Origin of the sequence: Streptomyces lasiicapitis, from assembly GCF_014646335.1 — a bacterium.
Lineage (GTDB): Bacteria > Actinomycetota > Actinomycetes > Streptomycetales > Streptomycetaceae > Streptomyces > Streptomyces lasiicapitis.
This window is the reverse complement of record NZ_BMNG01000012.1, coordinates 206,809-416,266: the sequence shown is the minus strand read 5'-3', so window position 1 is coordinate 416,266 and position 209,458 is coordinate 206,809. Positions and strand designations below refer to the sequence as shown.

The 209,458-nt window shown below is 71.7% G+C and carries 183 protein-coding genes, 1 tRNA gene and 4 pseudogenes; 122 read left to right on the top strand and 66 right to left on the bottom strand.

What is annotated here, in order from left to right:
* The 3 genes from IEY91_RS27295 to IEY91_RS27285 form a co-directional block, all read right to left on the bottom strand.
* A partial coding sequence (locus IEY91_RS27295) for an AAA family ATPase (protein WP_189176008.1) occupies nt 1–1,258 on the bottom strand: 1,258 nt, incomplete at its 3' end.
* Nucleotides 1,259–1,306: 48 nt separating this feature from the next.
* Nucleotides 1,307–2,230: an NADP-dependent oxidoreductase gene (locus IEY91_RS27290; RefSeq protein ID WP_306309915.1), complete on the bottom strand. Its 924-nt coding sequence runs from the start codon at nt 2,228–2,230 to the stop codon at nt 1,307–1,309.
* Nucleotides 2,227–3,225 (bottom strand): zinc-binding dehydrogenase, encoded by a 999-nt coding sequence (locus IEY91_RS27285; protein ID WP_189176007.1) that lies wholly within the window; start codon nt 3,223–3,225, stop codon nt 2,227–2,229. The genes IEY91_RS27290 and IEY91_RS27285 overlap by 4 nt, the downstream gene beginning before the upstream one ends.
* 220 nt (nt 3,226–3,445) lie before the next feature.
* On the opposite strand from IEY91_RS27285, the gene IEY91_RS27280 reads away from it, so the two are divergent.
* Nucleotides 3,446–4,852 carry an MFS transporter gene (locus tag IEY91_RS27280; RefSeq protein WP_189176006.1) on the top strand — a complete coding sequence of 469 codons (1,407 nt, stop codon included), beginning with the start codon at nt 3,446–3,448 and terminating at the stop codon, nt 4,850–4,852.
* Between the two features lie 20 nt (nt 4,853–4,872).
* On the opposite strand, the gene IEY91_RS27275 is transcribed toward IEY91_RS27280, so the two are convergent.
* From IEY91_RS27275 to hmgA, 3 genes are read right to left on the bottom strand one after another with little or no spacing between them, the layout of a single operon-like run.
* Nucleotides 4,873–6,072, bottom strand: coding sequence for a type ISP restriction/modification enzyme (locus tag IEY91_RS27275; protein ID WP_189176005.1), 1,200 nt, complete (start codon nt 6,070–6,072; stop codon nt 4,873–4,875).
* Nucleotides 6,073–6,097: 25 nt separating this feature from the next.
* Nucleotides 6,098–6,847 carry a GntR family transcriptional regulator gene (locus tag IEY91_RS27270; protein ID WP_164326212.1) on the bottom strand — a complete coding sequence of 250 codons (750 nt, stop codon included), beginning with the start codon at nt 6,845–6,847 and terminating at the stop codon, nt 6,098–6,100.
* 53 nt (nt 6,848–6,900) lie between these two features.
* On the bottom strand, nt 6,901–8,229 hold the full coding sequence (hmgA, locus tag IEY91_RS27265; protein ID WP_189176004.1) for a homogentisate 1,2-dioxygenase: 1,329 nt from the start codon (nt 8,227–8,229) through the stop codon (nt 6,901–6,903).
* Between the two features lie 103 nt (nt 8,230–8,332).
* Here hmgA and IEY91_RS27260 point away from each other — a divergent pair, with 103 nt between their 5' ends.
* The 6 genes from IEY91_RS27260 to IEY91_RS27235 all read left to right on the top strand — a co-directional run bounded on the left by IEY91_RS27260 (nt 8,333) and on the right by IEY91_RS27235 (nt 16,856).
* Nucleotides 8,333–9,004 carry a TetR/AcrR family transcriptional regulator gene (locus IEY91_RS27260; RefSeq protein WP_229697250.1) on the top strand — a complete coding sequence of 224 codons (672 nt, stop codon included), beginning with the start codon at nt 8,333–8,335 and terminating at the stop codon, nt 9,002–9,004.
* A gap of 72 nt (nt 9,005–9,076) precedes the next feature.
* Nucleotides 9,077–11,338, top strand: coding sequence for a molybdopterin oxidoreductase family protein (locus IEY91_RS27255; protein ID WP_189176003.1), 2,262 nt, complete (start codon nt 9,077–9,079; stop codon nt 11,336–11,338).
* Between the two features lie 136 nt (nt 11,339–11,474).
* Nucleotides 11,475–12,914, top strand: coding sequence for a CitMHS family transporter (locus tag IEY91_RS27250; RefSeq protein ID WP_189176002.1), 1,440 nt, complete (start codon nt 11,475–11,477; stop codon nt 12,912–12,914).
* A gap of 40 nt (nt 12,915–12,954) precedes the next feature.
* A complete protein-coding gene (locus IEY91_RS27245) occupies nt 12,955–14,262 on the top strand; it encodes an MFS transporter (protein ID WP_189176001.1) in 1,308 nt (435 codons plus the stop codon).
* A gap of 59 nt (nt 14,263–14,321) precedes the next feature.
* On the top strand, nt 14,322–15,710 hold the full coding sequence (locus tag IEY91_RS27240; RefSeq protein ID WP_189176000.1) for an aldehyde dehydrogenase family protein: 1,389 nt from the start codon (nt 14,322–14,324) through the stop codon (nt 15,708–15,710).
* Between the two features lie 60 nt (nt 15,711–15,770).
* The gene (locus IEY91_RS27235) at nt 15,771–16,856 is read left to right on the top strand and encodes a Zn-dependent alcohol dehydrogenase (RefSeq protein WP_189175999.1); all 1,086 of its coding nucleotides are present in this window, start codon (nt 15,771–15,773) and stop codon (nt 16,854–16,856) included.
* Between the two features lie 161 nt (nt 16,857–17,017).
* On the opposite strand, the gene IEY91_RS27230 is transcribed toward IEY91_RS27235, so the two are convergent.
* Entirely contained in the window at nt 17,018–17,665 is a 648-nt protein-coding gene (locus tag IEY91_RS27230; protein WP_164326219.1) for a TetR/AcrR family transcriptional regulator, read from the bottom strand.
* Between the two features lie 97 nt (nt 17,666–17,762).
* Here IEY91_RS27230 and IEY91_RS27225 point away from each other — a divergent pair, with 97 nt between their 5' ends.
* Both IEY91_RS27225 and IEY91_RS27220 read left to right on the top strand, forming a co-directional pair.
* Nucleotides 17,763–18,914: an acyl-CoA dehydrogenase family protein gene (locus tag IEY91_RS27225; RefSeq protein ID WP_164326220.1), complete on the top strand. Its 1,152-nt coding sequence runs from the start codon at nt 17,763–17,765 to the stop codon at nt 18,912–18,914.
* Between the two features lie 75 nt (nt 18,915–18,989).
* Nucleotides 18,990–19,619 (top strand): TetR/AcrR family transcriptional regulator, encoded by a 630-nt coding sequence (locus IEY91_RS27220; RefSeq protein WP_164326221.1) that lies wholly within the window; start codon nt 18,990–18,992, stop codon nt 19,617–19,619.
* Between the two features lie 58 nt (nt 19,620–19,677).
* On the opposite strand, the gene IEY91_RS27215 is transcribed toward IEY91_RS27220, so the two are convergent.
* On the bottom strand, nt 19,678–20,145 hold the full coding sequence (locus IEY91_RS27215; protein WP_164326222.1) for a MaoC family dehydratase: 468 nt from the start codon (nt 20,143–20,145) through the stop codon (nt 19,678–19,680).
* A 95-nt stretch (nt 20,146–20,240) separates the two neighbouring features.
* Here IEY91_RS27215 and soxR point away from each other — a divergent pair, with 95 nt between their 5' ends.
* Nucleotides 20,241–20,699, top strand: coding sequence for a redox-sensitive transcriptional activator SoxR (gene soxR / locus IEY91_RS27210; protein WP_189175998.1), 459 nt, complete (start codon nt 20,241–20,243; stop codon nt 20,697–20,699).
* A 91-nt stretch (nt 20,700–20,790) separates the two neighbouring features.
* Here the strand turns inward: soxR and IEY91_RS27205 are convergent, their stop codons facing one another.
* Together IEY91_RS27205 and IEY91_RS27200 are read right to left on the bottom strand one after the other, a co-directional pair.
* Entirely contained in the window at nt 20,791–21,858 is a 1,068-nt protein-coding gene (locus IEY91_RS27205; RefSeq protein ID WP_189175997.1) for an RNA ligase (ATP), read from the bottom strand.
* Between the two features lie 117 nt (nt 21,859–21,975).
* Complete coding sequence (locus IEY91_RS27200) at nt 21,976–22,677, bottom strand: 3-keto-5-aminohexanoate cleavage protein (protein WP_189175996.1); 702 nt, start codon at nt 22,675–22,677, stop codon at nt 21,976–21,978.
* Between the two features lie 28 nt (nt 22,678–22,705).
* Here IEY91_RS27200 and IEY91_RS27195 point away from each other — a divergent pair, with 28 nt between their 5' ends.
* Nucleotides 22,706–23,224, top strand: a complete 519-nt coding sequence (locus tag IEY91_RS27195) for a hypothetical protein (protein ID WP_164326226.1) — start codon at nt 22,706–22,708, stop codon at nt 23,222–23,224.
* A 69-nt stretch (nt 23,225–23,293) separates the two neighbouring features.
* Here IEY91_RS27195 and IEY91_RS27190 read toward each other — a convergent pair whose 3' ends face one another.
* Nucleotides 23,294–23,902 carry a hypothetical protein gene (locus tag IEY91_RS27190; RefSeq protein WP_189175995.1) on the bottom strand — a complete coding sequence of 203 codons (609 nt, stop codon included), beginning with the start codon at nt 23,900–23,902 and terminating at the stop codon, nt 23,294–23,296.
* Between the two features lie 246 nt (nt 23,903–24,148).
* Here IEY91_RS27190 and IEY91_RS27185 point away from each other — a divergent pair, with 246 nt between their 5' ends.
* Nucleotides 24,149–27,013 carry a penicillin acylase family protein gene (locus IEY91_RS27185; RefSeq protein WP_189175994.1) on the top strand — a complete coding sequence of 955 codons (2,865 nt, stop codon included), beginning with the start codon at nt 24,149–24,151 and terminating at the stop codon, nt 27,011–27,013.
* 4 nt (nt 27,014–27,017) lie between these two features.
* On the opposite strand, the gene IEY91_RS27180 is transcribed toward IEY91_RS27185, so the two are convergent.
* Both IEY91_RS27180 and IEY91_RS27175 read right to left on the bottom strand, forming a co-directional pair.
* A complete protein-coding gene (locus IEY91_RS27180; protein ID WP_189175993.1) occupies nt 27,018–28,325 on the bottom strand; it encodes a serine-threonine protein kinase in 1,308 nt (435 codons plus the stop codon).
* Between the two features lie 122 nt (nt 28,326–28,447).
* Complete coding sequence (locus tag IEY91_RS27175) at nt 28,448–29,050, bottom strand: hypothetical protein (protein WP_229697249.1); 603 nt, start codon at nt 29,048–29,050, stop codon at nt 28,448–28,450.
* A 190-nt stretch (nt 29,051–29,240) separates the two neighbouring features.
* Between IEY91_RS27175 and IEY91_RS27170 the strand changes: the two genes are divergently transcribed.
* From IEY91_RS27170 to IEY91_RS27155, 4 genes are all read left to right on the top strand, one after another.
* Complete coding sequence (locus IEY91_RS27170; RefSeq protein WP_164326231.1) at nt 29,241–30,323, top strand: LysR family transcriptional regulator; 1,083 nt, start codon at nt 29,241–29,243, stop codon at nt 30,321–30,323.
* A 124-nt stretch (nt 30,324–30,447) separates the two neighbouring features.
* The gene (locus IEY91_RS27165; RefSeq protein ID WP_164326232.1) at nt 30,448–31,212 is read left to right on the top strand and encodes an SDR family oxidoreductase; all 765 of its coding nucleotides are present in this window, start codon (nt 30,448–30,450) and stop codon (nt 31,210–31,212) included.
* The gene (locus IEY91_RS27160) at nt 31,209–32,915 is read left to right on the top strand and encodes an AMP-binding protein (RefSeq protein ID WP_229697248.1); all 1,707 of its coding nucleotides are present in this window, start codon (nt 31,209–31,211) and stop codon (nt 32,913–32,915) included. Before IEY91_RS27165 ends, IEY91_RS27160 begins: the two co-directional genes overlap by 4 nt.
* 78 nt (nt 32,916–32,993) lie before the next feature.
* Entirely contained in the window at nt 32,994–33,587 is a 594-nt protein-coding gene (locus tag IEY91_RS27155; protein ID WP_164326234.1) for a TetR/AcrR family transcriptional regulator, read from the top strand.
* Nucleotides 33,588–33,653: 66 nt separating this feature from the next.
* On the opposite strand, the gene IEY91_RS27150 is transcribed toward IEY91_RS27155, so the two are convergent.
* From IEY91_RS27150 to IEY91_RS27140, 3 genes are all read right to left on the bottom strand, one after another.
* Nucleotides 33,654–34,868: an acyl-CoA dehydrogenase family protein gene (locus IEY91_RS27150; protein WP_189175991.1), complete on the bottom strand. Its 1,215-nt coding sequence runs from the start codon at nt 34,866–34,868 to the stop codon at nt 33,654–33,656.
* A 15-nt stretch (nt 34,869–34,883) separates the two neighbouring features.
* Nucleotides 34,884–35,945, bottom strand: a complete 1,062-nt coding sequence (locus tag IEY91_RS27145) for a phosphotransferase family protein (protein WP_189175990.1) — start codon at nt 35,943–35,945, stop codon at nt 34,884–34,886.
* Nucleotides 35,946–36,232: 287 nt separating this feature from the next.
* A complete protein-coding gene (locus tag IEY91_RS27140) occupies nt 36,233–36,529 on the bottom strand; it encodes a hypothetical protein (protein ID WP_189175989.1) in 297 nt (98 codons plus the stop codon).
* Nucleotides 36,530–36,708: 179 nt separating this feature from the next.
* Here IEY91_RS27140 and IEY91_RS27135 point away from each other — a divergent pair, with 179 nt between their 5' ends.
* Entirely contained in the window at nt 36,709–37,656 is a 948-nt protein-coding gene (locus IEY91_RS27135) for an NADP-dependent oxidoreductase (RefSeq protein WP_164328669.1), read from the top strand.
* 328 nt (nt 37,657–37,984) lie between these two features.
* Here the strand turns inward: IEY91_RS27135 and IEY91_RS27130 are convergent.
* From IEY91_RS27130 to IEY91_RS27120, 3 genes and pseudogenes are all read right to left on the bottom strand, one after another.
* Nucleotides 37,985–38,293: pseudogene (locus IEY91_RS27130) on the bottom strand (DUF202 domain-containing protein); the annotation flags it as partial.
* A gap of 245 nt (nt 38,294–38,538) precedes the next feature.
* Nucleotides 38,539–38,931, bottom strand: a complete 393-nt coding sequence (locus tag IEY91_RS27125) for a YidH family protein (protein ID WP_189175988.1) — start codon at nt 38,929–38,931, stop codon at nt 38,539–38,541.
* A 45-nt stretch (nt 38,932–38,976) separates the two neighbouring features.
* Nucleotides 38,977–39,501, bottom strand: coding sequence for an NUDIX hydrolase (locus IEY91_RS27120; protein WP_164326239.1), 525 nt, complete (start codon nt 39,499–39,501; stop codon nt 38,977–38,979).
* 330 nt (nt 39,502–39,831) lie between these two features.
* Here IEY91_RS27120 and IEY91_RS27115 point away from each other — a divergent pair, with 330 nt between their 5' ends.
* From IEY91_RS27115 to IEY91_RS27095, 5 genes are all read left to right on the top strand, one after another.
* Nucleotides 39,832–41,487: an FAD-binding dehydrogenase gene (locus IEY91_RS27115; protein WP_189175987.1), complete on the top strand. Its 1,656-nt coding sequence runs from the start codon at nt 39,832–39,834 to the stop codon at nt 41,485–41,487.
* Between the two features lie 212 nt (nt 41,488–41,699).
* Nucleotides 41,700–42,662 carry a hypothetical protein gene (locus tag IEY91_RS27110; protein WP_189175986.1) on the top strand — a complete coding sequence of 321 codons (963 nt, stop codon included), beginning with the start codon at nt 41,700–41,702 and terminating at the stop codon, nt 42,660–42,662.
* A gap of 81 nt (nt 42,663–42,743) precedes the next feature.
* Complete coding sequence (locus IEY91_RS27105) at nt 42,744–44,348, top strand: APC family permease (RefSeq protein ID WP_189175985.1); 1,605 nt, start codon at nt 42,744–42,746, stop codon at nt 44,346–44,348.
* Nucleotides 44,349–44,432: 84 nt separating this feature from the next.
* Nucleotides 44,433–45,176: a molybdopterin-dependent oxidoreductase gene (locus IEY91_RS27100; RefSeq protein WP_189175984.1), complete on the top strand. Its 744-nt coding sequence runs from the start codon at nt 44,433–44,435 to the stop codon at nt 45,174–45,176.
* Complete coding sequence (locus tag IEY91_RS27095; RefSeq protein WP_229697247.1) at nt 45,160–45,771, top strand: cytochrome b/b6 domain-containing protein; 612 nt, start codon at nt 45,160–45,162, stop codon at nt 45,769–45,771. Before IEY91_RS27100 ends, IEY91_RS27095 begins: the two co-directional genes overlap by 17 nt.
* Nucleotides 45,772–45,948: 177 nt before the next feature.
* Here IEY91_RS27095 and IEY91_RS27090 read toward each other — a convergent pair whose 3' ends face one another.
* Together IEY91_RS27090 and IEY91_RS27085 are read right to left on the bottom strand one after the other, a co-directional pair.
* Nucleotides 45,949–47,355, bottom strand: coding sequence for a GntT/GntP/DsdX family permease (locus IEY91_RS27090; protein WP_189175983.1), 1,407 nt, complete (start codon nt 47,353–47,355; stop codon nt 45,949–45,951).
* Between the two features lie 86 nt (nt 47,356–47,441).
* Nucleotides 47,442–47,951, bottom strand: a complete 510-nt coding sequence (locus IEY91_RS27085) for a gluconokinase (protein WP_164326246.1) — start codon at nt 47,949–47,951, stop codon at nt 47,442–47,444.
* A gap of 137 nt (nt 47,952–48,088) precedes the next feature.
* Between IEY91_RS27085 and IEY91_RS27080 the strand changes: the two genes are divergently transcribed.
* The 4 genes from IEY91_RS27080 to IEY91_RS27065 all read left to right on the top strand — a co-directional run bounded on the left by IEY91_RS27080 (nt 48,089) and on the right by IEY91_RS27065 (nt 53,786).
* Nucleotides 48,089–48,808, top strand: a complete 720-nt coding sequence (locus IEY91_RS27080; RefSeq protein WP_189175982.1) for a FadR/GntR family transcriptional regulator — start codon at nt 48,089–48,091, stop codon at nt 48,806–48,808.
* A gap of 198 nt (nt 48,809–49,006) precedes the next feature.
* Nucleotides 49,007–50,182 (top strand): low temperature requirement protein A, encoded by a 1,176-nt coding sequence (locus tag IEY91_RS27075; RefSeq protein ID WP_189175981.1) that lies wholly within the window; start codon nt 49,007–49,009, stop codon nt 50,180–50,182.
* A 26-nt stretch (nt 50,183–50,208) separates the two neighbouring features.
* On the top strand, nt 50,209–50,622 hold the full coding sequence (locus IEY91_RS27070) for a YchJ family protein (protein WP_189175980.1): 414 nt from the start codon (nt 50,209–50,211) through the stop codon (nt 50,620–50,622).
* Between the two features lie 299 nt (nt 50,623–50,921).
* The gene (locus IEY91_RS27065; RefSeq protein ID WP_189175979.1) at nt 50,922–53,786 is read left to right on the top strand and encodes a peroxidase family protein; all 2,865 of its coding nucleotides are present in this window, start codon (nt 50,922–50,924) and stop codon (nt 53,784–53,786) included.
* 352 nt (nt 53,787–54,138) lie between these two features.
* On the opposite strand, the gene IEY91_RS27060 is transcribed toward IEY91_RS27065, so the two are convergent.
* Both IEY91_RS27060 and IEY91_RS27055 read right to left on the bottom strand, forming a co-directional pair.
* On the bottom strand, nt 54,139–54,993 hold the full coding sequence (locus IEY91_RS27060) for a helix-turn-helix domain-containing protein (RefSeq protein WP_189175978.1): 855 nt from the start codon (nt 54,991–54,993) through the stop codon (nt 54,139–54,141).
* Between the two features lie 10 nt (nt 54,994–55,003).
* Entirely contained in the window at nt 55,004–55,756 is a 753-nt protein-coding gene (locus IEY91_RS27055) for a DUF6879 family protein (RefSeq protein ID WP_189175977.1), read from the bottom strand.
* Nucleotides 55,757–55,924: 168 nt separating this feature from the next.
* Between IEY91_RS27055 and IEY91_RS27050 the strand changes: the two genes are divergently transcribed.
* The 3 genes and pseudogenes from IEY91_RS27050 to IEY91_RS42690 all read left to right on the top strand — a co-directional run.
* A complete protein-coding gene (locus tag IEY91_RS27050) occupies nt 55,925–56,134 on the top strand; it encodes a hypothetical protein (protein WP_189175976.1) in 210 nt (69 codons plus the stop codon).
* Between the two features lie 22 nt (nt 56,135–56,156).
* Entirely contained in the window at nt 56,157–56,546 is a 390-nt protein-coding gene (locus IEY91_RS27045; protein WP_189176027.1) for an ATP-binding protein, read from the top strand.
* Nucleotides 56,547–56,633: 87 nt separating this feature from the next.
* Nucleotides 56,634–57,791: pseudogene (locus IEY91_RS42690) on the top strand (recombinase family protein); the annotation flags it as partial.
* Nucleotides 57,792–58,533: 742 nt separating this feature from the next.
* On the opposite strand, the gene IEY91_RS27035 reads toward IEY91_RS42690, so the two are convergent.
* Nucleotides 58,534–58,618, bottom strand: a tRNA-Leu gene (locus IEY91_RS27035).
* Nucleotides 58,619–58,796: 178 nt separating this feature from the next.
* On the opposite strand from IEY91_RS27035, the gene IEY91_RS27030 reads away from it, so the two are divergent.
* The 3 genes from IEY91_RS27030 to IEY91_RS27020 all read left to right on the top strand — a co-directional run bounded on the left by IEY91_RS27030 (nt 58,797) and on the right by IEY91_RS27020 (nt 61,591).
* Complete coding sequence (locus IEY91_RS27030) at nt 58,797–60,137, top strand: M20/M25/M40 family metallo-hydrolase (protein WP_189175975.1); 1,341 nt, start codon at nt 58,797–58,799, stop codon at nt 60,135–60,137.
* A gap of 227 nt (nt 60,138–60,364) precedes the next feature.
* The gene (gene chpH, locus IEY91_RS27025) at nt 60,365–60,598 is read left to right on the top strand and encodes a chaplin ChpH (RefSeq protein ID WP_164326251.1); all 234 of its coding nucleotides are present in this window, start codon (nt 60,365–60,367) and stop codon (nt 60,596–60,598) included.
* Nucleotides 60,599–60,754: 156 nt separating this feature from the next.
* Complete coding sequence (locus IEY91_RS27020; protein WP_189175974.1) at nt 60,755–61,591, top strand: chaplin; 837 nt, start codon at nt 60,755–60,757, stop codon at nt 61,589–61,591.
* 152 nt (nt 61,592–61,743) lie between these two features.
* Here IEY91_RS27020 and IEY91_RS27015 read toward each other — a convergent pair whose 3' ends face one another.
* Nucleotides 61,744–61,932, bottom strand: coding sequence for a DUF5703 family protein (locus IEY91_RS27015; protein WP_164326253.1), 189 nt, complete (start codon nt 61,930–61,932; stop codon nt 61,744–61,746).
* A 47-nt stretch (nt 61,933–61,979) separates the two neighbouring features.
* Between IEY91_RS27015 and IEY91_RS27010 the strand changes: the two genes are divergently transcribed.
* The gene (locus tag IEY91_RS27010; protein WP_189175973.1) at nt 61,980–62,792 is read left to right on the top strand and encodes a hypothetical protein; all 813 of its coding nucleotides are present in this window, start codon (nt 61,980–61,982) and stop codon (nt 62,790–62,792) included.
* Between the two features lie 202 nt (nt 62,793–62,994).
* On the opposite strand, the gene IEY91_RS27005 is transcribed toward IEY91_RS27010, so the two are convergent.
* Nucleotides 62,995–65,478: a helix-hairpin-helix domain-containing protein gene (locus tag IEY91_RS27005; RefSeq protein WP_373288023.1), complete on the bottom strand. Its 2,484-nt coding sequence runs from the start codon at nt 65,476–65,478 to the stop codon at nt 62,995–62,997.
* Nucleotides 65,479–65,867: 389 nt separating this feature from the next.
* A complete protein-coding gene (locus tag IEY91_RS27000) occupies nt 65,868–66,848 on the bottom strand; it encodes an aldo/keto reductase (protein ID WP_164326256.1) in 981 nt (326 codons plus the stop codon).
* Between the two features lie 246 nt (nt 66,849–67,094).
* Between IEY91_RS27000 and IEY91_RS26995 the strand changes: the two genes are divergently transcribed.
* Together IEY91_RS26995 and IEY91_RS26990 are read left to right on the top strand one after the other, a co-directional pair.
* On the top strand, nt 67,095–68,156 hold the full coding sequence (locus IEY91_RS26995) for an LLM class F420-dependent oxidoreductase (RefSeq protein ID WP_164326257.1): 1,062 nt from the start codon (nt 67,095–67,097) through the stop codon (nt 68,154–68,156).
* Between the two features lie 276 nt (nt 68,157–68,432).
* A complete protein-coding gene (locus tag IEY91_RS26990) occupies nt 68,433–69,221 on the top strand; it encodes a ferritin-like domain-containing protein (protein ID WP_164326258.1) in 789 nt (262 codons plus the stop codon).
* Between the two features lie 21 nt (nt 69,222–69,242).
* Here IEY91_RS26990 and corA read toward each other — a convergent pair whose 3' ends face one another.
* Entirely contained in the window at nt 69,243–70,241 is a 999-nt protein-coding gene (gene corA, locus IEY91_RS26985; RefSeq protein WP_164328671.1) for a magnesium/cobalt transporter CorA, read from the bottom strand.
* Nucleotides 70,242–70,303: 62 nt separating this feature from the next.
* Between corA and IEY91_RS26980 the strand changes: the two genes are divergently transcribed.
* The 4 genes from IEY91_RS26980 (at nt 70,304) to mshC (ending at nt 73,800) form a co-directional block, all read left to right on the top strand.
* On the top strand, nt 70,304–70,990 hold the full coding sequence (locus IEY91_RS26980) for a histidine phosphatase family protein (RefSeq protein WP_164326259.1): 687 nt from the start codon (nt 70,304–70,306) through the stop codon (nt 70,988–70,990).
* Between the two features lie 67 nt (nt 70,991–71,057).
* A complete protein-coding gene (locus IEY91_RS26975; RefSeq protein ID WP_164326260.1) occupies nt 71,058–71,648 on the top strand; it encodes a DUF3090 domain-containing protein in 591 nt (196 codons plus the stop codon).
* Nucleotides 71,612–72,457 (top strand): SCO1664 family protein, encoded by an 846-nt coding sequence (locus IEY91_RS26970; RefSeq protein WP_164326261.1) that lies wholly within the window; start codon nt 71,612–71,614, stop codon nt 72,455–72,457. The genes IEY91_RS26975 and IEY91_RS26970 overlap by 37 nt, the downstream gene beginning before the upstream one ends.
* A gap of 113 nt (nt 72,458–72,570) precedes the next feature.
* Entirely contained in the window at nt 72,571–73,800 is a 1,230-nt protein-coding gene (gene mshC, locus IEY91_RS26965; protein WP_164326262.1) for a cysteine--1-D-myo-inosityl 2-amino-2-deoxy-alpha-D-glucopyranoside ligase, read from the top strand.
* A gap of 101 nt (nt 73,801–73,901) precedes the next feature.
* Here the strand turns inward: mshC and IEY91_RS41970 are convergent, their stop codons facing one another.
* Entirely contained in the window at nt 73,902–74,264 is a 363-nt protein-coding gene (locus IEY91_RS41970; protein WP_229697244.1) for a hypothetical protein, read from the bottom strand.
* Here IEY91_RS41970 and IEY91_RS41965 point away from each other — a divergent pair.
* On the top strand, nt 74,241–74,708 hold the full coding sequence (locus IEY91_RS41965) for a hypothetical protein (RefSeq protein WP_229697243.1): 468 nt from the start codon (nt 74,241–74,243) through the stop codon (nt 74,706–74,708). The genes IEY91_RS41970 and IEY91_RS41965 overlap by 24 nt on opposite strands.
* Here the strand turns inward: IEY91_RS41965 and IEY91_RS26955 are convergent.
* From IEY91_RS26955 to IEY91_RS26900, 12 genes are all read right to left on the bottom strand, one after another.
* Complete coding sequence (locus IEY91_RS26955; protein WP_189175970.1) at nt 74,698–76,452, bottom strand: S8 family peptidase; 1,755 nt, start codon at nt 76,450–76,452, stop codon at nt 74,698–74,700. The genes IEY91_RS41965 and IEY91_RS26955 overlap by 11 nt on opposite strands.
* Nucleotides 76,453–76,749: 297 nt before the next feature.
* Nucleotides 76,750–77,919: a PAC2 family protein gene (locus IEY91_RS26950; RefSeq protein ID WP_189175969.1), complete on the bottom strand. Its 1,170-nt coding sequence runs from the start codon at nt 77,917–77,919 to the stop codon at nt 76,750–76,752.
* Between the two features lie 131 nt (nt 77,920–78,050).
* Nucleotides 78,051–78,722: a FadR/GntR family transcriptional regulator gene (locus tag IEY91_RS26945; protein ID WP_189175968.1), complete on the bottom strand. Its 672-nt coding sequence runs from the start codon at nt 78,720–78,722 to the stop codon at nt 78,051–78,053.
* Nucleotides 78,723–78,866: 144 nt separating this feature from the next.
* The gene (locus IEY91_RS26940; RefSeq protein ID WP_189175967.1) at nt 78,867–79,613 is read right to left on the bottom strand and encodes a ferredoxin reductase; all 747 of its coding nucleotides are present in this window, start codon (nt 79,611–79,613) and stop codon (nt 78,867–78,869) included.
* 1 nt (nt 79,614) lies between these two features.
* Nucleotides 79,615–80,232 (bottom strand): sulfite oxidase-like oxidoreductase, encoded by a 618-nt coding sequence (locus IEY91_RS26935; protein WP_164326268.1) that lies wholly within the window; start codon nt 80,230–80,232, stop codon nt 79,615–79,617.
* Complete coding sequence (locus IEY91_RS26930; protein WP_189175966.1) at nt 80,229–81,584, bottom strand: amidohydrolase; 1,356 nt, start codon at nt 81,582–81,584, stop codon at nt 80,229–80,231. The genes IEY91_RS26935 and IEY91_RS26930 overlap by 4 nt, the downstream gene beginning before the upstream one ends.
* Before the next feature lie 130 nt (nt 81,585–81,714).
* Nucleotides 81,715–82,515, bottom strand: coding sequence for a phosphorylase family protein (locus IEY91_RS26925; RefSeq protein WP_189175965.1), 801 nt, complete (start codon nt 82,513–82,515; stop codon nt 81,715–81,717).
* Between the two features lie 271 nt (nt 82,516–82,786).
* On the bottom strand, nt 82,787–83,845 hold the full coding sequence (locus tag IEY91_RS26920; protein WP_164326271.1) for an LLM class flavin-dependent oxidoreductase: 1,059 nt from the start codon (nt 83,843–83,845) through the stop codon (nt 82,787–82,789).
* Between the two features lie 149 nt (nt 83,846–83,994).
* Entirely contained in the window at nt 83,995–85,614 is a 1,620-nt protein-coding gene (locus IEY91_RS26915; protein ID WP_164326272.1) for a glycerol-3-phosphate dehydrogenase/oxidase, read from the bottom strand.
* 37 nt (nt 85,615–85,651) lie between these two features.
* Nucleotides 85,652–87,211 carry a glycerol kinase GlpK gene (glpK, locus tag IEY91_RS26910; protein WP_164326273.1) on the bottom strand — a complete coding sequence of 520 codons (1,560 nt, stop codon included), beginning with the start codon at nt 87,209–87,211 and terminating at the stop codon, nt 85,652–85,654.
* A gap of 40 nt (nt 87,212–87,251) precedes the next feature.
* A complete protein-coding gene (locus IEY91_RS26905; RefSeq protein ID WP_164326274.1) occupies nt 87,252–88,037 on the bottom strand; it encodes an MIP/aquaporin family protein in 786 nt (261 codons plus the stop codon).
* 276 nt (nt 88,038–88,313) lie between these two features.
* Nucleotides 88,314–89,078 (bottom strand): IclR family transcriptional regulator, encoded by a 765-nt coding sequence (locus tag IEY91_RS26900; protein ID WP_164326275.1) that lies wholly within the window; start codon nt 89,076–89,078, stop codon nt 88,314–88,316.
* 291 nt (nt 89,079–89,369) lie between these two features.
* Between IEY91_RS26900 and metH the strand changes: the two genes are divergently transcribed.
* The 4 genes from metH (at nt 89,370) to IEY91_RS26880 (ending at nt 97,328) form a co-directional block, all read left to right on the top strand.
* Entirely contained in the window at nt 89,370–92,900 is a 3,531-nt protein-coding gene (gene metH / locus IEY91_RS26895; RefSeq protein ID WP_164326276.1) for a methionine synthase, read from the top strand.
* 139 nt (nt 92,901–93,039) lie between these two features.
* Nucleotides 93,040–93,735: an HAD family hydrolase gene (locus IEY91_RS26890; RefSeq protein WP_164326277.1), complete on the top strand. Its 696-nt coding sequence runs from the start codon at nt 93,040–93,042 to the stop codon at nt 93,733–93,735.
* Nucleotides 93,736–94,097: 362 nt separating this feature from the next.
* Nucleotides 94,098–95,705, top strand: coding sequence for an ABC transporter substrate-binding protein (locus IEY91_RS26885; RefSeq protein WP_189175964.1), 1,608 nt, complete (start codon nt 94,098–94,100; stop codon nt 95,703–95,705).
* Nucleotides 95,706–95,747: 42 nt separating this feature from the next.
* On the top strand, nt 95,748–97,328 hold the full coding sequence (locus IEY91_RS26880) for an ABC transporter substrate-binding protein (protein WP_164326279.1): 1,581 nt from the start codon (nt 95,748–95,750) through the stop codon (nt 97,326–97,328).
* Nucleotides 97,329–97,420: 92 nt separating this feature from the next.
* Here the strand turns inward: IEY91_RS26880 and IEY91_RS26875 are convergent, their stop codons facing one another.
* Both IEY91_RS26875 and IEY91_RS26870 read right to left on the bottom strand, forming a co-directional pair.
* Entirely contained in the window at nt 97,421–98,092 is a 672-nt protein-coding gene (locus tag IEY91_RS26875) for a response regulator (RefSeq protein ID WP_016639462.1), read from the bottom strand.
* A 15-nt stretch (nt 98,093–98,107) separates the two neighbouring features.
* Entirely contained in the window at nt 98,108–98,989 is an 882-nt protein-coding gene (locus IEY91_RS26870) for a RecB family exonuclease (RefSeq protein ID WP_164326280.1), read from the bottom strand.
* A gap of 130 nt (nt 98,990–99,119) precedes the next feature.
* Here IEY91_RS26870 and IEY91_RS26865 point away from each other — a divergent pair, with 130 nt between their 5' ends.
* From IEY91_RS26865 to IEY91_RS26855, 3 genes are all read left to right on the top strand, one after another.
* Nucleotides 99,120–100,667 (top strand): site-2 protease family protein, encoded by a 1,548-nt coding sequence (locus IEY91_RS26865; protein ID WP_189175963.1) that lies wholly within the window; start codon nt 99,120–99,122, stop codon nt 100,665–100,667.
* Between the two features lie 68 nt (nt 100,668–100,735).
* Nucleotides 100,736–101,638 (top strand): tRNA (adenine-N1)-methyltransferase, encoded by a 903-nt coding sequence (locus IEY91_RS26860; RefSeq protein WP_164326282.1) that lies wholly within the window; start codon nt 100,736–100,738, stop codon nt 101,636–101,638.
* A gap of 218 nt (nt 101,639–101,856) precedes the next feature.
* Nucleotides 101,857–102,447: a hypothetical protein gene (locus IEY91_RS26855; protein WP_189175962.1), complete on the top strand. Its 591-nt coding sequence runs from the start codon at nt 101,857–101,859 to the stop codon at nt 102,445–102,447.
* A gap of 138 nt (nt 102,448–102,585) precedes the next feature.
* Here the strand turns inward: IEY91_RS26855 and IEY91_RS26850 are convergent, their stop codons facing one another.
* Nucleotides 102,586–102,900 carry a ferredoxin gene (locus IEY91_RS26850; protein WP_164326284.1) on the bottom strand — a complete coding sequence of 105 codons (315 nt, stop codon included), beginning with the start codon at nt 102,898–102,900 and terminating at the stop codon, nt 102,586–102,588.
* A gap of 254 nt (nt 102,901–103,154) precedes the next feature.
* Here IEY91_RS26850 and arc point away from each other — a divergent pair, with 254 nt between their 5' ends.
* The 6 genes from arc to prcA all read left to right on the top strand — a co-directional run bounded on the left by arc (nt 103,155) and on the right by prcA (nt 109,370).
* Nucleotides 103,155–104,921 carry a proteasome ATPase gene (arc, locus tag IEY91_RS26845; RefSeq protein WP_164326285.1) on the top strand — a complete coding sequence of 589 codons (1,767 nt, stop codon included), beginning with the start codon at nt 103,155–103,157 and terminating at the stop codon, nt 104,919–104,921.
* Between the two features lie 259 nt (nt 104,922–105,180).
* Entirely contained in the window at nt 105,181–106,692 is a 1,512-nt protein-coding gene (dop, locus tag IEY91_RS26840) for a depupylase/deamidase Dop (protein ID WP_352317857.1), read from the top strand.
* A 132-nt stretch (nt 106,693–106,824) separates the two neighbouring features.
* Complete coding sequence (locus IEY91_RS26835; RefSeq protein ID WP_124267463.1) at nt 106,825–107,043, top strand: ubiquitin-like protein Pup; 219 nt, start codon at nt 106,825–106,827, stop codon at nt 107,041–107,043.
* A 5-nt stretch (nt 107,044–107,048) separates the two neighbouring features.
* On the top strand, nt 107,049–107,654 hold the full coding sequence (locus IEY91_RS26830; protein ID WP_189176026.1) for an endonuclease VII domain-containing protein: 606 nt from the start codon (nt 107,049–107,051) through the stop codon (nt 107,652–107,654).
* A complete protein-coding gene (gene prcB / locus IEY91_RS26825; RefSeq protein WP_164326286.1) occupies nt 107,606–108,448 on the top strand; it encodes a proteasome subunit beta in 843 nt (280 codons plus the stop codon). Before IEY91_RS26830 ends, prcB begins: the two co-directional genes overlap by 49 nt.
* 49 nt (nt 108,449–108,497) lie before the next feature.
* The gene (gene prcA, locus IEY91_RS26820) at nt 108,498–109,370 is read left to right on the top strand and encodes a proteasome subunit alpha (protein ID WP_164326287.1); all 873 of its coding nucleotides are present in this window, start codon (nt 108,498–108,500) and stop codon (nt 109,368–109,370) included.
* A 66-nt stretch (nt 109,371–109,436) separates the two neighbouring features.
* Here prcA and IEY91_RS26815 read toward each other — a convergent pair whose 3' ends face one another.
* Nucleotides 109,437–110,471 carry a LacI family DNA-binding transcriptional regulator gene (locus IEY91_RS26815; RefSeq protein WP_189175961.1) on the bottom strand — a complete coding sequence of 345 codons (1,035 nt, stop codon included), beginning with the start codon at nt 110,469–110,471 and terminating at the stop codon, nt 109,437–109,439.
* Between the two features lie 207 nt (nt 110,472–110,678).
* Here IEY91_RS26815 and IEY91_RS26810 point away from each other — a divergent pair, with 207 nt between their 5' ends.
* The 17 genes from IEY91_RS26810 to IEY91_RS26730 all read left to right on the top strand — a co-directional run bounded on the left by IEY91_RS26810 (nt 110,679) and on the right by IEY91_RS26730 (nt 128,209).
* Nucleotides 110,679–111,938: an MFS transporter gene (locus tag IEY91_RS26810; protein WP_164326289.1), complete on the top strand. Its 1,260-nt coding sequence runs from the start codon at nt 110,679–110,681 to the stop codon at nt 111,936–111,938.
* 9 nt (nt 111,939–111,947) lie between these two features.
* Entirely contained in the window at nt 111,948–113,309 is a 1,362-nt protein-coding gene (pafA, locus tag IEY91_RS26805) for a Pup--protein ligase (RefSeq protein WP_164326290.1), read from the top strand.
* A 184-nt stretch (nt 113,310–113,493) separates the two neighbouring features.
* On the top strand, nt 113,494–114,489 hold the full coding sequence (locus IEY91_RS26800) for an FKBP-type peptidyl-prolyl cis-trans isomerase (RefSeq protein ID WP_164326291.1): 996 nt from the start codon (nt 113,494–113,496) through the stop codon (nt 114,487–114,489).
* Between the two features lie 63 nt (nt 114,490–114,552).
* Nucleotides 114,553–114,927 carry an FKBP-type peptidyl-prolyl cis-trans isomerase gene (locus IEY91_RS26795; protein WP_164326292.1) on the top strand — a complete coding sequence of 125 codons (375 nt, stop codon included), beginning with the start codon at nt 114,553–114,555 and terminating at the stop codon, nt 114,925–114,927.
* A gap of 146 nt (nt 114,928–115,073) precedes the next feature.
* Entirely contained in the window at nt 115,074–116,090 is a 1,017-nt protein-coding gene (locus tag IEY91_RS26790) for a helix-turn-helix transcriptional regulator (protein WP_189175960.1), read from the top strand.
* Nucleotides 116,091–116,103: 13 nt separating this feature from the next.
* Nucleotides 116,104–117,072 (top strand): helix-turn-helix transcriptional regulator, encoded by a 969-nt coding sequence (locus IEY91_RS26785; protein ID WP_189175959.1) that lies wholly within the window; start codon nt 116,104–116,106, stop codon nt 117,070–117,072.
* 95 nt (nt 117,073–117,167) lie between these two features.
* Nucleotides 117,168–117,413 carry a CpXC domain-containing protein gene (locus tag IEY91_RS26780; protein WP_229697242.1) on the top strand — a complete coding sequence of 82 codons (246 nt, stop codon included), beginning with the start codon at nt 117,168–117,170 and terminating at the stop codon, nt 117,411–117,413.
* Between the two features lie 9 nt (nt 117,414–117,422).
* Nucleotides 117,423–117,620, top strand: a complete 198-nt coding sequence (locus IEY91_RS26775) for a hypothetical protein (protein ID WP_189175958.1) — start codon at nt 117,423–117,425, stop codon at nt 117,618–117,620.
* Between the two features lie 263 nt (nt 117,621–117,883).
* Complete coding sequence (gene tatA / locus IEY91_RS26770; protein ID WP_164326297.1) at nt 117,884–118,177, top strand: Sec-independent protein translocase subunit TatA; 294 nt, start codon at nt 117,884–117,886, stop codon at nt 118,175–118,177.
* A gap of 50 nt (nt 118,178–118,227) precedes the next feature.
* Nucleotides 118,228–119,175 carry a twin-arginine translocase subunit TatC gene (gene tatC, locus IEY91_RS26765; protein ID WP_491585157.1) on the top strand — a complete coding sequence of 316 codons (948 nt, stop codon included), beginning with the start codon at nt 118,228–118,230 and terminating at the stop codon, nt 119,173–119,175.
* Between the two features lie 73 nt (nt 119,176–119,248).
* Complete coding sequence (locus IEY91_RS26760) at nt 119,249–120,139, top strand: diacylglycerol kinase (protein ID WP_189175957.1); 891 nt, start codon at nt 119,249–119,251, stop codon at nt 120,137–120,139.
* A gap of 136 nt (nt 120,140–120,275) precedes the next feature.
* Complete coding sequence (locus IEY91_RS26755) at nt 120,276–123,086, top strand: DEAD/DEAH box helicase (RefSeq protein ID WP_189175956.1); 2,811 nt, start codon at nt 120,276–120,278, stop codon at nt 123,084–123,086.
* A 435-nt stretch (nt 123,087–123,521) separates the two neighbouring features.
* Nucleotides 123,522–125,153, top strand: a complete 1,632-nt coding sequence (locus IEY91_RS26750) for an ATP-binding protein (protein ID WP_229697241.1) — start codon at nt 123,522–123,524, stop codon at nt 125,151–125,153.
* Nucleotides 125,150–125,557 (top strand): roadblock/LC7 domain-containing protein, encoded by a 408-nt coding sequence (locus IEY91_RS26745; RefSeq protein WP_164326301.1) that lies wholly within the window; start codon nt 125,150–125,152, stop codon nt 125,555–125,557. Before IEY91_RS26750 ends, IEY91_RS26745 begins: the two co-directional genes overlap by 4 nt.
* 92 nt (nt 125,558–125,649) lie before the next feature.
* A complete protein-coding gene (locus IEY91_RS26740; RefSeq protein ID WP_229697255.1) occupies nt 125,650–126,000 on the top strand; it encodes a DUF742 domain-containing protein in 351 nt (116 codons plus the stop codon).
* Complete coding sequence (locus IEY91_RS26735; RefSeq protein ID WP_164326303.1) at nt 125,981–126,610, top strand: GTP-binding protein; 630 nt, start codon at nt 125,981–125,983, stop codon at nt 126,608–126,610. The genes IEY91_RS26740 and IEY91_RS26735 overlap by 20 nt, the downstream gene beginning before the upstream one ends.
* Nucleotides 126,611–126,718: 108 nt before the next feature.
* Nucleotides 126,719–128,209, top strand: a complete 1,491-nt coding sequence (locus IEY91_RS26730) for a cytochrome P450 (RefSeq protein ID WP_189175954.1) — start codon at nt 126,719–126,721, stop codon at nt 128,207–128,209.
* On the opposite strand, the gene IEY91_RS26725 is transcribed toward IEY91_RS26730, so the two are convergent.
* Entirely contained in the window at nt 128,203–129,147 is a 945-nt protein-coding gene (locus IEY91_RS26725) for an RluA family pseudouridine synthase (RefSeq protein WP_189175953.1), read from the bottom strand. The genes IEY91_RS26730 and IEY91_RS26725 overlap by 7 nt on opposite strands.
* 92 nt (nt 129,148–129,239) lie before the next feature.
* Between IEY91_RS26725 and IEY91_RS26720 the strand changes: the two genes are divergently transcribed.
* Entirely contained in the window at nt 129,240–129,830 is a 591-nt protein-coding gene (locus IEY91_RS26720; RefSeq protein ID WP_189175952.1) for a GNAT family N-acetyltransferase, read from the top strand.
* Nucleotides 129,831–129,948: 118 nt separating this feature from the next.
* Here IEY91_RS26720 and IEY91_RS26715 read toward each other — a convergent pair whose 3' ends face one another.
* Both IEY91_RS26715 and IEY91_RS26710 read right to left on the bottom strand, forming a co-directional pair.
* Nucleotides 129,949–130,785 (bottom strand): siderophore-interacting protein, encoded by an 837-nt coding sequence (locus IEY91_RS26715; RefSeq protein ID WP_189175951.1) that lies wholly within the window; start codon nt 130,783–130,785, stop codon nt 129,949–129,951.
* 63 nt (nt 130,786–130,848) lie between these two features.
* Complete coding sequence (locus IEY91_RS26710; protein ID WP_189176025.1) at nt 130,849–131,763, bottom strand: 5'-3' exonuclease; 915 nt, start codon at nt 131,761–131,763, stop codon at nt 130,849–130,851.
* Between the two features lie 296 nt (nt 131,764–132,059).
* Between IEY91_RS26710 and IEY91_RS26705 the strand changes: the two genes are divergently transcribed.
* The 4 genes from IEY91_RS26705 (at nt 132,060) to IEY91_RS26690 (ending at nt 137,455) form a co-directional block, all read left to right on the top strand.
* Nucleotides 132,060–133,175 carry a quaternary amine ABC transporter ATP-binding protein gene (locus tag IEY91_RS26705; RefSeq protein WP_229697240.1) on the top strand — a complete coding sequence of 372 codons (1,116 nt, stop codon included), beginning with the start codon at nt 132,060–132,062 and terminating at the stop codon, nt 133,173–133,175.
* Nucleotides 133,168–135,774 (top strand): ABC transporter permease/substrate binding protein, encoded by a 2,607-nt coding sequence (locus IEY91_RS26700; RefSeq protein WP_164326309.1) that lies wholly within the window; start codon nt 133,168–133,170, stop codon nt 135,772–135,774. The genes IEY91_RS26705 and IEY91_RS26700 overlap by 8 nt, the downstream gene beginning before the upstream one ends.
* Before the next feature lie 276 nt (nt 135,775–136,050).
* The gene (locus tag IEY91_RS26695; protein WP_164326310.1) at nt 136,051–136,626 is read left to right on the top strand and encodes a helix-turn-helix domain-containing protein; all 576 of its coding nucleotides are present in this window, start codon (nt 136,051–136,053) and stop codon (nt 136,624–136,626) included.
* 79 nt (nt 136,627–136,705) lie between these two features.
* Nucleotides 136,706–137,455, top strand: coding sequence for a helical backbone metal receptor (locus tag IEY91_RS26690; protein ID WP_164326311.1), 750 nt, complete (start codon nt 136,706–136,708; stop codon nt 137,453–137,455).
* A gap of 18 nt (nt 137,456–137,473) precedes the next feature.
* On the opposite strand, the gene IEY91_RS26685 is transcribed toward IEY91_RS26690, so the two are convergent.
* Nucleotides 137,474–138,592, bottom strand: coding sequence for a TDT family transporter (locus IEY91_RS26685; RefSeq protein WP_164326312.1), 1,119 nt, complete (start codon nt 138,590–138,592; stop codon nt 137,474–137,476).
* Between the two features lie 70 nt (nt 138,593–138,662).
* Here IEY91_RS26685 and IEY91_RS26680 point away from each other — a divergent pair, with 70 nt between their 5' ends.
* Entirely contained in the window at nt 138,663–139,643 is a 981-nt protein-coding gene (locus IEY91_RS26680; RefSeq protein ID WP_229697239.1) for a LysR family transcriptional regulator, read from the top strand.
* 69 nt (nt 139,644–139,712) lie between these two features.
* Here the strand turns inward: IEY91_RS26680 and IEY91_RS26675 are convergent, their stop codons facing one another.
* The 3 genes from IEY91_RS26675 to IEY91_RS26665 form a co-directional block, all read right to left on the bottom strand.
* Nucleotides 139,713–140,399: a gamma-glutamyl-gamma-aminobutyrate hydrolase family protein gene (locus IEY91_RS26675; RefSeq protein ID WP_189175949.1), complete on the bottom strand. Its 687-nt coding sequence runs from the start codon at nt 140,397–140,399 to the stop codon at nt 139,713–139,715.
* 76 nt (nt 140,400–140,475) lie between these two features.
* Nucleotides 140,476–141,930 (bottom strand): ethanolamine permease, encoded by a 1,455-nt coding sequence (gene eat, locus IEY91_RS26670; protein ID WP_164326314.1) that lies wholly within the window; start codon nt 141,928–141,930, stop codon nt 140,476–140,478.
* 109 nt (nt 141,931–142,039) lie between these two features.
* On the bottom strand, nt 142,040–142,786 hold the full coding sequence (locus tag IEY91_RS26665; RefSeq protein WP_164326315.1) for a FadR/GntR family transcriptional regulator: 747 nt from the start codon (nt 142,784–142,786) through the stop codon (nt 142,040–142,042).
* Nucleotides 142,787–142,864: 78 nt separating this feature from the next.
* Between IEY91_RS26665 and IEY91_RS26660 the strand changes: the two genes are divergently transcribed.
* The 5 genes from IEY91_RS26660 (at nt 142,865) to IEY91_RS26640 (ending at nt 148,842) form a co-directional block, all read left to right on the top strand.
* The gene (locus IEY91_RS26660; RefSeq protein WP_189175948.1) at nt 142,865–144,235 is read left to right on the top strand and encodes a glutamine synthetase family protein; all 1,371 of its coding nucleotides are present in this window, start codon (nt 142,865–142,867) and stop codon (nt 144,233–144,235) included.
* A gap of 8 nt (nt 144,236–144,243) precedes the next feature.
* A complete protein-coding gene (locus tag IEY91_RS26655; protein ID WP_189176023.1) occupies nt 144,244–145,611 on the top strand; it encodes an aldehyde dehydrogenase family protein in 1,368 nt (455 codons plus the stop codon).
* Nucleotides 145,608–146,390 (top strand): 3-oxoacyl-ACP reductase, encoded by a 783-nt coding sequence (locus IEY91_RS26650; RefSeq protein WP_189175947.1) that lies wholly within the window; start codon nt 145,608–145,610, stop codon nt 146,388–146,390. Before IEY91_RS26655 ends, IEY91_RS26650 begins: the two co-directional genes overlap by 4 nt.
* A 79-nt stretch (nt 146,391–146,469) precedes the next feature.
* Nucleotides 146,470–147,792, top strand: a complete 1,323-nt coding sequence (locus IEY91_RS26645) for an HAD family hydrolase (RefSeq protein WP_164326318.1) — start codon at nt 146,470–146,472, stop codon at nt 147,790–147,792.
* A 75-nt stretch (nt 147,793–147,867) separates the two neighbouring features.
* A complete protein-coding gene (locus IEY91_RS26640; protein ID WP_189175946.1) occupies nt 147,868–148,842 on the top strand; it encodes a DUF2510 domain-containing protein in 975 nt (324 codons plus the stop codon).
* A 37-nt stretch (nt 148,843–148,879) separates the two neighbouring features.
* Here the strand turns inward: IEY91_RS26640 and IEY91_RS26635 are convergent, their stop codons facing one another.
* Nucleotides 148,880–150,082 carry an amino acid deaminase/aldolase gene (locus IEY91_RS26635; RefSeq protein ID WP_189175945.1) on the bottom strand — a complete coding sequence of 401 codons (1,203 nt, stop codon included), beginning with the start codon at nt 150,080–150,082 and terminating at the stop codon, nt 148,880–148,882.
* Nucleotides 150,083–151,259: 1,177 nt separating this feature from the next.
* On the opposite strand from IEY91_RS26635, the gene IEY91_RS26630 reads away from it, so the two are divergent.
* From IEY91_RS26630 to IEY91_RS26620, 3 genes are read left to right on the top strand one after another with little or no spacing between them, the layout of a single operon-like run.
* Complete coding sequence (locus tag IEY91_RS26630) at nt 151,260–152,117, top strand: hypothetical protein (protein ID WP_164326320.1); 858 nt, start codon at nt 151,260–151,262, stop codon at nt 152,115–152,117.
* A complete protein-coding gene (mycP, locus tag IEY91_RS26625) occupies nt 152,114–153,277 on the top strand; it encodes a type VII secretion-associated serine protease mycosin (RefSeq protein WP_164326321.1) in 1,164 nt (387 codons plus the stop codon). Before IEY91_RS26630 ends, mycP begins: the two co-directional genes overlap by 4 nt.
* A 16-nt stretch (nt 153,278–153,293) precedes the next feature.
* The gene (locus IEY91_RS26620; RefSeq protein WP_189175944.1) at nt 153,294–154,073 is read left to right on the top strand and encodes an SseB family protein; all 780 of its coding nucleotides are present in this window, start codon (nt 153,294–153,296) and stop codon (nt 154,071–154,073) included.
* A 43-nt stretch (nt 154,074–154,116) separates the two neighbouring features.
* Here the strand turns inward: IEY91_RS26620 and IEY91_RS26615 are convergent, their stop codons facing one another.
* Entirely contained in the window at nt 154,117–154,503 is a 387-nt protein-coding gene (locus IEY91_RS26615; protein WP_030356286.1) for a DUF1844 domain-containing protein, read from the bottom strand.
* Nucleotides 154,504–154,863: 360 nt separating this feature from the next.
* Here IEY91_RS26615 and infC point away from each other — a divergent pair, with 360 nt between their 5' ends.
* From infC to IEY91_RS26565, 10 genes are all read left to right on the top strand, one after another.
* Nucleotides 154,864–155,523 (top strand): translation initiation factor IF-3, encoded by a 660-nt coding sequence (infC, locus tag IEY91_RS26610; RefSeq protein ID WP_189176021.1) that lies wholly within the window; start codon nt 154,864–154,866, stop codon nt 155,521–155,523.
* 106 nt (nt 155,524–155,629) lie between these two features.
* Nucleotides 155,630–155,824 (top strand): 50S ribosomal protein L35, encoded by a 195-nt coding sequence (gene rpmI, locus IEY91_RS26605; RefSeq protein ID WP_136744667.1) that lies wholly within the window; start codon nt 155,630–155,632, stop codon nt 155,822–155,824.
* A 96-nt stretch (nt 155,825–155,920) separates the two neighbouring features.
* A complete protein-coding gene (gene rplT, locus IEY91_RS26600; protein ID WP_030356289.1) occupies nt 155,921–156,304 on the top strand; it encodes a 50S ribosomal protein L20 in 384 nt (127 codons plus the stop codon).
* 114 nt (nt 156,305–156,418) lie between these two features.
* Nucleotides 156,419–157,276, top strand: coding sequence for a TrmH family RNA methyltransferase (locus tag IEY91_RS26595; RefSeq protein WP_373288021.1), 858 nt, complete (start codon nt 156,419–156,421; stop codon nt 157,274–157,276).
* A 57-nt stretch (nt 157,277–157,333) separates the two neighbouring features.
* Nucleotides 157,334–158,482, top strand: coding sequence for a sensor histidine kinase (locus IEY91_RS26590; RefSeq protein WP_189175942.1), 1,149 nt, complete (start codon nt 157,334–157,336; stop codon nt 158,480–158,482).
* A gap of 160 nt (nt 158,483–158,642) precedes the next feature.
* Nucleotides 158,643–159,788, top strand: a complete 1,146-nt coding sequence (gene pheS / locus IEY91_RS26585) for a phenylalanine--tRNA ligase subunit alpha (protein ID WP_189175941.1) — start codon at nt 158,643–158,645, stop codon at nt 159,786–159,788.
* On the top strand, nt 159,788–162,331 hold the full coding sequence (pheT, locus tag IEY91_RS26580; protein WP_164326326.1) for a phenylalanine--tRNA ligase subunit beta: 2,544 nt from the start codon (nt 159,788–159,790) through the stop codon (nt 162,329–162,331). The genes pheS and pheT overlap by 1 nt, the downstream gene beginning before the upstream one ends.
* Before the next feature lie 222 nt (nt 162,332–162,553).
* Nucleotides 162,554–163,732 carry a PP2C family protein-serine/threonine phosphatase gene (locus IEY91_RS26575; RefSeq protein WP_229697238.1) on the top strand — a complete coding sequence of 393 codons (1,179 nt, stop codon included), beginning with the start codon at nt 162,554–162,556 and terminating at the stop codon, nt 163,730–163,732.
* A 269-nt stretch (nt 163,733–164,001) separates the two neighbouring features.
* Nucleotides 164,002–165,351 carry an NsdA family TPR-like regulatory protein gene (locus tag IEY91_RS26570; protein ID WP_164326327.1) on the top strand — a complete coding sequence of 450 codons (1,350 nt, stop codon included), beginning with the start codon at nt 164,002–164,004 and terminating at the stop codon, nt 165,349–165,351.
* Nucleotides 165,352–165,505: 154 nt separating this feature from the next.
* Nucleotides 165,506–166,048: an NUDIX hydrolase gene (locus IEY91_RS26565; RefSeq protein ID WP_164326328.1), complete on the top strand. Its 543-nt coding sequence runs from the start codon at nt 165,506–165,508 to the stop codon at nt 166,046–166,048.
* Between the two features lie 21 nt (nt 166,049–166,069).
* Here IEY91_RS26565 and IEY91_RS26560 read toward each other — a convergent pair whose 3' ends face one another.
* Together IEY91_RS26560 and IEY91_RS26555 are read right to left on the bottom strand one after the other, a co-directional pair.
* A complete protein-coding gene (locus tag IEY91_RS26560) occupies nt 166,070–166,327 on the bottom strand; it encodes a hypothetical protein (protein ID WP_164326329.1) in 258 nt (85 codons plus the stop codon).
* Nucleotides 166,328–166,549: 222 nt separating this feature from the next.
* The gene (locus IEY91_RS26555) at nt 166,550–167,410 is read right to left on the bottom strand and encodes a 3-hydroxybutyryl-CoA dehydrogenase (protein ID WP_164326330.1); all 861 of its coding nucleotides are present in this window, start codon (nt 167,408–167,410) and stop codon (nt 166,550–166,552) included.
* 183 nt (nt 167,411–167,593) lie between these two features.
* Between IEY91_RS26555 and IEY91_RS26550 the strand changes: the two genes are divergently transcribed.
* Nucleotides 167,594–168,832, top strand: coding sequence for a glycoside hydrolase family 10-like protein (locus tag IEY91_RS26550; protein ID WP_373288020.1), 1,239 nt, complete (start codon nt 167,594–167,596; stop codon nt 168,830–168,832).
* A gap of 59 nt (nt 168,833–168,891) precedes the next feature.
* Here IEY91_RS26550 and IEY91_RS26545 read toward each other — a convergent pair whose 3' ends face one another.
* Both IEY91_RS26545 and IEY91_RS26540 read right to left on the bottom strand, forming a co-directional pair.
* Nucleotides 168,892–169,086, bottom strand: a complete 195-nt coding sequence (locus IEY91_RS26545; protein ID WP_164326331.1) for a DUF1918 domain-containing protein — start codon at nt 169,084–169,086, stop codon at nt 168,892–168,894.
* Nucleotides 169,087–169,163: 77 nt separating this feature from the next.
* Nucleotides 169,164–170,183 carry a DMT family transporter gene (locus tag IEY91_RS26540; RefSeq protein ID WP_189175940.1) on the bottom strand — a complete coding sequence of 340 codons (1,020 nt, stop codon included), beginning with the start codon at nt 170,181–170,183 and terminating at the stop codon, nt 169,164–169,166.
* Between IEY91_RS26540 and IEY91_RS26535 the strand changes: the two genes are divergently transcribed.
* The 3 genes and pseudogenes from IEY91_RS26535 (at nt 170,182) to IEY91_RS26525 (ending at nt 172,768) form a co-directional block, all read left to right on the top strand.
* Entirely contained in the window at nt 170,182–171,627 is a 1,446-nt protein-coding gene (locus tag IEY91_RS26535) for an aminotransferase-like domain-containing protein (protein ID WP_189175939.1), read from the top strand. The genes IEY91_RS26540 and IEY91_RS26535 overlap by 2 nt on opposite strands.
* A gap of 97 nt (nt 171,628–171,724) precedes the next feature.
* On the top strand, nt 171,725–172,186 hold the full coding sequence (locus IEY91_RS26530; RefSeq protein WP_189175938.1) for a GNAT family N-acetyltransferase: 462 nt from the start codon (nt 171,725–171,727) through the stop codon (nt 172,184–172,186).
* Nucleotides 172,187–172,242: 56 nt separating this feature from the next.
* A pseudogene (locus IEY91_RS26525) lies at nt 172,243–172,768 on the top strand (histidine phosphatase family protein).
* A gap of 24 nt (nt 172,769–172,792) precedes the next feature.
* Here IEY91_RS26525 and IEY91_RS26520 read toward each other — a convergent pair.
* Nucleotides 172,793–173,341: a DUF6314 family protein gene (locus IEY91_RS26520; protein ID WP_189175937.1), complete on the bottom strand. Its 549-nt coding sequence runs from the start codon at nt 173,339–173,341 to the stop codon at nt 172,793–172,795.
* A gap of 70 nt (nt 173,342–173,411) precedes the next feature.
* Nucleotides 173,412–174,401 carry an aldo/keto reductase gene (locus tag IEY91_RS26515; protein ID WP_164326336.1) on the bottom strand — a complete coding sequence of 330 codons (990 nt, stop codon included), beginning with the start codon at nt 174,399–174,401 and terminating at the stop codon, nt 173,412–173,414.
* A 231-nt stretch (nt 174,402–174,632) separates the two neighbouring features.
* On the opposite strand from IEY91_RS26515, the gene IEY91_RS26510 reads away from it, so the two are divergent.
* Nucleotides 174,633–176,216, top strand: coding sequence for an alpha/beta fold hydrolase (locus tag IEY91_RS26510; RefSeq protein ID WP_189175936.1), 1,584 nt, complete (start codon nt 174,633–174,635; stop codon nt 176,214–176,216).
* On the opposite strand, the gene IEY91_RS26505 is transcribed toward IEY91_RS26510, so the two are convergent.
* On the bottom strand, nt 176,213–177,196 hold the full coding sequence (locus tag IEY91_RS26505) for an SDR family NAD(P)-dependent oxidoreductase (protein ID WP_189175935.1): 984 nt from the start codon (nt 177,194–177,196) through the stop codon (nt 176,213–176,215). The two genes, IEY91_RS26510 and IEY91_RS26505, sit on opposite strands and share 4 nt — an antisense overlap.
* Before the next feature lie 73 nt (nt 177,197–177,269).
* On the opposite strand from IEY91_RS26505, the gene IEY91_RS26500 reads away from it, so the two are divergent.
* The 7 genes from IEY91_RS26500 to IEY91_RS26470 all read left to right on the top strand — a co-directional run bounded on the left by IEY91_RS26500 (nt 177,270) and on the right by IEY91_RS26470 (nt 185,275).
* A complete protein-coding gene (locus IEY91_RS26500; protein WP_189176018.1) occupies nt 177,270–177,716 on the top strand; it encodes a MerR family transcriptional regulator in 447 nt (148 codons plus the stop codon).
* Between the two features lie 124 nt (nt 177,717–177,840).
* A complete protein-coding gene (locus IEY91_RS26495; protein WP_189175934.1) occupies nt 177,841–180,063 on the top strand; it encodes an NADP-dependent isocitrate dehydrogenase in 2,223 nt (740 codons plus the stop codon).
* Nucleotides 180,064–180,364: 301 nt separating this feature from the next.
* Entirely contained in the window at nt 180,365–181,393 is a 1,029-nt protein-coding gene (gene argC, locus IEY91_RS26490) for an N-acetyl-gamma-glutamyl-phosphate reductase (protein ID WP_164326341.1), read from the top strand.
* Nucleotides 181,390–182,541 carry a bifunctional glutamate N-acetyltransferase/amino-acid acetyltransferase ArgJ gene (gene argJ / locus IEY91_RS26485; RefSeq protein WP_164326342.1) on the top strand — a complete coding sequence of 384 codons (1,152 nt, stop codon included), beginning with the start codon at nt 181,390–181,392 and terminating at the stop codon, nt 182,539–182,541. The genes argC and argJ overlap by 4 nt, the downstream gene beginning before the upstream one ends.
* 31 nt (nt 182,542–182,572) lie before the next feature.
* Nucleotides 182,573–183,499, top strand: a complete 927-nt coding sequence (gene argB / locus IEY91_RS26480) for an acetylglutamate kinase (protein WP_164326343.1) — start codon at nt 182,573–182,575, stop codon at nt 183,497–183,499.
* Nucleotides 183,496–184,722, top strand: a complete 1,227-nt coding sequence (locus IEY91_RS26475) for an acetylornithine transaminase (protein ID WP_189175933.1) — start codon at nt 183,496–183,498, stop codon at nt 184,720–184,722. Before argB ends, IEY91_RS26475 begins: the two co-directional genes overlap by 4 nt.
* 7 nt (nt 184,723–184,729) lie before the next feature.
* On the top strand, nt 184,730–185,275 hold the full coding sequence (locus tag IEY91_RS26470) for an arginine repressor (RefSeq protein ID WP_016639245.1): 546 nt from the start codon (nt 184,730–184,732) through the stop codon (nt 185,273–185,275).
* Between the two features lie 19 nt (nt 185,276–185,294).
* Here IEY91_RS26470 and IEY91_RS26465 read toward each other — a convergent pair whose 3' ends face one another.
* Nucleotides 185,295–186,290, bottom strand: coding sequence for a bile acid:sodium symporter family protein (locus tag IEY91_RS26465; RefSeq protein WP_229697237.1), 996 nt, complete (start codon nt 186,288–186,290; stop codon nt 185,295–185,297).
* Nucleotides 186,291–186,375: 85 nt separating this feature from the next.
* Nucleotides 186,376–186,773 (bottom strand): annotated as a pseudogene (locus IEY91_RS26460) (hypothetical protein).
* Nucleotides 186,774–186,915: 142 nt separating this feature from the next.
* Here IEY91_RS26460 and IEY91_RS26455 point away from each other — a divergent pair.
* The 5 genes from IEY91_RS26455 to IEY91_RS26435 all read left to right on the top strand — a co-directional run bounded on the left by IEY91_RS26455 (nt 186,916) and on the right by IEY91_RS26435 (nt 192,982).
* Entirely contained in the window at nt 186,916–188,109 is a 1,194-nt protein-coding gene (locus tag IEY91_RS26455) for an argininosuccinate synthase (protein ID WP_164326345.1), read from the top strand.
* 79 nt (nt 188,110–188,188) lie between these two features.
* Complete coding sequence (argH, locus tag IEY91_RS26450) at nt 188,189–189,619, top strand: argininosuccinate lyase (protein WP_189175932.1); 1,431 nt, start codon at nt 188,189–188,191, stop codon at nt 189,617–189,619.
* A gap of 190 nt (nt 189,620–189,809) precedes the next feature.
* Entirely contained in the window at nt 189,810–190,781 is a 972-nt protein-coding gene (locus tag IEY91_RS26445) for an aldo/keto reductase (RefSeq protein ID WP_189175931.1), read from the top strand.
* Nucleotides 190,782–190,889: 108 nt separating this feature from the next.
* A complete protein-coding gene (locus IEY91_RS26440) occupies nt 190,890–191,441 on the top strand; it encodes a TetR/AcrR family transcriptional regulator (protein ID WP_229697236.1) in 552 nt (183 codons plus the stop codon).
* Entirely contained in the window at nt 191,438–192,982 is a 1,545-nt protein-coding gene (locus IEY91_RS26435; protein WP_164326349.1) for an MFS transporter, read from the top strand. The genes IEY91_RS26440 and IEY91_RS26435 overlap by 4 nt, the downstream gene beginning before the upstream one ends.
* 76 nt (nt 192,983–193,058) lie before the next feature.
* On the opposite strand, the gene IEY91_RS26430 is transcribed toward IEY91_RS26435, so the two are convergent.
* Nucleotides 193,059–193,679, bottom strand: coding sequence for a lysophospholipid acyltransferase family protein (locus tag IEY91_RS26430; RefSeq protein ID WP_229697235.1), 621 nt, complete (start codon nt 193,677–193,679; stop codon nt 193,059–193,061).
* Nucleotides 193,680–194,154: 475 nt separating this feature from the next.
* On the opposite strand from IEY91_RS26430, the gene IEY91_RS26425 reads away from it, so the two are divergent.
* The 3 genes from IEY91_RS26425 to IEY91_RS26415 all read left to right on the top strand — a co-directional run bounded on the left by IEY91_RS26425 (nt 194,155) and on the right by IEY91_RS26415 (nt 196,570).
* Nucleotides 194,155–195,336, top strand: coding sequence for a glycerophosphodiester phosphodiesterase (locus tag IEY91_RS26425; protein WP_189175930.1), 1,182 nt, complete (start codon nt 194,155–194,157; stop codon nt 195,334–195,336).
* A gap of 129 nt (nt 195,337–195,465) precedes the next feature.
* A complete protein-coding gene (locus IEY91_RS26420) occupies nt 195,466–196,026 on the top strand; it encodes a sigma-70 family RNA polymerase sigma factor (RefSeq protein WP_189175929.1) in 561 nt (186 codons plus the stop codon).
* Between the two features lie 40 nt (nt 196,027–196,066).
* Complete coding sequence (locus IEY91_RS26415) at nt 196,067–196,570, top strand: GNAT family N-acetyltransferase (RefSeq protein WP_189175928.1); 504 nt, start codon at nt 196,067–196,069, stop codon at nt 196,568–196,570.
* On the opposite strand, the gene IEY91_RS26410 is transcribed toward IEY91_RS26415, so the two are convergent.
* Both IEY91_RS26410 and IEY91_RS26405 read right to left on the bottom strand, forming a co-directional pair.
* Complete coding sequence (locus tag IEY91_RS26410; protein ID WP_229697254.1) at nt 196,567–196,935, bottom strand: hypothetical protein; 369 nt, start codon at nt 196,933–196,935, stop codon at nt 196,567–196,569. The two genes, IEY91_RS26415 and IEY91_RS26410, sit on opposite strands and share 4 nt — an antisense overlap.
* Before the next feature lie 61 nt (nt 196,936–196,996).
* Nucleotides 196,997–197,356 carry a hypothetical protein gene (locus IEY91_RS26405; RefSeq protein WP_164326355.1) on the bottom strand — a complete coding sequence of 120 codons (360 nt, stop codon included), beginning with the start codon at nt 197,354–197,356 and terminating at the stop codon, nt 196,997–196,999.
* A gap of 90 nt (nt 197,357–197,446) precedes the next feature.
* Here IEY91_RS26405 and IEY91_RS26400 point away from each other — a divergent pair, with 90 nt between their 5' ends.
* From IEY91_RS26400 to cobT, 8 genes are all read left to right on the top strand, one after another.
* Nucleotides 197,447–198,094, top strand: coding sequence for an HAD family hydrolase (locus IEY91_RS26400; RefSeq protein WP_164326356.1), 648 nt, complete (start codon nt 197,447–197,449; stop codon nt 198,092–198,094).
* Between the two features lie 417 nt (nt 198,095–198,511).
* Nucleotides 198,512–199,582, top strand: coding sequence for a methionine ABC transporter ATP-binding protein (locus IEY91_RS26395; protein WP_164326357.1), 1,071 nt, complete (start codon nt 198,512–198,514; stop codon nt 199,580–199,582).
* Nucleotides 199,579–200,373 (top strand): methionine ABC transporter permease, encoded by a 795-nt coding sequence (locus IEY91_RS26390; protein ID WP_164326358.1) that lies wholly within the window; start codon nt 199,579–199,581, stop codon nt 200,371–200,373. Before IEY91_RS26395 ends, IEY91_RS26390 begins: the two co-directional genes overlap by 4 nt.
* A gap of 99 nt (nt 200,374–200,472) precedes the next feature.
* On the top strand, nt 200,473–201,306 hold the full coding sequence (locus tag IEY91_RS26385) for a MetQ/NlpA family ABC transporter substrate-binding protein (RefSeq protein WP_164326359.1): 834 nt from the start codon (nt 200,473–200,475) through the stop codon (nt 201,304–201,306).
* Nucleotide 201,307: 1 nt separating this feature from the next.
* Entirely contained in the window at nt 201,308–202,138 is an 831-nt protein-coding gene (locus IEY91_RS26380; RefSeq protein ID WP_189175926.1) for a MetQ/NlpA family ABC transporter substrate-binding protein, read from the top strand.
* A gap of 174 nt (nt 202,139–202,312) precedes the next feature.
* Nucleotides 202,313–202,987 (top strand): GNAT family N-acetyltransferase, encoded by a 675-nt coding sequence (locus IEY91_RS26375; protein ID WP_164328684.1) that lies wholly within the window; start codon nt 202,313–202,315, stop codon nt 202,985–202,987.
* Between the two features lie 158 nt (nt 202,988–203,145).
* Nucleotides 203,146–204,384, top strand: a complete 1,239-nt coding sequence (gene cbiE / locus IEY91_RS26370) for a precorrin-6y C5,15-methyltransferase (decarboxylating) subunit CbiE (RefSeq protein WP_189175925.1) — start codon at nt 203,146–203,148, stop codon at nt 204,382–204,384.
* Between the two features lie 341 nt (nt 204,385–204,725).
* Nucleotides 204,726–209,321, top strand: a complete 4,596-nt coding sequence (gene cobT, locus IEY91_RS26365) for a nicotinate-nucleotide--dimethylbenzimidazole phosphoribosyltransferase (protein WP_189175924.1) — start codon at nt 204,726–204,728, stop codon at nt 209,319–209,321.
* Nucleotides 209,322–209,458 lie beyond the last annotated feature (137 nt).

Sequence of the window (209,458 nt, the reverse complement as noted above, 5' to 3'; positions counted from 1 at the left end):
CTCGACGGCGGGCGCGGGGCGGGCCGCCGGGGGTGAGCTGGGCCGCCCAGTCGCGGGCGACGGCCTCGGCCGCGTATCCGCCGCGGGCGCGGGCGTGGCGGGCGGTCTCCTCCAGGGTGGCGGCCACGTACTCGTCCGGGGCGGTGCTGGCCGCGGCGAGCTGCCAGGCGCGGCGGTCCGCGCCGCCCACACGCGGCAGCGCTTCCGCGAGTGCGCGGTGCGCCGCTACGCGGGAGGCCAGCGGGGCCGAGCGGTAGGCGGCGGCGCGGATCAGGGGGTGGCGGAACGTCAGCTTCCCCGCCTCCAGGGCCAACAGGTGGCGGCGTTCCGCCGGTTCGAGGTCGGCCACGGTCGCGCCCAGCGTGGCCGCCGCGGTCGTCGTCGCTGCCAGGTCGCCGGTGCCCTCCGCCGCCGCCACGAGCAGCAGCGTGCGGGTTGCCTCCGGCAGGGCTGCTATGCGGTCGGTGAACGTCTGCTGGACGCGGGAGTGGCTGGACGGGGGCGGTGTGTACGAGCCGCTGTGGGTCGTGAGGTGGCCCTCGCGTTGGGCCGCGGGCAGTTCGCGCAGCGCGAGGGGGTTGCCGCGGGACTCGGTGAGGATATGGCGGTGTACGTATGGGGGGAGGTCGCCGGCGTGTTCGGCGAGGAGGTGGGCGGCGGCCGCGTCGTCTATGCCCGTCAGGCGCAGCTCCGGCAGGCCGGGGGCCGGGAACCTCGGCGCGTGCGGTTCGCGGACCGCGAAGAGGAGGACCACGCCTTCGGCGGCCAGGCGGCGGGCCGCGAAGAGAAGGGCCTGGGCGGAGGGCTGGTCCAGCCAGTGGGCGTCGTCCAGGACGCACAACAGGGGCTGGGTCTCGGCCAGTTCGGCCAGGAGGGTCAGGAGGGCCAGGCCGGTGAGGAAGGGGTCGGTGTTGCGGCCGCCGTCGCTGGGCCCGCCCTCGCTTGTGCTGCCGGGCAGGCCCAGTGCCGTACGGAGGGCTGCCGCCTGCGGGGCGGGCAGGGCTGCGATCCGGTCGGTCTCCCTGTGCAGGAGCAGGTGCAGGGCCGCGAAGGGGAGTTCGCTCTCCGCCTCCATGCCGGTGGTGCGGAGCACCTTGAAGTGCTGGGCCTCGGCGGTTTTCGCTGTCTCCGTGAGCAGGGCCGACTTGCCGATGCCCGCCTCGCCCCGCAGCACCAAGGCGGTGCTTTCGCCCTGCTGGGCGGCGCGGGTGAGGTGGGCTTCCAGCTGGGTCAGTTCTCTGGTGCGGCCTCGGAGCATGGTTCTTCCAAGCCGCCGCTCCGCAGTGGATATTCCCCGCCCCCGGCCTCACCCCGCCACGGTGAGGATCACCTTCCCCCTCCCGTGCCCCGACTCCACCTCGCGGTGGGCCGATGCGGCCTGCTCCAGGGGGTACGTGGCGCGGACGTGGAGCCGGAGGAGGCCCTTGGCGTAGAGGTCCGTGGCCTCGGCGAGGCGTTGTGCGGTGCGGGTGCCGCGGAGCAGGGGGAGGCCCAGGCGTTCGGCCTCCTCGTCGTCGACCATCGTCATGACGCGGGAGCGGTCCTTGGCCACCTCCACCGACGCGCGCAGCGCCTCCGCGCCCGCCGCGTCCAGGGCCGCGTCGACGCCCTCGGGGGCGATCGCCCGGACCCGCTCCGCCAGGCCCTCGCCGTACGTCACCGGGATCGCGCCCAACTCCCGCAGGTGGTCGTGGTTGCGAGGGCTCGCCGTGCCGATGACCGTCGTGGCGCCCCACGCTCTGGCGAGCTGCACGGACAACGTGCCCAGGCCGCCCGCCGCGCCGTTGATCAGCACCGTGTCCCCGGGCCCCACCCGCAGTGCGTTGAGCGCCATGTGCGCGCCCTGCGCGTTGCCGGAGAAGCCGCCCGCGACCGTGAAGTCCATCGCGTCGGGCTTGGCGACGATCTGGTCGGCGCCGACCACCACGTACTCGGCGTACGCGCCCAGGAGCGAGAAGCCGAGGACTCCCTCGCCGGGCGCGAACTCCGTGACCCCCGCGCCCACCGCGTCCACCGTCCCCGCGAACTCATTGCCCGGCACGATCGGGAACTCCGTCCCCGGCGGCCGCATCAACCCCCGCCGGATCCCGATGTCGAACGGCATCACGCCCGCCGCGCGCACCCGCACCCGCACCTGCCCCGGTCCCGGCTCCGGGACTTCGCGCTCCAGCGGGCGCAGCACCTCGGCGTCGCCGTACTCCCTCAGGGCCATCGCACGCATCTTCTTCATGACGCCACCTCCGCGTTGATCAGGACCACCTTGCCCACCGTTCCGCGCGTGACCAGCGCCTCGTGCGCCGCGGCAGCGTCCCGCAGCGGGAACGCCGTCACCGCCGGCACCAGCGTGCCGCTCGCCGCCTCGGCCAGCGCCCGCTCCTGGAGGGCGCGCAGGCCGCCCGGCAGCCGCACGATCCGTGGGCCGAGCGCGTGCGTGAGCGACAGGACCTTTTCGTGCAGGTCCTTCGACGTGAACTCGGTGGGTGTGCCCGACGACCAGCCGTAGACGACGAACTGGCCGCCGTGGGACAGGAGTTCCAGCGCGGCACGGCCCGCGGTGCCGCCGACGCTGTCGAATGCCACGTTCACCTCCCGTCCGTCGAGGGCCGCTCGCACCTCGTCCGCCCAGTGGGGGCGGTCGTAGTCGACGGCGACGTCCGCGCCGAGGGCGCGGGACCGCTCCACCTTGTCCGGGCCGCCCGCCGCGGCCACGACGGTCGCGCCCAGATTCTTCGCCGCCTGCACCAGGAGCGTGCCGATGCCGCCCGCCGCCGCGGTCACCAGGACCACGTCGTCCGGTGCGGGCGCCGCCACGTCCAGGACGCCGAGTGCCATCCGGCCGGTGCCGACCATCGCGATCGCGGCTTCGTACGAAAGGGAGTCGGGCAGCGCGAACAGGGCCTCCGCCTCGCGGACGGCCAGTTCGGCGTAGCCCGCGTTGATCAGGCCGAGATGGGCGACGACGCGGCGTCCGAGCCACTCGTCATCAACCCCGGGGCCCAGCCGCTCCACGACTCCGGCGACCTCGCGGCCCGGGGTGAGCGGCAGATCCGGCAGCGCGAAGGGCAGCTCGTCGGCCGCGCCGCGCTGCAGGGCGGTGTCGAGGAGGTGGACTCCCGCGGCCCGTACGGCGATACGGACCTGGCCGGGTCCCGGCTCGGGGTCGGGGACCTCTTCGTAGCGGAGCTGTTCGGGACCGCCGAAGGCGTGGATGCGGATGGCGCGCATGGGGTGGTCGTCCTTACCTGTTCGTGGACTGGAGCGAACGTTCTATCCAGTCGAAGTCGAAGTCGTTCGTGTCGACGTCCAGGACGTTAGGCGGGGTGGGAGCACGGTCGCCTCTGTCGCGTGACTGGGGTGCGACCGGTGTGACCCGCACGCCGGTCACGTCACACCCCAGTCGTACGACAGAGGCGGTGGACCGCGCCCCGTTCCTAGCGTCGACGGCATGACACGGCACACCCCGGAAACCCCCGAAAGCACCCGCAATCCGCCACCCGATGACGGCGACACCCCGCGCACCCGCTGGACACCCGTCGCCGTGATGGCCCTCGCCCTGCTGATGGTCACCCTGGAGATCAGCCTGACCGCGGTGACGCTGCCCGCCATCGGCGACGACCTGGACATCGGCTCCTCCACCGCCCAGTGGGTCCTGCTCGCCTACGCGCTGCCCACCGCCGCGCTCGCGATCCCCGCCGGACGCTGGAGCGACCGCGTGGACCTGCGCGCCCTGTTCCTCCTCGCGGTGCCCGCGATCGGCCTGACCAGCGTGCTCGCGGCCGTCGCCGCCAACCTGCCGGTACTGCTCGCGGCCCGCGTGCTGCAGGGCGTGGCGGGGGCGCTGGTCGGGGCGCTCTACCTGCCGGTGGTCGCCGCGTGCGTGCGGCCCGAGCAGCGGGGGCGGGCCATGGGCCTCGTCGCCACGATCATGCCGATCGGGTCGATGGGCGGCTCGTCGCTGGGCGGCGTGGTGGTCGACGCCTACGGTTGGCGGCCGGTGTTCCTGCTCAAGATCCCGGTGCTGCTCGTCGTGTTCTGGCTGGGTGCGCGGCTGATACCGCGCAACGGCAAGGGTCTGGCGGCGCCCGGCCGTTCGCTCGTCGGCGACGGGGTGGTGCTCGGCGTGACCGTGACCGCGCTGCTGCTTGCCTTCGACCGGATCGACGCGGGCGCGCCCGTCGCCGCGACGCTCCTCGGACTGGCGGCCGTCGGGGGCGGGGCGTGGTGGGCGCGGCTCGGCACGGCGCGGCCCGTGCTCGACCTGCTGCGCCGCCGCGAGGTGGGCCTGCCCGTCCTCTCCCTCTTCCTCAGCGGCACGTTCGTGGGCCTGTCCTACTTCCTGCTGCCGTTCTACGTGGCCGACGTGCTGGACGCCGGGGCGTCCCTGACGGGCGTGGCGATGGTCTTCTTCATCGGCGCGGTCGCGGTGACGGCGCCGGTGAGCGGGACGCTCGCCGACCGGCTGCCGCCGCGGCTCGTGGGGGCGGTGGGGGCCGCGCTGTGCGGCGCCGGAGTGCTGAGCATGCTCACCCTCGGGCCCGACGCGGGCCTCTGGGACATCGGCTGGCGCCTCGCCGTGGCCGGCGTCGGCCAGGCCCTGTTCGGTACGCCCGTCAACGCCGGGATCCTCGCGGCGGCGCCCGCGCACCTCATCGGCACGACGGGCGGCGTCGGCACCACCTCACGCACGCTGGCGTTCACGGTGGGCCCGGCGATCGCCGCGCTGGCGTACGGGATCGGGGGCGGGGGAGAGACCGGCTTCCGCACGGGCGTCGCGGTGTTGGCGACCCTCCAGGCCCTGAGCCTCCTTGCGCTGCTGCCCGGGAGCGGCAATGCGGTCCGGAAGGCGGGCTAGAGCACGGTCCAGAAGTCGTGCTACAGCAGGGCGAACTGGCCCTCAGGGCCCTCCTCGTGGTGGTCGAGTACGGACGCGGGGCGCCGGGCCCACTCCGGGACCGGAAGCACCCCGGCCGCCCGCAGCTCCGCTGGGGTGAGCAACCCGTCGCCCTCCGCCAACGAGAACGGTGGCTCCTCGGCGAGCAGCGCCAACACCGTGATCAGTTCGAGGAGTTCGGACGTCCACGCCTGAGGCCAAGCAGCCGGGCGAATCGCGTCCAGGGACCCCGGCTCGGCCTCCGCGACGCGCCGCCCGAACCACAGCTCAAGGACTCGCACCCCGCTGACCCGGAAGTCCCAGGCCCCCGCGGGCACCGGCGAGATGACTCCGCCGTCGCCCACGAACAGGACCTCCTCGTCGGCGTCGTACGCCAGTTCACCGGGCCGCGCGGGCAGCGGCGCCCGTACGTAGGGCCGCCGCCCGCCCGGCATCCGCGGCCGCTCACCGTCCGCCCCGCGCGACTGCAGCCACCGCAGCCGCCGCCCGGCCGCCACGCCCCGCGCCCACACCCGGCCGTCGGCGGGCACCGGCACCACGCACCCCGCGGAAGAGGCCCGCGCGGCGGCCAGGACCCACGCGAGCACGTCCTCGGCGGCGACCTCGGCTCCGTACGACCGCGTGAGAAACGGCAACAGGCCGGGCGCAAGGTTGGGTTCGGCCCCGCCGGGCCGCCGGAACAGCGGGCGGATCCGGCCCGGACGCCCCGCGGGCGAACGGCCGTCGGGGAGCACCGCGGACGCGAGGACCGCGGGCCCCGCGCCGGCGTCGGCGACGTACCCCTGCTCGACGAGGAAGAGCTGCCCGCCGCCGAGGACGCGCCACAACTCGGGCCGGGCCACGTCGATGAGCCGGTGGTCGGGGATCAGCCACTGCTCGTCGAAGGGGCCGTGCAGCACGCGGACGGGCTCGGGGCACGGCCCGGCCTCGCGCGCGAGACGGACGGTGGCGACGTCATGGCCCGGCAACTGCGCGACGGCGGTGTGCAGGGTCCGGGACCGCGTGGGCCGCAGCAGCGCCTCGCGAGCGTCCGCGTCGGCGCGCACGAACGCGTTCCAGCGGGCCTTCAGGGACGCGGCGTCCGGCGCCATCGGCCACCCGCGCCCGGGCCTGAGCGGCGCGACGGACCACGGCATGAGATCCGCGAGCAGCGGCGCTTCGTCGTGCGTCACGCCCGGCATCGTACGACGGCCCCAGGCCCCGTCATCAGGTCGCGTCCAGCGTGACCGTGAACGAGAACCGGTCCCCGCGGTAGTGGATCCGGGCCACGTCGAGCGCCCGCCCCTGCTCGTCGTACGTGATCCCCGTGTAGTGCAGGATCGGGCTCAGCAGCGGCACTTGGAGGAGGCGGGCGGTCTCCGGGTCGGCGAGGCGGGCCTCGACGGTGTCGGTGATGCGGGAGATGGCGACGCCCACCACGTCCCGCAGCACCTTCGTCATCGGCCAGCGCTCCAGGTCGGCGGGGTCGACGCGGGCGGCGAGGTCGGGACGGATGTGGTTGCGGGCGTGGTTGGTGGGCTCGCCGGTCTCGGTGTCGCCGCGCAGCCGGTGGTACGTCGCCACGTGGTCCACGTCCGGGAAGTACTCGGCGAGCTCGGCGGGCACCGGCTCCTGCCCGTGGGACAGGAGCTTGGTGTCCATGCCGGACTGCTGCGCCACGATGGCGTCCACCGAACCGAGCAGCCGCACGGGCGAACCGCGCTGCGCCGCCGGCTCGATGAACGTGCCGCGCCGCCGGTGCCGGGTGATCAGGCCCTCGTCCTCAAGCTCCTTGAGGGCCTGCCGCATGGTCAGCACACTGACGCCGTAGTGCCCCGCCAGCTGCTCCTCCGTGGGCAGGCGCAGCGGGGCGTCCGGCGCCCGGCCGAGTATCGAGGCCCGCAGTGACTGCGAGACCTGATACCAGAGCGGCAGCTTTCGGTTCAGGACGATCGAGTCCGGTGCGAAAGCGGTCACGTGGAACCCCGTAACTTCCGTGAGGACGCGGACAGCGGCCGGAAGTGGTCGTGCTACGGCCGGAAATGACGCTCCAGACCCTGCCACACGTCATCGTAGGCGCGCTGCAGGTGGTCGGCCGTCGCCGCCTGCCCGGTGGCCGTGACCGGCCAGCGGGTCTCGAACATGAAGGCAAGCCCGTCGTCGATCTTCTGCGGCTTCAGCTCGGCCGCGCTGGCCCGCTCGAAGGTCTCGCGGTCGGGTCCGTGCGCCGACATCATGTTGTGCAGCGAGCCGCCGCCCGGCACGAATCCTTCAGCCTTGGCGTCGTACGCGCCCTCGATGAGGCCCATGTACTCGCTCATCACGTTCCGGTGGAAGTACGGCGGCCGGAAGGTGTTCTCGCCCACCAGCCAGCGCGGTGCGAACACGACGAAGTCGACGCCCGCGAGGCCCGGGGTGTCCGACGGCGAGGTGAGCACCGTGAAGATCGACGGGTCCGGGTGGTCGTACGAGATGGTGCCGATGACGTTGAAACGGCGCAGGTCGTACACGTACGGGACGTGGTTGCCGTGCCAGGCGACGACGTCCAGCGGGGAGTGGCCGTAGGTGGCCGACCAGAGGTTGCCGCAGAACTTGTTGACCACCTGGACCGGGCCCTCGACGTCCTCGTACGCCGCCACCGGAGCCTTGAAGTCCCGGGCGTTCGCGAGGCCGTTGGCGCCGATGGGGCCGAGGTCGGGGAGCTGGAAGGGCGCGCCGTAGTTCTCGCAGACGTACCCGCGCGCGCTCTCGTCGAGCAGCTCCACGCGGAAGCGGATGCCGCGCGGGATCAGGGCGACATGGCCGGGCTCGGCGTGCAGCAGGCCCAGTTCGGTGCGCAGCAGGAGGCCGCCGTGCTCGGGGACGATGAGGAGCTCGCCGTCGGCGTCGCTGAACACGCGGTCCGTCATGGAGGAGTTGGCGTGGTAGAGGTGCACCGCCATGCCCGTGCGCTGGGTGGCGTCGCCGTTGCCTCCGAGCGTCCACAGGCCCGCGAGCCAGTCCGTGCCGGGCGCGGGGTCCGGCAGGGGGTTCCAGCGCAGCCGGTTGGGGTCGGGGACGGTCTCGGTGAAGGGGGCCGTGCGGATCGCGCCGTTGTCGATCCGCGTGAAGGCCGGGTGCGCGGCCGAGGGGCGGATGCGGTACAGCCAGGAGCGGCGGTTGTGGGCGCGCGGCTCGGTGAACGCGCTGCCGCTGAGCTGCTCCGCGTAAAGACCGAGGGGGGCGCGCTGGGGCGAGTTGCGGCCGTGCGGCAGGGCGCCTGCCACGGCCTCCGAGCTGTGTTCGTTGCCGAAGCCGGTGAGGTGGCTCAGTCCCTCGGCGGTCTTGCGTGCGTCGTCCCTCGGGTGGTCCCCGCTCATGACAGCTCCTCGGCTCATCTGATTCCTATGGAACACCGTAGGATTCGCGATTTCCTCGCGCAAGAGGATCGATCACATGGGAACGGTGCTCTACTCTCCCGGGATGGCCGAACGGCGTGCTTCCGAGTCCCCGTCCGTACCCCCGCGGGCGCCCGAGCCCGCGCCCCGGTCCGCACCCGCCGCCCTGCGCCGCGCCCCCGTCCAGCGCCGCAGCGCCGAGCGCCTCACCCGCATCCTCGACTCCTGCGCCGACCTCCTCGACGAGACGGGCTACGAGAGCCTGACCACCCGCCTCGTCGCGGAGCGCGCGGGCGTCCCCATCGGCTCCGTCTACCGCTTCTTCGGCAACAAGCGGGCCCTGGTCGACGCCCTTGCCCAGCGCAACCTGGAGCGCTATGCCGAACGGGTCACCCACCGGCTCGCGGCGGCCGGTCCGGCCGGCTGGCGCACCGCCCTCGACGTGGTGCTTGACGAGTACCTCGTGATGAAGCGCACCGCCCCCGGCTTCTCCCTGGTCGACTTCGGCACCCAGATCCCCGTCGGCGACCCCGGGGCCGCCCCCAACCACCGCGTCGCCGACCGCCTCACCGACCTGCTCTCCGCCTACCTCGACCGCACGCCCGACCCGGCCCTGCGGCGCACGTTCCTGGTCGCCGTCGAGACCGCCGACGCGCTGTTCCGGCTCGCCTTCCGCGTCGACCCGGGCGGGGACGAGGCGGTCATCGCGGAGGTGCGGGTGCTGCTGCGGGCGTATCTGGCGTCCACCTTGGACTGAGTCTCGCCAGCATGCATACCGGTCGGTATGCTCAACTCGTCGTGCGCCGCCGCTGCCGCTCTGGAGGCCCCCATGCCCCGCACCGCCCTGCGCGTCTGCCCCCTCTGCGAAGCCACCTGCGGACTCACCCTCACTGTCGACGGCACCCGGGTCACCGGGGCGCGCGGGGACAAGGACGACGTTTTCAGTCGCGGCTTCATCTGCCCGAAAGGCGCCTCCTTCGGGGCGGCCGACGGCGACCCCGACCGGCTGACGCGACCCCTCGTACGGAAGAACGGGACGCTGGAGGAGGCCAGTTGGGAGGAGGCGTTCGACGCCGTCGCGGCGGGCATCCGGCCGGTCGTCGAGCAGTACGGGCCGCACGCCGTCGGCGTCGTGCTCGGCAACCCCAACGTGCACACCATGGCGGGCGCCCTCTACCCGCCCCTGCTGCTCGCCGGGCTCGGCACCCGCAGCCTGTTCACCGCGGGCACCGTCGACCAGATGCCCAAGCACGTCTCCAGCGGGCTGCTCTTCGGTGACGCGTTCGCCATCCCCGTGCCGGACCTGGACCGCACGGACCATCTGCTGATGCTGGGCGCCAACCCCCTGGATTCCAACGGGAGTCTGTGCACCGCGCCCGACTTCCCCGGCCGCCTGAAGGCGCTGCGCGCCCGGGGCGGCACGCTCACCGTCGTCGACCCGCGCCGCACCCGCACCGCCAAGCTGGCCGACCGGCACGTGCCGATCCGGCCCGGCACGGACGCGCTGCTGCTCGCGGCGATGGTCCAGGTCCTGTTCGCGGACGGCCTCGTGACGCTGGGCGCGCTCGACGAGCAGGTGACGGGGGTCGAGCAAGTCGCCGACGCCGTACGGAACTTCACTCCCGAAGCCGTCGCCGCGGCCTGCGACGTGCCCGCCGCCACGATCCGCGAGCTTGCCCACGAGCTGGCCGCGGCGCCCACCGCCGCCGTGTACGGACGCGTCGGCGCGAGCACGGTGGCGTTCGGCACCCTCACCTGCTGGCTGGTCGACGTACTGAACGTCCTCACCGGCAATCTCGACCGGCCCGGCGGCGCGATGTTCCCGCTCGCCGCGACGGACAAGGAGCCGCGGCCCGCGGGGCCCGGCAAGGGCTTCGCGCTGGGGCGCTGGCGCAGCCGGGCGAGCGGGCACCCGGAGGCGAAGGGCGAGCTGCCGATCGCGGCGCTCGCGGAGGAGATCGACACTCTGCCCCGCGCGGACGACGGCGGTCTCGGTACGAGCCCCGTCCGCGCCCTCGTCTGCGTCGCCGCCAACCCCGTCCTCTCCACCCCCGACGGCGACCGCCTCGACAAGGCCCTGTCCTCCCTGGACTTCATGGTCAGCGTGGATCCGTACCTGAACGAGACGTCGCGCCACGCGCACGTCGTGCTGCCGCCGCCCCCGCCCTCCCAGAGCGCCCACCACGACTTCGCCTTCAACGGCTTCGCCGTACGCAACCAGGTCCGCTACAACCGCCCGGCCGTCCCCCTGGAGGACGGCCGGATGCCGGAGACCGAGATCCTGGCCCGGCTCGTGCTCGCCGCCATCGGCATGCACGGCGCGGAACCGGACGCCGTCGACGCCCTGGCGATCGACCGCACGCTCGGCAAGGCCGTCGCCGACCCGTGCACGCGCGTGCACGGCCGCGACCCCAAGGAACTCGCGGCGGCCCTGACCGGGGACAACGGCCCCGAGCGGCGCCTGGACATGATGCTGCGGCTCGGCCCGTACGGCGACGGATTCGGCGCCGACCCCGACGGGCTCAGCCTCCAGCGCCTCCTCGACCACCCGCACGGCATCGACCTCGGGCCCCTCGCCCCGCGCATCCCGCAGCTCCTCAAGACCCGCAGCGGACGCGTCGAGCTGCTGCCGGAACCGATCGTCGAAGACCTGCCGCGCCTGGCCGCCGCCCTGGACGCGGACCCGACCGCCGGACTCGTCCTCGTGGGCCGCCGCCATCTGCGCTCCAACAACAGCTGGATGCACAACGTCCCCGCCCTCATGGGCGGCTCCAACCGCTGCACCCTGCACGTCCACCCGGACGACGCGGCCCGGCTAGGCCTCGACGACGGACAGCACGCGCGCGTGAGCGCCGCCGGCGGTGAGATCGCCGTGCCCGTCGAGATCACCGACGCCGTACGCCCGGGGGTCGTCAGCCTGCCGCACGGCTGGGGCCACGACCGGCCCGGCACCCGCCTCAGCGTGGCCGCCGCCGACCCGGGCGCGAACGTCAACCAGCTCCTGGACGGCACGCTCCTCGACCCGCTCTCCGGCACCGCCGTCCTCAACGGCTTCGAGGTGTCGCTCGCCCCGCTGCCCGCAGCCCCGTAGCACAAACCCGCTGACCTGGAGTTTTGCGCTTATTGCTCGCATGTCAACGTCTTGTTAACGCTTGATAGCCGGTCCTACGGTCATCCGAACCCGCCAGACCTGGTGGTAGTTCGATGGTGAACGATAGGTAGCCCCCATGCTGACAATCCTCGGATTCGTCATGATCGCCACCTTCCTGGTGCTGATCATGATGAAGAAGATGTCGCCGATCGCGGCGCTGGTGCTCATCCCCGCGTTGTTCTGCGTCTTCGTAGGAAAGGGCGCCCACCTCGGGGACTACGTCCTCGACGGCGTCGGCAATCTGGCGCCCACCGCCGCGATGCTCATGTTCGCCATCGTGTACTTCGGCGTCATGATCGATGTCGGCCTCTTCGACCCGATCGTCCGCGGCATCCTGCGCTTCTGCAAGGCGGACCCGATGCGGATCGTGGTCGGCACGGCGGTGCTCGCCGCGATCGTCTCGCTGGACGGCGACGGCTCCACCACCTTCATGATCACCGTCTCGGCGATGTATCCGCTGTACAAGCGCCTGAAGATGAGCCTCGTCGTGATGACGGGTGTCGCGGCCACCGCCAACGGCGTGATGAACACGCTGCCTTGGGGCGGCCCCACGGCCCGCGCGGCCACCGCGCTCAAGGTCGACGCCGCCGACATCTTCGTCCCCATGATCCCGGCGCTCGCCTGCGGGCTCGTGGCCGTCTTCATCCTGTCGTACGCACTGGGGCTGCGGGAGCGCAGGCGGCTCGGGGTGCTTTCGCTGGACGAGGTCCTGACCAAGGAGACGGAGACGGCCGACGAGACGGTCCTCGTCGGAGCCGGGGGCGGTACGCAGGGACGTACACCGCGGACGAGCCTCACGAAGAACACCTCCGGGGGAGCCGGGTCCGGCACCGACGCCGAGGAGTCCGCCGAGGAACCCGATGACGACGACGGCTTCCAGGGCCTCGACCCCAACCGCGCCACCCTGCGCCCCAAGCTCTACTGGTTCAACGCGGCGCTCACCGTCCTGCTCCTCACCGCCATGATCATGGAGTGGCTGCCGATCCCGGTCCTGTTCCTGCTCGGCGCGGCCCTCGCCCTCACGGTCAACTTCCCGCACATGCCCGACCAGAAGGCCCGCATCGCCGCCCACGCCGAGAACGTACTCAACGTCACCGGCATGGTCTTCGCCGCCGCCGTCTTCACCGGCGTCCTCACCGGCACCGGCATGGTCGACTCCATGGCCGACTGGCTCGTCGGCACCATCCCCGACGGCATGGGCGGCCAAATGGGCCTGGTCACCGGCCTCCTTTCGATCCCGCTCACCTACTTCATGTCCAACGACGGCTTCTACTTCGGCGTCCTGCCGGTCCTCGCCGAAGCGGGCCAGGCCCACGGCGTCTCGTCCCTGGAGATCGCCCGCGCCTCCATCGCCGGCCAGGCCCTGCACATGTCGAGCCCGCTGGTGCCCGCCGTGTACGTCCTCGTGGGCATGGCCAAGGTCGAGTTCGGCGACCACACCCGGTTCACCGTCAAATGGGCCGTGCTCACCTCGCTGGTGGTGCTCGGCGCCGGAATCCTCTTCGGCATCATCTGATGCGGGAACGAGGCCGCTTGCTGCGAGGCGGGATCGCCTGATGCGGCGTGGACGCGGCGGCGGGCCCCGGCCGACCGGCCGGGGCTGGCTGCTGCGCCTCGTCATCGCCTTCAGCTTCGCGCAGGGCGCGGTGTCGATGGCGCGCCCCGCCGTCTCGTACCGGGCCCTGTCCCTCGGCGCCGACGAACGCGCGATCGGCGTCATCGCGGGCGTGTACGCGCTGCTCCCGCTCTTCGCCGCCGTGCCGCTCGGCCGCCGCACCGACCACGGCCGGTGCGCGCCGCTGCTGCCCGTCGGCGTCGCGCTCATCGCGGGCGGCTGCGCGCTCAGCGGCACCGCGACGTCCCTCACCGCGCTCGCCGCGTGGAGCGGCGTGATGGGCCTCGGTCACCTCTGCTTCGTCATCGGCGCCCAGTCGATCGTGGCCCGCCAGTCCGCCCCCGCCGAACAGGACCGCAACTTCGGCCACTTCACCATCGGCGCGTCCCTCGGCCAGCTCGTCGGCCCCGTCGCCGCGGGCGCCCTCATCGGCCCCGACATGGACCGCAGCAGCGCGGTCGCCCTCGTGACGTCGTCGGTCGTCGCCGCGGCGGCGGTCGCTTCGCTGTGGCGGATCGAGTACGTCGGCCGGGGAGCGGGAGACGGCGGTGTGGCGCGCCCCGGCCGAGCGGGGCGGCGCAAGGCGCGGGCTGCCGGGCCCCCGGCCCCGGCGGAGCGGGCCGCCAAGGTGCCCGTGCTCGGGATCCTGCGCGCGCGGGGCGTGCCCGCGGGCATCTTCATCAGCCTCGCCGTGCTCTCCGCGACGGACATCCTCACCGCGTACCTGCCCGTCGTCGGCGAGCACCGGGGGATCGCGCCCGCGACCGTCGGGGTGCTCCTGAGCCTGCGCGCGGGCGCCACGATCGCCTGCCGTCTGGTGATGACGCCACTGCTGCGAGCCCTTGGCCGGCGGGCGCTCATCGCCGTCACGTGTCTGCTGGGCGGGCTGCTGTGCGCCGGGGTCGCGCTGCCGGTGCCCGTGTGGGCGCTCGCCGTCATGCTCGTGCTCCTCGGCTTCTGCCTCGGCGTCGGCCAGCCGCTGTCCATGACGACGGTGGTCCAGGCGGCCCCGGACCGGGCGCGGTCCACGGCGCTGGCCCTCCGGCTCACCGGGAACCGGCTCGGCCAGGTCGCCGCGCCCGCCGGGGCCGGGGCGATCGCCGGGGTCGCGGGGGTGGGGGCGCCCTTCGTGATGCTGGGACTGCTGCTCCTGGCGGCGGCGGGCCTGGGCCTGCGGCGCGACGCCCCCAAGAGCACACCCTCCACGCCCTCCCCGTCCGCCGGGACCGCTCTGGTGGAGAAAAACTAACGGCGCTAGTTTGGGTGCGCACGGCAGCAGCCATGAGGCAGGCGATGGGGAGGAATGCGATGAAGGCCCACGACGGGATGTACATCGCGGGCGCGTGGCGTCCCGCCGCGACCGGGGACACGATCCCCGTCGTGAACCCGGTGGACGAAGAGGTCATCGCCCACGTCCCGGCGGGCACGGCGGCCGACGTGGACGCCGCAGTGCGCGCGGCCCGCGCCGCGCTCCCCGCCTGGTCGGCGACCCCGCCCGCCGAGCGAGCGGCGAGGATCGGAGCCGTACGGGACGGCCTGGTCGCCCGCAAGGACGAGATCGCCGCGACCGTCACCGCCGAACTGGGCGCCCCGCTCCCCTTCTCGGAGGCCGTGCACGCAGGCGTCCCGATCCTGGTCGCGGGCTCCTATGCAGACCTCGCGGCCACGTACGCCTTCGAGGAGAAGGTCGGCAACTCCACGGTGTACGCCGAGCCCGTCGGCGTCGTCGGCGCGATCACGCCCTGGAACTACCCGCTGCACCAGATCGTCGCCAAGGTCGCCCCCGCCCTCGCCGCCGGCTGCACCGTGGTGCTCAAGCCCGCCGAGGACACCCCGCTGACGGCCCAGCTGTTCGCGGAGATCGTGCACGAAGCGGGCGTGCCCGCGGGCGTGTTCAACCTCGTCACCGGCCTCGGCCCGGTCGCGGGCCAGGCCCTCGCCGAGCACGACGGCGTCGACCTGGTCTCGTTCACCGGCTCCACGGCCGTCGGCAAGCGGATCGGCGCGGCAGCGGGCGCCGCCGTCAAGCGCGTCGCCCTCGAACTCGGCGGCAAGTCCGCCAACGTCATCCTGCCGAGCGCCGACCTCGCCAAGGCCGTGAACGTCGGCGTCGCCAACGTGATGGCCAACTCCGGCCAGACATGCAGCGCCTGGACCCGCATGCTGGTGCACACCTCGCGGTACGACGAGGCGGTGGAGCTCGCCCGCAAGGCGGCCGCCAAGTACGGCGACCGCATCGGCCCCGTCGTCAGCGCCAAGCAGCAGGACCGCGTGCGCGGTTACATCGAGCGGGGCGTCGAGGAGGGCGCGCGCCTCGTCGCGGGCGGCCCCGAAGCACCGCGCGAGCAGGGCTACTTCGTAAGCCCCACCGTCTTCGCCGACGTCACCCCCGGCATGACCATCGCCCAGGAGGAGATCTTCGGCCCGGTCGTCTCCCTCATCCGCTACGAGGACGAGGCCGACGCCGAGACCATCGCCAACGGGACCGTGTACGGCCTCGCGGGCGCGGTGTGGGCCGCCGACGACGCGGAGGCGGTGGCGTTCGCCCGCCGCCTGCAGACCGGGCAGGTCGACATCAACGGCGGCGGGTTCAACCCGCTGGCGCCGTTCGGCGGTTACAAGCAGTCGGGGGTGGGGCGGGAGCTGGGTGCGCACGGTCTGGCGGAGTACCTCCAGACGAAGTCGCTCCAGTTCTGAGCGGTCCTGCTCTCCGCCGTCCCTCCCCGCTTCCCCCTCCCTCGCAAGGAGTACGCCATCGTGGTTCGCGTCCGTGCCGCTGTTCTGCCCGCCGTCGGTGCTCCCCTGGAGATCGCCGAGATCGACCTGCCCGAGCCGGGACCCGGCCAGGTGCGGGTGCGCCTTGCCGCCGCCGGGGTGTGCCACTCCGACCTGTCGCTGACCAACGGGACGATGCGGGTGCCGGTACCGGCGGTGCTCGGGCACGAGGGCGCGGGCACGGTCGTGTCCGTGGGGGAAGGGGTCACGCATGTCGCCCCCGGGGACGGCGTGGTCCTGAACTGGGCGCCCTCCTGCGGGAGTTGTCACGCCTGTCGGCTCGGTGAGGTGTGGCTGTGCGGCAGTGCGCTCGCGGGGGCGGGGGAGGTGTACGCGCGGCGGGCCGACGGGACCGAGCTGTACCCCGGCCTGAACGTGGCCGCGTTCGCGGAGGAGACGGTGGTCGCGGCGAACTGCGTCCTTCCGGTGCCGGACGGCATTCCACTCACCGACGCGGCGCTGCTCGGCTGCGCCGTCCTTACGGGGTACGGGGCGGTGCACCACGCTGCGCGCGTGCGTACGGGGGAGACGGTGGCCGTGTTCGGGGTGGGCGGGGTGGGGCTCGCCACCCTCCAGGCCGCCCGTATCGCCGGGGCGGCGCAGATCGTCGCGGTCGACGTGTCCCCGGAGAAGGAGGGGCTGGCGCGGGCGGCCGGAGCCACGGATTACGTGGTCGCCTCCGAGACCACTGCCCGCGACATCCGCAAGCTGACTGGCGGCCATGGCGTGGACGTGGCCGTGGAGTGTGTGGGCCGCGCCGTCACGATCCGCTCCGCGTGGGAGTCCACTCGGCGCGGTGGCCGCACCACCGTCGTCGGTATCGGCGGCAAGGACCAGCAGGTCAGCTTCAACGCCCTGGAGATCTTCCACTGGGGCCGTACGCTGTCCGGCTGCGTCTACGGCAACTCCGACCCGGCGGTGGACCTCCCGGTCCTGGCCACCCACGTCCGCTCCGGCCGCCTCGACCTCACCACCCTCGTCACCGACCACATCACCCTCGACGCGATCCCGACGGCCTTCGAGAACATGCTGGCGGGCAAGGGGGGTCGGGCGCTGGTGGTGTTCTGAGGGGGCCTTGCCGGGGGCTCCGCCCCCGGACCCCCGTATCGGCCTGAACGGCCTCGTCCTCAAACGCCGGACGGGCTAAAACAACCCACCCAGCCGCACCGGCAAGGTATAGCCCCTCCGGCGTTTGAGGAGCGGGGTCTGGGGCGGAGCCCCAGGAAGGGTCACCCCGTCCGGGTCGCGGGCAGGCGCCCGTACTGCACGGCCAAACCGTCCAGCAACGCCCGCAACCCCGCCTCAAAGGCGCGTTCGTCCACGAGCTGCTGATGCTCGGCGAGAAGGTGGGCCTGCCCAAGGTGGGGATAGTCCGCGGGATCGTACGCAGCCTCGTCGTCGACGAAGCCACCGGCGAAGGAGCCGAGAGCGGACCCCATGATGAAGTACCGCATCAGCGCACCGATGGACGTGGCCTGCGCGGGCGGCCACCCCGCGTCGACCATGGCGCCGAACATCGCGTCGGCGAGCCGGAGCCCGGCGGGCCGCCGCCCGGGCCCCCGCGCCAGAACAGGCACGATGTTCGGGTGCAGCGTGAGCGCCGCACGGTAGGAGACGGCCCAGTCGTGCAGGGCGGCACGCCAGTCCCTGCCGTCCTCGAACATCGACAGATCGACCTGCGCGCTGACGGAGTCGGCGACCGCCTCGAGGATCTGGTCCTTGGTGCGGAAGTGGTTGTAGAGCGAGGGCCCGCTGACCCCCAGCTCGGCGGCGAGCCGACGCGTGGAGAGCGCCGCCAGACCCTCCGCGTCGACGAGACCACGCGCCGCGTCGACGATGCGATCTCGGCTGAGGAGGGGCTTGCGCGGTCGGGCCATGCGCCACATAGTAGGGCTGCCAACAGAAACTAGCAGTGGTAATTTAAAGCGGGAGCAGCGTTCGGGCGACGCGTGCGAAAGGCAGTGGGGTGGCCGCATGAATCTGGAGCTCAGCGAGGAACAGACCGACGTCAGGCGCCTCGCCAGGGACTTCGTCGAGCGTGAGATCACCCCGCACGTCACCGCGTGGGACCGCGCCGAGAGCGTCGACAAGTCGATCGTGCGGCGCCTCGGCGAGGTCGGCTTCCTGGGCCTGACCATCGACGAGGAGTACGGCGGCTCCGGCGGCGACCACCTGGCGTACTGCCTGGTGACGGAGGAGCTGGGCCGCGGTGACTCCTCGGTGCGCGGCATCGTCTCGGTCTCGCTCGGTCTGGTGGCGAAGTCCGTCGCGGCCTGGGGCAGCGAGGAGCAGAAGCGGCGCTGGCTGCCGGGGCTGACGTCCGGGGAGTACGTCGGATGCTTCGGCCTGACCGAACCCGGCACCGGCTCCGACGCGGGAAATCTGGCCACCCGGGCCGTCCGCGACGGAGACGCGTACGTCGTGAACGGCTCCAAGATGTTCATCACCAACGGGACATGGGCGGACGTGGTGCTGCTTTTCGCGCGCACCAACGACACCCCGGGGCACAAGGGTGTGTCCGCCTTCCTCGTGCCCGCCGACAGCCCCGGCCTGACCCGTCGCGCCGTCCACGGCAAGCTCGGCCTGCGCGGCCAGGCCACCGCCGAGCTGGTCCTCGAGGATGTACGGGTGCCGGCGGACGCCATGCTCGCGCCCGAGGGCAAGGGGTTCTCCGTCGCCATGTCGGCCCTGGCCAAGGGGCGGATGTCCGTGGCCGCCGGCTGCGTCGGCATCGCCCAGGCCGCCCTCGACGCCGCCGTCGCGTACGCGGGCGAGCGCGAGCAGTTCGGCAAGAGCATCGCCCGGCACCAGCTCGTGCAGGAGCTGATCAGCGACATCGCCGTCGACGTGGACGCGGCCAGGCTGCTCACCTGGCGGGTCGCCGACCTCGTCGACCGGGGGCAGCCCTTCGCCACCGAGTCCTCGAAGGCCAAACTGTTCGCGTCGGAGGCGGCCGTGCGTGCCGCCAACAACGCCCTCCAGGTCTTCGGCGGCTACGGCTACATCGACGAGTACCCGGTGGGCAAACTGCTGCGCGACGCCCGCGTGATGACTCTCTACGAGGGCACCAGTCAGATCCAGAAGCTGGTCATCGGGCGGGCCCTGACGGGCGTATCGGCCTTCTGACCCGGCGCCCACTTGCCTAAGCGCTTGCTCACCTTCAGGGTAGGGTGTCTGTCCTGAACAGTGGAAGGAGCGCGCATGGGTGCGGCGCAGGAGACCCTCGGCGAGGAACAGCCGTGGTCCGAGGTCAGTCCCGACGCGGCGAGGCGGCTGCTCGTCGCGGCGGTCGAGGCCTTCGCCGAGCGCGGCTATCACGCCACGACGACGCGGGACATCGCGGGCCGCGCCGGCATGAGCCCCGCCGCGCTCTACATCCACTACAAGACGAAGGAAGAGCTCCTCCACCGCATCAGCAGGCTGGGCCACGACAAGGCCCTCGACATCCTGCGCACGGCCGCCGACGGCGAGGGCACCGCGGCCGAGCGGCTCTCCGCCGCCGTACGCTCCTTCGTCCGCTGGCACGCCGGGCACCACATGACCGCCCGCGTCGTGCAGTACGAACTCGACGCGCTCGGCGACGAGCACCGCACCGAGATCGTGGCACTGCGCCGGCAGTCCGACGCCGCGGTGCGCGAGATCATCAACGACGGTGTGCGCGCGGGCGAGTTCGACGTCCCCGACGTGCCCGGCACGACGCTCGCCGTGCTGTCCCTGTGCATCGACGTCGCCCGCTGGTTCAACGTCGCCGGGCGCAGGACGCCGGACGAGGTCGGCGCGCTGTACGCCGACCTCGTGCTGCGGATGGTCGGGGCGAGCCCTCAGGCGTGACCCCGAACCCTCGGGCGTGACCCCGAACCGTACGCGGACTCTCAGAAGTGGCGGACTCTCAGAAGTAGTAGCGCGACACCGACTCCGCCACGCACGCCGGCTTCTCGCCGCCGTCCTCGCGCTCCACGGTCACGCGCGCCGTGACCTGCACGCCGTCGTCCTTGGTCGGCTCGACCGCCGCGAGGACGGCGGTCGCCCGCACCCGCGAGCCCACCGGCACGGTGGAGGGGAAACGGACCTTGTTCGTCCCGTAGTTGAGGCCCATCTTCATGCCCTCGACCCGCATCACCTGCGGTACGAGGGCGGGCAGCAGGGACAGCGTCAGATAGCCGTGCGCGATGGTCGTGCCGAACGGGCCCGCGGCCGCCTTCTGAGGGTCGACGTGGATCCACTGGTGGTCACCGGTGGCGTCCGCGAACAGGTCGATCCGCTTCTGGTCGATCTCCAGCCAGTCGCTGTGCCCGAGCTGCTCGCCCACCGCGGCGCGCAGCTCGTCGGCTGACGTGAAGATCCTCGGCTCTGCCATGTCCCGGCCTCCCGGACGTAGGTGTACTAAGCGCTTGCTCAGCATGCTGGGTGCCGCCGACCGCTGTCAACGCACCAGCCAGTAGGCTTCGAGGAGTGCCCCAGATCCCAGAGAAGATCCACGAGCTCACGGTCGGACAGCTCGCCGCGCGCAGTGGCGCGGCGGTGTCCGCCCTGCACTTCTACGAGTCCAAAGGGCTGATCAGCAGCCGCCGCACCTCGGGCAACCAGCGGCGGTACCACCGCGACGCGTTGCGCCGGGTCGCCTTCATCCGGGCCGCGCAGCGGGTGGGGATCCCGCTCGCCACGATCCACGAGGCGCTCGCGGAGCTGCCCGAGGGGCGGACGCCCACGCGGGAGGACTGGGCGCGGCTCTCCGAGACGTGGCGGTCGGAGCTGGACGAGCGTATTAAGCAGCTCGGGCGCCTCCGTGACCACCTCACCGACTGCATCGGCTGCGGCTGCCTCTCCCTGGAGACCTGCGTCCTGTCCAACCCCGACGACGTCTTCGGCGACCGGATCGTGGGCTCCCGCCTCATGGGTGAGCGCCGCTAATCGCTTGGATGTGCGGTGCCGATCCTGCGGGCCGGTGGGGGCTGGTCGCGCAGTTCCCCGCGCCCCTTCGGGCGCTGTACCGCACCCTGGCTTACTCGTACTCCGTGCCGCCCTTCCGTGTCAGATACGCCCCGCTGACCACCTTCGCGATCGCCCGGCCCCCGGTCACGGGGCTGTAGCGCTCGGGTGCGGCCCGGACGACCACGCCCTCGCGGAGGTGGAGGTCGCGGCCGGACACGGTCTCGCGGCCGGAGGCCAGGTCGAGGACGGCGGCGGGGTCGTAGGGACCGGCGTACAGCCGCGGCACCAGCGGGAGTTCGCCGGCCAGGGCCTCGGCGGCGTCCAGCCAGCGCACCGCGCCGTCCACCTCGACGGCGACGTCGAACACGGCGTAGCCGAGGGTGTCGCGCCGCCCGTCGGCGCCGTAGTGCAGGTCCTGCACCCCGGACCCGTACACCTCGCCGAAGACGCCGACCCGCCGCGCCCCCAGCCGGGCCGCGAGGCGCGCCGCGGCGCCCGGCACGTCATGGCCGAGGACGGCCCGCCAGTACAGGTTCAGCGGATTCTCCTTGAGGGCGAGGGACTTGGACCCGAAGCCCTTCGAGGAGACGTGCACGCGGCCCTCGTCGGCCACGTACGTGAGCAGGCACGCGGAACCGTGCAGCTTCTCCGTGACGGTGACGGGCTCGCCGGGGGCGAACACGTCGGGGTAGCGCTGGAGGTTCTCGATGTCGACCCAGGGCAGCAGATCGGGCGCGGACTCCACGTCGCCGCTCATGGTCGGCGGTATCGGCGGCACCCACTTGGTGATGCCGAGCCGCTCCGCGAAGTCCGTGCCGTCGTCCGCCGCCCGCGCCAGGTCCACGTCGGCCAGCGCGCGCGGCCGGCACACGATGCCCTGGGACAGCTCGCCGCACAGCCGCACCGCCTTGACCCGGTCGGCCTTGCCGCCCGCGAGGCGCCCGGTCAGGCCCAGCTCGTCGATCAAGTCGGCGGGCAGGACGGCCTGTTCCGGGATGTAGAGGGCGCTCTCGCCGGTGCGGTAGGCGCCCTTGGCGACGACGGCTCGGTACAGGCCCACCTGGGCCAGTTCGAGGGCGTCGGCGTTGGGATGCCCGTGGATGGTCAGCACTTCGGCGGTGACGCGCAGCGTCGACATGTTCGTACTCCTGCTGGTGCGAGCTCAGTTGGGTTTCATCGCCGCCAACCTTCCCGCCGGGAAAACGCGCTGACCACCGAATATCCGTCTGCTACGGTCACGCACGCCTTCCCGTGCTCACAGCCTGAGCCCCGCCGCCACCAACTCCGCGTTCGACCCCGCCCGCTCCCCGCCCGGCAGCGCCAGCGTGTCCTCAAGCCCGATCCGCCGCCCGAGCCCGAGGCGCCCCGCCAGCGCGAGCACCGGCCACGTCCCGCCCTCCTCCCCGTGCAGCAGCACCGGACGCCCGTGCGCCCGGCCGATCCGCGCGAGCAGGTCCCGCGCCGACGCCTCGGCCGTCGCGGGGTCGTGGTCGGTGACCTCCGCGAGGACCCGAAGGACCCGCGGCCCGAGCGGCGACGCGGCGAACCGCTCGGCGCCGTCCGTGCCGGACCAGAGGCCCGCCTCGACCCCGACGCCGCGCTCCAGGAGGGCGAGGGCCACGTCCTCCGCGCCCGGTTCGTGCCAGTTGACCGACGCGTGGTCGGGCAGCACGGTCCACGCGCGCACCCGCGCGACCCGTGCCGCCGGGTCTGGTTCGGCCCAGGCGCCGGTGGTCACGCCGACCGGTACGGCGACGGCGGCGCGCAGCGCGTCCAGCGTCGCCGCGACCGCGCTTGGCGACAATGTGTCTTCCCCGCAGGGGGACTTGGGGTGTACATGGACATCGAGTGCGCCGGCGCCGACGGCCCCGGCCGCCGACGTCGCCAGGGCGCCGGGCGACAGCGGCACGGCCGCGCCGTCGTTCGCGCCCCGGGCGCCGTTCAGACATACCTGCATCGGTCCATCACAGCACGGGGGAGCCGGAGTGAGCATCGCCATCTGTTCGCTGAAGTGGGAAGCCGCGCGCAGCGGACGCCAGAAGATCACGTACGACAGGGACGGGTACCACCTCGTGCGCTTTCCGTACGGCGCGGGCGAGGAGGCGTACGACCCCTGGAGGATGCACGAGCCGTTCCACGGCGGCACCGGCCCTTCGAAGTTCCCCGACGCCCGCTCGGGGCTGATCTGGCCGAGCCACGACGGGTGGGGCACGCTGACGGCGCTGGTCTTCTGGGAGCCGGACAACCGGCCGACGGAGTACCGCTCGCGCTTCGTGCGCGATCCGCTGGACCTGTCGACGGGCTACGACTCCACGGCCACCACCGACTCCGTGCCCACCCGCGGCGGGCAGTACCGCTCGTACCTCTGGCAGATGTTCGTGCACCCGGGCACCCCGGTGGGCCTGAAGATATCCGCGCGCGGCCCGGGCGACGTGAAGATCGCCGCGCCGCTGATGATGGCCGAGCTGAAACTGGCCATACAGACGGACGTCGCCAGGCCCTGAGAGCACGACGGGCTCACAGCGACCTGCTCATCGACACCGGTTCACAGCGACCGGCTCACAGCGACAGGCTCACGCCGAGATCAGCGCGCGTGACGGACCCATCCGGGCCCGCCGCATCGCCTCGGGCGTGAGGACGGGGGCGGGGACCACGATGCCGCAGCTCGTGCAGACGGGGCCCGCCGACGGTTCGTGCGCCAGGCCGTAGCGCCATTCGAGGGCCGCGTCGCCGCACACGGGGCAGGCGGCGCCGGGCTCCCGCTCGAGGGCGGTGATGAGTTTGCGCAGCACGTCGGCGAGCGGCGCGGACGGGTGCACGCCGGGATCGTCGCACCAGGCGACCCCGCAGCCGCCCCAGGTGCAGCGGTGCCAGTCGTGGTCGCTGCCGGGGCGGCGGAGCCCGTCGTGCTTCTCCTTGCGGCGGCGCCGCGCGAAGCTCTCCTCGTAGGCGAGCCACACGCCGCGGGCCGCCTCCAGTTCTTCGAGCGCGGCCACGAGCCGCGCCGGGTCGGGCGAGCGGTCCTCGGGACCGAAACCCGCGCGGGAGCACAGGTGGTCCCAGGTCGCCCGGTGACCATAAGGGGCGAATCTCTCCAGGCACTTGCGCAGTGAGTACCGCCGCAGTGCCAGATCGCTGTGGGGATCGCGCACCTGTCTCGCGAGACTCCGGAATCCGGCCATCGCCCTGCACCTCCGTCACACGTTCTCGGACGTCGCCCTGGACCCGAGGGGCGTCCAAGGGGCATCGAGTAGACGTATCGACTCACGTTTTGGTGCCATCCGATTTTCGATGGCTTCCCATCAGCGCGTTCCCCGCAGGTCAGCGGAGATGCGTGTGGCGGTTGTGAAAAGGCGACTGTTGTTCATCTTTCGGGTTCGGCAACCCGACAGTAACCTCCGCCGCGACGGCCTTCCGGAGGAGCACCTATGCGACGACGCATCGCACGGCTCAGAACCCTCACCACGTCAGCGGCCCTGGTTCTCGGGGCCTCCCTGCTGCTCGCGCCGGGACCCGGTGCCGCGGCCGCGGAACCCCCACCCGTCACCGACTACTGCGGCGACAACTGCGCGGACATCCTGCCGCCCGGCGCGAACGGCAACGCCACCCTCGCCGAGATCCTCAGCCACCGCGTCTTCGGCACCCAGCCCGCGCACGCCGACGACCAGTTGGGCCCGTACGACGCGCTGTCGTCCGGCTACCCCTCGCTCACCGACGACAAGCTCACCGAGTTCTTCAACGACGCCTCGTTCGGCGTGGAGCCCGACCAGGTCGCCTCCGTCACCAAGCCGCGCGACGACGTCACGATCACCCGTGACAAGAAGTACGGCATCCCGCACATCCAGGGCACAACGCGCTACGGCACCGAGTTCGGCGCGGGCTTCGCCGCCGGGCAGGACCGGCTGTGGCTCATCGACCTGTTCCGGCACATCGGCCGCGGCGAGCTGACCCCGTTCGCGGGCGGCGCCCCGTCCAACCAGGGCCTGGAGCAGCAGTTCTGGCCGCAGGCCCCGTACACCGAGCAGGACCTGGAGCGGCAGGTCGAGTACATCAAGTCGACGCAGGGCGAACGCGGCCAGCGGGCCATGGAGGACGCGCAGGCCTACGTCGACGGCCTCAACGCCTACCGCGAGAAGTCCAAGAACGGCCGCTACTTCCCCGGTGAGTACGTGCTCACCGGCAAGATCGACGCGATCACCAACGTCGGCGAGATCCAGCCCTTCAAGGTCACCGACATGATCGCGCTCGCCTCGGTGGTCGGCGGCCTGTTCGGCAACGGCGGCGGGGGAGAGGTCGAGTCCGCGCTCTCGCTGCTCGCCGCGCAGCAGAAGTACGGCGTCGAGAAGGGCACCGAGGTCTGGGAGACCTTCCGCAGTCGCAACGACCCCGAGACCGTGCAGACCATCCACGACGGCAGCAGCTTCCCGTACGCGGGCAAGCCGGACAAGGCGCGCGGCACCGCGCTTCCCGACGCCGGGTCGGTGGAGCGCGAGCAGCTCGTGTACGACCGCGAGGGCGGCGCCAAGGCGACCGCCAAGAACCCGACGAAAGCCCCGAAGGACCCGGTCAAGGCCCCCAGGAAGCTCAAGCCGCTGCAGGGCATGTACGACGACGGCGTGCTGCCCGCCGACCTGTTCGGCGGCGCGCCCGGCACCCCAGGCGCGGGCAACCCCGCCAACAAGAAGGGCATGTCAAATGCCCTGGTCGTCTCCGGCAAGCACACCGCGAGTGGCAACCCCGTGGCCGTGTTCGGGCCGCAGACCGGCTACTTCGCGCCGCAGCTCCTGATGCAGCAGGAGCTCCAGGGCCCCGGCATCAGCGCGCGCGGCGTCTCCTTCGCCGGCGTCGGCATGTACGTCCAGCTCGGCCGCGGCCAGGACTACGCGTGGTCGGCGACGTCCGCGGGCCAGGACATCACGGACACGTACGCCGTGGAGCTGTGCGCGCCCGGCGGCGGGACCCCGGGCAAGGACGCGACCCACTACCTCTACCGCGGCACCTGCACCCCGATGGACAAGCTGGAGCGCAAGAACGCCTGGAAGCCCACGCTCGCCGACTCCACGGCGGCGGGCTCCTACCGCATGCAGGTCTTCCGCACGAACTACGGCATCGTCACGCACCGGGCGACCATCGACGGCAAGCCCGTCGCGTACGTCTCGCTGCGGTCCACCTACCGGCACGAGGCCGACTCGATCATCGGCTTCCAGATGCTCAACGATCCTTCGTACGTCAAGGACGCGGCGACCTTCAAGAAGGCGGCCGAGCACATCTCGTACGCCTTCAACTGGTTCTACGCGGACTCGCGCGACACCGCGTACTACAACAGCGGCGCCAACCCCGAGCGCGCGAAGGACATCGACCCGTCGTTCCCCGTGAAGGCCCAACAGTCCTATGAGTGGCGGGACTTCGACCCGAAGGACAACACCTCGGCGCGGACGCCGTCCGCCGAGCACCCGAACTCCGTCAACCAGGACTACTACATCTCCTGGAACAACAAGCAGGCCGACGACTTCAGCGCCTCCGGCTTCGGCCTGGGCGCCGTGCACCGCGGCGACCTGCTGGACGACCGGGTGAAGAAGCTCGTCGAGAAGGGCGGCGTCACCCGCTCCTCCCTCACCCAGGCCATGGCGGAGGCCGCCGTCACCGACCTGCGCGGCGAACAGGTCCTGCCGGAGCTCCTGAAGGTGGTGCGGGGCAAGCCCATCGACGACCCCCAACTCGCCAAGGCCGTACAGCAGTTGGAGGCGTGGGGGAAGGCGGGGTCGCAGCGCAAGGAGACCGCGCAGGGCTCGCACGCCTACGCGCACCCCGACGCCGTACGCATCATGGACGCCTGGTGGCCGCTGCTCGTCGAGGCCGCGTTCAAGCCCGGCCTCGGCCCGGACCTCTACGGCTCGCTGACCGCGCAGCTCGGCGTGGACGAGTCGCCGTCGGCCGGGCACGGACCGACCGGCGCGCACGCCGGGTCGGCCTTCCAGTACGGCTGGTGGGGCTACGCGGACAAGGACCTGCGGACCGTGCTCGGGCAGCCGGTGGAGGGCTGGACCAAGACCGCGTACTGTGGCGACGGCAAGCTCGACGCCTGCCGGGACGCGCTCCTGAAGACACTCGGCCAGGCCGTCGCCAAGCCCGCGTCAGAGGTCTATCCCGGTGACGCCAGCTGCAAGGCGGGCGAACAGTGGTGTGCGGACGCCGTGATCCACCGCGCGCTCGGCGGCATCACGCACCGGGCCGTGCAGTGGCAGAACCGGCCGACGTACCAGCAGGTCGTGGAGTTCCCCCGGCACCGCTGAGCCGTCACCGGGCGGCGCGGGCGATCCGGCCGGCGGCGCACACGGCACGTGCCAGTTCCTCGTGGCAGATGTCGCTGTGCGCGCCGTCGGGCAGACCGCCCCGCCGCACCACGGCCGCCGTGTCCACGCTCACGCACCCCCGCGCGGGCAGCGTTTCGCCGAGCTTGACCCGCCGGGCACCGTCGACGGCCTTGATCCCGTCGAAGCCCAGGGCGCCCCACCGCTCCCACAGGCCGAGGAAACTGGAGGAGTCCCCGGCGAGCTTGGAGGCGAGCGGATAGAACTTGCCGAGCGCGTCGTCGTGGCGCGAGTAGCAGCACATCAGCGGCCCGTCGACGCGCCGCTGCACCCCGTGCAGCGCGCCCCCGCGCGACCGGTCGTGCGGCAGCCGGGCGCTGAACGCGTAGTGCGAGAAGGCCCCTTGGAGGAGCGTCGCGGACTTCACGCAGCGCACCCCGGCGGGCATGCCGCGCAGTCCGTACGCCACCAGACGGGCGCCGAAGCTGTGCCCGACGAGATGCACCCGGATGTCCGGCACGTCACGGGCGAGCAGCCCGAGGGTCGCGCCGAGCCCCAACTGGCCGATGGCGCCCGCCCGGCGCTTCATGGAGTAGTACGTGGCCTGCCGAAGCAGCTCCTTCGCGCCGTTCCACAGCCGCCTGCGCAGGCCTCCGAGGAGCTCCTGGCCGGCGGTGGCCCCGGTGCCCCCGGTGGCCCCGATGTCGTCCAGCATGGCGAGGAACACCTCGCAGACCTCGACGGCGTCGTCGGTGAGCATGGCGGGCTCGCCCGCGCCGAGGTCGTCGCCGAACTCGTGCGCCGGGCCCGACTCGCGCACGGCCACCAGGTCGCGGACGTGCCGCGCGAACTCGTCCAGGCGGGAGCGGACTTCGGCGCGCTCCTGGAGGAGCTGGGCGAGGCGGTCGATGTGCGCCGCGTTCGCCGGGCCGGGGAACACCACTTCCAGGAGGCGGCGGGTGGGCTCGTCGAGGGTGGGATCACCCGGATCGCGGGGGCCGGCGGGCGGGGCCGCGATGGGTTCGAAGTCGGGGATCGGTTCGTCGGGGAAGCGGATCGCGGGCCACAGGATCCCGGTGTAGCCGAGGCGCACCCCGGGGCCCGCGAGCCGGTCGAACGGCTCGAAGAAGCGCCGGTAGAGGTTCCTGGCCGTCCGCTGGTCGTTGTTCCAGCCGTGCGCGAACACCAGCAGATCGGTGACGCGTTCGGACTCCGCTCCGGAGAGGAGCCGGTCACGCTGCGCGGCGTCGACGTCTCCGTCGGCGTCGAAGGTCAATTCCCAGTAGGGCTGCACGACCGCATCGTCCTGCGGCCTCGGCCCGCTGAGAAGACGTCGCGGCGGAACACGCGTGGGCCGGTGCCGTCCCCCGGGCGGCGGCACCGGCCCACGCGTGGGTCTTCGGGGGCGGACGCCGGTCAGGAGGCCGGCCAGGCCGGCGGTCCCGCCTTGCGTTCGCGGGCGTAACGGTTGGTCGGCGGCAGCCAGCAGAGCACGATCGCCACCAGCGTCGCGAGCAGCGCCACGAAGCTGAACGCCATGACGGTTTCGGGTTCGTAGTCACCCAAGATGAGGATATGGGGGAACAGTGCGACGACGCCCGAAATGGTAATGAGGACACGCGCCCAAGTGGCCGCGTTCTTGCGGACGCAGAGCGTGAATGCGAGGACGCACGCGGCGGTGAAAATGGCGAATCCGGCGCGCGCCGCGAGCGAACCGGCGCGGTCGCTGACGAGCTCGTCCCAGATGGGCCCGGACAGCGACTTGATGTCGGCCGCTGACGTATTCGACGGGAGCCCGACGACGTCCGGGTGGTCGTCGATGACATCCCTGATGTTCTCGTCGGCCATGTCATTGCCGCCGGCGAAGACGAGCACCGCGCCGATGACGGCGGACACCACGGAAATGACAGAGGTCCAGACCAGAGCGGTGAGGGAGCCGGGCCGCCGGACCGCGCGGGCTGCGCGGGCCGCGCTGCGGGGACCGACCGGCGGCGCGGGCGCGGCCTGGAAATGACTCACGGGTACAACTCTCCTTGCAGAGATGAAGGTTCGACTGGGATTGGCTCGACCTTTCCACGGGTACGTCGAACGCAGCCAGTATTTTCTGGAAGAAATCCCCAGATAATTTGGGGTGATCCGTGGATCAGTTTCCGCGGCGGCTATGCTGCAATGCCTAAAACTCAAAGGGAGTTGGAGAGAGAAAGTCAGCATGGCCTTAACAGGTCCCGCGCAGAACCCCGCGTACCCCGCGGAACTGCTGGACACCACCATGGATCAGCTCCGTACGCTGCTCGCCGTGCACGAGACCGGCACGGCGCTCGCCGCCGCGCGCCAGCTCGGCCGCGAGCAGTCGAGCGTGCAGAAGCAACTGGACACGATGAACCGCACGTTCGGCGCGCTGTGCGGTGAGGCGCTGGTGCTCAAGCGGGGCCGCGGCAAGGACGTGCTGTTCACCGCCACCGGCGAGCATCTGGTCGAACTCGCGCGCAGCACGCTGTCCGCCTGGTCGGACGGCATCAACGACGCGCGCCGCCGCCTCGGGCGCACCCTCTCGGTCGGCTCGACCCGCTACACGCTGGGCTTCCTCCTCGACGCGGTGGAGCGCGTCAGCGACGTGTACGAACGCCGGGGCGTGGACCTGAAGGTCACCCACGTGCGCACCGGTGACCTCTTCGCCCGCCTGCAGTCCAAGGAACTGGACCTGGTGTGCGGCAGCATCGTCGTCACCGAGGGGCAGGAGGACGAGCTCGATCCGTACGAGATCGTGGAGTGGCGCCGCAGCGGCCTGTCGATCCTGACGAACCTGCCGCCGCAGAAACTGCCGGGGCAGGCCGCCGAGGCGGCCGATCCGGCGGGCACCTCCGACACCGCCGTGACCGCCGGCACCGTCAACGCCAGCGAGCTGCCGGGACTGCCCCTGGTGGTCTCCGCGGGCGGCCTCATCGCCCGCTTCCTCACCGCCTGGTACGGCGCCGACTTCCGCAAGGCGATGACCATCGCGGCCGAGATCGAGGCCGCGCACTACGGCTTCGAGCTGCTGCGCTCCGGCCTGGTCAGCGGAGCCATGCTCGTCACCCGAGGCATCGCGGAGGCCGCCGAGTCCGGCAGCCTGCCCGAGGCCGGTGGCCTGCGCCGGCTCGACGTGATCGGGGACGTCGGCCCGCGCACCGAGGTCCTCGTCGGCGTCTTCACCCGGCGCGGCGACCGTGCCTCGTACGACGCCGGCCACCCGCTGAACCTGCTGTGGGACGCCCTGGCGAAGGACAACGAGCGCTGGTGGCTGAGTCGTTGAGCCGTTGACGCCGACCGGCCCTCCGGACGTGGCCGGGTGCCCCCTTTCGCACTACATACCGACCGGTTAGTCTGCCGTGGAGCGTGATCGACCGCAGCGTGTTCGAGGCCGAAGGAGACCGCCCGTGGAGAGCCTGCAGGGCAAGGGAGTCGTCGTCACCGGAGCCGGGAGCGGGATCGGGGCCGCGCTGGCCCGCCGCTTCGCCGCGGCCGGGGCACGCGTCGTCGTCAACGACCTGGACGCCGCCAGAGCGGGCGCCGTGGCCGCCGAGGTGGGCGGCGTCGCCGTGCCCGGGGACGCCTCCGCGGTCGTCGCCGACGCCCTCGCCGCGCTCGACGGCGCCGTCGACGTGTACTGCGCCAACGCGGGCCTGGCGTCCGGCGGCACCGAGGCCGCGGACGAGCGGGTGTGGGCCGACGCCTGGGACGTGAACGTGATGGCGCACGTGCGGGCCGCGCACGCGCTGCTGCCCGGCTGGCTGGAGCGGGGCGAGGGCCGGTTCGTGTCGACGGTGTCCGCGGCCGGGCTGCTCACGATGGTGGGCGCCGCGCCGTACAGCGTCACCAAGCACGGGGCGTACGCCTTCGCCGAATGGCTGTCGCTGACGTACCGCCACCGCGGCCTCAAGGTGCACGCGATCTGCCCGCAGGGCGTGCGCACGGACATGCTCACCGCCGCGGGCTCGGCCGGCGAACTCGTCCTCGCGCCCACCGCCATCGAGCCTCAGGACGTCGCCGACGCGCTGTTCACCGGCATGGCCGAGGACCGCTTCCTGATCCTGCCGCACCCGGACGTCGCCGCGTACTACCAGGCACGCGCCGCGACCCCGGACAAGTGGCTCACGGGCATGAACCACATCCAGCAGAAGTGGGAGGAGTCCGAGCGGTGAACGAATCCCCGGCGACACCCACGGAACCCTCCGGACCTTCCGGATACGCCGCCAAGCCCTGGCTCGGCCTCCTCAGTGAGGTCCAGCGTGCCCCCGTCGCGCCCGCCGCCTCCGTCGTGCACGCCTTCCGGGCCGCCGTCGTCGCCGTGCCCGAGCGCACCGCGCTCGCCTACTTCGACGGGCGTCTGAGCTACCGCGAGGTCGACGCGCTCACCGACTCCGTCGCCGGGCACCTCGCCGCTCGCGGCCTGGTCCGGGGCGACCGCGTCGCGATCGTGCTGCAGAACACCCCGCACTTCGTGATCGCGCTGCTCGCCGCCTGGAAGGCCGGCGCCACCGTCGTGCCCGTCAACCCCATGTACAAGTCGGCCGAGACCCGGCACATCCTCACCGACGCCGACGTGACGGCGCTCGTCTGCGCCGACCAGGCCTGGGAGGGCCACCTGCGCGAGACGGCGGCCGGCACCGGCGTCCGCGTCGTCCTCACCGCCTGCCAGCTCGACCTCCAGACGCGGAACGACCCGCGCGTGCTCGGCTTCGAGCGGCTGCCGCGCGCCGCGGACGCCGACGACCTGCTGACCGTGGCCCGCCTCGGCCTGCCCGCTCCCGGTGGCCGCGCCGCAGGACCCTCCGACACCGCCCTGATCAGCTACACGTCGGGCACCAGCGGCACCCCCAAGGGCGCCATGAACACCCACGGCAACATCACCTACAACGCCGAACGCCAGCGCGCCGGATCCGGCATACCCGAAGGCGCCTGCTACTTCGCGCTCGCCCCGCTGTTCCACATCACCGGCATGGTCGCCCAGCTCGCCGCCTGCCTGACCAACGCGGGCACGCTCGCCCTCGCCTACCGCTTCGAGGCGGGCGTGGTCCTCGACGCGTTCGCCGAGCACCGGCCCGCGTACACCGTCGGCCCCTCCACCGCCTTCATGGCGCTCGCCGCCCACCCGGCCGCCACGCGCGCCCACTTCGACTCCTTCGTGCTGATCTCGTCGGGCGGCGCGCCGCTGCCGCCCGCGCTCGTGGAGAAGTTCCGCGAGGGCTTCGGCCCCTACCTCCACAACGGCTACGGCCTCACCGAGTGCACCGCCCCCTGCGCCTCCGTACCGCCGGGCCGCCGGGCCCCCGTCGACCCGGACTCCGGGACGCTCGCGGTCGGCGTGCCCGGACCCGACACCGTCGTCCGCGTCCTCGACGAACTCGGCGAGGAGGTGCCCTTCGGCACGCCCGGCGAGATCGTCGTACGCGGACCGCAGGTCGTGCCCGGCTACTGGAAACGCCCCGAGGCCACCGCCGAGACCTTCCCCGGCGGCGAGCTGCGCACCGGCGACATCGGCTTCATGGACACCGACGGCTGGCTGTACGTCGTCGACCGCAAGAAGGACATGATCAACGCGTCCGGGTTCAAGGTCTGGCCCCGCGAGGTCGAGGACGTCCTCTACACGCACCCCGCGGTCCGCGAGGCCGCCGTCGTGGGCGTGCCCGACGCCTACCGCGGGGAGAGCGTCAAGGCCTACGTGAGCCTCCGGACGGGCGCAGACGGGGCCGCCGGGGCCGACGCGTACGCCACCGAACTCATCGCGTACTGCAAGGAACGGCTCGCCGCGTACAAGTACCCCCGTGCGGTGGAGGTGCTGGCCGAGCTGCCGAAGACCGCGAGTGGGAAGATCCTCCGGCGGGAACTGCGTTCTCGCTCCTGAGGCGGGACCCGTGTTCCCGCCCGTGCAGACGGCAGACGGAAGACGGAAAGACCATGAACGGAAGGCAGGTGGCGGCAAGTGGCCAGAACGACGGACGGTGACGGCACGCCCGTCCCGCAGAGGCTGCTCGCCGCCGCCACCCGGCTCTTCGCCGACCGCGGCTACGACCGTACGTCCGTGCAGGAGATCGTCGAGGCGGCCGGCGTCACCAAGGGCGCGCTGTACCACTACTTCGGGTCCAAGGACGACCTGCTGCACGAGGTGTACGCGCGGATGCTGCGGGTGCAGCAGGAGCGCCTCGACGCGTTCGCCGACGCGGACGAGCCGGTGGAGCGGCGGCTGCGGGGCGCGGCGGCCGACGTCGTCGTCACGACCATCGCGAACCTCGACGACGCCGCGATCTTCTTCCGGTCGATGCACCACCTCAGCCCGGAGAAGCACAAGCAGGTGCGGGCGGAGCGGCGGCGCTACCACGAGCGGTTCCGGGCGCTGATCGAGGAGGGCCAGGAGTCCGGCGTCTTCTCCACGGCGACCCCGGCCGACCTGGTCGTGGACTACCACTTCGGCTCGGTCCACCACCTGTCGACGTGGTACCGCCCGGACGGTCCCCTGACCCCGCAGCAGGTCGCGGACCACTTGGCGGACCTGCTGCTGCGGGCGCTGCGGCCGTAGTCGCACGGACGCGAAACTGTGGGGCCCGCCGCGTCGGCGACGGGCCCCACAGTCATGACACCGCCCTCACATGTACCGCTTCAGCTCCCGCCGCGCGAGCGACCGCTGATGCACCTCGTCCGGCCCGTCGGCAAGGCGCAGCGTGCGCGCCGCCGCCCACAGCTCCGCGAGCGGGAAGTCCTGGCTGACGCCGCCCGCGCCGTGGAGCTGCACGGCCTGGTCGAGGATGTCCACGACGGCCCGGGGCGTGGCGATCTTGATGGCCTGGATCTCGGTGTGCGCGCCCTTGTTGCCCACCGTGTCCATCAGCCAGGCCGTCTTCAGGACGAGGAGGCGCACCTGCTCGACGGCGACCCGCGCGTCCGCGATCCACTCCTGCACCACGCCCTGCTGGGCCAGCGGCTTGCCGAACGCGGTGCGCTCCACGGCCCGGCGGCACATCAGCTCGATGGCGCGCTCGGCCATGCCGATGAGCCGCATGCAGTGGTGGATGCGGCCGGGCCCGAGCCGCGCCTGGGCGATGGCGAAGCCGCCGCCCTCCTCCCCGACGAGGTTCGTCACGGGCACCCGCGCCTCGTCGAAGACCACCTCTGCGTGGCCGCCGTGGGAGTGGTCCTCGTACCCGTACACCCGCATGGCGCGGCGCACTTCGACGCCCGGGGTGTCGCGCGGCACGAGCACCATGGACTGCTGGCGCCGGATGTCGGCCCCGTCCGGATCGGTCTTGCCCATCACGATGAAGACCTTGCAGTCGGGGTTCATCGCCCCGGAGATGTACCACTTGCGCCCGGAGATGACGTACTCGTCGCCCTCGCGCCGGATGTGCGTGGTGATGTTCGTGGCGTCGGACGAGGCGACCTCCGGCTCGGTCATGGCGAACGCCGAGCGGATCTCGCCCGCGAGCAGCGGCTCCAGCCACTGCTTCTTCTGCTCGTCGGTGCCGAACTGGGTGAGGACCTCCATGTTGCCGGTGTCCGGGGCCGCGCAGTTGAGGGCGGTCGGCGCCAAGTGCGGGCTGCGGCCGGTGATTTCGGCGAGCGGCGCGTACTGGAGGTTGGTGAGCCCCGCCCCGTACTCGGCATCGGGCAGGAAGAGGTTCCACAGGCCCTGGCGGCGGGCCTCGGCCTTGAGTTCACCGACCACGGCCGGCGTGTCCCACGGCGAGGCGAGCGCGGCGCGCTGCTCCTCGGCGACGTGCTCGGCGGGCAGGACGTGCTCGTCCATGAAGGCGAGCAGCCTGGCGCGCAGTTCCTCGGTACGGGCGTCGTATGCGAAGTCCATGGTGTCCGGGTCCTCTCAGCCTTCGTTCAGGGTGGTCAGGCCGTGCTCGATGAAGACGGGCACCAGCTCGCCGATGCGGTCGAAGCCCGCGCCGACCGTCTGGCCGAGCGTGTAGCGGTAGTGGATGCCCTCGAGGATCACGGCGAGCTTGAACCAGGCGAACGCGGTGTACCAGGAGAGGGCGGAGACGTCGCGCCCCGAGCGGGCCGCGTAGCGCTCGATCAGCTCGGCGGGGTCCGGGTGGCCGGGCGCGCTCGCCGTGGTGCTGACGGGGGAGTCGGGCACTTCGAGGCGCACGCTGTACATCACGAGCAGGCCCAGGTCGGTGAGCGGGTCGCCGAGCGTGGACATCTCCCAGTCGAGGATCGCGGTGATGCGGTCGGCCCCGGCGGACGGGTCGGACGGCCTGGACGGCTCGATGAGGACGTTGTCGAGGCGGTAGTCGCCGTGCACCACGGTGGCCGTGGGGGAGGTGGGCAGGGCCCGGCCGAGGGCCGCGTGCAGCTCCTCGACACCCGCGAGCTCACGCCCGCGCGAGGCAGCCAACTGCTTGCCCCAGCGCCGCAGTTGGCGATCGAGGAACCCCTCGGGCCGGCCGAAGTCCCCGAGCCCGACCGACTCCGGGTCCACGGCGTGCAGGTCCACGAGCGTGTCTACGAGGCCGAGCACCGCGCCGCGGGTGCGTTCCGGGCCGAGCGGCACGAGCTGCTCGGCCGTGCGGTAGGGCGTGCCCTCCACGAACTCCATCACGTAGAAGGGCGCGCCGAGCACCTCCTCGTCCTCGCACAGCAGCACAGGGCGGGGCACCGGCACGTCGGTGGGGTGCAGGGCGCTGATGACCCGGTGCTCGCGCTTCATGTCGTGCGCGGTGGCGAGGACGTGCCCGAGCGGCGGGCGGCGCACCACCCAGCGTCCGGTTCCGTCCGAGACGGCGTACGTGAGGTTCGACCGGCCGCCCTCGATCAGCCGGGCGGTGAGCGGTCCCGCGCCGAGCAGTCCCGGGCGTTCGCGGTCGAGGTGCCCCCGCAGCCGGTCGAGGTCGAGGCCGGGCGGCCCTGCGGGACGGTCTGGGCTCATGGGTGAATCGCTCCTGATCATGAACGGCGGACGACGGACTGCGGACGGTGGCGCCAACGCACTTGGCGTTCATGATGCCGACCAGTCGGTATGTCGTCCAGGGGGCCTGGCTCGAACGTGATCAGAATCGCGGAGTGTGGGGCCCCGGCGGTGCGGGGGCGCAAGGGCGGGCGCCCGGCCGGGGAAGGGGTGACCGGGCGCCTCTGGAGGGCTGGATCAGGTGCTGCCGGGGCCGCTGTGGCTGCCGGGGCAGGTGGTGCCGGTAGTGCCGGTAGTGCTGGTCGGCGTCAGTGATCGTCCCAGTGGCCGTCGTGCTCGGCGTGCCGGTGGCCGTCGTGGACGTAGTCCGTGTGGTCGCCGTGCGCCACGGCCGGGTGGCCGCAGCCGTCGCCGTGCCGGTGCTCATGGCCCTCGTGGGCGATGTGGGCGCTCGGCTCGCACTCGTCGTAGTGGCCGTCGTGCGTGCGGTGCAGATGGCCGTCGTGCGCGTAGTCGACGTGGTCGCCGTGCGGGACCTCGGTGTGCCCGCAGGCCGGGCCGTGGGTGTGGTCGTGGGCCGCGTGTTCCTGGTGAAGCGTGGTCATGACGTACACCTTCTGTGCCGGAAGCATCTGTCTCGGGCTGTGCCGGGTGACTCGCCGTGCCGGATGACCCTCTCAGGCTAGTCCTAAATGCCTGCTTCATCCCCTTGTGAAAATGTTTCGCATACTTCCATGACTCTCCGTGAGGCGACCGATGAAGGCGACCCGATGAAGGCGACCCGATGAAAGCGATCAGCTACCACGCGTACGGCGGGCCCGAGGTCCTCGAGTACGGCGATGTGCGCGACCCGAAGGTCGGCCCCGACGCCGTCCTGGTGAAGGTGCGGGCCGCGGCCGTCAACCCCGTCGACTACAAGGCCCGCGAGGGCTACCTCGACGGGGCCCTGGACGCCGTCTTCCCGGTGATCCCGGGCTGGGACGTGGCGGGAGTGGTGGTCCAGCCCGGTGCCGCGGTCCCGGAATTCGCCGTCGGCGACGAGGTCATCGGCTATGTGCGGGAGGACTTCCTGTCGCGCGGGACCCTCGCCGAGTACGTGGCGGCGCCGGTGCGCACGCTCGCGCGCAAGCCGCGGAACCTGACCTTCGAGGAGGCCGCGGGCCTGCCGCTTGCGGGCCTCACGGCGTACCAGGTGCTCACCAAGGCGCTTGCGGTCACCGAGGGCGACGTGGTCCTCGTCCACGCGGCCGCGGGCGGTGTCGGCTCCTTCGCGGTGCAGCTCGCGCGGCACGCGGGCGCCCGCGTCATCGGCACGGCGAGCGAGCGCAACCACGACTACCTGCGGGAGCTGGGCGCGGAGCCGGTGGCGTACGGGGAGGGGCTCGCCGGACGCGTCCACGCCCTCGCCCCCGAGGGCGTCGACGCGGCCTTCGACACGGTCGGCGGCGACGCGCTCCGCGCCTCCGCGGACCTCCTCGCCCCCGGCGGCCGCCTCGCCTCCGTCGCGGACGGCTCCGTGATCGCCCTCGGCGGCCAGTACTGCTTCGTACGCCCCGACGCGGCCGACCTCCACCGCCTCACCGAACTCGCCGAACAGGACGTCCTCACCGTCAACGTCCACGAGACGTTCCCCCTGGAACGCGCGGCGGAGGCGTACCGGCTGAGCGAGGAGGGGCGGACGCGGGGGAAGATCGTGGTGACGGTGGACTGGGGGGAGGACGGGGGGAGTTGAGGGGGGTGCGGCGCGGGCGAGCCTCGCCTCCGGGGCGGGCGTCGCGCCCGGGGTGGGCGTTGCGTCCGGGGTGGGCGTTGCGTCCGGGGTGGGCGTCGCGCCCGGGAGGGGCTTGTCTCGGGCGGGGCTCGTGTCCGGGTGGGCGGTGTTTCTGGGTTGGGCTCGTGCCCGGGGTGGGCGTCGTGCCCAGGTGGGGTTTGTCTTGGGCTGGGCTCGTGTCCGGGTGGGCGGTGTTTGCGGGCTGGGCTCGTCTCCGGACGGGTCTCGCTGTCGGGAGGGCGTTGTCTGCGGGCCGGGCTGCCCCGAGCGGGGATCGCGATCAGCGGGGCTAGAAGATCATCGCCGCCGCGCACACCGCGAGGGCAGCCGTGCACAGGGCCGCCGCCGCGGTGGTGCGCGGGCCGATCGCGTGCGGGCGTGCCGTCGTCAGGGCCGTCATCCTGCGGTGCGCGACGGCCAGGAAACCCAGCCACAGCAGCAGGCACAGCGCGCACGCGACGGCGTCCGCCGCCGAGGAGCCGTCGTGCAGCGCCGCCCGCGCGCCCAGCACGGCGGCGACGGTGCACGTCAGCGTCGTACGCCGCCACGCGAGCCGCGTCCGCTCGGGTTGGAGCCCGGGGTCCCGCGGCGGGGACGCCGGGGCGTCGTAGGCGCCGCCTCCACCTCCGCCTCCTCCGCAGGCTCCGCTCCCGCCGACCTCGGCGCCTGCACGGAAGCCCTCGCCGACCGGGAGGCCGCTGGCTCCGCCTCCGCTGCCGGGTCCGCGTCCGTCGCGGGCTCTGCTCCCGCCGACCTCTCCGCCCGCGCTGCTGAATGCCCCGTCTCCGGCGGCCGCGCCGACTCCGCGCCCGTGTCCCCCGGACCCCGCCGCCCCGCGGCCCCTCACCCCTCCCACCCGAACACCACGACCACCACCATGACCACCGCGACCACCGCCACCACCACGCCCAGCAGGGCGGGGAAGCGGGACGCGGGGAGGTCCTCGCCGCGCCGTATGGCCCGCTCGCAGCGCATCCAGTGGTTGACCGCGCGCAGGGAGCACAGCACCCCGGCGCCGAGCAGCGCGAGCGCCAGGCCGACGCGTACGCCCCAGCGCAGGTCGGGCAGGAACTGGTCCACGGCGAAGCCGCCGCCGATCAGCGCGAGCGCGGTGCGCAGCCAGGCCAGGAAGGTGCGCTCGTTGGCGAGCGAGAAGCGGTAGTCGGGGGTGTCGCCCTCCTGCCGGACCCGCTCGGGGGCGAACCACAGCCGGATGCTCTGTACGAAGGTGCTCACCGTTGCACGATAGGTCGGGCGGCGGGGGCCCCGCCCGACGGGCCCTCAGCCGGTGGCCCGGAACGCCCGCAGCCGCTCGTACGCGTCGAGGCCGTCCGGCACCCACTCCCACTCGGCCGCCCGGCGCGCAAGCTCCTCGTCCGTGAGGAAGTCGTGCCAGGCCACCTCCTCGCGCTGCGGGCTGACCGGGGCCGTGCAGCGCACCTCGTACACCGACGACCACCAGGTGCGGCCCGCGCCGTCGTCGTACAGGAACTTGAAGAGGGGTACGGGGCGGGGGAGCCCTGTGACGCCGAGCTCCTCCTGGGCCTCGCGCAGCGCCGCGTCGTCGTACGACTCGCCCGCCGCGACCACGCCGCCGACGAACATGTCGTACAGGGAGGGGAAGACCAGCTTGGTCGGGGTGCGGCGGTGCACGAACACGCGGCCGGTGGCGTCGCGGGCCTCGATGAACACGCAGCGGTGCCGCAGTCCCTGGGCGTACACCTCGCCGCGTGGTGCTGTCCCCACGACGTGGTCGTCCTGGTCGACGACGTCCAGCACCTCGTCCGCAGGCTCCTCGGTACTCATCCCGCCATCCAACCTCACGCCACGGAGCCTCCGCCCCCGGCCCCCGTCTGGGGCTCCGCCCCTTTCCCCCTGTCGGCGCTTCGCGCCTCGTCCTCAAGCGCCGGACGGGCTGAAACCCCCAGCCGCAGCGGCATGGTTTCAGCCTGTCCGGCGTTTGAGGACGAGGCCGTTCAGGCCGATACGGGGGTCCGGGGGCGGAGCCCCCGGTTTCGGGAAGGGGCGGGGTTGGGGAATGCCCCGCAGGGCAGTTGACTGCACCCCCCGCCCGACCCAGGATTCTGACTCACCGGTAACCCCCGCCGGTCGAGCCGAACCCCCAGAGGAGCCCCCATGGCCTACGACGCAGACGTGATCGTGATCGGCGCGGGCCTCGCCGGCCTCACGGCGACCGCCGAGCTGGTGGACGCCGGCCGCCGGGTGATCCTCGTGGACCAGGAACCGGAACAGTCGCTGGGCGGCCAGGCCTTCTGGTCGTTCGGGGGCCTGTTCTTCGTGGGCTCCCCGGAGCAGCGCCGCATGCGCATCAAGGACCACCGGGAACTCGCCCTCCAGGACTGGCTGGGCACAGCCGGCTTCGACAGGGACGAGGACCACTGGCCCCGCAAGTGGGCGGAGGCGTACGTGGACTTCGCGGCAGGCGAGAAGCGGCCCTGGCTGCACGCCCAGGGCGTCCGCTTCTTCCCGGTCGTCGGCTGGGCGGAGCGCGGCGGCTACGACGCCCAGGGCCACGGCAACTCCGTACCCCGCTTCCACGTCACGTGGGGCACGGGCCCCGGCCTCCTCGCCCCCTTCGTCCGCCGCGTCCAGGAGGGCGCGGCCCGCGGCCTGGTCCAGTTCAAGTTCCGCCACCGCGTCACCGGCCTGTCCCGCACGGGCGGCGTCGTGGACACCGTGGCCGGCGAGGTCCTGGAGCCGTCCGACGTGGAGCGGGGCAAGGCGAGCGGCCGCGAGGTGACGGGCTCCTTCGAGTTCCGCGCCCAGGCGGTGATCGTCACCTCCGGCGGCATCGGCGGCAACCATGACCTCGTACGCGCCAACTGGCCCGAGCGGCTCGGCAACCCGCCGGAGAAGATGCTCTCGGGGGTGCCCGCGCACGTGGACGGCCTGATGCTCGGCATCGCCGAACGCGCGGGCGCCCGCCTGATCAACCGCGACCGCATGTGGCACTACACGGAGGGCATCGAGAACTGGGCCCCGATCTGGGACAAGCACGGCATCCGCATCCTGCCGGGACCGTCCTCGCTGTGGCTGGACGCCCGCGGCGACCGCCTGCCCGTACCGCTGTTCCCGGGCTTCGACACCCTCGGCACGCTGAACCACATCATGCACACCGGCTACGACTACACGTGGTTCGTGCTCAACCAGCGCATCATCGGCAAGGAGTTCACGCTCTCCGGCTCCGAGCAGAACCCCGATCTGACGGGCAAGTCGGTGCGCGGGGTCGTCGGACGGGCACGGGCCGACGTGCCGGGACCGGTCAAGGCGTTCATGGACCACGGCGCCGACTTCGTCGTCGAACGGGACCTCGGCGCGCTGGTGCGCGGCATGAACGCCCTCACCAAGGAACCCCTCATCGACGAGGCCGCCCTGCACCGCACCATCGCCGCCCGCGACCGCGAGATCGTCAACCCGTACACCAAGGACCTCCAGGTCACCGCCATCCGCGGTGCCCGCAAGTTCGTCGGCGACCGGCTCGTGCGCACCGTGGCGCCGCACCCGATCCTGGACCCGAAGGCCGGTCCGCTCGTCGCCGTACGCCTCAACATCCTCACCCGCAAGTCACTCGGCGGTCTGGAGACCGACCTGTCCTCGCGCGTGCTCCAGGAGGGCGGCGACCCGCTGCCGGGTGTGTACGCCGCCGGGGAGGCCGCCGGATTCGGCGGCGGGGGAGTGCACGGCTACCGCTCGCTGGAGGGGACGTTCCTCGGCGGCTGCCTGTTCTCGGGGCGCGCGGCAGGACGGGCGGCGGCGAAGTCGGTCGGCTGACGCCGATCCGGTCGGAGTACGTCAAGTCGGCCTGGGTGCCCCGGAGTTGAGGCGCAGAACGAGGCGTAGAACACGGCACGAGTCGAACAAAACGGCGAGTAAGGGTCACCTTACGGCTTCGGCGGTGACGAGGCCTTGACGCGGAGTGGTGCCTGCCGGTTGGCTGTGCGTGATCACACGCTCGCTCAACGCGTCGGGGAGGACGTTCAGCGGTGTCCCCACCTCCGCCACCGCCCCTCGGCCGCTCCCGGAAAAAGGCCGCACACGGCTTCGACGCCGCCCTCGACGACACCGAACTCGTCGCCGCCCGGGCCGCGTTGACGCAAGGGCGCTGGACCGAGGTGCGCGCGCTGCTCGCCGACACCGGCGACGACTGGGACCGCAGGGGCCACCGCGTGGACGTCCTCGCGCGCGAGTCCTCGACCGCCGCCTGGGCCCGCGACTGGCGGCTCGCGGAACCGGAGAGCGCCGACGCCGCCGTCCTGCTCGCCTTCGCCGCCGTGCACCGCGCGCTGCGCGGCAAGGAACGCTCCGAGAAGGCCCGCGCGTCCTGCCGCGAGGCGGCCGCCCTTGTCCCCTTCGACCCCACCCCGTGGCTCGCGCTGCTGCTCCTGGAGCGCTCGCTCGGCCACGAGGAGGACGTCGTACGCCTCTTCGACGAGGTCCGCCACCGGCACCCCGAGCACCACCACGCCCACCACCTGATGGTCGCCCGCCTCGCCGAACGGCGGCCGGGTGCTGGTCAGGACCCGCTGCACGAGGTGTACGACTTCGCGACGTGGGCGGCCGAACAGGCCCCCGACCACTCGCCGTTGGCGGTGCTCCCGGTCGTCGCGCACGCCGAGCGCTACCGCGTGCTCGCCACCGCGGGCAGCGAGAACAAGGACCCGGTCGCCTCCGGGCACTGGGTGAGCCGCCGCGCCCGGCAGGTGATGAAGGCGTCGTTCGACTGGTGGCTGGAGTGGGAGATGCCGCACGAGTCGGTGCACCCGCGCGGCTTCGTCGACCTCAACTTCCTCGCGCACGCCACGTTCTGCGAGGGCCGGGCGGCCGAGGCCGCCGCGCTGTTCCACCGCATCGGCCGGTACGCGACCGAGGTCCCCTGGTCGTACCCCGACCGCGATGCGCACCAGGCCTACTTCGCCGCGCGCGGCGCGGTACTCGGGACGGCCTGACCACACCCCGTACCACCGCACCACCGCACCGCCACGAGGCACGACCAACGGCCCACTACGGGCGGAGAGGACAACCGCGCCATGGCGACGGGCAGTTCGAGCACGAGTGCAACCAGTGCGACCAGCGCAGGCGGAGTCGGCACCGGATCCCGCGGCAGGTCCGTGCCGCCCCAGGGCGGCATCAACACCTACGTGGGCCAGGAACGGGCCCTGCGCGCCGGGCGCCTCGGCACCGCGGGCCTGCTGCTGTCCGTCCTCGCCGCCACCGGGCCACTCATGGTCGTCGCGGGCGTCATGCCCACCACGTACGGAGTGATGGGCGTCGTCGGACAGCCCCTGCTCTTCCTCATCCTCGGCGTCGTCCTCGCCCTCTTCAGCTTCGGCTACGCGGAGATGAGCAGGCACGTCCACAACGCCGGCGCCTTCTACGCCTACATCTCGCGCGGCCTCGGCGGCACCGCGGGCGCGGCCGCCTCCGCCGTCGCGCTCGTGGCCTACAGCGTGCTCCAGGTGGGCCTGTTCGGCATCCTCGGCTTCGAGGTGTCCGGGCTGCTCGACAAGTACTTCGACGTCACCGTCGGCTGGTGGGTCCCCGCGCTCGTCACCGTCCTGATCGTCGGCGCGCTGGGCTGGCTGAAGATCGACCTCAACGCGCGCGTGCTCGGCGTGCTGCTGCTCGTCGAGGTGGCGCTCGTCGTCGTCTTCGACATCGCCGCTGTCGCCGACCCGGCGAAGGAGGGCCTGTCGCTGCACGCCTTCAACCCCGACACGCTCACCGGCGCGGGCGTCGCCACCTCACTCTGCTTCTGCATAGCGGCGTTCACCGGCTTCGAGCAGGCGCCCGTGTACGCGGAGGAGACCAGCCGCCCCCAAGTCGTGGTCGCGCGCGTGATGTTCTGGGCCGTCGGCTTCGTCGCCGTCTTCTTCGCCCTCAGCTCCTGGGCCCTCACCGTCGCCGCCGGGCCCTCCGGCATCGTGCCCGCCGCACAGGAGCAGAGCGCGGGGCTGCTGTTCGGACTCACCGAGCCGCGCCTCGGCGGCACCTTCACCGACGTCCTCCACGTCCTGTTCGTGACCGGCATCTTCGCGGCCATATTGAGCTTCCACAACGTCGTCGCCCGCTACGCCTTCGCCATGGGCCGCGAAGGCCTGCTGCCCGCCGCGTTCGGCCGCACCAACGGCGCGAGCGGCGCGCCCGGCACGGGTTCGCTGCTCCAGACCGTGGTGTCCGTCGTCGTGGTGATCGCGTTCGCCGTCACGGACGACGCCCCGGCGGGCGACCCCACCGCGCCCGTCCTGCACCTGTTCACCTGGGGCGGCAACGTCGGCGCCCTCGGCGTGCTGCTCCTGATGGCCACCGCGTCGATCGCCGTCATCGTCTTCTTCGTGCGGCGCGGCGCCGCGCGTGCCCAGGCCTGGCGGATCACGGCGTCCGCGCTCGCCGCGATCGCGCTGCTCGTCATCGCGGGCTACACGGTCAGGGACTTCGACGTCCTCGTCGGCGCGGGCCCCGACTCCTCGCTGAGCTGGCTGCTGCCGGGCGTCATCGGCGTCGCGGCGGTCGTCGGCCTCGCGTACGGCGCGTACCTGAAGAAGGCGCGACCGGCGGCGCACGCGCGCATCGGCCTCGGCAACGAGGCGTTCCAGCTGGAGAAGGCCGCGGGGGACGCGGGGCGCGAGGGCTGAGGGCACTCCCGGTGGATGTGACGAACCGCTGACGGACACCCGCGGGCCCTGGCCACCCGTGCCCGCGGGTGCTCGAATCGACGTGTGACGACCGACCAGCCGGACCCCACCACCCAGCCGGAGGCCGACGGCGCGCCCGTGGGCCGCCGTCTGGTCCTCGGCACCCTCGCGCTCGGCGCCCTCGGCGTGGCCGCAGCGCCCCCGCTGCAGCGCGGCCTCGAAAGGTTCCTGGGCGCCGCGTCCGACAAGGACCCCACCGGCCTCACCGAGCTCCTGCCCAACGGCGGCGGCTTCCGCTACTACTCGGTCGCCTCCTCCGTACCCCGCAAGAACGCCTCCTCCTACCGTCTGGCGGTCACCGGACTCGTCGAGCGCCCCGCCACGTACACCCTCGCCCAACTGCGCGCACGCCCGCAGACCCGGATCGTCCGGGACGTGCAGTGCGTGACGGGCTGGCGCGTGCCCGACACCCCCTTCGAAGGCGTCAGGCTCTCCCGCCTCCTGGACGCCGCCGGGGTCCGCCCGACCGCCCGCGCCGTCCGCTTCACCTGCTTCGACGGCACGTACAGCGAGAGCCTCACCCTCGAACAGGCCCGCAGGAGCGACGTGTTGGTGGCCCTGCGCATGCAGGACAAGGACCTGAACCACGCCCACGGCGGCCCCGTCCGCCTCTACGTCGCGCCCATGTACTTCTACAAGTCCGCGAAATGGCTGTCCGGCATCGAACTCACCGCCCGGGTCGAGCCCGGCTACTGGGAGCGCAAGGGATATGACGTGGACGCGTGGGTCGGCCGGTCGAACGGGCGCAGCGATGACCCGACCGCCTGAGCGCGGGCGGGTGCGGCGCTTCAGCGCCGGCGAGCGGTGGGTGCACCGCGGCACGGCCTGGCTGATGATCGTGTGCGTGCTGAGTGCCGCTTGTCTGTACGTCCCTCAGCTCGCCGAACTCGTCGGCCGCCGGGCCCTCGTGGTGGACGTCCACAAGTGGTCCGGGCTGCTGCTTCCCGTCCCCTTCCTGGCCGGGCTGGCCTCCCGCGCCTTCCGCGCGGACCTCCGCCTCCTCAACCGCTACGGCGCGCACGACCGGCGCTGGCTGTCCGCCGTCCGCCACCGTGATCCACGCCGGAAGGCGCGCTGGGCGGGGAAGTTCAACGCCGGGCAGAAGGTGTACGCGGCGTGGGTCGGCGGGGCGGTGCTCGTCATGCTCGGTACGGGCCTCGTCATGTGGCGCACGGATCTCTTCCCGCTCCTCTGGCGCACGAGCTCCACGTTCGTCCACGACTGGCTCGCCCTCACGCTGGGCCTCGTCCTGCTCGGCCACATCGCCCTGGCCGTGCGGGACCCGGAGGCCCGCCGCGGCATGCGGACCGGGTCGGTGGACCAGGGGTGGGCGGAGCGGGAGCATCCGCTGTGGCGGAGGTAGGGGGCTCTGCCCCCAGACCCCCGCTCCTCAAACGCCGGAGGGGCTATACCTAGCCAGATCTAGCCCGTCCGGCGATTGAGGACGAGCCGCGAAGCGGCGATACGGGGTCTGGGGCGGAGCCCCAGTTTCGGGAAGGGGCGGGATTGGGGAAAGCCCCGCAGGGCCCACCCACCCCCGCTACAGCACCAACGACAGCAGCAACACAAACCCCAACGCCACCACCGAGATGATCGTTTCCATCACCGACCACGTCTTGATGGTCTGCCCCACATCAAGCCCGAAGTACTCCTTCACCAGCCAGAACCCGGCATCGTTGACATGGCTGAAGAACAACGACCCCGCCCCAATGGCCAGCACCAGCAACGCGGTGTGCGAGGTGGACATGTCCGCGGCCAGCGGCGCCACAAGCCCGGCGGCCGAGATCGTGGCGACGGTAGCCGACCCCGTGGCAAGCCGGATCGCGACAGCGATGAGCCAGGCGAGCAGCAGCGCGGGAATCGACCAGTCCTCGGAGAAGTCGAGGATCATCTGCCCGACCCCCACGTCGATGAGGGTCTGCTTGAACCCACCACCGGCGCCCACGATCATCAGCACCCCCGCGATGGGAGCGAGCGACTTCTCGACGGTCGTGGACAGCCGTTCCTTGGTGAAGCCCGCGGCCCGCCCCAGGGTGAACATCCCGACAAGCACGGCGGCGAGCAACGCGATCAACGGCGACCCGACGACGTCGAACACGCGCTGAACGGTGGCGTCCGGATTGTCGACGACGATGTCGACTAGCGCCTTGGCCAGCATCATGACGACAGGCAGCAGCACGGTGGCGACGGTGACGCCGAACCCGGGCCGCTTCTCCAGGTCCTCGGAGGGCCGCTGCGGAATCATCTTCTCGGGCGGCGCGACGTCCACCCACCGAGCGGCGACCTTCGAGAACAGCGGCCCCGCGATGACGACGGTGGGAACGGCGACGAGCACGCCGAGCGCGAGCGTCACACCGAGGTTGGCCTTGACGGCGTCGATGGCGACGAGCGGCCCGGGGTGCGGCGGGATGAGCCCGTGCATCACGGACAGCCCGGCGAGCGCCGGGATGCCGATGCGCATCAGGGAGTAGTTGCCGCGCTTGGCGACCATCAGCACGACGGGGATCAGCAGCACGATGCCGACCTCGAAGAACAGCGGAAGCCCGATGACGGAGGCGATGAGCACCATCGCCCACGGCATGGCACGACCGCCGGACTTCCCGGCCTTGGCGAGGATCGTGTCGACGATCTGGTCCGCGCCGCCCGAGTCGGCGAGCAGCTTGCCGAGGATCGCGCCGAGCGCGATGAGCACACCGACGCCCGCGACGGTCGAGCCCAGCCCGGTGGTGAAGCTGGTGATCGCCTTGTCGAGCGGCGCGCCCGCGAAGGCGCCGAGCGCCAGCGAACCGATGGTCAGCGCCAGGAAGGCGTGGACCTTGAACTTCGTGATGAGCAGAACGATGACGGCGATGCCCGCGAGAACGGCGATCCCGAGCTGGGCATGGCCCGCCGAGGTGATCGGTTCGACGGGATCCGCTGCCAGCATCTCGACGCTGAGACTGGTCACGGTGGGTTCCTTGTACGTGGACGTGAGGGGGTTGTACGTGGACGCGTGGGGGGAGTCAGGGGTGGGGCCGGAGAAGGATCAAGCGGTCAGCCGTCCAGCGCGGCCAGAGCGTCCGCGGCCCGGTCGGCGATCTCCGCCGGCGTGCCCGCGACATCGACGTCGACGCCCGCCTCGTCCGCCCCGAGGGGCTGGAGCGTGGCGAACTGCGAGTCGAGCAGCGCGGTCGGCATGAAGTGGCCCTTGCGCTGCCGCATCCGCTCCTCGATGAGGGCGCGGTCGCCGGTGAGGTGGACGAACACGAGGCCGGGCGCGGCAGCCCGCAGCCGGTCGCGGTAGGACCGCTTCAGCGCCGAGCTGCTGACCACGCCGCCGAGGCCGGCGCGGCCGTGGGCCCACTCGCCGATGGCATCCAGCCACGGCCAGCGGTCGTCGTCGGTCAGCGGGGTGCCGGCCGACATCTTGGCGATGTTCGCCTCGGGGTGGAAGTCGTCGCCCTCGGCGTACGGGACGCCGAGCCGGGCCGCGAGCAGGGGGCCGACCGTGGTCTTGCCCGTGCCCGCCACGCCCATCACTACGACGACATGGGTGGTGCTCATCGCTGCTGCTGCCTCGCTGTCCTCGTCGACATCGATCGGTTCACGCCACTGAAACCCATTAGGTCAGACAAATTCAAGAGCCTGTGACTCAAAAGTCTGACTTTTTGAGCTCAGCGATCTCCTCGTACGCTGACGTCATGACCGCACAGGCCCGGGGGCTGCACGCCCGCGTACTGGACAGCCTCGGGCCCGCCATCACCGCGGGGGAGTACCCGCCCGGCAGTGTCCTGCGCACGGACGAGCTCGCCCAGCGCTTCGAGGTGTCGCGCTCCGTGATGCGCGAGGTGGTGCGGGTCCTGGAGTCCATGCACCTGGTCGCCTCGCGGCGCCGCGTCGGCGTGACCGTACGGCCCACCGAGGAGTGGAACGTCTACGACCCGCAGGTCATCCGCTGGCGCCTCGCGGGCGCCGACCGCCCGCGCCAGCTCCGGTCCTTGACCGTCCTGCGCTCCGCCGTCGAACCGGTCGCCGCGGGCCTGGCCGCCCGGCACGCCACCGCCGAGCAGTGCGCCGCCCTCACCGAGTGCGCCCTCGGCATGGTCGCCACCTCGCGCGGCCGTCAGCTGGAGGGCTACCTGGTGCACGACATCGCCTTCCACCGCATCGTCCTGGACGCGTCCGGCAACGAGATGTTCGCCCGGCTCGGCGACGTGGTCGCCGAGGTCCTCGCGGGCCGCACCCACCACGACGTGATGTTCGAGGACCCCGACCCCGCGGCCGTGACCCTGCACGTGCGCGTGGCCGAGGCCGTGCGGGAGGGCGACGCGGCCCGCGCCGAGGCCCTCACCCGCGAGATCGCCGAGGGCGCCCTGCGCGAGCTGGACATCCTCGCCCCGCCGCCCGCGCCCACCACCTGACCGCGCCCGCGCCCTGAGCCCCGTCCACCTGCGGTCCGCCCACGCCTGGGCCATCCTGACCGGGGGACCGAAGGGGGGACCGGCGAAGGGCGCACCGCGATGGGCGAGGACACCCCCTCAGAGCACATACCCGGCGGCCCCTCAGGGCACATACCCGGCGGCGCCGGTCACGGCCGCACCGTCGTACCCCTCGTACGCATGAGACCGCGCCGCCCCGACGAGGAGCACCGCGCCGCCACCCCGCTCGAGCTGCTCTTCGACCTGTGCTTCGTCGTCGCCGCGGGACAGGCCGGGGCCCGGCTCGTGCACGCGCTCGCCGAGGGCGACACCGGGCACGGCATCACCGGCTACCTGCTCGTGTTCTTCGCGATCTGGTGGGCGTGGGTGAACTTCACCTGGTTCGCCTCCGCGTACGACACCGACGACGTGCCGTACCGGCTCGCCACCCTCGTACAGATGGCGGGCGTCCTGGTCCTCGCGGCGGGCATTCCGCGGGCCTTCGACGACGGCGAGTACGGGGTCGCGATCACCGGCTACCTGATCATGCGGGTGGCGCTCACCCTGCAGTGGCTGCGCGCGGCCCGCGGCGAGCGCGGGGCCGGGCGCACCGCCGCGCTGCGCTACGCGGCCGGCCTTGCCCTTGCGCAGGCGGCCTGGGTGGTCCTCGTGCTGCTCCCGGACGCGGCCTGGGCCTGGGGCTTCGGGCCGCTGGTCGCCGTCGAGATCGCCGTGCCCCTGGTCGCCGAGCGCAGCCGACGCACCCCCTGGCACCCGCACCACATCGCCGAACGCTACGGCCTGTTCACCCTCATCATGCTGGGCGAGTCCATCGCCGCCGCCACGGTCGCGGTGCGCACCGCGCTCGACGACTCGGCGGCCCTCGACGAACTCCTGCCGATCGCCGCCGCGGGCCTCGTCCTCGTCTTCGCCGCCTTCTGGATCTACTTCGCCGTGCCCATCCACGAGTACCTCGTCTCCAACCGGCAGGCGTTCGTCTGGGCACTCGGCCACTACGTGATCCTGGGCTCCGCCGCCGCGATCGGCGCGGGCATCGAGGTCGCCGTGGAGCAGGCCACCCACCACGCCCACATCTCCACCCGCGCGGCCTCCTTCGCCGTCACCGTGCCCACCGCGCTCTTCATGATCAGTACGTGGGCGGTGCACTCGCGCCACTTCAAGGTGGGCGCGGCCCAGCAGCTCGTCCTGCCCGTCGGCGCGGTCCTCGTCCTCGCCGCCTCCTTCGCCGGGAAGTGGGCGGTGCCGCTCGCTGCCCTGGCGGCGGCCTGCACGGTGGCGGCCGGGCTGTGGCTCGCGGTCGTACGGCCCGACCAGGACGGGTCGGGAGTACGGAGGCGGCGGGACGCGACCGGGTGAGCGGCGCCCCCGGGGCCGAGGGGACAATGGGCGCCATGTCCCGATGCACCACCACGCGCCCCGAGCCCTGCCCCTGCGGGCACCCCCAGCCGTACGAGAAGTGCTGCGGCCGACTGCATCGCGGCGAGGCCGCGGCGGCCGCCCCCGAGGAGCTGATGCGCTCCCGCTACAGCGCCTTCGCCCGCCGCGACGAGGCGTACCTGCTGCGCACCTGGCACCCGCGGACCCGGCCGCCGCGCGTCGACTTCGACCCGGCGATGCGCTGGACGGGACTCACCATCGAGGACACGACCGACGGCACGGCGTTCCACACCACGGGCACCGTCACCTTCCGCGCCCGCTACACCGACGGCGGCCGCCCCGACTCCCTGCACGAGCGCAGCCGCTTCGAGCGCGTCGACGGGGCGTGGGTGTACGTGGACGGCGACTTCATCGACTGACCCCGCCCGAGGCCGGGCGTCGGGACCCGGCCACCCCGCGGCCGGGCGCGTGGGGTTGCTGGAACAGGAGGCACACACGGGACGTACGGCCCGCCTCCCCGCCCTCGCGCCCGCGCCCCTGACGGGCCCAAACACCGCCGCCCGCCCGCCAGTTCGAGGCCGGGGGCCGTCCGCGTACATAGGCGGGATCGCCCGCTGCGGCCCGTCCGGCGCCGCCAGTAGCGTCGACGCCCCCGGTGCCGCGTGCGCGCGCACCACTCTTCCGTTGCCTCTTCCGCTCCGTACGAAGGAAGCGCCCGATGGCCACTTCACGGCAGTACGAGCAGAGTTACGAGCGCTTCCAGGGCGGCAGCCCCGAGGCGGAACGCGTCGTCTTCGAGCGGCTCGCCCGCGAGCTGATGAAGGTGCAGAGGACCACCATGCGCGCCGCGGGCGCCGGTTCACCGGCCCGCACCCAGCACGCCAAGCCCGCCCTCGGCGTGGAGAACGCGCGCCTGCGCTTCCACGACGACCTGCCCGAGGAACTGCGCCGAGGCTTCGCGCAGCCCGGCGCCGAATACCCGGCGACGGTACGGCTGTCCAACGCCAGCGGCATGCGGCAGGCCGACGGCGGGCCCGACCTGCGCGGCGCCGCCGTGCGCGTGGAGGTGTCCGCGGAGGAGAGCCACGACCTGCTCGCCACCAACTGGCCGGTGTCGCACGCCAAGGACGCCCGCGAGTTCGTCGCCTTCGCCAAGGCCCTCGCGGGCGCCCGCAACCCCCTCCAGGTCGCCTTCGGGCTCTTCGTGAAACTGCCGCTCGCCGTCGGCCTCTCCACCGCCACCCGGATGCGGCGCAACGTCCAGGCGGCCACCCGCCACACCGTCAACAGCCTCGCCGGCGAGACGTACTTCAGCCGCGGCACCATCCTGTGGGGCGCCGCGGGACCCGTGCGCTACCTGCTGCGCCCTGCGGGCGGCGCGGCCCCGTCGCCACGGCCGGACCGCCGCGACCCCAACTACCTGCACCGCGAGCTCACGCACCGCCTCGCCACCGCCGACGTCGCCTTCGAGCTGTGTCTGCAGCGGTACGTCGACGAGACGCGCACGCCCGTCGAGGACTGCTCCGTGGAGTGGCGCGAGGGCATCTCGCCCGCCGTGCCCGTCGCCCGACTGACGATCCCGAGCCAGGACCTGGACACCGCCGGGGCCCGCTCGGCCGCCCGCCGGGTCGAGGAACTCGCCTTCAACCCCTGGTACACCACCGACGAGTTCCGCCCCCTCGGCAACCTCAACCGCGCCCGCAAGGCCGCGTACGAGGCGAGCGCCGCACACCGCCAGGGCCTGCGCTTCACCACCGAGGAACCGCTGCGCAACCGCGTGCTCGGCGTCCCCGTGGGCGCAGCCTTCCGGCTCCTGAACCGGGTCGTGCCCTGGCACCGCCTGCCGCTCCAGGCGAGCCTGCTCAACCTGGTGTTCCTGCGCAAGGCGCTGCGCCGCTTCAACCTCATCGACACCGACGTGCACGAGGCGCCCCCCAAGGCCGTCCCGGTGCCCCTGCTCCCGCACGAGAACCTGCGTACGTCGCGTTCCTACGACGGCACGTACAACGACCTGTCCGCACCCGCCATGGGCGCCGTCGGCGCGGCCTTCGGGCGCAACCTGAAGCCGGACTACCGCCCCGATCTCTTCGACACCCCCAACCCGGTCACGGTCAGCCGTCAACTCCTGTACCGCGAGAGCTTCCTGCCCGCGACCTCCCTCAACGTCCTGGCCGCGGCCTGGATCCAGTTCCAGGTCCACGACTGGGTCAACCACCGCCGCCACGCCGCGGGCACCAAGACCGTCGAGGTGCCGCTGCCGCCCGGTTCCGTCTGGCACAACACACCGGGCGGGGCGGCCGAGAACGTCATGCGCTTCGCCGAGAACGAGGGCATCCACGTCCCCGACGGCCGGCCGCCGATCCTCTTCGGCAACACGGCATCGCACTGGTGGGACGGCTCCGAGGTGTACGGCGCGGACGAGGCGACGGCGAGGTTCCTGCGCGCCCCGGACGGCGGCGCCGACCTCCGCCTGGAAGAAGGACACCTCCCCATCGGCCAGAACGGCGTCCCGCTGTCGGGCTTCACCGACAACTGGTGGCTCGGCCTCAGCGTGATGCACACCCTGTTCGCCCGCGAGCACAACGCGGTCTGCGCGGCGCTGCGGCAGGCGTACCCCTCGATGAGCGAGGACTCGGTCTACCACACGGCCCGACTCGTCGTCTCCGCCCTGATCGCGAAGATCCACACCGTGGAGTGGACCCCGGCGATCCTCGCCACCGAGGCCATCGACCTCGGCCTGCACACCAACTGGGAAGGCCCGCCCGACAGCTGGCTGAACAAGCTGGGCCTGTGGCTCCTGGAGGCCCACTCCCTCACCGGCATCCCGAAGACCCTCCCCGACCACCACACCGCCCCCTACTCCCTCACCGAGGACTTCGTCACCGTCTACCGCATGCACCCGCTCATCCCCGACGACTACGAGCTGCGCGAGCACCACTTCGGCCGCCGCCTGGAGACGGTCGGCTTCACCGACATCAACGGCGCCGCGGCCGAGGGCGCCATACGCAAGACCGGCCTGGCCAACACCCTCTACTCCTTCGGCATCGCCCACCCCGGCGCGATCACCCTGCACAACTTCCCCCGCGCCCTGCAGAAGTTCGAGCGCGAGGGCGAGCTGATCGACCTCTCCGTAGTAGACCTGGTCCGCACCCGCCGCCGAGGCGTCCCCCGCTACAACGACTTCCGCGAGGGCCTGCACAAACAACGCATCCGAAACTTCGAGGACCTCACCGAGAACCCCGAGACCCTCGCCCGCCTGAAGGACGTCTACAGCTCCGTCGACGAGATCGACACCGTGGTCGGCCTCTTCGCCGAGAACCCGCCCACCGGCTTCGGCTTCAGCGACACCGCGTTCCGCGTCTTCATCCTGATGGCCACCCGCCGCCTCCAGAGCGACCGCTTCCTCACCGTCGACTTCCGCCCGGAGATCTACACCCCCCTGGGCATCGACTGGGTCCAGAAGGGCGGAATGAACTCCGTCATCCTCCGCCACTGCCCCGAACTGTCCGCCCTCCTCCCCCGCACGGGCACGGCCTTCGCCCCTTGGCGCCAGGTACCGCCGACGAGCAACGGCGCCGTGTGACGCAGGCGACGACGGCCCCTGTGACGAGGGTGGCTGCGACCGGGGGCGAGCGCCCGCCCCCGGAAACGCAAAAGACCCCAGAGAACTCTGGGGTCAACGCTGGTGCACTGCTGGTGTCCGAGGGGGGTCTTGGGCGGTACGCCGATGCTTTGACCAGGCGTTCTAGCTTCCTACTGGACTACCGATCCTAGTTCCAATCCCCCTGCCGTTCCCCCTACCTGCTAGAGAGGAAGACCCTGTGCCGGGCCTTGTCCCTGGTCGAGGGGGCATTGGCCCCTTCCTGAGGTGCCTGCAACTCGTCCCCGTACAGGGGTACATGAGTGTGGGCCTGAGGGGGCCGGCGGCCGCGTGGCTACCCGTGTGAACCGAGCGCGCGCCGTGCGGCGTTGATGACGTTGTGCGCGTCGGCTCCGTAGACCGCGGACTCCTGCATCATCTTCCAGACGCGCAGATGCGTCGCAACGCTGTTGGCATCCTCGACCCACAGTTCCGCGTGCCACGTCTCAGTGACCACCCGCCGGTCGTCGTAGATCCAGAAGCCCACGCCCGGCGGTTGCTTGAGTGAGGCGCCGAAGGGAACGATCCCCAGCTCGACGGTGTCCATCCCGATGACCCCGGCAAGGCGGTCGAGTTGGGCGGCGAGCACGGCGGGCGAGCAGACAAGGGCCCGCAGCACGCCTTCCCACATGATGATGTGGTATCGCCTTCCTGTGCTGTAGAGCAGCTGCTGACGCTGCATGCGGGCGCGTACGGCCTCTTCGGTGTCCCGTGGGGACTGGTGCAGTTCGGCGGAGCGGGTCAGGACTGCGCGAGCGTAGTCGGGCGTCTGGAGGACCCCGACAACCCACGAGGACTCCCAGGCGCGCAGCACCTTGGCGTTGGCCTGGGCGTCGTTGTGCGCATCCTGGACCACCCGGTGGCCTGCCGCGAGCTGGCGGCGCCAGGAGCGGATGTGGGCCTCGAACCCTGCGAGGCGGGTCCGGAGTTCCTCGTACGCCTCGGGTTGGCCGGTTGCTCCCGCCCATGCCTGGAGATCTTCGGCCGTCGCTGTCTGCCTGCCGTTCTCCAGCTTGCTGACCTTGGACTTGTGCCATCCGAGTTGCCGGGCCAGCTGATCGCCGGTGAGTCGGCCTCCAGGGCGCGAGAGCCGTAGTTCGCGAAGCCGTGTCCCCAGGGCTTCCCGCGCCTGCTGGAAGTCGGTACTCACCGGTCCCTGCTCACTCCCTCGCGTTCAGCCGTGCTGCGAATTCCTTGTACGGGGTGGCGTAGTGCTGCGCAACGTCGCGCAGCCGGTTGTACTGGTTGACGGCCGCTGGCTCTGTGATCAGCTCTGCGCCCGTGAGGTTGTCATCATCGTCGAAGTTGCAGAGGGCGACGATGTGAGAGTCGAAGATCCAGAAGTCTTCGTCCGGCAGATTGACACGCTTGGCGTCGGCGCGCCACATGTTGCGCACGTCCTCACCGAGGGCGGCGTTCTTCTCTGCGTGCGCGAGTAGGTACAACTGCCCTGCCGTGGGCGGGTCGTCGAGGATTCGGACACGCCCAACTGCCGCGCCGTCCGATGTCTTTGGGCGGATGATGCGGCTCCAGTGGGAGTCGAGGTCCCATGATGGGGCCTCGCCACGTACGAACTGGGTGTAGGTCTCCGTGGCTTCGTCGACGGCGTAGCGCCGTCGCATCTCCAGGTGCCATGCGCTGTGCTGGAAGTTCTCGAAGAGCTTGGCGAACTGGTCCGGATCGAGAATGCGTGGTGCAGGGTCCCGATCGCGCGGTCCGAAGTCGATCAGTGTGTTGCGCGGTACGACGATGGCCACTTCTCCCTCGTCGAGGTGTTGGAGCCGCGCGAGGTCATCGGGGCTGGTGACCGGAGGCCCGTGCACGATCACCTCGCCCGTGTCGAGGTCCTCATGCACAGCCGGGCAGCTTCCTTCTCCGGAACCGGTGCCGTTGAAGCGCAGTCGTCGCGCCATGACGTCCCCCCTTCTAAGGGCTGGACCACAGCTTCGTGCTCTGTTGCGGCAACGGGCCATGGTGTTGGTGGCCCACTGAGAGGAACTTCCCGCAACTCCGCGACTACGTCAAGCAACTTCGCGCAACTCCCGTGGAGTCGCCAACTCCTTCTCTCTAGCGTCCTGTTCATGGTCACTACGCATGAGCAGCCGCACGATGTCGACCCGCACACAGCCGTTGAGGAGCTGCGGGCAGCGCTGGCCGAGGCGGGCATCGTCTTCCCGTCCCTCGCCGTCGACCACGCCTCACCGGGTCTCCAACTCGTCAATCTCGGGCGCGTTCGCGCGGAAGTCGCCATGCGCCTGGCTCGTCAGTTCCGGCGCGAGGGTAGTGAGTGACGTGCCCGAGCCGCTCGGCGGGATGGTCCTCTACCCCGTCCCGGAGTCGGTGGGCCGTGCGCGCCGCTGGTTCCGGACGTTCACCGAGCCCCTCCATCTGCCGTGCTCCGTCGTCGACGACTGCGTACTGATGGTCTCGGAACTGGTCACCAACGCCGTTCTGTACGGGAGCGCCGAGGGGCCGTGGCGGGTGCGCGTCGACTGGTGCCGGGTCGGCGGGGCGCTGCGCGTGGAGGTGCACAACCCGGGCTGTCCCGCACATGTGCGGCTGCGCTCGCCTTCGGCCACCGAGGCGCATGGGCGTGGCCTGCTACTTGTCGACGCGTTGGCTGATGAGTGGTGGTCAGCGCCAAGTCGGCATGGCGGAACGCTGGTTGCCTTCGTGGTGCACCAGGCCTTCAAGCCCGACTAAATCACTACTAAAACGTCCTGACCCTGTCGAAAAACGGTTCAAAAGTCGGCCTTTTTGGGTGACTCATTCCGCGAGTGACGCCCACGAATGCTGCCGGTCCCACGGTTCGTGGGCCGAGAGGCTGGCCATGGACCAGGCAGAGGGCAACCCTGGAACCGAACAGAGAACCAACCGCCAACGTCCGCCCGCCGGGTCGGAGTCGGCCGGGACGGTGGTGAGGGTGATCGTGCCCGAGCAGCCACCAGTACTGACGCCGGAAGTGGCCGCCGCGCTGTGGCGCTTGATCTGCAACGTCTCCCGCGCCCGCGCCCGCGAACACGGGGACGGAAGGAGGGCAGGGTAATGGTGCGCTTCGCGTTCTACGGCCGGGTCTCCACCGAGGACCAGCAGGACCCGGCCGCCTCCCGGGCGTGGCAGCTGGCCCGCGCCACAGCGCTCACCGAGGCACACGGGCCGGTGGTGGCCGAGTACTTCGACATCGGCCAGTCCCGCGCGATCCCCTGGAAACGCCGCCCCCGCGCCGCAGATCTGCTCACCGCACTCGCCGACCCCGCCCGGGACTTCGACGCGGTGGTCATCGGCGAGCCGCAACGCGCCTTCTACGGCAACCAGTACGGCCTGACCTACCCCCTCTTCGTGCACTACGGCGTGCAGTTGTGGGTGCCGGAGGTCGGCGGCCCCATCGACCCCGAATCTGAAGCCCATGACCTGGTGATGTCGGTGTTCGGCGGGATGAGCAAGGCCGAACGCAGCCGCATCAAACTGCGCGTCCGCACCGCGATGGCCACCCAGGCCCGACTGGAGGGCCGGTTCCTGGGCGGCCGCCCGCCCTACGGCTACCGCCTCGCGGACGCCGGTCCGCACCCGCACCCGGCCAAGGCCGCCGAGGGCCGCCGCGCCCACCGCTTGGAGATCGACCCGGCCACCGGCCCCGTGGTGCAGCGGATCTTCGGCGACTACCTTGGCGGATACGGGATCTACGCCCTGGCTCAGCGCCTCACCGACGATCACATCCCATGCCCCTCAGCAGCGGACCCAGAGCGCAACCCGCACCGGTGCGGCATCGCCTGGTCCAAGAGCGCCGTCCGGGCCATCCTCACCAACCCCCGCTACACCGGCCACCAGGTATGGAACCGCCAGCACAAACACGAAACGCTGATCGATGTCGATGACGTCGGCCTGGGACATGCCACCGCCCTGCGCTGGAACCCCAAACAAGAGTGGATCTACTCGGAGCACCCCGCCCACCCGGCACTGATCAGCCGTGAGACCTTCGACGCCGTCCAGCAGCGCCTGGCCTCACGCGGCCCGGCCTCCACCGGCCGGACGGTACTGCGCACCCGCCACGCCTACGCCCTCAAGGGCCTGATCTTCCATACGCAGTGTGGGCGCCGCATGCAGGGCAACTGGGCCAACAGCCGCGCCCACTACCGCTGCCGCTTCCCCGCTGAATACGCGCTGGCCAACCGCCTCGCGCACCCGCTCAACGTCTACCTGCGCGAGGACAGCGTCCTGCCGCCCCTGGACGCCTGGCTGGCCACCGCCTTCGCCCCCAAGCACCTGCACGCCTCACTCACCGCCCTGGAACAGGCCCAGCCCTGCCAGGATCCGCGCCTCACGGCCAGCCGGCGCACCATCAAGGACTGCGACCGCAAGCTCAAGCGCTACCGCGCCGCCCTGGAAGCCGGAGCCGACCCGGCCCTGATCAACGAATGGACATCAGAGATCACCGCCCAGCGGGCGGCCGCCCGGGCTCAGCTCGCCGCAGCCAGCGCGTCACCGGACCAACCCATCCGGCGACTGACCAAAGCCGAGATCCACACCCTCGTCGAGACCCTCAGTGGACTCCTGGCGGTCCTCAACCGCGCCGACCCCGCCGACAAGCTAGAGGTCTACCGCCAACTCGGCCTACGCCTCGAATACGACCACCAAACACAAAAGGTGCTGGCCGAGAGTCGGCCAGCACCATCCATGGGCTTACTGTCTGTGTCCGAGGGGGGACTTGAACCCCCACGCCCGATAAAGGGCACTAGCACCTCAAGCTAGCGCGTCTGCCATTCCGCCACCCGGACCGGTGGTCTGTCGCGGTTTCCCGCGGCGACGTGGAAAACCATAGCAAACATTCGGGGGTACCTGATCACGCTGGTCCAGGGGGTGAACGGCGTATGACGAGGGCCGCCCGCCCTTGGGTCCGGGCGGCCGGCGCGGGAGGATGGGAAGGACCCAGAGTGCAACAGCGGGAGGAACAGCGTGAGCGAGCCGACCACGGGCGGGGCGAACGGGGTGCGGGGCGTCTCCGGTGAGGACGAGGTCGTCGACCTGTGCCGGGACCTGATCCGGATGGACACCAGCAACTACGGCGATCACTCGGGCCCGGGGGAGCGCAAGGCGGCCGAGTACGTCGCGGAGAAGCTCGCGGAGGTGGGGCTCGAGCCGAAGATCTTCGAGTCGCATCCGGGCCGCGCGTCCACCGTCGCGCGCATCGAGGGCGAGGACCCGTCGCGGCCCGCGCTCCTGATCCACGGCCACACCGACGTCGTACCGGCCAATGCCCAGGACTGGACGCACCACCCCTTCTCCGGGGAGATCGCGGACGGCTGCGTGTGGGGCCGGGGCGCCGTCGACATGAAGGACATGGACGCGATGACCCTGGCGGTCGTGCGCGACCGGCTGCGCAGCGGCCGCAAGCCGCCGCGGGACATCGTGCTCGCGTTCCTGGCGGACGAGGAGGCCGGCGGGAAGTTCGGGGCGCGGTTCCTGGTGGACAAGCACCCGGACCTCTTCGAGGGCGTGACCGAGGCGATCAGCGAGGTCGGCGGCTTCTCCTTCACCGTCAACGAGCAGCTGCGCCTTTATCTGGTGGAGACGGCCCAGAAGGGCATGCACTGGATGAAGCTGACCGTGGACGGCAGCGCCGGACACGGATCGATGATCCACAAGGACAACGCGATCACCGAGCTGTCCGAGGCCGTGGGCCGCCTCGGTCGGCACAAGTTCCCGGTGCGCGTCACCAAGACGCTGCGGCACTTCCTGGACGAGCTGGGCGACGCCCTCGGTACCGAGCTCGACCCGGAGGACATGGACGAGACGCTCGCCAAGCTCGGCGGCATCGCCAAGCTCATCGGCGCCTCCCTGCAGAACACCGCCAACCCGACCCAGCTCGGCGCCGGCTACAAGGTCAACGTGATCCCGGGCCAGGCGACCGCGCACGTCGACGGGCGCTATCTGCCGGGGTACGAGGAGGAGTTCCTGGCCGACCTCGACCGCATCCTCGGCCCGAACGTCAAGCGCGAGGACGTGCACGCGGACAAGGCGCTGGAGACCACGTTCGACGGCGCCCTCGTGGACGCCATGCAGCTGGCGCTCCAGGCGGAGGACCCCATCGCCCGCGCCGTGCCGTACATGCTCTCGGCCGGCACGGACGCCAAGTCCTTCGACGACCTCGGCATCCGCGGCTTCGGCTTCGCGCCGCTGAAGCTGCCGCCGGAGCTGGACTTCGCCGGTATGTTCCACGGCGTCGACGAGCGAGTGCCGGTGGACGGCCTGAAGTTCGGCGTCCGCGTACTCGACCGATTCATCGACGCCTCCTGAACGGAGGGCGCGCGAAGGCGCGTTCAGTGCATTCGGCGTGATTTCGGTGCGTATACGGTCGCCGAAACGCGCGGGCGCGTGCCGAAACGAAACTCCAATAATCGGCTGCGCGTGCGTAACTGACCGAAAAGAGTGAAAGTAAGCATGTTCACGTAGCCCCCACGATTCCCCCTCGTTACAGGTGGTGCGGTCCGCGGCTGGGACCGCATTTCCAACTAGGAGGAATAATGATCAAGAAGGTCGTCGCTGCGGCGGTAGCCACTGGTGGCCTGGTGCTCGCGGGTGCGGGCGTCGCCGCCGCCGACTCCGGTGCGCAGGGTGCCGCCGTGCACTCCCCGGGTGTCGTTTCGGGCAACGTCGTTCAGGTTCCCGTGCACGTGCCGGTGAACGCGTGCGGCAACACGATCTCCGTGATCGGGGTCCTGAACCCCGCTTTCGGGAACTACTGCGTCAACAAGTGACGCCCCTGTGCCTCACCCCGTAAGGGGCCTCACCCCATGAGGGTCTGAAACCCGTCGGCCCCGGAGTGCGTGCCATGCGCTCCGGGGCCGACGGGCATTGGGCGCGCGGCGCAATGGGCCCGTGCGCATTTCCGGAAGGCAAGGCAGGAACAACCTATGCGACAGGTAACTCGCAAAGGCCTGATCACCGTGGCGGCGGCCACCGGCGTACTCGCGGTCTCAGGTGGCTACGCCCACGCCGACTCGGATGCCCGGGGCGGCAGTTCGGATTCCCCCGGCGTACTGTCGGGCAATTCCGTCCAGCTTCCCGTGGACGTACCGGTCAATGTCTGCGGCAACACCGTGAATGTCGTCGGGGCGCTCAACCCCGCGGCGGGCAACAACTGCGCCAACACCTCCAAGAAGCACGGCGGCGGCTACGGCGACGACGGCTACGGAGGCAAGCCCTCCGGCGGCGGCGCCACGGCCGACGGCGGCGCGAGTCACTCGCCCGGCGTGGGCTCGGGCAACCACGTGCAGCTACCGGTGGACGTGCCCGTGAACGTCTGCGGCAACAGCGTCAACCTCGGCGGCGCGGGCAACGCGGCCGTCGGCAACGAGTGCGCCAACGAATCCGGGCCCAGCACCGGTGGGAAGCCGCACCACCCGGGTAAGCCGGATCACCCCGGCAAGCCCGACCACCCGGGTAAGCCGGACCACCCGGGCAAGCCGGACCACCCCGGCAAGCCGCACCACCCCGGTGGTCAGCAGGAGCCCGGCAGTCACGGCAAGCCCCAGTCGCCCGGCAAGCCGGGGCAGCCGGTCGAGTCCGTGCAGCACGAGCGGGAGGTTCCGTCCGGGCCGAACGTGCCCGAGGCGCACATGATCACGCCGCCCGAGGGCAAGGAGCGGCTCGCGCAGACCGGCGGCTCGCTGCCCCTCGGCGTCGCGCTGTCGACGGGCGCGGGCATGCTGCTCGCGGGCACCGTGCTGTACCGCAGGACGCGCGCCTGAACACCGGCCGCAACGCGCCTGAACACCGGCTGTAGCGTCCCTCGGCACCGGCTGTAAACGGAGCGGGCCCCGCGATCGCGGGGCCCGCTCCGTTTTGGCCGTGTTCCTGTTACCTGCTTACCTGCGCTACTGCTCTTCGCGTCGTCCGCCCGTCACCAAGTGGCCCGTATCTGGCGGATGATGCGCCGTCTCAGCCGCACCCGCCGACTGCCGTCGGCGCGCAGACTGAGGCGATCCAACTCCCAGTGTCCGTACTCCGCGTGGTCGGTCAGCAGACGTGTGGCTTCCTTGCGGGACACCCCGCGCGGAACGTACACGTCGACAAATTCGTATTCCGGCATCGCATCTATTGTGCGGGCACCGGCCCGGTACGGATAGCGTCTGCACTATGTCTGATGCTGCGCAGCCCACCGCTGCCGAGGTACGCGCCGCCGCCGAGGCGGTCAAGACCGCGCTCGACCGCCACCTTGCGGCGGTCGAACGCAGGTCGGGCGAGGACGATCCCGATGTCTACGAGGCGTTCAACGAGCTGGCCGCCGCCGCCGAGGCGTACGACGAGCTGCTCTACGACCGCTATGACGAGGTCACACCCTTCGAGATCCCCGGGGCGGAGGAGGCGTTGCCGCCGTACCAGGGGCCCGCGGAGCCGAGCGCCCTGAGCGTGCTGATCCGGCGCGACTACGCCGTCGTGGAGCCGCAGCGACTGCTGGCCCAGGCGGCGCGGGTCGAGGCCGCGGAGGACGACGACGCGGCCGAGTCGGATCGTCTCGCGGGGAGGGTGCCGGGTGCGCTCGGACTGCTCTTCGGCGAGTTCGAACCGGACGAGATCGCCTCTCGGCACAAGGAGTTCGGCCTGGAGGAGGGCGACTCCACGCTGTGGGTCACCGCGGCGGGCGAGCCCGCGGAGCCCGGCGAGTGGCTGGAGTCCCCCTTCGACCAGCCCGACGCCCAGCGGGTGGTCTGCCGCTTCGACGTCAGCGCGGTCTTCGACGACGAGCCTGACGACGAGCTCGACGACGAACTGGACGAGGGGGCGGGCCTCGCGGGCGCGGCCCGCCGAGGGCTCGCTCCCGGCGCCGCCCCCGGTCTGGACGCCGATCTCGACACCGACCTGGACTTCGATCCGGATGAGGCCGTGTCCCTCGATGAGGTGGACGACGTGGAGGTTGTCGAGCGGGGGAAGGGCGGGGCGGGCGTTTAGGGCGGGCCTCCAGGGGCGCTGAGGGGCGCGGCGCGGGCGCCTGGGCGTGGCTTGGGCGCCAGGGGCCGGGGGCTTCCGCGGGCTTCTAGGTATTCCTGTGAGTGCCCGGTGCCCGGTGCCCGGTGCCTTTCGGCTGAGGTGGGGCCGGGCGCGCCCGGCGGGTCCTTGGCCGATGGCCGGACCGGGCGCGCCCGTGCGGGATTTAGCCCGCTTCCTGCGGCTGCGGGCGCAGCAGTGTGCGCAGGCGCGTCGTGCGCTCCTTTGCGGGGCGTTCGGCCACCGCCTGGGGCAGGGACTGGGCGACGCCCTGGACGACGGACAGGTGGCGCTCGGCGCGGCTGAACGCGGTGTAGACCCAGGGCCTGGTCAGGGCGGCCGCCGCGTCGCCGGGCAGCACCACCACCGCCGCGGGCCAGCGGTGCCCCGCGGCCTGGTGCGCCGTGACCGCCCAGGCATGCCGCACGGTCTGCTCCACCCGCTCCTTCGGTACGACCACCGGGGCGCCCTCGCACTCCAGGCGCAGGCCCTGCGCGTCGGCGCCGACGACCCGGCCGAGCGCCGTGCGGCCCGGCACCTGGGCGTACGCGACACGGTCGCCGGGGTCGAAGCCGCCGAACCGGCCCGGGCCCGGGTTCAGCCGCTCCTTCAGCGCCGCGTTCAGCACGCGTGTGCCGGCCGCGCCGCCGTGGCCGGGCGTGATGACCTGGGTCTGGTCGGCGGGCACGCCGATGGCGCGGGGCACCGAGTCGGCGACGAGCTGCACCGTGCGGTGGATCGCGTCGGCCGCGTCCCGCACCGGGACGATCACGACCTCCTTGCCCGGCGCCTCGACCTGGGTCAGCTCGCCGATGCCGATTCCGGAGACCAGCTCACCGATCGGACCCGGATCCGGCGTACGCGAGACGACCTGCGGGCAGCAGCGGGCCGCGAGCAGATCCGCGAAGACCCGGCCGGGGCCCGCCGACCACAGCACTCCGGGGTCCCCGCTGAGCACCAGCCGGGCGCCGTCCGGCAACGACTCGACGAGCATCGCGGCGCTCTCCAGGTCGAGCTGCGAAGCGTCGAGGACGACGAGCAGGTCGACGGCGAGCGCGCCGTCCGTGTCGCGCCCCGGACCTTGGCGCCCGGACAGCAGGCCTGCCACGGTCACGGCGACGGCCGTGTCACCGGGGGCCTGCCCTGCCTGGGTGAAGGTCCCGTTGGCAGGACCGTCCTCGGCGGGTCCACCGGCGGTGGCTGCCTGGTGGGTGTCGTCACCACCGCCACCGTCGGCACCGTTGCCCGGCCGCCCGGCCTGTCCGGCGGAGTCGCCGCGGCCCGCGTGCCCGGCCGCTCGGGTGTCCGGGCCGGCGCCACCCTGGCCAGCGGCAACCCCGGGGGCGGCCGCCGCACCGTCGGCGTCCCCGCCCAGGCGTCCCGCCAGCCTCCGCTGCCCGTCCGCGCTGTGCGTCGCCATGCACACCCGAAGTCCCAGCGCACGCGCCGCCGCCACCAGCGCGGCGGGTTCGGCGCGGGCCGCCTCGCCGCCCGTGTGCAGCACGAGGCCGTTGCCGGCCACGGCGCGGATCAGGTCGGCGGCGGAGCCCGCGGCGCGGCTCGCCGCGGCGTCCCAGTCGGCGGCCGACGGGACCGAACCGTCCTCCTGCCCGTCCTTCGGCAGGGAGTTGATGACCCGGGCCAGGCCGTCGGCCAGGCTCTCCTCCGCGAGGGCGTACTGCTCCAGGCCGACAAGGACACGGACCGGAACAGCTGCCTCCGGGGCGTCCGGGTCGTCCTCGGCACCCTCGCCGGTCGTGGCGGGCGGCGCCGGGGCGGCCCCCGGAACGTCGTCCAGCGCGTCCTGGAAGACCAGCACATCGCCCTCCGCGACGGCGGCGTGCACCGCCTCGTCCGGGTCCGGCACGCCACGCTGACCGAGCGCCGCGGTGAGCCCCGCCGATTCGAGCGCCGTGTGCCCGGCGAGCGCGGCCTGTTCCAGGAGCCATACGGTCAGGGCACTGCCCCGGCGCTCGTCCCCGGGACCGCAGTCCGGGCCGAGCAGCGCCCGCGCGAACCCGTCGGCCTGCTCGGGTCGCACTCCCGCGACGCGCAGCAACTGCCAGGGGTCGGCCCGTAGTCGGTCGTCCGCGCCCTCGCCCAGCGCGGCCGCGGCGCGGGCCGCGAGCGCGGCGGGCGCACCGCCTTCGGCCAGCACGGCCGCCACGGCCTCGGTGGTCTCCGGCGCGGGCTCGGCCGGACCGGCCGGGGCCTCGGACACCGGCCGCCGCACCGGCTCGGCGACGGGCGCGGGCCTGCGCGGCGCGACCGGCTCCACCCCGCGGAACGCGGAGGCGACGGGCTTCTCCCCGCTCTCCACGGCCCGCACCGCCGCCAGCAGGTCGGCCGCGGTCCCCTGAAGCTTCGCACCGGCGTCCAAGGGCCCACTCTTGGCGGCCTTGCGCTCCTCGATCCGCGCCCGCAACTCCCGCTGCGCAGCAAGCTCGGCCTCGGCCTCGGAGGGACCACTGTCCGCGTCGCCCGCACCACCGTCCGCACCGGCAGCGTCGCCGCCCGGCTTGTCCGCACCACCGTCCACACCGGCAGTGTCGGCCCCGACCTGCCCTGCGCTCTCGGCGTCTCCCGCGTCTCCCGCGTCTCCCGCATCTCCAGCGGTCACGGTGTCTGTCGTCCCCGTCCCTGCCTGCACGGGAATCTCGGCGCCGCCCGCGTCCGCACCGACCGCGACACCGGTCTCCCCGGCTCCGCCCCGCCCTGGGCCCTCGGTGTCGTCCACGCCCGCGTCGGCTTCGCCGCCCCCCGAGGTCTCGGCATCGTCCGCGTCGGACGCAGTACCGCCGGTTGCCTCAGGCGAGCCCTGCCCCACGGCGGCCTCGCCGTCTCCGTCGTCCACCGCGTCGGCCTCACCCCGGGCCCCGTCCCCGCGCGGAGCGGCCTCCGAGTCGCCCCCGGCCCCTGCTCCCGATGCGTCCCGGTCGGTCCGGGTGGTCGTGGCCCCCGGCGCGTCGTCGGCGGCGGGCCCCGTGTCGGCCTCCGGGGCCCCGGGCTCGGCGACCTCCGCGGCAGCGGACTCCGTACTCACAGCGTGCTCCAGTCCTGGTCTGGGTAGCGGTGCACGGGCGCTGACACGTCGTCGAGCGCCTGGCAGATCTCGTCAGGAAGACTAAGGGTCTCCACTGACAACGCGGCCGTGAGCTGCTGCGCGTTGCGCGCGCCGATGATGGGGGCCGTCACTCCGGGACGGTCGCGCACCCAGGCGAGGGCCACCTGGAGGGGGGTGACCGCGAGGCCGTCCGCCGCTATCGACACGGCGTCGACGACACGGCTCGCCGCGTCGTCGAGATACGGGGCGACGAAGGGCGCGAACTGCTCGGAGGCGCCGCGCGAGTCGGCGGGTGTCGCGTGCCGGTACTTGCCGGTGAGGACGCCGCGGCCGAGAGGTGAGGACGGGAGCAGGCCGACGCCCAGGTCGACGGCCGCGGGCAGCACCTCGCGCTCGATGCCGCGCTGGAGCAGGGAGTACTCCATCTGTGTGCTCGCGATGCGGGTGCGGGTGCCGACCGCGGCGAGCTGCCAGGTCGCGGCCTTGGCGAGCTGCCAGCCGCTGAAGTTGGAGACGCCCGCATAGCGCGCGCGGCCGCTGCTGACCGCGATGTCCAGGGCCTGGAGGGTCTCCTCCAGAGGGGTCTCGGGGTCGAAGGCGTGGATCTGCCACAGGTCCACATGGTCCGTGCCGAGACGGGCCAGCGAGGCGTCGAGGGCGGAGAGCAGATGACCGCGCGAGCCGTCGAAGCGGCGGTAGGGGTCGGGCACGCTGCCCGCCTTCGTCGCGATGACCAGATCGCGCCGCGGCACGAGCCGCTCGACCAGCCGGCCGAGGAGATACTCGGCCTCCCCGTCGCCGTACACATCGGCCGTGTCCACGAGGGTGCCGCCCGCCTCCCAGAAGACCTTCACCAGGTCGGCGGCGTCGTTCTCGTCCATGTGTCCCCATGTGAGGGTGCCGAGTCCGATCCGGGACACACGCAGACCTGTTCGGCCGAGATGCCTCTGCTCCATGGCCGCGAGATTACTGGCCACGCCTGAGCGCTGGGTGCGCGTGTGGACAAAGCAGGGACTGTGGACAACTCACCGACCCCCACGGGGAGTCGGCCCCCGGGCCGACACACCTGCCCCACACGCCTGCCCCCACACCTGCCCCGCGCCCCGCCCCCGCCCGGCCCGCCGCCCGCGCCTGACGGATCGCGCACCCGCGCGCTACAGTCCGGGCACAGGCACGTTACTCATGGGTAAGGGGATTCGGCCATGCAGCTCGGGATCAACCTCGGCTACTGGGGCGCGGGGATGGACGCGGACAATCTCGCCGTCGCGAAGGAGGCCGACAAGCTGGGCTACGCGGTGTGCTGGGCGGCCGAGGCCTACGGCTCGGACGCGGCCACGGTGCTCGCGTGGGTGGCGTCCCAAACCGAGCGCATCGACATCGGCTCGGCGATCTTCCAGATCCCCGCGCGCCAGCCCGCGATGACCGCGATGACCGCGGCCACCCTCGACTCGCTGTCCGGCGGGCGCTTCCGGCTCGGCCTCGGCGTCTCCGGGCCGCAGGTCTCCGAGGGCTGGTACGGCGTCAAGTTCGACAAGCCGCTGGCGCGCACCCGCGAGTACGTCGAGATCGTACGTAAGGCCATGACCCGCGAGCGCCTGAGCCACGACGGCGAGCACTGGACGCTGCCGCTGCCGGGCGGTCCCGGCAAGCCGCTCAAGCTGACCGTGCACCCGCAGCGCGAGCACATCCCGCTGTACATCGCCGCGATCGGGCCGAAGAACCTGGAGCAGACCGGCGAGATCGCCGACGGCGCGCTGCTGATCTTCCCGGCCGCCGAGCACCTGGAGGAGACCGCGCTGCGCCACCTGCGCGCCGGGCGCGAGAAGGCCGGCAAGACCATGGAGGGCTTCGACGTCGTGCCGACCCTGCCGCTCGCCCTCGGCGAGGACGGGGACGACGCCATCGGCGCGCTGGCCGACATGTTCCGGCCTTATACGGCGCTGTACGTCGGCGGCATGGGCAGCCGGAAGCAGAACTTCTACAACCAGCTCGCGCGGCGCATGGGGTACGAGAAGGAGGCCGCCGAGATCCAGGACAAGTACCTGTCCGGCGACAAGAACGGCGCGGCCGCCGCCGTACCGCGCTCCCTGATCGACTCCACCACGCTGCTCGGCTCCGTCGACCGCATCGCGGACCGCATGCGGGCGTACGCACAGGCCGGTGTCACCACGCTCACGCTGGCGCCCGCGGGCTTCACGCTGGAGGACCGGCTCGCGTCGCTGCGGGCGGGCACCGAGGCCCTGGAGCGCGCCGGTCTGGCGTAACGCGAGCCCGCGCGCGAGAAGAGATTTCCGCGGCCGTGGTGGGGGCTCGGGGGTCTTCCCCGCCACGGCCGTCACGGAGCACAACGCCCCGAGGACCCCTCCGGTTACGGCCCTCCGGGCGCTGTCGCCGCGGCCCGGCACCCGGCCCCGTTCGGCCGTCCGGGTCCTTCGTTCGGCTGAGCTGTCGCATACACGTGTTGCTTGATGGTGCGCTGCCCATTTGACTCGTTCTTTGCGGAAGTCTGTGTGGTCAGTGACGGCATGGAGGTGCCTGCGATGCTTTCGGCCAGGAGTCTCTTCCAGGAGATCCTCGACAACGACGAGTCGTTCCGGCTGTTCTGCTCCATCGCGGCGAGCGGTGAGTCCCAGGGCGGCTGGGAGAACGGGCGCATCGCCGCGCTCGTCCCCGACAGCCAGCGCGACCTCGCGCCCAAGATCACCCGGCACGGCGCAGACGAGAACAAGCACGGCCGGATCTTCAACGCGCTTCTTAAGAAGCGCGGCCTCGAGCCGGTCGAAGTGCCGCACGAGACCGACTACACGATGCTGCTCGAGAAGCACGGCATCGGCCTGGCACACGAGAAGCTCCGCGCCGACGAGCGGCTCACCGAGCAGGACATCATCACGTACCTGTCGCACAGCCGCGTCACCGAGCAGCGCGCCGCCGACCAGATGGTCATGCTGCGCAAGTACTTCGGGGACGACCCCGAGGTCGGCAAGGCCGTGAAGATGATCTCGAACGACGAGGACAACCACCTGGCGTACTGCCACGAGGAGCTGCTGCGCTTCGCGTACGCCGGACACGGCCGCACCATCCAGCGCACCCTGCGCGAGTGCGCGCTCGTCGAGATCGCCGTCTACCGCGACGTCAGCCTCGCCGTCATGGAGCGGATGGGCCGCATCCTGGGCTGGTCCCCGACCAAGTCCAAGACGCTCGCGGCGGGCATCCACGCGATGTACGCCTATGAACGCGCCGGCGGCTGGCGGCGGATGGTGTCCCTGAAGATGCCGCAGCGGCGTGACGCCCTGGGCGGACCGGCCACGTCGGCGCCCGAGTTCGCCTGAGCCCGAGCCCGCGCGCGGGGCCTACATCCACCCGCGGTGCTTGAACAGCCGGAACAGGCCGACCTCCAGGGCAGCCATCAGCAGGATCACCGCCGGATACGCCCACCACCAGTGCAGCTCCGGCATGTGGTCGAAGTTCATGCCGTAGATGCCCGCGATCATCGTGGGCACCGCGGCCATGGCCGCCCACGCGGAGATCTTCCGCATGTCGTCGTTCTGCCGCACGCTCATCTGCGCCAGATGCGCCGACAGGATGTCCGTGACCAGGCGGTCCAGGCCCTCCACGGACTCGTTCACGCGCGTGAGATGGTCGTTGACGTCCCGCAGATACGGCTGCGCGGACTCGTTCACGAAGGGCACGGCGCGGCCGAAGGGACCCACGCCCGCGAGGCGCGCGAGGGGCATCGCCAGCGGCCCCGAGGCGCGCCGGAACTCCAGGATCTGGCGCTTGAACCGGTAGATGCTCGCGGCGGTGGTGCGCGAGCCGCCGCCACCCGGCGAGAAGACCTCCGCCTCCAGGACCTCGAGGTCGGTCTGGAGCTCGCCCGCGACCTCCAGGTAGTGGTCGACCACGGCGTCGGCGATGGAGTAGAGCACCGCCGTCGGCCCGTGTTCGAGCACCTTGGGATCCGCCTCCAGGCGGTGGCGTACGGAGCTGAGGGGCGCGCCCTCGCCATGACGGACGGTTACCACGAAGGAGTCGCCCATGAAGATCATGAGTTCGCCGGACGTGACGGAGTCGCTGTCCGGCTCGTACACCACCGGCTTCAGGACCACGAAGAGCGAGTCGTCGAACACCTCGAGCTTGGGCCGCTGATGGGCCTTCAAGGCGTCCTCGACGGCCAGCGGATGCAGCGAGAACTCCTGGGTGACCAGGTCGAACTCGTCCTCCGTCGGCTCGTAGAGACCGATCCAGACGAACGCGTCACCGATCGCACGGGCCTCGTCGAGGGCGTCGGAGAAGTCCGCGGGACCCTCGGTGCGAAGCCCGTGCCGGTAGATGGCGCAGTCCACGATCACGCTGCGCATTCTTCCGAAGCTTCACTGCGGGCGCACCCGCTCGGCGGCTTAGGCTGGCCCGCATGCCCACGCTGATCCTTCTGCGCCACGGACGTTCGACCGCCAACACCGCGGGTCTGCTCGCCGGCTGGACGCCGGGTGTCGGCCTCGACGAGCGCGGCTCGGAGCAGGCCGCCGCGCTGCCAGCACGGCTCGCCGCGCTGCCGCTCGCCGAAGTCGTCACCAGCCCCCTCCAGCGCTGCCAGGAGACCATCGCGCCGCTCCTCGCCGCCCGCGCGGGAGTGCCCGTCCACACGGACGAACGCATCGGGGAGTGCCACTACGGGGACTGGTCCGGCCGCAAGCTCGCCGAGCTTGCCGACGAGCCCCTGATGGAGGTCGTCCAGCAGCACCCGTCCGCCGCCGCCTTCCCCGGCGGCGAGTCCCTGCGGTCCATGCAGACGCGGGCCGCGGAGGCCGTACGCGAGTGGAACGCGCGCGTGGAGCGCGATCACGGCGCCGACGCCGTGTACCTGATGTGCTCCCACGGCGACATCATCAAGTCCCTTGTCGCGGACGCCATCGGGCTGCACCTCGACCTGTTCCAGCGCGTCTCCGTAGAACCCTGTTCCGTCACCGCGATCCGCTACACGAGGCTGCGCCCCTACCTCGTACGCCTCGGGGACACCGGCGACTTCGGGTCCCTGGCCCCGCGCGAGGTGCCCGCGGGCGACGATGCTCAGGTGGGGGGCGATGCGGGCGCACCGTGATCGTCGGCCGCAGTAGGGTGCAGTCGTCGCGTGAAGTAGATGTAGTCGATTCCAATGGAGACAGGACGTGTCCCGTCAGGTGTTCCTCTATGACCCGCCGGAACGCTTCGTGGCCGGAACGGTCGGGCTCCCCGGACGGCGTACGTTCTTCCTCCAGGCGTCCGCCGGGGTCCGCGTGACCAGCGTCGCCCTGGAGAAGACTCAGGTGGCCGCGCTCGCCGAGCGCATGGAGGAGCTGCTCGACGAGGTCGTGCGGCGCAGCGGCGGCAGCGCGGCGGTGCCCGCGGTCGCGCCCTCCGAGATCACCGACAGCGCGCCGCTGGACTCGCCCGTCGAGGAGGAGTTCCGCGTCGGCACGATGGCGCTCGCCTGGGACGGCGAGGAGGAGCGCATGATCGTCGAGGCGCAGGCCCTCGTCGAGCTGGACGCCGACTCCGAGGAAGACCTCGCGGAAGCTGAGGAAAGGCTTCTGCAGGACGAGGAGAACGGCCCGCCGATGCTGCGCGTGCGCCTCACCGGCGCCCAGGCCAGGGCCTTCACCAAGCGCGCCCTCGACGTCGTGAACGCGGGCCGGCCGCCGTGCCCGCTGTGCAGCCTGCCGCTCGACCCGGAAGGACACGTATGCCCGCGCCAGAACGGATACCGGCGGGGAGCCTGACCGCCGTGGACCTGCTCACCCGCGGTGAGCTGACCGTGCGCGGACAGATCCGGGAGGCGTCCAACGCGGTGCTGTACTGCACGGTCGCGTACGAGGAGCAGAGCGCCGCCTGCGTCTACAAGCCCGTCGCCGGGGAGCGGCCCCTGTGGGACTTCCCCGACGGCACGCTCGCGCAGCGCGAGGTCGCCGCGTACGAGGTGTCCGAGGCGCTCGGCTGGGGGCTCGTGCCGCCCACCGTGCTGCGGGACGGGCCCTACGGCGAGGGAATGGTGCAGCTCTGGGTCGGGCCCGCGGCCGACGCCGAGGACGCCGCCGCGGTGGGCGGTGCGGAGCTGTTGGCCCTCGTCGAGGGGGAGGAGCCCGGGGACGGCTGGAAGGCCGTCGGGTTCGCCGAGGTGGGCGAGGGGCGGACGGCGCTGCTCGTGCACGCGGACGACGTACGGCTGCGGCGGCTCGCCGTGCTCGACGCCGTGATCAACAACGCCGACCGCAAGGGCGGGCATCTTGTGCTCGGGGAGGACGAGCGGCTCTTCGGCATCGACCACGGGGTCACGTTCAACGTCGAGGACAAGCTGCGGACGCTGCTGTGGGGGTGGGCCGGGGAGAAGCTGCCCGAGGAGGCGGTGGACGCGCTCGGTTCCCTGCAAGGCGGCTTGGCGGCGGGGGAGCGGCTTGCTGGGCGGCTCGGGGAGTTGCTGACCGCCGCGGAGGTCGACGCCGTCCGGGAGCGGGTGGCCGCGCTGCTTGCGGCGGGACGGCATCCGGGGCCGTCGGGGGAGTGGCCGGCGATTCCGTGGCCGCCCGTCTGACGGGCGGCGCGTACGGAGACGGGCTGCTGCCCCCGTCGTGGGCAGGTGAAACCTGTTGAAGATCTCGCTGCCCTGGGTCGTATGTGGACGGGGCATCCGGTTAGGCTCAAGGCATGTATGCCTGGCCCGCTTCTGAGGTTCCCGTCCTGTCCGGCAAGGGCCGCGGCCTCCGGATCCACGACACCGCGACCGGTGGACTCGTCACCCTCGACCCCGGTCCCGTCGCCCGTATCTACGTCTGCGGCATCACTCCGTACGACGCCACCCACATGGGTCACGCGGCGACCTACAACGCGTTCGACCTCGTGCAGCGCGTGTGGCTCGACACCAAGCGGCAGGTGCATTACGTACAGAACGTCACCGACGTGGACGACCCGCTCCTGGAGCGCGCCAAGCGCGACGGCAAGGACTGGGTCGAGCTGGCACAGGGCGAGACCGCGCTGTTCCGCGAGGACATGACCGCGCTGCGGCTGCTCCCGCCCCAGCACTACATCGGCGCCGTCGAGTCGATACCCGGCATCGTGCCGCTCGTCGAGCGACTGCGTGACCTGGGCGCCGCCTACGAACTCGAGGGCGACGTCTACTTCTCCGTCGAGTCCGACCCGCACTTCGGCGAGGTGTCGGGGCTCGACGCCGCCGCCATGCGGCTGCTCTCCGCCGAGCGCGGCGGCGACCCGGACCGCGCGGGCAAGAAGAACCCGCTCGACCCGATGCTCTGGATGGCGGCCCGCGAGGGCGAGCCGAGCTGGGACGGCGGCTCGCTCGGCCGCGGCCGGCCCGGCTGGCACATCGAGTGCGTGGCCATCGCCCTCGACCACCTCGGCATGGGCTTCGACATCCAGGGCGGTGGCTCCGACCTCGCCTTCCCGCACCACGAGATGGGCGCGTCCCACGCCCAGGCCCTCACCGGCGAACACCCCTTCGCCAAGGCCTACGTGCACGCAGGCATGGTCGCCCTCGACGGCGCCAAGATGTCCAAGTCCAAGGGCAACCTGGTCTTCGTCTCCAAGCTGCGGCGCGACGGCGTCGACCCGGCCGCCATCCGGCTCGCCCTGCTCGCGCACCACTACCGCGCGGACTGGGAGTGGACCGACCAGGTGCTCCAGGACGCCGTCGAGCGGCTCGCCCGCTGGCGCGCCGCGGTGTCCCGGCCGGACGGACCGCCCGCCGACGCCCTCGTCGAGGAGCTGCGCGAGGCCCTCGCCAACGACCTGGACGCGCCCACCGCGCTCGCCGCCGTCGACCGCTGGGCCGCCCGCCAGAGCGCCGAGGGCGGCACGGACGAGGGCGCCCCGGGCGTCGTGTCGCGCGCCGTGGACGCGTTGCTGGGCGTCGCGCTGTAGCAGCGTACGGAGTTACGTACAGACGATGCGCACCAGCGGCGCCGGGCGGAAGGAATCCGCCCGGCGCCGCCGTCGTTCCTCGGTGCCTCATCCGGAGTGCGTCACCTGGTGATCACGACCGCCAGGAGCAGGCCCGGGTTGTTGGTGTCGTAGTAGCCGATGACCGGCAGGCCGTACGTGAAGGCCTCCTGCACCTGGTCGCGGGTGCGCTCGCTCGGGTTGACGTACACCCGCCAGTCGCCGTCGACGTGCAGGTAGAGGAGCGAGGCCTGGCCGGGGAGCGGCTGGACGACGTCCCAGAAGCTCTCGGAGACGTTCCCCGCGATCGCCTGCGTGGAGATCTGCGGGGCCTGGGCCTGCGGGACCTGCTGCTGGCCGAGCTGCTGGAGCAGTTGCTGGAACGGCGGCTGCTGGCCGAGCTGCTGCATCTGCTGGCGCAGGTGCTGGGGGATCTGCTGCTGCATGTGCTGCGGGCTCTGCTGCTGACCCGGGATCTGCTGCTGGCCCTGCTGGCCCTGCTGGCCCTGCTGGCTTTGTTGGCCGAACGGCTGCTGCTGACTGAACGGCTGCTGCTGGCCGTACTGCTGGCCCTGCTGGCCGAACTGCCGCTGCTGGCCCATCTGGCCCATCTGACCGATCTGGCCGGGCTGCGGGGGCGCGGTGCTCTGGCCCTGCTGCTGGCCGTACTGCTGCTGGCCGAAGGGCTGCTGGCTCTGCTGACCCGGGAACTGCTGCTGGCCCTGCTGGCCGAACGGCTGCTGCTGACCGTACTGCTGGCCCTGCTGCTGGCCCAGTTGACTCATTTGCGGGGTGGTGCTCATGCGGGTGCCACCTTCCGTCAATGGTCTGTCCGTTGTTGTGTTGCGTTGTGTGGTGCGCTTCGTCGCGTGCCGTGGTTCAGCCCGTGACGACCAGGCCCACGACCTCGTCGTCCGAGAACCAGACACGTACGTCCGGTGATCCGCCGGCGAAGGCGGAGTGGACCGCCTGCCGGGTCTCGGGGGTGGGGTTGTTCAGGTTGCGCCACTGCCCGGCCACGAAGAGCCGCAGCCGCGGCGGGAGTTCGGGCGGGTAGGGCATCAACTCGTCCCAGTAGCGCTCGGCGCGGCCCGAGCCGACCGCCGCCGGCAGCAGCTTGGTGACCGCCGCCCTGATGTCCGGACGGCTGCCTATCCGCTGGGACGCCGGGCGGCCAGGACCGTCCTGCTGCGGCGAGCCAGTGGCCCGAAGGACCGCCCGCGCGCGGGACGACGTCATCGGCTGCTGGCCCGCGGCCTTGAGCATGCCCTGGAGCGAGGCGACGGCGCCGACGACGACGGGGGAGGCCGACGAGGTGCCGGAGAACGTGTCCGTGTACCAGGCGATCTCGTCCACGCCGCCCTGCAGGTCGCCCGGCTGGTTCCAGAAGCCGCCGGTCGTCGTGGTCTCGCGGCCCCAGCCTTGCGCGTCCACACGCGCGCCGTAGTTGGAGAACGCCAGGCGCGAGCGGTCCGGGCCGTGGTCGCGGCCGTGCGTGCCGGGCGGGGGTGCGCCCGCGCCGACCAGGACGGCGTCGGACGACGGGTTGGACGGGTTGAAGGGGTTGCGCCACCAGGACGGGAACTCGTCCGGACGGCGCTCGTACACCGCGTCGTCCAGGGACTCCGCGCCGTTGCCCGCCGCGCCGACCACGATGATCCCCTTGGCCGTCGCGTAGCGCACGGCGGCGAAGTCGTCCGGCCACCATTCGAGGGCGATGTAACCCTTCTGGTCGTCGCGCACCGCGAAGTCGAACTTCGGCCCCGGGCGGTGCAGTTCGATGAGGATGATGTCGCCGGGCGCGAGCCGGTCCGCCGCGGCCTGGATCGTCGCCGCCGTTCCGGCCGGCATGAAGGACGCGGCCGCGGTCACGGCGTCCGGCACGATACCGGTGACGCCGAGGCTGTTGCGGTCGGCGCCGATCACGCCGAGCACCGCGGTGCCGTGGTTGCGCCACGACAGGTCCTGGATGGGGGTGCCGATCACCACGCCCGCGAGCTTCGCCGACAGGTCCTCGTGGCTGAGCTGCCAGGCGCCCTCGACGTCGATGACGGTCACGCCGTCGCCGCCCCCGCCGAGCCGCTGCCAGGCCCAGTACGCGTCGACGCCCTCGGGCGCCGCGCCCAGATAGCCCTGGCGGCCGCTGAAGTCGGCGGTCGCGGGCATGCCCTCCTTGCGGCGGCGGGCCTCGTCCGGCTCGCCCGCGCCGCCCTGCTGCCCGGCGGGGCCGAGCGTGGCGGGCACGGCGCCCGGCTTGACGTACGCCGTGTCGATGCCGGGCAGCGCCGCCATCCGCGCGCGCAGTTCCTCGGCGCGGTCCGCGCCGCCGCGGACCCGGTAGAAGAGCGTCAGGTCCGGTACGTCGTCCGTCGTCACCGGCGCCGCGGCCCGCAGCCGGTCCTCGCTGCCGAACAGCGGCTCCAGGACGAGCTGTTCGTCGCCGAGGAACATGTTCAGGGCCGACACGTCGGATCCCGTCGCCGAGCGGACGCCCTGCTCCTGGGCGCGCAGCCGGGCCTCGGGCCGGGCGACGACGATCAGTTCCTGCTCGGCGGGCCGGTAGGTGAACCCCGCCCCGTCGGGTCCGGGGCCACTGCCCCCGGGGTCGCTGCCCCGCTGCACCTGGTCGGTCATCGCTCCACCGCTCCCTTCGATTCCCTGTCGCTTCCTGGCCCCGCGCCTCGCCTGCCTTCCGGTCGCTGCACACCCTGCTACCGCCGGGCCCGGACGTCCAGACCCCTTTCGTCCAACTGTGTTTGAAGAGAAGTTGAGTTGGGAACCGTGTGCATTTCATCAAGAAGTCCGTGTCACGCCTCATACCAGCCAATTGCGTACGAGGCGTACGTGACGGGCTTGCTCTCGTGGGCTGTGGGCAACGAGAAGGGGCGGCCCCCTCGCGGGTGCCGCCCCTCGTCCTGGATCAGGCCCTTCTCAGTCCTCGGAGGAATCCCCCGAGTCGGAATCGTCGCCCTTGACGTGGCTGTCGTCGCCCTTGGGCTCGTCCCTGGCGTCGCCCTTGGCGCCGCTCGCTCCCGCGTCGCCGGACGAGCCGGATTCCGGGCTTGACTCGGCCGGGTCCTCGCCCTTGCCGTCGTCCTTGGCCTCGCCCTCCGGGCGGGGCTGCGGCTTCGGTGGCCGGGTGCGCTCGCTCGGCGCGTCCCGCAGATACGCCGCCCCGTCGCCGCCGTCCGTGGCGTGCCCGCCGACCTGGCCGGGCCCGGGGCCCACCTGCCCGGTCCCGGCGACGGGACCGGGACCGCCGCCGTCGCGCCGCCGCAGATACCGCTCGAACTCGCGGGCGATGGCCTCGCCGGACGCCTCGGGGAGCTCCGCGGTGTCCCGCGCCTCCTCGAGGGACTGGACATACTCCGCGACCTCGCTGTCCTCGGCGGCGAGCTGGTCGACGCCGAGCTGCCAGGCGCGCGCGTCCTCGGCCAGCTCGCCCTGCGGGATCCTGAGGTCGATCAGGTCCTCCAGGCGGTTCAGGAGCGCCAGCGTCGCCTTCGGGTTCGGTGGCTGGGAGACGTAGTGCGGCACGGCCGCCCACAGGCTCACCGCCGGGACGCCCGCGTGCGTGCACGCCTCCTGGAGGATGCCGACGATGCCCGTCGGACCCTCGTACTTGGTCTCCTCCAGGTCCATGGTGCGCGCCAGATCCGGATCGGACGTGACGCCGCTGACCGGGACCGGGCGGGTGTGCGGGGTGTCGCCGAGCAGCGCCCCCATGATCACGACCAGCTCCACGCCCAGCTCATGGGCGAAGCCGAGCAGCTCGTTGCAGAACGAACGCCAGCGCATGGACGGCTCTATGCCCCGCACCAGGACGAGGTCGCGCGGCTTGTCGCCGCCCACGCGGACCACCGAGAGCCGGGTCGTCGGCCAGGTGATCTTGCGCACGCCGCCGTCCAGCCACACCGTGGGCCGGTTGACCTGGAAGTCGTAGTAGTCCTCGGCGTCCAGCGCCGCGAACACTTCGCCCTTCCACTCCTTGTCGAGATGCGCGACCGCGGTGGAGGCGGCGTCGCCGGCGTCGTTCCAGCCCTCGAACGCGGCCACCATGACCGGGTCGATCAGCTCGGGTACCCCCTCGAGCTCGATCACCCAGGCCTCCTTCCGACGTTCTCCTCATAAGTACGCCCCAACCTTACGGCGTCCCGCGGGGCCCTCCGCAGCCCCCCGGTGGGGCCGAATGCCGGGATCACTGCCCAGGTCAACTGCCCGTCACGCATGGCTCACAGGGTGGAGCGCAGCCACTGCTCCACGCTCGCGATGTGCACCGTCGCCCAGGACCGCGCCGCCTCCGCGTCCCGGTCGCGCAGCGCCGCCAGGATCGCGCGGTGCTCGTGCAGGGTGCGGCTGACGGCGTCCTCCTGGGTCAGGCCGCGCCAGATGCGGGCCCGCGTGGTCGGCCCGGACAAGCCGTCGAGCAGTGAGCACAGCACCGAGTTGCCGGACGACTGCACGATGCCGCGGTGGAACTCCAGGTCGCAGGCGACCAGTTCCTCCACGCTCGGCGCGGCGCCGAGCACGTCCAACTGCTCGGTGAGCGCGTCCAGTTCGGCCTCGGTGATGCGGGTGCTGGCCATGGCCGTGGCGGCGGGCTCCAGGATCCGGCGCACCGCGAGGAACTCCAGGACCGTGTCGTCGCGGTGGAAGTCGACGACGAAGCTCAGCGCCTCCAGGAGGAGCTGCGGGTCCAGACTCGTGACGTACGTACCGTCGCCCTGCCGCACGTCCAGGATGCGGATCAGCGAGAGCGCCCGCACCGCCTCGCGCAGCGAATTGCGGGAGAGCCCCAGCTCGGCGGCCAGCTCGCTCTCCTTGGGGAGCCGGTCGCCGGGGCGCAGCGCGCCGGAGACGATCATGTCCTTGATCTTTTCGATGGCCTCGTCCGTGACAGCCATGGGGACCTCGCCTCAGTGTGCGGACCGGCGTCGGCCGGTGCTGACCGTGGGGACCGGACCGGTGCGGACCGGTGCGGACCGGTGAAATAGACATCGGATGTATCGGCTCAGTATGTCCCCTGCGGCCGCCTGTGAGCAGGGGGTTCAGCCGAAGCGTTCGATCCTGATGCGGTCCACGGGCTGGCCGCCGTCCACCAGGAGCCGCGAGGCGTGCTCGGCGAAGCCGTTCGAGCCGCAGATGTACGCCTCCCAGCCGCCGTCGGGCTGCCCGGCGCCGAGATGCGGCGCCAAGTGCCCGGCGTTCAGGCGGCCTTCGGCGCGGGTGAGGACGGCAGTGGTCTCGTCGCCGTACTCGTCCGCGTAGATCAGGTCCTCGCGGGTGCGGGCCGAGACGATCAGGCGCAGCGGCACCGTCAGGCCCGCGCGGCGGTGGTGGCGGATCATCGACATCAGCGGTACGACGCCGGAGCCCGCGCCGAGCAGCAGCGCGGGCCGGTCGCCCGGCCAGGCGAAGAAACCGGACAGCGGGCCGCGCACCTCGACGGTGTCGCCCACCCGGGCCACGGTGTGCAGATGCCCGGAGACCTCGCCGCCCGGCGCGTGGTCCAGGGTCAGCTCGATCTCGCCGCTGTCGTCGGGCGCGGACGCCAGCGAGTAGTGGCGCTGGGCGATGTAGCCGTCCGCCGCGGTGAGCCGCAGCATCAGGTGCTGGCCGGGCAGATGGCCCTGCCAGTCGGGCACCTTGAGCCGGAACGTCGAGGCGGCGGGCGTCTCCCGGCGGATGTCCGTGATCAGGGCGGGCTGCCAGACGGAGGCCGAGCGCGTGCTCACGGCGATGCGGCCGGGGACGGCGAACGCGGTCTGCGCGGCGGTCTGGGGGTCGGTTCCCATGTCAGTCCCCCACGTACCGCTGCTCGCGCCACGGGTCGCCCCGGTGGTGGTAGCCGTTCTGCTCCCAGAAGCCCGGCTCGTCGTGGTCGAGGAGCGTGAGGCCCGCGATCCACTTGGCGCTCTTCCAGAAGTACAGGTGCGGGACGATCAGGCGGGCGGGCCCGCCGTGCTCCGGCGCCAGCGGCGCGCCGTCGTACTCCCAGGCGATCCAGGCCCGGCCGCCGGTCACGTCGGCGAGCGGCAGGTTGGCGGTGTAGCCGGTGTGGGAGTACGCGACGACGTGCGTGGCCGCGGGGGAGGGCCCGGCGTCGGCGAGGAAGGCGTCCAGGCTCACCCCGCCGAAGCGCACCCCGAACTTGGACCAGCTCGTCACGCAGTGGATGTCGCCCCGGTACTCCGACGCGGGCAGGGCGTGCGCGTCGTCCCACGACCAGGTGCGCGGGCGCGCGACGAGACCGTCGACGCGGAACGTCCAGTCGGCGGCGGCGATCCGCGGCGTCACCTCGGCGGAGAGCACGGGCCAGCCGTCGCGGGCGTCGTACTGGCCCGGGGGCAGGCGCGGGTCGCGGTCGGCGGCGCGGGCGCGGCCGGTGAAGCCGCGGGTCGGTTCGGAGATCATGTGCTGACGTTCCTGGTGAGGTGCTCGGTGTGCGTACGCGGACGGGGTACCGGGACCGATACCGCGTCCTGGAGGCCGTCGACGGCCTGGCGCTCGTCGACGGTGAGCAGCGCCCGCCCGCGCATCAGGACCCGGCCGTCCACGACGGTGTCGCGCACGTCCGCGGCCCCGGCGGCGTACGCGAGCGTCGAGTACGGGTCGTGCCGGGGCGCCAGATGCGGCCGGTCCAGGTCGAGGACGACCAGGTCGGCGCGCTTGCCCGGCTCCAGTGAACCGAGCTGCCCGCCGAGCCCGAGGGCCCGCGCGGACTCGATGGTCGCCATCCGTACGGCCTGCTCGGCGCCGACCGCCGTCGGGTCGCCGCCCGCCTTGTGCACGAGCGCGGCCATCCGCACCGCGCCGAGCACGTCGAGCGTGTTGGAGCTGACCGCGCCGTCCGTGCCGAGGCCCACGGTGACGCCCGCCGCCGTCAGGTCCGGCACCCGGGCTATCCCGCAGCCCAGCTTCAGGTTGGACACCGGGCAGTGCGCGACGGCCGTGCCCGTGCGGGCCAGCGCCGCGATCTCGGCGTCGGTCAGGTCGACGGCGTGCGCGAGGAGCGTGTCCGGGCCGAGAAGGCCGAGCGAGTCGAGGAGCTCCACGGGACGCATGCCGTGCAGCTCGGTGACGGTCGCCACCTCGGTGGCGTTCTCGGCGGCGTGCAGGTGCAGCAGCGCGCCGTGCGCGCGGGCCAGCGCGGCGATCGCGGTGAGCTGCTCGGGCGCCAGCGTGTACGCGGAGTGCGCGAACACCACGGGCCTGCTGCCCGGCGCCGGGGTGCGCGCGGCCAGGTGGGCCTCAGCCCAGCCGAGCCGGTCCGCGTACGGGCGGCCGTCCGGCGGCCCCGGCACGTCCATGAACGTCGGCCCGCTGAGCAGCCGCCACCCGGCCTCGCGGGCCACCGCCTCGGCCGCCTCGTGGAACCAGTACATGTCGAGCGCGGTCGTCACCCCGCCGCGTACCGACTCCGCGATCGCCGCCCGGATGCCCGCCGCGACCGTCTCCGGCGAAAGCAGCTCGGCCTCGCGCGGAATGACGCGCTCCAGGAAGCCCTGGAGCGTCAGGTCGTCGGCGGAGCCGCGCAGCAGCGTCATCGCCAGGTGCGTGTGCGTGTTGATGAGCCCCGGCAGCACGAGACAGCCGCGTGCGTCGATCTCCTCGGCGGGCGCGTACGCGCCACGCAGCCGCTCGGCGGGGCCGACCTCGACGATCTCACCGGCGCGCACGGCGACCGCGCCGTCGGGGACGACGGTGCCGGTCGCGTCGACGGTGAGGACGTCGCCGCCGTGGACGAGGAGATCGATGGGAATCATGCGTTCCGTTCCGTGCGAAGGGGGTGCGGTGGATGGAGGGCCGGGGCGGTCATGGCCTCCGTCGGGACCGGATGGGTCACGGCGTCGGCGGCTCCGTCGGCCGGGGTGTGGCCGACGGGCGCGTGACCTGTCACGTCGTGGGCGTTCGCTGCGCGGGCAGCCCGGCGTCCTCGGCGGCCAGCAGGCGCAGTGCGTCCAAGGTTATCCGGGCGCCGCGGGTGACTCCGTCGGCGACCACGGAGCGGTGCGGGTCGTAGCCGCCGGTGGCCTCCTCGTCGACCAGTTCGTCCGCGTTGACGCCGTCGACGACGAGCGCGCCGCCCGCTGTGAGACCGCGCGTCGAGGCGAACACGTACAGCGCCGACAGCTCCATCTCGATCGCCGCGATCCCGGCCCGCTCGTAGGCCTCGGCGGGCAGTGGCAGGAAGCCCGGCTGGAACGCGGCCCGGGTCCACACCACGCCCCGGTGGTACGGGGCTTGCGCGGCGCGAGCCGCCCGCTGCAGCGCAAGCACCGCCTCCGGCGCGGCGAACGCCGGGTACTCGGCCGGGATCAGCTGCTGCGTCACGCCGTCGTCGCGCACCGCCGCGTCCGCGACGACCAGGTCGCCGTCCCCGATCCCCGGGCGGATCGCGCCCGCCGTGCCCAGCCGGATGAAGTGCGTCACACCTGCCTCGGCCAGCTCCTGGAACAGGCACAGCGCGCCCGGGGCGCCCACGCCGTGCGAGGCCACCGCGACCGGCAGTTCCTGCCAGGTGCCGGTGAACGTGCGGTATTCGCGGTGGTACGAGACCTCCTTGGCGCCGTCCAGGAGGCCGGCGACGGCCGCGGCGCGGGCGGGGTCGCCGACGACGACGGCGTGCTGGGGGAGGCCGGTGCGGGGGATGCCCGAGATGGGCAGGGTGGGGGTTTCTTGGGCGCGTGTGGTCATCCGGGGGCTCCTGAGGGGGACTTGGGGGTGCTGCGGGTCGGGCGGGCTCGGGGTGATCCTCGCAGGGCGCCCCAGGCCCGCCCCTTCCCGAACCGGGGGCTGCCGCCCCCGGACCCCCGCTGATCGGCGCTCCGCGCCTCGTCCTCAAACGCCGGACGGGCTGAAAAATCCAGCCCCTCCGGCGTTTGAGGAGCGGGGGTCTGGGGGCAGAGCCCCCAGTTTCGGGAAAGGGGCGGGACTGGGGCGCAACCGCGAGGCCCACCCCCCCCGCTCACGCCCACAACCCCGACCCCGCCTCCCTCCGCACCACCGGTGCGACCTCCTCCGCGAACCGCGCCAACGTCTCGACCTGCTCACCCCGCGAAAGCCCGAACCCATCCACGGAGATCGACTGCAGATCGTGCCCGTACACCTCCCGCCACCCCAGGATCTTGTCGATGATCTGCTGCGGCGACCCGATGAGCTGCGGCCCGTCGGCGACGGCGTCCTCGATGGTGCGGAAGGGGGTGTTGTAGCCCGCCTTCCCTTCCAGGTCGGGCCGGTACGACTGGCGCACCCGCGCCTCGTACAGATCCCGGTACCGGCTCACGGCCCGCTCCGCGCTGTCCGCGATGAGCAACCCACCCGACCCGGCCGCGACGTGCGCCCGCGCCGGATCGTGCCCGTACGCCTCGAACCGCTCCCGGTAGTGGGCGATCAGCTTCGCGTACGCGGCCCGCGGCTGGACGGCGTTGGCGGTGAACAGCGGATCGCCGTGCAGCGCGGCGAGTTCGGGGGAGTTGAGGGACGTCGCGGAGCCGTGCCAGACGCGCGGCGGCCCGGCGTACGGACGCGGCACGGTCGTCACGTTCTTCAGGGCGGGCCGGAACTCGCCCTGCCAGTCGACGTCCGACTCCCGCCAGAGCCGCCGCAGCAGCTCGTACTTCTCCTTCTGGAGGTCCCACTGACGCGCCTCGTCGAGGCCGAACAGATCGAAGTGGCCCGCCTCCGCGCCCTTGCCGATCACCAGCTCCACCCGGCCGCGCGAGAGCTGGTCGAGCGTCGCGTACTCCTCGGCGACCCGCACCGGGTCGAGGATCGCGACGACAGTCACGCCGGTGAGCAGGCGGATGCGGGAGGTGCGTGCCGCGAGGGCGCCGAGGACGACCGCCGGGCTCGACGACAGGAACGCGCCCGCGTGCCGCTCGCCCACGGCGTACGCGTCGTAGCCGAGCCGTTCCGCCTCGACGCCGACCTCGACCACGTCCTCGAACCGCTCGGCGGCGGAGGGGAGTTCACCGGTCAGGGGGTGAGGGGAGTGCGAGATGAGAGACAGCACTTGAAACTTCATGCTTCAAATGTGCGGGGCGAACGTTGCGGCGGTGTGGCGGCGGCATGGCACCCGCGCACCCGCGCCCGCGTGCCTGGTGACGCACACTCCGGAGGGCACGCGTAAGGGGCGGCCGCCATGGCGACCGCCCCTTACGTACCAGGTGAGTGTCAGGCCTTCTTGCCCAGTATGTCCTCGACCTTGCCCCGCACCTCGTCCGTCGCCAGACCACGGATCGTCAGCGTCGTACGGCGGCGCAGCACGTCGTCGGCCGTCTCGGCCCACTCGTTGTCACGGGCGTAGACGACCTGCGCCCAGATCTCCGGGGCGTCGGGGTGGACGCGCTCGGCGAGCTCCGGGTTCTCGTTCGCCATGCGGGCGATGTCGAAGGCCAGGGAGCCGTAGTGCGTGGCCAGGTGGCGCGCGGTGTCGGGCGCCATGCGCGGGCCGGGCGCCGGGCCGTCGACCAGGAGGCGGTGGGCGACCGCGCGCGGGTTGGCGATACCGGGCAGCGGCAGCTTCTTCGGCAGCTCGGAGATCGGCTCGTAGTCGTCACCGAGCGGGTGACCCGGCAGCGCCTCCAGCTTCTTCATGACCGTACGACCGATGTGGCGGAACGTCGTCCACTTGCCGCCCGCGACCGACAGCATGCCGCCGCGGCCCTCGGTGACGACCGTCTCGCGCTTGGCCTTCGAGGTGTCACCGGGACCGCCCGGAAGCACCCGCAGACCCGCGAAGGAGTACGTGATCAGGTCACGGGACAGCTGCTGGTCGCGGATGGAGAACGCGGCCTCGTCCAGGATCTGCGCGGTGTCGGACTCGGTGACGCGCACGTCCGCCGGGTCGCCCTCGAACTCCTCGTCGGTGGTGCCGAGCAGCAGCATGTCCTCCCAGGGCAGGGCGAACGTGATCCGGTACTTGTCGATCGGCGTGGCCAGCGCGGCCTTCCAGGGGGCGGTGCGCTTGAGGACCAGGTGCGCGCCCTTGGACAGGCGGATGGAGGGCGCCGCGTCCGGGTTCTCCATCTTGCGCAGGTGGTCGACCCAGGGGCCGGTCGCGTTCAGGACCAGGCGGGCGGTCACACCGAACTCGGTGCCGTCCACGCGGTCCTTGAGGTCGGCGCCGGTGACCCGGCCGCCGGTGAAGCGCAGGCCGGTGACCTCGGCGTGGTTGAGGACGGCGGCGCCGGCCTCGGCGGCGGCGCGGACCGTCATCAGGGCCATGCGCGCGTCGTTCATCTGGTCGTCGCCGTACACGGCCACGGCCTTCAGGTTGTCCGTGCGCAGCTCCGGCACGTCCTGCGCCGCCTTGGCGGGGGAGAGCAGGTGGCCGACGCCGTCACCGAACGCGGAGAGGGCCGAGTAGGCGAAGACGCCCGCGCCGAGCTTGGCGGCGCCGTGCGGGCCGCCCTTGTAGACCGGCAGGTAGAAGGTGAGCGGGTTGGCGAGGTGCGGTGCCACCTGGCGTGACACCGCACGCCGCTCGAAGTGGTTCTCCGCGACCAGCTTCACCGCGCCGGTCTGCAGGTAACGCAGACCGCCGTGGAGAAGCTTGGAGGAGGCGGAGGAGGTGGCGCCGGCGAAGTCGCCGGCGTCCACCAGGGCCACCCTGAGACCCGACTGCGCGGCGTGCCAGGCGGTGGAGATGCCCAGGATGCCGCCGCCGATCACCAGGAGGTCGTAGGACGCCTTGGAGAGGCGCTCCCGGGTCTCGGCGCGGCTCGGGGCGCTGCCGGCGGCCGGAGGCGTGCCGAGAGCCGGGAAGGCGGGGCCGCTCTGCAGGGTGGTCATGGTTGCTTAACTCCTCGTCAGCTGAGCTGAGTGCGGTTCAGCTCTCGTCGTCCTCGAGCCAGCCCATGGTCCGCTCGACGGCCTTGAGCCAGTTCTTGTACTCACGGGCGCGGGTGTCCGCGTCCATGTGGGGGGTCCACTCCGCGGCCCGGCGCCAGTTGGCGCGCAGGTCGTCGGTGGAGGACCAGAAGCCGACGGCGAGACCGGCGGCATAGGCGGCGCCGAGGCAGGTCGTCTCGGCGACCATGGGGCGCACCACGGGCGCGTCCAGGAAGTTCGAGAGGGTCTGCATCAGCAGGTTGTTGGAGGTCATGCCGCCGTCGACCTTGAGGGCCGCGAGCTCGACGCCGGAGTCCTTCGTCATGGCGTCGGTGATCTCGCGGGTCTGCCAGGCGGTGGCCTCCAGGACGGCGCGCGCGATGTGCGCCTTGGTGACGTACCGGGTCAGACCGGCGATCACACCGCGGGCGTCGGAGCGCCAGTACGGGGCGAACAGGCCGGAGAAGGCCGGTACGAAGTACGCGCCGCCGTTGTCGTCGACCGAGGACGCGAGCGTCTCGATCTCGGCGGCGGAGTTGATCAGGCCCATCTGGTCGCGCATCCACTGCACGAGCGAGCCGGTGACGGCGATGGAGCCCTCGAGGGCGTAGACCGGCTTCTTGTCGCCGATCTGGTAGCCCACGGTGGTCAGCAGCCCCGAGTAGGAGTTGATGGCCTTCTCACCGGTGTTCATCAGCATGAACGTGCCGGTGCCGTACGTGGACTTGGCCTCGCCCTCCTCGAAACAGGTCTGGCCGAACAGGGCCGCCTGCTGGTCGCCGAGGGCGGAGGCGACCGGGATGCCGCCCAGGATGTCGCCGAGCTTGCCGCCGGTGACCTCGCCGTAGACCTCGGCGGAGGAGCGGATCTCGGGGAGGATCCCCATCGGTACGCCGATGGACTCGGCGATGCGCTCGTCCCACTCCATGGTGTGGAGGTTCATCAGCATGGTGCGCGAGGCGTTGGTGACGTCGGTGACGTGCCTGCCGCCGTTCACCCCGCCCGTCAGGTTCCAGATGACCCAGGAGTCCATGGTGCCGAAGAGGATGTCGCCGGCCTCGGCGCGCTCGCGCAGGCCCTCGACGTTGTCGAGCAGCCAGCGGGCCTTGGGCCCGGCGAAGTAGGAGGCCAGGGGCAGGCCCGTCTCGCGGCGGAAGCGGTCCTGGCCGACGTTGCGGCCGAGCTCCTTGCAGAGGGCGTCGGTGCGGGTGTCCTGCCAGACGATGGCGTTGTACACCGGCTCGCCGGTGTTCTTGTCCCAGAGCAGCGTGGTCTCACGCTGGTTGGTGATGCCGATGGCCTTGATGTCGTCGCGCGTGATGCCGGCCTTGGAGATGGCTCCGGCGACGACTTCCTCGACGTTGGTCCAGATCTCGGTGGCGTTGTGCTCGACCCAGCCCGGCTTCGGGAAGATCTGCTCGTGCTCCTTCTGGTCGACGGAGACGATGCGGCCGTCCCGGTCGAAGACGATGCAGCGGCTGGACGTGGTGCCCTGGTCGATGGCCGCGATGAACGGTCCGTCGTGGGACTGGGCGCCTGCGGTGTGTGCGTCGGTCACGGTGTGCTCCTGAAGTGCGTGTGGTGGTCGGCGGGGTCGCTCAGAACAGCTTGAAGATGAATGCGGCGAGCGTGCCGCCGATCAGCGGTCCGACGACGGGAATCCACGCGTACGACCAGTCCGAGCCACCCTTGTTGGGGAGCGGGAGCAGCGAGTGGACTACGCGCGGGCCGAGGTCACGGACCGGGTTGATGGCGTAGCCCGTGGGGCCGCCGAGCGAGAGGCCGATGCCGACCACGACGAGCGCGGTGATCAGGGCGCCGAGGACGCCGAGGCCGTTGCCGCCGTCGTTGAGGCCCTGCGTGAGGATCGCCAGGACGAGCACGGTCGTGGCGATGACCTCGGTGACCAGGTTCTGGGCGACGTTCCGGATCTCCGGACCGGTGGAGAAGATGCCGAGCACGGGGCCGGCCTTGGGCGCGGCCTTCAGGTCGACCATGCCCTCGTCGCCGGACTTGGCGTTGATGATCTCCGGGTCCGTGAGGTGGGCCTGGAACTGGCCGTAGTACGTGGCCCACACGAGGACCGCGCCGATCATCGCGCCGAGCAGCTGCGAGCCGAGGTAGATCGGCACGTCGCTCCACTTGGTGCCGCCGTCCACCGCGAGGCCGATGGTGACCGCCGGGTTCAGGTGGGCGCCCGAGACGCCGCCGGCCAGATAGGCGCCGGTCAGGACCGCGAAGCCCCACCCGAAGGTGATGGCGAGCCAGCCCGCGTCCTTGGCCTTCGAGCGCTTGAGCGTGACGGCGGCGCACACGCCACCGCCGAGCAGGATGAGCACGGCGGTACCGATGGTCTCGCCGATGAAGATGTCGGAGCTGGACACCCGCGACTCCTTTGTCCTTCGTCCAGGGAAAGGCGAACCCCGGGTCCCTCCGGTGGTCCGCGCCCTCAGGTGAGGGCGTTGCCGGCCCTGGCTTGCCCCACTGTAACGCGTAATGCCGTTAGGTGTTCGACAATGCCGACCGGTGGACGCGAGTCTGACCGTGGGGTTACCAACACGTCAAGACTTCTGTTATTGAAAACACGATCGTTATTGATCGTTCTGGGCTATCGCCGGTGCCGCAACCAGAAACGCGCGGATCAGGGCCGGGGGCCCAGGTCAGAACCTGCTGGCGCCGAGATCCCGGGACACCGCCCGCGCGCAGTCCCGCACCGCCGCGATCAGCTCGGACCGCATCTCGCCCGAGGGGCACACCCGCTCCACGGCCCCCGTGATGCCCACCGCGCCCACCGGCATCCGCCGCCGGTCGTGAATGGGCGCGGCCACGGACGCGATGCCCTCCCACGTCTCCTCCGCGTCGGTCGCGTACCCCCGCGCGCGCGTGAGATCGAGGACGGCTTCGAAGGACGCCGTGTCACACGTAGTGCGGTCCGTGAACGCCGTCCGCTCGGCCTCCAGGGCCTCGCTGTGCGCCACCGGGTCGTACGCGGCGAGGACCTTGCCGAGCGCCGTGGAGTGCAGCGGCTGCATGGCGCCGACCTCCAGGACCTGCCGGCTGTCGTCGGGCCGGAAGACGTGGTGCACGATCAGCACGCCCTGCTGGTGCAGCACGCCCAGGTACACGCTCTCGCCGCTGGAGCGGGCCAGGTCGTCGGTCCACACCAGCGCGCGGGCGCGCAGCTCGTGCACGTCCAGATAGCTGTTGCCGAGCCGCAGAAGCTCCGCGCCGAGCTGATAGCGCCCGGACGCCGCGTCCTGCTCGACGAAGCCCTCCGCCTGCAGGGTGCGCAGGATGCCGTGGGCCGTGCCCTTGGCGAGCCCGAGGGCCGAGGCGATGTCCGAGAGGCCGAGTCGGCGCTCGCCGCCCGCGAGCAGCCGCAGCATCGCGGCGGCCCGCTCGAGCGACTGGATGTTGCGTGCCATCGCAGCCCTGTCCTCCATCCCGTGCCGCGCACACAGTCCGCAGCGAACTCAAGAACGTCTTCACCGTTCGACAATGCTGAACACTATCGGTCGTTGCCGACCTCTGGCTAAGGGTGCGTACGCGGCGTTTCCCGTCCCGTACGGCCGTACGACGACTTCCGGCCACCCATCTGCGCGTCCGCCCGCTGGGACGCTCTCACCGCCGGAGGGGGGTCCCGGCTACCCTGGCCGAGTGCGGGTCCCTGAGGAACCCGCAAAGCCGACAGCCGTCGCACTCCAGGGAGCTCATTCATGGCCTCGTCGCCGACCCCCTCATCCGATTCCGCAGCGGAGTCCTCCGCCGGAAGCCGGGCCGACGCCCTCCGCGAAGCACTGGCGACCCGTGTAGTGGTCGCCGACGGCGCGATGGGCACCATGCTGCAGGCACAGGACCCCAGCCTCGAGGACTTCGAGAACCTCGAGGGCTGCAACGAGATCCTCAACGTCACCCGCCCCGACATCGTGGCCTCCGTGCACCGCGAGTACTTCGCCGCGGGCGTCGACTGCGTGGAGACGAACACCTTCGGCGCGAACCACGCGGCCCTCGGTGAGTACGACATCCCCGAGCGCGTCTTCGAGCTCTCCGAGTCCGGCGCCCGCATCGCCCGCGAGGTCGCCGACGAGTTCACCGTCTCCACGGGCCAGCAGCGCTGGGTGCTCGGCTCCATGGGCCCGGGCACCAAGCTGCCCACCCTCGGCCACGCCCCGTACACCCTCCTGCGCGACGCCTACCAGCAGAACGCCGAAGGCATGATCGCGGGCGGCGCCGACGCGCTCCTGGTGGAGACCACGCAGGACCTGCTCCAGACCAAGGCGGCCCTGCTCGGCGCCCGCCGCGCCCTGGACGCCATCGGCTCGAACGTTCCCCTGATCTGCTCCGTCACCGTCGAGACGACTGGCACCATGCTGCTCGGCTCGGAGATCGGCGCCGCGCTCACCGCCCTGGAGCCGCTGGGCATCGACATGATCGGCCTGAACTGCGCGACAGGCCCTGCCGAGATGAGCGAGCACCTGCGCTACCTCGCCCGGCACTCCCGCGTCCCGATCCTCTGCATGCCCAACGCCGGTCTGCCCGTCCTCGGCAAGGACGGCGCGCACTACCCGCTGACCGCCCCCGAGCTGGCCGACGCCCAGGAGACCTTCGTACGCGAGTACGGCCTGTCCCTGGTCGGCGGCTGCTGCGGCACCACGCCCGAGCACCTGCGCCAGGTCGTCGAGCGCGTCCGCGGCCTCACCCCGACCCCGCGCGACCCGCGCCCCGAGCCGGGCGCCGCCTCGCTCTACCAGACCGTGCCGTTCCGCCAGGACACCTCGTACATGGCCATCGGCGAGCGTACGAACGCCAACGGCTCGAAGAAGTTCCGCGAGGCCATGCTGGACGCCCGCTGGGACGACTGCGTGGAGATGGCTCGCGACCAGATCCGTGAGGGCGCGCACATGCTCGACCTGTGCGTCGACTACGTCGGCCGGGACGGCGTCGCCGACATGCAGGAGCTCGCCGGACGCTTCGCCACCGCCTCCACGCTGCCCATCGTCCTGGACTCCACCGAGGTGCCCGTCATCCAGGCAGGACTGGAGAAGCTGGGCGGCCGCGCGGTCATCAACTCCGTCAACTACGAGGACGGCGACGGCCCCGAGTCCCGCTTCGCGAAGGTCACCGCGCTCGCCCAGGAGCACGGCGCCGCGCTGATCGCCCTGACCATCGACGAGGAGGGCCAGGCCCGCACCGTCGAGAACAAGGTCGCCATCGCCGAGCGCCTCATCGAGGACCTGACGACCAACTGGGGCATCCACGAGTCGGACATCCTCATCGACACCCTGACCTTCACCATCTGCACCGGTCAGGAGGAGTCCCGCAAGGACGGCATCGCCACCATCGAGGCGATCCGCGAGCTGAAGCGGCGCCACCCCGACGTACAGACCACGCTCGGCCTGTCCAACATCTCCTTCGGCCTCAACCCGGCCGCCCGCGTCGTCCTCAACTCCGTCTTCCTGGACGAGTGCGTCAAGGCGGGCCTGGACTCCGCCATCGTGCACGCCTCCAAGATCCTGCCGATCGCCCGCCTGGAGGAGGAGCAGGTCAAGGTCGCCCACGACCTGATCTACGACCGCCGCGAAGAGGGCTACGACCCCCTGCAGAAGCTCATGGAGCTCTTCGAGGGCGTCAACATGAAGTCCATGAAGGCGGGCAAGGCCGAGGAACTCCTCGCCCTGCCGCTTGACGAGCGGCTGCAGCGCCGCATCATCGACGGCGAGAAGAACGGCCTGGAGGCCGACCTCGACGAGGCGCTCGTCGAGCGCCCCGCCCTGGCCATCGTCAACGACACGCTCCTGGAGGGCATGAAGGTCGTCGGCGAGCTCTTCGGCTCCGGCCAGATGCAACTGCCGTTCGTGCTCCAGTCCGCCGAGGTCATGAAGACCGCGGTCGCCCACCTGGAGCCGCACATGGAGAAGTCCGACGCCGAGGGCAAGGGCACCATCGTCCTCGCCACCGTGCGCGGCGACGTCCACGACATCGGCAAGAACCTCGTCGACATCATCCTGTCCAACAACGGCTACAACGTCGTCAACCTGGGCATCAAGCAGCCTGTCGCCGCGATCCTCGACGCCGCGCAGGAACACCGCGCCGACGTCATCGGCATGTCAGGACTCCTGGTCAAGTCGACCGTGATCATGAAGGAGAACCTGGAGGAGCTCAACCAGCGCCAGATGGCCGCCGACTACCCGGTCATCCTCGGCGGCGCCGCCCTCACCCGGGCGTACGTCGAGCAGGACCTGCACGAGATCTACGAGGGCGAAGTCCGCTACGCCCGCGACGCGTTCGAGGGCCTGCGCCTGATGGACGCCCTGATCGCGGTCAAGCGGGGCGTCCCCGGCGCCACCCTGCCCGAGCTCAAGCAGCGCCGCGTGCCCAAGCGGGACACGCCCGCGGTGGCCGTCAAGGAGCCCGAGGGTCCGGCCCGCTCCGACGTCGCCGTCGACAACCCCGTGCCCACGCCGCCGTTCTGGGGCACCCGCGTCATCAAGGGCATCCAGCTCAAGGAGTACGCCTCCTGGCTGGACGAGGGCGCCCTGTTCAAGGGCCAGTGGGGCCTGAAGCAGGCCCGCGTCGGCGACGGGCCGACGTACGAGGAACTGGTCGAGACCGAGGGCCGCCCGCGCCTGCGCGGCCTCCTCGACGACCTCCAGACCAAGAACCTCCTCGAAGCCGCCGTCGTCTACGGCTACTTCCCGTGCGTGTCCAAGGGTGACGACCTGATCATCCTGGACGAGCAGGGCAACGAGCGCACCCGCTTCTCCTTCCCGCGCCAGCGCCGCGGCCGGCGCCTCTGCCTCGCGGACTTCTTCCGCCCCGAGGAGTCGGGGGAGCGGGACGTGGTGGGCCTGCAGGTCGTCACCGTCGGCTCGAAGATCGGCGAGGCCACCGCCGAGATGTTCGCCGCCGACGCCTACCGCGACTACCTCGAACTGCACGGCCTGTCCGTGCAGTTGGCGGAGGCGCTCGCCGAGTACTGGCACGCGCGCGTGCGTTCCGAACTCGGCTTCGCCGGCGAGGACCCGGCCGACGTCGAGGACATGTTCGCCCTCAAGTACCGCGGCGCCCGCTTCTCCCTCGGCTACGGCGCCTGCCCCGACCTGGAGGACCGCGCCAAGATCGCCGAACTCCTGCGCCCGGAGCGCATCGGCGTCGAACTCTCGGAGGAGTTCCAGCTCCACCCCGAACAGTCCACGGACGCGATCGTGATCCACCACCCGGAAGCCAAGTACTTCAACGCCCGCTGAGTCGCCCGCTGAGTCGGCCGCCGCGGTCGCGGCGATATCCAGCAGCGCTTTGATCCGGGCAGTCGTACACTGGTCTGTCCAGCTCAGGCCGGTCCCCCTCGGGGGGCCGGCCTTCTCGTCCCTTCATGGAGGTGTGCCCGTGACCAGTACGGTTCCCGCGCTCGGTACCCGAACGGCCGAAGGCTCCGCCCTGCAGGCCGTTCTCCTCGACATGGACGGAACGCTCGTCGACACCGAGGGCTTCTGGTGGGACGCCGAGGTGGAGGTCTTCGCCGCGCTCGGGCACGCGCTCGACGAGTCCTGGAAGGACGTCGTGGTCGGCGGGCCCATGACCCGCAGCGCGGGCTTCCTCATCGAGGCCACCGGCGCCGACATCACGGTCCCCGAACTGACCGTCCTGCTCAACGACGGCTTCGAGGACCGCATCGGCCGCGCCCTGCCCCTGATGCCGGGCGCCGCGAGACTCCTCGCCGAACTCGCCGTCCACGAGGTGCCGACGGCACTCGTCTCGGCCTCGCACCGGCGCATCATCGACCGCGTCCTGAACTCCATCGGCGCCCACCACTTCCAGCTGACGGTGGCGGGCGACGAGGTGCCCCGCACCAAGCCGCACCCCGACCCCTATCTCCTTGCCGCCTCCCGCCTGGGCGCCGACCCGGCCCGCTGCGCCGTCATCGAGGACACCGCGACCGGAGTGGCCGCCGCCGAGGCCGCGGGCTGCCGCGTGGTGGCCGTGCCGTCCGTCGCGCCCATCGCCCCGGCCGCGGGCCGCACCGTCGTGTCCTCCCTCGAACACGTCGACCTGCGCTTCCTGCACGGCCTGATGGGCGCCTGAACCGGCCTGTGGTGGCCGAAATGCCCTGGCCCCACGGCAAGTTGAAAGTGTGACGTTTCCCACGTCGAAGAGGGTCGACAGGTATTCGATCCTGTGCAGGAGAGCCCTTACCCCCACAAGGGGTCATGCCCTTGTGTCCCGATTGGGCCGCCCGTGCACGAAACCTTCCGGTGTCGGGTTATCGGTGTGTCCACGCCCCGTATCACTGCGTGATGGAACCCCAACTCCGGTCTCCTCCAGCGCCCCTGGTGGTGCGGACTAATCTCGTCGCGAGAACATCGCCCCACCCCCCCCGTGCCCCATCAACCCCACCCCGCCGTTGCCGGAAAACACGGGACCAAGAGCTCTGGAGAACGTCCAGCATGAACCGCAAGACTTTGGTGCTGCCGGCCCTCATAGGTCTGCTCGCCCCCACGCTCGCCGCGTGTGGCGGTTCGGGCAGCGGGGACGGCGACGGCCCCATCGCGGTGGGCACCACGGACCGGTTCGCCGTATCGAAGGAGGTCCCGGCTCCCTTCGACCCGGCGTACTCCTACGACGCCGGAACCTGGAACGTGCTGCGGCAGACGCTGCAGACCCTCATGGCACTGCCGCGCGGGGGCGGCGAGCCGGAGCCGGAGGCCGCGCAGAAGTGCGGCTTCACCGACACCGGCAACGAGCGGTACGCCTGCACCCTGCGCAAGGACCTGAAGTTCGCCGACGGCAAGGCGCTGACCGCCGCCGATGTGAAGTTCTCCATCGAGCGCGTCCGCGACATGAAGATGGCCAACCCGTCCGGCTCCAACGGCCTGGTGGCGAACGTGGAGACCATCGAGGTCCAGGGCGACCGCGGCATCGTCTTCCACCTCAAGAGCCCGGACGCGACGTTCCCGTACAAGCTCGCCACGCCGACCGCGGGCATCATCAGCTCCGATCACTACAGCAAGAAGAAGCTGCGTGACGGCTTCGAGGTGGACGGCTCCGGGCCCTACACCGTCAAGCAGGAAGTGAAGGGCGACCAGCTCGTCAAGGCGGTGTTCTCCAAGAACCCCAACTACAAGGGTTCGTTCACGCCGGAGAACGACAAGGTCGAGCTGCGCACCTTCGTGAACGCCAACGGCATGGGCAAGGCGCTCGACAGCGGCGACATCGACCTGATGACCCGCACCATGTCGCCGCAGCAGATCAAGAAGCTCGACGAGAGCCCCGGCAAGGACATCGACCTCGTCGAGATGCCCGGCCTGGAGATCCGCTACCTCGCCTTCAACACGAACGCGCCGACCGTCAAGGACAAGGCCGTCCGCCAGGCCATGGCGCAGATCGTCGACCGCGGCGCGCTCGCGAGCGGCGTCTACGGCGCGACGGCCGACCCGCTGTACTCGCTGGTGCCGACCACCATCACGGGCCACTCCAACTCGTTCTTCAACAAGTACGAGCAGCCGGACCCGAAGAAGGCCAAGTCGATCCTCGGCGACGCGGGCATCAACAAGCCCGTCAAGCTGACGATGCACTACACCACCGACCACTACGGCCCCGCCACGAAGAAGGAGTTCGAGACGCTTCAGCAGCAGCTGAACGCCAGCGGACTCTTCAACGTGAAGATCAAGGGCGAGATCTGGAACACCTTCCGCCCGGCGGAGCGCGAGGGCAAGTACGACGTGTACGGCATGGGCTGGTTCCCGGACTTCCCCGACGCCGACAACTTCCTCGCGCCGTTCCTCGACGAGGACAACTTCCTCGGCTCGCCCTACCGCAACAGCACCATCAACGACGAACTGATCCCCACCTCCCGCCGCGAGGCCGACCGCCTCAGCGCGAGCAAGAGCATCGAGAAGATCCAGGACATCGTCGCCGAGGACGTCCCGGTGCTCCCGCTGTGGCAGGGCAAGCAGTACATCGCCGCCCGTGACGACATCACGGGTGTCGAGTGGGCTCTCAACTCCGCTTCGAACCTGCAGCTGTGGGAGCTCGCCCGCGGTGTGAGCGACTGACCGGCGCCGCACCCGAGTACGCAACAACGACAAGGCACGCAAGTGAAAATGCGCAACCAGTGGCTGGCCCTGCCCCTTACCTCGGGCCTGGCCGCGACCCTGCTGACCGGCTGCGGATCGGAGTCCGGCGGTTCCGCCTCGGACAGCGACTCCGTGGTGGTGGGGATGTCCGACGACGTCCTCGCCACCGACCCCGCTGCCGGCTACGACCCGGGCTCATGGCTGCTGTTCAACAACGTCTTCCAATCGCTCCTGAGCTTCCCCAAGGGGGCCACCGAGCCGGAGCCCGAGGCCGCCCGCAAGTGCGGCTTCACCGACCAGCAGACCAAGGTCTTCACCTGCACGCTGCGGGACGGCCTGAAGTTCAGCAACGGCAACGAGCTCACCTCGAAGGACGTCAAGTACTCCTTCGACCGCGTGCTGAAGATCAACGACGACGCGGGCCCCGCGCCCATGTTCGCGATGCTCGACAAGGTCGAGACGCCGGACGCCAAGACGGTCGTGTTCAAGCTGAAGTCCCCCGACGCGACCTTCCCCAGCAAGATCGCCTCCGGTGCCGGCTCCATCGTCGACCACCGCGAGTACCCCAAGGACAAGCTCCGCACGGACAGCGAGGCCGTGGGCTCCGGGCCGTACAAGCTCGACTCGTTCGACAAGGACGAGGCGGACTTCTCCGTCAACTCCGGGTACAAGGGCACCGCCAAGACCCGCAACGACGGCGTGACCCTGCGCTTCTTCCACGGCGACCGCAAGGGCCTGAAGAAGGCGATCACCGACCACGAGGTCGACGTCGCCTACCGAGGCCTGGCCGCCGGGGACATCGACGACATCGAGAAGAACACCTCCGATCAGAAGATGGAGGTCGTCGAGGGCACCAGCGCCGAGGTGCAGCACCTGGTCTTCAACATGAAGGACCCGATGGCCGGCAAGGCCGGGGTCCGCAAGGCCTTCGCCTACCTGCTCGACCGTGAGGCGCTCGTCGACGAGGTGTACCAGGGCACGGCCACGCCGCTGTACTCGATCGTCCCAGCCGGCATCGGCGGCCACAACACCGCCTTCTTCGACACCTACGGCGCCCGCCCGCAGCGCGACAAGGCCGTCTCCGCGCTGCGCGAGGCCGGAGTCAACGGCAAGGCCAAGCTGACGCTGTGGTCCACGCCGTCCCGCTACGGCCCCAACACCGACGACGAGCTGCGCGCGATAGCCAAGCAGCTCAACGCCAGCGGCCTGTTCGAGGTCGACGTGAAGTCCGTCGAGTTCGAGCAGTACGAGAAGGACATCAAGGCCGGGAAGTACGGCGTCTACGTCAAGGGCTGGGTGCCGGACTACCCGGACCCGGACAACTTCACGCAGCCGTTCTTCGGCAAGGACAACGTCCTGCTGAACCACTACAAGAACGACGCCATCACCGGGAAGATCATCCCGAACACGGCCGCGCAGAGCGACCGCACCTCGACCGACACGGACTACGGCAAGCTCCAGGACATAGTCGCCGACGAGCTTCCGATCATCCCGGTCTGGCAGGCCAAGCAGTACGCGGTCGCCCGCGAGAACGTCTACGGCCTGGAGAACTGCCTGGACGCGTCGACGGTGTTCCGCTTCTGGGAGATCAGCAAGGGCTGACGCCCGCCACGGGCCGAGCACGCAAGGAGGGGCGGTATCCCGCACGGGATACCGCCCCTCCTGTTGTCTGGTCCCCGCTGTGGGCAGCTGGGCTACTGCGCGCCGGGCCGGACCAGCCCGCTCTCGTACGCGTACACCGCCGCCTGCACCCGGTCGCGCAGGCCGAGCTTCGTCAGGACGTGCCCCACGTGCGTCTTCACCGTGGTCTCGCTGACGAACAGGTCCGCGGCGATCTCCGCGTTGGACAGGCCGCGCGCCACCAGCTTCAGGACCTCGACCTCACGCTCGGTCAGCGTGTGCAGCGTGTCGGGCACGGGCTCGTCGCCGGACGGCAGATGCCCCGCGTACTTGTCGAGCAGCCGCCGCGTGATGCTCGGCGCGAGCATCGCCTCGCCCGCGGCGACCACGCGGATGGCCTGCACCAGCTCGTTCGCCGGCGCGTCCTTCAGCAGGAACCCGCTGGCTCCCGCGCGCAGCGCCTCCACCACGTACTCATCGAGGTCGAAGGTGGTCAGGACGAGCACCTTCGCCGGACCGTCCCGGCCGGGTCCGGTGATCTGCCGGGTGGCCTCGACCCCGTCCATCCGGGGCATACGGATATCCATGAGGACCACGTCGGGCTGCAGCGCCCGCACCTGATCCAGAGCCTGCAGGCCGTCTCCGGCCTCGCCGACGACCGCGATGTCCTGCTCGGCCTCCAGAATCATCCGGAAACCCGTGCGCAGCAGCGGCTGGTCGTCGACCAATAGGACGCGGATGGCCACGTAACTCTCCTTCGCCTAGCCCGGGCCCATTCTGCCCTGCTCGTCGGCGCCCGACTCCGGCGCCCTCACCGGAAGCGGATACGGCGGGGGAGTGCCGCCGAATTCCGGACAGACCGCCTGGTGGTCGCACCAGCCGCACAGCTTCGTCGGGCGCGGCCGCCACTCGCCCGTCTCCGTCGCGAGGACGATGGCCTCCCACAGCGCGAGCAGCTTGCGCTCGACCCGCTCCAGGTCCGCCTGGACCGGGTCGTACGTGATCACGTCGCCGCTGCCGAGATAGACGAGCTGGAGGCGGCGCGGGATCAGGCCCTTCAGGCGCCACACCACGAGGGCGTAGAACTTCATCTGGAACAGGGCGCCCTCCGCGTACTCGGGGCGGGGGGCCTTGCCGGTCTTGTAGTCGACGATGCGGACCTCGCCGGTGGGGGCGACGTCGACCCGGTCGATGATGCCGCGCAGCTTCAGGCCCGAGGCCAGCTCGGCCTCCACGAACAGCTCCCGCTCGGCGGGCTCCAGGCGCGTGGGGTCCTCCAGCGTGAACCACCGCTCGACCAGCTTCTCCGCGTCGGCGAGCCACTGGGCCACGCGCTCGCCCGCGCCGTCGTCGGCGAACAGCTCGGCCAGCTCCGGCTTGGCCTCGCGCAGGCGGTCCCACTGGCCGGGGACGAGCGCCTTGGCCCGGGGCGCCGTGCGCTCCGTCGCGGGCGCGTCGAAGAGTCTCTCCAGGACAGCGTGGACCAACGTGCCCCGTGTCGCGGCCTCGCTCGGCTTCTCCGGGAGCTTGTCGATCACCCGGAAGCGATACAGCAGCGGGCACTGCATGAAGTCGCTCGCGCGCGAGGGCGACAGGGAGGCCGGGCGCGCGGCCACCTTGACGTCGTCGGTCCTGGTTTCCATGAGGACAGACCCTACGACCCGCCACTGACAACGGCCGCATACCATCGACGACAGACCCTCTCGCCCTGCATGATCGTGCGTGTACCGCGCGACAGGCAGGAGCGGGGGACGCTTCGAACGAGGGGACATCGTGGACGAAAGCGGCGGCAGCGGCAGGCCGCAGTCCGAGCACGCGCCCGCCCGGGCGGAGGACGCGCCGCCCGGCACGTCCCGGCCCGCGCCCGACCAGCGCACCGACGACGACCCCCGCCCCTCTGAAAGCCAATCAAGCACGACAAGCGCGGCAAGCACGACAAGCCCAAAGAGCCCCGAACCCGACCGCGGCGCCGGCGAAGACCCCGGCGCGACGCCGGGCACGCCCACAGCCCCCGCGGACGACGCCGCGCCCGCACGCGTCGGCACCCCCGTCTCCGTACGCAAAGAGCACCCCACGGACGGAGACGGCGCCGCGGAGCGCCCCGAGACCGCCCCGCCCGTGCGCGCCCACGCCCACCACTCCGGTGAGCCCATCAAGGAAGAGCCCAAGAACCCCGGCGGCGGTCTGCTCATGGGGCGGCCCTTCGGCGTGCCCGTGTACGTCGCGCCGAGCTGGTTCCTGGTCGCCGCGCTGATCACCTGGGTGTTCGGCGGGCAGCTCGACCGCGTGCTGCCCGAGCTGGGCGGCGTCCGCTATCTCGTGTCACTGTTCTTCGCGGTCGCCTTCTACGCCTCCGTGCTCGTGCACGAGCTGGCCCACACCGTCGCCGCGCTGCGGTTCAAACTGCCGGTGCGCCGCATCCAGCTCCAGTTCTTCGGCGGCGTCAGCGAGATCGAGAAGGAGAGCGAGACCCCGGGACGCGAGTTCGTGCTCGCCTTCGTCGGACCGCTGCTCTCCCTCGTCCTCGCGGGCCTCTTCTACGCGGGCATGCAAGCGGTCGAGCCCGGCACCGTACCGGGCGTACTGCTCGCCGGACTGATGATCTCCAACCTCATCGTCGCCGCCTTCAACCTCCTGCCCGGCCTCCCGCTCGACGGCGGCCGCATGCTCCGCGCCGTCGTCTGGAAGATCACCGGCAAGCCCATGAGCGGCACCATCGCCGCCGCCTGGGTCGGCCGCGCGCTCGCCATCTCCGTGCTCGTCGGTCTGCCGATCCTCAACCACTCCGGCGCCCTCGGCGGCGACACCCAGGACATCGGCGGCATGGACACCGTCACCGACGCCCTGCTCGCCGCGATCCTGGCCGCCATCATCTGGACGGGCGCCGGCAACAGCCTGCGCATGGCCCGCCTGCGCGAGCACCTGCCCGAACTGCGCGCCCGCGCGCTCACCCGGCGCGCCGTGCCCGTGGAGACCGACACCCCGCTCTCCGAGGCCCTGCGCCGCGCCAACGCGGCGGGCGCCCGCGCCCTGGTCGTCGTCGACGCCGACGGCGACCCGCTGTCGGTGGTCCGCGAGGCCGCGATCGTCGGCGTCCCCGAGCACCGCCGCCCCTGGGTCGCCGTCAGCGGCCTCGCCCACGACATCACCGAAGGCATGCGCATCCCGGCGGAGCTGGCCGGCGAGGAACTCCTCGACCGGCTCCGCTCCACCCCCGCCACCGAGTACCTCGTCGTCGAGACCTCCGGAGAGATCTACGGCGTCCTGTCCGCCGCCGACGTCGAGCGCGCCTTCGTCAAGGCCATGGCGAGGCCGAACTGACCGGCCGCGGCGGCCGCCGCCCCGACACGGTGGTCGGCGGCCCCCGCCACGGCCGGTAGGCTGGTCACATGTCCGAACCGACCGGTGCCGCCCGCCGACGCGGGCCCTTCAAGGTCGGGGACCAGGTCCAGCTCACCGACCCCAAGGGACGCCACTACACGTTCACGCTCGAGGCCGGGAAGAATTTCCACACCCACAAGGGTTCCTTCCCCCACGACGAGCTGATCGGCGCACCCGAGGGCAGTGTTGTCCGCACCACGGGGAACGTCGCCTACCTCGCGCTGCGTCCCCTGCTCCCCGACTACGTCCTGTCCATGCCCCGCGGCGCCGCCGTGGTCTACCCCAAGGACGCGGGGCAGATCCTGGCCTTCGCCGACATCTTCCCCGGCGCGCGCGTCGTGGAAGCGGGTGTGGGCTCCGGCTCGCTCAGCGCCTTCCTGCTGCGCGCCATCGGCGACCACGGGATGCTGCACTCCTACGAGCGCCGCGAGGACTTCGCCGAGATCGCCCAGCAGAACGTGGAGCGCTACTTCGGCGGTCCGCACCCCGCCTGGCAGCTCACCGTCGGCGACCTCCAGGACAACCTGTCCGACACCGAGGTCGACCGCGTCATCCTCGACATGCTGGCCCCCTGGGAGTGCCTGGAGGCCGTCTCCAAGGCCCTGGTGCCCGGCGGCATCCTGTGCGCGTACGTCGCCACGACCACGCAGCTCGCCCGCACCGTCGAGTCGATCCGCGAGATCGGCGGCTTCAACGAGCCGACCGCCTGGGAATCGATGATCCGCAACTGGCACATCGAGGGCCTGGCCGTCCGCCCGGACCACCGCATGATCGGCCACACCGGCTTCCTCCTCACCGCCCGCCGCCTCGCGGACGGCGTCGAGCCGCCCATGCGGCGCCGCCGCCCCGCCAAGGGCGCCTACGGCGAGGACTACACCGGCCCGAACGCCGACGGCGGCAACCCGCGCTGACCCCGCACGCCCGGCTACCCTCCGAGGTACGCCCGGCGTACACACAACGCACCGGCGCCGCCGCCGAGTTCCCGCGACCCCCGCGGAACTCGGCGGCGGCGCTGTCCTGTTGGGCGCGTGCCACCGCACCGGACCCCGGTGTTCCCAGGCGATGTGGCGTGTGGCACCATGCTGGCCACCCCACCCCACCGGCACAGCCCTCACAGGAGACACTCCTCGTGCAGCACCCCGCCGTCCCGGAACTGGCCCACACGGTGGACCGGCCGTGGGCCACCCGTCCCATCCACTGGGTGGCCACCGCCGCCGCGCTCGCCGCCGTCGTCGCGGTCTCCGGCTTCCTGCAGCCCGACCACGCCACCGCCGCCCAGACCGACGACCCCGAACCACAGCCCAGGAGCGCCCCGGCGCCCGCCCCCGACCCGGCCGCCGTCACGTACCCACTCGAGTGTGGCCCCGTGAAGGCCGTCGTCGCCAAGAAGGCCACCGGCGACCTCGACGGCGACGGCCGCCCCGAGACCGTCGCGGCCGTGCACTGCCAGGCGGGATCCGGCAGCCCGCCGGACGCCGTGTACGTCATCACCCGCCCCCGGGAGGGCGAGCCGCGCGTCGTCGCCACCCTCCTCGACGCCAAGGACCGCCGCACGGTCGGCGCCCTCGCGGTACGCGGCGGCGCCGTGACCGCGACCCTGCTCGGCTACTCCTCGCCCGACGTGCCCCGCTACCGCCCCGACCTCCGCGAGGAAGCCAAGTGGCGGTGGCAGAACGGCGCGTTCACCCGCTCGACACCCGACAAGGCGCGCACCGTCTGAGACCCCGTGCGCCACACCCGCCGCCCACGCGACGGCGAGAGACGGCAACGGACACCCGCCAGACACCAAGTGGGGCCCGTGGATACCTTCGTACGGTAACCACGGACCCCATTTTGGTCACACAGCGAAACAATCAAGTCACTCTGCGTCGGGCCCGAAGACCTCCACCTTGTCCGAAACTCGACGTACGTGAATACAGTCGCCCGGGCACTCCTTCGCGGAGTCCGTGACATCGCGGAGAAGCGGCAGCGGCACGGGCGTTGTCGCTCCGGGCGCCTGCAGCAGCTCGTCGTCACCACTCTTCACGTAAGCCAAGCCGTCAATGTCCAGCTCGAAGACCTCGGGCGCGTACTGGGCACAGATGCCGTCGCCGGTACACAGGTCCTGATCGATCCAGACCTCGAGCAGATCATGGCTCTCGCCGGTCGTCTCCGCCTCGTGCTGCACGGTCATCTCTCCTGCCGAAACTGCGTCGAGCAGGGCCGACTTTGCTGCAAGTCCGGCCAGCCCTGACGGGTGTTGAACAGTTCGACCCTACAACCGGCGGCTTTCCGATGTTGTTGGGTGGGTATTCCCCTGGCGTGAGGGAGAGCGCAAGGGTGAAGATCGGACACACCCCCACCGTCTTTGTGATCTAGGGGTTTCAATCAGCACCCACCCAGGTAGGGTCAGGAAGCGTCCAGCTCCCCTTGGAGGAGGTGAGGACCGTGGCAGCCCACGACGACGACATCAACCGCGGCATCCGGCCGGGGCGAGGGTCTGAGGACCCAGCCGGCCAGGTTGCCTATCTCGAGCAGGAAATCGCCGTCCTGCGACGCAAGCTCGCCGACTCTCCGCGTCATACGAGGATTCTCGAAGAGCGGATCGTCGAGCTGCAGACCAACCTGGCAGGCGTATCCGCGCAGAACGAACGGCTCGCCAACACGCTCCGCGAGGCCCGCGACCAGATCGTGGCCCTCAAGGAGGAAGTCGACCGGCTCGCGCAGCCGCCGGCCGGCTTCGGAGTCTTCCTCACGGCGAACGAGGACGGCACCGCCGACATCTTCACCGGCGGCCGCAAGCTCCGCGTGAACGTCAGCCCGAGCGTCGAACTCGACGACCTCAGGCGCGGCCAGGAAGTCATGCTCAACGAAGCGCTCAACGTGGTCGAGGCCATGGAGTACGAGAGCGTGGGAGACATCGTCACCCTCAAGGAGATCCTTGAGGACGGTGAACGGGCCCTGGTGGTCGGTCACACCGACGAGGAACGGGTGGTGAGGCTCGCCGAGCCGCTCCTGGACGTCACCATCCGCCCCGGAGACGCCCTCCTGCTCGAACCCCGCTCCGGCTACGTCTACGAGGTCGTACCGAAGAGCGAAGTAGAGGAACTGGTCCTCGAAGAGGTCCCGGACATCAGCTACGACAAGATCGGCGGCCTCGGCGGCCAGATCGAGATGATCCGCGACGCGGTCGAGCTCCCCTACCTCTACCCCGACCTCTTCAAGGAGCACGAACTGCGGCCGCCCAAGGGCGTCCTGCTCTACGGCCCCCCCGGCTGCGGCAAGACGCTGATCGCGAAGGCCGTCGCCAACTCCCTTGCCAAGAAGGTCGCCGAGGTCACCGGACAGCCCGCGGGGAAGAGCTTCTTCCTCAACATCAAGGGCCCCGAGCTCCTCAACAAGTACGTCGGCGAGACCGAGCGCCACATCCGCCTGGTCTTCCAGCGCGCACGTGAGAAGGCGAGCGAGGGCACCCCCGTCATCGTCTTCTTCGACGAGATGGAATCCCTCTTCCGCACCCGCGGCAGCGGCGTCAGCTCGGACGTGGAGAACACCATCGTCCCCCAGCTGCTCGCCGAGATCGACGGCGTGGAAGGCCTGGAGAACGTCATCGTCATCGGCGCCTCCAACCGCGAGGACATGATCGACCCGGCCATTCTGCGGCCCGGACGCCTCGATGTGAAGATCAAGATCGAGCGCCCGGACGCCGAGGCGGCCAAGGACATTTTCGCCAAGTATCTGACCGAGCGCCTCCCCCTGCACTCCGACGACCTCGTCGAGCACAGCAGCGACAGGGCCGCCACCGTGCACGCCATGATCCAGTCCGTCGTCGAGCAGATGTACGCCGAATCCGAGGAGAACCGCTTCCTCGAAGTCACGTACGCCAACGGCGACAAGGAAGTCCTCTACTTCAAGGACTTCAACTCCGGCGCCATGATCGAGAACATCGTCGGACGTGCCAAGAAGATGGCCATCAAGGCCTTCCTCGAGGCCAACCAGAAGGGCCTCAGGGTCTCCCACCTCCTCCAGGCTTGCATCGACGAGTTCAAGGAGAACGAGGACCTGCCCAACACCACCAACCCGGACGACTGGGCCCGGATCTCCGGAAAGAAGGGCGAACGGATCGTATACATCCGCACGCTCGTCACCGGAAAGCAGGGCGCCGACACCGGACGCTCCATCGACACGGTGGCCAACACCGGTCAGTACCTGTAGGCGACAGGGCGGCTGCGGGTGCCCTCCTCGGGTACCCGCAGCCGACTGTTTTCCGCCGGTCGCGGACGCCTCGCAGCCGCGTCACCAACCCAGCGAGAGCAAAGCAGGAAATGATCTCCCCACCAGCGCAAAGGCGTTCTAGGCTCTTCCGTACCGCCGAGTCGCGCAGTGCGGGGACGGGCACCGCACACGCACCGGAGAACCAGCGGTACTTGAGCGGTGCCCCCGACCGAGGGCGCCGCCGGGCAAGGAGGGCCGCATGACCGTACGGCGAGTAATGGGCATCGAGACGGAGTACGGCATCTCCGTCCCCGGCCACCCCAACGCCAATGCCATGCTCACCTCGTCCCAGATCGTCAACGCCTACGCCGCGGCGATGCACCGGGCGCGACGCGCCCGCTGGGACTTCGAGGAGGAGAACCCCCTGCGGGACGCACGGGGCTTCGACCTCGCCCGCGAGGCCGCCGACGCCAGCCAGCTCACGGACGAGGACATCGGCCTCGCCAACGTGATCCTCACCAACGGGGCGCGCCTCTACGTGGACCACGCGCACCCCGAGTACAGCGCGCCGGAAGTCACCAACCCGCGCGACGCCGTCCTCTGGGACAAGGCCGGCGAGCGCATCATGGCCGAGGCCGCCGAGCGGGCCGCCGCGCTCCCCGGCGCCCAGCCGATCCACCTCTACAAGAACAACACCGACAACAAGGGCGCCTCCTACGGCACGCACGAGAACTACCTGATGAAGCGGGAGACCCCCTTCTCGGACATCGTGCGCCACCTCACGCCCTTCTTCGTCTCCCGCCAGGTCATCACGGGAGCCGGCCGCGTCGGCATCGGCCAGGACGGGCACGAGCACGGCTTCCAGCTCAGCCAGCGCGCGGACTACTTCGAGGTCGAGGTCGGCCTGGAGACCACACTCAAGCGGCCCATCATCAACACCCGGGACGAGCCGCACGCCGACGCCGAGAAGTACCGCCGCCTGCACGTGATCATCGGCGACGCCAACCTCTCGGAGATCTCCACCTACCTCAAGCTCGGCACCACCTCACTCGTCCTCGCCATGATCGAGGACGGCTTCATCGCGGTCGACCTGGCCGTCGACCAGCCCGTCCGCACCCTTCACCAGGTCTCCCACGACCCGACCCTCCAGCGCCTGGTCACGCTGCGTAGCGGTCGCACACTCACCGCCGTCCAGCTCCAGATGGAGTACTTCGAGCTGGCCCGCAAGTACGTCGAGGAGCGGTACGGCGCGGACGCCGACGACCAGACCAAGGATGTCCTCACCCGCTGGGAAGACGTCCTCAACCGACTCGAGAACAACCCGATGAGCCTCTCCGGAGAGCTCGACTGGGTCGCCAAGCGGGAGCTCATGGAGGGCTACCGCCGCCGCGACGGCCTCGACTGGGACGCCGCGCGCCTGCACCTCGTGGACCTCCAGTACGCGGACGTACGCCCGGAGAAGGGCCTCTACAACCGCCTCGCGGCCCGCGGCAAGATGAAGCGCCTCCTCGACGAGTCCGACGTCGAGCGGGCCCGCACCAAGCCCCCCGAGGACACCCGCGCCTACTTCCGCGGCCGCTGCCTGGAGCAGTACGCCGACGACGTCGCCGCGGCCTCGTGGGATTCGGTCATTTTCGACCTGCCGGGACGGGACTCCCTCCAGCGCGTCCCGACCCTGGAGCCGCTACGCGGAACGCGTAATCACGTCAAGGAGCTGCTCGACCGGTGCCGCACGGCGGAGGATCTGGTCCGGGTGCTGTCCGGGGGCTGAAAGGCGGCTGAAAGCCCGACGGCCGGGGAATCACAGAGGTGGGCCCCGCACGTTGAACGAAGTGCGGGGCCGATGTCAGACCCGGCTTGTAAGGTCTGATCAAGAAACGTCGAACCGAGCGGGGTGAGCTAGATGGCGACCAAGGACACCGGCGGCGGACAGCAGAAGGCGACGCGCTCCACCGAGGAGACCGAGGAGCAGACGCAGGACGCGCAGGCTTCGGAGGACCTCAAGGAGCGCCAGGAGAAGCTGAGCGACGACGTGGATTCCGTTCTGGACGAAATTGACGACGTACTCGAGGAAAATGCCGAGGACTTCGTGCGGAGTTTCGTGCAGAAAGGCGGAGAATGACCGAAATGTTCGATTCTTCGGTCGAGAAGCAATGCGCAGGCTGCAAGCGAATACTGCCGACTGCTTCGTTCGCCCGTGACAAGAATCGGCGTGACGGTTTTCAAACTAGATGCCGGGAGTGTGTGGCGGAGTACAGTTCCATGCACTATCGGCGCCGCAGAGCCGCACTCGGCAAGCCGGTCAGGGAGAAGGTGGATGTGCCCCCTGGCCACAAGCTCTGCCGGATATGCAACGAGATCAAGCCCCGCAGTGAGTGGCACCGCAACGCGACCGCCTCTGACGGCCTGTCGACGCGCTGCAAGGCTTGCCGGGCCATCCAGGGGCGGGAGGGGCACCTCAAGCGGCAGTACGGCCTCACGGCAGCAGAGCGTGACGAGATGATCGCCTCGCAGATGGGAGTCTGCGTGATCTGTCTCAACGCCCCGCCCGCACATGTGGATCACTGTCACGAGACGGGTAGGGTCCGTGGCGTACTGTGCTTCAACTGCAATTCGGCGATCGGCAAGTTGGGAGATGATCCCGGCACCTTGAGTCGGGCCATCAGTTACCTGGAAGGAAACCCGTGGAAGCCAACACTCGTAGCACCGGGCGTCTACCGGCTGCCTTCCTGACCCCCGGTTCGTCGTCCTTCATGGACTTCCTGTCCGGGCATCAGCCGGAAATGCTGCCGGGGAACCGGAAGTTGCCGACCCAGGGCGTGATCGAGGCGCCGCACGGCACGACGATCGTGGCGACGACGTATCCCGGCGGCGTGGTGCTCGCCGGTGACCGGCGGGCGACGATGGGCAATGTCATCGCGCAGCGTGACATCGAGAAGGTCTTTCCCGCCGACGAGTACTCGGCGGTCGGCATCGCCGGCACGGCGGGTCTCGCCGTCGAGATGGTGAAGCTGTTCCAGCTGGAGCTGGAGCACTTCGAGAAGGTCGAGGGGACCACGCTCTCCCTGGAGGGCAAGGCCAACCGCCTGTCGACGATGATCCGTTCCAACCTGGGCATGGCGATGCAGGGCCTCGCGGTCGTCCCGCTCTTCGCGGGGTACGACGTGGACCGCGCCAAGGGCCGCATCTTCTCGTACGACGTGACGGGTGGCCGCAGCGAGGAGCACGGCTTCGCGGCGACGGGCTCCGGCTCGGTGTTCGCCCGCGGAGCGATGAAGAAGCTGTACCGCGACGACCTGACGGAGGAGCAGGCGACGACGCTCGTCGTGCAGGCGTTGTACGACGCCGCGGACGACGACTCGGCGACGGGCGGCCCCGATGTCGCCCGGCGGATCTATCCGATTGTCACGGTGATCTCCGAGGAGGGATTCCGGAGGCTGACGGAGGAGGAGTCCTCCGAGATCGCGCGCTCGATTCTGGCGCGCCGTCTTGAGCAGCCCGACGGCCCGCGCGCCGCGCTGCTCTGAGTGCCCCGTTGTTGTTGTGGAATTTTTGACAGAAAGGGACGGATAGCCGGTGTCGACGCCGTTCTATGTCTCACCCCAGCAGGCCATGGCCGACCGGGCGGAATACGCCCGCAAGGGCATCGCCCGCGGTCGCAGTCTGGTCGTGCTGCAGTACGCCGATGGCATTGTGTTCGTCGGTGAGAACCCGTCCCGTGCGCTGCACAAGTTCAGCGAGATCTATGACCGGATCGGTTTCGCCGCGGCCGGCAAGTACAACGAGTACGAGAACCTCCGCATTGGCGGCGTGCGGTACGCGGATCTGCGTGGGTACACGTACGACCGCGACGATGTGACGGCCCGCGGCCTGGCGAATGTGTACGCGCAGACGCTGGGCACGATTTTCTCCAGCAACGCGGAGAAGCCGTACGAGGTCGAGTTGGTCGTGGCCGAGGTCGGCGCGACGCCCGACGGCGACCAGATCTACCGGCTGCCGCACGACGGTTCCATCGTGGACGAGCACGGCTCGGTCGCGGTGGGCGGCAACGCGGAGCAGATCAGCACGTATCTCGACCAGCGCCACCGCGACGGCATGACGCTCGCCGAGGCGCTGAAGCTCGCGGTGCAGTCGCTGTCACGGGACACCAACGGCAGTGAGCGGGAGATCCCCGCGGAGCGCCTGGAGGTGGCGGTCCTCGACCGTACGAGGCCGCAGCAGCGGAAGTTCAAGCGGATCGTGGGCCGCCAGTTGGAGCGCCTCCTCGGTGAGGACGGCGATGCGGGCGCCTCGGACGCCGAGGAGGGCGCGGACGGCGCGGAGCCGGACGCCGGTTCCGACGCGGCCACGGATTCCGCTTCCGGCTCGGATTCCGGTTCTGGTGCGTCCGGCAAGGGCGACAAGGATGACAAGGGCGGTAAGACCGACAAGGGCGGCAAGGAGAAGTAGTCCCGGCGCGGCCCCAGGCTCCCGTACGGAGCCGGTCGGTGTGTGCGTGGCCCCGCGGCCCGGCGTTCAGCGTCGGGCCGCGGGGCTCTGTGCTGTGGAGCCGCGGACGATGAGGTCCACGGGCAGCGGCTCCGGTGCGGGGGTGCGGCCGCCGAGTACGGCGATGAGGGTGTCCATGCCCTGCTCCCCGAAGCGTTCGGCGGGCAGGGCGACGGTGGTGAGTTCGGGTTCGACGGCGGTGGCGAGGGTGAGGTCGTCGAAGCCGGTGACGCTGAGGTCGTCGGGCACGTGCAGGCCGAGCCGGCGCGCGGCCTTGCAGGCACCCGCGGCGAGCACGTCGTCGTCGCAGATGACGGCGGTGGGCCGGGGTCCCGGCGCGGTGAGCGCGGCCTCCGTGGCGGTGCGGGCGTCGTCGACGGCGAGGGCGGCCCTGGCGGTGCGTACGGTCGCGCCGGTGCCCGCCACCGCCGCGGTGAGGGCGTCGCGGCGTACGTCGAAGGTCCAGGAGCTGACGTCGGCGGCCAGGTGCAGGAGGTCGCGGTGGCCGAGGGCGAGCAGGTGTTCCGCGGCCTGGCGCATGCCGTCGGCGATGTCGAGGTTGACGGTGGCGGCGCCGAGGCTGTGGGCGGGGTCGCTGTCGAGCATGACGAGGGGGAGTTCGTCGCCGCGGATGGTCGCGAGGGCTTCGGAGGCCATGGAGGACGCCAGGACGCCGTCCAGGGAGGCGCGGGCGGAGTCGAAGGGGTCGCGGGCCGGGGCGGTGACGTCCGGGGCGGGGTAGAGGACGACGCCGAAGCCGTGACGGGCGGCGACGCGGGCGGCGCCGGTGTGGACGCGGGCGAAGAACTCGTTGGTGAGCGCGGGCACGACGAGGAGGGCGGTGCGGGTGCGGCCGAGGCGGAGGTTGCGGGCGGCGAGGTTCGGGCGGTAGCCGAGCTCGCGGGCGGCGGCGCGGACGCGTTCCGCGGTGCGTTCGGCGACGCGGCCCTGCCATTTGTCGCCGAGGACCAGGGAGACGGTGGCCTGCGAGACGCCGGCGGCACGGGCGACGTCGCGGCTGGTGGGGCGGGGGTCCGCGGTCTCGCGCTGGGGTCCGGCCACGGACGCCTCCTGCTCGCTGTGGGCCCCGGGAGCTGCCGGGGCGGTGGTCGTGTGCGGTGAGACCCGGTGGATCCCGTGGGCCTCGTCCGACGGCTCATCGGAGGATCGGTGGACCGCTGGACAGCGCACATGGTACGTATGACCCTCTAAGTTATACGTACAACGTGAGGCGCCACGGCGCGCGGGCGGGGCGAGGAGAGCGCACTGATGGCTTCCGGATACGGCGAGATCCTGCGCGCGCGGTACGCGACGCGGCTCCTTGTGGGCACCCTGGTGGGCCGGCTGCCGAACGCCACGGCGGCGATCGCCATCGTGCTCTTCGTCCGCGCGGAGGACGGGACGTACAGCCTGGCCGGGGCGCTGGCAGCGGTCTACGGAGTGGCGACCGCCGTGGGTCAGCCGCTGCTCGGGCGGCTCGTGGACCTCTACGGCCAGCCGCGCGTGATGCTGCCGTCGGCGGTCGTCTCCGCGCTCGGCATGGCGGCCTTCGCGTTCACCGGACCGGACACGCTCGCCGTCGCCTACGCCGCGATGGTGGTGGCCGGTCTGTTCACGCCGCCCTTGGAAGGCGGCCTGCGGGCGCTGTGGCCGGACGTGCTGCACAAGGAGGGGCAGGTCCACACGGCGTACGCGATGGACGCGGTGGCGCAGGAAGTCATGTTCACCGTGGGGCCGTTGCTCGTCACGGGGTTGGTGTCGCTGTGGTCGGCGAGCGCCGCGCTGCTCGTGGTGAACCTGATCGGTGTGCTCGGCGCGCTCTCTGTGGTGGTGTCGCGGCCCTCGCGCGCGTGGCGCTCCGCGCCGCGCGAGGCGCACTGGCTCGGCGCGCTGCGCTCGCCGGGGCTGCTCGCGCTGCTCGGGGCGTTCCTGTTCGTCGGTACGGCCCTTGGCGCCATCACGGTGGCGGGTGTGTCGTACGCGGACGGGCACGGCGGTGACGCGGTGTACGGGTGGATGATGGCGGGCCTGGGGCTCGGGGCGCTGCTCGGCGGCTCGGTCTATGGGGCGCGGCAGTGGAGTGGCGTACCGGAGCGGCGTCTTGTGGTGCTCGTCGCGCTGCTCGCGCTCTGTTATGTGCCGTTGGTGATGACGCCGGGCGCGGTGGGGATGGTGGCGCTGACGGCGCTCGCGGGTGTGTTCCTCGCGCCGGCGCTCGCGTGCGCGTTCATCGTGGTGGACCGGCACGCGCCCCGGGGCACGGTGACGGAGGCGTTCTCGTGGCTGGTGACCACCTTCACGGTGGGCACGTCCGTGGGGACGGCGGCGGGCGGGCCGGTGGTCGAGTGGGGCGGGACGCAGTGGGCGTTCGCCGTTCCGGGGCTCGCGGGGGCCGCGGCGCTGGTGGTGCTCGTGTGCACGCGGCGGGCGTTCGGTACCGGGCCTGCGGGCGGGACTGTTGAGGGTTCATCGGAAACTGATCGAAACGGTGCCGCCGAACCCGGTTTCAGTGCGGGGCATCGGGCGTAATGTTCAGTCATGGACCGCCGCATTTTCGGGCTGGAGAACGAGTACGGCGTCACGTGCACGTTCAGGGGACAGCGCCGTCTGTCGCCTGACGAAGTGGCGCGCTACCTCTTCCGCCGTGTTGTGTCATGGGGCCGCAGCAGCAACGTCTTTCTGCGGAACGGCGCCCGCCTGTATCTCGACGTGGGTTCACACCCGGAATACGCGACACCCGAGTGTGACAACGTGACCGAGCTGGTGACCCACGACAAGGCCGGCGAGCGCATTCTGGAAGGCCTGCTCGTCGACGCCGAACGCCGCCTGCACGAGGAGGGAATCGCGGGCGACGTCTATCTCTTCAAGAACAACACCGACTCGGCGGGAAACTCCTATGGTTGCCACGAGAACTATCTCGTGGCCCGGCACGGAGAGTTCTCGCGTCTCGCGGACATCCTCATTCCGTTCCTCGTCACACGGCAGTTGCTGTGCGGTGCCGGCAAGGTGCTGCAGACCCCGCGCGGCGCGGTGTACTGCGTGAGCCAGCGCGCGGAGCACATCTGGGAGGGTGTGTCGTCGGCGACGACACGCTCAAGGCCGATCATCAATACGCGTGACGAACCGCACGCGGACGCAGAGCGCTATCGCCGACTGCATGTGATCGTCGGCGACTCGAACATGTCCGAGACGACCATGCTCCTGAAGGTCGGCGCGACCGATCTCGTGCTGCGGATGATCGAAGCGGGCACGGTGATGCGGGACCTGACGCTGGAGAACCCGATCCGGGCCATCCGCGAGGTCAGCCACGACATCACGGGCCGCCGCAAGGTCCGCCTGGCCAGCGGCCGGGAGGCCTCCGCCCTCGAGGTGCAGCGGGAGTACTACGAGAAGGCGGTCGACTTCGTCGAGCGCCGCGGCATCCGCACGGGCACGGTCGAGCAGGTCCTCGAGCTCTGGGGGCGCACGCTCGACTCGATCGAGAGCGAGGACCTGGACCGCATCGGCACCGAGATCGACTGGGTGATGAAGTACAAGCTCATCGAGCGGTATCGGGCCAAGAACAATATGACGATGTCGCACCCGAGGGTCGCGCAGATAGACCTCGCGTACCACGACATCCACCGCCGCCGCGGGTTGTACTACCTCCTGGAGAGGAAGGGCCAAGCCGCCCGCATCTGCAACGACTTGAAGATCTTCGAGGGCAAGTCGGTGCCGCCGCAGACCACCCGCGCGCGGCTGCGCGGCGACTTCATCCGCCGTGCTCAGGAGCAGCGCCGGGACTTCACGGTGGACTGGGTCCACCTGAAGCTGAACGACCAGGCGCAGCGCACGGTGTTGTGCAAGGACCCGTTCCGCTCCGTCGACGACCGGGTGGAGAAGCTGATCGCCGGAATGTGAGCCGCGGTCGGCCGCCGTGCGACCGGCCCGTGGTCGGTGACAGGGCGGTTTGTGGCCAGTGAGACGCCGGGGCGTTGTGGGAACGCAACGCGGGGCGCCGTACGTTCCTCGTACGGCGCCCTTCTCACTGCGTAGAGTTGCGCGCACGCCAACCCACAAGATCGATCGATACGAGGCCCCCACCGTGCGCCGACGCTCACTTCTCCTGGCCGTTCCGGCCGGCCTGCTGACCCTGGCCGGATGCGGCGACGACGACAAGTCCGACAAGGCCAAGTCCAAGGACAGCCCGTCCCCTTCCAATTCGGCGCCGCCGAAGGCGAAGATCGTCGACGGACCTGTGCCCGACGTGACCAAGGGCACCAAGTTCGGCGAGAAGCCCACGGTCGCCAAGGGCTCCGGCAAGCCGTCGTCCGACCTCGCCGTGAAGACGCTCATCGCGGGCAAGGGCGTCGAGGTCGCCAAGGGGGACTATCTCCAGGCCCACTATCTCGGTCAGATCTGGAACACGGCCAAGGTCTTCGACAATTCGTACGACCGCAAGGCGCCGACGATCTTCCCGATCGGCGTCGGCCAGGTCATCCCGGGCTGGGACCAGGGTCTGGTCGGCAAGAAGGTCGACAGCCGCGTCGAGCTGGCCATCCCGCCGGAGCTGGGCTACGGCAAGCAGGGCAACAAGCAGGCGGGCATCAAGGGCACGGACACCCTCGTGTTCGTCGTCGACATCGTGAACACCTACGGCCCGAACAGCTCCGCCAAGGGCAAGGACGTCGCGCAGGACAACAAGGACCTGCCGAAGATCGGTACGAACACCGACGGCAAGGCCCCCAAGATCACCATCCCGAAGACGGACGCCCCGACCAAGGTCGAGTCGAGCTACGTCATCGAGGGCGACGGCGACGAGGTCAAGGAGGCCGACACCCTCCTCTGCCAGTACGAGGGCGTGCTGTGGGCCGACGGCAAGGAGTTCGACTCCTCGTACAAGAGGAAGCAGCTCGCGCAGTTCGCGCTTGCGCAGGTCATCCCCGGCTGGCGCGAGGGCCTGAAGGGCAAGAAGGTCGGCAGCCGCGTGCTGGTCGTCGTACCCCCGAAGGAGGGGTACGCGGACAAGCCGCCGCAGGGCAGCCCCATCAAGAAGGACTCCACGCTGGTCTTCTCCGTGGACATCCTCGCCAAGATGTGACCCCCGCGGGACGGATGCGAGACTGTCCCGGTTGCCCATTACGTACATGAGCAGGAGTTATTCGTGAGCATCGACAAGCCCGAGGTCGACTTCCCCGTCGGTGAGCCCCCCGCCGAGCTGCAGATCAAGGACATCTGGGAGGGCGAGGGCGCCGTCGCCAAGGCGGGCGACTTCGTCAAGGTCCACTACGTGGGCGTGGCCTTCTCGACCGGCGAGGAGTTCGACGCGTCCTGGAACCGCGGCAATCCGCTGGAGTTCCAGCTCGGCGCCGGCCAGGTCATTTCCGGCTGGGACCAGGGCGTGCAGGGCATGAAGGTCGGCGGCCGTCGCGAGCTGACCATCCCGGCCCACCTGGCGTACGGCGACCGTGGCGCCGGCGGCGGCCGCATCGCCCCGGGCGAGACGCTGATCTTCGTCTGCGACCTGGTCGCGGTCTGAGTCACCCCTGAGCCACTCCCGGACGTGTCCACGTCCGACCGGAAGTGTCCGTCGAGGGCCCGTGCCAACCGCGGCATGGGCCCTCGGCTTTTGCCACGACACGCCGTAGCGGTACGGTCGTCGATCGGGAGAGAGAAAGGGCGTCGATGGCCATTGCCAAGGCCGAGCGGCTGATGAATCTGGCGCTGTGTCTGCTCGGGACGAGGCGGCCGCTCAGCAAGCGCGAGCTGCGCGAGTCCATCGAGGCCTACGTCGAGGCGTTCGGGCCGGGTCCTGGAGCGGCCTTCGGGCCGGGCCGGTCCGCGCTCTCCGGGGCGTCGAGCGGGTCCGAGGACTCCTTCAACCGGATGTTCGAGCGCGACAAGGACGACCTGCGCGAACTCGGCCTGGTCATCGAGACGGTGGAGAACCTGGACGGCGAGGTGGGCTATCTCGCCCGCCGCGACAGCAACCGGCTGCCGCCCATCACGCTGGACGCCGAGGAGGCCGCCGCGCTCGGCCTCGCCGCGAAGGTGTGGCAGCAGGCCCGGCTCGCGGGCGCCGCGAGCGGCGCACTGCAGAAGCTGCGCGCCGCCGGACTGCCCGAGGACGTCGACCCGTACGAGGCGCACGGCGCCCTGGAGCCGCGCATCCCCGTGCACGAGGCCTCGTTCGAGCCCCTGATGCTCGCCTGCCGCGACCGGCGCTCCGTCGTCTTCGACTACCGCAAGGCCACCGCCGCGCGCCCCGAGCCGCGTCATGTCGAGCCGTGGGCCCTGGAGTGCTGGCGCGGTCACTGGTACCTGGCGGGCTGGGACCGCGACCGGGAGGCCGAGCGCGTCTTCCGGCTCTCCCGCATCACCGGCAAGGTCCGCTCGCGCGCGGGCAAGTTCCGGGCCGACGTGCCCGACGTGGTCACCGTCCGCGAGACCGTGGCGAGCTGGGCCGGGGAGAGCGCGGACCGCACCGCCCTGATCCGGCTGCGCAAGGGTGCCGGATATCCGCTGCGAGCGAAGGCCGTGGGCTCGCGGGAACTCGGCGAGGGCTGGGACGAGTTGGAGATTCCGTACGGGCACGGGCTCGACGCCTGGCTGGTGGAGTTCGGGCCCGACGTGGTGGTCCTGGAGCCCGCCGAGCTGCGGGCCGACGTCGTGGACCGGCTGCGCGCCGTGGCCAAGGGCTGAGGGGAAGCGAGCAATGGCCACGAACGCCATCGACCAGACCAGGCGGATGCTGTCCCTGGTGACCTATCTGCGTGAGCGCCCCGGCGCCCGCGTCGGTGACGTCGCACGGGCCTTCGGCATCACCCAGGACGAGCTGATCTCCGACCTGGACGTGCTGCCGCTGTGCGGGACCAGCTTCCGCGGGGGTGATCTCCTCGACATCGACACGGACGGCGACCGCATCTGGTGGCACAACCCCGACGATGTCGCCGAGCCGCTCAGACTCGCCGCGGACGAGGCCACGGCGCTGCTCGTGGCCGCCCGCGCGGTCTCCACGCTGCCGGGGCTGCGCGAGAGCGACCGGCTCGCGCTGCTGCGCGCCACGGCGAAGCTGGAGGAGGCCGCGGGCGAGGCGGCCGGGGCAAGCTCCCGGCTCTCGGTCACCTTCGAGTCCGAGGGCGGCGTCTTCGCCGACGTGGACCGCGCCATCTCCGAGCGGCGCAGACTCTGGATCCGTTACTACTCCCCGGCCCGCGACCAGCTCAGCGAGCGCGAGATCGACCCGATCCGGCTCGTCAGCGTCGGCCACACCTACGTGGAGGCGTGGTGCCGCCGCTCCGAGGCGCGCCGCACCTTCCGGCTCGACCGGGTCGCCGAGATCAAGATCCTGGACGAGCCGTCCGCGCCGCCCGAGATGGAGCTGCGGGACCTCTCCGAGAGCCTGGTGCAGCCCGCCGCCGAGGACCCCGAGGTCGTGGTGGAGGTGGGCCCCGGCGGCCGCTGGGTCGCCGAGTACTACCCCCACGACAGCGCGGAAGAGCTCCCCGAGGGCGGCCTGCGCATCACGCTGCGCACCCCCGACCCGGCCTCCCTGCGCCGCCTCGCGCTGCGCCTGGGCCGCGAGGGCCACATCGTCTCGCCCCAGGACCTGGCGGACAGCGCCCGCAGCGCGGCCCGCGAGGCGCTGGCGGCGTACGACGGCGGAGCAGAACCGCAGGGCTGAGCGGAACAGAACCGCAGAGCTGAGCCGAGCAGAGCAGAACCGCGGAGCTGAGAGCAGAGCCGCAGAGCCGAGGAGAATTGCCCAGTATGTCACTGATGCCTCTTTCGCCCCATTCAGTGGCCGCGGTCCTCTTCAAGGCCGCCTGCCCCGAGTGCCGCGCCCGTTTCGAACTGTCCGCGGGGGCGCTGCGCCTGGCCATCGGCGCTAGCCGGCGCACCACCTTCTACTCCTTCACCTGCCCGGAGTGCGGCAACTCCGTGCGCAAGCCCGCCGGCGAGCGCATCGTCGAGCTCCTCACCGGGGGCGGGGTGCGGACGCTGCGGCTGCACTCGACCGTCTAGGCTCGGCACATGTTCTGGGCGATGCTGGCGGTGGGCGCGGGGTTCTTCGGCCTCGCCGTCCTGAGTGTGTTCGCGATCAAGGTCTTCGTGGAGGCCCAGCGGCTCGGCGTTCAAGTGACCGAGACCACACGGCAGATCAACCGCGCCGCCGAGGATCTGGAGAAGGCCGCGGCGGGGGTCGCGCGCGCGGGCCAGGACCTCGGCTGAGCGGCGCCTTCCGGTCGGTGCGGGGCGATGACGTCCGACCGCTCGCGGCGCGCGGCACGACGCGGCCTGTCAACTCCCCATATCAGGCGGGTACGCTGCTGAAGCGGCCCGAAATGTGAGGCGCGGGCCGCAACTGGGAGTATGCACGGGGATTGCCCTGCGTTTACTCCAGGGGGTTACGATCGCTGCCAAGCCCGGTGATCGGACGACTGTCCGACAGCCGGTCCCGAAATCTGACGCCTCGGTGAAGAAGGTAGACAGCTATGGGTAGGCTCGGCCCCACCGAGATCATCCTGATCCTCGTCATCCTGGTCCTGCTCTTCGGTGCGAAGAAGCTGCCGGACATGGCCCGGTCCCTCGGCAAGTCGGCTCGGATCCTCAAGAGCGAGGCCAAGGCGATGAAGTCGGACGGCAAGAAGGACGAGGAGGCGCCCGCCGACCCGCCCGCGCCCGCCGACCAGTCCGCTCCGCAGCAGCGCACCATCCAGGCCGCGCCCGGCGACGTGACCAGCTCCCGTCCCGTCACCGAGCCGACCGACCAGACGACTAAGCGCTGATCCAAGGCCGGTTGCGACGGCCGGCCTGCCGCACGAGATGAGGACGTGGGTTGCTCAAGTCTGCCCGCAAGAAGGAGAGGGACCCCGAGGGGCGGATGCCGCTCGCGGACCATCTGCGTGAGCTCCGCAACCGGCTCGCGAAGGGAATGCTGGCGATCGCGATCGTCTCGATCGTCGCCGCGTTCTACAGCGAGGAGCTGATGAAGTTCCTCGCGGACCCCGTCCCGCGCTGCAAGGAGGGGCAGTCCACCACAGGTGGCGTGTGCGCCCAGGTCGCGTACATGGACCTGCTCTCGCCCTTCACCACCACGGTGAAGGTGTCCCTCATGGTCGGCATCATCGTGGCCAGCCCGGTCTGGCTCTACCAGCTCTGGGCCTTCGTCGCGCCCGGACTGCACAAGCACGAGCGCAAGTACACCTACGCCTTCGTGGGTGCCGCCGTGCCGCTGTTCTTCGGCGGTGCCTGGCTCGCGTACGAGATCATGCCCATCAGCATCCGGGTGCTCCTCGGCATCACGCCCGAGGGCTCCGAGAACATCCTGCCGATGGACAAGATCCTCGACTTCAGCGTCCGGATGGTCCTCGTCTTCGGCGCCTCCTTCGAACTGCCGCTGCTGCTCGTGATGCTGAACATGACGGGCATGGTCACCGGACGCCGCATGCTCCACTGGTGGCGCGGCGTCGTGATGGGCGTCTTCGTCTTCGGCGCGGTCGCGACGCCCACGACCGACCCCGTCGGCATGCTGGCGCTCGCCGGACCCATCGTCGTCCTCTACTTCCTCGCCGTCGGCTTCTCGATCCTGAACGACAAGCGCCGCCACCGCGCGGACCCGGACGCCGAACTCGACGACGACGAGGCCTCCGACCTTGACCTCACCCCCGATCCGGTCGGCGGGATCGAACCGGTCCCCGCGTCCAAGGCGCTCCCGGAACAGACCAACGGCAGCGGCTCCGAGGCCCGCACGTCCCGGTACAACGGGTACGACGACGTCACCTGAGCCACCCCACCGCGCGGGCCCGGACCGGGCCCGCGACTGGTTGCCGCGGCGCACCGCCTTGTAGGGTCCGCCCGTGACCAGCGAGATCACCCTCTTCGTCAATCCCACCGCGGGCCGCGGCCGCGGCGCGCACGCCGCGCAGCCGGCCGCCGCCGCCCTGCGCGCCGCCGGATTCTCCGTACGCACCGTCATCGGCGAGGACGCCGGGGACGCGCTGCGCCGGGCCAGGGCCGCGGTCGACGGCGGCACCGGGGCGCTGATCGCCGTCGGCGGCGACGGCATGGCGAGCCTCGCCCTGCAGGCCGTCGCCGGGACCCGCACCCCGCTCGGCGTGATCGCCGTGGGCACCGGCAACGACTTCGCGCGGGCCCTCGGCCTGCCCGTGCGGGAACCCGCCGCCGCGGGAGCCGTCGTCGCCGCCGCGCTGAAGGAGGAGCGGATACGCGACGTCGACCTCGGGCAGGTCGGCGCCACCTGGTTCGGGACGGTGCTCGCCTCCGGATTCGACTCGCGGGTCAACGACCGCGGCAACCGCATGCGCTGGCCCAGCGGACGGATCAAGTACGACCTCGCGATGCTCGCGGAACTGGCCGCGTTCAAGCCCGTTCCGTACCGCATCACCCTCGACGACGGCCAGGCGCGCGAGGTCGAGGCGACGCTCGTCGCGATCGGCAACGGGCCCTCGTACGGCGGCGGCATGAAGATCTGTGCCGGGGCCGACATGAGCGACGGGCTCTTCGACGTCACCGTGGTCGGCGACTGCAGCCGGACCACGCTGCTCAAGGTCTTTCCGCGGGTCTACAAGGGCACGCACCTGGACCACCCCAAGGTCACCGTGCACCGGGCCGCGAAGGTGGAGATCGCGGCGCCGGGGACCACCGGCTACGCGGACGGCGAACGGCTTGGGGAGCTGCCGCTGACGGCCCTGTGTGTGCCGGGGGCGGTGCGGATCCTCGGGCCCTGACGCGGCCCCCGGGCTCGCGCCGGGGCGGCGCACCACCACGCGCACCACCACCCGGCACGCCCGTCACCTGCGGATTCCTGGCGGTCCCGATAATGATCGTCCGTTGTCAGTGGTGGCCGGTAGGCTCGAAAGCACGATGACAGAGGACCTCTCACCGGCCGAGCGGTATGCGGCAGCGCGTCAGCGTGCTGCCGAGCAGGCCACCGCGCTCGCGGACTTCCGCGAGATGTACGAATTCGGCCTCGACCCCTTCCAGATCGAGGCGTGCCAGGCGCTCGAGTCCGGCAAGGGTGTGCTCGTGGCCGCCCCCACGGGCTCGGGCAAGACGATCGTCGGCGAGTTCGCCGTGCACCTCGCCCTCCAGCAGGGCAAGAAGTGTTTCTACACCACACCGATCAAGGCGCTCTCCAACCAGAAATACGCCGACCTGGCCAAGCGCTACGGCGCGGACCGGGTGGGCCTGCTCACCGGCGACAACAGCGTCAACTCCGAGGCACCGGTCGTCGTGATGACCACCGAGGTCCTCAGGAACATGCTGTACGCGGGCTCCCAGTCGCTGCTCGGCCTCGGCCATGTGGTGATGGACGAGGTGCACTACCTCTCGGACCGCTTCCGCGGCGCCGTATGGGAGGAAGTGATCATTCACCTCCCGGAGTCGGTCACCCTCGTCTCGCTCTCGGCCACGGTGTCGAACGCGGAGGAGTTCGGGGACTGGCTCGACACGGTCCGCGGTGACACCGAGGTGATCGTCTCCGAGCACCGCCCCGTGCCGCTGTTCCAGCACGTGCTCGCGGGCCGCCGGATGTACGACCTGTTCGAGGAGGGCGAGGGCCGGCGCAAGACGGTCAACCCCGACCTGACGCGGATGGCGCGCCTGGAGGCCAGCCGTTCGTACAACCCGCGCGACCGCCGCAAGGGCAAGATGGTCCGCGAGGCCGACCGCGAGCGGGAGCGCAGATCGCGCTCGCGGATCTGGACGCCGGGCCGCCCCGAAGTCATCGAGCGGCTCAATGCCGAAGGGCTCCTGCCCGCCATCACGTTCATCTTCAGCCGCGCCGGCTGCGAGTCCGCCGTCCAGCAGTGTCTGTACGCGGGATTGCGTCTGAACGACGACGAGGCGCGCCTGCGCGTGCGCGAGATCGTCGAGGAGCGCACGGCCTCCATCCCGAACGAGGACCTCCATGTCCTCGGCTACTACGAGTGGCTGGAGGGCCTGGAGCGCGGCATCGCCGCCCACCACGCGGGCATGCTGCCGACCTTCAAGGAGGTCGTGGAGGAGCTGTTCCTGCACGGCCTGGTGAAGGCCGTGTTCGCCACCGAGACACTGGCGCTCGGCATCAACATGCCCGCGCGCAGCGTGGTCCTGGAAAAGCTCGTGAAGTGGAACGGCGAACAGCACGCCGACATCACCCCCGGCGAGTACACCCAGCTCACCGGCCGCGCGGGCCGCCGAGGCATCGACATCGAGGGCCACGCGGTCGTGCTGTGGCAGCGCGCCATGAGCCCCGAGCACCTGGCGGGCCTCGCGGGCACCCGCACCTATCCGCTGCGCTCCAGCTTCAAGCCGTCGTACAACATGGCGGTGAACCTGGTCGAGCAGTTCGGCAGGCACCGCTCGCGCGAGCTCCTGGAGACGTCCTTCGCGCAGTTCCAGGCCGACAAGTCGGTCGTCGGGATCTCCCGGCAGGTGCAGAAGAACGAAGAGGGCCTGGAGGGCTACAAGGCCTCCATGACCTGCCACTTGGGGGACTTCGAGGAGTACGCGCGGCTGCGCCGCGAGCTCAAGGACCGCGAGACCGAGCTCGCCAAGCAGGGCGCCGTGCAGCGCAGGGTCGCCGCCGCGGCCGCCCTGGAGAAGCTCAAGCCGGGCGACGTGATCCACGTGCCCACCGGCAAGTACGCGGGCCTCGCGCTCGTGCTCGACCCCGGGCTGCCCGCGGGCCGCGCCAACGGGCACCGCGGCTTCGAGCACCAGGACGGCCCGCGCCCGCTGGTGCTCACCGCCGAGCGGCAGGTCAAGCGGCTCGCGTCGATGGACTTCCCGGTGCCCGTCGAGGCCGTCGAGCGGATGCGCATCCCGAAGTCGTTCAACGCGCGCTCCCCGCAGTCACGCCGCGACCTCGCCTCCGCGCTGCGCACCAAGGCCGGGCACCTCGTGCCCGAGCGGCATCGCAAGGGCCGTGCCGCGGCCGCCGACGACCGCGAGATCGCCCGCCTGCGCGCCGAGTTGCGGGCCCACCCGTGCCACGGCTGCGACGAGCGCGAGGACCACGCCCGCTGGGCCGAGCGCTATCACCGGCTGCTGCGCGACACCTCGCAGCTGGAGCGCCGCATCGAGGGGCGCACGAACACCATCGCCCGCACCTTCGACCGCATCGTCGCGCTGCTCACCGAGCTCGACTATCTGCGCGGCGACGACGTCACCGAGCACGGCAGGCGCCTCGCCCGGCTGTACGGCGAGTTGGACCTGCTGGCGAGCGAATGCCTGCGCGCGGGCGTGTGGGAGGGCCTGTCGCCCGCCGAACTGGCCGCGTGCGTCTCCGCGTTGGTGTACGAGGCCCGGGTCAGCGACGACGCGCTCGCGCCGAAGCTGCCCTCCGGCAAGGCCAAGGCGGCGCTGGGCGAGATGGTGCGCATCTGGGGCCGCCTCGACGCCCTGGAGGAGGAGTTCAGGATCAACCAGGCGGAGGGCGTCGGCCAGCGCGAGCCCGACCTCGGCTTCGCCTGGGCGGCGTACATGTGGGCGAGCGACAAGGGCCTCGACGAGGTCCTGCGCGAGGCCGAGATGCCGGCCGGTGACTTCGTGCGCTGGTGCAAGCAGGTCATCGACGTGCTCGGGCAGATCTCGGCGGCGGCGCCGCGCGAGAACAGCACGGTCGGGAAGAACGCCCGCAAGGCAGTGGACCAACTCCTGCGCGGAGTGGTGGCGTACAGCTCGGTCGGCTGACAGCAGGGCTCCGTCGGCTGACGTACGGAGCGTTCCAGTGGCCCCCGTCGGGTGAACCGGCGGGGGCCACTGCCGTACCCACGTCCGGCGTACCCCACCTGCGGGACACCGTGGCCGAAAAGGCCCCTCGCGGTGACTCCACGCGGTTGTGCGGTCGCCACGCGTGCAAATGGAGCAGAGTGTAGGCCCCTCGGCGGGCGCTCGCAGAGGGTTGCCGAATATGACTCCAGCGTGATGCGAGCGGACTAAGCTCGCCCGGAGCGCGGCGAGTTGAACGAGTTGCGACAGATTCGCGCGCTTGTTCCCGGATATTCGATAGTTCGTTTTCCTCCGCGGGGTGAAACCCCCCGCCAGTGACTTGTACCCCCACATCCCCCACGTATCCAACGTCCCCAATTCCTCCCCCCCCCCAAGACGAGTGTTCAGAGGGCATACATGGTGAGTGTTCAATCGCCTCCCGGTGGCCGAGAAGTCCCTTACGCACGCGTGCTGTTGCTGCCCGCCATGGTCATGGCGGCGGCGACGGGAGCCGCCGTCGCCGCGGTGACGGAGCCGGCCCGGATCGCGGTCGGCTGGTGCGGCGCCATCGCCACGCTGGTGGTCGTCGCCGTCGGCGCCGAAGCAGCTCGCCGCGGCCGCGCGCTCCGGGACCTGCGCAGGGCTCACGCGGCGCAGACCGCGCACCTGGAGCACCGCATCGCGACCCACGACGAGGACACGATCCGCCTGGGCCGCGAACTGCTGCCCGAGACCCTCTACCGGGTCCGGCAGGGCGAGGCCCCCTCCGAGGTCATCCGCCACGTCATCGACGGCGACGAGACCAACCGCCGTCTGCCGCAGGCCCAGCGCGTCCTGCTGCGCTCCGTCCTGGACACCCTGGACCACGAGGAGGCGATGCGCGAGAACGCGCAGCGCGCCTTCGTGAACATCGCGCGGCGCGTGCAGTCCATCGTCCACCAACAGGCCGCGGAACTGCGCGACATGGAGGAGTTCCACGGCCGCAACCCCGAGGTCTTCGACGACCTGCTCCGCATCGACCACGGCACGGCCCTCATCGGCCGCCTCGCCGACTCGATCACGGTGCTCGGCGGGGCCCGCCCCGGACGCCAATGGCCCAAGCCCGTACCGCTGTTCAGCGTGCTGCGCGGCGCCATGTCCCGGATCCTGGAGTACCAGCGCGTCGACCTGCACTCCATCGCCAAGGTCAACATCCACGGCACCAAGGTGGAGCCGCTCATCCACGCCTGCGCCGAACTGCTCGACAACGCCACGCGCTACTCGCCGCCGCAGACCCGGGTGCACGTCACCGCGGTCGAGGTGCAGACGGGCATCGCCGTCGAGATCGAGGACGGCGGTGTCAGCCTCAGCGAGGAGGCCCGTGCCCGGGCCGAGCGGATGCTGGAACGGGCGCAGCAGGGTATGGACCTGAACGACCTCGGTGAGACACCGCGCCTCGGCATGGCGGTCGTGGGCCGGATCTCGCAGATGTACAACCTCCAGGTCTCGCTCAGGCAGTCCGCGTACGGCGGCGTGCGCGCCGTCCTCATCGTGCCGCGCGACATGCTCACCTCCGAGCCCGCACCCGGCCTCGCGCACGGCATCGGCGCCGCCGCGGTGCCGCGCGTGAACGCCGACGGCACGATCATCGAAGAGGCTCGCGACATCCGCCGCAAGAAGCCGCGCAAGGTCACCACGGTGCCCCGCCCTTCCATGCCGCTCACTGCGTCCATGGCGGACGACATCCCCGAAGTCACCGAGTGGACGGCCAATGGCCTTCCGCAGCGCAGGAGTCGCGTCAAGATGTCGCTCAGCGAGCGCTACGCGCAGGAGGCCGAGGCCCAGCGCCGCGCCGAGGCGGCCATGGCCGCGGCCCCCCCTCCGCCGCCGCAGCCGGCGCCGAAGGAGGAGAAGGAGCCCGGTCTGTGGATCGAGGCCTTCATGAAGGGCGTGAACGGCGAGGACCCCACCACGGGCGACCCCGCGCACGACCCGGCGGCCCCGCAGCAGGTCCGCAACCACAACGACCACGGCAGCACCGACAACGCCGACGAGGGGGGCTGGAAGTGATCCAGCAGCGGGCCAACTTCGACTGGATGCTCAAGGAGCTCGCCGACGGCGTGCACGGGGTCCGGCAGATCGTGGTGCTCTCCGCCGACGGTCTGCGCATCGCGCGCCATGGCGGTGACCCCGACGGGGCCGACCGCCTCGCCGCCGCCTGCGCCGGGCTGCAGAGCCTCGCCGCCGCCGTGGCCACCGAGATCCTGGAGAGCGACGGCACCATGCGCATGGTCATCATCGAGGTCGACTGCGGCTACTTCTACATGATGGCTGCGGGCGCCGGAGCGTATCTCGCCGTCCTCGCCGAGGAAACCGTCGACGCGGGCATGATCGGCAACCGCATGCGGGACCTGGTCGTCCGGATCGGCGCGCACCTCACGAGCCCGCCCCGGCGAGACGGGCAGGCCGTATGACTCATCCGCTAGACCCTCTGCAAGACGGTGTCCCCGACGGCCCCGATGGCCTGTCCGGCCTCGACGGCCACGATGCCCGCTTCCAGGCGGAGGTGCCCGTCCGGCGTGAACGCCGCAGTCCGGAGAACCCGGAGAGGCTCTACATCCTCACCGGCGACGACTCGGAGCGGGCACCGCTCGACCTGGTCACGCTGATCGTCGCCAACGGCGACCCGTCCCCGACGGCCCAGCCCGAGCAGTCCGCCGTGCTGCGGCTGTCCCGGACGCCGCTGTCCGTCGCGGAGCTCTCGGCCTACATGGCGTTGCCGGTCAGCGTGGTGACCGTGGTCCTCACGGACCTGCTCGCGGCGGACTTAGTGCAGGCGCGCGCGCCCGTCGTGCGCTCCGCGCTCCCCGACCGTTCCCTTCTCGAAGCGGTGATGCATGGACTTCAAAAGCTCTGACACGCTCACCTCCGGCGCGATCACCGGGCCCCGCGAGCAGGACGTCCTGCCCGCCACGGCCGCGGCCGCCGTGAAGGTCGTCATCGTGGGCGGGTTCGGAGTCGGCAAGACGACGATGGTGGGCTCGGTCAGCGAGATCCGTCCGCTGACCACCGAAGAGACCATGACGCAGGCCGGCATCGGAGTCGACGACAACTACGGCTCCGAGACGAAGACGGCGACGACCGTCGCGATGGACTTCGGCCGGATCAGCGTCTCCGAGGAGCTGGTGCTTTACCTGTTCGGCACCCCGGGTCAGGAACGCTTCTGGTTCCTGTGGAACGGCCTCTTCGAAGGCGCCCTCGGCGCCGTCGTCCTCATCGACACCCGCCGCCTGGAAGTCAGCTTCGACGTGATCGGGCGCCTGGAGGAGCGCGGCGTGCCGTTCATCATCGCCGTCAACGACTTCCCGGACGCGCCGCGCCACCCGCTCGACGCCCTGCGCACGGCGCTCGACCTGGACCAGCACGTGCCGATAGTGCACTGCGACGCCCGCCAGCGGGTCTCCAGCAAGGACACGCTGATGACGCTCATGCGCTATCTGCACGCCCTGGCCGTCGCCAGGGCCTGAGCCCTCCGGTCGGCCGTGGGCAGACGGTCCCGCACCGCGCGCCCGCGCCACCTCACGCCCCAACGACCCCACACACCCCGGACCTTTCGCGACCCCGGAGCGACCACCGTGACGACCCCCTCTCCCTCCCGACCCGGCACCGACGCGGCCACCGCGCCGCCCCCCGGCTGCCCCGCCCACCAGTCCTCCGGCATCGGCGCCGGCGGCCTGCGGCGCCTGTTCGGCCCCGAGGCCGACCAGGACCTCGCGGGCGTGTACGAGAAACTGCGCGCCGAACACGGCCCGGTGGCCCCGGCGCTGCTCCACAACGACGTACGCGTCTGGGCGGTGCTCGGCCACAGCGAGAACCTGCACATGGTCCGCACGCCGTCGCAGTACACCCGCGACTCCCGGCAGTGGAGCGCCGTCAAGGACGGCACCGCGGGCCTGGACCACCCGCTCGCGCCCGTGTTCACCTGGCAGCCGATGGCGTCCTTCGTCGAGGGCGCCGAGCACCAGCGGCTGCGCGGGGCGGTCACCGGCGCCATGGCGGGCCTCGACCACCGCGGCATCCGCCGCCACATCAACCGCTACAGCAACAAGCTCCTCAACGACATCTGCGAGACCGGCCGGGCAGACCTGGTCGGCCAGTTCGCCGAGCAACTGCCGATGATGGTGATGCTGCACGTCCTCGGCATGCCCGAGGACTACAGCGAGCGCATGGTCCAGGCCGCCCGCGACATGATCAAGGGCACCGAGACGGCCATCGCCAGCAACGAGTACGTGATGGAGGCCCTCACCCGGCACGTCGTGCGCCGCCGCGCCCAGCCCGAGGAGGACTTCACCAGCGCCCTCATCGCCCAGCCCGCGCAGCTCACCGACGACGAGGTCGCCGCCCATCTGCGCCTGGTGCTCATCGCGGCGTACGAGGCCACCGCGAACCTCATCGCGAACGTGCTGCGCATGGTCCTCACCGACCCGCGCTTCCGCGCCCAGCTCAGCGGCGGCCAGATGACGGTGCCCGAGGCGGTCGAGCAGTCGCTGTGGGACGAGCCGCCGTTCAGCGCGATGGTCGGCTACTTCGCCAAGCAGGACACCCAGCTCGGCGGCCAGCAGATCAAGGCGGGCGACGGACTGCTGCTCGGCATCCAGCCGGGCAACGTCGACCCCGTCGTACGCCCCGACCTGGCCGCGAACATGCAGGGCAACCGCTCCCACCTCGCGTTCAGCGGCGGGCCGCACGAGTGCCCCGGCCAGGACATCGGCCGCGCCATCGCCGACACCGGCGTCGACGCGCTGCTCATGCGGCTGCCCGATGTGGAACTCGCCGTGGACGAGCGGGAGTTGGGCTGGCGGTCGTCGATCCTGTCCCGGCACCTGGTGGAGCTGCCGGTGACCTTCGGCAAGCGGCCGCCGCAGGACGTCAAGGCCAGGCCGATGTCGCATGTGCCGACGCCGCGCAGGAACTGGGAGGTGTCGTCCCCGATGCCGCAGCCGTTCCCCCAGCCGACCGCCCCGGCGCCGGAGCCGGTCGCTCCCGCGCCGCAGCAGCCGGCTGCCGCGCCGATCCGGCGCAAGGGCGCCTGGCGGCGCTTGCTTGAGTGGTGGCGCGGCTACTGAGCCCAGTCGTCGTACGCCGACCACGCCTCCAGGGTGCGTCCGCTCGCGAAGCGGTGTGCCGCGCCGGTGACGGGGTCGGTGAACTCCAGGACGCGGGCCAGGAGTTGGAGGGGGCGCCGGAAGTCGTCCGGCGCCGTCGCCGCGCGCACCTCCGGGTACAGCGGGTCGCCCAGGATGGGCAGGCCCAGGGCGTTCATGTGGACCCGGAGCTGGTGCGTGCGGCCGGTGTGCGGGAGGAGTCGGTAGCGGCCCAACCGGCCGTCGTGCTCGATGAGTTCGACGCGGCTCTCGCTGTTCGGCTCGGCGCCGGGCACCTCGTACGCCGCGAGGACGCCGCGCTCCTTGACGATGTGGCTGCGTACGGTGCGCGGCAGGTCGAGCCGGGGGTCGTACGCGGCCACGGCCTCGTACTCCTTGCGGACCCGGCGGTCGCCGAACAGCGACTGGTACGCGCCGCGTTCCTCGGGCCGCACGGTGAACAGGAGCAGGCCCGCGGTGAGCCGGTCCAGGCGGTGCGCGGCGCCGAGCGCCGGGATGCCGAGGCCGGCGCGCAGGCGCGCGAGCGCGGTCTGTGTCACGTGGCTGCCGCGCGGCATGGTGGCCAGGAAGTGCGGTTTGTCGGCGACGACGATGTGTTCGTCGCGGTACACGACGTCGATGGCGTACGGGACCGGGGGCTCGGCGGGCAGGTCCCGGTGGAACCACACGTACGCGCCCGCCAGGTACGGGGCGTCCGGCGCCACCGGCACTCCGTCCGCCCCGACGACCCGGCCTTCGCGCAGCATCGCGTCGACGACTCCGTCCGGGACGGAGAGGCGCTCGGCGAGGTGGTCGCGCACCGTGGCCCACGCGCCGTCGGCCGGAAGCCGGACCCGCACGGGGTCGACGCCGTCGCGCTGCGGCAGGGGAGGGGGCGGAACGCGGCGTCTTCGGGTCACAGCGGGCAAGGCTACTGGCGAAGCCGCCGGCTCCCGGGAGAGCCCCGAAAAACCGCTGTCCTCGCGCGGCGGCCACGCTGCACGATGACGGCATGCCGTACAAGATCCCGAACGTGGTGGAGCCCGGAACCCTCGCGGGCCAGGAGCAACCGACCCTCGCCGCCCACGGCGGCCTGATCCTGCGCGCCTGGTCGCCGCGGGACGCGCCCGCCGTGTACGAGGCCTTCCAGGACCCGGTGCTGCAACGCTGGCACGCGCGCGTGGCCGACGACGAGGACGAGGCCCGCGAGTGGATCGAGGGCTGGCGGGCGGCGTGGGCCGAGGAGCAGAACGCGCACTGGGCGGTCGCCGACGGGGACACCGGTGAGGTGCTCGGCCGGGTCGCGCTGCGCGAGATCAACCTCGCGGACGGCCAGGCGGAGATGGCGTACTGGACCCTGCCGCGCGCCCGCGGCCGAGGCGTCGCCCCCCGCGCGGTCACCGCCCTCGCCGACTGGGCCCTCGACGTCGCGGGCCTGCACCGCCTGGAACTCACCCACGCGACAGCCAACGAAGCGTCCTGCCGAGTGGCCCTGAAAACCGGCTTCGAGACGGAGGGCACCAAGCGCAGCGCCATCCTGCACGAGGACGGGTGGCACGACATGCACTTGCACGCGCGGATCAAGGAGGACGGGGTGGGCTAGGCGCAGGCGCAGGCGCGGGGCCACGTGCCCGTTCCGCCGCAGTGTGGGTGAGGCGCAGGCACCGGCCGCGTCCCCGTTCGCCGCAGCGTGGGCACACCGCCCAAGCCGAGCGCAGCGGCTACGCAGCTGTCTCCTGTTCCGCCTCCACCTGTGCGTTCCACTCCCGCTTCGACGCCTGCCAGCCGTCCTCGTTGTGGCCGAGGCGCCAGTAGCCGGACACGGAGAGGCGCTCGCGGGGGACCTGGTGGTCCACGCGCAGGAGGCGGCGCAGTTCCTTCACGAAGCCTGCCTCGCCGTGGATGAAGGCCTGCACGTCGCCCTGGGGGAAGTCCAGGGCGCGGACGGCTTCCACCAGGGCCCGGCCGACGGGGCGGCCGGCGCGGTGGAGCCAGACGACCTCGGCGTGGGTGTCGATCGGCTGCTGCTCCTCGGGGCCCTCGACCTCCACGAAGGCGCGTACGTCGGCGCCCTCGGGCAGGGACTCCAGGGCGGCGGCGATCGCGGGCAGCGCGCTCTCGTCGCCCGCGATCAGGTGCCAGTCGGCGGCCGGGTCCGGGACGTACGCGCCGCCGGGGCCGAGCATGCGGACCGTCTCGCCCGGCCGCACCCGCCGCGCCCACGGCCCGGCGAGGCCCTCGTCGCCGTGGATCACGAAGTCGAGGGCGAGCTCGCGCGCCTTGGGGTCCCACCAGCGCACCGTGTACGTACGCGTCACGGGCCACTGCTCGCGCGGCAGCTCCTCACGGATCCGCTGGATGTCGAAGGGCTCCGGGTAGCTCACGCCCTCGGGCGCGAAGAGCAGCTTCACATAGTGGTCCGTGCAGTCTCCGGCCGTGAAATCCGCGAGGCCCTCGCCGCCCACCACCACGCGCTGCATGTGCGGCGTCAGGCGCTCGGTGCGCACGACCTGCGCGATGTGCGGCTTGGGAGTCTTGCGTGCGGGTCGCTCTGCCATTGCGGTCGGCCTTCCCCTGAGTCCACTCGTCCACTGCTTGTTAGGTTTACCTAACCTAACACCTCAGTCCTGAAGGACGGTCAACAGGCGGTGCAGTGAGCCGCCGAGCCCCCAGCGCGCGGCGAGCTCCTCCAGGGCGGCCGGATCACGCGGCTCGTGCGGCAGCGCGACGTCGACGTCCGGCAGGGGTACGTCGTCCGCGACCCGGACCACCTTCGGCGCCACGGCCACATACGCGCGGGACTCGTCGAGCCGCTTGCGCTGCGACGGGGTGAGCTTGGACCGCGGGTCGTCCACCGCCGCCATGATCCCGGCCAGGTCGCCGAAGGCGTCGAGCAGCTTGGCGGCGGTCTTCTCGCCGATGCCGGGCACCCCGGGAAGGCCGTCGCTCGGGTCGCCGCGCAGCAGGGCGAGGTCCACGTAGCCCGGACCGTCCACGCCGTACTTCTCGCGCAGCCACGCCTCGTCGGTCACCTGAAGGGTGCCCACTCCCTTCAAGGGATAGAGGATGCGGATGCCGCGGGCGTCGTCCACGAGCTGGTAGAGATCGCGGTCGCCCGTGATGACGTCGACCGGGCCCGTGGCCAGCCCGGTGAAGGTGCCGATCACGTCGTCCGCCTCGTACGGGGCGACGCCCACGCGGGCGATGCCGAGGGCGTCCAGGACCTGCTCGATCACCGGGACCTGGGGGGAGAGGGTGTCCGGGACCTCCTCGGTGTCCGGGGACGCGGTGCCCTCGGGGGCCTCCTCGGCGACGCGGTGCGCCTTGTACGACGGGATGAGCTCGACGCGCCAGTGCGGGCGCCAGTCCGCGTCCATGCAGGCGACCAGGTCGTCGGGGCGGTGGTCCTGGACCAGGCGCGTGATGAAGTCAAGGAGGCCGCGCACCGCGTTCACCGGGGTGCCGTCCGGGGCCCGCACCGACTCGGGGACCCCGAAATAGGCCCGGAAGTACAGGGACGCCGTGTCGAGCAGCATCAGCCGCCGCGTTGCTTGAGTCACCTTCGCATCATGCCGCACGGCACCGACAACGGGACCGGGGAAGCCACCGGGGGGACTTCGAGGGAGACGGCCGGGGGAACACCCGGCGAACGGCGGGCAATGTGACCTGCGGCACTCTTGGGTTTGGGCCGTGTAAGCGGGGGCAGGCGCGCACGCGGAGCGAACCCGGTCGAGTTTTCAACTTCTTGACAGGAAAGCGGGCAGACCCCGCGTCGCTCCACGGCCCGCCGGCGGGGGAGGCGGGCCGTCTTGGTTCAACCCGAGAGGTGTATGTGTCCAGGCTGCAAGCCGAACACCTGTACAAGGTGTTCGGCAGACGACCCGATGGCGCGGTGGAGAAGCTCCGCCACGGAGCCGACCGTGAAGAACTGCGCGCCGAGGGAACCACCGCCGCGGTGATCGACGCGTCCTTCACCGTCGAGCCGGGCCAGATCTTCGTTGTCATGGGTCTCTCCGGTTCCGGCAAGTCCACGTTGCTGCGCATGCTCAACGGGCTTTCCGAGCCGACCGCCGGGCAGGTGCTCTTCGACGGCCAAGACCTGACCAAGCTGAGCGCGCGCGAGCTGCGCGAGGTGCGCTCGAAGAAGATCAGCATGGTCTTCCAGCACTTCGCGCTGTTCCCGCACCGCAGCGTCCTCGAGAACGCCGCGTACGGCCTCGAAGTGCAGGGTCTGCCGCGCGTGGAGCGCGAGAAGCGGGCCACCGAGGCGCTTGAGCTGGCCGGCCTGAAGGGCTGGGAGAAGTCCTGGCCCGACGAGCTGTCCGGCGGCATGCAGCAGCGCGTGGGCCTGGCCCGCGCGCTCGCCACGGACGCCGACCTGCTGCTCATGGACGAGTCGTTCAGCGCGCTCGACCCGCTGATCCGCCGCGACATGCAGGACCAGCTCCTGGAGCTGCAGAAGCGCCTGAAGAAGACCATCGTCTTCATCACCCACGACCTGAACGAGGCCATGCGCCTGGGCGACCAGATCGCCGTCATGCGCGACGGCCGCATCGTCCAGATCGGCACCTCCGAGGACATCCTCGTCACCCCGGCCAACGACTATGTGGCCTCGTTCACGCAGGACGTCGACCGGTCCCGGGTGCTCACCGCGGGCGCGATCATGGCCGACCCCCCGGAGGGCTTCGACATGACCGCCGCCCCGGCGACCGTCACCGCGGACAGCCCGATCATCGAGCTGTTCACGCCCTGCTCCACCAGCGATGTGGCCGTGGCCGTGACCGACGAGAAGGGCGCGCTCATCGGTGTCGTGCCGCGAGGGCGGCTCCTTGCCGTGCTCGGGGAGCCGGCACCGCGGGAGGAAGGGCCGCAGGACGCGGCCGTCCCCGCGCAGCAGGCCAAGGACAACGGCGGCAAGAGCGTGGGCAAGGTGAGCAGCGGTGCCTAGGATTCCCTTCGGCGACTGGGTCAATGACGCGGTCGAATGGTCCAGAACCAACATGGACTGGCTGTTCGACTTCATCAAGACGCTCTTCCAGAACATGTGGGACGGCGTCTACGACGTCCTCTCCGGGCCCGAGCCGCTCTTGATGGCGGGCATCCTCGCCGTCATCGCGTTCTGGCTGCGCGGTCTGCTCGGCGGTGTGCTCGCCTTCGCGGGCTTCGCGTTCATCGTGTCCCTGGAGTTGTGGGACAACGCGATGATGACGCTGTCCCTGGTGCTCGTCTCGACCTTCGTGGCGCTGGTCATAGCCGTGCCCCTGGGCATCTGGGCGGCCCGCTCCAAGACGGTCAGCGGCATCGTCAGGCCGGTCCTCGACCTGATGCAGACGCTGCCCGCGATGATCTACCTCATCCCGGCACTGCTGTTCTTCCGCATGGGCGCCCCCGCGGGCATCGTCGCCACGCTCGTCTTCGCGCTCGCCCCCGGCGTACGCATGACGGAGCTCGGCATCCGCCAGGTCGACAAGGATCTGGTCGAGGCCGCCGACGCGTTCGGCACCACGCCCCGCAACACCCTCTTCCGCGTCCAGCTGCCGCTCGCACTGCCGACGATCATGGCCGGTGTCAACCAGGTCATCATGCTCGGCCTCTCCATGGCGGCCCTGACCGGCATGGTCGGCACCCCGGGTCTCGGCGCCGACGTCAACGCCGCCATCGGCCAGCTCGACGTGGGCCTCGGCGCGGAGGCGGGCATCTCCATCGTGATCCTCGCCATCTACCTGGACCGCGTCACCAGCGGCCTGGGTGGCCAGGTCTCCCCGCTCGGCCGCCGCGCGCTCGCCAAGCTGCGGGCCGCGCAGGGCCTGAACGTGTGGAACTACCGCCCCCGGCCCGTCGTCGCGATGGCCGGAGTCGTCGCCCTCGCGCTCGTCGCGGGCGGCATGGGCATCTTCGGTGACAGCGACTCCGAGTCCGTGGCCGACTCCAAGAACGTCGGCCAGGGCAAGGAAGTCAAGATCGGCTACATCCCCTGGGACGAGGGTGTCGCCTCCACCTTCCTCTGGAAGGAGGCCCTGGAGCAGCGCGGCTTCAAGGTGACCACCAGCCAGCTGGAGGCCGGGCCGTTGTACACCTCCCTCGCGCAGGGCGACATCGACTTCCAGACCGACTCCTGGCTGCCGACGACCCACGCCTCGTACTGGAAGAAGTACGGCAAGGACCTCGAGGACCTGGGCTCCTGGTTCGGCCCGACGTCCCTTGAGCTGACTGTCCCCGCGTACATGAAGGACATCAACTCCCTCGAGGACCTCAAGGGCAAGGGCAGCACGTTCGACGGCAAGATCACCGGCATCGAGACGAGCGCCGGAATGATGGGTCTGCTCAAGGACAAGGTCCTCGACGCGTACGGCCTCAAGAAGGAGTACAAGGTCGTCGACGGCTCGACGCCCGCGATGCTCTCCGAGCTGAAGGCGGCGTACGCCAAGAAGGAGCCGATCGTCACCACGCTGTGGTCGCCGCACTGGGCGTACAGCGACTTCAAGCTGAAGAAGCTCAAGGACCCGAAGGGTGCCTGGGGCAAGGGCGACGGCGTGCACACCCTGGCGCGCAAGGGCTTCTCGAAGGAGAACCCCGAGGTCGGCAAGTGGCTCAAGAACTTCAAGATGACCGAGAAGCAGCTCACGGACCTTGAAGCGGAGATCAACAAGGCCGGCAAGGGCAAGCAGCAGGACGCCGTGCGCACCTGGCTGAAGAAGAACCCGGGCGTGCTCGACAAGATGGCGCCCCTGCCGAAGAACGCCGGCGGCGACGAGAACAAGCGCCCGCTGAAGGCCGCGTACTTCGCGTGGGACGAGAACATCGCCGTCACCAACCTGTGGAAGCGCGTCCTGGAGAAGCGCGGCTACAAGATGGAGCTGACGCCGGCCGACGTCGGTCCGGCCTACACCGGTCTCGCGCAGGGCGACATCGACCTCAACCTCGACGCCTGGCTGCCGACGGCCCAGAAGCAGTACTGGGACAAGAACAAGGCGAACCTCAAGGACCTCGGCTCCTGGTACAGCCCGACGTCCCTGGAGGTCGCCGTCCCGTCCTACGTCAAGGACGTGAAGTCGCTCGAGGACCTCAAGGGCAAGGGCGACAAGTTCAACGGCAAGATCATCGGCATCGAGCCGGGCACCGGCGTGATGCAGGCCCTCAAGGACAAGGTCCTGCCCGGTTACGGCCTCGAGGGGGAGTACGAGATCGCCGCGGGCTCGACGCCCGCGATGCTCACCGAGCTGAAGGCGGCGTACGCCAAGAAGGAGCCGATCGCGGTCCTGCTCTGGACGCCGCACTGGGCGTACAGCGAGTACGGCCTCACGAAGCTGAAGGACCCCAAGGGCGGCTTCGGCAAGGGCAACACGATCCGCACGCTCTCCGGCAAGGACTTCCCCCAGCAGTACCCGCAGCTCACGAAGTGGCTCAAGGCCTTCAAGATGAGCGAGGCACAGCTGGCGAGCCTGGAGAACGAGATCAACAAGGCGGGCAAGGGCAATGAGCCCAAGGCCGTCGACGCCTGGCTTAAGAAGAACCCGGGCTTCGAGGAGAAGATGACGGCCGCGTAGTCGGTCAACCGGAACCTTCCCGTCCCCGAGGGGTGGGCCTCGCCCGTGTGGCGAGGCCCACCCCTCGGGGCGTTCCTCGGGGAAAATCCGGACACCTGATCCACTGGCGCGAGCTGTAACCGCCCGCGTACGGTCCGTACGGGGTGCGCGGGGGCTTGCGGCGGCCGGAACCGGCGCCCGGAGCGTCCAACTGGGTAAAACCGTTTGGCGAACATGCGTAGGGTGCAGAAAACCCATCAGGGTGATGACGCGCAGCGGAAGAAGGGAGGCGGGGCCATGGACGAGTACAAGGAGACCCTCCGGGTGGGCTCGGCCGTGCGGCGCCGCCGTCGCCAGCTCGAACTCACCCTCGCCGTCGTAGCCGGACGCAGCGGCCTGTCCGTGCCCTTCCTCAGCCAGGTCGAGAACGAGCGGGCCCGGCCCAGCATGCGCTCCCTGGAGCGCGTCGCCGACGCCCTCGGCACCACCGCGGTGGAGCTCCTCGCCGCCGCCGATCCGGCCTGCACGGTCGACGTGGTGCGCGCGGACGACCAGGTCAGCCTGGCCGGCGGCACCCCCGAGACGCACGTGCGGGACCTGGTGCGGGGCCACCACCAACTGCATGTCTTCGAGTACGTCGGCGACCACGACGAGGGTCGCGAGTTCCAGCACCGCAACGACGAGTTGATGTACGTCATCGGCGGCGCCGTGGAGGTCGAGGCGGAGGGGCGCGCCTACCGCCTCGGGCGCGGCGACAGCCTGTATCTGACCGGTGGGGTGCGGCACCGCTGGCGGGCCACGGCGGCCGACGCGCGCGTGCTCGTCGTCGCGGTGGGGGACCACATCGAGGCGGTCGACGGCGGCCGGCACTGAAGGAGCGGACCAGGATTGGCCGAGAAGTGGCTGAGGTCCACTCGAAGAGTGCTTGAGAGCGGGGGAGGGTGACGGGCGGGTGGCCGACATCCGGGTGATCTCGCTGGTGCCGTCGCTGACGGAGGCCGTCGCCACGACCGTGCCGGGCGCGCTGGTAGGCGCGACCGACTGGTGCACGCACCCCGCGGACCTCGATGTCGTACGCATCGGAGGCACCAAGAACCCGGACGTGCCCGCGATCGTGGCGCTCGCCCCCGACCTGGTGATCGCCAACGAGGAGGAGAACCGCGCGCCGGACATCGCGGCGCTGCGGGCGGCGGGCATCGAGGTGCTCGTCACCGAGGTGCGGGACCTCGACGAGGCGTTCCGTGAGCTGGCACGGGTCCTTGCCGCGTGCGGGGCCGCGGGGCGTCCGCAGTGGCTGGAACGGGCCGAGGCCGTCTGGCTCGACCCGCCGTGCCCGCCGTGCCCGGCGTTCCCGTCGGGCCGGCTGCGGGCCGCCGTCCCGATCTGGCGCAGGCCCTGGATGGTCCTCGGCCGGGACACCTTCGCGGGGGACCTGCTGGCCCGCCTGGGCGTCGACAACGCGTACGGGTCCCACGCCGAGCGCTATCCCCGCGTCCCCCTCGACGAACTGCGCGCCGCGGACCTGGACTTGGTGGTCCTTCCGGACGAGCCGTACCGCTTCACGCGTGAGGACGGCCCGGAGGCGTTCCCCACGAAGCTCCCGGTCGCGCTCGTCAGCGGACGCCATCTGACGTGGTACGGACCGTCGCTCGCGGAGGCCCCGGCGGTGCTGGGGGAGGCGCTGCGGGCGGCTCGCCGCTGAGGTGCGCGCCGTCTGTGCTCAGCGCGGGGCCGCGAGCAGCTTGCCGTTGGCCAGGCCGCGTGCGGTCTGGACGATCGCCACCAGCCAGGCCGACACCAGGAGTGCGTACAGCGCCACGGCCAGCCAGTCGTACGCGGCGAGGCCGGTGTGCTTGCCGAGGCCCTCGGCGCCCGTCACGCACGTACCGACGGGGAAGGTGAACGCCCACCAGGTCATCGCGAAGCCCATGCCGCGGCGCCGGGCCCGCAGCACCATCGCGGTCGCGAGCGCCAGCCACATCAGCGCGAAGCCCATGACGGGCACGCCGAACAGCACGGCGAAGACCGCGAAACCCTGGTCGTAGGGGGCGGGGAGCACGCCGGGCGCGACGTCGGCGAACTTGTTGGCCGCGGTGGTCGACTGGCCGAGGGGGCCGAGGACCAGGAAGAGGGTGGGGGTGAGCACGAGCGGCAGGGGGCCGCCGTTCACCAGGCGAGCGAAGATCAGCGGCAGCATCACCAGGGTGGCAAGCAGGCTCAGGCCGAACATCGCGAAACAGCCGTAGAGCAGGGTCTGTTGGGCCTGGCCGGAGGGCAGGTGCGGCACGAGCAGGGGGCCGAGGGCGGCCGAGACCATGGGTGCCACGACGGGCAGCAGCCACACGGGCGAGGCGGTGCCCGGCTCCACGCGGTGCCGGACCACCATCAGGTAGGGGATGGCGACGGCTGCCGCGAGCCCGATGGCCGTACCGGCGGTGAACAGGACCGTGTCGACGGCGACCGCCGCCGTGGTGCCTATCCAGTCGACGCCGACGAGCATCGTGCCGCCGCCCACGGCGAGCAGCGCCATGGCCAGGCAGCCGTAGAACGGCGCCATGGCCGGGTCGGCGAGGTGGGCGCGCGCCTGGTCGCGGTGGTGCGCCAGGTGGACGGCGCGGGCCGCGAGCAGGGTGACCAGCATCAGCAGGGACAGCGCCCACACCACGGTCGCACCCGTGCGCAGGCCCGGGACGTCCACGGGCAGCGCGGCGCCCGCGTTGGCGATGATGGCGGTGCCCATGACGGAGGCGTACCAGTTCGGGCCGAGGTGGCGGACGGCGCCCGAGCGGGGCCCTGTGGCCGGGCGGGCCGGAGCGGGGGAGTGGACGACTGTGACCATGACTCCACGGTGCGCCCGGTCGGCGTCGGCCACCAGGGATCTCTTGGCTATGAGGGCATAACCTGGGGTTATGAGTGTCTCTGGTGGTGGGGCGGCTTCTTCCGGCGCTTCGGCTTCTTCCGGTACGTCGGCTTCTTTCGGTACGTCGGCGGGGGCGCCGCTCGCGCATCGGGTGCCGGACCTGGCCGCCCTGGAGCTGTTGCTGGCCGTGGCGCGGCTCGGGAGTCTCGGCCGGGCGGCGCGCGAGGTCGGCATCACCCAGCCCGCGGCCAGCGGGCGGATCAGGTCCATGGAGCGGCAGCTCGGCGTCGCCCTGGTGGACCGCTCCCCGCGCGGGTCACGGCTCACGGAGGCGGGCGCCCTCGTCACCGACTGGGCGCGGCGGATCGTGGAGGCGGCCGAGGCCTTCGACGTGGGGGCACAGGCGCTGCGGGACCGGCGGGACTCGCGGCTGCGGGTCGCGGCGAGCATGACCATCGCCGAGTACCTGCTGCCCGGGTGGCTCATCGCGCTGCGCGCGCGGCTGCCCGACACGGCGGTGTCGCTGATCGCGGGCAACTCGGCCGTGGTCGCCGGGCAGTTGCTCGGCGGTCAGGCCGATGTCGGGTTCGTGGAGGGCGTCGGGGTACCGGCCGGTCTGGACGGGGTGGTCGTCGCGCAGGACCGGCTCGTCGTGGTGGTGGCGCCGGGGCACGTGTGGGCGCGGCGGCGGGTGCCGCTCGGGGCCGCGGAGCTCTCCGCCACGCCGCTGATCCTGCGGGAGGAGGGGTCCGGGACGCGGGCCGTTCTTGAGGCCGCGCTCGGGGCGCTCGCGCGGCCGCTCCTCGAGCTGTCGTCGACCACCGCGGTGAAGTCGGCCGCGGTGAGTGGGGCCGGGCCCGCGGTGCTCAGTGAGCTGGCCGTGGGCGAGGAGCTGGCCGCGCGGCGGCTGGTGCGGATTCCTGTGGAGGGGGTGCGGTTGCGGCGGGAGCTGCGGGCCGTGTGGCCGGTGGGACATGTGCCCGTGGGGCCTGTGCGGGAGTTGTTGAGCCTGACGCGTGGGGCGCCCTAGTCGTTCTGGGCGGGGCACGCCTGCGCCTCCTGCCGTCCGCGACGCCCCTCGGCCTGCGCCCTCCCGCTCTCACTCCCCCCGTACGCGCCTCACCAACGCCCCCATCACCCGCAAGTCCTCCCCCATCTCCGGATGCCACTGCACGCCCAGGGCCCAGGCGGGGGACGGGAGTTCGATGGCCTCGATCGTGCCGTCGTCCGCGTGGGCGGAGGGGACGAGGCCGGGGGCGAGACGGTCCACGGCCTGGTGGTGGTAGGTGGGGACGTCGGTGGGTTCGGGGGCGATGTCGGCGTACAGCGTGCCGGGGACCGGCTTCACCGTGTGGGTGCTGAAGACGCCGGGGGCCGCCACGTGGCCGTCCAGGTGCTGGACCAGCGTGCCGCCGAGGGCGACGTTCAGGAGCTGCATGCCCCGGCAGATGCCGAGCAGCGGGGTGCCGGAGTCCAACGCCGCCCGGATCAGGGCGAGTTCCCACGCGTCCCGCTCCCGCGCGGGCGGGCCCGTGCGGTCGTGCCGCTCGGCGCCGTACCGGGACGGCTCCACGTCGGGGCCACCCGCGATGACGACGCCGTCGAGGCGCGCGACGACGTCGGCGGCGTACCGCGGCTCGTCGGGCGGCACCATCGACGCGAGGCCGCCCGCCGCCTGGACAAGCCGCAGATAGCCGGCGGGCAGCAGCGCGGCGGGGAGCTCCCACACGCCCCAGCCGGCCTTCGCCTCCAGGTAGGTGCTGATGCCGATGAGGGGTCTGTTCACCTGGTTCTCCACGTTCTTCGCGATCGTTCTTCGCGGTCCGATCCGGTCCGGTCCGATCCGGTCTGGTCCGGTTGATTCAGCCCCGCTCCAACTCCGCCTCCGCCTCGGCCAGCGCCGCGAACTCCTCCTCCGGAGCCCGTGCCACCAGATGCTTGCGGCTGTAGAGGCCGAAGTACGCGAGCGCCACGACGTACACACCCAGCGCGATGAACGCCGCCGTGACGTCCACGAGGAACGTCGCGACCAGTGCCGCGCAGGAAAGGACGAGGGCGACCGACGAGGTCAGGATGCCGCCGGGGGTGCGGTAGGGGCGCGGCAGGTTCGGCTCGCGGCGGCGCAGCACGATGTGGGACAGGGACATCAGGGCGTACGAGATGGTGGCGCCGAAGACCGCCACGTTCAGCATCCGCGCCCCGTCGCCCGTCGCCGCCGCGAGCGCGAAGCCGATCGCGCCCGGGACGAGCAGGCCGAGGTAGGGGGCCTTGCGGCTGCTGGTGAGGGAGAGGAAGCGCGGCAGGTAGCCCGCGCGGGACAGCGCGAAGAGCTGCCGTGAGCCCGCGTAGATCAGTGAGAAGAACGATGCCACCAGGCCCGCGAGGCCCGCGTAGTTGATGACCCGGCTCAGGCCCGTCGCCTCGCCGTTCGGCTGCAGCGCGTCCACCAGCGGGTTGCCGGTGTCCTGGATCGCCGCCGAGCCGCGCGCCCCCGCCGAGGCGAAGAAGGTGAGCAGCGCGAGGCCGACCAGGATGCACAGGGACCAGCGGATGGCGCGCGGCAGCGTACGGGCGGGGTCCTTCGTCTCCTCGGCGGCCAGCGGCACGCCCTCCACGCCCAGGAAGAACCACATGCCGAACGGGAAGGCCGCCCAGATCCCGAGCAGGCCGAGCGGCAGCCAGGAGTTGGAGCCGAACGCGTCGTTGTCGACCTTGATGTCGTTGAGGTGCGAGGTGTCGAAGTCCATGAACGCGCCCACCGCGAACACGAGGAGTGCGGCCACCGCTATGCCCGTCACCACGAAGCTGAAGCGCAGCGCCTCGCCCACGCCCCACAGATGGATGCCGATGAAGAGCACGAAGCAGGCCAGATACACCGGCCAGCCCGACTCCAGGCCGAACAGTTCGAGCGACTCGACGTAGTCGCCGATGAAGATGACGATCGCGGCGGGCGCCAGGATGTACTCGATGAGGATCGCGGTGCCGGTGAGGAAGCCGCCCCAGGGGCCAAGCGCGCGGCGCGCGAAGCCGTAGCCGCCGCCCGCCGTCGGCAGGACCGACGACAGCTCGGCGAGCGAGAACACCATGCACGCGTACATGACGCCCATGAGCGCCATCGCGATGCCGAGGCCGCCGAAGCCGCCCTCCTTGAGGCCGGAGTTCCAGCCGGAGAAGTCGCCGGAGACGACATAGGCGACGCCGAGGCCGGTGAGCAGCACCCAGCCCGCGTTGCCGCGGCGCAGCGCGCGCCGTTCCAGGTAGTCGTCCGGTTCCTCGGAGGCGCGGGCCTTCGATGGCTCTGTGGACTCCAGGCTCATGACGGGGCTCCCTGCGGCGGCATTGAGTCATTCAATGGAATGGAGCCATACCTTTGCGGGCGCAGGGGTGAGAAAGCAAGACCCATGCGTTACGCCGCGGTTAATCACCTCACGTAAGGAACCCCCGCAGCAGCGCCGCCGTCCCCCCGCAGTGCTCGCGCATCATCTCCCGCGCCCCGTCCGCGTCCCCGTCGAGGACGGCCTCCACCAGTGCCGTGTGCTGGCGCTGTGAGTGCTCCAGGTTGCGGACCAGGAGCGGGATGCAGTCCAGGAGTTCGTTGACCGTGGCGCGGACCGCCGCGTACTGCGCGGTGAGCGAAGGGGAGCCGGACAGCTCGGCCAGCGTGAGGTGCAGCAGGGTGTCCAGGCGGCGGTAGTCGGCGAGGGGCGCGTCGTGCGTGCGGGCGAGTGCCGCCCGCAGCCGCTGCGCCTGCGCGTCGTCGAGCCCGTGCGCCGCGCAAAGGCCTGCCGCCCCCACCTCCAGGACCTCGCGGAAACGCAGCGCGTCCTCCACGTCCACGTCCGCGATCCGGCGGCGCAGCTCGTCCTCGCCCGCCGCCGCGGGGCGCGGGCGCACGAACGTACCGCCGTAGCGCCCCCGCCGCGACTCCACGAGCCCCTGGTCCTGGAGCACCTTCAGGACCTCGCGCAGCGTGACCCGGCTGATCCCGAGCAGGTCGGCCAGCTCCCGCTCGGCGGGCAGCCGCTCCCCGCCGGGCACCAGGCCGAGGCGGACCACCTGGAGGATCTGCTCCAGGGCCTCCTCGAAGCCGTTGCCCGCCCGGACCGGACGCAGCACCTGCGTCAGCCGGTCGTCGCCCGGCACGTGCGCGGCGTCCGCCTCCGTGTGCGACATCTGCCCGTACCCCCTTCCCAAGCAATGGTTCTCGGCAATACCTTATGGCCACTCGGCTGACCCAAGGAGGCTTTTCCCGTGGCAGACCGCACACCCCCGCTCGGCATCGAGGAGCTGCGTGCTCTCGTGGCGAGCGGTGAGATCGACACTGTCGTCCTGGCCTTCCCCGACATGCAAGGGCGGCTCCAGGGCAAGCGGTTCGCCGCCCGGTTCTTCCTCGACGAGGTCCTGGAGCACGGCACGGAGGGCTGCAACTACCTTCTCGCCGTCGACACGGAGATGAACACCGTCGACGGCTACGCGATGTCCTCCTGGGACCGCGGCTACGGCGACTTCGCCATGCACGCCGACCTCGCCACCCTGCGCCGCGTCCCCTGGAACGAGGGCACGGCCCTGCTCATGGCCGACCTCGCCTGGACCGACGGCGCGCCCGTCGTCGCCGCCCCGCGCCAGATCCTGCGCCGCCAGCTGGACCGGCTCGCCGAACTCGGCTACACCGCCCACGTCGGCACGGAGCTGGAATTCATCGTCTTCAAGGACACGTACGAGCAGGCATGGGACGCGGGCTACAAGGCCCTGACGCCCGCCAACCAGTACAACATCGACTATTCGATCCTCGGCACCGGACGCATCGAGCCGCTGCTGCGCCGCATCCGCAACGACATGGCCGCCGCGGGCCTCACCGTGGAGTCCGCCAAGGGCGAGTGCAACCCGGGCCAGCACGAGATCGTGTTCCGCTACGACGAGGCCCTCGTCACCTGTGACCAGCACGCCATCTACAAGACGGGCGCCAAGGAGATCGCCGCGCAGGAAGGCGTCTCGCTCACCTTCATGGCGAAGTACAACGAGCGCGAGGGCAACTCCTGTCACATCCACCTCTCGCTCCAGGACGCCGACGGCAACAACGTCATGGCGGGTTCCTCGGACGACCCCGGTGGGATGTCGCCCGTCATGCGGCACTTCCTCGCCGGACAGCTCACGGCGCTGCGCGACTTCTCGCTCCTGTACGCGCCCAACATCAATTCCTACAAGCGCTTCCAGCCCGGCTCCTTCGCGCCGACGGCCGCCGCCTGGGGCCACGACAACCGCACCTGCGCGCTGCGCGTGGTCGGTCACGGCCGCTCGATGCGCTTCGAGAACCGGCTGCCCGGCGGTGACGTGAACCCGTACCTGGCCGTCGCCGGCCTGATCGCCGCGGGGCTTCACGGCATGGAGCAGCAGCTCGAACTCCCCGACGCCTGCACCGGCAACGCCTACACCGGCGACTACGCGCACGTCCCGACGACGCTGCGCGAGGCCGCCGAGCTGTGGGAGAACAGCCCCGTCGCCAAGGCCGCCTTCGGCGACGAGGTCGTCGCGCACTACCGCAACATGGCGCGGGTCGAACTGGACGCCTTCGACTCCGCGGTGACCGACTGGGAGCTCCGCCGCTCCTTCGAACGCATGTGAGGCACGACTTGCTCGAACAACTCCAGGTACTGAACCCGGCGACCGAGGACGTGATCGCGACCGTCCCCGCCGCCACCGCGGGCGACGTCGACGCGGCCGTCGCGCGCGCCGTCACCGCGCAGGCCAAGTGGGCCGCCGTCGCCCCCGCCGACCGCGCCCGCCTCCTGCGCCGCTTCGCGGACGTGGTCGACCAACACCTCGAAGAGCTGGCCCAGTCGGAGGTGCGCGAGGCGGGCCACCTGATCGGCAACGCCCGCTGGGAGGCAGGCAACGTACGGGATCTCCTGCTGTACGCGGCCGGGGGCGCGGAACGCCTCAACGGGGCGCAGATTCCCACCCCGGGCGGCTGGAACGTCACCTTCCACGAACCGCTCGGCGTCGTCGGCGTGATCGCGCCCTGGAACTTCCCCATGCCGATCGCCGCCTGGGGCTTCGCGCCCGCCCTCGCGGCCGGGAACGCGGTCGTCCTCAAGCCCGCCGAGACCACCCCCCTGACCGCCCTGCGCCTTGCCGAACTCGCCCTGGAGGCGGGCCTGCCCGAGGGCCTGTTCCAGGTCCTGCCGGGCGAGGGCCCCGTCGCCGGGAACGCGCTCGTCGAGCACCCCGACGTCGCCAAGATCGTGTTCACCGGCTCCACCGGCGTCGGCAAGCAGATCATGGCCAAGTGCGCGGACCGCGTGAAGCGCGTCACCCTCGAACTCGGCGGCAAGAGCCCCAACGTCGTCTTCGCCGACGCCGACCTCGAAGCGGCGGCCGACCCCTTCGCGTTCCTCGACAACTCGGGGCAGGACTGCTGCGCCCGCACCCGCATCCTCGTACAGGAATCGGTGTACGAGGAGTACACGGCGCTCCTCGCGGACGCGGTGCGGGCGGTGGTGGTCGGCGATCCGCTGGACGAGAAGACGCGGATGGGACCACTGATCTCCCGTCAGCAGATCGACCGGGTAAGGGACTTCGTGCCCGACGACGCCGAGGCGATCCGGGGGAGCGCGCCCGCCGGGCCCGGCTTCTGGTTCCCGCCGACCGTCCTCACCGGCGAGCGTCCCGACTCGCGCGCGGCCGTGGAGGAGATCTTCGGCCCCGTCGCCGTCCTGCTGCCCTTCGCCGACGAACAGGACGCCGTCCGCCTGGCCAACGCCACCCCGTACGGCCTGTCCGGCTCGATCTGGACCCGGGACGTGGGCCGCGCGCTGCGCGTCTCCAGCGCGGTCCGGGCAGGCAACCTGTCCGTCAACTCGCACTCCAGCGTGCGCTATTGGACCCCCTTCGGCGGCTACAAGCAGTCGGGCCTCGGCCGCGAGCTCGGCCCGGACGCCCTCACCGCCTTCACCGAGACCAAGAACGTCTTCATCAGCACGGAAGGGCCCGCACAGTGACCGAAGAGAACATTTGCCGCCGCCTCGTCGGCCGGACGGCCGTCATCACCGGCGCCGGCAGCGGCATCGGCCTCGCCACCGCGCGCCGCCTGGCCTCCGAGGGCGCGCACGTCGTCTGCGGCGACATCGACGAGACCGCGGGCAAGAAGGCCGCCGAGGAGGTCGACGGGACCTTCGTGAAGGTCGACGTCACCGACGCCGAGCAGGTCGAGGCGCTCTTCAAGACGGCGTACGACACCTATGGCTCCGTCGACATCGCCTTCAACAACGCGGGCATCTCGCCGCCCGACGACGACTCCATCCTGGACACCGGCCTGGAGGCCTGGAAGCGCGTCCAGGAGGTCAACCTCACCTCCGTGTACCTGTGCTGCAAGGCCGCCATCCCCTACATGCGGCGCCAGGGCAAGGGCTCCATCATCAACACGGCCTCGTTCGTGGCCCGCATGGGCGCCGCGACCTCGCAGATCTCGTACACCGCCTCCAAGGGCGGCGTCCTCGCGATGTCCCGCGAGCTGGGCGTGCAGTTCGCGCGCGAGGGCATCCGCGTGAACGCGCTGTGCCCGGGACCGGTGAACACCCCGCTGCTCCAGGAGCTGTTCGCCAAGGACCCCGAGCGCGCCGCCCGCCGCCTCGTGCACATCCCCGTGGGCCGCTTCGCGGAGGCCGACGAACTGGCCGCCGCGGTCGCGTTCCTCGCCAGCGACGACTCGTCGTTCGTGAACGCCACGGACTTCCTCGTCGACGGCGGCATCTCGGGCGCGTACGTCACGCCCCTGTAGGCCACGTGGCTGGACGGGCCCAACTTCCCCCATGGGCCTGTGACCTGGCAACCCTCGCATTGCTGTACGGTCCACTCACATGCGTAACCGACATGTACTGGCGCTGACGCTGGCCACGGCCGCCACCTCTCTGGTGGCCGTGGCCACGTCGTTCCCCGCAGCCGCCGCCACGGCCGCGACCCCCCGCACCGCCGCCTCCAAGGCGACCGACCGCTGCCCGCAGCTGTCGTCGAAGCTGACCTGGTACGGCGACAACCGCGCCCGCCTCCAGCGGATGATCGACGAGCGCGGCACCTGCGCGAACCCCGGCCTGCGGCACGGCGACAAGAAGCCCGTCGCCGCCTTCGACTGGGACAACACCGTCGTCAAGAACGACGTCACCGACGTGACCATCGCCTGGGCGCTGCGGCACGACAAGATCCTGCGGCCCAAGAGCTGGAAGTCCACCAGCAAGTGGATGACGGACGCCGCCCACCGGGCCCTCACCAAGGCCTGCGGCACCTCCGTCCCGGCCGGCAAGCCGCTGCCCACCTCCACCGACACCGCCTGCGCGGACGAGATCTTCGAGATCCGCGAGGACGGCAAGACGATGAGCGGCGAGGCCGCGTTCGCCGGCACCTGGAACCACCGGCGCACCGTCCCGCAGTACGCCTGGGTGCCGCAGATCTTCGCCGGGCACACCGTGCGCGAGGTCGAGTCGTACGCCCGCAAGGCCCGCAAGGAGGCCCTCGCGGCCCCCGTCGGCGCCACCCAGACCGTCGGCACGCACACCATCCCCGGCTACGCGCGCTACTACGAGCAGCAGCGCGACCTCATCCGCACGCTGAAGAAGGCCGGGTTCGACGTCTACATCGTCTCCGCGGGCTCCGAGCCGGTCGCCGAGGTCTGGGCGGGCGGCAGGAGCGGGGTCGGTATCGACCGGAAGCACACCATCGCCATCCGCTCGGTGCTCGACCGCAAGGGCCGCATCACCACCTGGAACCAGGGCTGCGGCGGCGTCCCCGTCAGCAAGGGCGAGGCCATCCCGTACATCGACGGCAAGCGCTGCTGGATCAACCAGGAGATCTTCGGCGTCAAGGGCAAGGCGGCCTGGCACAAGCAGCGCTGGGACCGGCGGATCGCGCTCGGCGGCGGTGACGCGGACACCGACGTGACGTTCGTCGGCGACGCGACGGGCGCGCACCTCGTGCTCAACCGCAACAAGAGCGAGTTCATGTGCCGGGCGTACGACAACGCCGACGGACGGTGGGTCGTGAACCCCATGTTCATCGAGCCGCTGCCGCAGAAGGCCGGTACGTACCCGTGCTCGACGTCCGCGTACAACGCGCCGGACGGGAGCAGGACGCCGGTCCTTCGCCCGGACGGCTCCGTCGTGCCGGACCAGCGGGACTCGGTGTACTAGGTCTTCCGGACCACTGAGTGGGGACGGGCCCGAGCTGATTGCGCGGAAGCTCGGGCCACGTCCTAGAGTGCCGGGATGAGCATGACGCCCCCGGCCGGCTGGTACCCGGACCCGTCGACGCCCGGCACCGAGCGCTGGTGGGACGGGACCGCGTGGACCGAGCACCGGCGCACGCCCGCCGACGTGACCGCCGCGTGCCAAACCCCGCAGCAGCAGCCGGGGTTCGGGCCCACGGTGGTGATGCAGCAGCCGGGGCCGGGCCAGGCCCCGGTCCCGGGGCAGGGAGGCGGCGGCCGCGCGAAGATCGTCGCGATCTCCGTCGCCGGAGCCGTCCTGGTCGCCTCGATCGTCACCGGTGTCGTCGTGCTCCAGAACGACGACGGCGACCCGCAGGGCAGCCCCGCGCCCACGGCCACCACCGCGGTCGAACCGAGCCCCACCCCGACCACGCCCGCGCCGACGACCTCCGCGCCCGACGCGGACCCCGACACCCTCGTCGACCAGCTCAACGGCATCACCCTGCCGGTCCCGACCGGCTGGGAGAAGGCCGAGAACACGGTCGGCGACGAACTCACCCTCCAGACCCCGGACACGTACGACTGCCCGGGCGACACCGGCCTCTGCCGCCAGGGCAAGATCACGTCGAGCACGGCCACGGGCACCGACGAACGCTCGCCGAAGAAGCTCGCCGAGGCGGACATCAAGGACGCCGCCGACGCCGCGTACGACGAGGACACCATCAACCGCAAGCCGTTCGGCGGCATGACCCGGCACGAGCGGATCAAGGCGGGCACGGTGGCCGTCGGCGGCCGCAGCGGCTACTTCGTACGCTGGCGCGTCCACACCAACAAGGGCTCGGGCGGATACGTCCAGTCCCTGGCCTTCCCCTCCAGCACCGGCTCCGAGGCGATGGTCATTGTCCGCTTCACCCTCGACGCCGGGAAGGGTGCGCCGCCGCTGTCCGACATCGACGAGGTGATCGGCGGGATCAGGCCGGTGGGGGACAGCGAGACGGGCGGGGGAGTGGGGAGCAGCGTCGGGCCGTCGTAGGGGTGGCCCACGTCTGCCGGAATCGACGGGCGTACCGCTAGAGGAAGGTGTGGCCTTCTCCGCGGTACGTCGGCACGCTGCCCGTCACCCGCTCGCCCTCGACCAGGTACAGCTTGTCGAACCGCTCGCACAGCTCACCGGCCTTGGCGTGCCGGAACCACACCTTGTCGCCGATGCGCAGGTCGTCCGCGGGCGGCCCGAGCAGCGGGGTCTGCACCTCGCCCGCGCCCTCCTGCGGGTCGTAGCGCAGCCCGTCCGGCAGGTACGGCACGGGGGAGCGGTCGGCGCCCGCGACGCCCGACGCCGGATAGCCGCCGCCGAGCACCGTGACCACGCCGGGCCCCGGCCTGCGCACGACCGGCTGGGCGAACAGGGCGGCCGGACGGCCGTCGAACGACGTGTAGTTGTCGAAGAGGCGCGGTACGTAGAGCCCCGAACCTGCGGCGATCTCGGTCACCGCGGCCTCGGCGGCGGTGTGCTGGACGCTGCCCGTGCCGCCGCCGTTCACGAACTCCAGGCCGGGCGCGGCGGCGCGGACCGCGCGGATGGTGGCGGCGCGGCGGGCCGCGAGCTCCTTGCGGGCGGTGGCCTGCATCATGCGCACGGCCCGTGACTTGGCGGGATGTCCCTCGACGGCGTCCCCGACCCCGGCGACATGACCCTCGTACGCCATCACGCCCACGAGCCGGAAGCCCGGCCGCCTGCCGATCGCGCGGGCGAGGGCAGCGACCTGGGCGGGCTCGTGCAGCGGCGAGCGGCGCGCGCCGACGCGGACCCGGCCGCCGAGCAGCTTCAGGGAGGTGTCCAACTCCAGGCAGACGCGCACCTCTTCGCGGCCGCCGTCGCGTGCCTCGTCGATGAGGCGGAGCTGCGCCGGGTCGTCGACCATGACGGTGACGGCGGCGGCGAGCTTGGGGTCGGCGGCCAGCTCGGCGAAGGCGGCGCGGTCGGCCGAGGGGTAGGCGAGCAGGACGTCGCCGAAGCCGGAGCGGGCCAGCCACAGCGACTCCGCGAGCGTGAACGACATGATCCCGGCGAATCCGTCCCGCGAGAGCACCCGCTCCAGGAGCGCGCGGCACCGTACGGACTTGCTCGCCACCCGGATCGGCTTTCCGCCCGCCCGGCGCACGAGATCGTCGGCGTTGGCGTCGAACGCCGCCACGTCCACGATCGCGAGCGGGGCGTCGAGGTGCGCGGTGGCCCGGTCGTAGCGGGCCCGGTCTGCGGCTCGGCCTCTCATGAACGCAGCCTGCCAGACGTCACTACCCGAGGGTAGGGGGATGATCCGGGCAGATCACCCCGGCCTGCGGACTGGGTTCCCGTGGGCCTCATGTCAGCCCGTAGAGTGACGCGCACGCAGGGAGCGCGCGACGCGAAGGAACGGGGGGTGCATGAGCACGGAGGCGCGACGGCCCCCCGTCCCCCCACTGCCCGGCACCCCGCCACGGGTGCCGCCACCCACGCGGAACGCGACCGGAACGCCGCCCCGACAGGCCCCCGAGAACCGGGCCGAGCCCCCGTCGGAGCCACCGCCTCCGTCCGCGACCGCCCGCTTCCCCGACGTCCGTCCGCCGACGGAGCGTGACCGGGGGCGTCGGCAGGCCGACGGCCCGGCGGGCGGCGATACGTCACTGCGGGGACCGGTGGACAGCTCGGTCGGCTCGGGTGGCTCGAACGGTTCGGGCGGGATGGGCCACGCGCGTGGTGCGAGCGGGGACGGCGACTCGACTGGAGGCGCGGACCCTGCCGACGGCGCTGAATCCGCCGACGCTGCCGACCCGACCGACGACGCGTCGGCGAGCGACGACCTGCACTCCATGGTCGAGGACTTGATGGCGCCGTTCGACCGGGTGAGGCCGCCCCGGCCCGCGACGGAGGACACCGCCACGGAGCGGGAACCGGACACACCCCCGCCCCCGCCCGCCTCGGCACGGCTCCCGGACGCGCCACCGGCACTCGCGCGGCCCGGCACACCCGGGCCCACGGACGCGGCCCGCCCCGCCGCCGACGTGCCCGCCAGGCCGACGCGCCCACCGTCCACGGACACCACCACCGACGCCGCGACGCCTCCGCCGAATGGCCTCAACTCGCCCTCGGGTGCGGTGACTTCACGCGCGCCGTCAGCGCAGCCCCGGAACACCGAAGCTCCGGCACCGCCGTCCACCAAGCCCCTGGACATCCCCGACCCGCGGACGCGGACAACGGCTGCCCAAGGCGTGGTGCCCGCACCGCCGTCACACGCTCCGACACCGCCCGAGGGCACGACCCCGGGCACCCGTGCCACCTCAACTCCCGCTGCCCCGCCGTCAGTTGGATCGACAGGACGGGCGCGGGCCGTCAGCGGCGGGTCCGCCGCGCCGCCCCGGCCGGGTGTCCCGCCCCGGCGAACCGGGGCCCCACGGCGGCCCGTTGGCGCCGTGGACCTGACCCCGGGGCCCGACACGGGACGCCCGTTCGTGTTCCTGGCGAGGCCCGCGCTGTACGACGACACCACCACCCGGCTTCGCCCCGTCGGCGCCTGGGTGCGGCCCCGCGCGGCCGCCGCCGCGGCCTGTGTCGTGCTCGGCCTCGGGCTCATCGGCGGTGCGGTGACCGGGAGTTGGCTGACCGGCGAGTCCGACGCGGCCGGCGGCACGCGCAACGCGTACATCGAGGCCGGGGAGCTCTGGCACAGCGTGCCCGTCGACGAGCTGTTCCCGCCCTCGATCAAGGGCGAGGGCGCGGGCCCCGGCGGCGCCGACCGCACCTGGAACCGCGTCGCCGTCGCCCCTGACAGCACCTGCAAGGACGCCTTCGACCCGCTCCTGCGCAAGGCCCTCGCCCCCGCGGGCTGCCTGCGCCTGCTGCGCGCCACGTACGCGGACGCGACCCGCAGCCATGTCACCACCGTGGGCCTGCTGTTCACGAAGGCCGACGCCGAGGCGATGCGCTCCCTGCGCACCCGGTTCACGGAGGAAGGGCTCGACAGCCGCCCGGACCTGATGCCACGCCCGTACGCCGCCAAGGGCACCCCGGCCGCGGACTTCGGCGACCTCCAGCGCGCCACCTGGACCCTGTCCGTACTGCCCGACGCACCCGTCGTCGCCTACTCCGTATCCGGTTTCGCCGACGGCCGTGTCGTCACCGACCCCGAGCCCGCCGCCGAGGCCATGAAGGTGGGCGCCACCTCCGCCCCCGGCCAGGCCGGCCTCGGCAACGACGCGAGGGGCATCGCCGACCGCGTCGAACGCGGCCTGCGCAAGACGGTCACCGAGGCCACGGAGAAGGCGTCATGAGCATCCGCAGGGCGGCGGTCACCGCGCTCGCCGCCGCCCTCGCGTTGGTCCCCGCCGGCTCCGCGTACGCCGACGACGGCATCCGCGCCCAGCAGTGGGCCCTCGACGTCATGGGCACCGACCAGGCGTGGCGCACCACCAAGGGCGAGGGCGTCACCGTCGCCGTGCTCGACACCGGCGTCGACGCCTCGCACCCCGATCTGGCAGGCAACGTCCTGCCCGGCAAGGACATGGTCGGTTTCGGGGCCCGCAAGGGCGACAAGTCCTGGGCCCGGCACGGCACCGCGATGGCCGGGATCGTCGCGGGACACGGGCACGGCGCGGGCCGCCGCGACGGCGTCCTCGGCATCGCCCCCGAGGCACGGATCCTGCCGGTCCGCGTGATCCTCGAAGACGGCGACCCCGCCCGCAAGAAGGCCCGCTCCACCCGCGGCAACGCCCTCGCCGAAGGCATCCGCTGGGCCGCCGACCACGGCGCCGACGTCATCAACCTGTCCCTCGGCGACGACTCCAAGTCCGCCCACCCGGAGCCGACGGAGGACGCCGCCGTCCAGTACGCGCTGCGCAAGGGCGCCGTCGTCGTCGCCTCCGCGGGCAACGGCGGCGAGCGCGGCGACCACATCTCGTACCCCGCCGCGTACCCCGGAGTGATCGCCGCGACGGCCGTCGACAACAACGGCGTGCGGGCCTCCTTCTCCACCCGCCGCTGGTACGCCACCGTCAGCGCGCCCGGCGACGACATCGTGATCGCCGACCCCAACCGCAGGTACTACGAGGGCTGGGGCACCAGCGCGGCGTCCGCGTTCGTCTCCGGGGCGGTGGCCCTCATCCGCGCCGCCCACCCAGGCCTCGGCCCCGCCGAGATCAAGGAGCTGCTTCGGGACACCGCGCGGGACGCCCCGTCCGGCGGCCGCGACGACTCCCGGGGCTTCGGCCTCATCGACCCGGTCGCGGCGCTCGACCGCGCGGGGAAGATCAAGCCGGATTCGCTGCGCACGACGGCCCACGCAGAGAAGTACTTCGGCCCGGGGCCCGACGAGGAGTCCGACGACGAGGAGCCCGCGGGCTGGGTCGGTCCCGTGGCCGGAGCGCTCGGCGTGGCCCTCCTTGCGGCGGGCATCGTGCTGTGGCGGGGGCGTCGGAGCACGTCCGGGCGCTGACGCTAGGGTCGGTGCCGTGGCGAACAAGAACATCCCCGACCCCGGTTTCTCCGACGACGACGGGTCGGCCGACCCCGCCCTGAGCGCGGCACTCGCCGCATGGGCCGAGGACAGGACCGCCCACGGTCCGGTTCTGGAGGCCGTCGCCGGAGCCCGGCTCCTCGTCCCCGTCGTCGCCGTGCTCGGCGAGGTCGAGGTGGACAATCAAGAGGGGGGCGAAGCTCTTCATAAGGGTGGTGGTGGGAGACGGGCGGGCGGCCTGCGGCGCGAGAAGACCAGCGACATGGCCGTGCCCACCCTCAAGGCGGGCGACCGCACCGCGCTGCCCGCCTTCACCTCCACCGAGACCCTCGCCCTGTGGGACCCCGAGGCCCGCCCCGTCGCCGTCCCCCTGCACCAGGTGCTCCAGGCCGCCGCCCACGAGAAGGCCGACACGGTCGTCCTCGACCTCGCGGGCCCCGTCCCCTACGAGCTGAACAGGCCCGCCCTGATCGCACTCGCCGAGGGCCGCCGCAGCTCCGACCCGCTCACGGACCCGTCCGTAGCCGCCGCCGTACGCGCCGCCGTCGCCGCCGAGCCCGCCGTGCTCCGCGCCCACCTCGGCCCCGGCACGGCCGACGGCACCCTGGCCCTGGTCCTGGACCCGTCCGCCGCCCCGGCCGCGGCCGCCCGGCGCGTCGCCGAGGCCCTCGCCGCCGACGAAACACTCAGGGCCCGCCTGGTGCGCGGCCTCGACCTGGCACTCCTGCCGGCCGAGGCGACGCCACCGGGCGAGCCCCTCTACGTACGCGATTGAGAAGCCCTTCTTACGTACGCGCGCAAGAAGGGCGGGCGGGCCGTCAGCCGAAGACCGGCCCCGTGTACTTCTCGCCGGGGCCCTGACCGGGCTCGTCCGGAACCAGCGAGGCCTCGCGGAAGGCGAGCTGCAGCGACTTCAGACCGTCCCGCAACGGCGCCGCGTGGAAGGAGCTGATCTCCGTCGCGCTCGCGTCCATCAGACCGGCGAGGGCCTGGATCAGCTTGCGGGCCTCGTCCAGGTCCTTGTGGGCCTCGCCCTCCTCGGCGAGGCCGAGGTTCACCGCCGCCGCGCTCATCAGGTGCACCGCGACCGTCGTGATCACCTCGACCGCGGGGACGTCCGCGATGTCGCGGGTCATGGCGTCGAAGCCGGGGCTCTGGGGTGCGTCGTGGGGTGCGGGGGTGGCCGCGGGGCTCGTGTCACTCATGCCCTCACCCTAGAGCCGCGTCCCGGCCGTTCGCCCCACCCCCCCGGGACCTGCTAACCTTGTGTAACGACCGGCCGGACACCTGCGTGCGAACGAGGGATCCGGCCCACAAGTGGAGGCTCCGATCTCCCACCTGGCCGCTCCTTGGAGCGGCGGGTCACCGGTCAGGCGGACACCGCGCAGCAGCGTGGAGGGCCGCCCGATGCGCCCCGCGATCACCGCGGAGGTGCTCCGGTAGGCGTGTGGAGCCCCTTCTGTGATCAGTCGGGGCATTTTTTGTGTTCCGGCTCGGTTGGTCGAGAAAACAGACGTAACGCGGCTGTCCGCCAGACGGCCGCGTGGTGCTACCGAGGAGGATCCATCAGCACCGAGCCCCGCATCAACGACCGGATTCGCGTCCCCGAAGTGCGACTTGTCGGTCCCAGCGGCGAGCAGGTCGGGATTGTTCCGCTTGCCAAGGCCCTGGAGCTTGCTCAGGAGTACGACCTCGACCTGGTCGAGGTCGCGGCGAGCGCACGCCCGCCCGTCTGCAAGCTCATGGACTACGGCAAGTTCAAGTACGAGTCGGCCATGAAGGCACGTGAGGCGCGCAAGAACCAGGCGCACACGGTCATCAAGGAAATGAAGCTCCGGCCGAAGATCGACCCGCACGACTATGACACCAAGAAGGGTCACGTCGTCCGGTTCCTCAAGCAGGGCGACAAGGTCAAGATCACGATCATGTTCCGTGGTCGCGAGCAGTCCCGTCCGGAGCTCGGCTTCCGGCTGCTGCAGCGGCTCGCGGAGGACGTCCAGGACCTCGGGTTCATCGAGTCGAACCCGAAGCAGGACGGCCGAAACATGATCATGGTCCTCGGTCCGCACAAGAAGAAGACCGAGGCGATGGCCGAAGCCCGTGAGGCCCAGGCGGCTCGCAAGGCGGAAGCGAAGGCCAACCCCGGCAAGTCGCAGAACGCCGCCGAGGAGGAGCTTTCCGAAGCCCCCGTCGAGGCCCCGGCCGAGGCTCCCGCCGAGGCCTGATCCCCGGACGCGAGTCCAGGGATTGCCAACCGAACACATGACGCTCCCGGATGCCCGGTTTCACGACCGGGCATCGGAGTGCCACTGACGAGGAGAGAACGGCGCTATGCCGAAGAACAAGACGCACAGCGGTGCCAGCAAGCGCTTCAAGGTCACCGGCTCCGGCAAGGTGCTCCGCGAGCGCGCCGGCAAGCGCCACCTGCTCGAGCACAAGTCGTCCCGTCTGACGCGTCGCCTCAGCGGCAACGCCGAGATGGCCCCGGGCGACGCCAAGAAGATCAAGAAGCTTCTCGGCAAGTGAGTCCGGGCGCGCACCGCGCGCCTGAGCTCTGACCGGGACCCAATCGAAACCGGGTCGTGTGAGTCCAACCACGGCCCCGCTACAAGGAGTTAACAAGTGGCACGCGTCAAGCGGGCAGTCAACGCCCACAAGAAGCGTCGGGCGATCCTCGAAGCGGCCAGCGGCTACCGCGGCCAGCGGTCGCGCCTGTACCGCAAGGCGAAGGAGCAGGTCACCCACTCCCTCGTCTACAACTACAACGACCGCAAGAAGCGCAAGGGCGACTTCCGTCAGCTGTGGATCCAGCGCATCAACGCCGCTGCCCGCGCCAACGGCATCACCTACAACCGCTTCATCCAGGGTCTGAAGGCCGCCAACATCGAGGTGGACCGCAAGATCCTCGCCGAGCTGGCCGTGAACGACGCCAACGCGTTCGCCGCGCTGGTCGAGGTCGCGCAGAAGGCCCTGCCTTCGGACGTCAACGCCCCCAAGGCCGCCTGACGTTCGCACTGAGCTTGAGCTGTGAGGGGACCCGCAGGCCGCTGGGCCTGCGGGTCCCGTCGCGTTCCGCCCGCTCTTTCGTTCACCCGACTCCGTACCCCCGAAGGCGACTTGATGGCCATCAGCCCGGACCTGATCTCCCCGCGGTCCCCGCGCGTCACCGCCGCGCGGCGGCTCGCCAAGCGGAACTTCCGCGGGAAGGAGCGGCTGTTCCTCGCTGAGGGGCCGCAGGCCGTGCGGGAGGCCGCCGGGCATCGCGGGGGCGGGGAGCCCACGCTCGTGGAGCTGTTCGCGACCGTCGAGGCCGCCGAGCGGTACGCGGACATCGTGGGCGCTGCCCGTGACGCCGGCGCGCGCGTGCACCTCGCCGACGAGAGCGTCATCGCCGACATCTCGACCACCGTCACCCCGCAGGGGCTCGTCGGGGTCTGCCGGTTCCTGGACGTGCCGCTTGCGGAGATCCTCGCGGCCCGGCCCAAGCTCGTCGCCGTGCTCGCGCACGTACGCGACCCCGGCAACGCCGGGACCGTGCTGCGCTGCGCCGACGCCGCCGGAGCCGACGCCGTGATCCTCACCGACGCCTCCGTCGACCTCTACAACCCCAAGGCCGTGCGGGCCTCGGTCGGCTCGCACTTCCACCTGCCGGTGGCCGTGGGCGTGCCCGTCGAGGACGCCGTACGCGGTCTGAAGGGCGCGGGCGTGCGGGTGCTCGCCGCGGACGGCGCGGGCGAGGACGACCTCGACGCCGAGCTGGACCAGGGCACCATGGGCACCGAGACCGCCTGGATCTTCGGCAACGAGGCCTGGGGGCTCCCGGAGGAGACCCGCGCACTCGCCGACGCGGTGGTGCGCGTTCCGATCCACGGAAGCGCCGAGAGCTTGAACCTCGCGACGGCGGCAGCCGTATGCCTCTATGCGTCCGCGCGTGCACAGCGCGCCGCCGGAGGGTGCCGCTCCGTCACCCCCGGCTAGTAGTGTGTCGGGCTCACAGGCCCACTGCGCCGGTTCCGAGAGGCGGGGATAGCGGGGATGAGCGTCGGCACGAGCGGACCACCGGGAGTGCGGGACCTGCTGTGCCCGCCCGCGGGCCACGCGGGCCCGGCGGGTCCGGGCCCGGAAGAGCTCGGCATCGACCCCGACGACCTGCCCGACGGCCTGGTCGTGGCCGACGAGACCGGGCGCGTCATCTGCTTCAACGCCGCCGCGGCGCGCATCACCGCCGTCCGCGCCGCCGACGCCCTCGGCACGTCCATCGAGCGCGCCCTGCCCCTGGAGGACCTGGAAGGGCGCCGCTGGTGGCAGCTCACCGACCCCTACGGCGGCCTCGCCACCCGGGTCGCCCAGCCCGAGCGGAACCTGCTCCTTCCCGGCGGGCGCGAAGTGCTGGTGTCCGCGCGGTACGTACGGACGCGGCCCACCGGCCCGCTGCGCCGCCTCGTCGTCTCCCTGCGCGACACCGAGGCCCGGCGCCGCACCGAGCGCAGCCACGCCGAACTGATCGCCACCGTCGCCCACGAACTGCGCTCGCCGCTCACGTCCGTCAAGGGCTTCACGGCGACGCTGCTCGCCAAGTGGGAGCGCTTCACCGACGACCAGAAGAAGCTGATGCTGGAGACGGTCGACGCCGACGCCAACCGCGTCACCCGGCTCATCGCCGAGCTGCTCGACATCTCCCGCATCGACTCCGGGCGGCTCGAGCTGCGGCGCCAGCCCGTCGACATCGGCGCCGCCGTCGGCCGGCACATCCAGGCCCACGTCGCCGCCGGCCAGGACGCCGACCGCTTCCTCGTACGACTGCTGCGGCCGCTGCCCGACCTGTGGGCCGACCCGGACAAGATCGACCAGGTGCTGAGCAACCTCCTGGAAAACGCGGTGCGGCACGGCGAGGGAACGGTCACCATTGATGTGGCGCCCTCGCCGTCCCTGCGCGTGCGGGGAGCGGCCGACACCGCGGTCACCGTCAGCGACGAGGGATCCGGCATTCCGGAGGAGTCGATGAGCCGCGTCTTCACCCGCTTCTGGCGGGGCAGCAAACGCGGCGGGACGGGACTGGGGTTGTACATCGTGAAGGGCATCGTCGAAGCGCACGGCGGCACGATCACCGTGGGCCGCGCGGCGAGCGGCGGCGCCCAGTTCCGATTTACGTTGCCCGTGGGGGCTCCGGCCTATCTGCAGTGATCACGCCCCGAGCGGCCCGCGGGCTCATCCGTTACCACCACCCCGTTAGACTCGGACGTTGGCACCTTTGTGTCCCCTTTATTCGGGACGTTCTCAGGACCAGTCGTCTCCGACTCGTTGACGGGGACCATCCGCCAGCCAACCGGAAGCACGGGAAGAGATGTCGGCACCGAACAAGTCGTACGACCCTGTCGAGGTCGAGGCACTGAAACCTGAAGAGATCGAGCGCATGCGGGACGAGGCGCTCGCCGCCTTCGTGGCCGCGTCCGACCTCGACCGGCTCCAGGAGGCCAAGACCGCCCACACCGGCACCGCCTCGCCGCTGGCGCTCGCCAACCGCGAGATCGGCGCGCTGCCCCCGCAGGCCAAGGCCGAAGCGGGCAAGCGCGTGGGCATGGCCCGCGGCGCCGTGAACAAGGCGCTCGCCGCCCGCCAGAGCGAGCTCGAGGCCGAGCGCGACGCCCGCGTCCTGGTCGAGGAGGCCGTGGACGTCTCCCTGCCCCACGACCGCGTCCCCGCGGGTGCCCGGCACCCGCTGACCACGCTGTCGGAGCGCATCGAGGACATCTTCGTGGCCATGGGCTACGCGGTCGCCGAGGGCCCCGAGGTCGAGGCGGAGTGGTTCAACTTCGACGCCCTGAACATCGGCCCCGACCACCCGGCGCGCGGCGAGCAGGACACGTTCTTCGTCGACGCTGCGTCTCTGGGTGCCCCGGCGGCCAAGGACGCCGACGGCTCCGGTGTCGTCCTTCGCACACACACCTCGCCCGTGCAGATCCGCTCGCTCATCGACCGCGAGCCGCCGGTGTACGTGATCTGCCCCGGCCGCGTCTACCGCACCGACGAGCTGGACGCCACGCACACCCCCGTCTTCCACCAGGTCGAGCTGCTCGCCGTGGACGAGGGCCTGACCATGGCCGACCTCAAGGGCACCCTGGACCACATGGTGCAGGCGCTGTTCGGCGGCGAGGGCATGAAGACCCGGCTGCGGCCGAACTTCTTCCCCTTCACCGAGCCGTCCGCCGAGATGGACATGGTCTGCTACGTGTGCCGCGGCGAGTCCGTGGGCAACCCCGACCGCCCCTGCCGCACCTGCTCCTCCGAGGGCTGGATCGAGCTCGGCGGCTGCGGCATGGTCAACCCCAAGGTGCTTGCCGCCTGTGGCGTGGACCCCGAGAAGTACAGCGGATTCGCCTTCGGGTTCGGCATCGAGCGGATGCTGATGTTCCGCCACAACGTAGAAGACATGCGAGACATGGTCGAGGGTGACGTGCGCTTCACCCGGCCGTTCGGGATGGAGATCTGATGCGGGTCCCGCTTTCCTGGCTGCGGGAGTATGTCGACCTCCCCGCCACCGAGACCGGCCGCGACGTGCAGGCCAAGCTGATCGCGGCCGGCCTCGAGGTCGAGTCCGTCGAACAGCTCGGCGCGGGCCTCAAGGGCCCTCTCGTCGTCGGCAAGGTCCTCACCATCGAGGAGCTGGAGGGCTTCAAGAAGCCCATCCGCTTCTGCACCGTCGACGTCGGCTCCGCCAACGGCACCGGTGAGCCGCAGGAGATCGTCTGCGGCGCCCGGAACTTCGCCGTCGGCGACAAGGTCGTCGTGGTCCTGCCCGGCGCCGTGCTGCCCGGCGACTTCGCGATCGCCGCGCGCAAGACGTACGGCAAGACCTCGCACGGCATGATCTGCTCCGGCGACGAGCTGGGCATGGGCGACGACGGATCCGGCGGCATCATCGTGCTTCCGCCCGAGCACGAGGCCGGCACCGACGCCATCGAGCTGCTCGAACTCGTCGACGAGGTCCTGGACATCGCCGTCACGCCCGACCGCGGCTACTGCCTGTCGATGCGCGGCGTCGCCCGCGAGACCGCCACCGCGTACGGCCTGCCGCTGCGCGACCCGGCGCTGCTCGACGTGCCCGCGCCGAACTCCTTCGGCTACCCCGTGCGCGTCGGCGACCCGGCCGGCTGCGACCGCTTCACCGCGCGCACCGTCACCGGCCTGCGCCCCGACGCGCGCTCGCCGATCTGGCTCCAGCGCCGCCTGCAGAAGGCGGGCATGCGCCCGATCTCGCTCGCCGTCGACATCACCAACTACGTGATGCTGGAGCTCGGCCAGCCCCTGCACGCCTACGACCGCTCGCGCGTCCAGGGCACCATCGGCGTGCGCCGGGCCGAGCAGGGCGAGAAGATCACCACCCTCGACGGCGCGCAGCGCGTGCTCGACGCCGAGGACCTGGTGATCACCGACGACCGCGGCGCCATCGGCCTCGCGGGCGTCATGGGCGGCGCCAACACCGAGATCGCCGATCACGACGAAGAGCAGGGCACCACGGACGTGGTCATCGAGGCCGCGCACTTCGACGCGGTCTCCGTGGCCCGCACCGCCCGCCGCCACAAGCTGTCCTCCGAGGCGGCCAAGCGCTTCGAGCGCGGCGTCGACCCCCAGGCCGCGTCCGCCGCCGCGCAGCGCACCGTCGACCTCCTCGTGCTGCTCGCGGGCGGCACCGCCGAGGCCGGCGTCACGGAGGTCATCGCGCCCTCCGCGCCGCGCACCATCGCGATGCCCGCCGACCACCCGGACAAGGTCGCCGGTGTGGCCTACGGCCGCGAGACCGTCGTACGCCGCCTCCAGGAGGTGGGCTGCGACGTGTACGGACAGGACTCCCTGACCGTCACCGTGCCGTCCTGGCGGCCCGACCTCGCCGAGATCAACGACCTCGCCGAGGAGGTCATCCGCCTCGAGGGCTACGAGAACCTGCCCTCGACGCTGCCCAAGCCCCCCGCCGGGCGCGGTCTGACCGAGCGGCAGCGGCTGCACCGGCGCGTGGGCCGCGCCCTCGCCGGGGCCGGTTTCGTCGAGGCGCCGAACTACCCGTTCGTCGGCGAGCAGGTCTTCGACCAGCTCGGCCTCGAGAAGGACGACCCGAACCGCCGCGTCGTCAAGCTCGTCAACCCGCTGTCCGACGAGGAGCCCGCGCTCCGTACGACGCTGCTTCCTGGCCTGCTGGCCACGCTGCGCCGCAACGACGGACGCGGCAGCCACGACCTGGCGCTGTTCGAGACCGGCCTGGTCTTCCACCCCCGGGACGAGGCCGCGCTCCCGGCCCGGCTGCCCGCTGCCCGGCGTCCCACGGACGAGCAGATCGCGGCGCTGGACCAGGCGCTGCCCGAGCAGCCGCGGCACGTCGCGGCCGTCCTCGCCGGCGCCCGTGAGCAGGCCGGCTGGTGGGGCAAGGGCCGGCAGGGCGACTGGGCGGACGCCGTCGAGGCGGCGCGCACCGTGGCCCGCGAGGCCGGCGCCGAACTCATCGTCCAGCAGGGCCAGTACGGCCCGTGGCACCCGGGCCGCTGTGCCGAGCTGTGCGTGTTCGTGGAGTACGCCGACGGCGTCGCCGCGGACGGCAGCGAGGGCGAGATCGTCGTCATCGGCCACGCCGGTGAGCTGCACCCGCGCGTCATCAAGGCGCTCGGCCTGCCCGCCCGCAGCTGCGCGATGGAGCTGAACCTCGACGTCCTCGCCGAGGCCGCGGAGGGCACGCTGCGCGCGCCGCGCATCTCCACCTTCCCGGTGGCCACGCAGGACGTCGCCCTCGTCGTCGACGAGGACGTGCCCGCGGCCGTCGTCGAGGCCTTCCTGCGCGACGGCGCCGGTGAACTCCTCGAGGACATCCGCCTGTTCGACGTCTTCACCGGCGAGCAGATCGGCGAGGGCAAGAAGTCCCTGGCGTACGCGCTGCGCTTCCGCGCCGCCGACCGCACGCTGACGGTCGACGAGGCCAGCGCCGCCCGCGACGCGGCCGTGGCGCGCGCCGCCGAGGTCACCGGGGCGGTGCTGCGCGGGGCGTAGTCCCCGGCCAACCCGGCGCGTGAAACGCGCAGTTGAGGGGCGTATCCGTGGACACGGATACGCCCCTCACTCGTTAGGGTGAGAACCTCCGGTGATCTGACCCGATCCGGCCATGCGGTCGACAGAATCAATGCGGCCGTAGGGGCCGCCCGTACCCGGCCCGCACGCTGAATCCGGGCCCCAGTCCCGCACGTTGAATCGGGCCTTAGGGGGGCCGTCGGCATGATCCGGATCAAGCCTCGCGCGCCCCGCCGCGGCGCCGCGGCCCACCGCGGAGTGCGGCTCGGGGCCAGAGCCCCGCGGCGACCCCGAGGGGAAAGCCCCTGGGGCGACGCCGCGATCGAGCGGCCGCGCACCCGCAGGCTGCGCCGCGCGCTCACGCTCGGCCTTCCCACGGTGTGGGGCGCCGTCGCCATCACGTACAAACTCACCTGCCCGCTCGCCCAGCAGCACGGCCTGGGCGCGCGGATCGTCACCAGCGCGGTCTTCTTCGCCGTCGGCACCGGCCTGATCGTGCACGTGCGCCGCGCGTTGCTGCGCGAACTGCGGCAGCTCCGCGAGGTCGCGGGCGCCGCGCAGAACGTGCTGCTCCGGCCGCTGCCGCCCCGCGTCGAGGGCCTCGCGCTCGCCGCGGGCCGCCTGTCCGCCACGCACGGCGCGTCCGTCGGGGGTGATCTGTACGAGGTGGCGGCCACCGACCACGGCGTGCGGCTCGTCATGGGCGACGTACGCGGGCACGGCCTCGCCGCGATCGGCACCGCGGCCGCCGTCCTCGGCAGCTTCCGCGAGGCCGCCCACGAGGAACCCGAACTGCCCCTGGTCCTCAGACGCCTGGAGCGGGCCCTTGCCCGGCACATGAGGGAGCGCTCCCGCGCGGAGCAGCTCGCGACCGGGCAGCCCGTGAACGGCGCCACCGCGTCCGACAGCGCGCTGGCCGAGGAGTTCGTGACCGTGCTGCTCGTGGAGATCAGCCGCGCGGGAGACGTATGGGCGCTCAACTGCGGCCACCCCTGGCCCTATCGGCTGCGCGGCCGGGCCGAACCGATGGTGGGCGGAGACCCGCTGCCACCCCTCGGACCCTTCCCGCTCCCCGCCGAACTGCCCCTGGCGCACTGCGGACGGCTGCTGCCCGGTGACGCGCTCGCCCTGCACACCGACGGCATGGAGGACGCGCGCAACGCGGCGGGCGAGTTCTTCCCGCTCCAGTCCGTGCTCAGCGAGGCCGCCCGCACCCAGCCGGTCTCACCACAGGCCGTGGTCCACACCGTGTACGGCGAACTCCTGCGCCACATCGGACGGCTGACGTCGGACGACGCCGCGCTCCTCGTGCTGCGCAACGACCGGCACCGCGTGCCCTCGCAGCAGGCGGAGACCGGGCGGCGCGCCCGCACCATGAGCTGAACACCGCCCGGCGTGGTGCGGCCTGCGCCGTCCGGGCCGTCGCGGAACTGCCGGGCAGACGACGGCCGACCGGACGGCGCCACAGAGGGGCCGCCGCACTGTTTGAGGGGGAGCCGGCGGCCCGGCCGCCTCCTGGTGAGGGCTCTCAGTCAACCGACCCGGCGCCCGGCGCGGCAGAGCGCACACCCCCCGGATGCGAGCACTCCGTTCACACCCCGTGTGCGCGTGACTCCATTAGGCTGGGCGCACCGAGCCACCGGAGGGCATCCATGCAGCCCAACACCCTGCTCGACGCGATCCTCGACGAAGCCGGCATCTCGCATGCGGGCCTTGCCGCCCATGTCAATCAGGCGGGCAAGGCAAGAGGTCTCTCGCTGAGATACGAACACACGGCCGTGGCCCGCTGGTTGAAGGGCCAGCGCCCGCGCGGCCAGGTGCCCGACCTCATCTGCGAAGTGCTCGCCGGCCGCCTGCGGCGCACGGTCACGCTCGACGACATCGGCCTCGGCGTGCCCGGCGTCCCGGCCGCGCGACAGGGCTCGATGGCGTCCACGCTCTCCGGGTTCGTCGAGCGCGCCACCGCCCTGTGGCGCTCGGACGAACAGCAGCGCCCGCATCTGCTCGGCGCGCCCGCGGTCACCGGCACGCCCGCGGTGATGCCCGTGTGGGAGTGGGAGAACCCGCCGGAGGACGTGGACGTCTCCCGCGGCGGCCGCCATCCGGTGAGCATGGGGGACATAGAGATGATGCGCGCGGCCCGCGCGCACTACGAGCAGATGTACCGCAAGACGGGCGGCATCGCCACGCGCACCCGCATCGTCGGCTTCCTGAACGCCGAGGCGGCCCCGCTGCTGAGGGGCAGTTACACCGACGCGACGGGACGTCAGCTGCACCGCGCGACCGGCGGCCTGGTGGCGATCGCCGGCATCTGCGCGTACGACTCGGACGCGCACGGCCTGGCCCAGCGCTACTTCCACCAGGCGCTGCGGCTGGCGAAGGCCAGCGGGGACCGGGGCCTTGGGGCGTACGTCATCGCGCTGCTCGTCAACCAGTCGCTGTTCATGCGGGAGTACCGCCAGGCGGTCGCCTTCGCGGAGGCCGCGCTGCGGGCCGCGGGCCGCGACATCACCCCGGCGCTCGCCTCCGATCTGTACGCGATGCAGGCCAAGTCGTACGCGCACCTGGGCGACGGCAGCAGCGCGCTGTCGTGCATCCGGCGTGCCGAGGCCGCGGCCGACCGCATCCGCAGGGGGCGCGAACCGGACGAGACGGGCTATGTCCAGCCCGGCCTGGTGAACGTACAGGTGGCCGAGGCGCTGCTCAGCCTCGGGGATCTCGCGGGCGCGCACGAACACGCCGCGGCGGCCGTGGACACTCCGGCGCACGACCGGGGCCGGGTCCACCGGCTCGCCATGCTCAGCCAGATCGAACTGCGGCAGGGGAACACCGACGAGGCGGTGGCCACGGCGGTGGAAATGGCAGAACAGGCGCGGGGGATGGAGTCACAGCGGCTGCGCGACCGGCTCCGGGCGGTGCGCGAACACCTGGTGCGCAGCGACTGCGCGGGCACGGCCGAGGCCGCCGAACTGATCGACGGGGCGCTGCGCGTGCCGCTGTAGATTCGCGGCGCGCTGCCGCGCGATTCGCCGTGCCTTCAGAGGGCGGGGGCGGAACCACGCGTGACACGTGCTACTTCGCTCTGCCGTGCGCGGAGTGCTCTGAGCACCTTCCTGCTGCGATATTGCCATCTACTCGGTGGAAGGTGGCAGAACCGTGCAGTGGACGAAACAGAGCGAACAAACTGTGTATGGAAATCGCTGGTTCACCGTCAATCTCGCAGACGTCGAGCTTCCGGACGGACGGCACCTCGATCACTTCCTGATACGGATGCGGCCGGTCGCGATCGCCACGGTCGTCAACGAGGCCAACGAGGTGCTGCTGCTCTGGCGGCACCGCTTCATCACCGACAGCTGGGGCTGGGAACTGGCCGCGGGGGTCGTCGAGGACGGCGAGGACATCGCCTGCGCGGCGGCCCGCGAGATGGAGGAGGAGACCGGCTGGCGGCCGGGACCCTTGCGGCACCTGATGAGCGTGGAGCCGTCCAACGGTCTCACCGACGCCCGGCACCACATCTACTGGTCGGACGAGGGGACCTACATCGGCCACCCCGAGGACGACTTCGAGTCGGACCGCCGTGAGTGGGTCCCGCTGAAGCTCGTCCCCGACATGGTGGCGCGGGGCGAGGTCCCGGCCGCCAACATGGCGGCGGCACTCCTCTTGCTGCACCATCTGCGTCTTGGCCAGGACGGCCGTTAGCCGGTCGGCACCGGCCCCGGACTAGCGCCCGAGGGCCTGCCAGACCGCCACCGCGAGCGCCCCGATTGCTGTGAGGGCGGCGAGGGCCGGCAGGGGCCACCTGTTGTGCTCAAGGGCCGTGATCCGGAGGGACAGGTCATCCTGATCCTTGGTGTGCTGTGCGTCGCTCTGGGTGAGTAACGCGAGCCGTCCGTCGACGCGGGTGAGGCCCACGTCCAGGCTGCGACGTAACTCTGCGAGTTCTTCCGGGACCACGGGACGCTCGGGGTCGGTGGTCACGAGTCCGCTCCTTTCTGTAGTGGTCACATCCCCCCTGTGCGCACGGAAAGTCAACTCGCCTGGTGGCCGCGGCGGGAGCGTGTGCGAAGGGCATATGCGAGCCCCCCGCGCACACGGTGTGTGAACGGCGCGGGCCCGGCACTCGAGGAGTGCCGGGCCCGTGAACTGGCCGAAAATTGACTTGAGTTCAGGTACGGAGCGTAATCATGCCGCGAGGGGCTCTCAGGCGTACGTGTAGAAGCCCGAGCCCGTCTTGCGGCCGAGGCGGCCCGCGTCGACCATGCGCTGAAGCAGCGGGGGAGCGGCGTACAGCGGCTCCTTGAACTCGTCGTACATGCTGTCCGCCACCGAGGCCACCGTGTCCAGGCCAATCAGGTCCGACAGCTTCAGCGGACCCATCGGGTGGGCGCAGCCCATCTCCATGCCGTTGTCGATGTCCTCGCGGGACGCGATGCCCGACTCGAACATCCGGATGGCCGAAAGCAGATAGGGGATGAGGAGCGCGTTCACCACGAAGCCCGAGCGGTCCTGGGCGCGGATCGCGTGCTTGCCGAGCACCTTCTCCACCAGGGCCTGCGCCCGGCTGATGGTGCCCTCCGACGTGGTCAGCGCCGGAATCAGCTCGACGAGCTGCTGCACGGGGGCCGGGTTGAAGAAGTGGATGCCGATGACCTGGTCCGGGCGGGACGTCGCCACGGCCAGCTTCACCAGCGGGATGGAGGAGGTGTTGGAGGCGAGGATCGCGTCCTGGCGCGTCACCACCTGGTCGAGCACCTGGAAGATCTCGGTCTTGATCTGCTCGTTCTCCACGACGGCCTCGATGACGAGGTCGCGGTCGGAGAACTCGCCCAGGTCGGTGGTGAAGCTGAGCCGCGCGATCGTGGCGTCCCGCTCCTCCTCGGAGATCTTGCCGCGCTCGGCCGCCTTGGACAGGGAGTTGTACAGCCGGGTGCGGCCGATCTCCAGGGCCTCGCCGGTGGTCTCCGCGACCATGACGTCCAGGCCGGAACGGGCGCAGACCTCCGCGATACCCGCGCCCATCTGGCCACAGCCCACCACTCCGACGCGCGCAATGTCGGCCATAGAGTCGGTCACCTCGTGCCTTTCGCAGATCAACAGGACGGCAGGGTCCCCCGCACGGTGCCGGTGCCTGCCTCGCCGGTGAACGTTACTCCGCAACCTCCGGTCCATTACGGGCCGGGTCGGGCATGCTGTCCCCGAACGACCAGCGACTGTCGGCGGATCCCGGACTCGAGGGGCGGCTTCATGAGGCGTATGTCACGTCAGGTGTCACGTCGGGCGTTCACGATGGCGGCGGCCTCGGTGGCCGCGGGGCTCGCCATGGCGGGGGACGCGGCGGCCGTGCCGCAGTCCCGGCGCCGGGGGCGCGAGCTGCGCGGCATGTGGGTGGCGACGGTCGTCAACATCGACTGGCCCTCCAAGCCGGGGCTTACCGCCGCGGAGCAGCGTACGGAGCTGATCGCGTATCTGGACGAGGCGGTGCGCCGCCGCCTGAACGCGGTGGTCCTCCAGGTGCGCCCCACGGCCGACGCGTTCTGGCCGTCGCGGTTCGAGCCCTGGTCGGAGTGGCTCACGGGCACGCAGGGCAAGGACCCGGGCTGGGACCCGCTGGGCACCGCCGTGCGCGAGGCGCACCGAAGAGGCCTGGAGCTGCACGCCTGGTTCAACCCGTTCCGCATCGCCATGCACACCGACCCCGCCCGCCTCATCCCGTCGCACCCGGCCCGCCTGCACCCCGACTGGGTCGTGCCGTACGGCGGGAAGCTCTACTACAACCCGGGGCTGCCCGAGGTGCGCCGCTTCATGCAGGACTCGATGCTCGACGCGGTGCGGCGCTATCCCCTGGACGCGGTGCACTGGGACGACTACTTCTACCCGTATCCGGTCGCGGGGCAGGTCTTCGACGACGAGGCCGCCTTCGCGCGGTACGGCGGCGGCTTCCCGGACCGGGCGTCGTGGCGCCGCGACAACATCGACCGGATGGTGCGGGAGATGGGCGTACGCATCAAGAAGGTGCGCCGCAGGACGCAGTTCGGGATCAGCCCCTTCGGCGTGTGGCGCAACGCCGTCACCGACCCGACCGGTTCCGACACGCGCGCGGGCGTGCAGACCTATGACGATCTGTACGCCGACACCCGGGGCTGGGTGAAGAAGGGCTGGATCGACTACATCTGTCCGCAGTTGTACTGGAACATCGGCCTGCCCGCGGCCGACTACGCCAAGCTCGTGCCCTGGTGGGACGACGTGGCGCGGGGCACGGGCGTGAAGCTGTACGTGGGGGAGGCGCTGTACAAGGCGGGGGACCCGGCGCAGCCCGCCGCGTGGCAGGATCCCGCCGAGTTGTCCCGGCACCTCACGTTCGCGAAGGACTACCCGCGGGTGCGCGGGCACGTCTTCTACTCGGCGAAGCACGTCGTGGCCGACAGGATCGGCGCGATGCAGCGGGTGGTCGACGACCACTACACGTATCGCGCGGACGTCTGAGCGCGGGCCGGAGCCCGGAGTGTGCGCGGGCCCGGGTCGGTGGACCCGGGCCCGGTGGCTCACTCGTCGCCGTCGATGTGGCGTACGACCGTGTCGGGGCCCGGTGACATGAGGGTCTCGTGCCCGTCCTCGAAACGTACGCGGTAGGGCGGGCCGCCGTCCTCGCCGAGGATTTCGACGACCTCAGCCGTCCGGTCCTGCTGCCCGACGATCCTGCCGTGGATCAGCAGCCGGTCGCCCACGGATGCTCGCATGGGGAGTGCCCTCCTCGTCCGATCACAGGGTGGCGGTGCGTGGCCGTCAGTGTACGACCGGTGGCGGCCGCCTGCGCCTACCCGCGCGCCCGTTGGGTGACAGCGATGCACACGAGCACCGCCACGGCGGTCAGCGGCGCCGCCGCGGGCACGTCCTCGCCGAGCAGGAAAAGGGACCAGACGAGGGTGAGCAGCGGCTGGGCGAGCTGGAGCTGGCTGGCCTTGGGGATGCCGATGGCGGCCATGCCGCGGTACCAGATGAGCAGGCCGAGGAACTGGGAGCCGATCGCGGAGTAGAGCAGGCCGATCGAGCTGTGCGCGGTCAGCTGGAACGGCTCGTGCGGCAGGGCGAGCGCCGCCCAGACGACCGTCAGCGGCAGGCACAGGACCAGGGCCCAGCCGATGACCTGCCAGCCCGGCATCTCCCGGGCGAGCCGGCCGCCCTCCGTGTAGCCCGCGGCGCACACCAGCAGCGAGCCGAACAGGTACAGGTCGGCGGTCGACAGCTTTCCGCCGCTCTGCTGCGCCGTGAACGCGAGCACCGCGACCGCGCCCGCGATCGCCGCCGCCCAGAACGTCCGTGACGGGCGGACGCCGGTGCGCAGCGCGGAGAGCGCGGCGGTCGTCAGCGGGAGCAGCCCGACGACGACGGCCGCGTGCGACGTGCTCGACGTCTGCAGGGCCAGAGAGGTCAGGAGCGGGAAGCCGATCACGACGCCGCCGCCGACGACGGCGAGCCCGCCCCAGTGCGCGCGCGGCGGCACCGGGACCCGCAGGGCCAGCAGGCAGCCGCCCGCGATGACGGCGCTCAGGACACAGCGCAGGGCGACGAAGGACCAGGGGCCGATGCCTTCGAGGCCCCAGGCGGTGGCGGGGAAGGTGAGGGAGAAGGCGACGACGCCGAGGGCGGCCTGAGCGGTGCCTGCTCGGCGGCGGTGCTGGTCCTGGGCGGCGGGGTCCGTGATGCCGACGGGCTCAGTGGGGCTGGTAGGGCCAGTAGGGCCGGAGGACCCCGAGGACGCGGTCGACCGGATCGGCCCGGCGGACGTCCGGACCGCTATCCCTCGCGAAACAGTAGCGCTATCCTGTGCTCTCATGCATGAGCGTAGCAGTGTGGGTGAGTTGGCGCAGAAGCTGCGGGCCGAGCTAGACCGCTACTCTCCAGGTGGAAAGCTGCCGTCGAGCCGGGCGCTTGTCGAGCGGTTCCGGGTGAGCCCCGTGACCGTGTCACGGGCCCTCGGGCAGCTCGCCGCGGAGGGTCTTGTCGTCACGCGGCCCGGTGCCGGGGCCTTCCGGGCGCGGCCACCGGCGGCGGGCGCGGCCGCGGCGGCCGTGGGGGACACCTCCTGGCAGGAGGTGACGCTCAGCGCGGACGCCGCGACGGAGGTCGTGCCGCGCTCCGTCGACGCCACCGGCGTCCTCGCCACCCTCGCGGCGCCGCCGCCCGGCGTCATCGAGTTCAACAGCGGCTATCTGCACGCCTCGCTGCAGCCCGAGCGCGCCATGGCCGCCGCGCTCGCGCGGGCGGGGCGGCGCCCCGGCGCCTGGGACCGGCCCCCGGTCGAGGGCCTGCCCGAGCTGCGCGAGTGGTTCGCGCGGGGCATGGGCGGCGCGATCACGGCGGCCGAGGTCCTGGTCTCCGCGGGCGGGCAGAGCGCCCTGACGACGACGCTGCGCGCGCTCGCCCCGCCCGGCGCGCCGGTGCTGCTCGAATCGCCCACGTACCCGGGCCTGTTGGCGATCGCGCGGGCCGCCGGACTGCGGCCGGTGCCGGTGCCCGTGGACACCGACGGCGTACGGCCGGAGCTGCTCGAAGCCGCGTTCCGGGCGACCGGCGCGCGCGTGTTCGTCTGCCAGCCGCTGTTCCAGAACCCGACCGGCGCGGTGCTCTCCGCCGAGCGCCGCCCCGAGGTGCTGCGGATCGCCCGCGAGGCGGGGGCGTTCGTCGTCGAGGACGACTTCGTACGCCGCCTCGTGCACGAGGACGCCGGGCCGCTGCCGAGCCCGCTCACGACCGACGACCGGGACGGCGTCGTCGTGCACGTCTGCTCGCTCACCAAGGCGACCTCGCCGAGCTTCAGGGTGAGCGCGCTCGCCGCGCGCGGGCCCGTCCTGGAACGGCTGCGCGCCATCCAGGTCGTCGACCACTTCTTCGTGCCGAGGCCGCTCCAGGAGGCCGCGCTCGAACTCGTCGGCTCACCCGCCTGGCCACGCCATCTGCGCACGGTGGCAGCCGAGTTGAGGAGCCGCAGGGACGCCCTCGCGGCGGCGCTGCGGCTGCGGCTGCCCGAACTCGCGCTGCCGCACGTCCCGGCCGGCGGCTACCACCTGTGGCTGCGGCTGCCCGACGGCACCGACGAACTCGCCCTCGCGGCGGCCGCGTTGCGCGCCGGGGTCGCGGTGGCGCCGGGACGGCCGTACTTCGCGGCGGAGCCGCCGGCCGCGCACGTCCGGCTGAGCTTCGCGGCCCTTGCGGGGGCGGGGGAGATCGCCGAGGGGGTGCGCAGGCTGCGGGTGGCGTGCGACGAGGTGCTGGGGTGAGGGGTGGCGTGCGACGAGGTGCCGGGGTGAGGGGTGGTGTGCGCGGGAGTGGTGAAAGGCGCTCGACGTGCGGCGCCTCCCCTGCGAGTCTCACGTCATGACCAACGCGTACGTAGCCCCTGACGGAAACGAGCACGCCTTCCCCGACGGGTACGAGCTGTCCACCGACCCCGCCCGCCTCGACCCCGCCCGCATCCACGCGTGGATGTCCACGGACGCCTACTGGGCCGTCGGCAGAACCCGCGAGAAACAGGACGCGGCCATCGCCGGATCGCTCAACTTCGGCGTGTACGAGGAGGCTTCGCGCGCCCAGGTCGCGTACGCCCGCGTGGTGACCGACCACGCGACGTTCGCCTACCTCTGCGACGTGTACGTCGACCGCTCGGTGCGCGGCAAGGGCCTCGGCACGGCGCTCGCGGGCGCGGTGCGCGACCACCTCGCTCCGTACGGGCTGCGCCGGATCCTGCTCGCGACCGGGGACGCGCACGAGGTGTACGAGAAGGTGGGGTTCGCGGTCTTGGAGAACCCGGGGCAGTGGATGGTGCTCGGCGCGCAGTGACCCGTTGACTCCGGGCACCCCTTGACCGCGGGCACCACGCGCCCCACGATCACCGCATGCACGTTCGCGTGACGCTGATATCGGCCGCGCGCGGCACCTCGCTGCTCACCGAGCGGTTCGACGACGACCGGCCGCTCGACGAGGCAGGCTGGCACGAGGTGCGGCGCGCCGCTCCCGCGCAGCCGCGCCACCGGCGACGCGCTCGGTCTCGCGCTGCTGGCCCAACCCGCCCTGAGCGACTGCGACATGGGCCGCTGGCGCGGGTACACGCTGGCCGAGGTGGCCGCGGGTGAGCCCGGCACGGTGGACGCCTGGCTGCGCGATCCCCGGTCGGCGCCGCACGGCGGGGAGTCGCTGCTCGCGTTCATCTCCCGGGTCGGCGGCTGGCTCGACACCCGGCCCGTCGGGGACGGCGGCCGCGTCGTCGCGGTGGCCGAGCCGTCCGTGGTGCGGGCCGCGCTGGTGTACGCCCTGAAGGCGCCCCCGGCGACGTACTGGAACATCGACGTGGGCCCGCTGTCGACGGTCACCCTCGCCGGGCACGGCGGTCGCTGGAACCTGCGGATCGACGCGGCGGCGTAGGGCGCTTCCCTCGGCTGGGGGGATTCAGAGCACGCGCGTGTAGTCCGTCGTCAGGAGCAGGTCCTTGGCGGGGCCCGCCACCCGCCACCGGGTGCGCCAGCGCGCCTCGTCGTACACCTCGAACTCGCCCCGGTACAGATCCGCCGCGCACGGATGGTCGGCGGTGTGGCGGCCCGAGCGCAGGTCGAGGTCGTGGAAGAAGCGGCCGTCGGCGAAGTGGACGCACACGGTGCCCGGGAGCGCGCCCGGCAGGAAGCGGAGCGTGCGCTCGGCGGGCCGGGCGACGCCGTGCCAGGTGAAGGTGCCGGACTCGTGGTGCAGCAGGCCGGCGTCGGCTTGCGCCGCGTCGGTCTGTGTCGCGTCGGTCTGCGCCGCGTCGGCCGGCTCCGCGCCGTCGAGCGGCGTGAACCTGGTGGTCCCGGTGAACACCCCCTCCGCCGGTGCGCCCGCCGCCCCCGCGAAGTCCCGCACCGTCCGCTCGACGCGCCAGTCCCCGGCGAGATACGCGAGGGCGTCGGGCACCGCGTGCACGAGGGCCGTCACGGTGTCGGCGCGCTCATCGGGGAAGGGCATACCCGCAGGCTACTCGGCGGGCGACTTGTCGACATGACCGGTCCTGTAGCCGCGGGCGCCCCCCGTCGGCCTACTTGTCGACGACCGACATGCTCGTCGCGTCGTAACGCGTCCCCGCGACCCCCTCCGCGGGCGCCGCCGCGTCGATCGCGGCCAGTTCCTCGGCGGTCAGGTCGAGGGTGGCGGCGGCCACGTTCTCCTCCAGGTACTTCTCGCGGCGCGTGCCCGGGATCGGGACCACGTCGGCGCCGCGGTGCTGCACCCAGGCGAGCGCGAGCTGACCGGCCGTGACGCCGCGCCGCGCGGCGATGTCGTTGAGGGCGTCGACGATCGCGAGGTTCCGCTCCAGGTTGCCGTCGGCGAACCGCGGCTGGGTGCGGCGGATGTCGTCCGCCTCCAGGGCGTCGACGGAGGTGACCCGGCCGGTCAGGAAGCCGCGGCCGAGCGGCGAGAACGGCACGATGCCGATGCCGAGCTCCCGGCAGACCGGCGCGATCTCGTCCTCCAGGTCCCGCGTCCACAGCGACCACTCGCTCTGCAGCGCCGCGATCGGGTGCACGGCGTGCGCGCGCCGGATGGTGCGGGCGCTCGCCTCCGAGAGGCCGAGGTGGCGCACCTTTCCGGCGGCGACGAGCTCGGCCATCGCGCCGACGGTCTCCTCGATGGGCACGTCCGGGTCGACGCGGTGCACGTAGTAGAGGTCGATGTGGTCGACGCCGAGCCGCCGCAGCGAGGCCTCGCAGGCCTGGCGTACGTACGCGGCGTCGCCCCGGATCGCGAGCGGCTCGCCGAGGCGGTTGGCGAAGCCGAACTTCGTGGCGACGACGGCCTGTTCGCGCCGGTGGCCCGCCAGCGCGCGGCCGATCAGCTCCTCGTTGTGCCCGCCGCCGTAGTAGTCGGAGGTGTCGAGCAGAGTGACGCCGAGGTCGAGCGCGCGGTGGATGGTCGCGGTCGACCGGTCGTCGTCCGAGGCGCCGTAGGCGTGGCTCATCCCCATGCAGCCGAGCCCCTGCGCGGAGACCGTGAGAGCGCCGAGCGAGCGTGTGGGCATACCGGTCATGGTCGTACCTCCTGGTCGTGCGGGTGATCCTGGGCGTGACCCTAGGAGTTGGAGCGCACTCCAAGGCAAGCGGAATACGGGGGCTTCCCTCAGTACGGGTCTCCTGCTGGTCGGATGGCCGGTCGGCGCACGCGTTCGTAGCGTCCTGAACGAACGCACCGCGCGGCACGCCACACGACTTCCCGGCGCCCCGCACGACTTCCCGGCACCCGCACGACTTCAAGGAGCACGATGCGCGCCACCACCACGGCCACCGCCGGGCTCGGCCTAGCCGCCGTCCTCGTGAGCGGTCTGCCCGCGCAGGCGTCGGCCCAGCGCCCCGCGGCACCCACCCGGGCGGCCGGCCTCGCCGCGTACGAGCAGCAGGAGCTGAACTGGGGCCCCTGCCCGACCGGCCAGAAGGAGCTGAACGAGGCGGGCGCGCGCTGCGCGAAGGTCACCGTCCCGCTCGACTACGCCGACCCCGGCGGCCGCACCATCGAGATCGCGGTCTCCCGCATCAAGGCCACCGCCCCCGCGGAGAAGCGCCGCGGCGTCCTGCTGACCAACCCGGGCGGCCCCGGCGGCACCGGCCTCGCCTACACTCTCGCCCTGCGCCCCGCCCTGAAGGACGTCGCGGGCCGCTACGACCTGATCGGCTTCGACCCGCGCTTCCTCGGCGAGAGCACCCCGATCGCCTGCGACCCGGCCCCCAAGCCCCCGCCTCCCGCACCGACGACCAGCCCCCGCGCGGACTTCGAGGCGTCGGTGCGCACCGCCCGCCAGGACGCCCGCCGCTGCCACGAACACGGCGACAACCGCGCGCTGCTGCCGCACGCCTCGTCCCGCAACGTCGCCCGCGACATGGACGTGATCCGCGCGGCCCTGGGCCGGCGCAAGCTCTCGTACTACGGCGTCTCCTACGGAGCGGACCTCGGCGCCACGTACACGCAGATGTTCCCGCGCCGCGCCGACCGGTTCGTCATCGACTCCGTCACCGACCCCGCCGCCACGCAGTACGAGCAGTTCCGGCGCTCGGGCGCGCCCGCCGAGCGTGCCCTGGACGAGTGGGCCGTGTGGACGGCGCGGAACCACACGACGTACCGGCTCGGCCGCACCGCCGCCCAAGTCCGCGCCCGGGTCGAGCGGATGCTCACGCAGGCGGAGCGGCGGCCGGTGACGCTGGCCGCGCAGCGCATGACCGCGCCCCTGCTGCGGATGATCCTCAAGCAGCCCCTCACGCAGGGGGAGAACGACGCCAGGACGGCTTCGTTGGTACGCGACCTGGTCGCCGCCTATCAAGGAGAGCTGACGGAGCCGGGTCCCGAACTCGCCGCCATGCTGAAGATGTTGAACTCGCCCGAGGTCGCCGACAGCATGCTCGGTGGCACGATCTTCATGTGCGGCGACGGCGGCTGGCCCGCCGGGGGCTGGCCCGAGGCCACGGAGACGTACTGGAAGAACAGCGTGCGCAGCCGCGCTACCGAGCCCGTCTTCGGACCGTTCGTCAACGGCATCACCGCGCCCTGCCCGTTCTTCGAGCAGCCGCCGCGCGAGCCCGCCGTGACGGTCGACAACGACGTGCCGGTGCTGATGCTCCAGGCGAAGCGCGACCACACGCGCTTCGAGGACGCGCTCGCCATGCACCGCGCGCTGCGCGGCTCTCGTCTGGTCGCCACCGACATCCGCGCCCACGGGGTCTACGGCCGCGACATCGACGGTCTGACGCGGGTGCCGTGCGCGGACCGGGCGGTCAACGCGTACCTCGGGGGAGGGGCGCTGCCGGAGCGGGATATGGAATGCCCGGCTCCGGCCAGGACCTCCCACACGGACTAGGAAAACGCGTCGACGCCCGTGAGTTCCGCGGACAACTGCCAGAGCCGGGCCGCCGCGGCCGGATCCACCGCCCACGGCTTGACGCCGCCGATCAGCATGTCGTCCGTGGTGGCGGGCCCGGCGACGTCGCAGTCCTGGCAGTAGGCGCCGCCGTGCTCCTCCAGGAGGGGCGAGGTCGCCGCCCACACGGCCGTCGCCGCGCCCTGCGCAGGGGACTTGAAGCCGTCGGCCGGCCTGCCGTCGGCGTCCATCCAGCCCTGCGCGATCTGCTCCTCGCGCGGGATGTGGCGCTGGAGCGGGGTGAGGATGCTGCCCGGGTGCACGGCGAAGGCGCGCGGGCCCCGGCCGCCGGCGAGGGCGTCCAGGTGCCGGGCGAACAGGGCGTTGGCCGTTTTGGACTGGGCGTAGGCGAGCCACGGGTCGTAGGGGGAGCGGCGGAAGTGCGGGTCGTCCCAGCGGACGTCCGACAGGAAGTGGCCCGACGACGCCACCGACACGACCCGGGCACGACCCGGCGTCAGGGCGGGCGCGAGCCGGTTGACCAGGGCGTAGTGGCCAAGGTGGTTGACCGCGAAGTGCGCCTCCCAGCCGGGTCCGACGCGGGTCTCCGGGCAGGCCATGATGCCCGCGTTGTTGATGAGTACGTCGACGGCCCGGCCGCCCGCGAGGATGCCGTCGGCGAACGCGCGGACGCTGTCGAGGTCCGCGAGGTCGAGCGCCGCGACCTCCGTGCCGGGGGTGCCGCGCAGGGCGGCGGCCGCCGTCTCCGGCCTGCGCGCCGGGACGATCACGTGGGCCCCGGCGCGGGCGAGGGCGTGGGTCGCCTCCAGGCCGAGCCCGGAGTAGCCGCCGGTGACCATGGCGGTCCGGCCGGTCAGGTCGATGTCCTTCAGTACGTCGTCGGCGGTGCTGCGGGCGTCGTGGCCGGAGCCGAGCGCGCGCTGAACTGGGGTTCTGTTCGTCATAGGCAGGTTCGTCATGGGCAGGACGCTAGAACCTAGACTGCGATCTAGATCAAGCTCGGCCCGCAAGGGGGCGAAGTGGATGAAGGGGATGAAGGGCGCGCGCGTGGGGAACGCAGACGACGACAAGCACGCCGGACTGTCCATCGGCGAGGTCGCCGACGCCACCGGCCTCAGCGTGCACGCGCTCCGGTTCTTCGAGCGCGAGGAACTGTTCCTGCGGCCGATCCCGCGGACCGGCGGCGGGCGGCGCGTGTACGCGGCCGCCGACGTCGAGTGGCTCGCCCTGTGCAACCGGCTGCGGGCGTCCGGGATGCCGATCGCCGAACTGAAGCGGTTTGCCGGACTTGTCCGTTCGGGCCCGGGGAACGAGGCCGAACGGCTCGCCCTGCTCCAGGAGCACGAGCGTGCCGTCCGCGCGCGGATCGAGGAGCTGGACGCGAGCCTGGAGATCATCCACGGCAAGGTCCTCGCGTACGAGAAGCACGTGCGCGAGGGCACGGCGGCGGGGGTGTGGGCGCCCACGGCGTCCCGGTGACCGGACGCCGGGTGCCGCGCCCGCGCACCGGGTCCGGAACTCCGACGAGGGCCCTGTCCGGACCACCGTCGTCACGAGATATCTTGATGTCGAGCAATGTTGCAGACGTGGAGCGGAGCACCCGGTGACTGACTCGACCATCATCTACACGCACACTGACGAGGCCCCCGCCCTCGCGACGCATTCCTTCCTGCCCGTGATCCAGGCGTACGCCTCGACCGCGGGTGTGAGCGTCGAGACCCGTGACATCTCTTTGGCGGGCCGGATCATCGCGAGCTTCCCGGAGCGCCTGGAGGCGGGGCAGCGCATCGACGACGCGCTGGCCGAGCTCGGCGAACTGGCGAAGACGCCGCAGGCGAACATCATCAAGCTGCCGAACATCTCGGCGTCCATCCCGCAGCTCAAGGCCGCCGTCGCCGAGCTGCAGGAGCAGGGCTACGCGCTGCCGGACTACCCGGACGACCCGAAGACCGACGAGGAGCGCGACATCCGCGCCCGCTACGACAAGGTCAAGGGCTCCGCGGTCAACCCGGTCCTGCGCGAGGGCAACTCCGACCGCCGCGCCCCCGCGTCGGTCAAGAACTACGCCCGCAAGCACCCGCACCGCATGGGCGCGTGGACGGCCGATTCCAAGACGAACGTCGCCACCATGGGCGAGAACGACTTCCGCTCCACGGAGAAGTCCGCCGTCATCGGCGCCGCGGGCTCCCTGCGCATCGAGCTGGCCGCCGCGGACGGTTCCACCACCGTCCTGCGCGAGTCGGTGCCGGTCCTCGCGGACGAGGTCGTGGACGCCTCCGTCCTGCACGTCGCCGCGCTGCGCGAGTTCCTGACCGCGCAGATCGCCCGTGCCAAGGCCGAGGGCGTGCTGTTCTCCGTGCACCTGAAGGCCACGATGATGAAGGTCTCGGACCCGATCGTCTTCGGTCACGTGGTGCGCGCCTTCTTCCCGAAGACCTTCGAGAAGTACGGCAAGGCGCTCGTCGCCGCCGGTCTGTCGCCCAACGACGGCCTCGGCGCGATCCTCAAGGGCCTGGACGGTGTGCCGCACCTGGGCGCCGAGATCAAGGCGTCCTTCGAGGCCGAGATCGCCGAGGGCCCCGAGCTTGCCATGGTCGACTCCGACCGCGGCATCACCAACCTGCACGTACCGAGCGACGTCATCGTCGACGCCTCCATGCCGGCGATGATCCGCACCTCGGGCCACATGTGGGGCCCGGACGGCGGCGAGCACGACACCCTCGCGGTCCTCCCGGACAGCTCCTACGCGGGCATCTACCAGGTCGTCGTCGACGACTGCCGCGCCCACGGCGCCTACGACCCGGCCACCATGGGCTCGGTCCCGAACGTCGGCCTGATGGCGCAGAAGGCCGAGGAGTACGGCAGCCACGACAAGACCTTCGAGATCGAGGCCGAGGGCACGGTCCGCGTCGTCGACGAGGCCGGGAACGTCGTCCTGGAGCAGGCGGTCGCCGCGGGCGACATCTTCCGCATGTGCCAGACCAAGGACGCCCCGATCAAGGACTGGGTGAAGCTCGCCGTCTCGCGCGCCCGCGCCACCGGCGACCCGGCCGTCTTCTGGCTGGACGAGGGCCGCGCCCACGACGCGCAGCTCATCGGGAAGGTCAAGCAGTACCTCCCGGAGCACGACACCGAGGGCCTGGACATCAAGATCCTGTCCCCGGTCGAGGCGATCAAGTTCTCCCTGGAGCGCATCCGCCGCGGCGAGAACACGATCTCCGTCACCGGCAACGTCCTGCGTGACTACCTGACGGACCTGTTCCCGATCCTGGAGCTCGGCACCAGCGCCAAGATGCTCTCGGTGGTCCCGCTGATGAACGGCGGCGGCCTGTTCGAGACCGGCGCCGGCGGCTCCGCGCCCAAGCACGTGCAGCAGCTCGTCAAGGAGGACTACCTGCGCTGGGACAGCCTCGGCGAGTTCCTCGCGCTCGCGGTGTCCTTCGAGCACCTCGCGCAGACCACGGGCAACGCGCGCGCCCAGATCCTCGCGGACACCCTGGACCGCGCGACGGCGACCTTCCTCGAGGAGAACAAGTCGCCGAGCCGCAAGCTGGGTGGCATCGACAACCGCGGCAGCCACTTCTACCTGTCCCTGTACTGGGCGCAGGAGCTGGCCAAGCAGACCGACGACGCGCAGCTCGCCGAGGCGTTCGGGCCGCTGGCCAAGACGCTCGCCGAGCAGGAGCAGACGATCGTCGACGAGCTGATCGCCGCCCAGGGCAAGCCGGCCGACATCGGCGGCTACTACCAGCCCGACCCGGCCAAGGCCTCGGCGGTCATGCGTCCGTCGGCCACGTTCAACCAGGCGATCTCCTCGCTCGCCTGACGCAGTCCGTACGTTCCCGCCCCGGTCGGCAGCAGCCGGCCGGGGCGGTCGCGGTTCCGGCCGCTCCCGAGCGGCCGCTGAGCGCCCCGAACGGTCAGCAACTGCCCGCCGTTCCTGCCGGTCCGCGCCGCTCCGGTGCGATGATGGGCCGAGCGTCGATCACCCCGGGGGATGGGACGGAGCCTGGTTCACCGGCTCCCGCGACGCCTCACCCGCAGTCGGCTTCGGCGGGCGGCACGGATCCCCATTGTATAAACGTGCGGCGCAATGTATATTCATGCCATTCACGCAGGAGGATTCCATGACGGTACGCGCAGCGGTCGCGGGAGCGAGCGGATACGCGGGCGGGGAGCTGCTGAGGTTCCTTGCCGTGCACCCCGAGGTCGAGATCGGCACGCTCACCGCCCACTCGAACGCGGGCGAGCGCCTCGGCGCGCTCCAGCCGCACCTGGCCCCGCTCGCCGACCGCGTGCTGGCGCCGACCACGGCCGAGAGCCTGGCGGGCCACGACGTCGTCTTCCTCGCCCTGCCGCACGGCCAGTCCGCCGCCGTCGCCGAGCAGCTCGGCCCGGATGTGCTCGTGGTCGACATGGGCGCCGACTTCCGTCTGAAGGACGCGGCGGACTGGGAGAAGTTCTACGGCAGCCCGCACGCGGGCACCTGGCCGTACGGCCTGCCCGAGCTGCCCGGCGCCCGCGCCGCGCTCGCGGCCACCAAGCGCATCGCGGTGCCCGGGTGCTACCCGACGGCCGTGTCGCTCGCGCTCTTCCCGGCGTACGCCGCCGGGCTCGTCGAGGACGAAGCGGTGATCGTCGCGGCGTCCGGCACCTCCGGCGCGGGCAAGGCGGCCAAGCCGCACCTGCTCGGCTCCGAGGTCATGGGCTCCATGTCGCCGTACGGCGTCGGCGGGGCGCACCGGCACACGCCCGAGATGATCCAGAACCTGAGCGCCGCCGCGGGCTCGCGCGTCACGGTGTCCTTCACGCCCACGCTGGCCCCGATGCCGCGCGGCATCCTCGCCACCTGCAGCGCCAAGGCCAAGCCGGGCGTGAACGCGGAGAGCGTGCGCGCGACGTACGAGAAGGCCTTCGCCGACGAGCCGTTCGTGCACCTGCTGCCCGAGGGCCAGTGGCCCGCCACGGCGTCGGTCTACGGCTCCAACGCCGTGCACGTCCAGGCGACCCACGACCCGGCGTCCGGCCGCGTGATCGTCATCAGCGCCATCGACAACCTCGCCAAGGGCACCGCCGGCGGCGCGGTGCAGAGCATGAACATCGCCCTGGGGCTCCCGGAGGAGCTGGGCCTATCCACGATCGGAGTCGCACCGTGAGCGTGACGGCAGCAAAGGGATTCCGGGCGGCGGGCATCACCGCCGGGATCAAGGACAGCGGGAACCCGGACCTGGCCCTCGTGGTCAACGACGGGCCCCGTCTCGCCGCCGCCGGAGTCTTCACGTCCAACCGCGTGAAGGCGGCGCCGGTCCTCTGGTCCGAGCAGGTCCTCAAGGCCGGACAGGTCTCGGCGGTCGTCCTCAACTCCGGCGGCGCCAACGCCTGTACGGGCCCGAAGGGCTTCCAGGACACGCACGCCACCGCCGAGAAGGTGGCGGACGTCCTCGGCCTGAACGCGGGCGAGGTCGCCGTCGCGTCGACGGGCCTGATCGGCGTGACGCTGCCCATGGACAAGCTCCTGCCGGGCGTCGAGACGGCCGCCGCCGCCCTGTCCGGGCACGGCGGCGAGAAGGCCGCCATAGCGATCAAGACGACGGACAGCGTGCACAAGACGGCCGTCGCCGAGGGCGCGGGCTGGACGGTCGGCGGCATGGCCAAGGGCGCGGGCATGCTCGCCCCCGGCCTCGCCACGATGCTGGTCGTCCTGACCACCGACGCCGACCTGCCCGCCGCCGACCTCGACAAGGCGCTGCGCGAGGCGACCCGCCTCACCTTCGACCGCGTCGACTCCGACGGCTGCATGTCCACCAACGACACGGTGCTCCTGCTCGCGTCCGGCGCCGCCGAAGTGACGCCCGCGTACGCGGAGTTCGCCGACGCCGTCCGGCAGGTGTGCGACGACCTGGCCCGCCAGCTCATCGGCGACGCCGAGGGCGCCAGCAAGGACATCCGCATCGAGGTCGTGGGCGCCGCCACCGAGGACGACGCCGTCGAGGTGGGCCGCTCCATCGCCCGCAACAACCTCCTCAAGTGCGCCATCCACGGCGAGGACCCCAACTGGGGCCGGGTGCTCTCCGCCATCGGCACCACCTCCGCCGCCTTCGAGCCGGACCGGCTGAACGTCGCCATCAACGACGTCTGGGTCTGCAGGAACGGCTCGGTGGGCGAGGACCGCGACCTGGTGGACATGCGCTACCGCGAGGTGCGCATCACCGCCGACCTCGCCGCGGGCTCCGAGACCGCCGTCATCTGGGCCAACGACCTCACCGCCGACTACGTCCACGAGAACAGCGCGTACTCCTCGTAGCGGCATCCCCGTTCTCCACCTGGAAAGCCCCATGAGCACCCGCAAGCACACCGCACTGCCCAAGGCACAGACCCTGATCGAGGCGCTGCCCTGGCTGACCCGCCACCGCGGCAAGACCGTCGTCATCAAGTTCGGCGGCAACGCCATGGTGGACGAGGACCTGAAGGCCGCCTTCGCCCAGGACGTCGTGTTCCTGCACCACGCGGGACTGCGACCCGTCGTGGTGCACGGCGGCGGCCCGCAGATCAGCGCCCAGCTCGACAAGCAGGGCCTGGTCAGCGAGTTCAAGGCGGGCCTGCGGGTGACGACGCCCGAGGCCATGGACGTCGTCCGCATGGTGCTCGCCGGGCAGGTGCAGCGCGAGCTGGTGGGCCTGCTCAACGAGCACGGACCGCTCGCCGTCGGCCTCACCGGCGAGGACGCGCACACCATCACCGCGACCCGGCACCGGCCGCTGATCGACGGCGAGCCGGTCGACATCGGCCAGGTCGGCGAGGTCACCGAGATCGACACCGGCGCCATCGAGGCGCTGCTCAAGGACGGCCGCATCCCGGTCGTCTCCTCCATCGCCCGCTCCCAGGACGAAGGCGGCAAGGGGCATGTCTACAACGTCAATGCTGATACGGCGGCTGCGGCACTCGCTGCGGCGCTTGGTGCCGAGACGCTGATGGTCCTCACCGACGTCGAGGGTCTGTACGAGGACTGGCCGCACAGCGACGACGTCATCAGCAGGCTCACGGCCACCGAACTGGAGAAGCTCATCCCCGAGCTGTCCAGCGGCATGGTGCCCAAGATGCAGGGCTGTCTGCACGCCGTACGCAACGGCGTGCACACCGCGCGCGTCATCGACGGGCGCGTCCAGCACGCGATCCTGCTGGAGATCTTCACCGACGAAGGAATCGGCACGATGGTCGTGCCGGACGAGCTGACCGAGCCGAACGAGGGGGACCCGGCATGACATCCAACCAGGACCTGACCCGGCGCTGGCAGGGCGCCCTGATGGACAACTACGGCACGCCCCGCATCCCGCTGGTGCGCGGCGCGGGCAGCACGCTGTGGGACGCCGACGGCAAGCGCTACACCGACTTCGTCGGCGGCATCGCCGTGAACGCGCTCGGCCACGGCCACCCGGCCGTCGTGGAGGCGGTGTCCCGGCAGATCAACGCGCTCGGCCATGTGTCCAACCTGTTCGTCGCCGAGCCGCCGGTCGCCCTCGCGGAGCGGCTGCTCGACCTCTTCGGCCGCGACGGCCGCGTGTTCTTCTGCAACTCGGGCGCGGAGGCCAACGAGGGCGCCTTCAAGATCGGCCGGCTGACGGGCCGCCCGCACATGGTCGCCACCGAGGGCGGCTTCCACGGCCGCACCATGGGCGCCCTCGCGCTCACCGGCCAGCCCGGCAAGCAGGAGCCGTTCCTGCCCCTGCCCGGCGACGTCACGCACGTTCCGTACGGCGACGTGGAGGCGCTGCGCGCGGCCGTCACCGAGGACACCGCCTTCGTGATCATCGAGCCGATCCAGGGCGAGAACGGCGCCGTGGTCCCGCCGGCCGGCTACCTCAAGGCCGCCCGCGACATCACCCGCGCCACCGGCACCCTGCTCGTCCTCGACGAGGTGCAGACCGGAATCGGTCGTACCGGCCACTGGTTCGCCCACCTCGCGCAGGAGGGCGTGGACCCGGACGTCGTCACGCTCGCCAAGGGTCTCGGCGGCGGCCTGCCGCTCGGCGCCACCGTCGCCTTCGGCGCGACCGCCGAACTGCTGAGGCCCGGTCACCACGGCACGACCTTCGGCGGCAACCCGGTGGCCTGCGCCGCCGGACTCGCCGTCGTCGACACCATCGTGGCCGAGGGGCTCCTGGAGAACACCAAGCGCGCGGGCGAGAAGCTGCGCGACGGAATCGAGTCAGCCGGGCACGCGCTCGTCGACCATGTCAGGGGCGCGGGCCTGCTGCTGGGTATCGTGCTCACCGAGCCGCTGGCAGCGCAGGTCCAGCAGGTGGCTCAGGACGCCGGCTTCCTGGTCAACGCGCCCGCCCCCGATGTCGTACGGCTCATGCCGCCGTTGAACGTGCGCGACGCGGAGGTGGATGCCTTCCTCCGGGCCCTGCCCGGCGTCCTCGACCAGGCCGTCGCGGCCAACCGGGCCGACGCGGCCGACGGGGAAGGACGAACCGGGGAATGAGACGACGATGAGCCACGCGCAGGACAACGGGCCGGCCGAGCACGCGGGTCCCGCCGTGCCGCAGACCCGCACCGCACGCCACCGCCGGATCGTGGACATCCTCAACCGGCAGCCGGTGCGTTCGCAGAGCCAGCTGGCGAAGCTGCTCGCCGACGACGGTCTGACCGTCACTCAGGCGACGCTCTCGCGGGACCTCGACGAGCTCAACGCCGTCAAGATCCGCAACGCCGAGGGCGACCTGATCTACGCCGTGCCCAGCGAGGGCGGTTTCCGCACGCCCCGCGCCCCCCTCGGCGAGTCGGCCAAGGAGCAGCGCATGCGGCGCCTCTCCGTGGAACTGCTCATCTCCGCGGAGGCCTCGGCCAACCTCGTCGTCCTGCGCACCCCGCCCGGCGCCGCCCAGTTCCTCGCCTCGGCCATCGACCAGGCCGAACTGCACGACATCCTCGGCACGATCGCCGGCGACGACACGGTCATGCTGATCAGCCGGGAACCGGCGGGGGGCCAGGCACTGGCGGACCACCTGCTGCGCCTGGCCTCGAACGAGCACTGACCGCGCCCCCGGGGTCCCGTCAGCCCGACCGCCGCGCCCGGTACGACATCCACGCCGCCACCAGTGCCCCCGACACGTTGTGCCACACGGAGAACACCGCGGCAGGAAGCGCCGCCAGGGGGCTGAAGTGGGCGGTGGCCAGGGACGCGGCGAGGCCGGAGTTCTGCATGCCGACCTCGAAGGCCATCGCGCGGGACGCGGGCGCGCCGAGCCGGGCCAGCTTTCCCGCGCCGTAGCCGAGCGCGAGGCCGAGGCCGTTGTGCAGGACGACGGCGACCAGTACGAGCGCGGCCGCCGACTTGATGGCGTCCGCGCTGCCGGCCACGACTACCGCGACGATGACGGCGACGGTCGCGGCCGACAGCCACGGCAGCGCGCCGAGCACGCGGTCGACGTAACCCCCGAAGCACAGCCGCACGACGAGCCCCGCGGCGACGGGCAGCAGCACGGTCTTGAGGATGTCCGTGACCATCGACCCCGCGTCCACCGGCAGGTACTCGCCCGCGAGCAGCAGCGTCAGCGGCGGCGTGACGAGCGGCGCGACGACCGTGGAGACGGTCGCGACGGACACCGAGAGGGCCACGTCGCCGCGCGCGAGGTAGGTCACGACGTTCGAAGCCGTACCGCTCGGCGCGCAGCCGACGAGGATCACCCCGGCCGCCAACTGCGGTGAGAGATCCAGGGCGTGGGCGATGAGCCAGCCGAGCCCCGGCATGATCACGTAGTGGGCCACAAGCCCGAGAGCCACCACCCAAGGCCGCTTCACCACACCCTGGAAGTCCACCGGGGTCATGGTGAGCCCCATGCAGAACATCACCACGCCCAGCAGATACGGGACGTTCGGGCCCCACCCCTCGAAGGCGCCCGGTACGAGGAGCCCGAGCGCGCCCGCACCCAGGACGAGGACGGGGAAGACGGTGACGGCGCGACGGGCGGCGCGGTCGGCGGGTGCCGGGGAACCGTCGTCCGCGACATCCGGGGCCGCCGTACCGGGCGTTGTCTGTTCGGTGTGCACCCGGCGATGCAACGTCGCGACGCGGCGGCGACGCAACCCCGTCTCGATATGTGGTCGCTACACGTGTTGAGGGGAAGAGCTGGGCTCAGGCAGGCGTCGGCGGCAACGGCAGCGGCAGTCCCGGCAGCCCGTCGATGCTCGTCGCGATGTCCTCCTCGCCGCGGCCGTGCACCCGGACGATGTTGGGCGGGCCCTGGAAGGCGCACCACATCAGCGTGATGCGGCTGTTCTCGCGGATGGGGTCTCCCCTGCTCGAGCGAAGCCGAGAGCTTGGGGAAGGGCGATGGTCTCCGCGTTGCTGCCCGCGAAGTCCAGGTAGGCGACGGTCAGTTCGTCGAGGATGGCGAACGAACCGGTGACTCCCTTGGGGGAGAGGTTGATCGTCCCGTCGGCGGCGAGCGGCGAGGTCGCGGTGAAGAAGATCGGCTGCTGCTCGATGAACGTACGGAGCCGGCCGTCGATGCGCTCATAAGTCTTTCCCATGCCTAAGGGTTATGGACGCCTTTAGTCCAGCTGTCTAACAATTCCACGGGATTGACGAATCATGCACTGCGCTGCATACTCATGCATGCCAGTGAATGCAGCGCGCCACCCCGGCGGGCGAACGCACCGTGAGGAGAACCCCGTGACCGAGCGCGTCGTACTCGCCTATTCGGGCGGCCTTGACACCTCCGTCGCCATCGGCTGGATCGCCGAGGAGACGGGCGCCGAGGTCATCGCCGTCGCCGTGGACGTCGGTCAGGGCGGCGAGGACCTGGACGTCATCCGCAAGCGCGCGCTCGCCTGCGGCGCGGTCGAGGCGGAGGTCGCGGACGCCAGGGACGAGTTCGCGGAGGGCTACTGCCTCCCGGCGATCAAGGCCAACGCCCTCTACATGGACCGGTATCCGCTGGTGTCGGCCCTCTCCCGGCCCGCGATCGTCAAGCACCTGGTCGCCGCCGCGAACAAGCACGGCGCCGGCGTCGTCGCCCACGGCTGCACCGGCAAGGGCAACGACCAGGTGCGGTTCGAGGCCGGCATCCAGGCACTCGGCCCCGACCTCAAGTGCATCGCCCCGGTCCGGGACTACGCGATGACGCGGGACAAGGCCATCGCCTTCTGCGAGGACAAGGGCCTGCCGATCGCGACCTCCAAGAAGTCGCCGTACTCCATCGACCAGAACGTCTTCGGGCGGGCCGTGGAGACCGGCTTCCTGGAGGACATCTGGAACGCGCCGATCGAGGACGTGTACGAGTACACGTCGAACCCCGCGACCCCGCGCGAGGCCGACGAGGTCGTCCTCACCTTCAAGGAGGGCGTGCCGGTCGCCGTCGACGGCAGGCCGGTCACGGTCCTCCAGGCGATCCAGCAGCTCAACGAGCGGGCGGGCGCGCAGGGCATCGGCCGGATCGACATGGTCGAGGACCGGCTCGTGGGCATCAAGTCCCGTGAGGTGTACGAGGCTCCGGGCGCCCTCGCCCTGATCACCGCCCACCAGGAGCTGGAGAACGTCACGGTCGAGCGCGAACTGGCCCGCTACAAGCGGCAGGTCGAGCAGCGCTGGGGCGAACTGGTCTACGACGGCCTGTGGTTCTCGCCGCTCAAGCGCGCCCTCGACGGCTTCATCGACGAGGCGAACCAGCACGTCAGCGGCGACATCCGGATGACCCTGCACGGCGGCCGCGCCGTCGTCACCGGCAGGAAGTCCGAGCAGTCCCTGTACGACTTCAACCTCGCGACGTACGACTCGGGCGACACCTTCGACCAGTCCAAGGCGCAGGGATTCATCGACATCTTCGGGCTGTCGTCGAAGATCGCCGCGCGACGGGACCTGGCTTAGCAGCACTCGACGTAACGATACGAGCCCGTCCGACGTTTGAGGGGCGAGGTCCTCGCCCACCGCACACCAAGGAGCACACGTGAGCAGCAACACCGGCGATGTCCGCCTCTGGGGCGGCCGGTTCGCCGACGGTCCCGCGGAAGCGCTGGCGCAACTGTCCGCCTCGGTCCACTTCGACTGGCGTCTCGCGCCCTACGACATCGCGGGTTCCCGCGCCCACGCGCGCGTGCTGAGCTCGGCGGGGCTGCTCACCGAGGACGAGCTGACGCGCATGCTGGCCGGCCTCGACCAGCTCGAAGCGGACGTCGCGGACGGCTCGTTCGTCGGCACCGTCGCCGACGAGGACGTGCACACCGCCCTGGAGCGCGGCCTCCTGGAGCGGCTCGGCGCCGACCTGGGCGGCAAGCTGCGCGCCGGACGGTCCCGCAACGACCAGGTGGCGACGCTCTTCAAGATGTACCTGCGCGACCACGCCCGCGTCATCGGCGGCCTGATCGCCGAACTCCAGGAGGCCCTGATCGGCCTCGCGGAGGCCCACCCGGACGTGGCCATGCCGGGCCGCACCCACCTTCAGCACGCCCAGCCGGTGCTGTTCGCCCACCACGTGCTCGCCCACGTCCAGTCCCTGTCGCGCGACGCCGAGCGGCTGCGCCAGTGGGACACGCGGACGGCCGTGTCTCCGTACGGCTCCGGGGCGCTCGCGGGCTCGTCCCTCGGGCTCGACCCGCAGGCCGTGGCCAAGGACCTCGGGTTCGAGGGGGGCAGCGCCGCCAACTCCATCGACGGCACGGCCTCGCGGGACTTCGTCGCCGAGTTCGCCTTCATCACCGCGATGATCGGCGTGAACCTGTCCCGGATCGCCGAAGAGGTCATCATCTGGAACACGAAGGAGTTCTCCTTCGTGACCCTCCACGACGCCTTCTCGACCGGCTCGTCGATCATGCCGCAGAAGAAGAACCCGGACATCGCGGAGCTGGCACGAGGCAAGTCGGGCCGCCTCATCGGCAACCTCACGGGCCTCCTCGCCACCCTCAAGGCCCTCCCCCTCGCGTACAACCGCGACCTCCAGGAGGACAAGGAGCCCGTCTTCGACTCCTGCGACCAGCTGGAGGTCCTGCTGCCCGCCTTCACCGGCATGATGGCGACCCTCACGATCCACCGCGACCGCATGGAGGAACTGGCCCCGGCCGGCTTCTCCCTGGCCACGGACATCGCCGAGTGGCTGGTCAAGCAGGGCGTGCCGTTCCGGGTCGCCCACGAGGTCGCGGGCGAGTGCGTCAAGGAGTGCGAGGCACACGGCATCGAGCTGGACCAGCTCACGGACGACCAGTTCGCGAAGATCAGCCCGCATCTGACGCCGGAGGTGCGCACGGTCCTGAACGTGCCGGGGGCGCTGGCGTCCCGCGACGGGAGGGGTGGCACGGCCCCGTCGGCGGTGGCGGCTCAGCTGGCGGAGATCAAGACGGATGTGGCGACGCAGCGAGAGTGGGCAACGGCGCGCAAGTTCTAGCCCGTCCGGCGCTTGAGGACGAGGCGCGAAGCGCCGACAAGCGGGGGCCCGGGGGCGGCAGCCCCCGGTTCGGGAACGGGCGGGCCTGGGGCGCCCCGCGAAGGCCCAACCACCCGCGCAGGGTTACGTTGAGGGGTGCACGCGACCGTCGTGCACCCCTCGACGTATTCCGAAAAGCGTGGAGCCCAAAATGCCCTTCGCCCGACTCGCCACAGCGACCACCCCCACAGCCCACCTGGGCCTAGGCCTGGCCGCAGTGGGCAGGCCGGGCTACATCACGCTGGGCCGAGAGGCCGACCTGCCGCCCACGCGCAGCGTGGAGGCCCTGCGCGACCGCACCCTCGAACTCCTGGACGCGGCCTACGCGCTGGGGGTGCGGTACATCGACGCGGCCCGCTCCTACGGCCGCTCGGAGGAGTTCCTGGCCGAGTGGCTGCACGCACGGCCGGACATCCGCGACGTGGTCGTCGGCAGCAAATGGGGCTACACGTACACGGCGGACTGGCGCACGGACGCCGAGGCGCACGAGGTCAAGGACCACAGCGTGGCGGCGTACGACCGCCAGCGCGCCGAGACGGCCGCACTGCTCGGCGACCGCCTGGACCTCTACCAGATCCACTCGGTGACGCCGGTGAGCCCGGCCCTCACGGACAAGGACCTGCACGCCCGCCTCGCGGACCTGGCGGACGAGGGCGTGACCGTGGGCCTGTCCGTGAGCGGCCCCGAGCAGGCGGCCGCGATCCGCGCGGCCCTGGACGTCACGGTGAACGGTGAGCGGCTGTTCCGCACGGTGCAGGCGACGTACAACGCACTGGAGACGTCGGCCGGCCCCGCGCTGGCCGAGGCGCACGAAGCGGGCCTGACCGTCCTGGTCAAGGAGGCGATGGCCAACGGCCGCCTCGCGGGACCGCAGGCGCCTGCCGCGGTCCGGGAAGCGGCCGAGTCCGCGGGCCTGGGCTGCGACGCGGTAGCGCTGGCCCTGGTCCTGCGGCAGCCGTGGGCGGGAGTAGTGCTCTCCGGCGCCGCCACGTCCGTACAACTGGTGTCGAACCTGCACGCGACGGCGGTGGACCTCGACGCGGAGCACCTCGACCGCCTCACCGGACTGGCGGAGGAGCCCACCGCGTACTGGAGCACGCGCGCAGCCCTGCCCTGGCACTGAGACCCCCCAGCCACAAGCGCCTCCCCAACCAGACCACCATCCCCTCCTCAATGAGACCGCAACACCCCTCATGAGACAAATATGTCTCACATGGCCTATGGTTGTCTCATGTCAGTCGATCGCGACCAGCTGCTGCGCCGTGCCGCCACTCAGCTCACCCGCAAGGGCTCCTCGACCCTGGACGAGGTCGCCAAGGCCTCCGGGATCAGCCGCGCCACCCTGCACCGGCACTTCGCCGGGCGGGACGCGCTGATCCGCGCGCTGGAAGAGCTCGGCATCCAGGAGTGCGAGGCGGCGATGGACGCCGCGCGGCTCGGCGAGGGCAGCGCGGGGGACGCCCTGCGCCGCCTGATCAAGGAGATCGAGCCCGCCGCGGGCCTGCTCGCGTTCCTCGTCACCGAGAACCAGCTCTTCGAGGGCGACGAGCAGCACGAGGGCTGGACCCGGCTCGACGTCCGCGTGGCCGCCCTCTTCAAGCGTGGCCAGGAGAGCGGCGAGTTCCGCATCGACCTCACCCCCGCATGGCTCACCGAGGCGCTGTACGGGCTCATCGGCTCGGGTGCCTGGGCCGTGCTCGACGGCCGCGTGGCCGCCAAGGACTTCTCATACATGATCGCCGAACTGCTGATCGGCGGCGCACAACGGAGAGTGGAATCATGACAAGCACCGAACGGCGCATACGCCCCGCGGAGGTGGAGCGGCACCCCGGTCGCTGGCTCGCCCTCGCGGTGTTGGCGCTGGCCGTGCTGCTCGTCGCGGTGGACGCGACCGTCCTCGGCCTCGCGACGCCGTACATCAGTGAGGACCTGAAGCCGTCCGGCAACCAGCTGCTGTGGATCGGCGACGTCTACTCGTTCGTGATCGCGGGCCTGCTGGTGTCCATGGGCAGCCTCGGCGACCGCATCGGCCGCAAGAAGCTGCTGCTCACGGGTGCCGTGGCGTTCGGCGCGGTGTCCGTGCTCAACTCGTACGCCACCACGCCCGAGTTGATGATCCTGGCGCGTGCCCTGCTCGGTGTCGCGGGCGCGACCCTGATGCCGTCCACGCTCGCGCTGATCCGCAACATCTTCCACGACCCGCGCGAGCGCAGCATCGCCGTCGGCGTGTGGGGCGCGATGGCGTCGGCGGGCGCGGCGGTCGGCCCGGTCGTCGGCGGCTTCCTGCTCGAACACTTCTGGTGGGGCTCGGTCTTCCTGATCAACCTGCCGGTGATGGCGGTCCTCGTCGTGGTCGGCGTCAAGATGATCCCTGAGTCGAAGAACCCGGCGCCGGGCCCCTGGGACCTGATCAGCGTCGCTCTGTCGCTCATCGGCATGATCGCTGTGGTGTACGCCGTCAAGGAGGCGGCGGCACACGGCCTGAGCTGGGGCGTCGCGGCCTCGGCCGTGATCGGCGTGGCCGCGCTCACCTGGTTCGTACGTCGGCAGTTCACGCTGCCCGCACCGCTGCTCGACATGCGGCTGTTCCGCAACCGCGGCTTCTCGGCGGCCGTCCTCGCCGACCTGCTGACCATCCTCGGCCTGTCCGGGCTCGTCTTCTTCCTCTCCCAGTTCCTCCAACTGGTGCAGGGAAGGCAGCCGTTCGAGGCCGGTCTCGCCGAACTGCCCGCGGCCGTCGGCGCGGTGGCGGCGGGTCTGATCGCGGGCACGGTGGCGCGCCGGTACTCGGTGCGGGCGGTGGTCGCGGGCGGACTCGCGGCGGTGGGACTCGCGCTCGCCGCGCTGACCGTGCTGAGCCAGTCGACGGGCTATCCGCTGCTCGGCGCGGCGCTCCTGGTCGTCGGCGTCGGCGCGGGCTTCTCCTTCACCGTGACCGCCGACGTGATCCTCTCCAGCGTGCCGAAGGAGCAGGCGGGCTCGGCGTCCGCGGTCTCGGAGACGGCGTACGAACTGGGCGCGGCCCTCGGCATCGCCCTGCTCGGCTCCATCGTGACCGGCGTGTACCAGAACTTCACGGCCCCGGCGGGCACCCCGGCCGACGCCGCGGCTGCCGCGCACGATTCGCTGGGCGGCGCCGTCGAGGCGGGCGCCGGGCTGCCGGCGCACACGGCCGAGCCGCTGCTCTCGGCGGCCCAGGAGGCCTTCGTGGACGGCCTGCGCCTTGCCGCGGGCGTGGGCGCGGTGGTTCTGCTCGCGACGGCGGTCGCGGCCTGGTTCCTGCTGAAGGGCCAGAAGCTGGAGGACGGGGTCGAGCACCCGTAACGCCGATGCCGCGCTGACAACGCCGAAGGGCCGCACCCCGTGAGGAGTGCGGCCCTTCGGCTCAAGTCCCGTACGGTCAGGCGGCCTTGGCCTTCGTGGCGTACATGTCCACGTACTCCTGACCCGAGAGCAGCATGACCTCCGTCATCACGGAGTCCGTCACCGCGCGCAGCACATAGCGGTCGCGGTCCATGCCGTCGTACCGCGAGAACTCCATCGCCTCGCCGAAGCGGACCGTCACCTTGCCGGGGCGCGGCAGGCCCTTGCCGCCGGGCTGCAGCTTGTCCGTGCCGATCATCGCGAACGGCACCACGGGCGCGCCGGTCATGAGGGTCAGCCGGGCGATGCCGGTGCGGCCGCGGTAGAGGCGGCCGTCGGGGGAGCGGGTGCCCTCCGGGTAGATGCCGAAGATCTTGCCGTCGTCGAGGACGCGCTTGCCGGTCATCAGCGCGGCGACGCCGCCCCGGCCGCCGTCGCGCGCCACCGGGATCATGCCGACGCCGGTGAAGAACCAGGCCATCAGGCGGCCCTTGAAGCCCTTGCCGGTGACGTACTCGTCCTTGCCGATGAAGAAGACAGGCCGATCGCACACCAGGGGCAGGATCATCGAGTCGATGAACGTGAGGTGGTTTCCGGCCAGAATGACGGGGCCGTTGCCGGGGATGTTCTCGGCGCCTTCGACCCGTGGGCGGAACATCAGGCGCAAGATCGGTCCGAGCACTGCCTTGATGAGCGCTAGACGGGACAACGGGTCCTCCGGTGTCAACGGGTCGACGACGAGTCTGTGCAGGTGAGGACCATACTCGCGGGTCCCCGTTGAATGCACATCGGGTTCATGTGCCCGATACGCAGAGTTGACCTGATTTTGCCTGCTGTTGCCCCCCGCGAGGACCTCACCGTAACGACGGTATCCCTGTGCGAACTGTGTGGCTTGTCCGAGTGGTGCTTCTCACGCGCGACGCATCTCACGGCCGGAACTGCTCCGGCGCCCGCGAGCCCGGGCGCACGCGCCGGTCGCCCCCGCCGGGTACCCCGCGAGCCCTACTCGACACCCGGCGTCAGCCACCCGTTCGGCCCCGGGTCTCCCACCCGTCACGCAACGCCACCTACGATCGGTGCCGCTTTGTCAGGTGCAAGGCGCTACACGGCGGTACACAGGGAGGGAGCGCTCAATGGCGACGCAGGAATCGGGGCGGCGGGACACGGGGACGAGCCCGGGGCGGCGCGTGGTGCTCGGGGCCGCGGTGCTCGGGGCGGGCACGGCCGTCGTCGGCGCGCCCGGCGTGGCGAGAGCCGACGCACGCCACGGCCACGGCGGCCACGGGGGCGGCGGCTACCGCGACCTGCCGGTGCCGACGGTCGTCGCGCACCGCGGCACCAGCGGCTACCGGCCCGAGCACACGCTCGGCTCGTACCAACTCGCCCTGGACATGGGCGCGCACGTCATCGAGCAGGATGTGGTGCCCACCAAGGACGGCCATCTCGTATGCCGTCACGAGAACGACATCACCGGCACGACGGACGTCGCCGCGCACCCCGAGTTCGCGGGCCGCAAGACGACCAAGAGCGTCGACGGGGTCAGCCTCACCGGCTGGTTCACCGAGGACTTCACGCTCGCCGAGTTGAAGACGCTGCGCGCCAAGGAGCGCATCCCCGGCACCCGTCAGCGCAACACCCTCTACGACGGCCGCTGGGACGTCCCCACCCTCGAAGAGGTCTTCCGCTGGGCGGAGAAGGAGGGGCGCAGGCGCGGCAAGCGGGTCTGGCTGCACATCGAGACCAAGCACCCCACGTACTTCCGCAAGCTCGGCCTCGGCCTCGAAGAGCCGCTCGCCAAGCTGCTGCGCCGCTACAACCGCCACCGCCGCCACTCCCCGAACTTCCTCCAGTCGTTCGAGCCGAGCAGCATCCAGCGCCTGCGCAAGCTCGTCGACGCCCCCGGCGTGGTCCTGCTGTCCACGGCCGCGTCCCGCCCGTGGGACTTCGTGGAGGCGGGCGACCCGCGCACCGTCGCCGACCTCATCAAGCCCGAGGGCCTGAAGTGGATCGCCACGTACGCCAAGGGCATCGGCCCGACGCTCGACCTGGTCATCCCCAAGGGCCCCGACGGCAGGCTCCTGGAGCCGACCACCCTGGTCCGTGACGCGCACGCCGAGGACCTGGTCCTGCACCCGTACACGATGCGCAACGAGAACACCTTCCTGCCCGCGGACTTCAAGAAGGGCACGGACCCGAACGCGTACGGCGACGCCTTCGGCGCGTTCAAGACGTACTTCGCCACCGGCATCGACGGGATCTTCTCCGACAACCCGGACACCGCGCTGCTCGCCGCGGCGGACTTCGCCGACAACTGACGGACTCCGCACCGACGGACTCCGCCGACGGCTGACCGGCCTCGTCAACCGGCGCGTGCGAAGCCCCGGTTGGGGTGAGGCGCGGCCGTTCCGGAAACCCAGAACCGGAACGGCCGCGTCCACGCGAGCATGACCCCACTGCCCCCGCCGCTCCGCCCGCGGCCGTCGTCGCTCTCGGCGCTCTCGTACGACCTGGTCACCACCCTGCGCCCGCTGCTCGCCGCCGAGGCATCCGCCGAGGCGCACGGCTGCGGCGCCGACCCCGGTGACCTGGAACAGGCCGTCTGGCTGCGCCTGCTCGAACACCTGGACGCCGGCGGGCCGCCCGCCGACCCCGCCGCCTGGCTGCGCGCCGCCGTCCGCGACGAGGCGCACCGCACCCGCAGCGCGGCCCGAAGGGAGCGGCCGTACGCGACGGAGCCCGCCGACCCGCTCGTGGGCCCCGAACAACGGGCGCTGCGGGCCGACCGGCACCGAGTCCTCTACGCCGCCGTCCGGAAACTGCCCGGCCGCTGTCCGCGTCTTGTGGCTGCGCTTCTGTCGCCCAAAGACCTCACCTACCGAGAAATCGCAGGGGAGTTGGGAATGTCACAAGGATCTTTGGGACCGGAACGTTCCCGATGCCTGGGATGCCTGCGCAGAATGCTGGCGCAAGAGGTTGCGACTCCGGACCCATGGGGAAAGGAGTGAGGGACAACCGGCGGAGCAGGTGAGCGGGAGGCATGCACACATGGGCATGAGCGTGACCATCTCGGAGGCGACCGACACGGACGCCGAGCAGATCCTCAAACTGCAGTACCTCTGCTACCAGAGCGAGGCCGAGCTGTACGGCGACTACTCCATCGAGCCGCTGACGCAGACCCTCGTCTCCATCAAGGCCGAGCTGGCCGAGGGCAGCGTCCTGGTGGCGCGTCTGGGCGAGGAGGTCGTGGCGTCCGTGCGGGGCACGGTCGACGCGGCGGGCACGGCCCGGATCGGCAAGCTCATCGTGCACCCGCGGATGCAGCGGCACGGCCTCGGCGGCCGCCTCCTGGACGCCATCGAGCGCCGCCTCGGCGAGGGCGGCACCGCCCAGCGCTTCGAGCTGTTCACCGGCCACCGCAGCGAGAGCAACCTCCAGCTCTACCGCAAGCACGGCTACGCGCCCGTGCGCACCCGGCGCGTGGACGACCGCCTGACGGTGGTGACCCTCTCCAAGGACGCCGAGGCGGGGGCGTACGTGACGAGCGCCTAGGCGTTCGCCGCGTTCTCGCCGGGCAGGCCGGACTGGCTGCGCGACTTGCGCAGCCAGAACACCGCGGTCACCGGCAGCAGCACCGGGATGAACAGGTAGCCCATGCCGAAGTCCGACCAGACCGTGGCGTCCGGGAACGCGGAGGGCTCCGCGAGGGTCCAGGCCCCGACGGCGAGCACCCCGGCCAGCTCGGCGGCGCAGCACACCAGCGCCGCCTTGCGGGCCCTCTCGCCGCCGCGTACGAGCGAGTACGTGATGAAGCCGTAGACGACTCCGGCGATGGCGGAGAGCGTGTACGCGAGCGGGGCCTTGTGGAAGTCCGTGGAGATCTGGACGGCGGAGCGCGACACGGCGCCCACGACCATCACGCCGTACAGCCACACCAGCAGGATGCCGGGACCGGAGATCAGCCTCTGCCGTCGCACCTCAGCCTCCCCAGATGTCGTAGAGCCGCACTTCGAGGACGGCGAGGACCACGCCGCCCGCGGCGACGGTCAGCGAGCCCCAACGGGTGCGCTCGGCGAGCGACATGAAGCCCGCCGCGGGGACGCACGCGAACGAGCCGATCAGATACGCCACGAAGATCGTCGTGCCCTGCTCGGGGTCCTCGCCCCGTGCGAGCAGCACGATGCCGACGATCAGCTGGACCAGCGCGAGCAGGGTGACCACGCCCATGCCGATGAAGTGCCAGTCCTTCGTCGGCTGGTCCCGGTACGCGGCGAATCCGCACCAGGCCGCGAGCGCGAGCGCGGCCACGGAGGTCGCGACGGTCAGGGCAACAAGCATGCCGAGACCCTATTACGGGCCAAAAGACCCGGTGTCCTCGGCCCCGGGGGCCCGGGTTCCGCGGGCAGGCGCACACGTATCGTCGAAGCCATGAAGATCCAGGCTGAAGCGCTCCTGTTCGACAACGACGGCACCCTCGTCTCCTCGATCGAGTCCGTCCACCGCTGCTGGACGCGCTGGGCGGGGGAGTACGGCATCACGGCCGAGCAGTTCGCCGCAGTCGAGCTGCACGGGCGCCCGGCCGCCGAGATCGCCGCCGACCTGCTGCCCGCCGAGCTCGTCGACGAGGCCGTGGCCCGGATCGACGAGCTGGAGGTCTCCGACGTCGCGGGCGGCGTGGTCGCGCTGCCCGGCACCCTCGACCTGCTCGCCTCGCTGCCGCCCGAGCGCTGGGCCGTCGTCACCTCCGCGACCCGCCGCCTGGCCGAGGCCCGCCTCGCCGAGGTCGGGATCCGCCCCAAGACGCTGATATCCGCCGACGACATCACCCGCGGCAAGCCCGACCCGGAGCCCTTCCTGCTCGCGGCCCGCACGCTCGGCGTGGACCCGGCGCGCTGCGTGGTCTTCGAGGACGCCCCCGCGGGTCTCACGGCCGGCCGGGCCGCCGGGATGACCACCGTGGCGTTGACCACAACGCACCCGGCGGCCGAGCTGTCCGCCGACGTCGTCGTGAGCGACCTCTCGGCGGTGTCCGCGCAGGCCACGGCGGGTGGCGTGGAGATCGTCGCCGGCGCCTGAGCGTGCTTTGCGTGCGGAGGCGGAGCGTCCACCCGCGTCCCAAGCCTGTCCGCTATTCGGACAGCGGTGGCGAGACGCCTCCGTACGCGTGTTTTACTGGTCCGCATGACCACGACGAGCAGCCGCACCCTTGCGACCGAGGCGATCACGACGCCCGGTGCTCGTTGTATGTGTCGAATGTGCGCCTTCTGAGGGCCCCCGCACCACTGAGAGCCTCGCGCCCCGAAGCGAAGCCGCTGTGCCGCGCCACACGCCACGTACACACTCCTTAGTCACGTACGCGCCGTAGAAGCGAGCCGGCCCCGCGCACACGTCTCCCGGTCCTCTCCGACATCGCGAGAACCGTGCCGCGTTCCGAACGAATGCCCCGTGCCCCGGCGTCACCGCGCCGTGCACTCGACAGTGACGGAAACCCCAGTGATCACCACTTCCGGCCTGACAAAGGTCTACCGCTCACGCGGTCGTGAAGTAACCGCCATCGACGGAGTCGATCTCCATGTGCGGGAAGGCGAGGTGTACGGCGTCATCGGCCAGTCCGGTGCCGGCAAATCCTCGCTGATCCGCTGCGTCAACCTCCTTGAGCGCCCCACCTCCGGCACGGTGACGGTGGCAGGCCAGGACCTCACCGCGCTCGCCGGGCGCGGACCGCGGGCCGGCAAGGAACTGCGCGCCGCCCGCAGTCGCATCGGCATGGTCTTCCAGCACTTCAACCTGCTGTCCTCGCGCACGGTCCAGGCCAACGTCGAGCTGCCGCTCGAGATCCTCGGCCTGTCCGGCAAGGAGCGCTCCCGCAAGGCGCTCGAACTCCTCGACCTCGTCGGCCTCTCCGACAAGGCCAAGGTCTACCCCGCGCAGCTCTCCGGCGGCCAGAAGCAGCGCGTCGGCATCGCCCGCGCGCTGGCAGGCGAGCCGAAGGTGCTCCTCTCGGACGAGGCGACCAGCGCCCTCGACCCGGAGACCACCCGCTCCATCCTGGAGCTGCTCCGCGACCTCAACCGCCAGCTCGGCCTGACCGTCCTGCTGATCACGCACGAGATGGACGTCGTCAAGACGGTCTGCGACTCGGCCGCGCTCATGGAGAGGGGCCGGATCGTGGAGTCCGGCACCGTCAACGAACTGCTCGCCACCCCCGGCTCGCAGCTCGCCGCCGCGCTCTTCCCCGTCAGCGGCGACGCCACGGGCGCCGACCGCACCGTCGTCGACGTGACCTTCCACGGCGACGCCGCGACCCAGCCGGTCATCTCCCAGCTGTCGCGCACGTACAACATCGACATCTCGATCCTCGGCGCCGCGATGGACACCGTCGCGGGCAAGCAGGTCGGCCGGATGCGCATCGAGCTGCCGGGCCGCTTCGAGGAGAACGTCGTCCCGATCGGCTTCCTGCGCGAGCAGGGGCTGCAGGTCGACATCGCGGGGAGTGCCGCCGACGCGCCCGCCGGGATCCCCGCGCAGGCCGCCGCCGCGCTGGTGAAGGAAGGTGCCAAGTGACCTGGTCGGAGATGCAGCCCCTGCTGGAGCAGGCCTGTTGGGACACGCTCTACATGGTCGGCTGGTCGACGCTGATCGCCGTCGTCGGCGGCCTGCCGCTCGGCATCCTGCTGGTCCTCACCGACCGCGGCGGGCTGCTGCAGAACAGGCTCGTGAACAAGGTCATCGGGCAGATCGTGAACATCGCCCGCTCGATGCCCTTCATCATCCTCATCGTGGCCCTGATGGACTTCACGCGCTGGGTGGTGGGCACCACCATCAACCGTGAGGCCGCCATCGTGCCGCTCGCGATCGGCGCCATCCCGTTCTTCGCCCGGCTCGTCGAGACGGCCGTGCGCGAGGTCGACAACGGCCTGGTCGAGGCCGTGCAGTCGATGGGCGGCAAGACCTGGACCGTCGTACGCAAGGTCCTCGTGCCCGAGGCGCTGCCGTCGCTGATCTCCAGCGTCACCACGACGATCGTCGTCCTCATCGGCTACTCGGCGATGGCGGGCACCGTCGGCGCCGGCGGCCTCGGCGACCTCGCGATCCGCTACGGCTACCAGCGGTTCGAGACCGAGCTGATGTGGATCACCGTGGCGATCCTCGCCGTGGTCATCTCCGTCATCCAGTTCGCCGGTGACTACGCCGCCCGCAGCATGCACCGTCGCGGCGGCGGCTCCGGCGCCGCGCCGCGGCTCAGGCTGCTGCGCGCCAAGACGCCGGCGACCGTTGCCGCCGGGCCCGTGAAGACCACGGAGCCGGTCACGGCGGACGCCGAGCCGGAGCGGGAGCCCGTCAAGGCGTCCTGAAGCCTCCTGAAGAGAGCCTCACGGCTCCCACGAGTTCACCCAGCACCACCCCGCACCACCACAGCGGGCGTGTACCACCCATGGAGAAAGGCACTTTTCGTGCGTAACACCATCAAGATCACCGCTGCCGTCCTGGCCACCGGAGCCCTCACCCTCGGGCTCACCGCCTGCGGTTCCGACAAGGGCTCCGCCGCCGACAAGGACGGGCCGCTCATCGTCGCCGCGACCCCGACGCCGCAGGGCGAGATCCTCGAGTACGTCAAGAAGAACCTGGCGAAGAAGGCGGACCTCGACCTGGAGGTGAAGGAGTTCACCGACTACGTCACGCCCAACACCGCCGTGCAGCAGGGCGAGGTCTCCGCGAACTACTTCCAGCACAAGCCGTACCTGGACGACTTCAACAAGAAGAACAAGACGGACATCGTCCCGGTCCCCGGCGCGACGGTGCACTTGGAGCCCCTCGGCGTCTACTCCAAGAAGATCAAGAAGCTCGACGACCTCAAGAAGGGCGCGACGGTCGCCGTCCCGAACGACACGACCAACGAGGCCCGCGCCCTCAAGCTGCTCGCCGACAACGGCCTCCTCAAGCTCAAGGAGGGCGTCGGCTTCGCGGCCACCCCCAAGGACGTCGTCTCCAACCCGCTCGACCTGAAGTTCAAGGAGCTGGAGGCCGCCCAGCTGCCCCGCTCCATCAACGACGTCGACGCCGCGGTGATCAACGGCAACTACGCCCTCGAGGCCGACCTCAACCCCGCCAAGAACGCCCTCGCGGCGGAGAAGGCCAAGGGCAACCCGTACGGCAACTTCCTCGCCGTGAAGAAGGGCCAGGAGAACGACCCGCGCGTGAAGAAGCTCGCCAAGCTCCTCACCTCGCCCGAGGTCAAGAAGTTCATCGACGACAAGTACGACGGCGCCGTCGTCGCGGCCTTCTGACATGCGCCGGGCCGTCATCGCCGCCGCGGCCGGGGCACTGACCCTGTCGCTCGGCCTGACCGCCTGCGGTGCGGGCTCCGGCTCCGACGGCGACAAGCTCGTCGTCGGGGCCACCCCCACCCCGGCCGGTGAGGTCCTCGCGTACATCCAGCAGAACCTGGCGAAGAAGGAGGGCCTGGACCTCGAGGTGCGGGAGTTCACGGACTACGTGACGCCCAACACCGCGCTCCAGGAGGGCTCCCTCGACGCCAACCTCTACCAGCACACCCCGTACCTCGACGACTTCAACAAGTCCAAGAAGACGGACCTGGTGCCGGTGACCGAGGTCTACCTGCCGCCGATGGGCGTGTACGCGGACGGCGGCCGCGCGGAACTGAAGGACGTGACCGCCCTGCGCCCCGGCGCGACCGTGGCCGTCCCCAACGACACCACCAACGAGGGCAGGGCGCTCCAACTGCTCGCCTCCAAGGGCGTGATCGGGCTCAAGGAGGGCGCGGGTGCCGAGGCGACCCCCGAGGACATCGCGTCCAACCCCAAGAAGCTCACCATCAAGGCCCTGGAGCCCGCGCAGCTGCCGCGCTCCCTCAAGGACGTCGACGCGGCCGTCATCAACAACAACTACGCGCTCGACGCGGGCCTCAGCCCCAAGAAGGACGCCGTCCTCCTCGAGTCCGCGAAGGACAACCCGTACAACAACGTCCTCGCCGTCAAGAAGGGCGACGAGGACGACCCGAGGGTCAAGAAGCTGGCCAAGCTGCTTACTTCGCCCGAGGTCAAGAAGTTCATCGAGGACAAGTACAAGGGTTCGGTGCTGCCGGTCACGACCGGCTGACGCACCCTCCGCGCCCCGTCGCCGTCCCGTCCCCACGCCCGGGGTCCGCTCCGCACGCCGGAGTGGACCCCGTGGTGCGTCTGCGCGCCGCCATGCTGCATGCTTGGCACTTCAGCAGGCCTGGAGGTCCTTGAGGACGTTGACGATTCACGGAGCGACAGGGCCATGAAGGTTATGGAGCGGCGCATGACTACAGCCTCCTCGGGCACCTCCGGGTTTCCCGACATCTCCATCAGCACGGAGCGGTTGGTGCTGCGCCCGTTCGAGGAAGCGGACATCACCGCGTACGCGGAGATGATGAACGACGAGCTCGTCACCACCTGGACCGCCGCGCCCCAGCCCTACACCGAGGCCGACGCCCGCGCCTGGATCACCGAACTCGCCCCCGCCGAGCGCACCGAGGGCCGCGGCATCGTCCTCGCCGTGACCGAATTCCTCACCCAGCGCCTCGTCGGCTCCGTCCGCCTGCGCCGCACCGACTGGCGCGTGCGCTCCAGTGAACTCAGCTACGTCACCGCCCCCTGGGCCCGCGGCGAGGGTTACGCCTCCGAGGCCGCGCTCGCCACCGCCCAGTGGCTGTTCCACGACCAGAACTTCGAGCGCATCGAGCTGCGTACGGCCGCCGACAACACCGCGGCCCAGCAGGTGGCCCAGAAGATCGGGTCCATCAGCGAGGGCGTCCTGCGCGGCGCGTGGATAGCACGTGTCAGAAACGGCGGCGACCCACTGGGCGGCTGGCTCGACCTGCGCACCGACCTCATCGTGTGGAGCCTGCTGCCGGAGGACCTGGAGGGCGTCAGCGAGCAGCTCGCCGAGAGCGGCTATACGGCTTTCTCGGACTGGAACTGACCATGGGGCTGCGCCCCTCTCCCCGCTTGTAGGCCCTTCGGGCCTCGTCCTCAAACGCCGGACGGGCTTGATCCTGCCGGTGCAGGTACGCTCCCTCGTGGCCGCTCGCGGCGGCCTCCCACCCCGTACGACCCGAGACCCCAGGGAGACAGACGACCATGGCCGACCGGGTCACGGTGATCGGCTGGGACGGCTCGCCGCTGACCGCCGCCGCACGCGCCGCCCTGAGCGCCGCAACCCTGGTCGCAGGCGCCCCCCACCACCTCACCCTCCCCGAGACCCCGCCGACAGCGGAACGCATCCGCCTCGGCAGCGTCGCGCTGGCGGCCCGCCGCATCGCCGCCCACCGCGGCACGGCGGTGGTCTTCGCGGACGGCGACCCCGGCTTCTTCGGCGTCGTACGCACCCTCAGGGCCCCCGAGTTCGGCCTGGAGGTCGAGGTGGTGCCGGCGGTCTCCTCCGTCGCCCAGGCCTTCGCCCGCGCGGGCATGCCGTGGGACGACGCCCAGATCGTGGTGGCCCACCGCCGCACCCTGCGCCGCGCGGTGAACGTCTGCCGCGCGCACAGCAAGGTGGCCGTGCTCACGTCACCCGGCGCGGGCCCCGCCGAACTCGGCCTGCTCCTTGAAGGCGTACACCGCACCTTCGTGATCTGCGAGGAACTCGGCACCGACCGCGAACAGGTCACCGTCGTCACCTCGGACAAGGCCGCCGACCACGCCTGGCGCGACCCGAACGTCGTCATCGTCATCGGCGGCACCGGCACCATCGGCGGAGCGAGCGCTCCGGTCGCCAACGAAACGGGCTGGGTGGCGGGCCGCGAGCCCGGCACCGAGCCGCGCGGCTGGGCCCTGCCCGCGGCCGCGTACGGAGGCGAGCAGGAGCTCGGCGAGGGCGAGACCGACCGCATCCGCGCCGCCCAACTCGCCCGCCTGGGCCCGCGCGTGGGCGACCTCGTCTGGGACATCGGCTGCGGCACCGGCGCCTTCACCGCGGAGGCGGCCCGCTTCGGCGCCGCCGTCATCGCCGTCGACCGCGACCCGGACGCCTGCGCCCGCACGACCGCCGCCGCCCGCCGCTTCGGCGTGCACGCCCAGATCGTGCACGGCACCGCGCCGCACGTCCTGGAGAACCTGCCCGAGCCCGACGTCGTACGCGTCGGCGGCGGGGGAGTGGCCGTGGTCTCCGCCGTCGCGGACCGGCGCCCCGAGCGCATCGTCACGCACGCCGCGACCCGCGACGACGCCGAACTCCTCGGCAGGGACCTGACCGAGCACGGCTACGCCGTCGAGTGCGCCCTCCTCCAGTCCGTCGAACTCGACACCCGGGCCTGGACGGAGCGGAAGCGGACCGTCGTCTTCCTGGTCACGGCGCTGCTCCTCGACCGGACGGTGTGACCCTGGCGACCCTGCCGCCGCGCCGTGCGCGGTAGGCTGGCCGATCGTTGTACCGCACCCGGGTGCCCGGCGATTCCTTGGCTTGTGTCAGTCAAAGTCCGGAAAGCTCGCCCGTTTTGGGGGGTGCGTGTGGTACGGCGAACCGCGGGACGCGCGACGTGGCGCAGTCCACAGCGGACCGTGGCCGATCAAGCTGCCGCGGCGGCGGTGCTACCGCGAGAATGCCTGTGGTCCGTACGCGGTGAGCTGTGGTCCGTAGGCGGTGCGTGCCGCGCGGCACGCGTGCTCGTTGTTGATGACGGGCGGTCAAAGAAGGACTAACCGATGGGCGAGGGGTACGCATGACCGACACCGGCCAGGTCCCGGGCGAGGGACTGCCGGAGAGCGCAGGCAGGGTGGAGCAGCCGGGCGTCCCAGCGCCGGCCGCGTACACCTTCCTGGACCCCTCCGAGAACCCCGCCGAGGACGACGACCTGCTGCTGATGCCGGGTGCCCAGGGCGCGTGGAGCGAGGCGCAGACCGCGCAGCCGGGCACCGGGACGCCTGTCGCTCAGGACGGACCACAGTTCGTGCAGCAGTCGGCGGGACAGCAGCAGCCCGCACAGCAGCCGCTCGGGCAGGTGCCGTTCGGCCAGGAAGCCACGGGTCAGGAGGCGCTGGGTCTGGGCGTACCGGGCCAGAGTGCGCCGGGTCAGGACAACCTCGGACTGGACTCCCTGGGACAGAACTCCCTCGGCCAGGACCTCGCGGTGGACCAGGCAGCGGCCATGGACCAGCCGTCCGTGGCCCCGGCCCAGGCAGCCGTCGACCAGGCCGTGGCCGCGGCGGCGCAGACCGGCCGCTCGCAGCCCGGACAGCCGGTGTTCGCCCAGGCCCAGGCGGTTGCGGAGCAGGCGGCGTTCGGTCAGGAACAGGCCGGGTTCGGCCAGGACCACGCCTCGGCCCCCCAGCCCGCCCACGCCTCCGCCGCCCAGGAGCGCTTCGCCCACCAGCCAGGACCGCACGAGACGTCCGGCCGCGACAGCGGTTCCGTCGACCTCAGCGGCGTACCTCTGCACGCGAGCCACGTCGCCCCCGCCGCACAGCACAGCCCCATCCGCCGCCCCCTGCACCGCGGCCCGGCCGCCCCCGCCGTGCCCGACGGCGCCGCGAGCCCCGTGCGCTCGCTGGCCGACCGTGGCCCCGCGGGCGGCACGCCGCACCCGATGCCGGTCCGGCACGCGGGCCCGCCGACGGCCGGCCCCGAGTACCTCGACATCCCGCGCGACGACGCGGACGCGTTGCCCGGCCCCCAGCTCGGCGAGATCCCGCCGCACGGCGCGACGCCCTGGACGGCGCAGCCGCAGGGCTCGCTCGCGGCCGCGCCGGAACGACAGACGGCCTCTCCGGAACCGCAGACGGCCTCCGCGGATCCCCAGGGGACATCTGCAGAAACGGTCGTCCCAGAGGGCGCGGCTGCCCCGGAGACCACAGAAACCACACCCGCACCGCAGGTCCCGGGTCTCGCTCCGGACCTGTCCGGCGGCGCCCCGGCCCCGTCCGACCCCGCAGCCCCGTCCGCCCCTTCGGCAGCGACGGACGGCTCGGCCCCGTCCGACGGCACGGTCCAGGCCGACGCCCCGGCCGTCGCTGACGGTTCGGCTCCGGCCAACGCATCGGACCCTTCGGACGCCGCATCCCTCGCCTCCGTGCCGCGCGCCCCTGGCGTGATGGAGGCATCGGGTGCACTCGACGCCACGGACGCTCCGCACGCGCCCGTGGACGCGCCGGACTCCGCGGAGGCGCCCACCGCGCCCTCGGCGCACGCTCCGGAGACGGCGGCCGCGGCCAGGGCCTCCGCGACCACACACGTCGCGGTCGCGGGCGCGGCTTCGGGCCCGAACGCGACCACCGCCGACAGCGCGGACCCCTCGGCCTCCTCGGTCACGGCTGACGCCACAACCGACGCCTCGGCCCCCCAGTCCCCGCCGCCCGAATCGGCCCCCGCCGTCGAGCCACCCCCGAGAACGGACCATTCGGGAACAGACCGACCAGGCTCGGCCGAGCAAGCCCTTCCGGAGGACACCGTGGCGCCCCCCTCCGCCCCGGAGTCCCTGACGGCACCCGGCCCCGAACTCCTGACGCTGCCCGCCCCGGAAGCCGCCACGACACAGCAGGCCGCCCCCGCGGAAGCCACCGAGATGCCGCAGAAGGCCCCCGCGGAAGCGATCGCCGCCCCCGGCACCGCCCCCGCGGCCAATCCCGCACTCGGCACGCCCGTATCCGGCACGCCCTTCCCTGCCGCGCCGGTCGACGCCCAGGACGCCGCCGTACCGCACGTCAACGGCCAGGCCGTCCCCGCCGCGCACCTCGCGCCGGTGCACGCAGGCGCCCGGCCCATGGCCGCCGTGGCCCCGCAGGCCCCCGACGCCGCCCAGCCGTGGCCCGAGGCGCACGCCGCGCAGGGCCCGCACATCGCCGGTGCCGCGCGCATGCCGGACGCCGCCGGTTCCGGACAGCCGTTCGCGGAGGCCCAAGTGCCCATGCCCGTCGGCCAGTTCGTGCCGGTCGAGGGCTCGGTGCCCACCACCCCGCACCTCGCACCGACGCCGCCGCGCCCCCTCTCCGTACCGCCGGAGTACTTCGAGCCGGAGCAGCGGCCCGAGCAGCCGCAGGAGTCACGCGACCCCGACGCTCCCGCGCCGCAGACCGCCGCGCCCACCCCGGCCCCCGCCGCCGTACCCCCCGTACCGGCACAGGGACTTCCGGACCAGGCCGACGCCGCACCGGGTGCCGAGCCGGAGGCGGACCCCGCGCCCGGAACGCCCGGTACGCCCGGTACGCTCCGAGAAGCCGGGCAGCAGCCCGCAGCCACCGTGCCCGCACCCCGCGACGGAGGGCGGCCCACGGCCGTGCCCGCCGGGGAGGCACCCGCACCCGTCGACGCGGCGGAGGACGGCACCCCGTTCCCGTCCGCCCCGGAGACGACCGACCACGACGAGCCGATGCACGTATCTCACCCGGCCGGACCGACCGACCCCGCAAGCCGGACCGAACAGCCCGCCGCGGCAGCCCTCATCGAGGCCGACGAGCCGGAGGACCTGTCCACGCCCGCCGACCCCGCGGACGCGGACGGCCTGCCCAAGGCCCTGCTGCTCGACGACGACCCGGAAGCAGAACAGGAACCCGCCGAGCCGCTCGCCCCCGCGGCCGACGCCCCGGTCGAACCGCCCGCTCCGGGCTACGCCGACGCCGAGCGCGAGGCCGTCCTGCGCGTCATGCGCGAGCGCCGCGACATCCGCAACGGCTTCCGCGGCGACCCGATCCCGCACGAGGTGCTGCTCCGCGTCCTGGAGGCGGCCCACACGGCGCCCTCCGTCGGCCACTCCCAGCCCTGGGACTTCGTCGTCATCAAGTCCGCCGAGACCCGGCGCACGATGCACGAACTGGCCCAGCGCCAGCGCGAGGCGTACGCGAAGTCCCTGCCCAAGGGCCGCGCCAAGCAGTTCAAGGAACTGAAGATCGAGGCCATCCTCGACACCCCGGTGAACATCGTCGTCACCGCCGACCCCACCCGCGGCGGCCGCCACACCCTCGGCCGGCACACCCAGCCGCAGATGGCCCCGTACTCCTCGGCGCTCGCCGTCGAGAACCTGTGGCTCGCCGCGCGCGCGGAGGGCCTGGGCGTGGGCTGGGTCAGCTTCTTCGACGAGCGCGAGATGGTCCGCGCGCTCGGTCTGCCCGAGCACCTCGAGGTCGTTGCCTACCTCTGTGTGGGGTACGTCGACGAGTTCCCGGACGAGCCGGAGCTGATGCAGGCGGGCTGGTCCAAGCGGCGCCCGCTGTCCTGGGTCGTCCACGAGGAGACGTACGGCCGTCGCGCGCTGCCCGGCGAGGACCCGCACGACCTGCTCGCCGAGACCGTCGGCAACATCCGCCCGCTGGACGCGAAGGCGCTCGGCGAGGCGTGGGAACGCCAGAAACGCATGACGAAGCCCCCGGGCGCCCTGGGCATGCTGGAGATCATCTCCGCGCAGCTCAGCGGCCTCTCCCGGATGTGCCCGCCGCCGATCCCGGAGCCCGCGGCGGTCGCGATCTTCGCGGGCGACCACGGCGTGCACGCCCAGGGCGTCACGTCCTGGCCGCAGGAGGTGACCGGCCAGATGGTCGCCAACTTCCTCGGCGGCGGCGCCGTCTGCAACGCCTTCGCCAACCAGGTCGGCGCCGAGGTCTGCGTCATCGACGTGGGCGTCGCGAGCGAACTGCCCGCCACGCCCGGCCTGCTGCCCCGCAAGGTGCGCGCAGGCACGGCCGACATGACGACCGGCCCCGCGCTCACCCGCGACGAGGTCAAGGCCGCCATCGAGGTGGGCATCGAAACCGCCCGCGACCTGGTGGCGGCGGGCAACAAGGCCCTGCTCACCGGCGAGATGGGCATCGCCAACACCACGGTGTCCGCGGCCCTCATCTCCGTCTACACCGACACCGACCCCGCCGAGGTCACCGGCCGCGGCACCGGCATCAACGACGAGATGCACGCCCGCAAGGTCGAGGTCGTCCGCCGCGCCCTGGACCTCCACCAGCCGGACCCGGCCGACCCCATCGGCGTCCTCGCGGCGATCGGCGGCCTCGAACACGCCGCCATGGTGGGCCTTCTCCTCGGCGGCGCCTCCCTGCGCACCCCCGTCATCCTGGACGGCGTCAGCGCGGGCGCGGCGGCCCTGGTCGCCCGAGCCATCGCCCCCGAGGTCCTGGCGGCCTGCATCGCGGGCCACCGCAGCGCGGAGCCGGGCCACGTGGCAGCCCTCAACAAGCTGGGCCTGCGCCCCTTGGTCGACCTGGACCTCCGTCTGGGCGAGGGAACGGGCGCGCTCCTGGCCCTCCCCGTGGTCCAGAGCGCGGCAAGAGCGATGCACGAGGTGGCGACGTTCGACTCGGCGGGCGTAACGGAGAAATAGCAGGACGAGGGGCGGCCCCCGTTTCAGCCCGCCCGCTTTCCGCCCGCCCGGTTTCAGCCTGTCCGACGCTTGAGGACGAGACCGAAGGCCGATCGGCGGCGTCCTGTCCCACCCACCCGGAACTCCCGCCCCGCCCA

What these genes read in the sequence shown, in the direction of transcription:
- IEY91_RS27065 (WP_189175979.1), top strand. Translation starts at nt 50,922, where the DNA reads ATGGCCACTTCACGGCAGTACGAGCAGAGTTACGAGCGCTTCCAGGGC.
- IEY91_RS27150 (WP_189175991.1), bottom strand. Translation starts at nt 34,868, where the DNA reads ATGGACTTCGCATACGACGCCCGTACCGAGGAACTGCGCGCCAGGCTG.
- IEY91_RS26860 (WP_164326282.1), top strand. Translation starts at nt 100,736, where the DNA reads ATGTCCGAACCGACCGGTGCCGCCCGCCGACGCGGGCCCTTCAAGGTC.
- pheS (WP_189175941.1), top strand. Translation starts at nt 158,643, where the DNA reads ATGTCGGCACCGAACAAGTCGTACGACCCTGTCGAGGTCGAGGCACTG.
- IEY91_RS26900 (WP_164326275.1), bottom strand. Translation starts at nt 89,078, where the DNA reads ATGGCACGCAACATCCAGTCGCTCGAGCGGGCCGCCGCGATGCTGCGG.
- IEY91_RS26925 (WP_189175965.1), bottom strand. Translation starts at nt 82,515, where the DNA reads ATGACCACACGCGCCCAAGAAACCCCCACCCTGCCCATCTCGGGCATC.
- IEY91_RS26550 (WP_373288020.1), top strand. Translation starts at nt 167,594, where the DNA reads ATGAGGCGTATGTCACGTCAGGTGTCACGTCGGGCGTTCACGATGGCG.
- IEY91_RS26555 (WP_164326330.1), bottom strand. Translation starts at nt 167,410, where the DNA reads ATGGCCGACATTGCGCGCGTCGGAGTGGTGGGCTGTGGCCAGATGGGC.
- IEY91_RS26735 (WP_164326303.1), top strand. Translation starts at nt 125,981, where the DNA reads ATGGACTTCAAAAGCTCTGACACGCTCACCTCCGGCGCGATCACCGGG.
- IEY91_RS27045 (WP_189176027.1), top strand. Translation starts at nt 56,157, where the DNA reads ATGGTCCTCTACCCCGTCCCGGAGTCGGTGGGCCGTGCGCGCCGCTGG.
- mycP (WP_164326321.1), top strand. Translation starts at nt 152,114, where the DNA reads ATGAGCATCCGCAGGGCGGCGGTCACCGCGCTCGCCGCCGCCCTCGCG.
- IEY91_RS26590 (WP_189175942.1), top strand. Translation starts at nt 157,334, where the DNA reads ATGAGCGTCGGCACGAGCGGACCACCGGGAGTGCGGGACCTGCTGTGC.
- IEY91_RS26380 (WP_189175926.1), top strand. Translation starts at nt 201,308, where the DNA reads ATGCGCCGGGCCGTCATCGCCGCCGCGGCCGGGGCACTGACCCTGTCG.
- dop (WP_352317857.1), top strand. Translation starts at nt 105,181, where the DNA reads ATGACCGTACGGCGAGTAATGGGCATCGAGACGGAGTACGGCATCTCC.
- IEY91_RS27105 (WP_189175985.1), top strand. Translation starts at nt 42,744, where the DNA reads ATGGCGACGGGCAGTTCGAGCACGAGTGCAACCAGTGCGACCAGCGCA.
- IEY91_RS26515 (WP_164326336.1), bottom strand. Translation starts at nt 174,401, where the DNA reads ATGACCGGTATGCCCACACGCTCGCTCGGCGCTCTCACGGTCTCCGCG.
- IEY91_RS26510 (WP_189175936.1), top strand. Translation starts at nt 174,633, where the DNA reads ATGCGCGCCACCACCACGGCCACCGCCGGGCTCGGCCTAGCCGCCGTC.
- IEY91_RS26940 (WP_189175967.1), bottom strand. Translation starts at nt 79,613, where the DNA reads ATGGGAACCGACCCCCAGACCGCCGCGCAGACCGCGTTCGCCGTCCCC.
- IEY91_RS26405 (WP_164326355.1), bottom strand. Translation starts at nt 197,356, where the DNA reads ATGCTTGTTGCCCTGACCGTCGCGACCTCCGTGGCCGCGCTCGCGCTC.
- IEY91_RS27285 (WP_189176007.1), bottom strand. Translation starts at nt 3,225, where the DNA reads ATGCGCGCCATCCGCATCCACGCCTTCGGCGGTCCCGAACAGCTCCGC.
- IEY91_RS27085 (WP_164326246.1), bottom strand. Translation starts at nt 47,951, where the DNA reads ATGAGCACCACCCATGTCGTCGTAGTGATGGGCGTGGCGGGCACGGGC.
- IEY91_RS26470 (WP_016639245.1), top strand. Translation starts at nt 184,730, where the DNA reads ATGAGCCACGCGCAGGACAACGGGCCGGCCGAGCACGCGGGTCCCGCC.
- IEY91_RS27010 (WP_189175973.1), top strand. Translation starts at nt 61,980, where the DNA reads ATGTCTGATGCTGCGCAGCCCACCGCTGCCGAGGTACGCGCCGCCGCC.
- metH (WP_164326276.1), top strand. Translation starts at nt 89,370, where the DNA reads ATGGCCTCGTCGCCGACCCCCTCATCCGATTCCGCAGCGGAGTCCTCC.
- IEY91_RS26955 (WP_189175970.1), bottom strand. Translation starts at nt 76,452, where the DNA reads ATGACCGACCAGGTGCAGCGGGGCAGCGACCCCGGGGGCAGTGGCCCC.
- IEY91_RS27050 (WP_189175976.1), top strand. Translation starts at nt 55,925, where the DNA reads ATGGTCACTACGCATGAGCAGCCGCACGATGTCGACCCGCACACAGCC.
- IEY91_RS27170 (WP_164326231.1), top strand. Translation starts at nt 29,241, where the DNA reads ATGGCCTTAACAGGTCCCGCGCAGAACCCCGCGTACCCCGCGGAACTG.
- IEY91_RS26935 (WP_164326268.1), bottom strand. Translation starts at nt 80,232, where the DNA reads ATGATCTCCGAACCGACCCGCGGCTTCACCGGCCGCGCCCGCGCCGCC.
- IEY91_RS27190 (WP_189175995.1), bottom strand. Translation starts at nt 23,902, where the DNA reads ATGGCCGGATTCCGGAGTCTCGCGAGACAGGTGCGCGATCCCCACAGC.
- IEY91_RS27080 (WP_189175982.1), top strand. Translation starts at nt 48,089, where the DNA reads ATGACCGCACAGGCCCGGGGGCTGCACGCCCGCGTACTGGACAGCCTC.
- cbiE (WP_189175925.1), top strand. Translation starts at nt 203,146, where the DNA reads ATGGCCGACCGGGTCACGGTGATCGGCTGGGACGGCTCGCCGCTGACC.
- IEY91_RS26685 (WP_164326312.1), bottom strand. Translation starts at nt 138,592, where the DNA reads ATGGTCACAGTCGTCCACTCCCCCGCTCCGGCCCGCCCGGCCACAGGG.
- IEY91_RS27275 (WP_189176005.1), bottom strand. Translation starts at nt 6,072, where the DNA reads ATGCCGGGCGTGACGCACGACGAAGCGCCGCTGCTCGCGGATCTCATG.
- pheT (WP_164326326.1), top strand. Translation starts at nt 159,788, where the DNA reads ATGCGGGTCCCGCTTTCCTGGCTGCGGGAGTATGTCGACCTCCCCGCC.
- IEY91_RS26710 (WP_189176025.1), bottom strand. Translation starts at nt 131,763, where the DNA reads ATGCTGCTCGACACGGCGTCCCTGTACTTCCGGGCCTATTTCGGGGTC.
- IEY91_RS26430 (WP_229697235.1), bottom strand. Translation starts at nt 193,679, where the DNA reads ATGTTCCGCCCACGGGTCGAAGGCGCCGAGAACATCCCCGGCAACGGC.
- IEY91_RS26425 (WP_189175930.1), top strand. Translation starts at nt 194,155, where the DNA reads ATGGCGACGCAGGAATCGGGGCGGCGGGACACGGGGACGAGCCCGGGG.
- IEY91_RS27075 (WP_189175981.1), top strand. Translation starts at nt 49,007, where the DNA reads ATGAGACCGCGCCGCCCCGACGAGGAGCACCGCGCCGCCACCCCGCTC.
- IEY91_RS26885 (WP_189175964.1), top strand. Translation starts at nt 94,098, where the DNA reads ATGAACCGCAAGACTTTGGTGCTGCCGGCCCTCATAGGTCTGCTCGCC.
- IEY91_RS26995 (WP_164326257.1), top strand. Translation starts at nt 67,095, where the DNA reads ATGCAGCTCGGGATCAACCTCGGCTACTGGGGCGCGGGGATGGACGCG.
- IEY91_RS26720 (WP_189175952.1), top strand. Translation starts at nt 129,240, where the DNA reads ATGCCGTACAAGATCCCGAACGTGGTGGAGCCCGGAACCCTCGCGGGC.
- IEY91_RS26535 (WP_189175939.1), top strand. Translation starts at nt 170,182, where the DNA reads ATGCATGAGCGTAGCAGTGTGGGTGAGTTGGCGCAGAAGCTGCGGGCC.
- IEY91_RS26545 (WP_164326331.1), bottom strand. Translation starts at nt 169,086, where the DNA reads ATGCGAGCATCCGTGGGCGACCGGCTGCTGATCCACGGCAGGATCGTC.
- tatA (WP_164326297.1), top strand. Translation starts at nt 117,884, where the DNA reads ATGGGTAGGCTCGGCCCCACCGAGATCATCCTGATCCTCGTCATCCTG.
- IEY91_RS26530 (WP_189175938.1), top strand. Translation starts at nt 171,725, where the DNA reads ATGACCAACGCGTACGTAGCCCCTGACGGAAACGAGCACGCCTTCCCC.
- IEY91_RS27225 (WP_164326220.1), top strand. Translation starts at nt 17,763, where the DNA reads ATGAATCTGGAGCTCAGCGAGGAACAGACCGACGTCAGGCGCCTCGCC.
- IEY91_RS27230 (WP_164326219.1), bottom strand. Translation starts at nt 17,665, where the DNA reads ATGGCCCGACCGCGCAAGCCCCTCCTCAGCCGAGATCGCATCGTCGAC.
- rpmI (WP_136744667.1), top strand. Translation starts at nt 155,630, where the DNA reads ATGCCGAAGAACAAGACGCACAGCGGTGCCAGCAAGCGCTTCAAGGTC.
- IEY91_RS27245 (WP_189176001.1), top strand. Translation starts at nt 12,955, where the DNA reads ATGCGGCGTGGACGCGGCGGCGGGCCCCGGCCGACCGGCCGGGGCTGG.
- IEY91_RS26775 (WP_189175958.1), top strand. Translation starts at nt 117,423, where the DNA reads ATGTTCTGGGCGATGCTGGCGGTGGGCGCGGGGTTCTTCGGCCTCGCC.
- IEY91_RS27095 (WP_229697247.1), top strand. Translation starts at nt 45,160, where the DNA reads ATGACCCGACCGCCTGAGCGCGGGCGGGTGCGGCGCTTCAGCGCCGGC.
- IEY91_RS26665 (WP_164326315.1), bottom strand. Translation starts at nt 142,786, where the DNA reads ATGTCGCACACGGAGGCGGACGCCGCGCACGTGCCGGGCGACGACCGG.
- IEY91_RS26790 (WP_189175960.1), top strand. Translation starts at nt 115,074, where the DNA reads ATGGCCATTGCCAAGGCCGAGCGGCTGATGAATCTGGCGCTGTGTCTG.
- IEY91_RS27280 (WP_189176006.1), top strand. Translation starts at nt 3,446, where the DNA reads ATGACACGGCACACCCCGGAAACCCCCGAAAGCACCCGCAATCCGCCA.
- IEY91_RS26440 (WP_229697236.1), top strand. Translation starts at nt 190,890, where the DNA reads ATGTCAGTCGATCGCGACCAGCTGCTGCGCCGTGCCGCCACTCAGCTC.
- IEY91_RS27140 (WP_189175989.1), bottom strand. Translation starts at nt 36,529, where the DNA reads ATGACCACGCTTCACCAGGAACACGCGGCCCACGACCACACCCACGGC.
- IEY91_RS26615 (WP_030356286.1), bottom strand. Translation starts at nt 154,503, where the DNA reads ATGAGTGACACGAGCCCCGCGGCCACCCCCGCACCCCACGACGCACCC.
- IEY91_RS27290 (WP_306309915.1), bottom strand. Translation starts at nt 2,230, where the DNA reads ATGAAGAAGATGCGTGCGATGGCCCTGAGGGAGTACGGCGACGCCGAG.
- IEY91_RS41970 (WP_229697244.1), bottom strand. Translation starts at nt 74,264, where the DNA reads ATGCAGCAGCAGATCCCCCAGCACCTGCGCCAGCAGATGCAGCAGCTC.
- IEY91_RS26785 (WP_189175959.1), top strand. Translation starts at nt 116,104, where the DNA reads ATGGCCACGAACGCCATCGACCAGACCAGGCGGATGCTGTCCCTGGTG.
- IEY91_RS26570 (WP_164326327.1), top strand. Translation starts at nt 164,002, where the DNA reads ATGCAGCCCAACACCCTGCTCGACGCGATCCTCGACGAAGCCGGCATC.
- IEY91_RS26505 (WP_189175935.1), bottom strand. Translation starts at nt 177,196, where the DNA reads ATGACGAACCTGCCTATGACGAACAGAACCCCAGTTCAGCGCGCGCTC.
- IEY91_RS26750 (WP_229697241.1), top strand. Translation starts at nt 123,522, where the DNA reads ATGGTGAGTGTTCAATCGCCTCCCGGTGGCCGAGAAGTCCCTTACGCA.
- IEY91_RS26920 (WP_164326271.1), bottom strand. Translation starts at nt 83,845, where the DNA reads ATGAAGTTTCAAGTGCTGTCTCTCATCTCGCACTCCCCTCACCCCCTG.
- IEY91_RS26945 (WP_189175968.1), bottom strand. Translation starts at nt 78,722, where the DNA reads ATGGCTGTCACGGACGAGGCCATCGAAAAGATCAAGGACATGATCGTC.
- IEY91_RS26850 (WP_164326284.1), bottom strand. Translation starts at nt 102,900, where the DNA reads ATGACCGTGCAGCACGAGGCGGAGACGACCGGCGAGAGCCATGATCTG.
- IEY91_RS26575 (WP_229697238.1), top strand. Translation starts at nt 162,554, where the DNA reads ATGATCCGGATCAAGCCTCGCGCGCCCCGCCGCGGCGCCGCGGCCCAC.
- IEY91_RS27015 (WP_164326253.1), bottom strand. Translation starts at nt 61,932, where the DNA reads ATGCCGGAATACGAATTTGTCGACGTGTACGTTCCGCGCGGGGTGTCC.
- IEY91_RS27055 (WP_189175977.1), bottom strand. Translation starts at nt 55,756, where the DNA reads ATGGCGCGACGACTGCGCTTCAACGGCACCGGTTCCGGAGAAGGAAGC.
- IEY91_RS27250 (WP_189176002.1), top strand. Translation starts at nt 11,475, where the DNA reads ATGCTGACAATCCTCGGATTCGTCATGATCGCCACCTTCCTGGTGCTG.
- chpH (WP_164326251.1), top strand. Translation starts at nt 60,365, where the DNA reads ATGATCAAGAAGGTCGTCGCTGCGGCGGTAGCCACTGGTGGCCTGGTG.
- pafA (WP_164326290.1), top strand. Translation starts at nt 111,948, where the DNA reads ATGGACCGCCGCATTTTCGGGCTGGAGAACGAGTACGGCGTCACGTGC.
- IEY91_RS26755 (WP_189175956.1), top strand. Translation starts at nt 120,276, where the DNA reads ATGACAGAGGACCTCTCACCGGCCGAGCGGTATGCGGCAGCGCGTCAG.
- IEY91_RS26445 (WP_189175931.1), top strand. Translation starts at nt 189,810, where the DNA reads ATGCCCTTCGCCCGACTCGCCACAGCGACCACCCCCACAGCCCACCTG.
- IEY91_RS26520 (WP_189175937.1), bottom strand. Translation starts at nt 173,341, where the DNA reads ATGCCCTTCCCCGATGAGCGCGCCGACACCGTGACGGCCCTCGTGCAC.
- IEY91_RS27205 (WP_189175997.1), bottom strand. Translation starts at nt 21,858, where the DNA reads ATGTCGACGCTGCGCGTCACCGCCGAAGTGCTGACCATCCACGGGCAT.
- IEY91_RS27240 (WP_189176000.1), top strand. Translation starts at nt 14,322, where the DNA reads ATGAAGGCCCACGACGGGATGTACATCGCGGGCGCGTGGCGTCCCGCC.
- IEY91_RS26635 (WP_189175945.1), bottom strand. Translation starts at nt 150,082, where the DNA reads ATGAGAGGCCGAGCCGCAGACCGGGCCCGCTACGACCGGGCCACCGCG.
- IEY91_RS27120 (WP_164326239.1), bottom strand. Translation starts at nt 39,501, where the DNA reads ATGAGTACCGAGGAGCCTGCGGACGAGGTGCTGGACGTCGTCGACCAG.
- IEY91_RS27070 (WP_189175980.1), top strand. Translation starts at nt 50,209, where the DNA reads ATGGGCGCCATGTCCCGATGCACCACCACGCGCCCCGAGCCCTGCCCC.
- hmgA (WP_189176004.1), bottom strand. Translation starts at nt 8,229, where the DNA reads ATGAGCGGGGACCACCCGAGGGACGACGCACGCAAGACCGCCGAGGGA.
- IEY91_RS26420 (WP_189175929.1), top strand. Translation starts at nt 195,466, where the DNA reads ATGACCCCACTGCCCCCGCCGCTCCGCCCGCGGCCGTCGTCGCTCTCG.
- IEY91_RS26990 (WP_164326258.1), top strand. Translation starts at nt 68,433, where the DNA reads ATGCTTTCGGCCAGGAGTCTCTTCCAGGAGATCCTCGACAACGACGAG.
- IEY91_RS26415 (WP_189175928.1), top strand. Translation starts at nt 196,067, where the DNA reads ATGGGCATGAGCGTGACCATCTCGGAGGCGACCGACACGGACGCCGAG.
- IEY91_RS27145 (WP_189175990.1), bottom strand. Translation starts at nt 35,945, where the DNA reads ATGAGCCCAGACCGTCCCGCAGGGCCGCCCGGCCTCGACCTCGACCGG.
- IEY91_RS26930 (WP_189175966.1), bottom strand. Translation starts at nt 81,584, where the DNA reads ATGATTCCCATCGATCTCCTCGTCCACGGCGGCGACGTCCTCACCGTC.
- IEY91_RS26500 (WP_189176018.1), top strand. Translation starts at nt 177,270, where the DNA reads ATGAAGGGCGCGCGCGTGGGGAACGCAGACGACGACAAGCACGCCGGA.
- IEY91_RS26680 (WP_229697239.1), top strand. Translation starts at nt 138,663, where the DNA reads ATGAGTGTCTCTGGTGGTGGGGCGGCTTCTTCCGGCGCTTCGGCTTCT.
- IEY91_RS26715 (WP_189175951.1), bottom strand. Translation starts at nt 130,785, where the DNA reads ATGGCAGAGCGACCCGCACGCAAGACTCCCAAGCCGCACATCGCGCAG.
- IEY91_RS26375 (WP_164328684.1), top strand. Translation starts at nt 202,313, where the DNA reads ATGGAGCGGCGCATGACTACAGCCTCCTCGGGCACCTCCGGGTTTCCC.
- IEY91_RS26835 (WP_124267463.1), top strand. Translation starts at nt 106,825, where the DNA reads ATGGCGACCAAGGACACCGGCGGCGGACAGCAGAAGGCGACGCGCTCC.
- IEY91_RS27200 (WP_189175996.1), bottom strand. Translation starts at nt 22,677, where the DNA reads ATGCAGGTATGTCTGAACGGCGCCCGGGGCGCGAACGACGGCGCGGCC.
- argB (WP_164326343.1), top strand. Translation starts at nt 182,573, where the DNA reads ATGAGCACCCGCAAGCACACCGCACTGCCCAAGGCACAGACCCTGATC.
- IEY91_RS26595 (WP_373288021.1), top strand. Translation starts at nt 156,419, where the DNA reads ATGGCCATCAGCCCGGACCTGATCTCCCCGCGGTCCCCGCGCGTCACC.
- IEY91_RS27020 (WP_189175974.1), top strand. Translation starts at nt 60,755, where the DNA reads ATGCGACAGGTAACTCGCAAAGGCCTGATCACCGTGGCGGCGGCCACC.
- IEY91_RS26645 (WP_164326318.1), top strand. Translation starts at nt 146,470, where the DNA reads ATGCGTAACCGACATGTACTGGCGCTGACGCTGGCCACGGCCGCCACC.
- IEY91_RS27135 (WP_164328669.1), top strand. Translation starts at nt 36,709, where the DNA reads ATGAAAGCGATCAGCTACCACGCGTACGGCGGGCCCGAGGTCCTCGAG.
- IEY91_RS26540 (WP_189175940.1), bottom strand. Translation starts at nt 170,183, where the DNA reads ATGAGAGCACAGGATAGCGCTACTGTTTCGCGAGGGATAGCGGTCCGG.
- IEY91_RS27220 (WP_164326221.1), top strand. Translation starts at nt 18,990, where the DNA reads ATGGGTGCGGCGCAGGAGACCCTCGGCGAGGAACAGCCGTGGTCCGAG.
- cobT (WP_189175924.1), top strand. Translation starts at nt 204,726, where the DNA reads ATGACCGACACCGGCCAGGTCCCGGGCGAGGGACTGCCGGAGAGCGCA.
- IEY91_RS26915 (WP_164326272.1), bottom strand. Translation starts at nt 85,614, where the DNA reads ATGACCACCCTGCAGAGCGGCCCCGCCTTCCCGGCTCTCGGCACGCCT.
- IEY91_RS27215 (WP_164326222.1), bottom strand. Translation starts at nt 20,145, where the DNA reads ATGGCAGAGCCGAGGATCTTCACGTCAGCCGACGAGCTGCGCGCCGCG.
- mshC (WP_164326262.1), top strand. Translation starts at nt 72,571, where the DNA reads ATGTATGCCTGGCCCGCTTCTGAGGTTCCCGTCCTGTCCGGCAAGGGC.
- IEY91_RS27255 (WP_189176003.1), top strand. Translation starts at nt 9,077, where the DNA reads ATGCCCCGCACCGCCCTGCGCGTCTGCCCCCTCTGCGAAGCCACCTGC.
- IEY91_RS27185 (WP_189175994.1), top strand. Translation starts at nt 24,149, where the DNA reads ATGCGACGACGCATCGCACGGCTCAGAACCCTCACCACGTCAGCGGCC.
- IEY91_RS27260 (WP_229697250.1), top strand. Translation starts at nt 8,333, where the DNA reads ATGGCCGAACGGCGTGCTTCCGAGTCCCCGTCCGTACCCCCGCGGGCG.
- IEY91_RS26695 (WP_164326310.1), top strand. Translation starts at nt 136,051, where the DNA reads ATGGACGAGTACAAGGAGACCCTCCGGGTGGGCTCGGCCGTGCGGCGC.
- IEY91_RS26400 (WP_164326356.1), top strand. Translation starts at nt 197,447, where the DNA reads ATGAAGATCCAGGCTGAAGCGCTCCTGTTCGACAACGACGGCACCCTC.
- argC (WP_164326341.1), top strand. Translation starts at nt 180,365, where the DNA reads ATGACGGTACGCGCAGCGGTCGCGGGAGCGAGCGGATACGCGGGCGGG.
- IEY91_RS26870 (WP_164326280.1), bottom strand. Translation starts at nt 98,989, where the DNA reads ATGGAAACCAGGACCGACGACGTCAAGGTGGCCGCGCGCCCGGCCTCC.
- IEY91_RS27115 (WP_189175987.1), top strand. Translation starts at nt 39,832, where the DNA reads ATGGCCTACGACGCAGACGTGATCGTGATCGGCGCGGGCCTCGCCGGC.
- IEY91_RS26810 (WP_164326289.1), top strand. Translation starts at nt 110,679, where the DNA reads ATGGCTTCCGGATACGGCGAGATCCTGCGCGCGCGGTACGCGACGCGG.
- IEY91_RS26435 (WP_164326349.1), top strand. Translation starts at nt 191,438, where the DNA reads ATGACAAGCACCGAACGGCGCATACGCCCCGCGGAGGTGGAGCGGCAC.
- IEY91_RS26780 (WP_229697242.1), top strand. Translation starts at nt 117,168, where the DNA reads ATGCCTCTTTCGCCCCATTCAGTGGCCGCGGTCCTCTTCAAGGCCGCC.
- IEY91_RS26980 (WP_164326259.1), top strand. Translation starts at nt 70,304, where the DNA reads ATGCCCACGCTGATCCTTCTGCGCCACGGACGTTCGACCGCCAACACC.
- IEY91_RS26475 (WP_189175933.1), top strand. Translation starts at nt 183,496, where the DNA reads ATGACATCCAACCAGGACCTGACCCGGCGCTGGCAGGGCGCCCTGATG.
- eat (WP_164326314.1), bottom strand. Translation starts at nt 141,930, where the DNA reads ATGAGCCTGGAGTCCACAGAGCCATCGAAGGCCCGCGCCTCCGAGGAA.
- IEY91_RS26640 (WP_189175946.1), top strand. Translation starts at nt 147,868, where the DNA reads ATGAGCATGACGCCCCCGGCCGGCTGGTACCCGGACCCGTCGACGCCC.
- IEY91_RS27000 (WP_164326256.1), bottom strand. Translation starts at nt 66,848, where the DNA reads ATGGAGCAGAGGCATCTCGGCCGAACAGGTCTGCGTGTGTCCCGGATC.
- IEY91_RS26410 (WP_229697254.1), bottom strand. Translation starts at nt 196,935, where the DNA reads ATGGTCGTGGGCGCCGTGTCGCGCTCCGCCGTCCAGATCTCCACGGAC.
- IEY91_RS26830 (WP_189176026.1), top strand. Translation starts at nt 107,049, where the DNA reads ATGTTCGATTCTTCGGTCGAGAAGCAATGCGCAGGCTGCAAGCGAATA.
- IEY91_RS26970 (WP_164326261.1), top strand. Translation starts at nt 71,612, where the DNA reads ATGCCCGCGCCAGAACGGATACCGGCGGGGAGCCTGACCGCCGTGGAC.